At 66.4% G+C, this 171,968-nt stretch carries 167 protein-coding genes, 2 pseudogenes and 1 riboswitch; of the genes and pseudogenes, 84 read left to right on the top strand and 85 right to left on the bottom strand.

Annotated features, from left to right (window positions below; genetic code table 11):
- Positions 1–215 precede the first annotated feature (215 nt).
- Genes ASE28_RS17945 through ASE28_RS17935 form a run of 3 tightly spaced genes read left to right on the top strand, consistent with a single transcriptional unit; the run spans position 216 to position 2,884 of the window.
- Positions 216–1,085: a hypothetical protein gene (locus ASE28_RS17945; protein WP_057267840.1), complete on the top strand. Its 870-nt coding sequence runs from the start codon at positions 216–218 to the stop codon at positions 1,083–1,085.
- A gap of 36 nt (positions 1,086–1,121) precedes the next feature.
- Entirely contained in the window at positions 1,122–1,739 is a 618-nt protein-coding gene (locus ASE28_RS17940) for a sigma-70 family RNA polymerase sigma factor (protein ID WP_057267839.1), read from the top strand.
- Positions 1,736–2,884, top strand: coding sequence for an ankyrin repeat domain-containing protein (locus ASE28_RS17935; RefSeq protein ID WP_057267838.1), 1,149 nt, complete (start codon positions 1,736–1,738; stop codon positions 2,882–2,884). The genes ASE28_RS17940 and ASE28_RS17935 overlap by 4 nt, the downstream gene beginning before the upstream one ends.
- 43 nt (positions 2,885–2,927) lie before the next feature.
- On the opposite strand, the gene ASE28_RS17930 is transcribed toward ASE28_RS17935, so the two are convergent.
- Positions 2,928–3,782 carry an SDR family oxidoreductase gene (locus ASE28_RS17930; protein WP_057267837.1) on the bottom strand — a complete coding sequence of 285 codons (855 nt, stop codon included), beginning with the start codon at positions 3,780–3,782 and terminating at the stop codon, positions 2,928–2,930.
- A 90-nt stretch (positions 3,783–3,872) separates the two neighbouring features.
- On the opposite strand from ASE28_RS17930, the gene ASE28_RS17925 reads away from it, so the two are divergent.
- Genes ASE28_RS17925 through ASE28_RS17915 form a run of 3 tightly spaced genes read left to right on the top strand, consistent with a single transcriptional unit; the run spans position 3,873 to position 5,349 of the window.
- The gene (locus tag ASE28_RS17925; RefSeq protein ID WP_057267836.1) at positions 3,873–4,352 is read left to right on the top strand and encodes a helix-turn-helix domain-containing protein; all 480 of its coding nucleotides are present in this window, start codon (positions 3,873–3,875) and stop codon (positions 4,350–4,352) included.
- Positions 4,353–4,399: 47 nt separating this feature from the next.
- Positions 4,400–4,900, top strand: a complete 501-nt coding sequence (locus tag ASE28_RS17920; RefSeq protein ID WP_057267835.1) for a GNAT family N-acetyltransferase — start codon at positions 4,400–4,402, stop codon at positions 4,898–4,900.
- A 38-nt stretch (positions 4,901–4,938) separates the two neighbouring features.
- Positions 4,939–5,349, top strand: coding sequence for an SgcJ/EcaC family oxidoreductase (locus ASE28_RS17915; protein WP_057267834.1), 411 nt, complete (start codon positions 4,939–4,941; stop codon positions 5,347–5,349).
- 11 nt (positions 5,350–5,360) lie between these two features.
- On the opposite strand, the gene ASE28_RS17910 is transcribed toward ASE28_RS17915, so the two are convergent.
- Entirely contained in the window at positions 5,361–6,512 is a 1,152-nt protein-coding gene (locus ASE28_RS17910; protein WP_057267833.1) for an NAD(P)/FAD-dependent oxidoreductase, read from the bottom strand.
- A gap of 77 nt (positions 6,513–6,589) precedes the next feature.
- Here ASE28_RS17910 and ASE28_RS17905 point away from each other — a divergent pair, with 77 nt between their 5' ends.
- Genes ASE28_RS17905 through ASE28_RS32125 form a run of 4 tightly spaced genes read left to right on the top strand, consistent with a single transcriptional unit; the run spans position 6,590 to position 8,630 of the window.
- Positions 6,590–7,009, top strand: a complete 420-nt coding sequence (locus tag ASE28_RS17905) for a MarR family winged helix-turn-helix transcriptional regulator (protein WP_157422020.1) — start codon at positions 6,590–6,592, stop codon at positions 7,007–7,009.
- Between the two features lie 50 nt (positions 7,010–7,059).
- Positions 7,060–7,920 (top strand): HEAT repeat domain-containing protein, encoded by an 861-nt coding sequence (locus tag ASE28_RS17900; RefSeq protein WP_157422019.1) that lies wholly within the window; start codon positions 7,060–7,062, stop codon positions 7,918–7,920.
- Between the two features lie 28 nt (positions 7,921–7,948).
- Positions 7,949–8,200, top strand: a complete 252-nt coding sequence (locus tag ASE28_RS17895; RefSeq protein WP_057267830.1) for a hypothetical protein — start codon at positions 7,949–7,951, stop codon at positions 8,198–8,200.
- Between the two features lie 19 nt (positions 8,201–8,219).
- Positions 8,220–8,630, top strand: coding sequence for a hypothetical protein (locus ASE28_RS32125; protein WP_162262259.1), 411 nt, complete (start codon positions 8,220–8,222; stop codon positions 8,628–8,630).
- Positions 8,631–8,652: 22 nt separating this feature from the next.
- Here the strand turns inward: ASE28_RS32125 and ASE28_RS17885 are convergent, their stop codons facing one another.
- Genes ASE28_RS17885 through ASE28_RS17865 form a run of 5 tightly spaced genes read right to left on the bottom strand, consistent with a single transcriptional unit; the run spans position 8,653 to position 14,969 of the window.
- Positions 8,653–9,516 (bottom strand): oxaloacetate decarboxylase, encoded by an 864-nt coding sequence (locus ASE28_RS17885; RefSeq protein ID WP_057267828.1) that lies wholly within the window; start codon positions 9,514–9,516, stop codon positions 8,653–8,655.
- Between the two features lie 35 nt (positions 9,517–9,551).
- A complete protein-coding gene (gene prpF, locus ASE28_RS17880) occupies positions 9,552–10,745 on the bottom strand; it encodes a 2-methylaconitate cis-trans isomerase PrpF (RefSeq protein ID WP_057203237.1) in 1,194 nt (397 codons plus the stop codon).
- A 1-nt stretch (position 10,746) separates the two neighbouring features.
- A complete protein-coding gene (gene acnD / locus ASE28_RS17875) occupies positions 10,747–13,350 on the bottom strand; it encodes a Fe/S-dependent 2-methylisocitrate dehydratase AcnD (RefSeq protein ID WP_057203236.1) in 2,604 nt (867 codons plus the stop codon).
- 35 nt (positions 13,351–13,385) lie between these two features.
- A complete protein-coding gene (gene prpC / locus ASE28_RS17870) occupies positions 13,386–14,540 on the bottom strand; it encodes a 2-methylcitrate synthase (protein WP_057203235.1) in 1,155 nt (384 codons plus the stop codon).
- 51 nt (positions 14,541–14,591) lie between these two features.
- Positions 14,592–14,969, bottom strand: a complete 378-nt coding sequence (locus ASE28_RS17865) for an acyl-CoA thioesterase (protein WP_235516155.1) — start codon at positions 14,967–14,969, stop codon at positions 14,592–14,594.
- Positions 14,970–15,087: 118 nt separating this feature from the next.
- Between ASE28_RS17865 and ASE28_RS17860 the strand changes: the two genes are divergently transcribed.
- From ASE28_RS17860 to ASE28_RS17825, 8 genes are all read left to right on the top strand, one after another.
- Positions 15,088–16,542, top strand: coding sequence for a short-chain fatty acyl-CoA regulator family protein (locus ASE28_RS17860; protein ID WP_057267827.1), 1,455 nt, complete (start codon positions 15,088–15,090; stop codon positions 16,540–16,542).
- A 194-nt stretch (positions 16,543–16,736) separates the two neighbouring features.
- The gene (locus tag ASE28_RS17855) at positions 16,737–19,898 is read left to right on the top strand and encodes an EAL domain-containing protein (protein ID WP_057267826.1); all 3,162 of its coding nucleotides are present in this window, start codon (positions 16,737–16,739) and stop codon (positions 19,896–19,898) included.
- Between the two features lie 46 nt (positions 19,899–19,944).
- Positions 19,945–21,012, top strand: a complete 1,068-nt coding sequence (locus ASE28_RS17850) for a diguanylate cyclase (protein ID WP_057267874.1) — start codon at positions 19,945–19,947, stop codon at positions 21,010–21,012.
- 226 nt (positions 21,013–21,238) lie between these two features.
- On the top strand, positions 21,239–24,763 hold the full coding sequence (smc, locus tag ASE28_RS17845) for a chromosome segregation protein SMC (RefSeq protein ID WP_057267825.1): 3,525 nt from the start codon (positions 21,239–21,241) through the stop codon (positions 24,761–24,763).
- A gap of 60 nt (positions 24,764–24,823) precedes the next feature.
- Positions 24,824–25,936, top strand: coding sequence for a hypothetical protein (locus ASE28_RS17840; protein ID WP_057267824.1), 1,113 nt, complete (start codon positions 24,824–24,826; stop codon positions 25,934–25,936).
- Between the two features lie 33 nt (positions 25,937–25,969).
- On the top strand, positions 25,970–26,503 hold the full coding sequence (locus ASE28_RS17835) for a hypothetical protein (RefSeq protein WP_057203229.1): 534 nt from the start codon (positions 25,970–25,972) through the stop codon (positions 26,501–26,503).
- A complete protein-coding gene (gene ligA / locus ASE28_RS17830) occupies positions 26,496–28,595 on the top strand; it encodes an NAD-dependent DNA ligase LigA (RefSeq protein ID WP_057267873.1) in 2,100 nt (699 codons plus the stop codon). The genes ASE28_RS17835 and ligA overlap by 8 nt, the downstream gene beginning before the upstream one ends.
- Positions 28,595–31,003, top strand: a complete 2,409-nt coding sequence (locus ASE28_RS17825) for a penicillin-binding protein 1A (RefSeq protein ID WP_057267823.1) — start codon at positions 28,595–28,597, stop codon at positions 31,001–31,003. The genes ligA and ASE28_RS17825 overlap by 1 nt, the downstream gene beginning before the upstream one ends.
- A 200-nt stretch (positions 31,004–31,203) precedes the next feature.
- Here ASE28_RS17825 and ASE28_RS17820 read toward each other — a convergent pair whose 3' ends face one another.
- The 3 genes from ASE28_RS17820 to ASE28_RS17810 all read right to left on the bottom strand — a co-directional run bounded on the left by ASE28_RS17820 (position 31,204) and on the right by ASE28_RS17810 (position 32,770).
- Positions 31,204–31,398: a DUF1737 domain-containing protein gene (locus tag ASE28_RS17820; RefSeq protein WP_057267822.1), complete on the bottom strand. Its 195-nt coding sequence runs from the start codon at positions 31,396–31,398 to the stop codon at positions 31,204–31,206.
- Positions 31,399–31,417: 19 nt separating this feature from the next.
- Positions 31,418–31,969, bottom strand: coding sequence for an NUDIX hydrolase (locus ASE28_RS17815; RefSeq protein WP_057267821.1), 552 nt, complete (start codon positions 31,967–31,969; stop codon positions 31,418–31,420).
- A gap of 105 nt (positions 31,970–32,074) precedes the next feature.
- Complete coding sequence (locus ASE28_RS17810) at positions 32,075–32,770, bottom strand: fumarylacetoacetate hydrolase family protein (protein ID WP_057267820.1); 696 nt, start codon at positions 32,768–32,770, stop codon at positions 32,075–32,077.
- A 135-nt stretch (positions 32,771–32,905) separates the two neighbouring features.
- On the opposite strand from ASE28_RS17810, the gene ASE28_RS17805 reads away from it, so the two are divergent.
- Both ASE28_RS17805 and pgeF read left to right on the top strand, forming a co-directional pair.
- On the top strand, positions 32,906–33,361 hold the full coding sequence (locus ASE28_RS17805) for a MarR family winged helix-turn-helix transcriptional regulator (RefSeq protein ID WP_057267819.1): 456 nt from the start codon (positions 32,906–32,908) through the stop codon (positions 33,359–33,361).
- 9 nt (positions 33,362–33,370) lie between these two features.
- Entirely contained in the window at positions 33,371–34,174 is an 804-nt protein-coding gene (gene pgeF / locus ASE28_RS17800; protein ID WP_057267818.1) for a peptidoglycan editing factor PgeF, read from the top strand.
- On the opposite strand, the gene ASE28_RS17795 is transcribed toward pgeF, so the two are convergent.
- Positions 34,094–34,420 (bottom strand): hypothetical protein, encoded by a 327-nt coding sequence (locus ASE28_RS17795; protein ID WP_057267817.1) that lies wholly within the window; start codon positions 34,418–34,420, stop codon positions 34,094–34,096. The two genes, pgeF and ASE28_RS17795, sit on opposite strands and share 81 nt — an antisense overlap.
- A gap of 125 nt (positions 34,421–34,545) precedes the next feature.
- On the opposite strand from ASE28_RS17795, the gene ASE28_RS17790 reads away from it, so the two are divergent.
- Both ASE28_RS17790 and ASE28_RS17785 read left to right on the top strand, forming a co-directional pair.
- A complete protein-coding gene (locus tag ASE28_RS17790) occupies positions 34,546–36,252 on the top strand; it encodes an alpha/beta hydrolase (RefSeq protein ID WP_057267872.1) in 1,707 nt (568 codons plus the stop codon).
- A gap of 98 nt (positions 36,253–36,350) precedes the next feature.
- Positions 36,351–37,529, top strand: a complete 1,179-nt coding sequence (locus tag ASE28_RS17785) for an acetyl-CoA C-acetyltransferase (protein ID WP_057203220.1) — start codon at positions 36,351–36,353, stop codon at positions 37,527–37,529.
- Positions 37,530–37,615: 86 nt separating this feature from the next.
- Here ASE28_RS17785 and ASE28_RS17780 read toward each other — a convergent pair whose 3' ends face one another.
- On the bottom strand, positions 37,616–37,969 hold the full coding sequence (locus tag ASE28_RS17780) for a DOPA 4,5-dioxygenase family protein (protein ID WP_057267871.1): 354 nt from the start codon (positions 37,967–37,969) through the stop codon (positions 37,616–37,618).
- Between the two features lie 218 nt (positions 37,970–38,187).
- Here ASE28_RS17780 and ASE28_RS17775 point away from each other — a divergent pair, with 218 nt between their 5' ends.
- Positions 38,188–38,670 (top strand): hypothetical protein, encoded by a 483-nt coding sequence (locus ASE28_RS17775; RefSeq protein ID WP_057267816.1) that lies wholly within the window; start codon positions 38,188–38,190, stop codon positions 38,668–38,670.
- A 15-nt stretch (positions 38,671–38,685) separates the two neighbouring features.
- On the opposite strand, the gene ASE28_RS17770 is transcribed toward ASE28_RS17775, so the two are convergent.
- The 3 genes from ASE28_RS17770 to ASE28_RS17760 form a co-directional block, all read right to left on the bottom strand.
- Entirely contained in the window at positions 38,686–40,149 is a 1,464-nt protein-coding gene (locus tag ASE28_RS17770) for a PepSY-associated TM helix domain-containing protein (protein ID WP_057203217.1), read from the bottom strand.
- Between the two features lie 9 nt (positions 40,150–40,158).
- Positions 40,159–42,315, bottom strand: coding sequence for a TonB-dependent siderophore receptor (locus ASE28_RS17765; RefSeq protein WP_057267815.1), 2,157 nt, complete (start codon positions 42,313–42,315; stop codon positions 40,159–40,161).
- Positions 42,316–42,385: 70 nt separating this feature from the next.
- A riboswitch (cobalamin riboswitch) is annotated at positions 42,386–42,611 on the bottom strand.
- Between the two features lie 26 nt (positions 42,612–42,637).
- Complete coding sequence (locus ASE28_RS17760; RefSeq protein ID WP_057267814.1) at positions 42,638–43,966, bottom strand: lytic murein transglycosylase; 1,329 nt, start codon at positions 43,964–43,966, stop codon at positions 42,638–42,640.
- A gap of 66 nt (positions 43,967–44,032) precedes the next feature.
- Between ASE28_RS17760 and sbcB the strand changes: the two genes are divergently transcribed.
- The 3 genes from sbcB (at position 44,033) to ASE28_RS17745 (ending at position 48,771) form a co-directional block, all read left to right on the top strand.
- Entirely contained in the window at positions 44,033–45,472 is a 1,440-nt protein-coding gene (sbcB, locus tag ASE28_RS17755; protein WP_057267813.1) for an exodeoxyribonuclease I, read from the top strand.
- A 43-nt stretch (positions 45,473–45,515) separates the two neighbouring features.
- Positions 45,516–46,766: a cystathionine gamma-synthase family protein gene (locus ASE28_RS17750; protein ID WP_057267812.1), complete on the top strand. Its 1,251-nt coding sequence runs from the start codon at positions 45,516–45,518 to the stop codon at positions 46,764–46,766.
- Positions 46,767–46,872: 106 nt separating this feature from the next.
- Positions 46,873–48,771, top strand: a complete 1,899-nt coding sequence (locus ASE28_RS17745; RefSeq protein WP_057267811.1) for a sigma-54-dependent Fis family transcriptional regulator — start codon at positions 46,873–46,875, stop codon at positions 48,769–48,771.
- A 30-nt stretch (positions 48,772–48,801) separates the two neighbouring features.
- Here the strand turns inward: ASE28_RS17745 and ASE28_RS17740 are convergent, their stop codons facing one another.
- From ASE28_RS17740 to adh, 3 genes are all read right to left on the bottom strand, one after another.
- Positions 48,802–49,605, bottom strand: a complete 804-nt coding sequence (locus ASE28_RS17740; RefSeq protein WP_082608119.1) for an isocitrate lyase/phosphoenolpyruvate mutase family protein — start codon at positions 49,603–49,605, stop codon at positions 48,802–48,804.
- 115 nt (positions 49,606–49,720) lie between these two features.
- A complete protein-coding gene (locus ASE28_RS17735) occupies positions 49,721–50,149 on the bottom strand; it encodes a DUF779 domain-containing protein (RefSeq protein WP_082608118.1) in 429 nt (142 codons plus the stop codon).
- Between the two features lie 11 nt (positions 50,150–50,160).
- A complete protein-coding gene (gene adh, locus ASE28_RS17730; protein ID WP_057267809.1) occupies positions 50,161–51,681 on the bottom strand; it encodes an aldehyde dehydrogenase in 1,521 nt (506 codons plus the stop codon).
- Between the two features lie 355 nt (positions 51,682–52,036).
- Here adh and ASE28_RS17725 point away from each other — a divergent pair, with 355 nt between their 5' ends.
- Positions 52,037–53,380, top strand: a complete 1,344-nt coding sequence (locus ASE28_RS17725) for a protein kinase (RefSeq protein WP_057203279.1) — start codon at positions 52,037–52,039, stop codon at positions 53,378–53,380.
- A gap of 40 nt (positions 53,381–53,420) precedes the next feature.
- On the opposite strand, the gene ASE28_RS17720 is transcribed toward ASE28_RS17725, so the two are convergent.
- Positions 53,421–53,867 (bottom strand): VOC family protein, encoded by a 447-nt coding sequence (locus ASE28_RS17720; RefSeq protein WP_057267808.1) that lies wholly within the window; start codon positions 53,865–53,867, stop codon positions 53,421–53,423.
- Positions 53,868–53,958: 91 nt separating this feature from the next.
- Between ASE28_RS17720 and ASE28_RS17715 the strand changes: the two genes are divergently transcribed.
- On the top strand, positions 53,959–54,612 hold the full coding sequence (locus tag ASE28_RS17715) for a TetR/AcrR family transcriptional regulator (protein ID WP_082608117.1): 654 nt from the start codon (positions 53,959–53,961) through the stop codon (positions 54,610–54,612).
- A gap of 6 nt (positions 54,613–54,618) precedes the next feature.
- Here the strand turns inward: ASE28_RS17715 and ASE28_RS17710 are convergent, their stop codons facing one another.
- The 5 genes from ASE28_RS17710 to ASE28_RS32115 all read right to left on the bottom strand — a co-directional run bounded on the left by ASE28_RS17710 (position 54,619) and on the right by ASE28_RS32115 (position 60,098).
- On the bottom strand, positions 54,619–56,178 hold the full coding sequence (locus ASE28_RS17710; RefSeq protein WP_057267806.1) for an EAL domain-containing protein: 1,560 nt from the start codon (positions 56,176–56,178) through the stop codon (positions 54,619–54,621).
- Positions 56,179–56,317: 139 nt separating this feature from the next.
- The gene (locus ASE28_RS17705) at positions 56,318–56,593 is read right to left on the bottom strand and encodes a putative holin (RefSeq protein WP_057267805.1); all 276 of its coding nucleotides are present in this window, start codon (positions 56,591–56,593) and stop codon (positions 56,318–56,320) included.
- Between the two features lie 159 nt (positions 56,594–56,752).
- Entirely contained in the window at positions 56,753–59,092 is a 2,340-nt protein-coding gene (locus ASE28_RS32120) for a hypothetical protein (RefSeq protein ID WP_157422017.1), read from the bottom strand.
- Positions 59,093–59,295: 203 nt separating this feature from the next.
- Positions 59,296–59,895: a hypothetical protein gene (locus ASE28_RS17690; RefSeq protein ID WP_057267802.1), complete on the bottom strand. Its 600-nt coding sequence runs from the start codon at positions 59,893–59,895 to the stop codon at positions 59,296–59,298.
- Positions 59,892–60,098, bottom strand: coding sequence for a hypothetical protein (locus ASE28_RS32115; RefSeq protein ID WP_157422016.1), 207 nt, complete (start codon positions 60,096–60,098; stop codon positions 59,892–59,894). The genes ASE28_RS17690 and ASE28_RS32115 overlap by 4 nt, the downstream gene beginning before the upstream one ends.
- A 182-nt stretch (positions 60,099–60,280) precedes the next feature.
- Here ASE28_RS32115 and ASE28_RS31475 point away from each other — a divergent pair, with 182 nt between their 5' ends.
- From ASE28_RS31475 to ASE28_RS17675, 4 genes are all read left to right on the top strand, one after another.
- Entirely contained in the window at positions 60,281–60,451 is a 171-nt protein-coding gene (locus ASE28_RS31475; RefSeq protein WP_162262258.1) for a Mor transcription activator family protein, read from the top strand.
- Positions 60,452–60,730: 279 nt separating this feature from the next.
- Entirely contained in the window at positions 60,731–61,231 is a 501-nt protein-coding gene (locus ASE28_RS17685; protein ID WP_057267801.1) for a hypothetical protein, read from the top strand.
- A 37-nt stretch (positions 61,232–61,268) separates the two neighbouring features.
- A complete protein-coding gene (locus ASE28_RS17680) occupies positions 61,269–61,892 on the top strand; it encodes a superoxide dismutase (protein WP_057267800.1) in 624 nt (207 codons plus the stop codon).
- Positions 61,893–61,946: 54 nt separating this feature from the next.
- Positions 61,947–62,885, top strand: coding sequence for a ZIP family metal transporter (locus ASE28_RS17675; protein ID WP_235516154.1), 939 nt, complete (start codon positions 61,947–61,949; stop codon positions 62,883–62,885).
- A 51-nt stretch (positions 62,886–62,936) separates the two neighbouring features.
- Here the strand turns inward: ASE28_RS17675 and ASE28_RS17670 are convergent, their stop codons facing one another.
- On the bottom strand, positions 62,937–63,833 hold the full coding sequence (locus ASE28_RS17670; protein WP_057267799.1) for an NmrA family NAD(P)-binding protein: 897 nt from the start codon (positions 63,831–63,833) through the stop codon (positions 62,937–62,939).
- Between the two features lie 120 nt (positions 63,834–63,953).
- Here ASE28_RS17670 and ASE28_RS17665 point away from each other — a divergent pair, with 120 nt between their 5' ends.
- Positions 63,954–64,919, top strand: a complete 966-nt coding sequence (locus ASE28_RS17665; protein ID WP_057267798.1) for an AraC family transcriptional regulator — start codon at positions 63,954–63,956, stop codon at positions 64,917–64,919.
- Between the two features lie 163 nt (positions 64,920–65,082).
- Here ASE28_RS17665 and ASE28_RS32110 read toward each other — a convergent pair whose 3' ends face one another.
- From ASE28_RS32110 to ASE28_RS17645, 5 genes and pseudogenes are all read right to left on the bottom strand, one after another.
- Complete coding sequence (locus ASE28_RS32110; protein ID WP_157422015.1) at positions 65,083–67,089, bottom strand: hypothetical protein; 2,007 nt, start codon at positions 67,087–67,089, stop codon at positions 65,083–65,085.
- A 309-nt stretch (positions 67,090–67,398) separates the two neighbouring features.
- Complete coding sequence (locus ASE28_RS32105; RefSeq protein ID WP_157422014.1) at positions 67,399–68,520, bottom strand: hypothetical protein; 1,122 nt, start codon at positions 68,518–68,520, stop codon at positions 67,399–67,401.
- A 125-nt stretch (positions 68,521–68,645) separates the two neighbouring features.
- A complete protein-coding gene (locus ASE28_RS17655; protein ID WP_057267796.1) occupies positions 68,646–69,701 on the bottom strand; it encodes an endonuclease/exonuclease/phosphatase family protein in 1,056 nt (351 codons plus the stop codon).
- A 235-nt stretch (positions 69,702–69,936) separates the two neighbouring features.
- Positions 69,937–70,938: pseudogene (locus tag ASE28_RS17650) on the bottom strand (IS5 family transposase).
- A gap of 69 nt (positions 70,939–71,007) precedes the next feature.
- Positions 71,008–72,237 (bottom strand): nucleoside recognition domain-containing protein, encoded by a 1,230-nt coding sequence (locus tag ASE28_RS17645; RefSeq protein WP_057267795.1) that lies wholly within the window; start codon positions 72,235–72,237, stop codon positions 71,008–71,010.
- Positions 72,238–72,457: 220 nt separating this feature from the next.
- Between ASE28_RS17645 and ASE28_RS17640 the strand changes: the two genes are divergently transcribed.
- The 5 genes from ASE28_RS17640 (at position 72,458) to ASE28_RS17620 (ending at position 76,295) form a co-directional block, all read left to right on the top strand.
- Positions 72,458–73,171 (top strand): YebC/PmpR family DNA-binding transcriptional regulator, encoded by a 714-nt coding sequence (locus tag ASE28_RS17640; RefSeq protein ID WP_057203202.1) that lies wholly within the window; start codon positions 72,458–72,460, stop codon positions 73,169–73,171.
- A 216-nt stretch (positions 73,172–73,387) separates the two neighbouring features.
- Complete coding sequence (locus tag ASE28_RS17635) at positions 73,388–73,672, top strand: DnaJ domain-containing protein (protein ID WP_057203201.1); 285 nt, start codon at positions 73,388–73,390, stop codon at positions 73,670–73,672.
- Positions 73,669–74,244, top strand: coding sequence for a hypothetical protein (locus ASE28_RS17630; protein ID WP_057267794.1), 576 nt, complete (start codon positions 73,669–73,671; stop codon positions 74,242–74,244). The genes ASE28_RS17635 and ASE28_RS17630 overlap by 4 nt, the downstream gene beginning before the upstream one ends.
- Before the next feature lie 2 nt (positions 74,245–74,246).
- Entirely contained in the window at positions 74,247–75,002 is a 756-nt protein-coding gene (locus tag ASE28_RS17625; RefSeq protein WP_057267793.1) for a hypothetical protein, read from the top strand.
- A 6-nt stretch (positions 75,003–75,008) separates the two neighbouring features.
- Positions 75,009–76,295 carry a hypothetical protein gene (locus tag ASE28_RS17620; RefSeq protein ID WP_057267792.1) on the top strand — a complete coding sequence of 429 codons (1,287 nt, stop codon included), beginning with the start codon at positions 75,009–75,011 and terminating at the stop codon, positions 76,293–76,295.
- A 27-nt stretch (positions 76,296–76,322) separates the two neighbouring features.
- Here the strand turns inward: ASE28_RS17620 and ASE28_RS17615 are convergent, their stop codons facing one another.
- A complete protein-coding gene (locus tag ASE28_RS17615; protein WP_057267791.1) occupies positions 76,323–77,108 on the bottom strand; it encodes a hypothetical protein in 786 nt (261 codons plus the stop codon).
- A gap of 26 nt (positions 77,109–77,134) precedes the next feature.
- Positions 77,135–77,311 (bottom strand): hypothetical protein, encoded by a 177-nt coding sequence (locus ASE28_RS32100; protein ID WP_157422013.1) that lies wholly within the window; start codon positions 77,309–77,311, stop codon positions 77,135–77,137.
- Between the two features lie 409 nt (positions 77,312–77,720).
- On the opposite strand from ASE28_RS32100, the gene ASE28_RS17610 reads away from it, so the two are divergent.
- Together ASE28_RS17610 and ASE28_RS17605 are read left to right on the top strand one after the other, a co-directional pair.
- The gene (locus ASE28_RS17610; protein WP_057267790.1) at positions 77,721–78,926 is read left to right on the top strand and encodes a GGDEF domain-containing protein; all 1,206 of its coding nucleotides are present in this window, start codon (positions 77,721–77,723) and stop codon (positions 78,924–78,926) included.
- A 193-nt stretch (positions 78,927–79,119) separates the two neighbouring features.
- A complete protein-coding gene (locus tag ASE28_RS17605; protein ID WP_057203276.1) occupies positions 79,120–79,458 on the top strand; it encodes a multidrug efflux SMR transporter in 339 nt (112 codons plus the stop codon).
- Here ASE28_RS17605 and ASE28_RS17600 read toward each other — a convergent pair whose 3' ends face one another.
- The gene (locus tag ASE28_RS17600; RefSeq protein ID WP_057267789.1) at positions 79,459–80,733 is read right to left on the bottom strand and encodes an amidohydrolase family protein; all 1,275 of its coding nucleotides are present in this window, start codon (positions 80,731–80,733) and stop codon (positions 79,459–79,461) included.
- A 180-nt stretch (positions 80,734–80,913) separates the two neighbouring features.
- Between ASE28_RS17600 and ASE28_RS17595 the strand changes: the two genes are divergently transcribed.
- Entirely contained in the window at positions 80,914–81,309 is a 396-nt protein-coding gene (locus ASE28_RS17595; protein ID WP_057267788.1) for a VOC family protein, read from the top strand.
- Here the strand turns inward: ASE28_RS17595 and ASE28_RS17590 are convergent, their stop codons facing one another.
- The 9 genes from ASE28_RS17590 to ASE28_RS17550 all read right to left on the bottom strand — a co-directional run bounded on the left by ASE28_RS17590 (position 81,310) and on the right by ASE28_RS17550 (position 90,028).
- Positions 81,310–82,026, bottom strand: a complete 717-nt coding sequence (locus ASE28_RS17590) for a helix-turn-helix domain-containing protein (protein WP_057267787.1) — start codon at positions 82,024–82,026, stop codon at positions 81,310–81,312.
- Between the two features lies 1 nt (position 82,027).
- Positions 82,028–82,474: a hypothetical protein gene (locus ASE28_RS17585; RefSeq protein ID WP_057267786.1), complete on the bottom strand. Its 447-nt coding sequence runs from the start codon at positions 82,472–82,474 to the stop codon at positions 82,028–82,030.
- Positions 82,471–83,394 (bottom strand): ABC transporter permease, encoded by a 924-nt coding sequence (locus ASE28_RS17580; protein ID WP_057267785.1) that lies wholly within the window; start codon positions 83,392–83,394, stop codon positions 82,471–82,473. Before ASE28_RS17580 ends, ASE28_RS17585 begins: the two co-directional genes overlap by 4 nt.
- Positions 83,391–84,452: an ABC transporter permease gene (locus tag ASE28_RS17575; protein WP_057267784.1), complete on the bottom strand. Its 1,062-nt coding sequence runs from the start codon at positions 84,450–84,452 to the stop codon at positions 83,391–83,393. Before ASE28_RS17575 ends, ASE28_RS17580 begins: the two co-directional genes overlap by 4 nt.
- Positions 84,453–84,468: 16 nt before the next feature.
- Positions 84,469–86,019 carry an ABC transporter ATP-binding protein gene (locus ASE28_RS17570; RefSeq protein ID WP_057267783.1) on the bottom strand — a complete coding sequence of 517 codons (1,551 nt, stop codon included), beginning with the start codon at positions 86,017–86,019 and terminating at the stop codon, positions 84,469–84,471.
- A gap of 8 nt (positions 86,020–86,027) precedes the next feature.
- Positions 86,028–86,978, bottom strand: a complete 951-nt coding sequence (locus tag ASE28_RS17565) for a 5'-methylthioadenosine/S-adenosylhomocysteine nucleosidase (RefSeq protein WP_057267868.1) — start codon at positions 86,976–86,978, stop codon at positions 86,028–86,030.
- A 198-nt stretch (positions 86,979–87,176) separates the two neighbouring features.
- On the bottom strand, positions 87,177–88,187 hold the full coding sequence (locus ASE28_RS17560) for a BMP family protein (RefSeq protein ID WP_057203189.1): 1,011 nt from the start codon (positions 88,185–88,187) through the stop codon (positions 87,177–87,179).
- 202 nt (positions 88,188–88,389) lie between these two features.
- Positions 88,390–89,022 carry a uracil phosphoribosyltransferase gene (upp, locus tag ASE28_RS17555; protein WP_057267782.1) on the bottom strand — a complete coding sequence of 211 codons (633 nt, stop codon included), beginning with the start codon at positions 89,020–89,022 and terminating at the stop codon, positions 88,390–88,392.
- Between the two features lie 31 nt (positions 89,023–89,053).
- On the bottom strand, positions 89,054–90,028 hold the full coding sequence (locus ASE28_RS17550) for a threo-3-hydroxy-L-aspartate ammonia-lyase (protein ID WP_057267781.1): 975 nt from the start codon (positions 90,026–90,028) through the stop codon (positions 89,054–89,056).
- A 180-nt stretch (positions 90,029–90,208) separates the two neighbouring features.
- Between ASE28_RS17550 and ASE28_RS17545 the strand changes: the two genes are divergently transcribed.
- Complete coding sequence (locus ASE28_RS17545) at positions 90,209–90,976, top strand: basic amino acid ABC transporter substrate-binding protein (RefSeq protein WP_057267780.1); 768 nt, start codon at positions 90,209–90,211, stop codon at positions 90,974–90,976.
- Between the two features lie 104 nt (positions 90,977–91,080).
- Complete coding sequence (locus ASE28_RS17540) at positions 91,081–91,851, top strand: amino acid ABC transporter permease (RefSeq protein WP_057267779.1); 771 nt, start codon at positions 91,081–91,083, stop codon at positions 91,849–91,851.
- A gap of 8 nt (positions 91,852–91,859) precedes the next feature.
- Here the strand turns inward: ASE28_RS17540 and ASE28_RS17535 are convergent, their stop codons facing one another.
- The 4 genes from ASE28_RS17535 to ASE28_RS17520 form a co-directional block, all read right to left on the bottom strand.
- Complete coding sequence (locus ASE28_RS17535) at positions 91,860–92,714, bottom strand: enoyl-CoA hydratase-related protein (RefSeq protein ID WP_057203184.1); 855 nt, start codon at positions 92,712–92,714, stop codon at positions 91,860–91,862.
- A 110-nt stretch (positions 92,715–92,824) separates the two neighbouring features.
- On the bottom strand, positions 92,825–94,147 hold the full coding sequence (locus ASE28_RS17530; RefSeq protein ID WP_057203183.1) for a hemolysin family protein: 1,323 nt from the start codon (positions 94,145–94,147) through the stop codon (positions 92,825–92,827).
- Between the two features lie 122 nt (positions 94,148–94,269).
- Positions 94,270–95,103: a hypothetical protein gene (locus tag ASE28_RS17525; RefSeq protein WP_057267778.1), complete on the bottom strand. Its 834-nt coding sequence runs from the start codon at positions 95,101–95,103 to the stop codon at positions 94,270–94,272.
- An 83-nt stretch (positions 95,104–95,186) separates the two neighbouring features.
- The gene (locus ASE28_RS17520) at positions 95,187–96,704 is read right to left on the bottom strand and encodes a helicase HerA-like C-terminal domain-containing protein (protein ID WP_057267777.1); all 1,518 of its coding nucleotides are present in this window, start codon (positions 96,702–96,704) and stop codon (positions 95,187–95,189) included.
- 79 nt (positions 96,705–96,783) lie between these two features.
- On the opposite strand from ASE28_RS17520, the gene ASE28_RS17515 reads away from it, so the two are divergent.
- From ASE28_RS17515 to ASE28_RS31470, 9 genes and pseudogenes are all read left to right on the top strand, one after another.
- Positions 96,784–97,503: a YebC/PmpR family DNA-binding transcriptional regulator gene (locus tag ASE28_RS17515; protein ID WP_057203179.1), complete on the top strand. Its 720-nt coding sequence runs from the start codon at positions 96,784–96,786 to the stop codon at positions 97,501–97,503.
- An 80-nt stretch (positions 97,504–97,583) separates the two neighbouring features.
- Positions 97,584–98,864, top strand: a complete 1,281-nt coding sequence (gene purD / locus ASE28_RS17510) for a phosphoribosylamine--glycine ligase (RefSeq protein WP_057267776.1) — start codon at positions 97,584–97,586, stop codon at positions 98,862–98,864.
- Complete coding sequence (gene hemF, locus ASE28_RS17505; RefSeq protein WP_057267775.1) at positions 98,864–99,820, top strand: oxygen-dependent coproporphyrinogen oxidase; 957 nt, start codon at positions 98,864–98,866, stop codon at positions 99,818–99,820. Before purD ends, hemF begins: the two co-directional genes overlap by 1 nt.
- A 182-nt stretch (positions 99,821–100,002) precedes the next feature.
- The gene (gene rsfS, locus ASE28_RS17500; protein WP_057267774.1) at positions 100,003–100,833 is read left to right on the top strand and encodes a ribosome silencing factor; all 831 of its coding nucleotides are present in this window, start codon (positions 100,003–100,005) and stop codon (positions 100,831–100,833) included.
- A gap of 59 nt (positions 100,834–100,892) precedes the next feature.
- On the top strand, positions 100,893–101,360 hold the full coding sequence (gene rlmH / locus ASE28_RS17495) for a 23S rRNA (pseudouridine(1915)-N(3))-methyltransferase RlmH (RefSeq protein ID WP_057267773.1): 468 nt from the start codon (positions 100,893–100,895) through the stop codon (positions 101,358–101,360).
- Positions 101,361–101,451: 91 nt separating this feature from the next.
- A complete protein-coding gene (locus ASE28_RS17490; protein ID WP_057203174.1) occupies positions 101,452–102,066 on the top strand; it encodes a nucleoside triphosphate pyrophosphatase in 615 nt (204 codons plus the stop codon).
- 22 nt (positions 102,067–102,088) lie between these two features.
- Complete coding sequence (gene rng, locus ASE28_RS17485; RefSeq protein WP_057267772.1) at positions 102,089–103,576, top strand: ribonuclease G; 1,488 nt, start codon at positions 102,089–102,091, stop codon at positions 103,574–103,576.
- Between the two features lie 63 nt (positions 103,577–103,639).
- A complete protein-coding gene (locus tag ASE28_RS17480) occupies positions 103,640–104,512 on the top strand; it encodes an AraC family transcriptional regulator (RefSeq protein ID WP_057267771.1) in 873 nt (290 codons plus the stop codon).
- A 51-nt stretch (positions 104,513–104,563) separates the two neighbouring features.
- Positions 104,564–105,427 (top strand): annotated as a pseudogene (locus ASE28_RS31470) (SDR family oxidoreductase); the annotation flags it as partial.
- A 62-nt stretch (positions 105,428–105,489) separates the two neighbouring features.
- Here the strand turns inward: ASE28_RS31470 and ASE28_RS17470 are convergent.
- The 6 genes from ASE28_RS17470 to lptF all read right to left on the bottom strand — a co-directional run bounded on the left by ASE28_RS17470 (position 105,490) and on the right by lptF (position 111,206).
- Positions 105,490–106,662, bottom strand: a complete 1,173-nt coding sequence (locus ASE28_RS17470; protein ID WP_057267769.1) for a pyridoxal phosphate-dependent aminotransferase — start codon at positions 106,660–106,662, stop codon at positions 105,490–105,492.
- Positions 106,663–106,719: 57 nt separating this feature from the next.
- Positions 106,720–107,607 carry a class I SAM-dependent methyltransferase gene (locus ASE28_RS17465; protein WP_057267768.1) on the bottom strand — a complete coding sequence of 296 codons (888 nt, stop codon included), beginning with the start codon at positions 107,605–107,607 and terminating at the stop codon, positions 106,720–106,722.
- A gap of 10 nt (positions 107,608–107,617) precedes the next feature.
- Positions 107,618–108,559, bottom strand: coding sequence for a CysB family HTH-type transcriptional regulator (locus tag ASE28_RS17460; protein ID WP_057267767.1), 942 nt, complete (start codon positions 108,557–108,559; stop codon positions 107,618–107,620).
- Between the two features lie 74 nt (positions 108,560–108,633).
- Positions 108,634–109,002 (bottom strand): sirohydrochlorin chelatase, encoded by a 369-nt coding sequence (locus ASE28_RS17455; protein WP_057267766.1) that lies wholly within the window; start codon positions 109,000–109,002, stop codon positions 108,634–108,636.
- A 6-nt stretch (positions 109,003–109,008) separates the two neighbouring features.
- Positions 109,009–110,115: an LPS export ABC transporter permease LptG gene (gene lptG, locus ASE28_RS17450; protein ID WP_057267764.1), complete on the bottom strand. Its 1,107-nt coding sequence runs from the start codon at positions 110,113–110,115 to the stop codon at positions 109,009–109,011.
- Positions 110,112–111,206, bottom strand: coding sequence for an LPS export ABC transporter permease LptF (gene lptF, locus ASE28_RS17445; protein ID WP_057267762.1), 1,095 nt, complete (start codon positions 111,204–111,206; stop codon positions 110,112–110,114). Before lptF ends, lptG begins: the two co-directional genes overlap by 4 nt.
- Positions 111,207–111,286: 80 nt before the next feature.
- Here lptF and ASE28_RS17440 point away from each other — a divergent pair, with 80 nt between their 5' ends.
- From ASE28_RS17440 to ASE28_RS17425, 4 genes are all read left to right on the top strand, one after another.
- Positions 111,287–112,792 carry a leucyl aminopeptidase gene (locus ASE28_RS17440; RefSeq protein WP_057267760.1) on the top strand — a complete coding sequence of 502 codons (1,506 nt, stop codon included), beginning with the start codon at positions 111,287–111,289 and terminating at the stop codon, positions 112,790–112,792.
- A gap of 5 nt (positions 112,793–112,797) precedes the next feature.
- On the top strand, positions 112,798–113,232 hold the full coding sequence (locus tag ASE28_RS17435) for a DNA polymerase III subunit chi (RefSeq protein WP_057267758.1): 435 nt from the start codon (positions 112,798–112,800) through the stop codon (positions 113,230–113,232).
- Positions 113,232–114,017 (top strand): hypothetical protein, encoded by a 786-nt coding sequence (locus ASE28_RS33120; RefSeq protein ID WP_235516153.1) that lies wholly within the window; start codon positions 113,232–113,234, stop codon positions 114,015–114,017. Before ASE28_RS17435 ends, ASE28_RS33120 begins: the two co-directional genes overlap by 1 nt.
- Positions 114,018–114,148: 131 nt before the next feature.
- Complete coding sequence (locus ASE28_RS17425; RefSeq protein WP_057203164.1) at positions 114,149–115,279, top strand: branched-chain amino acid ABC transporter substrate-binding protein; 1,131 nt, start codon at positions 114,149–114,151, stop codon at positions 115,277–115,279.
- Positions 115,280–115,494: 215 nt separating this feature from the next.
- On the opposite strand, the gene ASE28_RS17420 is transcribed toward ASE28_RS17425, so the two are convergent.
- From ASE28_RS17420 to lexA, 3 genes are all read right to left on the bottom strand, one after another.
- Positions 115,495–116,502 (bottom strand): D-2-hydroxyacid dehydrogenase family protein, encoded by a 1,008-nt coding sequence (locus ASE28_RS17420; protein WP_057267756.1) that lies wholly within the window; start codon positions 116,500–116,502, stop codon positions 115,495–115,497.
- 218 nt (positions 116,503–116,720) lie between these two features.
- On the bottom strand, positions 116,721–117,125 hold the full coding sequence (locus tag ASE28_RS17415) for a hypothetical protein (protein ID WP_082608114.1): 405 nt from the start codon (positions 117,123–117,125) through the stop codon (positions 116,721–116,723).
- A 187-nt stretch (positions 117,126–117,312) separates the two neighbouring features.
- The gene (lexA, locus tag ASE28_RS17410; protein WP_057203161.1) at positions 117,313–117,987 is read right to left on the bottom strand and encodes a transcriptional repressor LexA; all 675 of its coding nucleotides are present in this window, start codon (positions 117,985–117,987) and stop codon (positions 117,313–117,315) included.
- 83 nt (positions 117,988–118,070) lie between these two features.
- Here lexA and ASE28_RS17405 point away from each other — a divergent pair, with 83 nt between their 5' ends.
- From ASE28_RS17405 to ASE28_RS17390, 4 genes are all read left to right on the top strand, one after another.
- The gene (locus ASE28_RS17405) at positions 118,071–119,024 is read left to right on the top strand and encodes an asparaginase (protein ID WP_057267752.1); all 954 of its coding nucleotides are present in this window, start codon (positions 118,071–118,073) and stop codon (positions 119,022–119,024) included.
- Positions 119,025–119,046: 22 nt separating this feature from the next.
- Positions 119,047–119,466, top strand: coding sequence for a hypothetical protein (locus ASE28_RS17400; RefSeq protein ID WP_057267750.1), 420 nt, complete (start codon positions 119,047–119,049; stop codon positions 119,464–119,466).
- Positions 119,467–119,486: 20 nt separating this feature from the next.
- Positions 119,487–119,966: a DUF6152 family protein gene (locus ASE28_RS17395; RefSeq protein ID WP_057267748.1), complete on the top strand. Its 480-nt coding sequence runs from the start codon at positions 119,487–119,489 to the stop codon at positions 119,964–119,966.
- Positions 119,967–120,101: 135 nt separating this feature from the next.
- On the top strand, positions 120,102–120,599 hold the full coding sequence (locus ASE28_RS17390) for a DUF3617 family protein (RefSeq protein ID WP_057267746.1): 498 nt from the start codon (positions 120,102–120,104) through the stop codon (positions 120,597–120,599).
- Between the two features lie 122 nt (positions 120,600–120,721).
- Here the strand turns inward: ASE28_RS17390 and adk are convergent, their stop codons facing one another.
- The 6 genes from adk to ASE28_RS17360 all read right to left on the bottom strand — a co-directional run bounded on the left by adk (position 120,722) and on the right by ASE28_RS17360 (position 124,862).
- Positions 120,722–121,378: an adenylate kinase gene (adk, locus tag ASE28_RS17385; protein ID WP_057203156.1), complete on the bottom strand. Its 657-nt coding sequence runs from the start codon at positions 121,376–121,378 to the stop codon at positions 120,722–120,724.
- A 323-nt stretch (positions 121,379–121,701) separates the two neighbouring features.
- A complete protein-coding gene (gene kdsB, locus ASE28_RS17380) occupies positions 121,702–122,493 on the bottom strand; it encodes a 3-deoxy-manno-octulosonate cytidylyltransferase (RefSeq protein WP_057267744.1) in 792 nt (263 codons plus the stop codon).
- Positions 122,490–122,672: a Trm112 family protein gene (locus tag ASE28_RS17375; RefSeq protein ID WP_057203154.1), complete on the bottom strand. Its 183-nt coding sequence runs from the start codon at positions 122,670–122,672 to the stop codon at positions 122,490–122,492. The genes kdsB and ASE28_RS17375 overlap by 4 nt, the downstream gene beginning before the upstream one ends.
- Positions 122,673–122,705: 33 nt before the next feature.
- On the bottom strand, positions 122,706–123,764 hold the full coding sequence (gene lpxK / locus ASE28_RS17370) for a tetraacyldisaccharide 4'-kinase (protein ID WP_057267742.1): 1,059 nt from the start codon (positions 123,762–123,764) through the stop codon (positions 122,706–122,708).
- A gap of 5 nt (positions 123,765–123,769) precedes the next feature.
- The gene (locus ASE28_RS17365; RefSeq protein ID WP_057203152.1) at positions 123,770–124,210 is read right to left on the bottom strand and encodes a biopolymer transporter ExbD; all 441 of its coding nucleotides are present in this window, start codon (positions 124,208–124,210) and stop codon (positions 123,770–123,772) included.
- A 10-nt stretch (positions 124,211–124,220) separates the two neighbouring features.
- On the bottom strand, positions 124,221–124,862 hold the full coding sequence (locus ASE28_RS17360; RefSeq protein WP_057267740.1) for a MotA/TolQ/ExbB proton channel family protein: 642 nt from the start codon (positions 124,860–124,862) through the stop codon (positions 124,221–124,223).
- 353 nt (positions 124,863–125,215) lie between these two features.
- On the opposite strand from ASE28_RS17360, the gene xseA reads away from it, so the two are divergent.
- Positions 125,216–126,529, top strand: coding sequence for an exodeoxyribonuclease VII large subunit (gene xseA / locus ASE28_RS33115; RefSeq protein WP_057267866.1), 1,314 nt, complete (start codon positions 125,216–125,218; stop codon positions 126,527–126,529).
- Between the two features lie 159 nt (positions 126,530–126,688).
- Entirely contained in the window at positions 126,689–127,270 is a 582-nt protein-coding gene (locus ASE28_RS33110; protein ID WP_057203271.1) for a superoxide dismutase, read from the top strand.
- An 83-nt stretch (positions 127,271–127,353) separates the two neighbouring features.
- Here the strand turns inward: ASE28_RS33110 and ASE28_RS17345 are convergent, their stop codons facing one another.
- Positions 127,354–127,779, bottom strand: coding sequence for a DUF192 domain-containing protein (locus ASE28_RS17345; protein ID WP_235514598.1), 426 nt, complete (start codon positions 127,777–127,779; stop codon positions 127,354–127,356).
- A 201-nt stretch (positions 127,780–127,980) separates the two neighbouring features.
- Positions 127,981–128,190, bottom strand: a complete 210-nt coding sequence (locus ASE28_RS17340) for a hypothetical protein (RefSeq protein WP_057267738.1) — start codon at positions 128,188–128,190, stop codon at positions 127,981–127,983.
- Positions 128,191–128,386: 196 nt separating this feature from the next.
- Between ASE28_RS17340 and icd the strand changes: the two genes are divergently transcribed.
- Positions 128,387–129,646 (top strand): NADP-dependent isocitrate dehydrogenase, encoded by a 1,260-nt coding sequence (gene icd / locus ASE28_RS17335; protein ID WP_057203147.1) that lies wholly within the window; start codon positions 128,387–128,389, stop codon positions 129,644–129,646.
- Between the two features lie 127 nt (positions 129,647–129,773).
- Here icd and ASE28_RS17330 read toward each other — a convergent pair whose 3' ends face one another.
- A complete protein-coding gene (locus ASE28_RS17330; RefSeq protein ID WP_057267736.1) occupies positions 129,774–130,727 on the bottom strand; it encodes an aldo/keto reductase in 954 nt (317 codons plus the stop codon).
- A gap of 308 nt (positions 130,728–131,035) precedes the next feature.
- Here ASE28_RS17330 and ASE28_RS17325 point away from each other — a divergent pair, with 308 nt between their 5' ends.
- Entirely contained in the window at positions 131,036–132,052 is a 1,017-nt protein-coding gene (locus tag ASE28_RS17325) for a hypothetical protein (RefSeq protein ID WP_157422012.1), read from the top strand.
- On the opposite strand, the gene ASE28_RS17320 is transcribed toward ASE28_RS17325, so the two are convergent.
- Both ASE28_RS17320 and ASE28_RS17315 read right to left on the bottom strand, forming a co-directional pair.
- The gene (locus ASE28_RS17320) at positions 132,040–132,639 is read right to left on the bottom strand and encodes a chromate transporter (protein WP_057267729.1); all 600 of its coding nucleotides are present in this window, start codon (positions 132,637–132,639) and stop codon (positions 132,040–132,042) included. The genes ASE28_RS17325 and ASE28_RS17320 overlap by 13 nt on opposite strands.
- Positions 132,636–133,238: a chromate transporter gene (locus ASE28_RS17315; protein ID WP_057267727.1), complete on the bottom strand. Its 603-nt coding sequence runs from the start codon at positions 133,236–133,238 to the stop codon at positions 132,636–132,638. The genes ASE28_RS17320 and ASE28_RS17315 overlap by 4 nt, the downstream gene beginning before the upstream one ends.
- Positions 133,239–133,513: 275 nt before the next feature.
- Here ASE28_RS17315 and ASE28_RS17310 point away from each other — a divergent pair, with 275 nt between their 5' ends.
- The 4 genes from ASE28_RS17310 to ASE28_RS17295 all read left to right on the top strand — a co-directional run bounded on the left by ASE28_RS17310 (position 133,514) and on the right by ASE28_RS17295 (position 137,826).
- The gene (locus ASE28_RS17310) at positions 133,514–134,359 is read left to right on the top strand and encodes a fumarylacetoacetate hydrolase family protein (RefSeq protein WP_057267725.1); all 846 of its coding nucleotides are present in this window, start codon (positions 133,514–133,516) and stop codon (positions 134,357–134,359) included.
- A gap of 116 nt (positions 134,360–134,475) precedes the next feature.
- Positions 134,476–136,362 carry an adenylate/guanylate cyclase domain-containing protein gene (locus tag ASE28_RS17305; protein ID WP_057267724.1) on the top strand — a complete coding sequence of 629 codons (1,887 nt, stop codon included), beginning with the start codon at positions 134,476–134,478 and terminating at the stop codon, positions 136,360–136,362.
- 40 nt (positions 136,363–136,402) lie between these two features.
- On the top strand, positions 136,403–136,897 hold the full coding sequence (locus ASE28_RS17300) for an SH3 domain-containing protein (protein ID WP_235516152.1): 495 nt from the start codon (positions 136,403–136,405) through the stop codon (positions 136,895–136,897).
- The gene (locus ASE28_RS17295; protein ID WP_057267722.1) at positions 136,894–137,826 is read left to right on the top strand and encodes a M48 family metalloprotease; all 933 of its coding nucleotides are present in this window, start codon (positions 136,894–136,896) and stop codon (positions 137,824–137,826) included. Before ASE28_RS17300 ends, ASE28_RS17295 begins: the two co-directional genes overlap by 4 nt.
- A 90-nt stretch (positions 137,827–137,916) precedes the next feature.
- Here ASE28_RS17295 and ASE28_RS17290 read toward each other — a convergent pair whose 3' ends face one another.
- Both ASE28_RS17290 and ASE28_RS17285 read right to left on the bottom strand, forming a co-directional pair.
- A complete protein-coding gene (locus ASE28_RS17290; RefSeq protein ID WP_057203270.1) occupies positions 137,917–138,201 on the bottom strand; it encodes a DUF6150 family protein in 285 nt (94 codons plus the stop codon).
- A 174-nt stretch (positions 138,202–138,375) separates the two neighbouring features.
- Complete coding sequence (locus ASE28_RS17285; protein ID WP_057203138.1) at positions 138,376–138,993, bottom strand: hypothetical protein; 618 nt, start codon at positions 138,991–138,993, stop codon at positions 138,376–138,378.
- Between the two features lie 142 nt (positions 138,994–139,135).
- Here ASE28_RS17285 and ASE28_RS17280 point away from each other — a divergent pair, with 142 nt between their 5' ends.
- Complete coding sequence (locus ASE28_RS17280) at positions 139,136–140,506, top strand: sorbosone dehydrogenase family protein (RefSeq protein ID WP_057267721.1); 1,371 nt, start codon at positions 139,136–139,138, stop codon at positions 140,504–140,506.
- An 8-nt stretch (positions 140,507–140,514) separates the two neighbouring features.
- On the opposite strand, the gene ASE28_RS17275 is transcribed toward ASE28_RS17280, so the two are convergent.
- The 5 genes from ASE28_RS17275 to ASE28_RS17255 form a co-directional block, all read right to left on the bottom strand.
- On the bottom strand, positions 140,515–141,156 hold the full coding sequence (locus ASE28_RS17275) for a hypothetical protein (RefSeq protein WP_157422011.1): 642 nt from the start codon (positions 141,154–141,156) through the stop codon (positions 140,515–140,517).
- Positions 141,157–141,253: 97 nt separating this feature from the next.
- Positions 141,254–141,661 (bottom strand): cupin domain-containing protein, encoded by a 408-nt coding sequence (locus ASE28_RS17270; RefSeq protein WP_082608113.1) that lies wholly within the window; start codon positions 141,659–141,661, stop codon positions 141,254–141,256.
- 17 nt (positions 141,662–141,678) lie between these two features.
- The gene (locus ASE28_RS17265; protein WP_082604225.1) at positions 141,679–142,719 is read right to left on the bottom strand and encodes a phytanoyl-CoA dioxygenase family protein; all 1,041 of its coding nucleotides are present in this window, start codon (positions 142,717–142,719) and stop codon (positions 141,679–141,681) included.
- Positions 142,720–142,812: 93 nt separating this feature from the next.
- A complete protein-coding gene (locus ASE28_RS17260) occupies positions 142,813–143,808 on the bottom strand; it encodes a tripartite tricarboxylate transporter substrate-binding protein (protein WP_057203135.1) in 996 nt (331 codons plus the stop codon).
- 30 nt (positions 143,809–143,838) lie between these two features.
- Entirely contained in the window at positions 143,839–144,507 is a 669-nt protein-coding gene (locus ASE28_RS17255; RefSeq protein ID WP_057267719.1) for a DJ-1/PfpI family protein, read from the bottom strand.
- A gap of 105 nt (positions 144,508–144,612) precedes the next feature.
- Between ASE28_RS17255 and ASE28_RS17250 the strand changes: the two genes are divergently transcribed.
- Positions 144,613–145,629 carry a GlxA family transcriptional regulator gene (locus ASE28_RS17250; protein ID WP_057267718.1) on the top strand — a complete coding sequence of 339 codons (1,017 nt, stop codon included), beginning with the start codon at positions 144,613–144,615 and terminating at the stop codon, positions 145,627–145,629.
- Between the two features lie 28 nt (positions 145,630–145,657).
- Here ASE28_RS17250 and ASE28_RS32720 read toward each other — a convergent pair whose 3' ends face one another.
- From ASE28_RS32720 to ASE28_RS17230, 4 genes are all read right to left on the bottom strand, one after another.
- Positions 145,658–146,416: a DUF2628 domain-containing protein gene (locus ASE28_RS32720; RefSeq protein ID WP_200963963.1), complete on the bottom strand. Its 759-nt coding sequence runs from the start codon at positions 146,414–146,416 to the stop codon at positions 145,658–145,660.
- 340 nt (positions 146,417–146,756) lie between these two features.
- Positions 146,757–146,960, bottom strand: coding sequence for a YjfB family protein (locus ASE28_RS17240; RefSeq protein ID WP_057203132.1), 204 nt, complete (start codon positions 146,958–146,960; stop codon positions 146,757–146,759).
- 97 nt (positions 146,961–147,057) lie between these two features.
- The gene (locus tag ASE28_RS17235) at positions 147,058–148,473 is read right to left on the bottom strand and encodes a dihydrolipoyl dehydrogenase (RefSeq protein ID WP_057267717.1); all 1,416 of its coding nucleotides are present in this window, start codon (positions 148,471–148,473) and stop codon (positions 147,058–147,060) included.
- An 83-nt stretch (positions 148,474–148,556) separates the two neighbouring features.
- Positions 148,557–149,150, bottom strand: a complete 594-nt coding sequence (locus ASE28_RS17230; protein ID WP_057267715.1) for a YigZ family protein — start codon at positions 149,148–149,150, stop codon at positions 148,557–148,559.
- A gap of 296 nt (positions 149,151–149,446) precedes the next feature.
- On the opposite strand from ASE28_RS17230, the gene ASE28_RS17225 reads away from it, so the two are divergent.
- Positions 149,447–149,653: a hypothetical protein gene (locus ASE28_RS17225; protein WP_057203129.1), complete on the top strand. Its 207-nt coding sequence runs from the start codon at positions 149,447–149,449 to the stop codon at positions 149,651–149,653.
- A 29-nt stretch (positions 149,654–149,682) separates the two neighbouring features.
- Here ASE28_RS17225 and ASE28_RS17220 read toward each other — a convergent pair whose 3' ends face one another.
- Both ASE28_RS17220 and ASE28_RS17215 read right to left on the bottom strand, forming a co-directional pair.
- On the bottom strand, positions 149,683–150,213 hold the full coding sequence (locus tag ASE28_RS17220; RefSeq protein ID WP_057267713.1) for a GNAT family N-acetyltransferase: 531 nt from the start codon (positions 150,211–150,213) through the stop codon (positions 149,683–149,685).
- Complete coding sequence (locus ASE28_RS17215) at positions 150,210–151,154, bottom strand: bifunctional helix-turn-helix transcriptional regulator/GNAT family N-acetyltransferase (RefSeq protein WP_057267711.1); 945 nt, start codon at positions 151,152–151,154, stop codon at positions 150,210–150,212. The genes ASE28_RS17220 and ASE28_RS17215 overlap by 4 nt, the downstream gene beginning before the upstream one ends.
- Positions 151,155–151,324: 170 nt before the next feature.
- On the opposite strand from ASE28_RS17215, the gene ASE28_RS17210 reads away from it, so the two are divergent.
- From ASE28_RS17210 to ASE28_RS17200, 3 genes are read left to right on the top strand one after another with little or no spacing between them, the layout of a single operon-like run.
- Positions 151,325–153,712, top strand: a complete 2,388-nt coding sequence (locus ASE28_RS17210) for a YgiQ family radical SAM protein (RefSeq protein WP_057267708.1) — start codon at positions 151,325–151,327, stop codon at positions 153,710–153,712.
- Between the two features lie 13 nt (positions 153,713–153,725).
- On the top strand, positions 153,726–154,496 hold the full coding sequence (locus ASE28_RS17205) for a helix-turn-helix transcriptional regulator (RefSeq protein WP_057267705.1): 771 nt from the start codon (positions 153,726–153,728) through the stop codon (positions 154,494–154,496).
- Positions 154,497–154,552: 56 nt separating this feature from the next.
- Positions 154,553–155,512, top strand: a complete 960-nt coding sequence (locus ASE28_RS17200) for a DMT family transporter (RefSeq protein ID WP_082608112.1) — start codon at positions 154,553–154,555, stop codon at positions 155,510–155,512.
- Here ASE28_RS17200 and ASE28_RS17195 read toward each other — a convergent pair.
- From ASE28_RS17195 to ASE28_RS17180, 4 genes are all read right to left on the bottom strand, one after another.
- A complete protein-coding gene (locus ASE28_RS17195) occupies positions 155,461–157,878 on the bottom strand; it encodes an EAL domain-containing protein (protein WP_057267703.1) in 2,418 nt (805 codons plus the stop codon). The genes ASE28_RS17200 and ASE28_RS17195 overlap by 52 nt on opposite strands.
- Positions 157,879–158,171: 293 nt before the next feature.
- A complete protein-coding gene (locus ASE28_RS17190) occupies positions 158,172–158,636 on the bottom strand; it encodes a hypothetical protein (RefSeq protein WP_057203123.1) in 465 nt (154 codons plus the stop codon).
- 110 nt (positions 158,637–158,746) lie between these two features.
- A complete protein-coding gene (locus ASE28_RS17185) occupies positions 158,747–159,439 on the bottom strand; it encodes a DUF1294 domain-containing protein (RefSeq protein WP_057267701.1) in 693 nt (230 codons plus the stop codon).
- 14 nt (positions 159,440–159,453) lie between these two features.
- The gene (locus tag ASE28_RS17180; RefSeq protein WP_057267699.1) at positions 159,454–160,347 is read right to left on the bottom strand and encodes a CoA transferase; all 894 of its coding nucleotides are present in this window, start codon (positions 160,345–160,347) and stop codon (positions 159,454–159,456) included.
- Positions 160,348–160,479: 132 nt separating this feature from the next.
- On the opposite strand from ASE28_RS17180, the gene ygiD reads away from it, so the two are divergent.
- Positions 160,480–161,382, top strand: a complete 903-nt coding sequence (ygiD, locus tag ASE28_RS17175) for a 4,5-DOPA dioxygenase extradiol (protein ID WP_057267697.1) — start codon at positions 160,480–160,482, stop codon at positions 161,380–161,382.
- On the opposite strand, the gene ASE28_RS17170 is transcribed toward ygiD, so the two are convergent.
- Together ASE28_RS17170 and ASE28_RS17165 are read right to left on the bottom strand one after the other, a co-directional pair.
- Positions 161,351–161,968, bottom strand: a complete 618-nt coding sequence (locus tag ASE28_RS17170; RefSeq protein ID WP_200963961.1) for a nucleotidyltransferase family protein — start codon at positions 161,966–161,968, stop codon at positions 161,351–161,353. The two genes, ygiD and ASE28_RS17170, sit on opposite strands and share 32 nt — an antisense overlap.
- Complete coding sequence (locus ASE28_RS17165; protein WP_057267695.1) at positions 161,961–163,157, bottom strand: amino acid aminotransferase; 1,197 nt, start codon at positions 163,155–163,157, stop codon at positions 161,961–161,963. Before ASE28_RS17165 ends, ASE28_RS17170 begins: the two co-directional genes overlap by 8 nt.
- Positions 163,158–163,262: 105 nt before the next feature.
- On the opposite strand from ASE28_RS17165, the gene uvrB reads away from it, so the two are divergent.
- The 9 genes from uvrB (at position 163,263) to dnaQ (ending at position 171,929) form a co-directional block, all read left to right on the top strand.
- A complete protein-coding gene (uvrB, locus tag ASE28_RS17160; RefSeq protein ID WP_057267693.1) occupies positions 163,263–165,353 on the top strand; it encodes an excinuclease ABC subunit UvrB in 2,091 nt (696 codons plus the stop codon).
- Positions 165,354–165,641: 288 nt separating this feature from the next.
- Complete coding sequence (gene iscR / locus ASE28_RS17155; protein ID WP_057203117.1) at positions 165,642–166,178, top strand: Fe-S cluster assembly transcriptional regulator IscR; 537 nt, start codon at positions 165,642–165,644, stop codon at positions 166,176–166,178.
- Positions 166,179–166,286: 108 nt separating this feature from the next.
- On the top strand, positions 166,287–167,501 hold the full coding sequence (locus tag ASE28_RS17150) for an IscS subfamily cysteine desulfurase (protein ID WP_057267691.1): 1,215 nt from the start codon (positions 166,287–166,289) through the stop codon (positions 167,499–167,501).
- A gap of 37 nt (positions 167,502–167,538) precedes the next feature.
- Positions 167,539–167,937, top strand: coding sequence for a Fe-S cluster assembly scaffold IscU (gene iscU / locus ASE28_RS17145; RefSeq protein ID WP_057203115.1), 399 nt, complete (start codon positions 167,539–167,541; stop codon positions 167,935–167,937).
- A gap of 6 nt (positions 167,938–167,943) precedes the next feature.
- Positions 167,944–168,267, top strand: coding sequence for an iron-sulfur cluster assembly protein IscA (gene iscA, locus ASE28_RS17140; protein ID WP_057203114.1), 324 nt, complete (start codon positions 167,944–167,946; stop codon positions 168,265–168,267).
- A gap of 97 nt (positions 168,268–168,364) precedes the next feature.
- The gene (gene hscB, locus ASE28_RS17135; protein ID WP_057267689.1) at positions 168,365–168,883 is read left to right on the top strand and encodes a Fe-S protein assembly co-chaperone HscB; all 519 of its coding nucleotides are present in this window, start codon (positions 168,365–168,367) and stop codon (positions 168,881–168,883) included.
- 83 nt (positions 168,884–168,966) lie between these two features.
- The gene (gene hscA / locus ASE28_RS17130) at positions 168,967–170,835 is read left to right on the top strand and encodes a Fe-S protein assembly chaperone HscA (RefSeq protein WP_057267687.1); all 1,869 of its coding nucleotides are present in this window, start codon (positions 168,967–168,969) and stop codon (positions 170,833–170,835) included.
- Positions 170,836–170,875: 40 nt separating this feature from the next.
- Positions 170,876–171,214 (top strand): ISC system 2Fe-2S type ferredoxin, encoded by a 339-nt coding sequence (gene fdx / locus ASE28_RS17125; RefSeq protein WP_057203111.1) that lies wholly within the window; start codon positions 170,876–170,878, stop codon positions 171,212–171,214.
- A 1-nt stretch (position 171,215) separates the two neighbouring features.
- Positions 171,216–171,929, top strand: coding sequence for a DNA polymerase III subunit epsilon (gene dnaQ / locus ASE28_RS17120; protein ID WP_057203110.1), 714 nt, complete (start codon positions 171,216–171,218; stop codon positions 171,927–171,929).
- Positions 171,930–171,968 lie beyond the last annotated feature (39 nt).

The raw sequence follows: 171,968 nt of genomic DNA, 5'->3' as shown, positions 1-171,968 counted from the left end.
TCAGGCTCTTATAGCCCCAATCCCCCTCAGTCTCCAAAGGACTGGGGGGTTTTGCGTTTGGGCCGGCGAAATGCGTCCGACGTTCCGGCCGATTCCTGAGGTCCGCCTCGCCCGGAAGCCCTGGCCCTACTATTTTTCATTTTTTTGGGTGGCGCTTAACCCCGTTCATCCCCGCCGTTCGTTTCACTCAGCACCAACACTTTGATGGAGCTGCCATGAAATCCGGTTCATTCATCCTTCCCGCTCTGGCTGCAATGCTGGCGCTGGCCAGCCTGCCGGCCCAGGCCATTGGCCGCCTGGCCGATATCACCATCGTCGATCGCGAAACCGGCGCCACGTTGCCGGTGCATTACGCCAAAGGCGAATACTGGGTGGCCGGCCGCCCTGGCGCGCGCTATGCCGTCACGGTACACAACCGCCTGGGCGAGCGGGTGCTGGCTGTGCCCTCGGTGGACGGCGTGAATGTGCTCAGTGGCGAGACCGCCGCCTGGGACCAGCGCGGTTATGTGTTCTCTCCCTACGAGCGCTACCAGATCACCGGCTGGCGCAAGAGCAGCAGCGAGATCGCCGCCTTTGAGTTCTCCAGCGCAGGCAACTCCTATGCCGGCCGCACCGGCCGGCCGGCCAACGTGGGCGTGATCGGCGTGGCGCTGTTTCGCGAGCAGCCGCCCTTGCCCGCGCCACCCGTGGTACAGGAGCCCTTGGGCCAGCGCCGCGACAGCAGCAGCGACAACAGGCTCGGGCGCCTGCGCGAGGAGCCAGCGTCGCCCGCCGCCGCAGCTCCCACCCCCGCCTCGGAAGCCGAGTCCTCCGCGCGCTCGCAGTCGGCGGGCAGCCTGGCGAAGGCGGCGCCTGCACCATCGCCCAAACTGGGCACGGCACATGGCCAGCGCGAGACCTCCGTCGTCACGCAGACCACCTTCACGCGGCTGCAGGAGCAGCCCAATGAAGTCATCAGCATCCGCTACGACAGCCGCGAGAACCTGGTCGCCAGCGGCGTGATCCGCGAGCAGCCGGTGCGGCCACCGGTACCCCGCGCGTTTCCGCAGTCGGACAACGTGTCCTATGTGCCGGACCCGAAGTGATGCGGCCTAGCGGAGCGTGGCAGACTTCGCCGGTGGATGAGGGCCCCGCATAATGCACAGGTGCCGGCCCTCCCATCACCCGACGACACCAACGACACCGACGAGGCGCTGATGCTGCGCTATGCCGGGGGTGAGCTGGGCGCGTTCGACACGCTCTACAGCCGGCACGAGCTGGCGGTATGGCGGTTTGTGTTTCGCAGCGTGAAGGTCCAGGCGGTGGCCGACGACCTGCTGCAGGACGTCTGGTTTGCCGTGGCGCGCAATGCCGGCAGTTATGAGGTCAAGGCGAAATTCAGGACCTGGCTGTTCACCCTGGCACACAACCGGCTGGTGGACCACCTGCGCACCGCCAAGCACCACGCCAGCCTGGACGCGAGCGACGATGACGAGTGCAGCCTGGTGAACACCCTGGCGGCAGACTCCGGGTTCGGCCCGGTTCGGCAATTGCAGTCGCGCGAGCAGGCGGCGGCGCTGATCGCGGCGGTGGAGCAGCTGCCGTTCGAGCAGCGGCAGGCCTTTCTTCTGCAGGCCGAAGGTGACCTCGGCGTGCAGGAGATTGCACAGGCCACTGGCGTCAGTTTTGAAACCGCCAAGAGCCGCCTGCGCTATGCGCGGGCCAGCCTTCGCCAACAGCTACAGGAGTTTGCACCATGAGCGCGCGGGACGACGAGCTGACCCAGCGGTACCGCGAAGCCAGCGAACAGGAAGATGCCCGCCCCGGTGCCCATGTCCGCGCTGCCGTGCGTGCACATGCCCAGATGCTGGCGGCAGCCCCGTTGCCCACTGCGCCCGCCGCCCCCAGCCCGGTTGCCGCCAACCAGTCGCACTGGAAGATCACGGCCCTGGCCACCGTGGCCGTGGTGGGCCTGACCGGCTTGCTGCTGCTGCAGTTCCAGCGCGGGACGCCCGAAGAACAGGAAATCGCCTACGGCCAGCGCCGTGCCGAGACGCCTGCGCGCGTGCAGCGGCCGTCTGCCGTACTCCCTGCACCTGCTCCTGCAGCGGCGCCAGAAGCGCCTTCGGCAGCACCTGCGGTACCGCAAGGCCGTGCCCGTGACGAGGCCAGTCCATCTGCGAGGTCTGCGGCGCAAATACCTGCTGCACCGGCGCTGAGCCAAGCCGGGCCGCTGGCCAAGACGGCACCCGCACCGGCCATCCAGGAGGCCGAATCCCCAACGGCTGCGGGCGCGGCCGGCGCGGTGTCGGGCTTCCCCGCATCGCCGCCTCTCACGGCCGACCGCTCGTCGGTGTCTGGATCTGCGCCGCCAGTGGCGCCTTCCGCTCCCTCCGCTCCACGCGGTGAAATGCGCGAGCGCCTGGCCGTCCAGGATGCCCCGGCTGCCGGGGTAGCGGTGCCGCCACCCCCAGCGGCAGCCCCTGCCGCTGCAGCCGAAACTTCCCGCTCCGCCGCACCGGTTCAGGCACTGCCTGCCCCGACAGCGGTCCCCAGGCGGCAGGACAGCAGCGCGGCGGGCAACAGCCTGGCTGCGGCCGCGCCCCGTGCCGACAGCGGGGGCAGTGCCTCGTTGCCCGATGACTTGCGGGAGGCGGCCCGCACGGGCCACGCGCTGCAGGTGGAAAGCCTCATCCGCCAGGGGGCGCCCATCGACGCCCGCGACAACGCTGGCAAAACCGCACTTATGCTGGCGGCCATGGGCGGCCAAACCACCACGGTCCAGAAACTCCTGGCCCTGGGCGCCAACCCGGCCCTGGTGGACCGCGAAGGCCTGGGCGCCGCGCAGCACGCCAGGCGACTGGGTTACACGCGCATCGCCGAGCTCATCGAAGCCACCCCATGAGGCAGTGGGCGTGGGGCGCCTGCGGGCGCCTCACCCCTTGCCATCAGCCCTTCAAGGCCGCTGCCACCGTGGTCGCCAGCGGCGTCGTGGCCCTGCCGATCAGCTGGCTCAGCTGGTGGCCATCGTCGAACAGCGCACCCTTGGCCGCTGCGGCGTCCGAATCGGCGAGCAGTGCGGCAAAGCCTGCCGGCAAGCCCACCTGCACCAGTGCCGCCTGGTAGTCGGCCTCGGGCAGGTCCTTGTAAACCACGGTCTTGCCCGACTGGCGTGCGATCTCTGCAGCCAGGTCCGCCAGGGTGTAGGCACTGTCGCCCGCCAGTTCGTACACGCGGCCGGCGTGGCCATCGGTGGCCAACACCACGGCTGCGGCTTCGGCATAGTCCACGCGCGCCGCCGAGGCGATGCGGCCGTTGCCCGCGCTGCCCAGCACAGCGCCATGGGCAAGGGCGGCCGGCACGCTGGCCGTGTAGTTCTCGGTGTACCAGCCATTGCGCAGCAGCACCACCGGCAGGCCCGAGGCGCGCAGCAAGGCTTCGGTCTCCACGTGCTCCGCAGCCAGGCCCAGCAGGGAGCTGTTGGCACGCAGCACGCTGGTATAGGCCAGCAGTTGCACCTGGGCACGCTTTGCCGCGTCGATCACCGCCTTGTGCTGCGCCGTGCGCTGGCCCACTACGCTCGATGAGATCAGCAGCAGCTTGTCCACGCCCTGGAAGGCTGCATCCAGCGTGTCGGGCTGCCCATAGTCCGCCTTGCGCACCTGCACGCCCAGGGCAGCGAGGTCCTGGGCTTTTTCGGGGCTGCGCACAGCCGCGACGATCTGGGCGGCAGGGATGCTCTTGAGCAGGGACTGGATGACGAGGCGGCCGAGCTGGCCGGTGGCTCCGGTGATGGCGATCATGGTGAAAAACCTTGGTTGAAAAAGACAGAAAAGGCAGAATAGCGGTCAAGCTAACTTTTTGTAAGTACGCACATAAAGGTAAGTACCCCTATGTCTGCAAACCCTTCACCACCCCCCACCAACGCGGTATCCCCTGACGGAATTGCCGAGCGGCTGCAGCGCGGCCAGCTGTTCGCGCCCGATTGCCCATCACGCGCGGTGCTTCAGCATGTGACCAGCCGCTGGGGCGTGCTCGTGCTGGTGGCCCTGCTCGCGGGCACACACCGCTTCAGCGATCTGCGCCGCAAGGTAGGCGGCGTGAGCGAGAAGATGCTCGCCCAGACCCTGCAGTGGCTGGAGCACGATGGCTTTGTGCTGCGCGTGTCCCACCCGGTGGTGCCGCCCCATGTCGAATACAGCCTGACGCCCATGGGCACCGAAGTGGCACGCCAGGTCGAAGGGCTGGTGGACTGGATCGAGGGCAACCTGCACCGCATCATGGACAAGCACCGGGCGGATGCGGCAGGCGCTGGCGCTGCCGTGCAGCCTGTCGATCTGGGTGCGGGATGGGTGTTCTCCGCAGGCCGGTAGACTGCGGTGGCTCGGGGCATGGGCCCCGCTGACTGGAGATCTGCGGGATGAACCTGTCCATCGAACCGGTGGCACCAGCGCATTTCGAGGGCCTGTGGCGCGCCCTCGACACGGTCGCGCGCGAGAAGCGCTTCCTGGCCTTTACCGAGGCACCGCCCTGGGAGTCCTCGCGCGCCTTTTATGAGTACATCATCGCCAACGACCAGTGCCAGGTGGTGGCCGTGGCCGACGGCCAGGTCGTGGGCTGGTGCGACGTCCTGCCCGGCATGGGGCAGACGCGGATGCATGTGGGCACCCTGGGCATAGGGCTCATCCCCGCCGCGCGGCACCGGGGCATCGGGGCGCAACTGATGCGCGCCGCCATCGACGGCGCCTGGGCCCGGGGCTTGACGCGCATCGAGCTGAGCGTGCGTGCCGACAACACCAATGCCAGGGCCCTGTACGAGCGTTTGGGCTTTGAGCTGGAGGGCATTCGCCGCCGTTCGGTGCGCGTGGATGGTGACTACCATGACAGCCATGCCATGGCGCTGCTGCGCGAGGGCGCGTAGCGGACGTTGGCCCGACAGACACCTTTGCGGGAGCAGCCATGCACTCTGACGATGAAGCACAGATCCGGGCACTGATCGAAACCTGGATGGTGGCGACCCGTGCCGGTGACGTGGAGGCCGTGATGGGCCTGATGACCGACGACGTGGTCTTTCTCATGCCCGGCAGGCCAGCCATGTCCAGGGCCGATTCCGAGGCCGCCGCCCGGCTGCGGGCCGGCGGTGCCGGCCCCCAGGTGGACGGCACCAGCGACATCCAGGAGGTGCAGGTGGCCGGCGAGTGGGCGTTTGCCAGGTCGCAACTGAGCGTGACCGTCACCCCACCCGGCGGTGCTGCGCCGCCCACCGTGCGCTCGGGCCCGGTGCTCACCGTGTTCCGCAAGGAACGGGGCCGCTGGCTGCTGGCGCGGGATGCGAACATGCTGGCGGTGCAGGCGCCGCCCCCCACCTGATCCTGCCTGTCTCAGGCGGCCTGCGCCTCGTGCATCCGCATGTGGCCAAGGGTCAGGGCCAGGCTGTCGTGCGACAACTCGGTGGCAGCGGCCTCGGCGGAGCCGGCGGCTGCCTGCACCACGCGCTCGAACATGTGCTGCTCGTAGTCCTTCACCGCCCGGGCCCAGCCCACCTGCTCGATCAGGCGCATGGCCAGGTCGCTGGCGTCCAGCATGGCCGCATTCACCCCCTCGCCGCCAAAGGGCGACATCAGGTGGGCGGCGTCGCCCAGCAGGGTCAGGCCCTGGCGGTGCTGCCAGCGGTGGCCGACGGGCAGGGCGTGGATGTGGCGGGCGACGAAATGGTCGGTGCTGGCGCGAAACAGGTCGGTGATGCCCTCGGCGTGGTCCGCAAACTCGGCCAGCAACCCCTCGCGCACGGCTGCGGGCAATGCGAAGTCGAAGCGTTTGTGCGCCCAGTCGGTCGGCACCCTGAAGATGGCATAGCCACGCACATGGGCGTTGCCGTTGCGCTGGGCGATGATCTCCTTGCCGCCACCGCACACCTGCAGCTTGCCGCGGCCCACCAGGCGCGAGAGGGCCGGGTGCCGGGCATCGATGTCGTCAATGCCGAACTCGATGAACGTGAGCCCACTGTACTGCGGCTGGTAGGCCGACAGCAGGGGCCGCACGCGCGACCATGCGCCGTCTGCACCGACCACCAGGTCGAATGGCCCGGCCTCGCCATCGTCCCCATCGGCCAGCACCAGCTTCCAGGTGCCCTGGCCTGCATCTGCCACCTGCACCAGTTCACTGCACCAGCGCACGCAGCCGGCCGGCAGGGCATCGAGCAGCATGCTGCGCAAGGCGGTGCGGTCCACCTCGGGCCGGTTGCCGCTGCTGGCATCTGCCGATTCGAACAGCACCTGGCCTGCCCGGTCCAGCAGGCGTGAGCCCTGGTCGTCGTAGCGCGCAATGCGCTGGAAGGGCTCCAGCAGCCGGGCGCGCTCCAGCGCCAGCAGGCCTGAGCCTTCGTGCAGGTCCAGCGTGCCGCCCTGGGGCCGCACCAGCGGCCTGGCTTCGCGTTCGAACACGGTGCTGGCCATGCCGGCCAGGTGCAGTGTGCGGGCCAGCGTGAGCCCTGCGGGGCCGGCGCCGATGATGGCAATGCGGGGATAGGTCATGTGCGCCAATCAAATTAAATAGGATCCTATTTATATTAAGATAGGTACCTATGCAAAGTCAAGCAAGCTCCGTCACGATGAATCCCCTGAAGATGATCGGCCACGTGGCGCGCGGCTTCACGCGCCTGGGTGACGCCCGGCTGCGCGACCTGGGCCTGGCCATGGGCCAGTTGCCCGTGCTTGTCTCGCTCAAGGACGGCGCAACGCGCTCGCAGGCCGAGCTGGCGCAGATCGCCCAGGTCGAGCAGCCCAGCATGGCCCAGTTGCTGGCGCGCATGGAGCGCGACGGCCTGGTCCAGCGCACGCCCGATCCGGCCGACGGCCGCAGCCGGCTGGTATCGCTGACGCCCGCGGCCCGGCGCAAGCTACCCCAGGGCAAGGCCCTGCTCGATGCGCAGGTGGACGAGGCGCTGGCCGGCTTTACGCCGCAGGAGGTGGAGCAGTTGGGCGCGATGCTGGTGCGCATCGGCGGCAATCTGGAGCGCATGGAAGCGTAGCCGCGCGCAAGCGGGGCGATGGGTCGGCCGCTGGGGCTAACATCGTGTTCATGAAAAGGCCATCCCGGAACCTGAACCGGCAGCGGACCCCGCAGCAACTGGTGCGCAGTGCACTGCGTGCCTGGGACACTGACCGGGGCTGGAGTGCCGTCGTCGAAATGCAGGTGCGCGCTTCTCTGCTGCTTCTGGACCTGGTGCGCTCACTTTGTGCGAGCCGCAGTTGGAGGCGCAGGGCCCTGGGCTTGCATGTCGCGTCACAGTTGCAGCGGCGCAGGCGTTCAGGCATGGGCGGAGCGATGGAATACGCCCTGGATGCCAGGCAGGCGCTGCTGCTGGCAGGCCTGATGGATTCGCACTCCGGCGTAGTCTGTGCCGCAGTGTCGGGTCTCGGGCATCGACCACATCCAGATGCTCTGGAGACCCTGGTGGTGTTGGCGAGGCATGCCGACAGTGCAATGCGTTGGAATGTCGCCGTATCGCTGGGTTGCTACCAGGATCCGGCCGCCATCGGCGCGTTGATCCAGCTGGCAACCGACGTGGACTCGGACGTGCGCGATTGGGCCACCTTCGGCCTTGGCACCTTGCAGAACGCCGACACGCCGGGCCTGCGCGAGGTCCTGTGGCGCAATCTGAATGATGAAGACGAGGACGTCCGGGGTGAGGCCCTGGTGGGCCTGGCGGCACGGCAAGACCTGAGGGTGATAGACCACCTCTTGGCGCAACTGGGGCCCGAATGCCGGGTTTATCAGCTGGATGCGGCAGAGCAGTTGGCAAGCCCCTTGCTGCTGCCCGCACTCCAGGCCCTTGCGGATGGTTTGCAGGGCAGCGAGCGGGAGGGCTATTGGTTCGGATGTCTGCAGTCCGCCGTGGAGGCCTGCTCGCCGGCCTTGGCGCCGGATTCATTGGGTTGATGCAAGGGCAATGATTTAGCATGCTTCCATGAAGCTTCACGGATACCCAAAGGAAGGCCCGCAGGATATCGGTGCGTCCGCTGAATTGGCAGAGGTGACATTGGAGGCCAGCCCGCAGGAGTTGCGCGATATCGCCGCATTCTTCCTGTCGGCTGCAGATGAAATGGACCGAATGGGCGCGGCCTATGACCATTTGCACCTGGGAGATGCCATGCCCGAATTCAGAACCTCGCCGCATTTGACGGTGTTTCGATGGGTCTCGGAAAATGATGGGTGTTGAGCCCAAGACTCTCGCGACAGTGCACTACCTGCACCTTTTACCGGGTGGTCAACTGCCGCTGGTCTCCAACTTCTTACCAAGCCGGGTGGTGGTGATTGCCGAGGTGGATGTGGCTCCCGCTTGGCGGGCGCTTGCAAGCTCCTGGCTCGTGCGTTCAGGTTGCCTTTGCATGCCGGCCTGGGGCGAGCGTTGCGACCTGTGGGATGACGTGGTGGACTGGACCTTGCTGGAAGAATTCGAGTTTGGGGATATTCCGGAAGACCGATTCGTCATGACGTCCTGGCACGAAAATCAAACGCTCGACGAGGTTTTTGCCTACTGCAAGCAGTTGGTGCTTTTTGATTCCGTGCCGTTGGCTCAAACGGTGCTCCTGCACATTGCAAGGCAGCCCGCAGAGCAACGGATCATGGACGCTTACGTGCAGGCCTGAGGCTTGTCTGCGGTCTCCCCGATCACCGGTACGTCTGCTCCAGCGCATCCCACTCGCTCTTCTTCACCAGCCGCTGCCGCTCCGCAAACGGTGCCACCAGGGCCGGGTCCTCGTCGATGCGCTTCGTGTCGCGCAGCACCGTCAGCGCCTTCTGCATGCCGGCCACCGCGCCCTGCAGCGCGGCATTGGCATACAGCACGATGCCATAGCCCAGGTCGGCCAGTTCCTCGGCGCTGAAGATGGGCGTTTTGCCGCCGATCACCATGTTCATGAGCTGGGGCTTGCTGGCCAGGCGCCGGGGCAGGGCGCGGATCTCTTCGGCCGTGGTCACGGCCTCTACGAACAAAATGTCGGCGCCGGCCTCGCCGAAGCGCTGGGCACGCTCCACGGCGGCTTCGAAGCCCTGGGTGGCGCAGGCGTCGGTGCGGGCCAGGATGAGGGTGTCGGGGTCGCGGCGGGCATCCACGGCCGCACGGATCTTGCCCAGCATCTCGTCGGTACTGATCACCTCCTTGCCGTTGAAATGCCCGCAGCGCTTGGGGCTGACCTGGTCTTCGAGCTGGATGCAGTCGGCGCCCGCGCGCTCCAGCGTGCGCACCGCGTGGTAGGTGTTGAGCGCGTTGCCGAAGCCGGTGTCAGCGTCCACGATCAGCGGCAGCTCCACCGCGTCGCGGATGCGCGCCGTGTGGTCGGCAATGTCGGTCAGGCCCATGAAGGCTTGGTCCGGCAGGCCGAACCACATATTCGTCACCCCGGCGCCGGTGACGTAGAGGGCTTCGAAGCCCAGGTCGGCCACCACGCGGGCCGACAGGGCGTTGAAGGCGCCGGGAACGAGGATGCCGAGGCGCGATTCGGCCAGGGCTTTGAGGGTCTTGCGGGTGGACATGGATGGATGGGAGTCAGGTTGTTCTGCGAAGGGCGTCAGAAGGCGTCGCCAGGGACATGCACCCAGCCGCTCATGAGCACGCGGGCGCTGCGGCCCATCAGGGCCTTGGTCACCGTCCACTCGCCGTTGGATTGCCGGGTGGCTTCGGCGCCCACGCGCAGCGTGCCCGAGGGGTGGCCAAAGCGCACGGCGCTGCGCTGCCCGCCACCGGCGGCCCGATTCACCAGCGTGCCGGGGACGGCCGCAGCGGTGGCGATGGCCACGGCCGCCGTGCCCATCATGGCGTGGTGCAGCTTGCCCATGGACAGGGCGCGCACCAGCAGGTCCACATCGGCGGCGGCCACGGCCTTGCCGCTCGATGCGGTGTAGCCGGCCGGCGGCGCGACGAAGGCCACCTTGGGCGTGTGCTGGCGCCGGGCGGCGTCGTCCACCGTGGCGATCAGCCCCATGCGCACGGCGCCGTGGGCGCGGATGGCCTCGAAGCGCGCGAGCGCGGCGGGGTCGCTGTTGATCGCATCCTGCAGCTCGGTGCCGGTGCAGCCAATGTCGGCGGCATGGACGAAGATGGTGGGGATGCCGGCGTTGATCAGGGTGGCGCGCATCGTGCCCACGCCCGGCACGGCGAGCTCGTCCACCACATTGCCGGTGGGGAACATGGCGCCGCCCGCACCGTCCTCGTTGGCCGCCGGGTCCATGAATTCGAGCTGCACCTCGGCTGCGGGGAAGGCGACGCCATCGAGCTCGAAATCGCCGGTCTCCTGCACGGCCCCGCCGGTGATGGGCACGTGGGCGACGATGGTCTTGCCGATGTTGGCCTGCCAGATGCGCACCGTGGCGATGCCGTTGTGCGGCACACGGGCGGCATCCACCAGGCCGTTGGCGATGGCGAACGGCCCCACGGCGGCCGACAGGTTGCCGCAGTTGCCGCTCCAGTCGACAAAGGCCGAGTCGATGGCCACCTGGCCGAAGAGGTAGTCCACGTCGTGGCCGGGCCGGGTTGTGGGTGCGAGGATCACCACCTTGCTGGTGCTCGACGTGGCGCCGCCCATGCCGTCGGTCTGCTTGCCATAGGGGTCGGGGCTGCCGGCCACGCGCAGCAGCAGGGCGTCGCGTGCGGTGCCCGGTGCCTGGGCTGCGGCAGGCAGGTCTTGCAGGCGAAAGAACACGCCCTTGCTGGTGCCGCCGCGCATATAGGTGGCGGGGATCTTGATCTGGGGTGGGTGGGGCATGTCAGGCAACCGGTGGCTGGGAGGTGGAAGCAAGAAAGTCTTGTGCAAACCGCTGCAGCACGCCGCCGGCCTCGTAGATCGAGGCTTCCTCGGCGGTGTCCAGGCGGCAGGTCATCGGCACATCGATGCGCTCGCCGCCCTTGCGCCGCACCACCAGCACGAGGTTGGCGCGCGGGCGGCGTTCGCCCACCACATCGTACGTCTCCGTGCCATCGAGGCCGAGGGTCAGGCGGTTGGTGCCGGGCTTGAACTCCAGCGGCAGCACGCCCATGCCGATCAGGTTGGTGCGGTGGATGCGCTCGAAGCCTTCGGCCGCGATTGCCTCCACCCCCGCCAGGCGCACGCCCTTGGCCGCCCAGTCGCGCGACGAGCCCTGGCCGTAGTCGGCCCCGGCGATGATGATCAGCGGCTGGCCGCGCTGCATGTAGGTCTCGATGCCCTCCCACATGCGCACCACCTGGCCCTCGGGCTCGATGCGGGTGAAGGATCCCTTCTTCACCCGGCCGTCCACCACAGCCATCTCGTTGACCAGCTGCGGGTTGGCAAAGGTCGCGCGCTGGGTCGTGAGGTGGTCGCCGCGGTGCGTGGCGTAGGAGTTGAAATCCTCCTCGGGCAGGCCCATGCGGTGCAGGTACTCGCCGGCGGCGCTGTCCATCAGGATGGCGTTGGAGGGCGAGAGATGGTCGGTGGTGATGTTGTCGGGCAGCACGGCCAGCGGGCGCATTCCCCGCAAGGTGCGCTCGCCGGCCAGGGCGCCTTCCCAGTAGGGCGGGCGGCGGATGTAGGTGCTCTGTGGCCGCCAGTCGTACAGCGGGCTCACGGGCTCGCCGCTGGCCGCCTGCAGGCGGAACATGGGCTCGTACACGCGGCGGAAGTGCTCGGGCTTGACGCTTTGCGCCACGATGGCGTCGATCTCTTCGTCGCCGGGCCAGATGTCCTCGAGCGTGACGGGGCGGCCCTCGGCGTCCGTGCCGAGCACGTCCTTTTCGATGTCGAAGCGCACCGTGCCCGCGATCGCATAGGCCACCACCAGCGGCGGCGATGCGAGGAAAGCCTGTTTTGCATAGGGGTGGATGCGCCCGTCGAAATTGCGGTTGCCCGAGAGCACGGCCGTGGCGTACAGGTCGCGCTCGATGATCTCCTGCTGGATCGCCGGGGCCAGCGCGCCCGACATGCCGTTGCAGGTGGTGCAGGCAAAGGCCACGATGCCGAAGCCGAGTTGCTCCAGCTCGGCCAGCAGCCCGGCGTCCTCCAGGTACAGCTGCACGGCCTTGGAGCCGGGCGCCAGGGACGACTTGACCCAGGGCTTGCGCACCAGGCCCCGGGCATTGGCATTGCGCGCCAGCAAGCCGGCGGCGATCACGTTGCGCGGGTTGCTGGTGTTGGTGCAGCTGGTGATGGCAGCGATGATGACCGCGCCGTCGGGCATCTGGCCGGGCGGCTCGGTCCACGGCGCGGCAATGCCGCGTGCCGCCAGGTCGCTGGTGGGCAGGCGCTTGTGCGGGTTGGAGGGCCCGGCCATGCTGCGCACCACGCGGGACAGGTCGAACGACAGCACGCGCTCGTACTCGGCCGTGGCCAGGGCATCGGCCCACAGGCCGGTTGCCTTGGCATAGGTCTCTACCAGCCGCACCTGCTCCGCTTCACGGCCCGTGAGGCGCAGGTAGGCGATGGTCTGCTCGTCGATGTAGAACATCGCCGCCGTGGCGCCGAACTCGGGCGTCATGTTGGATATGGTGGCCCGGTCGCCCAGGGTCAGCGCCGAGGCGCCGGCGCCGAAGAACTCCAGGTAGGCGCCCACCACCTTCTGCTGGCGCAGGAACTCGGTGAGGGCCAGCACGGTGTCGGTGGCGGTGATGCCGGGCTGCGGCCGGCCGGTCAGTTCCACACCGATGATGTCGGGCAGGCGCATCCACGAGGCGCGGCCCAGCATCACGCTCTCGGCCTCGAGCCCGCCCACGCCGATGGCGATGACGCCGAGCGCATCCACGTGTGGGGTGTGGCTGTCGGTGCCCACCAGCGTGTCGGGGTAGGCCACGCCACCCTGGGCATGCACCACCGGCGACATCCGCTCCAGGTTGATCTGGTGCATGATGCCGTTGCCCGGCGGGATCACCTCGACGTTCTTGAACGCCTTCTTCGTCCACTCGATGAAGTGGAAGCGGTCCTCGTTGCGCCGGTCCTCGATGGCGCGGTTCTTGGCAAATGCCTCGGGGTCGTCGCCGCCAAACTCCACGGCCAGCGAATGGTCCACGATGAGCTGGGTGGGCACCACCGGGTTCACTTGGGCCGGGTCGCCACCTCTGTCGGCAATCGCATCGCGCAGGCCGGCCAGGTCCACCAGCGCCGTCTGGCCCAGGATGTCGTGGCACACCACGCGCGCCGGAAACCACGGAAAGTCCAGGTCGCGCCGGCGCTCGATCAGCTGGCGCAGCGATGCTTCCAGGGTGGCAGGGTCAGAGCGGCGCACCAGGTTCTCGGCATGCACGCGCGAGGTGTAGGGCAGGTGCGCCCAGGCGCCGGGCTCCAGGGCGTCGACCGCTTCGCGGGCGTCGAAATAGTCCAGCGCAGTGCCGGGCAGGTTCTTGCGGTAATTGGTGTTCATGGACGTGGGGTAGGGCGGTTCGCTTCCTGTGGAATCTACTTGCGCTCGTTGATGGGCACGAAGGCCAGGTCTTCGGGCCCGGTGTAGTGGGCGCTCGGGCGGATGATCTTGTTGTCGATGCGCTGCTCGATGATGTGCGCCGCCCAGCCGCTGGTGCGCGCAATGACGAACAGCGGTGTGAACATGGCCGTGGGCACGCCCATCATGTGGTAGCTCACGGCGCTGAACCAGTCGAGGTTGGGGAACATCTGCTTGGCCTCCCACATCACCGACTCAAGCCGCTCCGCGATGTCGAACATCTTGGTGCTGCCCGCGTCCTGCGACAGCTGGCGCGCCACGCGCTTGATGACCTCGTTGCGCGGGTCGCTCACGGTGTAGACCGGGTGGCCAAATCCGATCACCACCTCCTTGGCCTCCACGCGGCGGCGGATGTCGGCCTCGGCTTCGTCGGCGTTGTCGTAGCGCTTCTGGATCTCGAAGGCCACCTCGTTGGCGCCGCCATGCTTGGGCCCGCGCAGCGCGCCGATGGCGCCGGTGATGCACGAGTACATGTCGCTGCCTGTGCCGGCCACCACGCGCGCGGTGAAGGTGGAGGCGTTGAACTCATGCTCCGCATACAGGTTCAGCGAGGTGTGCATGGCGCGCTCCCACGCGGCCGATGGTTTCTTGCCATGCAGCAGGTGCAGGAAATGCGCGCCGATGGAGTCGTCGTCCGTCTCCACCCCGATGCGCTTGCCCTGGGTGGACCAGTGGTACCAGTACAGCAGCATGGAGCCGAGCGATGCCATCAGCCGGTCGGCGATGTCGCGTGCGCCGGGCGTGTGGTGCCCGTCCTTCTCGGGCAGCACGCAGCCCAGGGCCGATACGCCCGTGCGCATCACGTCCATGGGGTGGCTGCTGGCGGGCAGCTGCTCCAGCGCCTCCTTCACGTTGGCCGGCAGGCCGCGCAGGGCCTTCAGGCGCCCCTTGTAGGCGCGCAGCTCTGCCGTGGTGGGCAGCTTGCCGTGCACGAGCAGGTGGGCGATTTCCTCGAACTCGCAGACATCGGCGATGTCCAGGATGTCGTAGCCGCGGTAGTGCAGGTCGTTGCCCGTGCGGCCCACGGTGCACAACGCCGTGTTGCCAGCGGTCACGCCCGAGAGGGCGACGGATTTTTTGGGCTTGAAGCCGGTGGCGAGGGTGTCGCTCATGCTGGCAGTCTCCTGTTGTTGGATAGATCGGTAGGGAAAGATGGCAATGGGTCAGATGCGCCGAGGCCTGCCATCGCAGTCCACTGCCACCATCTCGAAGGCGCCGCGCAGCGCGGGCTGCTGGTGGCCGGTGTGCAGGTTCTCGGCGCTGCCGCTGACCTCCACGGTCATGGAGCTGTTGCCGGTGCGCACGACTTCTGCGGTCAGCCGCAGCGCCTGGCCCTGGGGCACGGGCGCCATGAACTGCACGTCGCTGCAGCGCGCCATCACCACGGCGCAGCGCGCATGGCGGCTGGCCGTGACGAAGGCCGCCTGGCCCATCAGCAGCAGGGCCTGGCCGCCGAACAGCGTGCCGTAGTGGTTGGTGCGGCCGGGAAACACCATTTCCGTGAAATGCATGGGCTGGTGCAGGGCGCTGGTTTGTTGCATGATTCGCAATGTACGCAAGCCCATATCCCACGTACAGGGCTGAATTGGCGAATGATTGCGAAGAAAAAATGGATGAATTGCGAATCTTGCGAATGAGTGGCTCAGAGATGGTCGCGCGATGAAGAAGACCTTCATGGGCGTGCGTCTGCGCCGCCTGCGCGAAGAGCGCGGCATGACTCAGATCGCATTGGCGCGCGCGCTCGACCTGTCGGCCAGCTACCTCAACCAGCTCGAGCAGAACCAGCGGCCGCTCACCGTGCCGGTGCTGCTCAAGATCAATGCCGTGTTCGGCGTGGACGTGCAGCGCTTTTCCGACGACGACGAGGCGCGCCTGATCACCGGCTTGCGCGAGGTGCTGGCGGACACGCCCTCCGAGCCGGGCATGGAAGGCCAGGCCGTGTCCCTGGCCGAGATCCGCGAACTGGCCTCGGGCATGCCTGCCGTGGCGCGCACCCTGCTGGCCCTGCACCAGCGCCACCGCCAGGCGCTGGAGCGGCTCGATGCCCTGGGCGCCCAGTGGGGCGACGGGCGCAGTGGAGCGCTGGCAAGCGCCAGCCATCAGCCCATGGCCTACGAGGAGGTGCGCGACTTCTTCTTTGCCCGCCACAACCACATCGCCGAGCTCGACGACGCGGCCGAGCGGCTGGCGGCCGACTGGGCGCTGCAGCCCGGCCGGGCCGACGAGGGGCTGGCGCGCCGCCTGCAGGCTGCCCATGGCGTGCATGTGGCCATGGCGGCAGAGCTGCCGGGCGGGGCGCAGCGCCACTATGACCCCGGCAGCGGGGTGCTGCAACTGGCCCGGGGGCTCGAAGCCGGGCAGCGCGCCTTCCAGATGGCAACGCAACTGGCCTTCCTGGAGATGGGCCCCGAACTGCGTCGCCTGGCCGACGGGGCTGGCCTGTCGGGCGACCAGGCGCGGGCACTGGCACGCATCGGCCTGGCCAACTACTTCGCGGGCGCCTTGCTGCTGCCCTACACCGCCTTCCTGCGCGCAGCCGAGGCGGTGCGCTACGACATCGACCGGCTGGGCCACCTGTTCGGCGTGGGCTTCGAGACGGTGTGCCACCGCCTGTCCACCCTGCAGCGGCCCAGCGCGCGCGGCGTGCCCTTCTTCTTCGTCCGCGTGGACCGGGCGGGCAACATTTCCAAGCGCCAGTCGGCCACGCATTTTCACTTCAGCAAGATCGGCGGCACCTGCCCGCTGTGGAACGTGTACGAGGCCTTTGCCCAGCCCGGGCGCATCGTGCCGCAACTGGCACGCATGCCCGACGGCCGGGCCTACCTGTGGGTGGCGCGCACCGTCACGCGCGGCGGTGGCGGGGCAGGGGGCTGGGGCGCGCCGGGCAAGGAGTTCTCGGTGGCTCTGGGCTGCGACGTGCGCCATGCCGCGCAGCTCGTGTACTCGCGCGGCCTGAACCTGGCCGACCCCGAGGCGGCCGTGCCCATCGGCATGGGCTGCAAGGTCTGCGAGCGCGAGGCCTGCCCGCAGCGCGCGTTTCCGCCCATCGGCCGGGCGCTGGATGTGAATGAGAATCGAAGCCGTTTTGCGCCCTACCCGGTGATCGGTGGGTGATCCTCGGGGGCGACAAAAAAACCCGCCCTTGGTGTTGCATAAACGGTACGGCAAAAACAGCGGCGTTGTTACAAGATGTGGACCCTTGCATGCCGGATGAGGGGCCGAATCCCGCTATCCTCAGGGGCTGTTGCGGCAGTGCCCTGGTACGCCGTGTGCAACCCTGTCTGGCTTTCGCTGACTCCCTGCTCTCAATGGCTTTGCTACCCCTCAACGGCTTCTACCGGCATTGGTTGCCTGGCCTGGGCGTGGCTGCGGCTGGCTTGCTGCTGAGCTTCGGCCTGGCGCGGCAGCAGGCCGATGCCACCGATGCCGTGGCCAAGGCGCGCCTCACGCAGGAGACACGGCTGTTCACCGACGCGCTGGTCCAGCGCATCGCTACGCACACGGAAATCGTGCATGGCCTGCGCGGACTGTTTTCTGCCAATCCAAAGCTCACGCGGGCCGAGTTCGAACAGGTGGCCAGCGAGCTCGACATCTCCGAGCGCTACCCCGGCGTGCGCAACCTGTCGTTCACACGCCGGGTGGCGCTGGCCGAGAAAGCCGACTACGAAGCCCGTGTGCGGGGCGACACCTCGATCAACCCCGCCGGCTATCCCGAGTTTTCGATCCGTCCGCCCGGCGAGCGCCCCGAGTACTTCGTGGCCGAGTACCTGTGGCCCATGAAGGGCAACGAGGCCGTGCTGGGCCTCGACATCAGTGCCCAGCCCACCAACCTGGCGGCCATGCAGTACAGCCGTGACAGCGGCCACACTGTGGCCTCGGCCCCGTTCGACCTGGTGCAGGAGCAGACACACCGCACGGCCTTCGTGATCCGCGTGCCAGTGTTCGACCGTTCGGGTGTGACCGATCTCAAGCCGCAGGTGTTCATCGGGGCCGTGGCCGCCACCATCCGGGTCTATGACCTGGTGCGCTTCATGCGCGGCGAGGGCCTGCTCAATGGCATAGCGGTCTCCATCACCGACCAGGGGCCCTCCCGCCCCGGCGCCACCGACACCACGGTGCGCGTGCTGCTGCCGCCCACCGCAGAGGCCTTGCCGGGCTCGGTGCCCTATGAGCGCGATATCCTGGTGCACGACCGGCGCTGGCGCCTGCGCTTCATGCCCACGCAGTCACTGCTGTCGCTCTCCGAGCGCAGCCTGCCCTGGGCGGCAGGGGCTTCGGGGGCCCTGGTGTCGTTGCTGCTGGCGGCACTGGTCACGCTGCTGGCGCGCCAGCGCACGCAGGCCCTGGCGCGTGCGCAGGTGTCTGACGAGGCCCGGCGCGAAAGTGAAGACCGCTTTCGCGCCCTGTTCAATCAGGCCGCCGTGGGCGTGGCGCAGATCGATACCCAAAGCGGGCGCTTCGTGCGCATCAACCAGAAATACTGCGACATCCTGGGCTACTCGGTGCCGGAGATGCGTGCGCTCGATTTCCGGGCCATCAGCCAGCCCGGGGACCTGGCGCTCGATCTGGCCCAGATGGAGCGCCTCAAGTCCGGCGAGATCCACGAGTTCCGCATGGAAAAGCGGTACTTCCACAAGAACGGCTCCGAGATCTGGGTGGACCTGACGGTTTCGCCCATGTGGACGCCGGGCACTGAACCCGACTTCCACATGGCCGTGGTGCAGGACATCAGCGAGCGCAAGCGCATGGAGCACACGCTGCGCGGCAACGAGGCGCACCTGCGCGGCATTCTGCAGCGCCTGCCCATGGGGCTGTGCCTGGTGCAAAAGGACGGCACCATCTCGTTTCGCAACGAGCGCTTCCTGCAGATCTGCGGCTATACCGCCCAGGACGTGCCCAATGTGGACGTGTGGTGGCAAAAGACCTACCCCGACCCCGAGGAGCGCGAGGTGATGCGCAATGCCTGGCGCGAGGAGCGCCAGCGCGCGGACGACAGCGACGGCATCATCGCCGCCGCCGAATACCACTTCCTGTGCCGCGACGGCGTGGTGCGCCCGGTGGAGGTGGCCGGCGTGCGCATCGGGGACGACCACCTCGTCACCCTGCAAGACCTGAGCCAGCGCAAGGCGGCCGAGCATGAAATCAAGAACCTGGCCTACTATGACCCGCTGACGCAGTTGCCCAACCGCCGCCTGCTCATCGACCGGCTGCAGCAGGCATTGGCCACCAGCGCGCGCCACCAGAGCCACGGCGCGCTGCTGCTGCTCGACCTCGACAACTTCAAGACCCTGAACGAGACCCAGGGCCACGACAAGGGCGACACCTTGCTGCTGCAGGTGGCCAACCGCCTGCGCGCCTGCGTGCACGAGGACGACACCGTGGCGCGCCAGGGCGGCGACGAATTCGTGGTGCTGCTCGAAGACCTGGGCGCCACGCCCGAGGAGGCCGCCGCACGCTGCGAGGAGGCCGGCCAGCGCATTCTGGCCGTGCTGCGTGAACCTTACGCCATTGGCGCCGAGGCGCACCACAGCTCGCTGAGCATGGGCGTGACCCTGTTCAGCGGCGTGCGCGAGACGGTGGACGAGCTGCTGCGCCGCGCCGACCTGGCCATGTACCAGGCCAAGTCGGCAGGGCGCGACACGCTGCGCTTTTACGACCCGCAGATGCAGGCCGCCGTGAGCGCCCGCGCGGCCATGGAGCTGGACATGCGCGTGGGCATGGCCCAGGGCCAGTTCGAGCTGTACTACCAGGCGCAGATCGACCAGGGCCGCATCACCGGTGCCGAGGCGCTGCTGCGCTGGCGCCACCCGCGCGACGGCTTCGTCTCGCCGGCGCAGTTCATTCCGCTGGCCGAGGAGAACGGCCTGATCCTGCCGCTGGGCGAATGGGTGCTGCAGGTGGCCTGCCAGCGGCTGGCCCGCTGGGCACATGAACCCGCCCTGGCGGGCCTGGGCCTGGCCGTGAACGTGAGCCCGCGGCAGTTCCACCAGAGCGGCTTCGTGGCCCAGGTGCTGGCCGCGCTGGCGGGTGCTTGCGCCGACGGCAACCGCCTCAAGCTGGAGATGACCGAGGGCTTGCTGCTCTCGGACGTGGAAGACACCATCGCCAAGATGGGCCAGCTCAAGGCCTATGGGGTCGGTTTTTCGCTGGACGACTTCGGCACCGGGTACTCGTCGCTGTCCTACCTCAAGCGGCTGCCGCTGGACCAGCTCAAGATCGACCAGAGCTTCGTGCGCGACGTGCTCACCGACCCCAACGACGCGGCCATCGCCCGCACCGTGGTGGCGCTGGGCACCAGCCTGGGCCTGCGCGTGATCGCCGAAGGCGTGGAGACCGAGGCCCAGCGCGAGTTCCTGGCGCGCAACAACTGCCATGCCTGGCAGGGTTATCTGCTCAGCCCTCCTTTGCAGGTGGCCGAGTTCGAGGAATTGGTGCGCCGGCATAACGCCCCGGGCCTGCCCCTGGCATGAGCTTGCCACCGGCTGCACAAGCCCTTTGCACCATCTGACCCGCGCCATGCTATTCAATACGAGGCGATCGCAGCGCCAGGCCCAGCCACCTCCCGAGGCGTTCGATGCCCAGCGCGAGAAGTCGGCCATTGCCGAAATGCTGCTCAAGAGTTCTGCCAAGCTGATCCTCGGGCGGGGCGAGCTGGAGATCATCCGCGGCATCTGCCAGGCGATCGTCGAGGTCACGCCCCATATCCGCCTGGCCTGGACCTGGTTCGGCCCTTCGGACACGCAATCCATCCGCCCCCAGGTGTTCGCCGGCCCGGCGGTCGCATATGCCGAGGCACTGCACATCGAGCGCAACCTGCTCACGCAGATCGGCCCGGCCTTCTCCACCCTGGACGGCAAGCCTGCGCAGGCCTTCACGGTGTCGCAGTATTCGCTGTACGGCCCGTGGCGCGAGGCCGCGCGCGAGCATGGCATCCGCCACGTGTTGGCACTGCCGATCCGCTCCACCTTCAATGGCTACAGCGGCATGTTCGTGCTGTATGCGGACCGCGATGGCTACTTCGACGACCTGGGGGTGGGGCTCTTCTCGGGGCTGGCCGAGCTGTTCGGTTCGCTCATGACGGTGGCCGCCGAGCGTGTTGAGCTGGAACGCGCGGCCTACCACGATGCGCTCACCGGCCTGCTCAACCGGCACGCCCTGGACCTGATCGACCGGCGGCTGTACCGCACTTCGCTGTTCGAGCCGGCCTCGTCCATCCTGATGCTGGACCTGGACCATTTCAAGAGCATCAACGACCGTTTCGGCCACGATGCGGGCGACGCGGCGCTGCAGGCCGTGGCCCGGGTGCTGCGGGATGCCCTGCGCCGGGGCGACGAGATCATCCGCTGGGGCGGTGAGGAATTCCTGGTCTGCCTGCCCCAGACCCCGCTGGCCGACGCCCTCAAGGTCGCCGAGAAGCTGCGCCGCGGGGTGGAGGGGGTCACCGAGCCTGAGCCACTGAGCGTCTCCATCGGCGCCTGTGAGGTGCTTGCGATGCAGCACCTGGCGCAGGCCATCGCGCGCGCCGACCAGGCACTCTTCGACGCCAAATCGCAGGGGCGCAACCAGGTGCGCGTGGTGCAGTGAAACCCATCCGTCCCGCTGTGCAAAATTGATAGCTGCAAGCGCATGCCAGGCAAGCGGTAGGATCAATATTTGTTAAATATTGCCGACAGGACCTCCGGGATTGGCTGCAAGGGGGCTTCCCTCCGCAGGAGCCAGTAGGCGCCGCGGTATCATCCCGCTTTGCATTTGCCGGTGTTTTTCCGCCTGGCGTTCGTTCGCCCACCCATTTCCTGTCTGTCCCTGACACGTGCGTCTCACCTCCATCAAGCTTTCCGGCTTCAAGTCCTTCGCTGAGCCCACCAACTTCATGCTGCCGGGGCAACTCGTGGGCGTGGTGGGCCCCAACGGCTGCGGCAAGTCCAACATCATGGATGCGGTGCGCTGGGTGCTGGGCGAGAGCAAGGCCAGCGAGCTGCGCGGCGAGTCCATGCAGGACGTGATCTTCAGCGGCACCACCACGCGCAAGCAGGCCAGCCGCGCCAGCGTGGAGCTGGTGTTCGACAACTCCGACCACCGCGCCGGTGGCCAGTGGGGCCAGTACGGCGAGGTGGCGGTGCGCCGCGTGCTCACGCGCGACGGCACCAGCAGCTACTACCTGAACAACCAGCCCGTGCGCCGGCGCGACGTGCAGGACGTGTTTCTGGGCACGGGCCTGGGGCCGCGCGCCTACGCCATCATCGGCCAGGGCACCATCAGCCGCATCATCGAGTCGCGCCCCGAAGAGCTGCGCCTGTTCCTCGAAGAGGCTGCCGGCGTCTCCAAGTACAAAGAGCGCCGCCGCGAGACGGAAAACCGCCTCTCGGACACGCGCGAGAACCTCACGCGGGTGGAAGACATCCTGCGCGAGCTCAACGCCAACCTCGAAAAGCTCGAAAAGCAGGCCGAGGTGGCCGCCAAATACAACGCGCTGAACGCCGACGCCACGCTCAAGCAGCACCAGCAGTGGTTCCTGAAGCGCGCCGATGCCGAGGCCGACCAGGCCAAGGTGCGCCTGGATGGCCTGCAGGCCGTGAACGACCTCGAATCGCGCATGGCCGACCTGCGCGCCGTCGAGTCCGACCTCGAGACCATCCGCCAGGCGCACTATGCCGCTGGCGACCACGTCAACCAGGCCCAGGGCAAGCTCTACGAGGCCACGTCCGAAGTGGGGCGCCTGGAGGCCGAGATCCGCTACGTGGTGGAAGGCCGCCTGCGCGTGGAGCAGCGCCTGGTGACGCTGGCCGAGCAGATTGCCCAGTGGTCCGCCCGCAAGGAAGAGGCCGACATCGAGCTCGAAAATCTCGCCGGTGCCGGTGTGGACGCCGAGGAGCGCGCCGAACTGCTGGCCGCCCAGGTCGAAGAGCAGGCCATGCAGCTGCCCGACCTCGAAGACGCCCTGCGCCAGGCGCAAAGCCGCACCTCTGAGCAGCGCGCCAGCGTGGTCCAGGTGCAGCAGCAGATCGGCGTGCTGGCCGCCGAGCAGCGCAGCATCGACGAGCAAAGCCGCCAATTCGATGGCCGCTACGAGCGCCTGCGCGCCGACCGCAATGCCCTGGCCGCGCCCGACGAGGCGCGCCTGGCCAACCTGCAGGAGCAACTGGACGAGGCCCAGGAACTGGCCGAGACTACCGAGGCCCGCCTGGCCGAGCTGCAGGAGGCCGTGCCGCAGTTGGACGACGACCGCCGCGCCCGCCAGCAGGCCGTGAACAGCGAAAGCGCGCGCCAGGCAGATTTGTCTGCCCGCATGGAAGCCCTCAAAGCCTTGCAGGAAAAGGTCAAGACCGATGGCAAGCTGCGCCCCTGGCTGGCCAAGCACGGCCTCGATAGCCTGCAAGGCCTGTGGAGCCGCATCCACATCGAACCGGGCTGGGAAAACGCGCTTGAAGCCGCGCTGCGCGAGCGCCTGGCCGCACTCGAAGTCGGGCGCCTGGACATGGTGCGCGGCTTCCTGGGCTCGGGCGGCACCGATGCGCCCCCGGCCCGCCTGGCGTTCTACAGCATGCCTTCCGCCGGCACGCCCGAGACGGCTTCGCCGCATGCGCGCCTGTCCGACCTGCTGCGCCTGAACGATGCCGGCCTGCGTGCCGTGCTGGTCGACTGGCTGCAGGGCTGCTATACCGCCCCCACGCTCGATGAAGCGCTGAACCGCCGCAGCACGCTGCTACCGGGCGAGGTGGTGTTCGTGCCCTCGGGCCATGCCGTCAGCGCGCACAGCGTGAGCTTCTATGCGCAGGACTCCGAGCAGTCGGGCATGCTGGCCCGCGCGCAGGAGATCGAGCACCTGGAGAAGGAGCTGCGCGCCCAGGCCCTGATCGCCGAGGAGTCGCGCACCGCGCTGGTCCGCGCCGAGGCCGCCTATGCCGACGCCTCGCAGCGCCTGGTGGGCGCCCGCCGCGAGGCCACCGAGGCCCAGAGCCGGGCCCACGAGCTGCAGGTGGAGACCCTGCGCCTGACCCAACTGGCCGAGCAGACACGTGCGCGCAGCGCACAGATCGGTGCCGACATCGCCGAGATCGAGGCGCAATTGGCGGACCTGCAGGAGCGCCGCGTGGCCGCCGAAGCCCGCTTTGAAGAGCTGGACATGCAGCTGGCCGACAGCCAGGAGCGCGAGGCGCAACTGGGCGACCGCGTGATCGAGGCCGAGCGCAAGCTGGCCGCCTGCCGCGAGCAGCAGCGCACGCTGGAGCGCCAGGCGCAGGAGGCCACCTTCTCGCAGCGCAGCCTGGAGGCGCGCCGCGGCGAACTCAACCGTTCCATCGAGACGGCGAACCAGCAGGCCGCCTCGCTCACCGACGAGCAGCAGCGCGCCCGCGATGAGTTGGCCCGCCTGTCCGACGCGGCCGCCCAGGGCGGCCTGCAGGCCGCGCTGGACGTGAAGATGGAGCGCGAGAAGGCCCTGTCTGCCCAGCGTGGCGAGTACGACGACCTGACCGCCAAGCTGCGCGCCAGCGACGAGCGGCGCATGCAGCTCGAACGCGCGCTCGACCCGCTGCGCGCGCGCATCACTGAATTCCAGCTCAAGGAGCAGGCCGCGCGCCTGGGCCTGGAGCAGTACACCACCTTGCTGGCCGATGCCCAGGCCGACTTGGAGGCCGTGGCCCAGTCGATCGCCGACGGCAACGTGCGCGTCTCTGGCCTGCAGGGCGAAATCGACCGCCTGCACCGCGAGATCGCGGCCCTGGGCGCGGTGAACCTGGCGGCGCTGGACGAACTCAAGCTGGCCAGCGAGCGCAAGATCTTCCTCGACGCACAGACGGCCGACCTGACCGAGGCCATGAACACGCTCGAAGACGCGATCCGCAAGATCGACGGCGAAACGCGCCAGTTGCTCTCGGGCACCTTCGACACTGTCAACGGCCATTTCGGGCGCATGTTCCCCGAGCTGTTCGGTGGCGGCCAGGCCCGGCTCATCATCACCGGCGACGAAATCCTTGACTCCGGCGTGCAGGTGATGGCGCAGCCACCCGGCAAGAAGAACCAGACCATCCACCTGCTGTCGGGTGGCGAGAAGGCGCTCACGGCGATTGCGCTGGTGTTCGCCATCTTCCAGCTCAACCCCGCACCGTTCTGCCTGCTGGACGAGGTGGACGCGCCGCTGGACGACGCCAACACCGAGCGCTATGCCAAGCTGGTCTCCAGCATGAGCAAGAGCACGCAGTTCCTGTTCATCAGCCACAACAAGATCGCCATGGAAATGGCCGAACAACTGATCGGCGTGACCATGCAGGAGCAGGGCGTCTCGCGCATCGTGGCAGTGGACATGGAATCGGCCCTTTCGATGGCCGATGCATGACATGATGACCAAGACAAGCTTCCGCAGCCTTCCCGCCGGGCACTGACCGGACCGAGATCTATGAGCACATTGCAACTGAGTCTGGCGATCATCGGCGGCCTGGTGCTGGCCCTCATCGTGGCCTACAACGCCTGGACGTCGCACCGCAACGCGCCGCGGCGCGCCTCGCCCGAGGAGCCCGAGCACGGGGCCGACCCGGCGCTGCGCCAGGAGCCCGGTTTCGATGCCGGTGCCACCCAGCTCACGGCGGCGGAACTGGACAGCCTGGACCGCGGCCCCGACCCCTCGGTGCACACGGTGGACGTGCTCGATGCGCTGCAGATGCCGGTGCCGCCGATGTCGCTGGAGCGCCGGCCGGGGCTCGACCCGCTGATCGACGTGATCGCCACCTTGCAGCCTGAGCTCATCGTTTCAGGCGATGCCGCGCTGGCCGCCATGCCGCCCACCCGCCGCGCGGGCAGCAAGCCATTTGCCATCGAAGGCTACAACGAAGCCACCCAGCAGTGGGAGACGCCGTCGCCTGGCCAGCGCTACCAGAGCTTCCAGGCTGGCGTGCAGCTGGCCAACCGCATGGGCGCGCTCAACGAGATCGAATACTCCGAATTCGTGGTCAAGGCCCAGGCCTTTGCCGATGCGGTGAACGCCGCCCCCGACTTTCCCGACATGCTGCAGGAAGTGGCCCGTGCCCGCGAGCTCGACCAGTTCGCCAGCGACCACGATGCGCAACTGGCCTTCATGCTGCGCGCACGCCAGGCCGCCTGGAGCCCCGGCTACATCCACCAGAACGCCGCGCGCCTGGGCTTCGTGTCCGCTGCCATGCCAGGCCGCCTGGTGCTGCCCACTGGCAGCCCGGGCCTGCCGCCGCTGCTCACCCTGGGCTACGACACGCAGGCCGCACTGGCCGATGACCCGGACCAGTCCGCCATCCGCGACGTGACCCTGAGCCTGGATGTCTCCCAGGTGCATCGCGGCGAACAGCCGTTCACGCGCCTGCGCGAAGTGGCCGCCGCGCTGTGCGAGGCCATGGACGGCGTGCTCTGCGACCAGAACGGCCACCCGCTGCCCGCCATGGCCATGGACCCGATCGCGGCCGACCTGGAGCTGCTGTACGACCAGCTCGACGGGCGCGAGCTGTCGGCCGGCTCGGTGCTGGCGCGGCGCCTGTTCAGCTGAGTGGCCGGGCATCCCGGGCCGAAAGGAGATCCCATGCGCTGGTGGCACGTGCTGTTTCCGCAGGTGGTGGAAATGCCCCAGGGGCTGTTTCGCCCCTCGAACCGTTTCATCGACTACGGCTTGCCCGTGATCGGCTTTCTGGTCATCGTGGGCATGTTCCTCAGGGCATCCCTGGCAGGCCGGACCAATTATTTCATCCTGGGGTATCTGGGCTTCGTCATTGCACCGGTGGCCTTGGCTTGGCGCGCACGGCGCAAGTTCGGACCCATGGGGCAGCCGCTGGTGCGCATCGATGGCGCAGGGATCTACCTGAGCATGCCCCAGAATGTGCGCCCGGGCCACGTGCAGGTGCCGCTGGCGGACATCCGGGCGCTCGTGGTCAAAGGCACGCCTGGCCTGCGCAGCTATGTGTTCGAGCGCCATGCGGGCGAGCCCATCGAGGTGCGCCCGGGGTTTGGGCGCCTCGACGCCCGAGTCATCGACTTTCTGCTGCGCGCCATGCCTGCCGCCATTCCTGTAACCGTGCAGGAGCCTCCTACTTTCCTGGGTGCCATCCGTGGTGACTGATTCCAATCCCTCCGCAGCCAGTGCGCTGTCCCTGCAACCGGCCGAGGCCGTCGACGCGCTGCGCGACCAGCTCAATCGCTGGGCCCACCAGTACTACGTACTCGACGAGCCCACGGTGCCCGATGCCGAGTACGACCGGGTGTTCCGTGAGCTGCAGGCCCTGGAGGAGGCGAACCCCGACCTCATCACCCCCGATTCGCCCACGCAGCGCGTGATCGGTGGCGTCGCGGACGGCCTGGCGCCGGTGCGCCATGCCGTGCCCATGCTCAGCATCCACACCGAGACCGATACCGAGGCCACGGGCGCCCAGGCCTTCGATGCCCGCGTGCGCCGCGAGCTGGGCCTGGCCGAGTCCGACCCGGCGATCGAGTACGTGGCCGAGCCCAAGTTCGACGGCCTGGCCATGAGCCTGCGCTACGAAGGCGGCCGCCTGGTGCAGGCCGCCACGCGCGGCGATGGCGAAGTGGGCGAAGACGTGACCCACAACATCCGCCGCATCCGCCAGATCCCTTTGATCCTGCCGGCCGGCGTGCCGCCGCTGCTCGAAGTGCGCGGCGAGGTCTACATGCGCCGCGCCGATTTCGATGCCTTGAACGAACGCCAGCGCGAGCAGGGCGGCAAGACATTCGTGAACCCGCGCAACGCCGCGGCGGGTGCGGTGCGCCAGCTCGATTCGGACATCTCGGCCCGGCGCCCGCTGAGCTTTTTCGCCTACGGCCTGGGCGCCACCACGCCGGTGAACGAAGGCGGCCAGGCCTTCATCACGCACTACGAGATGCTGCAGACCCTCAAGGAGTGGGGCTTCCCGGTGGCGGCGCAGGTGCAGATCGCCAAGGGCGCGGCCGAGCTCGTGGCCTTTCACCAGCAGGTGGGCGCCTCGCGCGACCAGCTGCCCTACGACATCGACGGCGTGGTCTACAAGGTCAACCGCCTGGACCTGCAGCGCGACCTGGGCTTCAAGACCCGCGAGCCGCGCTGGGCCGTGGCCCACAAGTACCCTGCGCAGGAGATGGCCACGCGCGTGGAGGGCATCGACATCCAGGTCGGGCGCACCGGCAAGCTGACCCCTGTGGCGCGCCTGGCGCCGGTGTTCGTGGGCGGGGTCACGGTGACCAATGCCACGCTGCACAACCTGTTCGAGATCCGCAAGAAGCAGGTGCGCGTGGGTGATACGGTGATCGTGCGCCGCGCGGGCGACGTGATCCCCGAGGTGGTGGGCGTGATGCCTGGCCAGCGCCCGGCCTATGTGCCCAATTTCCGCATGCCGCGCCAGTGCCCCGTGTGCGGCAGCGACGTGGTGCGCGAGCCCGGCGAGGCCAACCACCGCTGCACCGGCGGCCTGTTCTGCGCCGCGCAGCGCAAGGAGGCCATCCTGCACTTTGCCGCACGCCGCGCCATGGACATCGAGGGCCTGGGCGACAAGCTGGTGGACCAACTGGTCGAGGCCAACGTGATCCGCACGCTGCCCGACCTGTACCGCCTGGGGCTCACTTCGCTGGTGGCGCTGGAGCGCATGGCCGAGAAATCGGCCCAGAACGTGCTGGTCGCGCTCGAAAAGTCCAAGCAGACCACGCTGCCACGCTTCCTCTTCGGCCTGGGCATCCGCCACGTGGGCGAATCCACCGCCAAAGACCTGGCCAAGCACTTCGGTACGCTGGACGCCATGATTGGCGCCACGGCCGAGACAGCCGCCACGGTGGAGCAACTGCTCGAAGTGCCCGACGTGGGCCCCATCGTGGCGCAAAGCTTCTACACCTTCTTCCAGCAGCCGCACAACCGCGAAGTGATCGAGCAACTGCGCGCCTGCGGCTTGACCTGGCCCGAAGGCGCGCCGGCAGAAAAGGGTGCCCAGGTGCTGGCCGGCAAGACCATCGTGCTCACCGGCACGCTGCCCACCCTGAGCCGCGATGCCGCCAAGGACATGCTCGAAGCTGCAGGCGCCAAGGTCTCGGGCTCGGTGAGCAAGAAGACCAGCTATGTGGTGGCCGGCGAAGAGGCCGGCAGCAAGCTGGCCAAAGCCGAGGAGCTGGGCGTGCCCGTGCTCGACGAGGCGGGCATGCTGGCGCTGCTGGCCGGCGGGCCCGCAGCGTGATGCCGCCCCTTCTCACCAACCTGGGCGCGCGCCTGGCCGCCGGCCTGCGTCGCGTGGTGGCCTATGCAAAGGGCTCCTCACGCCGCAAGTGGCTGCTGGCCATCCTGGCGCTGCCGTTGGCCCTGGTGCTTTTCACCGTGGCGCTGATCCCATTCACTCCCTCCATCAGCGACATCACCAAGGCCAAGACCGAGCGTCCTGCGCAACTGATCTCGGCCGACGGCAAGGTGCTGTCTGAATACCGGTGGGCGAACCGCGAGTGGGTGGCGCTCAACCGCATCGCACCGCACGTGATCAATGCGCTCATCGCCACCGAAGACCACCGCTTCTACGAGCACTGGGGCATGGACTGGCGGCGCACCGCCTCGTCCGTCTTGCACACGCTACGCGGGGATCCGCAGGGCGGCTCCACCATCACCCAGCAGTTGGCGCGCAACCTGTTCCCCGAGGAGATCGGGCGCTCGCGCACCTTGACGCGCAAGCTCAAGGAGGCCATCACCGCGATCAAGATCGAGATGTCCTACTCCAAGGACGAGATCCTGGAGACCTACCTCAACACCGTGCCGTTTTTGTACAACGCCTACGGTATCGAGATGGCGGCGCGCACCTATTTCGACAAGTCGGCTGACAAGCTCAACCTGCTGGAGAGCGCCACGCTGATCGGCATGCTCAAGGGCACGGCCTACTACAACCCGGTGATGAACCCCGAGCGCGCCCAGGCGCGGCGCAACACCGTGCTGGCGCAGATGGTCAAGCGCGACAAGCTCGACAAGGCCCAGTTCGACACCCTGCAAAAACGCCCCCTGCGCGTCGATTTCGAGCGCCAGAGCGAGGCCACGGGCCTGGCTCCGCACTTTGCCCAGCAGCTGCGCAAGACCCTGATCGCCTGGGCCGACGCCAATGGCTACAGCCTGCATGCCGACGGCCTGCTGGTGCACACCACCATCGACTCGCGCCTGCAGGCCTTCGCCAACCAGGCCGTGGCGCGCCAGGGCAAGCAGCTGCAGGGCATTGCCGACACCGCCTGGGCCCAGCGCAGCGCGTGGAACCCGCAGTCCGACCTGGTGCAGGACTTCGTGCGCGACACGCCCGAATACCGCACGGCGGTGGAGCAGGGTGCTACGCCAGAAGAAGCGCTCAAGACCCTGGTGGCCGATACCGCCTTCATGCGCACCCTGCGACAGAACAAGACCCGCGTGCAGGCCGGTTTCATGGCCATGGACCCGGTCACCGGCCACGTGCTGGCCTGGGTGGGCAGCCGCGATTTCGGCCAGGACCCGTTCGACCACGTGCAGCAGGCACGGCGCCAGCCGGGCTCCACCTTCAAGCCCTTTGTCTATGGCGCGGCCTTCGAGCAGGGCGCGCTGCCCACCGACACGCTGATGGACGAGGCCGTGGAAATCCCCCTGGGCGGCGGCCAGGTCTGGCGCCCCACCGACGGCGGCCCGCCGAGCGACGAACCCATGACCCTGGCCGACGGCCTGGCCCTGTCCAAGAACACCATCACGGCCCAGCTCATGCACAAGGTCGGCCCCGCCCACGTGGCCGAGCTGGCGCGCGCCATGGGCGTGCGCGAGAGCAAGCTCGAACTCGTGCCCTCGCTGGCGCTCGGTACCAGCCCGGTCACGCTGCGCGAGATGGTCTCGGCCTACGGCACCATCGCCAATGCCGGGCGCTACGTGTCGCCGGTGCTCATCACGCGCATCGAGGACCGCCATGGCAAGGTGCTGCAGACCTTCACCCCGCCCGCGGCCGAGAAGGTGCTGCCCGTGGGCGTGGCGCAGACGCTGCGCGCCACCATGCGCGGCGTGATCGACAAGGGCACGGGCCGCGCCATCCGCACGCGCTATGGCATCCAGGGCGACGTGGCGGGCAAGACCGGCACCACGCAGGACAACACCGATGGCTGGTTCATCCTCATGCACCCGCGCGTGGTCGCCGGCGCCTGGGTGGGCTTCAACGACGGCCGCGTGACCCTGCGCAGCGACTACTGGGGGCAGGGCGCCCACAGCGCGCTGCCCATGGTGGGTGACTTCGTGCAGCAGTCCTTCCGCTCGCAGGTGCTCGACGGCAAGGACCGCTTCATCGACGAGCAAGACACCAGCGCCGTGGGCAATGCCATGGCCGGCATGCGCAGCTGGGTGATGGACCTGTTCGGCCGCGATGCCCCGGGCCAACCGCCTGGCCAGCTTGGACAGCCCGGCAGCTACCCGCCACCGCTGCCCCCAGGCACCCTGCCGCCCGTGATCCGCGAGCCCGACCTGCTGCCGTTGCCTGAAGCGCCTGTGCGCTCTCCGACGCCCCCGGCCGAGCAGATGGTGCTGCCGCCGCTGTCGCCTGCCATGCCCCCACCGGTCGGCGTGCGGCCACCCGGTGGACAGGTGCCAGGGGCCGAGGTGCCGCCCTGAAGTGAAACACCCCCTGAGTCGCTTCGCGCCTTCACCCCTCTCTCGTCTCGCTGCGCGAGGCGGGAGGGGGACGCCCCCAGCGCAAGGGCTGGATACGCCGCCTTCGCGGCGGGGCGGCCCTTGCGAGGGGGCACTGGCCTGGGCCGCGCCAGTTTCATGCGCCGTGGGTGGCGCGCAGCGCAATGGATAACTGAGAGGACTTATCGGTGCTGGGCGCCGGGCCAGAGGATGGCCTGCGCCACGATCACGCGCTCGCCGTTGAACGTGGCGGCTGGCGATCCATAGAGCGCGTAGCCCAGCGCCAGCGCCTCGCTCACGCGCTTGCAGAAGGCGGCGTCATCGGGCCCGGTCAGCAGGCGGTAGGTGGGCAGGTTGTCGGGTGGAGTGCTGTTCATGGCAGACCTCTCTCAAGACTCACTCGATATCGATGCAGTGCAGCCCAAAAGCGCCGGCCTTGCGGTCGGCGAAATAGCACTCCAGCGTTTCCTTCACCGTGCGGAAGGCGATCTCTTCCCACGGGATGTCGGCCTCGGTGAACAGGCGTGCCTCGATGGTCTCGTGGCCGGGGTCAAACACCTCGCTGAGCAGCGTGGCGCGGTAGAAGAAATGCACCTGGCCCACGCGGCGCACGTTGAGCAGGCTGAACAGCGGGCCCATCTCGATCTGCGCGCCGGCCTCCTCGTCGGTCTCGCGCGCGGCGCCTTGCGAGGTGGTCTCCTCCAGCTCCATGAAGCCGGCGGGCAGCGTCCACTTGCCCCAGCGCGGCTCGATGTTGCGCTTGCACAGCAGCACGCGTCCATCGGCCAGCACAGGCACCGTGCCCACCACGTTGAGCGGGTTCTCGTAGTGCACCGTGTGGCAGGCCGGGCACACGGCGCGCAGCTTGGTGTCGCCATCGTCGGGCAGGCGGTACACCACGGCGGTGCCGCAGGCGCGGCAGTGTCGGATCGGGCTGCGAAAGGTCATGCGGGTAAAGCGTGGGGCTGCCGGCCTGGACCGGCGCCCGCAGCTATGAAAATAATAGTGTACAGCCCGCCAGGACGAGCCTGCGGCGGGCGATGGCGATGGGGATTACACCACCTTGAGCTTGATCCCCGTGAGGCCGTCCACACCGCCTTCGAGCGTGTCGCCGCGCACCACGGCGCCCACGCCCGCGGGCGTGCCCGTGTAGATCAGGTCGCCGGGCTGCAGCTCCCAGGCGGCCGACAGGTGCTCGATGGTCTCCGCAATGTTCCAGATCAGCTGGGCCACCGTACTGCGCTGCTTGTCGGTGCCGTTGACCTGCAGCCAGATGCCGGCCTTGGCCACGTCGCCGGCCTGGGCCGCGGGTGTGATGGGGCCGATGGGGGCGCTGGCATCGAAGCCCTTGCCGATGCACCAGGGGCGGCCCTGCTTCTTCATGTCGTTCTGCAGGTCGCGGCGCGTCATGTCCAGGCCCGTGGCGTAGCCGTAGATGTGCGAGAACGCGTCGGCAGCCTTGATGTCCTTGCCGCCCTTGCCGATGGCCACTACCAGCTCGATCTCGTGGTGCAGGTTGGCGGTGAGGCTGGGGTAGGGCAACTCGCCGGTCTGGCCGGCATCGACGACGACGATGGCGTCGGCCGGTTTCATGAAGAAGAACGGCGGCTCACGGCCGGTGAAGCCCATTTCCTTCGCGTGCTCTTCGTAGTTGCGGCCCACGCAGTAGATGCGGTGCACGGGAAAGCGGTCGCCGCTGCCCACCACGGGCACGCTGGCCACCGGCGCGGGGGAAAACACATAGCTCATGTCTGCCTTTCAAGGGTGTTGGGGAGTCTGCCGATGCACGTACGCCCTGTGGGCGATGCGGTGCAAGGCGAGCCTGTTGCCAGTGTGCCACGCCCGCGCCGCAGTTGCTGGGGGTGGGGCGCTACACTCGCGCCCATGGCAAAGAGCTTCGATTTCCAAAACACGCCGGGCCACCTGGTGCGCCGCGCGCACCAGCGGACCGTGGCGCTTTTCATGGAAGAGACGGCCGGGTTCGACGTGACCCCGGTGCAGTTTGCCATCCTGCACGAGCTGCTGGCCCAGCCGGGCGAGGACCAGGTGACGCTGGCCTCGCGCGTGGCCTTTGATGCCGCCACCTCGGGCTCGGTCATCGGCCGGCTCGAAAAGCGCGGCTGGGTGCGCCGCGAGGCCGACACCCGCGACCGGCGCCGCAAGCTGCTGTGGATCACCCCCGAGGGCGAAACCGCCGCACTGCAGATGCGCGATGCCGCCCAGCGCGTGCAGGAGCGCCTGATGGGCCCCCTGAATGCCGAAGAGCGCGCAGTCCTGATGACCCTGCTGACCAAGGTCGTCTACCAACACCAGGACCCTGCAGGCACTTCCGGCTCCTGATTGCTTCCCATGGATGCTTCCCTGCCGGCCGACTGGCTGGTACCCGACTGGCCTGCGCCGCCCGGCGTGCATGCCTTGTGCACCACACGCGCTGGCGGCGTGAGCGCGGCCCCGTATGAACACCTGAACCTGGGCGCCCATGTCGGGGACGATGTGGCCGCTGTGCAGGCCAACCGACAGGTGCTGCAGTCCGTGCTGCAGGCCGCCACGCCGGGCGCCCGGGCCGTTTTCCTGAACCAGGTGCATGGCACCGACGTGGCGCACATCGACGGCGCCACACCCGACGCCACGGCGGCCGATGCCTGCCTGGCCACCGCGCCCGGCGCCGTCTGTACCATCATGGTGGCCGACTGCCTGCCGGTGCTGTTGGCCCATCGCGCGGGCAGCGTGGTGGCTGCCGCCCACGCCGGCTGGCGCGGCCTGGCCGGTGCTCAAGGGCAGGGCGTGCTCGAATCCACGGTGCAGCGCCTAGCCGGGGAGGGCGCGCCTGCGAACGAGGTCATTGCCTGGCTGGGGCCCTGCATCGGGCCCACGGCTTTCGAGGTGGGGGCGGAGGTGCGCGCGGCGTTCTGCGGCCATGATGCCGCCGCCGAGGCCTGTTTCGTGCCCCAGCCCGGGGGCAAGTTCCTCGCCGATCTGGCAGGCCTGGCCCGGCTGCGCCTGGCGGCCCTGGGGCTCACAGGGGTCTATGGCAACGATGGCACGGCACCCTGGTGCACGGTGCGCAATGCCTCACGGTTCTTTTCGCACCGGCGCGACACCGCCGTCCTGGGCGGCAGCGGGCGTTTCGCCGCCTGCATCTGGCGCGGCTGAGTCGGCCTGCGCGGCCCGCAGTGCCGCCTGCTCGGCATCCCAGGCAGCCTGCTCTGCCTGCTCGCGCTGCTTGATGGCCCGTTTGCGCGAGGGCGTGCCCATGATGTAGACCACGATCCCCATGGGCAGCAGCCCGTACAGCACGAAAGTGACGATGGCCCCGAGCACCGTGCCGGTGGTGTTGGTGGCTTCCGCCACAGCCATCATGAGGGTGACGTAGAGCCAGGCGATGACGATCAGGTACATTGTGTTGGAAACGTGTTTACGGGTTCTTGGCGCGATCAACGCGGTTGCAGGTTGCCAGCCCTCGCGGCGTGGGCAACAATGAAGGCAAGGTGCCGGTGCAGCCGAACACCATCAGAGGAGACGGGATGAGTTCAGAAGAATCGATCTGGGACCAGAGCGCCCAGCAATTCCAGCAGATTTTCGGTCAAGGCTGGGCACAGGCCGTCCAATCCTTCCAGAAAATCGACCTGGCCGCACCCGGTGCGGCCACACCAGCACCCGTGCAATTGTCGCCTGCCAAGCTGCAGACCCTGCAGCAGCAGTACCTCGAAGAGGCCAAGGCCTTGTGGGCCCAGGGCCTGCAGGGCAAACCCGAGGTCAAGGACAAGCGCTTTGCCGGCGAAGGCTGGGCCGCCAACCCGGTGGCGGCCTTCTCTGCCGCCGCCTACCTGCTCAACGCCCGCACCCTGATGGGCCTGGCCGACGCGGTCGAGGCCGACGAAAAGACCCGCGCACGCATCCGCTTCGGCGTGGAGCAGTGGATGGCGGCCATGGCGCCCAGCAACTTCCTGGCCTTCAACGCCGAAGCGCAGAAAAAAGCCATCGAAACCAAAGGCGAGAGCATTGCCAAGGGCATGCAGAACCTGCTGCACGACTTGAAGCAGGGCCATGTCTCGATGACCGACGAAAGCCTGTTCGAGGTGGGGCGCAACGTGGCCACCACCGAGGGCGCCGTGGTGTTCGAGAACGAGCTGTTCCAGCTGCTCGAGTACAAGCCGCTGACCGCCAAGGTCTACGAGCGCCCCTTCCTGCTGGTGCCGCCGTGCATCAACAAGTTCTACATTCTCGACCTGCAGCCCGAGAACTCCCTGATCCGCTATGCGGTGAGCGAGGGCCACCGCACCTTCGTGGTGAGCTGGCGCAACCCCGACGACGCCCTGGCGAAAAAGACCTGGGACAACTACGTCGAAGACGGCGCCATGGCGGCCATCGACGTGGTGCAGAACATCACCGGCGCCGATCAGATCAACGCCTTGGGTTTCTGCGTGGGCGGCACCATTCTCAGCAACGCGCTGGCCGTTCTGGCCGCGCGCGGCGACGAGCCCGTGGCCAGCGCCACCTTCCTGACCACGCTGATCGACTTCACCGACACCGGCATCCTCGACGTCTTCATCGACGAGGCCTTCGTGAAGTACCGCGAGATGGAGATGGGCAACGGCGGCATGATGAAGGGCCAGGACCTGGCCTCGACCTTCAGTTTCCTGCGCCCCAACGACCTGGTGTGGAACTACGTGGTGGGCAACTACCTCAAGGGCGAAACGCCGCCGCCGTTCGACCTGTTGTACTGGAACAGCGACAGCACCAACCTGCCCGGGCCGTTCTATGCCTGGTACCTGCGCAATTTCTACCTCGAAAACAGCCTGGTCCAACCGGGCAAGCTGACCGTCTGCGGCGAGAAGATGGACCTGGGTCAGCTCACCCTGCCCACCTACATCTACGGCTCGCGCGAGGACCATATCGTGCCCGCCACGGCGGCCTATGCCTCGACCCAGGTGCTGCCGGGCAAGAAGCGCTTCGTGATGGGGGCCTCGGGCCACATCGCCGGCGTGATCAACCCGCCTGCCAAGGGCAAGCGCAGCCACTGGATCCGCGCCGACGGCAAGTTCCCCGGCACGCTCGACCAATGGTTGCAGGGCGCGGCCGAACACCCCGGCAGTTGGTGGACCGACTGGTCCGGCTGGCTCAAGGGCCATGCGGGCAAGCAGATCGCCGCGCCCAAGGGCTATGGCAAGGCCCCCAAGTTCAAGGCTATCGAGCCGGCCCCCGGCCGCTATGTGAAGCAAAAAGCCTGAGCCTGCAGACCTGAGAGAATTCACCGCAAGATCCGAAAGCACAGGGCCCGTTGTTCCGCCGATGGGCCCGTATCCACCCCCAGAAAGAAGGACATTCCATGGAAGACATCGTCATCGTTTCGGCCACCCGCACGGCGGTGGGCAAGTTTGGCGGCGCACTGGCAAAGGTACCCGCCACGGAGCTGGGCTCCATCGTCATCCGCGAAGCCCTCGCGCGCGCGGGCCTGGCTGCCGGCCAGGTGGGTGAAGTCATCATGGGCCAGGTGCTGGCGGCCGGCGTGGGCCAGAACCCTGCGCGCCAGGCCTCGATGAAGGCCGGCGTGGCGCAGGAGACGCCTGCCCTCACCATCAACGCTGTCTGCGGCTCGGGCCTCAAGGCCGTGATGCTGGCAGCCCAGGCCGTGGCCTGGGGCGACAGCGAGATCGTGGTGGCCGGCGGCCAGGAAAGCATGAGCCTGGCACCCCACGTGCTGCCCGGCTCGCGCGACGGCCAGCGCATGGGCGACTGGAAGCTGGTCGACACCATGATCGTCGACGGCCTGTGGGACGTGTACAACCAGTACCACATGGGCATCACGGCCGAGAACGTGGCCAAGCAGTACGGCATCACCCGCGAGCAGCAGGACGCATTGGCCCTGAACAGCCAGCTCAAGGCTGCTGCCGCGCAGGACGCCGGCAAGTTCGCCTACGAGATCGTGGACGTGGCCCTGGCGCAGAAGAAGGGCGACCCCATCTTCTTCAACACCGACGAATACCTCAACCGCAAGACCAACGCCGAAGCCCTGGCCGGCCTGCGCCCCGCCTTCGACAAGGCCGGCAGCGTGACGGCAGGCAATGCCTCGGGCCTGAACGACGGTGCCGCCGCCGTGGTGGTCATGAGCGCCAAGAAGGCCGCCGCCCTGGGCCTCAAGCCCCTGGCGCGCATCGCCTCCTTCGGCACCACCGGCCTGGACCCCGCCACCATGGGCATGGGCCCGGTGTCGGCCACGCGCAAGGCCCTGCAGCGCGCCGGCTGGAACGCCGCCGACGTGGACCTGTTCGAGCTCAACGAAGCTTTCGCTGCCCAGGCCTGCGCCGTGAACAAGGAGCTGGAGATCGACCCCGCCAAGGTCAACGTCAACGGTGGCGCCATTGCCATCGGCCACCCCATCGGTGCGTCGGGCTGCCGCATCCTGGTGACCCTGCTGCACGAGATGCAGCGCCGCGACGCCAAGAAGGGCGTGGCCGCGCTGTGCATTGGCGGCGGCATGGGCGTGTCCCTGGCCTTGGAGCGCTGATCATCCTCGGCGCAGCAGCACCCTGCGGTTCTGCAGCCAGCCAAAGCCCACCACCCGGTGGGCTTTTTTTCATGGCCCTGGCTCGCTCAGCCGGTAAAGCCCACCAGGTTCAGCGTGTGCGAGTGCCCGAGCCAGATCGCGCAATCGCGGTGGTCGCGCAGGCCGTCACCGGTGTTGGGATGGGCGAACACGTCGAGCGTGCCGTGGTTGAGCGCCAGCCAGCCGATAACGTGCGAAAAGTCGGCCGTGCCGAAGGCGAGCTGGTAGCTCCACACCGGGTGTGGGCCCACGGGTCGCTCATGGAAACGGCCGATCTCCACCCGGCCCGCCAGTTCGCGCGCGATGGTCTCGCGCAGTGCCCAGGCCGCATCGCGGCTCTCGGCGTCGAAGTAGACATGGGCGTGCCAGTCGCGGATCAGGGCAGGGTCGAGCAGGGGCATGGGCGGCATGTTACGGCCTGGTCGGCCGCCGTGCAGGGCCGGCCTGCCCAAGCCCCCACGGCCCAGGGGCGCTGGCGGCAGTGTCTGGTTTGCGCATCATCCAGGGGCGCTGCACAGTCCCTGCGGCCCGCAGCCCTTGGCACGCAGTGGAGTGCGCGCTACATTGGTCGATTCGGCCGCTCCCGCGCGGCCCCTTCCTGCACGGGGGCATCGACACCATGGCACTGACCCGATTCACCGCATCGCTGTTGCTGCTGGGATCCACCCTGGCATGGGCCGCGCAGGCGAGCCCGACCGAATGCACTTCGGGTGTCCGGTTCACCGCCGCACAGGCAGAGATCGATGCCGCGCTCAAGACCGTGGGCGACGGGCCGCTGCGCAACCGGGCGCGCCTCGAATCCCAGCTCAAGGCCAGCGGGGCCACGCGCGGCTGGTCGCAGGAGCAGCAGGCCGAGATGCTGCGCAAGGCCTACAGCTCCGCAGGCTACTGGGCACTTGAGAAGGCCAAGCAGCCGCATGTGTCCACGCTCATGCAGGCAGTGACGGCGAGCTCCGGCCCCGACCCTCGGGTCTCCAAATGCACCGCCGCCAAGCAGGTGAAGGCCAGCGCGTGGGCCGTGGCCGACATCCATGGCCGCCAGTACGCCTATGTGGCCCGCGAAGTGGGGCTCATACAGTCCACACAGGCCAAGGCGCGCTGAACACCCGGCGGGCGGTCATTTCGCCAGCCGGCGCCAGCCAATCACCACGCCTGTGACCGACACGACGAGGCCCGCGAGCGACAGCACCCAGATCGCCAGGTACCAGGCTGGCGTCTTGAGGAACAGCGGAAAATCCAGGCTGTGCAGCCCGTTGAAGAGCCAGCGGCGCAGCCGGCTGTCTGAGGTGCTGGTGGACAGCAACTGCCCTGTGGCAGCGTCCACATGCAGCCAGGTGGCCGCGTCGTCGTGCAGCACGATCCGCCACACCGGCAGCACGGGCGGCACGTGGCGCGCATACCAGTAGCGGTCGGGCTCGGTCAGCAGCGCCGGGGTGTCCGCGGCGATGCCTGGGTAGCTTGCCGCGGTGGCCCTCGCCAGGTCCTCGGGCACGACCGCCACAGCCAGTCCGGTGGCGGCATCCACGCTGCGGCGCCCGCCGGCGGCGTCCGACACCACCCACACCGGGCGGCCGCCATACCAGGCGGCCTCAACCGCCTTGGCGGGCGATGGGGCGCTGGCCAGCGTGTGCAGGCCTGGCAGCCCGTGCGTGAACTCCGGCCCGGCCTGTCCGAACTTCGCCGCCGCGTTGCCCGGCGTACTGTGCGAGAGCCAGCGGTTGGGACCCATCGAGAACCAGCCGCTGAACACCCAGGTCAGGATGGCGATGCCGCCGATGAGGCCCAGCACATGGTGCCAGGCCAGAAAGCCCCGGTAGGGCGTGGCCGAATCGCCCCGGTAGCGGCGGCGCAGGCGCACGCGCAGCACGCCCACGATGAGCCCGGTGCCGGCCGACACCATGGCCAGGCCCGAGGTCCACAGCACCAGTTGCCGCCAGAAGTCTGCATGCCGGCGGATGGGGGCGTAGGTGTAGTAGTGCAGCAGCGTGCCGAACAGTGTCCAGCGGCGCTCGAAGGCGCTGGTGTCGCGAACCACCTCGCCCGTCTTCTGCGACACGTAGAGTTCCGTGCCTGCGCCGTCGTCGATGGCGACGCGGTGCAGCGGCCGCGCCTTGTCGAAGCTGTTGGCATTGGGCAGGGTCCACTGGTCATCGACGCTGGTCTCCAGGTAGCGCGCCGTCGCCGAGCGGGCGAATCCGCGTGCAATGGCCTCGGCGCGTTCGGGCGTGACCGCGCTTAGCGGCGTGGCCGATGCAGAAGCCACGTGGTGGTTGCCCTTGACGTCGATGACGCGCCATACGGGCGCATCCAGGCTCTGCTCCAGCGCCATCCTGCGGAGTGCCGCCAGCTGGAGCTGCGCCAGCGCCTCGGCCGGTGTGACCGTCACCTGCGCGAGGTCCAGCACCGGCAGGCCATCGATGCGCTCCTGCGGCGTGAGCGCAGGAAAGCGCACATGCAGCATCACCAGCCCCGACACGAACCACAGCACGAACAGGATGCAGCCGGCAATGCCCAGCCAACGGTGGGTGAAGTACAGCGCCCGCCGCAGCGGGCGCCACAGGGCGTGCAGCGCGGGGCTCACGCTGCGCAATCAGAAGCGCACATGGGCCGACAGCTCTGCCGAGCGCGGGCGGCCGAGGATCCACTGGTTGTTGCCGCTGTACAGCGTCTGCGCGTAGATGCGGTCCGTGAGGTTGTAGACATGCAGCGCCAGCACCGTGCCCGGGCGCACGGCCCAGCGCAGGCTGGCGTCGGCCACGGTGAAAGAGGCCGCGCTGCTGCTGTTGGCGTTGTCCACCTTGCGTGCGCCCACGTAGCGCAGGCCCAGGCCCGCCTCCCACGCGGGCAGGAAGGCCCAGGTCGCCCAGGCATTGGCCGTGCGCTCGGGCACGCCGGGCGGGGTGTTGCCGTTGCGCGAGACCACGCGGCCGCTGACCACTTCGTTGAAGTCGTCGAATTTGGCGTCCAGCACGGCGGCATTGAGGTCCAGCCGCACGGTGGACACCGGCGCATAGCTGACCGATGCCTCAATGCCGCGCGAGGACTGGGCGCCCACCTGCTGGAAGAGGTTGGGGTCCACCGCGTCGCGGATCAGCAGCTTCTTCTTCTCGATCCAGTAGGCGGCCAGCGTGAACTCGCCCTTGCGGTCGTCGAACAGTTGCTTCCAGCCGATTTCGGCTTGCCTGCCCGTGGCCAGGTCGAACTGGCTCTGTTGCGCCGAGGTGTTGACCACGCCGCCCAGCGGGTCGGCCGCCGTCGAATACTGTGCGTAGACGGACGTGACCGGCGTGACGGCATACACCGCGCCGATGCGGCCCGACAGGTGGTTGAAGCCCTTGTTCACATCGGGATCGATGCGCTTGGAATCCTGCTTGCCATAGGAGATCGAATCCCAGCGCAGGCCCGTGACCAGCGAGAGCTGCTTGGTGAGCTGCAACTGGTCTTCCACGAACAGCGAGCGCGTATCGGTCTGCGCCTTGAACAGCTCGCCCACGGTCACACCCGTGGTGGGGAAGTTGCCGGGCACGAACTGGTAGGGGTCGAGCGACTGCGCGGCCGCGCCGTCGCCCCGCGTCTTGGCGTATTCGAGCCGGTTCACGTCGAAGCCCACCGTGAGGGTGTTGGGCAGGCCGGCAATGGGCTGCTTGAGCGTGGCGTCGAAGCGGTTGCCCACCTGGTCCAGCGTGTAGTCGATGCCGATGAAGCCCGAACGCGTGATGCGCCGCGTGGCGGGCACGTAGGCATAGCCCTCGGCATTGTTCCAGTGGCGGTCCGAGGCGATGCGGTACAGGGAGTTGCGCAGGGTGAGTGCGCTGGATGGCGTCCACTCCGTGTCCAGGCGCGTCCACTGGTCGCGGAACTTGAGGTACGCATCGGCCACGTTGAAATTGGCCTTGCGCAGTGCCGGGTCGATGCGGCCGTTGACCAGTGGAATGCCGAAGTAAGGCGCGGGCTCCTGGTTGCCGTAGTCGTGCGACAGGGTGAAGCGCAGGTCGGGCGTGGCATCGAAGCGCAAAGCGCCTGCGGCCACCAGCGACTTGGAGCCGCTGCGCTCCACATGGCCGTTCGAGCGGTTGTGCGACAGGTCCACCCGGTACGACCACTGCTCGTTGATGGCGCCGCCGCTGCCGAATGCCGTGCGCACTGTGTCCTGCGAGCCGTAGGCCAGGCGCACCTCGTTGGAAATGGCACCGCGCGTGGGCTTCTTGGGCACGGTGTTGATGGCGCCGCCGATGGCACCCTCGCCATACATGATCGAGGCGGGGCCGCGCAGCACCTCCACACGCTCGGCCTGCCAGGGGTCGAACGGGAAGGTGACGGTGCCGCCCGAGACGTACTGGCGCGTGCCGTCGTACAGGCGCATCACCGAGGTATTGCCGGCAAAGCCGCGCGCCACCAGGGCGCCGCCGGCGGCCGAGGCCGTCTGCGTGATGCCGGTGGCGCGCGAGGCGGCGTCGGCGATCGACTGGTCACCGCGCTGGCGGATGGTCTCGCCCTCGAGCACCTCGACCGAGGCCGGCGTTTCCAGCGCCGTGAGGCCCAGCCGGCTGCCGGTGCTGGTGGGCGTGGTCAGCGTCTGGGGTGTTTCGATGAAGGCACCGGACTGCACGGTGACCGGTGCCAGGGTGGCCGTTTGGGCCTGCGCGCCCGTGACGGTAGCCAGCGTGAGAACGGCGCCATACAGGCACGAGACATGGAAGCGCACGGGCGCATGCCCGGCCGAGGGGCTGCAAAAGTGGGGGTTCATGGGGCAACGGATACAGGGGCGTCCTCCCCGGCATCCCCGCCGGGTCTGGACTGAACGGTATGCAGGCAGGCCTGCAAGCCACTTCGTTGGCCGGTATCCGGGCTGGGTGGAAAAAGCGTCCCTTGCCTTCCCAGACGTTGTACGTCCAGTGGCTTCAAGAGGGATGCCGAGCCGTAAGGCTCTTCCACCGACCGTTGCGGGGGCAGCGCAGGTCAGGCTTGTTGCCAAGCCCTCCTGCTTCCCGTTGAACTGCGTTCCAGAAGAGGACCGCGAGCACCAACAGGGCGCGATTGTATGCGGTTGTTAACGGTCAGTGCTGCGTTCAGGGCGCCGCAAGCCGCTGCAACAACTCGGTGGTCGGGTAGCCATCGGCCACCGTGCCCAGGCTCTGCTGGTACTGGCGCAGCCCGGCGCGCGTGGCCGGGCCCATCACGCCGTCGGGCGTGCCGGTGTTGAAGCCGCGCTGGTTGAGCAGGGTCTGTATCTGCTGCATCTGGCTGCGCGACAGCGGTGCGAGGTCACGCGGCCAGGCGGTGGCCACGCCGCTGCCGCCGTCGATCTGGCGCGCCAGCAGGCCAACGGCCAGCGCATAGCTCACCGAGTTGTTGTAGCGCAGGATGGCGCGGAAGTTCGGCCCCACGAGAAAGGCCGGGCCGCGTGCGCCGGCCGGCGTGGCGATGGAGGCGGCCTCCAGCGTGGGCAGCGGTTGCCCGTCCACACCCTGCACGCCTTCGGCAGCCCACTGGGCCGCCGCCTGGCGCACGTTCTGCTCGGCACGCGCGTAGTCAAAGCCCGGCGGCAGCCGCACCTCCACACCCCAGGGCTGGCCGGCCTGCCAGCCCATGCGCGCGAGGAAGTTGGCGGTGGAGGCCGCCACGTCCGGGATGCTGCCCCAGATATCGCGGTGGCCATCGCCGTCGGCATCGACCGCATAGGCCAGAAAGACCGAGGGCAGGAACTGCGTGTTGCCCATGGCGCCGGCCCAGGAGCCCACCATGCGCTCGTCGCTGATGTCGCCCTGGTCCAGGATGCGCAGGGCCGCCAGCAGCTCGCTGCGCGCCCAGGCCGCGCGGCGGCCTTCGAAGCCCAGCGTGGCCAGCGCATCGACCGCGCGGAAGCTGCCGAAGTTGCTGCCGTAGTTGCTCTCCATGCCCCAGATGGCGGTGATGATGGAGGAGTGCACGCCATAGCGCGTGGCTGCGGCGTCGATGGCCGCCTGGTGTTCGGCCCGCTTGGCCTGGCCCTGGGCGATGCGCTGGGCCGACACGGCGCTGTCGAGGTAGGCCCAGGGCGTGCGGTTGAATTCGGGCTGGGCGCGGTCGAGCTCGATCACGCGCGGCTGCAGCGTGGCATGGGCCAGCACCTGCTGCACGGTGGCCGGTCGAATGCCCGCAGCCAGGGCCTCGCGCGAGAAGCCGGCGATCCAGGTGGCAAAGCCGGCCTGCTCGGTATCCTGCGGCGCGGGGCTGGTGACGGGGGCGGCTGCTATCGGCGTAGCGGGGGGCGGTGTTGGTATCGCTGCAGGCGGGATGGGCGCGGGCGATGTAGCGCAGCCTGACAGGGCGCAGGCCAGGGCCAAGGCAGTCAGGGCGGAGTGGGGTGCAACCTGCAAAAAGCGGCGGGCAAAATGGGGGGCAAGCGAAATGGGCATTCCCCATTGTCCCGTGCCCGGCATACTTGCGGGTTCCGGTGTTTCTGACCGTAGCAATTTCATTCCATGCATACCTTCCTCTGGCACGACTACGAAACCTTCGGCGCCAACACGCGGCGCGACCGGCCTGCGCAGTTCGCAGCCATCCGCACCGATGCCGACCTCAATGAGATTGGCGAGCCGCTGAACATCTTCTGCCAGCCGGCCAACGACTACCTGCCCGACCCGGTTTCGTGCCTCATCACCGGCATCACGCCCCAGCAGTGCCTGGAGCAGGGCATGCCCGAGCACGCCTTCGCGGCCCGCATCGAGGCCGAACTAGCCCGCCCCGGCACCATCGGCGTGGGCTACAACACCATCCGCTTCGACGACGAGATCACGCGCTTCATGTTCTGGCGCAACCTGATCGACCCCTATGCGCGCGAGTGGCAGAACCAGTGCGGCCGCTGGGACCTGCTGGACGTGGTGCGCATGACCTACGCCCTGCGCCCCGACGGCATCACCTGGCCCCAAAAGGAAGACGGCGCGCCGAGCTTCAAGCTCGAGCACCTGTCCAAGGCCAATGGCCTGCTGCACGAGGCCGCGCACGATGCCCTGTCGGACGTGCGCGCCACCATTGCCCTGGCGCGCCTCATCCGCCAGCACAATACCAAGCTCTTCGACTTCGCGCTCAGCCTGCACAAGAAGGACCGCGTGGCGGCCGAGCTGCGCCTGCCGGCCACGGCCATCACGGCCAGGGCTTTCCTGCATGTGTCCGGCATGTTCCCGGTCGAGCGCGGCTGCCTGGCCGTGATGTGGCCGCTGGCCAGCCACCCCACCAACAAGAACGAGCTGATCGCCTGGGACCTCGCGCACGACCCCACGCCCCTGGCCAGCATGGGGGTGGAGGAGATCCGCCTGCGCATGTTCTCGCGCGCGGCCGACCTGCCCGAGGGCGTCACGCGCCTGCCCATCAAGACCATCCACCTGAACAAGTCGCCCATGGTGGTGGGCAACGTGAACACGCTTACGGCCGAGCGCGCCCGGCACTGGAACATGGACCTGCCCCAGGCCGCCCAGCACGCCGAGATCGCCCGCGTGCTGCCCGACATGAGCGGCATCTGGCCCCAGGTGTTCGCCCGGCCCGAGGAGCCCACGCCCGACGTGGACCAGGACCTGTACGGCGGCTTCGTGGGCAACGGCGACCGGCGCCAGCTCAACGACATGCGCGCCATGAGCGGCGAGAAGCTGGCGCGCACCCGCCCCTCGTTCGACGACCCGCGCTTAAAGGAGTTGCTGTGGCGCTACCGTGCACGCAACTTCCCCGCCACCCTCTCGCCCGAGGAGCAGGAGCGCTGGGAGGCGCACCGCGCCGCCTGCCTGTTCGACGGGGCGGGTGGTGCTCGCACGGTGGAGCAGTTGTTCACCGAGATCGACAATCTCTCGGAGACTGCCGACGACGACCGCACCCAGGACATCCTGGGCGCCTTGTACGATTACGCCGAACACATCGCGCCCGAGCGCTGAGAACCTTCCTTTTTTCACGCCTGCCGAGCAGGCCCGCATTCCCATGAGCAGCAGCAACGACAAGCCCACCCGCCAGTTCACCACCGAGATCGTGCATGCCGACCGCTTGGCCGGCACTGAGTACGGTGCGGTGCACCAACCCATCCACACCTCGGTGCAATACGGCTACGAGAAGGTGGAAGACCTGATTGGCGTGTTCCAGGGCACGATCAAGGGCGGTTTCAACTATGCCCGCCAGGGCACGCCCACCACGGCGGCGCTGGAGGCCAAGGTCACGCAGATGGAGCGCGGCCAGGGCTCCATCGTGTTTGCCACCGGCATGGCGGCCGTCTGCGCGGTGTTCCTCACCTTGCTCAAGGCGGGCGACCACCTGCTGGCCAGCAAGTTCGTCTTCGGCAACACCAACAGCGTGTTCGGCACCCTGGCCGACCTGGGCATCGAAGTGACCACGGTGGACGTGACCAACGCCGCCCAGGTGGCCGCCGCCGTGCGCCCCAATACGCGCATGGTGTTCGTGGAGACCATTGCCAACCCTGGCACGCAGATCCCCGACCTCGAAGCCATCGGCACCCTGTGCAAAGAGCGCGGCCTGCTCTACGTGGTGGACAACACCGTGGCATCGCCCTACCTGTTCCGCCCCGTCACCGTGGGCGCTGGCCTTGTCATCAATTCGCTGACCAAGAGCATCGGCGGCCTGGGCGATGCCCTGGGCGGCGCGGTCACCGACACCGGCCTGTTTGACTGGAGCAGCTACCCCAACATCTTCGCCCCCTACCGCAAGGGCGACGCCAAAGGCTGGGGCCTGCAGCAGGTGCGCAAGAAGGGCCTGCGCGACATGGGCGGCATGCTCTCGTCGCAAGCGGCACACCAGATCGCGCTGGGCGCCGAGACCTTGGCCCTGCGCATGGACCGCACCAGCGCCACGGCCCTGGCCCTGGCCCAGTGGCTGGAGCAGCACCCGGCCATCGCCCGCGTGCACTACCCGATGCTCGAATCGCACCCGCAGCATGCGATCGCGCGCAAGCACTTCAAGGCCGGCTCGTGGCTGCTGGCCTTCGAGTTGCGCGATGCCGACCAATGCCTGTCTTTTTGCAACCGCTTGCAACTGCCGATCAACGCCACGGGCCTGGCCGACACGCGCACGCTGATCATCCCCGTGGCGCACACCATCTTCTGGGAGGCGGGCCCCGCCGTGCGCGCCAACATGGGCATTGGCGACGGCATGATCCGCCTGTCCGTGGGTTTGGAGGAGATCGAAGACCTGCTGGCGGACTTCGAACAGGCCCTCGCCTAAATGCCCCCGATGCCAGCCTGCCGGTGCAAGCTGGCGTAAGGCCGGCATGCTAAGGTTTCCTGAAATGCCGGGCAGTGCAAACTGCCACGGCCGCAAGGAGACAACCATGCACCTGGAGCAAGCCGCCATGGCGGCACCGCGCGACCTGATACCCCACGCCCATGCCCGCTCGGCCGCCTACGGGCTGCGCGAGCAGGACGTGATGGACGTTATGCCCCTGGCTGGAGCGGACCTGCGGTGCACGCTGCAGCGCAACCAGTTGCTGGCCGATCATGCGCTGCCGGTGATGGAGACGCTCTACCACCAGATCGCCGGCACCCACAGCATGGTGCTGCTCACCGATCCCGAGGGCGTGATCCTGCATGCCCTGGGCGATGACGATTTCGTGGCCCGAGCCGACCGCGTGGCCCTGCGACCCGGCGGCGTGTGGACCGAGGAGCGCAAGGGCACCAACGCCATCGGCACCGCGCTGGCCCTGGGTCAGGGCGTGCAGGTGCATGCGGGCCAGCACTACCTGCGGGCCAACCAGTTCCTCACCTGCTCATGCGTCCCCATCCTCGACCCGCAGGGCAGGGCGCTGGGTGCGCTGGATGTGAGCGGCGACCACCGCAGCCAGAGCAAGCACACCATGGCGCTGGTGCGCATGTCCGCCCAGATGGTGGAAAACCACCTCTGGAACCAGGTCCACGCAGATGCGGTGCGACTGCACTTCCACGCGCGGCCCGAGTTTTTGGGCACGCTGGTAGAGGGGCTCGCGGCCTTCGGCACCGACGGGCGCTTTCTCTCGGCCAACCGCAGCGGGCAGTTCCAGCTGGGCCTGTCGCACAGTGCGCTGCAGGCCCATACCTTTGCCTCGCTGTTCGGGGTGGAGATGGGGCAGGTGCTCGACCATTGCCGCAGGGCGCCCACGGCGCTGCTCACGCTGCGGCTGCCAGGCGGCGTGACGGTGATGGCCCGGCCCGAGGTCCGGCCGCAGGCCGAGCGGCTGTGGTCCGGTGATGCGCCAAGGCAGGCCGGGGCCCCCGTCCAGGTGCGGCCTGCCCGCTCCGCGGGGCTCTCCGGTCTGCGCTACCTCAACACCGGCGACCCCGCGCTGGCCCAGGCCATTGACCGTGTCACCAAGCTGCTGGGCCGCGACATCGCCACGCTGATCCTGGGCGAGACCGGCACCGGCAAGGAGTTGCTGGCGCGCGCCATCCACCACGACGGGCCGCGCCGACAGGCGCCGTTCGTGGCGGTCAACTGCGCGTCCATCCCCGAATCGCTGATCGAGTCAGAGCTGTTCGGCTACGAGGAGGGCGCCTTCACCGGTGCACGGCGCAAGGGCAGCCCCGGCAAGATCGTGCAGGCCCATGGCGGCACGCTGTTCCTCGACGAGATCGGCGACATGCCTCTGGCGCTGCAGGCCCGCCTGCTGCGCGTGCTGCAGGAGCGCAGCGTGGCGCCCCTGGGCGGCACGCGCCAGGTCGAGGTGGACATCCAGGTGGTCTGCGCCACCCACCGCAACCTGCGCGCGATGATGGCCGAGGGCAGTTTTCGCCAGGACCTGTACTACCGCCTCAATGGCCTGGTGGTGCGCCTGCCCGCGCTGCGCGAGCGCAGCGACCTGGCCGCCATCGTGCAGCGCATTTTGCAATCGGGCACCGAGCCCGCCGCTCCGCCGCTGCCCGTGTGCCCCGAGGTCATGGACCTGTTCGCGCGCTGCGCCTGGCCGGGCAACCTGCGCCAGCTGACCAATGTGCTGCGCACAGCGGCGCTGATGGCCGAGGGCGATACCGCCATACGGCGCGAGCACCTGCCCGAGGATTTTCTGGAGGAATGCGAGGAGGTTGCAGCGCTCGCAATCGCACCCGCACCCGCCGCGCAGCCCCTGCAGGCCATCACCGCCGCGGCCATCGCGCAGGCCCTGGCCGCACAGGGCGGCAATGTTTCAGCCGTGGCGCGTGCGCTGGGCGTATCGCGCAATACGGTGTACCGGCACCTGCGCGCCCAGGCGGTGGGCTGAAGCGCGCGGCCTCGCGGCAGCGCGGGCCTTTCAGGGGCCGTTGAAGAGGTTCTGCATCTGCCCGTACGGGATCTGCCCCTGCAGCTTGTCCGATTCGCCGCCCTGCAGAAAATCCGTCGCCAGCTTCGCGGCATGGCCCCACAACACCTGCGGGATGCCGGAGCCCGCGCTGAGCCGCTTCACCCCCAGGGCCTGCAGCTGCGTGGCGTTGGCCAGGCCGCCCCAGGCCATCAGGTTCAGCGGCAGGTCGACACCGGCCACGACGGCCTGGATCTGCGCGGCATCGGTCAGCCCGGGTACGAACAGGCCATCCACGCCCGCGCTGCGGTACAGATGGCCGCGCGTGATCGCTTCTTCGACCTGGCTGCCCTCATCGACCAGCCGTGCCAGCACGACATCCGTGCGTGCGTTGATGAACAGGTCCAGCCCGTCCTTGGCCAGCCGCTCCCGAATCGCCTCGGCCTTGCGTGCGAGTAGCTCAGCGGGTTTGCGCCCGTCTTCGAGGTTGATGCCGGCAACGCCCACTTCGGCCAGCCGCGCAGCCAGGTCCGCCACCTGTGCCGGGTCGTCCGAATAGCCGTCTTCCATGTCCACGGACAAGGGCACCTGCAGCACCCGCACCAGGTTCTTCGCGAACGCCAGCACCACCTCGACGGGCATGGCGTAGCCGTCAGGGTACCCCTGCGACCAGGCCACGCCCGCGCTGGTCGTGGCGATGGCCGTGGCCCCCAGGCTCTCGAACAGCCTGGCGCTGGCAGCGTCCCAGGCGTTGGGCAGGCGCAGCAGGGTGCCATTGGCGTGCAGCCCGCGGAACGTGGTGGCATTTGCGGTCACAGGGTCTCCTTCGGTGGGTCTTTGCGCGAGCATACCGCCGGTGGACCTTGAAGGCATGGCCAGGGCACTGAATGAAGCCCGCCTGAGATGTTTTGTGCCCCGGGCGGGCTTCGTGTCAAGCCACCGGGTGCAGCTTCAGAAACTGTGCTTCTGCTTCGCTGAACAGCCGCGAGCGGATCAGAAAACGCAGGCCCGTGGGCCGCTCCAGCGAGAACATGCCGCCCCCGCCGGGCACCACGTCGATGGTCAGCTGCGTGTGTTCCCACACGGCGAACTGCGGTCGGCTCATGTAGAAGGGCTCGCCAGCCACATACCCGAGCAGCACGTCGGAATCGCCGGTCATGAACTCGCCGCGTGCAAAGCACATGGGCGCGCTGCCATCGCAGCAGCCACCCGACTGGTGGAACATCAGCGGGCCGTGCTGCGCGTGCAGCCGCGCGATCAGTTCCAGGGCCGCGGGCGTGGCCGTGACGCGGACCGGTGGGGCCGTGCCATGGCCTTGCCGGTCGGCCTCATGGGCTACAGGGGCCAGGGTATCGGCCATGCTGCGCGTGCTCAGAAGAAGCCCAGCGGCGCCTGCGTGTAGCTCACCAGCAGGTTCTTGGTCTGTTGGTAGTGGTCCAGCATCATCTTGTGGTTCTCGCGGCCGATGCCCGACTGCTTGTAGCCGCCGAAGGCCGCGTGCGCCGGGTACTGGTGGTAGCAGTTGGTCCACACGCGCCCGGCCTGGATGCCACGGCCCATGCGGAAGGCGCGGTTGCCGTCGCGGCTCCACACCCCGGCGCCCAGGCCATACAGCGTGTCGTTGGCGATCTCCAGCGCTTCTTCCTCGGTCTTGAAGGTGGTGACCGAGAGCACGGGCCCGAAGATCTCCTCCTGGAAGATGCGCATCTTGTTGTGGCCCTTGAAGACGGTCGGCTTGACGTAGTAGCCGCCGGCCAGGTCGCCTTCGAGGTGGTTGCGCTCGCCGCCGATCAGGCACTGCGCGCCTTCCTGCTTGCCCAGGTCCAGGTACGAGAGGATCTTTTCGAGCTGCTCCTGCGAGGCCTGCGCACCGATCATGGTGCCCTTGTCGAGCGGGTGGCCCTGCTTGATGGCGGCCACGCGCTTGAGCGCCCGTTCCATGAAGCGGTCGTAGATCGATTCCTGGATCAGTGCGCGGCTCGGGCAGGTGCAGACCTCGCCCTGGTTCAGCGCAAACATCGCAAAGCCTTCGAGCGCCTTGTCGAAGAAACCATCGTCGGCGTCCATCACGTCCTCGAAGAACACGTTGGGGCTCTTGCCGCCCAGCTCCAGCGTCACCGGGATGATGTTCTGGCTGGCGTACTGCATGATCAGCCGGCCGGTCGTCGTCTCGCCCGTGAAGGCGATCTTGGCGATGCGCGGGCTGCTGGCCAGGGGCTTGCCGGCCTCCAGGCCGAAGCCGTTGACCACGTTGAGCACCCCGGGCGGCAGCAGGTCGCCAACGATCTCCAGCAGCACCAGGATGGAGGCGGGTGTCTGCTCTGCGGGCTTCAGCACCACGCAGTTGCCGGCGGCCAGGGCCGGGGCCAGCTTCCACACCGCCATCAGGATCGGGAAGTTCCAGGGGATGATCTGCCCCACCACGCCCAGCGGCTCGTGGAAGTGGTAGGCCATGGTGTCGTGGTCGATCTCGCTGATGCCGCCTTCCTGCGCACGGATGCAGCCCGCGAAGTAGCGAAAGTGGTCGATGGCCAGCGGAATGTCGGCCGCCATGGTCTCGCGCAGCGGCTTGCCGTTGTCGATGGTCTCGGCCACGGCGATGGTCAGCAGGTTGGCCTCCATGCGGTCGGCGATTTTCAGCAGGATGTTGGCGCGGTCCGTGGTCGAGGTCTTACCCCAGGCGGTCTTGGCCTTGTGCGCGGCGTCCAGCGCGGCATTGATGTCCTTGTCGTTCGAGCGCGGGATGGCGGTGAACACCTGGCCGTTGATGGGCGAGCTGTTCTCGAAGTACTGCCCGTCGATGGGGGCCACCCACTGGCCGCCGATGTAGTTGCAGTATTGCTTCTTGTAGGGGTTGGCGATGCCGAGGCTCGCGATTTCTGCCATGTTCATGTGCTTGTCTCCTGCGGTGGTTGGGATGTGCCAGGCGCCGTTGCCGGTGCCTGTACCCCCTGCAGAGCGCAATGCCCGTGCCAGCGGCACGCGGGGCAGGGTGCGGTGTCGGCGAAGGCGCGCCAACCCAATGCCCATGCGGCTTGCGCCCCCATCGGCGGGCGTGCGCCGGCAGCGGCTGGCGCGCCATGCCGGTGTGCCATGGCACACCCGTTGTTCCACAACGGAACAGCGCAGGTGGCACAGCCCTGCACACATGGCAGTCGCTTGCGTGCGAAATGCCCGCCCTGGAGCCCGGGGCGTGGTTGCGGGCCGCTGGTTTTGCCACAATGAGGGCATCGCCACCCGGATGCCCATGACCGCTACCCCCACCACCATTCCCGCCACCATCGGCAAGTACCGCATCGAGCGCGAGCTCGGGCGCGGTGCCAGCGGCATCGTGTACCTGGGGCTCGACGGGTTCCGCGGCAAGCGCGTGGCCATCAAGCAGATGCACGCCCACCTGCTGGCCCAGCCCGACCAGGCCGAGCGCTACCGCCGCCTGCTGCGCAACGAGGCGGCCATGTCCGGCCGGCTCAAGCATCCCCACATCGTGCGCTTGCTCGACGCCGACGAGGACGCCGCCCAGCCCTACCTGGTGCTCGAATACGTGGACGGCCAGCCCCTGGCGGCCCATGCCCGGGCCGATGCGCTGCTACCCGTGCCCCAGGTGCTGGACATCGCCTTCAAGTGCTGCAATGCGCTCGAATACGCCTACCGCGAAGGCCTGGTACACCGCGACATCAAGCCCGCCAACCTGATGCTGGCCGCCAACGGCGACGTCAAGCTCACCGACTTCGGCGCCGCGCTGTCGCTGCGCAGCGATGCCACGCAGCTGTCGGGCATGGTGGGCTCGCCGTCCTACATGTCGCCCGAGCAGGTGCGCGAGGAAGATTTGACGCACCACAGCGACATGTTCTCGCTGGCCATCGTGGTGTACGAGCTGCTCACGGGCCGCCGCCCGTTCGACGGCGAGACCGACTTCGCCACGCTGTACAAGATCAGCCACGAAGAACCCACGCCCCCGAGCCTGCTGCGCGCCTCGCTGCCTGGGCATGTGGATGCCGTGCTGCTGCGCGCCATGGCCAAGAAGCCGGCCGACCGCTTTGCCACCTGGGGCGACTTTGCCCAGGCGCTGCTCGACGCCCACCGCGACCTGCCGCGCCAGCGCTCGCAGGACACCGAGGCCGAGCGCTTCGGGCGCCTGCGCGAGCTGCCCTTTTTTGCCGATTTTCACGACGTGGCGCTGTGGGAGCTGATGCGCCTGGGCAACTGGCGCCGACTGGAGCAGGGCACCGTGCTCATGCGCGAGGGCCAGCCCGGCGACTCGTTCTGCATCCTCATCGAGGGCCAGGTGACCGTGAGCCGCCAGGGCTGGACCCTGAGCACCCTGGGTGCGGGCGTGACCCTGGGCGAGATGACCTACCTGCGCCCCGACAACCGCCAGCGCACCGCCACCGCCGTGGCCGAGACCGAAGTGCTGGTGCTCAAGATCCGCAACCCCGCGCTGCGCGAGGCGTCCGAAGACCTGCAGTCGCGCTTCGACAAGGCCTTCATCAAGCTGCTGGTGGGCCGGCTGATCGCCGCCAACGAGCAGATCGCCGAATGGGACATGGTGGCTGGCCAGGTGTTTGCACCCGAAGGGCCTGACGGCAACTGAACGGGTTGCTCGCGGGCGAGACCGCTGGGTGCCCCTGAAGTCACTTCACATAGTCATCCCAGAAGCCAGGCGCAGGCTCGGCCTGCTCCACGATGTCGAGCACCAGGCCCGAGGGGTCGCGCACCTGAAAGCGCACCTGGCCCCAGGGCTCGTGCTGCACGGCGTAGGCGATCTCCACGCCGGCCGCACGCAGGCGGGCTTCTTCGCGTCGGGCGTCTTCCACCTGCAGGGTCAGCAGCAGGCCCTGGCCGTTGAAGACCTCGGGGCCTGGTGGGCGCGAGGGGTGGTCGGGCGCCATGAAAGTGATCGAGGTGGTGCCGCCCTCGGTGCTGCCGCGCGACAGCAGCACGAACCACGAGGCCTCGAACACCACTTCGAAGCCCAGATGCTGCACGAAGAAGTCGCGCGAGGCCTGCACGGTGGCGGTGGTGACCAGGGGGTAGGCCGAGGTCAGTTGCGAAAGGGTGGCGGGGGAGGGGGTTGGCATGGGGCTCCTGTGGCGAGGATGGGATGACCGCAGATGTCAATCGGGTACATACTGTCTGTATGTTCAATAAATGTAGATACGTACAGTCTGTATGTCAATAGGAAAATCCAGTTCCAGGCCCGCTGCGGGCAACCGGCGGCTGGAGAAGGGCGCCCAATCACGCACCCGGCTCATCGCGGCGGCGCGCGCTTTGTTCGAGCGGGACGGCTATGCCACTACCTCCACCGAGGCCCTGCTGGCGGCCACGGGCCTGACGCGCGGCGCGCTGTACCACCACTTTCGCGACAAGAAGGACTTGTTCGTTGCGGTCTGCGAGGCCGTGCATGCCGAGCTCAGTGCCGCCATCGACGGGGCGACCGATGGCCAGGCTGATCCTGCAGACCAACTGATGGCGGGCGCGCTGGCCTGGATCGACGCCGTATCCCACCCCGGCCCGCGCCAGGTGCTGCTGATCGACGGCCCCTCGGTGCTGGGCGCCCAGGCCTGGGCGGAGCTCGATGCCCGCCATGGCTACCAGCAGCTGCATGCCGTGGTCACGGAGATCCTGGCACCCGCGGGCCTGTCTGCCCTGGAAGTGGATGCCTGCGCCTCGGCCCTGAATGGCGCCATCAACGAGCTGGCGCGCTGGCTTGCGCGCCACCCGGCCGAGGTGTACCCGGGCGCACGCGATGCGAGCATCTCCGCCCTGCAGCGGGTGTGCGCCAGCGTGCTACCGCCTGCGGCGAGGGCGAAAAAGGGCGCCTGAGCCTGTCTACCGGCCGACTTGGGTCTTCAAGCCCGCCAACAGTTCGGCCAGCGGCATGGCCTTGGCAAACAGCCAGCCCTGCGCATGGCGCACGCCGCGCTCGCGCAGGAAGTCGGCTTGGAACTGGGTTTCCACGCCTTCGGCGATCAGGTCCAGCTCCAGCTTCTGCGCCATCTCGATGATGTGCGTGGTGACCGGGCTGATGGCGGCCTGCGCGCCAATGCTGGCGATGAAGATGCGGTCGATCTTGAGCGTGTCGATGTCGATGGATTCGAGCATAGACAGGCTCGAATAGCCGGTGCCGAAGTCGTCCATGGCGATCGATGCGCCGATCTGCCGGCCCGCCTGCAGCGCGGGCCTGGCGGCCTCGATGTCCACCAGGCCACGCTCGGTCACCTCCAGCATCAGCGAGCCGGGCGGCATCCCGATGGCTTCGAAGCGCTGCTGCAGGTACTGCACGGGCCCATCGGCCACCAGGTCCTGGGGCGAGAGGTTCAGGCTGACATGGAAGCCCGGGCTGGCCTTGAGTAGATCGGGCAGGTCTTCGAGCACGCGGTCCATCACGTAGCGGGTGATGTGCGCGACCACGCCCGTGCGCTCGGCCTCGGCAATGAATTCGTCGGGTGGGACCAGCGTACCGTTGTTGCGGCGCCAGCGGAGCAGGGCCTCGGCGCCTGCCCACTGGCCGGTCTGCAGGTCCACGATGGGCTGGTAGAGCACGAAGAACTCCCGCCGCCTGAGGCCCGCGCGCAGCCGCGACCGGGAGGACAGGGTCCAGCGCGTGAGCGCCGCCACCCCCAGCGCCAGGGTGGCGCTGGCGAACAGCCCCAGGGGTGCCAGCACCAGCGCCTGGGCCGCCAGGCCTTCATAAGCCAGGGCCTTTGGCGCAGCGGCCAGGGCGGCGATGTTGTTCTCTTTCGAGCTGCGAAACACGACGTGGTGCGTGTCGCTTTCCACCAGGCTGTGGGTTGGCGCCTGGTAAAGGTCCAGCCAGGCCTCCTGCAGCGGCCCCCGGGAGCGGATCAGTGCCTTGGGCGCGATGATCGCCAGGCCCAGCGACACGTCGGCATGCAGCACCGGCATGTCGATCACGATGCCGGGGTGGATGATCACTGCATGGCCGTTGCGCGCGTAGATATTGAAAGGCTGCTCTGGCGCAAAGGGCAGCCGCGCCCCGATCCAGCTGGAGATGCCGGTCGAGGTGACCATCGGCTTGCCCGGGAGCGGTACCGGCCCGCTGCCCAGGGTGAGCGTGCTGCAGACCAACTGGCCGTCCACCACCGAGCCCATGCCCTGCAGGTAGAACGAGGTGCCCACCATCTGCTGCATGCGGGCCAGGCTGGCCTGGCTGCAGGGTGGGCTCGCGTCCTTGTCCAACTCGTTCAACGCCGCCACCAACTGCTGGCGCGAAGCGATGCCCCGGCGCAGCACCTCGTCTGCCAGCGAGGTCAGGTAAGCGATCTGGTCGTCATGGGCCTTGCGCTGGGCCAGGTAGAGCGACGCCGCAATGGGAATCAACGCCGCCAGCAGCAGGGGGACCGAGGCAACGACGTAGAAGCGTTTCATGGGTGCGGCGGTGAGGGCAGGGGCCTTGCAATGAGGGTCGATGCTGGCGTGTTTTGGGGCAGTGGGCAATCGGCCGTACCCTGCCTACCGGATGGGTGTCCATGCCCCGGCCCGGCTTCATTTCTAGGTTTGAATGTTACTACCTGTTAATGACGTCGGGCCTGTTTCCGCCAGTGGGCTCACTGGAGCCGAGCCGCCAGTCGCGCGCCAGGTAGCCGTCGCGCCGTGTGCAGGGGAACAGGGCGCGGTCGACCCAGTAGGCCATGACGGCGGCCAGCGAGACCAGCGAGGCCTTGTAGATCGTGAGCCCGAACTTCTGCGGGGCGATGACCGCGATCAGCACCAGCGCCGGGACGAGCCAAGTGGACGTGCGCGGGGCGCGCAGCCAGGCGGGAACGGAGTCTCTGAGTTGCATGGGCCCCTCCAAGGGCAGGACAGTGGTGGAACAGACCCCGCGAGGGGTGAGCCATCAGTGTCTGTAGGAGGGACTGGGGCGTCTTGTGGACGAGGGAACTATTCAACCAACTGCGCTACAGCGGCGCATCTCGGATCGGTTAGGTACGGCTAAGGAGTCTCACTTCGGTTGAGGGTTAAAAAAAATCGACTCTGTTGCAAGGGCCAGGTCCTCTGCCTCACGCACGCGGGCTGCGATGTTGAATAACAAGGCGGTGCGATCGTAAAGTTGATAGGGTTCCAGCTCTCTGTCGCTGAGAAGGATGGCCCTGCGCCTGTAGGGTCCGTTAAGCGACTTGGCAAGTTCGATTTCCTGGGCTGTGAATGGACATAACTTGGCTAGCAAGACGAATGTATCGAACCGATCTGTAGGGAACGCGTCTGCAACGGCTTTCAGGCTTTCTATGTCCTTCTGGTTGATCGTGCCGCCATCTCCTGACCTTGCTGATGCTAATCCTTCATCCTTGCATTCAGCCAGAATAACGGTCGTTTTCTTGGGGAAAGGTCTAGCAACAATCCAAACAAAATCCACCTCGCAAAACGGTTCCTTCCCCCCGTTTTTCCTGGTTAGTTCCAGAGATGGCGAAAGTAGGTATGCGGAATCTAGGTTGGTGTCCAACTGCTGGAGGGTCATGGCTACTGCAACGGCGCCCTGCGCGTTCCGTTCGGCGCCCAAGACTCCAGAACGTCGGTAGTGCCATTCTTCATTGACCAACTGTTTGGTCGCATCGAACTGCTGACCACACATTTCACAATCGATCTTCTGTCGAAGCTGCTCCAATGACGTCCAACTGGGCATCTGACAATTTGTACAGATCAGCTCAGCGCCTACTCGGAAAAGCCCCTTTTCAACCAGGTGCGAAAAAACATCTGGCGCCCGGAGTTTTGTTCTTGGCGGCCTGGGACCAAGATGGAGATATTCATGATCTGCGAAGCTGCTTCCATTCTTTCCTGGTTCTTTTGCTCCAATCAGCTGTACGGCAGATTTTTTGGTGAAGGCAGTTGTGGGGCGGTAGGTCTTGAGAAGACGCCTAACGCCTGGGATTTTAAAAACGATGGCGCCTGACACGCCCCCCAGTTGATTGATCAATTGCCGAGTGATAAGCCCGCCTGAACTAAGCTTCGACTCAAAGCCTACTAGATCGAAAATTTTCTCAATCAGAGGCGCTACAGGCAGCGGATAGATGGTCTCGTCGGTATCGAAGGCGTCAATGATCACCGCAATCCGCTGTGATTCGAGCCGAAGGTTGGCATAGCCAAACAGCATTGCACGCGCGCAGTACTCGTTCAGCTCAGGTACAAACGGAGGGGCTAACGTATAGTCTGTCGCGTCGTCGCGGAAGCCTGCTCCGAATGAGAGAGATGCCACAAGATGCTGCGTCCCGAACCAGATGTCCCCAGAGTACGGTTTCTCGGTGAAGCCAAATGAAACCTTTGGCTTTCCTGATGCTGCCTTCGTCAACACACCAAGAGTGTTCACTTCCCCGAGATGCATCATAGGAGGCTGTATATTGAGTCCATTCCACGAAGCCGAGCCTGCAGTGCAGTACAGCCAGGGCCCATCACCTAAGCTGACTTTGATTGCTTCCGTATCCACGTCGACGGGGCTGCCCTCCCGTGACCAAATAGCGATACCAGCTGAGCCACCTTCGGCGCTTCGATAGGAAAGAAGTGCGCGCGCCAATTTTCTAAAGTTTGGAACAATGGCCTTGTATCTGTCGATGTGATTAAGGTCTACAAACCACAGGCTCTCATCGCCAGCCCTCAAGTTCCAGCATGCGACAAGATCATCGAGATTATTCGAATCGCCGAGAAAGAATCCCGGACGGTGCCCACTGAAATGAGAGCTGTAGTGCCGCTCCAAACCATACCTTGAAAAAGAAGCAATGGTCGGATGGTCAAAGATGTCTGAGGGCAGTTCGTCGCCGTCGTGAAGGTCGTACTCTTGGGCGTCAGTGGACTCTTTCACCATCTTCCAGTAGTTGATTTCTACGTCTTGAGGGTAGCTACCAAACTGCATCAAAAAAATGTCTGCGAGTGCATCGTATTCTTCCCATCGATAGAGTCGAAATCCCCTATCTTTCCATTCCTTCCACTCAGGTCGGTGATGCAGATATTGAAGGGTGTTTTGGATGTCGAGCACATGGGCGCGAGTGTCCTCAGACCCAGACCCCACGAAAAGTTCGTCTTGATGGAAAGGGTTGATCAGATGCGGGAACTTCTTCGCAAAGGTTTGCACCTCATCGGAGTCGCCGACGGGGAGGATGATGTCAGGGCGGAAGAGCTCAACGATTAGCGTCGCGTCAGGCTCGCGGTCAACAATCACAATCGGATTGAAGCGTCCCCCCCATAGTGCGTGCGAGTGACGCACGGCCTTTCGAAAGCCCTCTTTGTCCCCGGCTCTTATTGCCCAACAAATGCGCAGCGGCCTATAGGCGATATTGACCCGAACCGATTCCATTCATATCCTTAATGCACCTCGGTGCGGCTTAAGCTGGCTGGCTGCGTTCTAGATGTATTCGAACTCAGCCTTGTGGCTCTCTTCCTGCGTGGGATGGCGCGCGTTGGCTTTGAGCGTGCCGTAGATCGCTCGCGTGCCGCCAATCTGCCAGGCACACGCCGCAGGCAACCGGAAACAGCAACCGCGCCACGAACCGGGCCCCATCAGTACCCGCCGAACGTCACATAAATTGGCGGAACGGAGCCCTCAATCGGCTGCACCTTTTCATACGTGGAGCCGTAGGAGCTCCAGCGCCAGATCTCGGCCACCTTCCAGGCCTCTTGCTGCTTCTCCATCACATACTTGTACTGGTCACCTTCCTCCCGGCGCTTTGTGTCGGCGGCAGTCAACGTGGTCCCAGGTGGCAGCGGCGTACTGTTGCGAATCTTAGTGACGACTATCGCCCGCGAGTCCGTTTCGACCTTGGCCTCGGAGATCTCGCGCGAGTAGGTGTAGAGCGGTTGTTCAAACTTCACGTCGCTTACGAGCTGCGCGGTCGCCACCTTCGACAGGCCCGCTGTTCCCTGCTGGAAAGAATCACCAGCTCGGTTATGGCGTTTGAGGGCATGGTCCGACGCAGTCAGCCAGTCGATCTGGGCCCAGTAGGACTTGAGTGCCCTGTCAGGGGTGGAGACGTCCGCCACAGGCAGCGGAGCTGTTTGAGCGGCTTGCGGCTGTTTCGGGTCGCAGCCTGCCAGTGCTGCGGACAGCGCGAGACCCGCTGCCAGCGCAGCGATAGTGGTAGCGCTCGTTCCCTTGTTCATACGTCCCTCCTTCGTTTTTGATGTTTGTTTGAGCCTGCGCTCAGTGTGTGGCAGGTGCCGCAGCAGCTACGCATCGGCAGGATCAGGTCCACCACTATGACGTTGCCTTGGACGCAGCCAACTGCACCATCGCCCCAATTCTTCAGATATGCCTGCGACTTCAAGCCTTCGACCAGACGCTGCATCCAAGCCCATTCGATCAATTTGTATCTCCTTTGTTACAGCCATTGTGAACAAAGGATGGGGATTTGGGGCCTGCCTCCCCCATTTGGACTAGGTGGCCGCTACTTGCGTTTGCTCGGCGTGGATCACGCTGCCGTCGACTGAGGGCGAAGCACTGGGGCGGGCAGATCATTTCCTTCCCCCAAAGACCTGCTGCTAGCTGGTGCGCCTTGAACTGGAAATTTGGAGCAAGTTTCTGGGCGACAACTATGACGAACTGGCCCGCCAGTACGACATGACCGTCAGCGGCATGCGCAAGCTGATCACCCGCATTCACACCAAGCTGGCAGCGGACACCCTGCACGACCTTTTCGACCCTGCCCGAGTCGGCTGAGCGGTTGGCGACAATCGTTGCCGCCATTACACCGGGCCTGTCCCACTCCATCCCCGCCACGTTCCCGAAAATCCCATTTGTCGCGTTTTTGGTTGGTTTATCTCAATTCCCTTCAGCTTGTCTTCCGCTGATCTTGCGTCGGATGCAGGCTTCCGAGTTCACGCCCACGGACCCCCAAAGCCTCCTCACTAGACAATACGAATGAGAATGCATATCATTTAATTGCCTGAGTACGCTACGCCCCGTCCACCGCAAAAGGCTCCCACCAGGAGCATTGCCATGGACCTGCGCCACGCAGCCAGCCTTTCGACCGCCAACACTGCCCGCGACGCCCTGGCGCCCGAGCCCGCCACGCTGGCCCATTGGGAGCGCACGCTGCAGCGCGCCAATGCCGCGCTGCGCATGGGCCAGCCCGTCATGGCGCTGGCTTACCAGCAGCAGGCTCTGGTCATTGCCCTGCGCATTGCCCAGGAGCCCCCGGCCGGCCGCGAGGACGACTGCATTGCCGCCCTGGTGGTCTCGCACCTGAACCTCGCCGACCTGCAGGTCGAGGCCGGCGCACTGGAGGAGTGCGCGCAACTGCTGTGCAGCGTACACGCCACGCTGCTGGGCCTGATGGCCGATGGCAGCCGGGGCGCTGCGCTGCAGCAGGCCGCATGGCGCCACAGCCGTGAAACCCACGCCGCCTTGTTGCGCCATGTGCAGGCGCATGGCGCGCACCCCGACATCAGCGCCGTGCTGGCCGCTGCTTCGGGCGTGCTGCAAGGCGCTGCCCACTGAGCTTTTTCTTATTCTTCCCCACCCCTGAAAGGACCCCATGCCCTATTCGCTGCCCGCCTTGCCCTATGCCTACGATGCGCTGGAACCCCATATCGATGCCCGCACGATGGAGATCCACCACACCAAGCACCACCAGACCTACATCAACAACCTGAACGCCGCGCTGGAAGGCACGCCCCATGCCGGTCTGCCGATCGACGAGCTGGTGGCGGGGCTGGTGCAACTGCCCGAGAACCTGCAGGGCCCCGTACGCAACAACGGCGGCGGCCATGCCAACCACAGCCTGTTCTGGGCCGTGATGTCCCCCACAGGCGGCGGCGAGCCGCAGGGCGAACTGGCGGCGGCCATTGCCACCGAGCTGGGCGGCTTCGATGCGTTCAAGGAGGCCTTCACCAAGGCGGCGCTCACGCGCTTTGGCAGCGGCTGGGCCTGGCTGTCGGTGACCAGCGCCGGCCAACTGGTCGTGGAGAGCTCGGGCAACCAGGACAGCCCGCTGATGGCCGGCCTGCTGTCGGGCAACACCCCCATCCTGGGCCTGGACGTGTGGGAACACGCCTACTACCTGCAGTACCAAAATCGCCGCCCCGAGTACATCGCGGCGTTCTATAACGTAGTGGACTGGGCCGAGGTGGCACGCCGCTACGCCCTGGCGCGCGGCTGAGCCGACCGGCACTGCGCCTTGCACCCTGACCCGATGCCACCCGGAGCCGACACCATGCCCGTTGTTCCCCCGCCATCCCCCGACCATGCCGCGCTGCCGGCCGGCCTGACCCCGGCTGCCCGCCAGCAGCCTTTGCACTGGCGCCAGTGGCTGGGGCTGGCCATCGTGGTCACCGGGGGCGTGGTCGGCACCTGGCAGATCTGGCAGTGGATTGCGGGCCAGCCGGTGGTGCTGTCGGCCCTGCTGGGCGGCAGCGCTGCCGCCCTGGCCACGGCCCTGGGCACCTTGCCGGTGATGCTGTCGCAGCGCATTTCCGAGCGCACGCAGGACACCATGTTCGGCTTTGGCGCCGGGGTGATGCTCGCGGCCTGCTCGTTCTCGCTCATCATCCCGGGCATCAATGCCTCGCGCGCAGCCGGGGCAGGGGCCTGGGAGGCGGGCGGCACCATGGGTGCCGCCATCCTGCTGGGTGCGCTGGTGCTGCTGCTGATGGAGCGCCTGCTGCCGCACGAGCACTTCATCAAGGGCGTGGAGGGCCAGACCTCGCGCACGCTGCGGCGTACCTGGCTGTTCGTGTTCGCCATCGCGCTGCACAACCTGCCCGAGGGCCTGGCCATCGGCGTGGGGTATGCGAGCGGCGACGCGATGCGTGCCAGCGCGCTGACCACCGGCATCGCCATCCAGGACGTGCCCGAGGGCCTGGTCGTGGCCGTGGCGCTGCTGGCCGCCGGCTACAAGCGCTGGTTGGCGGTGGGGCTGGGCATGGCCTCGGGCCTGGTGGAGCCCATCGGCGCGGTGGTCGGTGCCGCCGTGGTCAGCTACTCGGTGAGCCTGCTGCCCTGGGGCCTGGGCTTTGCCGCCGGCGCCATGCTGTTCGTGATCAGCCACGAGATCATCCCCGAATCGCACCGCAAGGGGCATGAGGCCTGGGCGACCGGTGGGCTGATGCTGGGCTTTGTGATCATGATGGTGCTGGATACGGCTTTGGGTTGATGAAATGAAGCACCCCCTGGCGGTATATGGGTGACAGCCTTCTCTTTCTTTTTAGGGCAGGGCCTCGTACGCTTCCTTGAGCGCCGGGGCCAGGGATTGCAGCGGGGTGGCGGTGGTATTGCGCGCGCTGCGACCTTCCAGAGAGTGCACGCGCCCCTCGTTAAGGCCGCGCGCCATCTCGGTGAGCAATCGGGCCAGGTCCGGCGCAATGCCGGCTGCGGCCATGCCTTGGGCGGCGTCGTCGTAGGACAACTGCTGGTAGGCCAGCGCCGGCTGGCCGATCACCCCGCCCACGAAGGCTGCAAGCTGGTCGTGGCTCAGGTCCCCGGGCCCCAGCAGCTCGCGCACGCTGTGGCCGGTCCAGCCGCGCTGGTCCAGTGCCCCAGTGGCGGCATCGGCAATGTCGCGCGTGGCGATCATGGGGATGGCCAAGCCGGGCGCGAAGGCATCGGCCAGGCTGCCGCCGTACTTCACGCCGGGCAGCAGGTTGAACAGGCCTTCGAAGAACATGGCAGGGCGCAGCATCAGCACATGGCTTTGCTGCAGCGTGCGCAGGCGCTGCTCCTGCTCGTACAGACTGGTCAGTACACCGGTGCCAGTGGGCTGGTCTGCTCCCAGGCTGCTGAGCGCCACCACATGGGGCACGCGGGCTGCCTGCAGTGCCTCCGCGATGGCCCAGCCTTGCGCGCGCTGCAGTTCCATGAAGCCGGGGGCCGTGGGGTCGAAGGGCATCATGGCGTACACGGCGTCGGCGCCTTCGAAGGCGCGGGTGAGGTAGGCCGGGTCGGCACAGTCGCCCACGATCACCTGCGCACCTTGCTGGCGCAAGGCGTCGAGCCGCTCGGCCGAGCGGCCCATGGCGCGCACGCGGTGGCCCAGCGCAAAGAGATTGCGGGCAATCACGCTGCCCGTGTGGCCGGTGGCACCCATTACTGCGATGTCTGACATGTGGAACTCCAAGGGGTTGTGGAACAAACAGGCGTCCAGTGTCTCGTCCACGGGCAGGCATGCCAATGATGAAAGGTCGGTGTTTATTGATTATTCGTCCAGGCCGGCTTAGAGTACGGCATGGACATCCAGGTTGAAGCCGCCTCTGCCGCCAACGACCCGCTGGGCCGGGCCTTGCACCTGTTGCGCATGACGGGCGTGATCTACTGCTACTCGTACTTGCACCCGCCGCTGGGCATCGCGCTGCCGCCGATTCCGGGTTGCCTGATGTTCCATGCCATCACGGCCGGCGAATGCTGGCTGCGTGTGCCAGGGGCCGAGCCCGTGCTGCTGCGCGCGGGCGATTTCGCGCTGGTGCCGCGCGGCGAGGGGCACGACCTGCTGTCTACCGCCACGTCACGGGCCGATGCCTTCTTCGGCCTGCCGCGCGTGCAGCTTGGTGGCCGCTTCGAAATCATGCGCCATGGGGAGGGCACTGCCCCGGTTTCCCTGGTCTGTGGTGCCGTGCGCTTCGACGACGTGCTGGCGCGCCGCCTGGTGCATGCCCTGCCGCGCCAGATCGTGCTGAGCGGCCAGGCGCTCGGGCCATCGAACTGGCTCTCGCCCATCCTGGCGCTGTTGCAGGAGGAGGTGCAGCACCTCAAGCCCGGCGGCGAGGCCGTGGCCACGCGCCTGGCCGATGTGCTGGTGCTGCAGGCCATCCGCACCTGGCTGCAGAACGACCCGGGCGCGCGCACCGGCTGGCTGGGCGCCCTGCAGGACGCCCAGCTCGGCCCGGCCCTGGTGCTCATGCACGAGCAGCCGGGCACGCCGTGGACCCTGGCCTCGCTGGCCAGCGCGGTGGCCATGTCGCGCTCGGCCTTCGCCGCGCGCTTCGCGGCATCGGTGGGCATGCCGGTGATGCAGTACCTGACCCTGTGGCGCATGGCGCTGGCCCAGTCGCGCCTGCAGGAAGGCCAGGTGCGCCTGGCCGAGCTGGCCGACAGCCTGGGCTACCAGTCGGAGGCGGCGTTCAGCCGGGCGTACAAGCGCTGGTCGGGGAGGTCGCCGGGGAGTGAGCGGCGGGTGGAGGACGTGGCTATCTAGGATCGGTCTGCAAAATCTGTCCTCAGACCTGCTTGAGGCCTGCTTCACTTTTTATGGTGACAACGCCTGCCGCCCTTTTGGGGTTTGCAGAACTACCTTCGCAGACACTTCGAGTTTCGAATGGACTCTGATAGTCGAAAAAACAAGTGTTTTGACTGTTTTTTTAAAGCATGACGTCTATTTTTTTTAGATAATCGTCAATGTTTGGTTTTTTTAGTAGTGGGAAATCATATTCTCTATTGAGCAGAGTATGTGTATCTTGAGGCTTTTTAAGTATTCTGGATACGGTAATTTTGAGATCAGAGTCACCTAGTGGTGGGAGTTGAAATTCCTTGCGCTCGAAATCTGCTTCCCTCAAAGGTAGTTGCGGAGGTGTGGACAGATATTGCCTTATGTTATTTTCGACCTCTTCCGAATTTCTATAAAGCTCAAACCAGGCGAGGTGATCGTTAATTCCAAGTGACATTAGAGGTACAACTGGATCTCGGAAGTATTTTGATAGAATTTCAACATCGACGACTGGGACGTCGTCGTAGACGACTCCCGACAGAGTTTGATTGCTGGAAACGATCATGCTGATGATGTTGTAGTCCGCGCTAGGATCAAACTTCCACCCTAACGCCTGGAAAGATTGTTCAATATTTTCCTTAAAGAATTTTGCCTTCCGCTTAATCTGGGAAACTCCTTGGCTGACCCGCTCCCTTCCTCTGAAAATAGAATGTGGAGAGTCTGTTGTTACGATGGATTTCATGTCACCGACGAGGACTGTTTTTCCTAGTCTGAGAACTAAATCGATTTGTTCGCTAGTTCCTTCTGCGGATTTCAACGTCCTGCTGACTGCCTTGTTATAATCTTGAATAACTGTGTTTTCTTCTAGGGCGGTATTAGTTTGCTCCAGCACATAGTCTTCGAAGGCTGTCCCCTTCTCTTTGAGTGGTATATTGAGCGCCCCATGCCAGTGCTCTATGACTCGCTGCAGTACTGGAGAGTTGAGTGAAGCAACTAAATATGTTAGATTATGAGCATCAACTTTAACAAGTGGATGACACCACAGATCTTTCTTATTGGTGGCGTCGTAAATCAAGAATTCAATTACATCGGTGGCCTTTTGGTGAGGCCAGCCCGTTGCCGACGTGATTGCTCTTGTCAGCTCATTTAAGCTTACAGTGGGTGAGAACTTGGACGCTTTCCCAATGGTGTCAAGTTTTTCAAAGTGAGGGAATGCCTCTAGACTGACATGAGCCAAGAGGAACAGCAGTCGGAATGCTTCGATCAGATCGAACAGAGTGAAGTTTCTTCCTTCGAGGCTGGAATTTAGGAAATCGACTGGAAATTGTTGCTCAAGCGCCATTTGCTGAGCTACAAAAGCCACATTCAGGATCTGATATCCTTTTTCTGAGTCTCCAATCGTTTTGGTGACTAATTTCTTTCGTTTGCCGATTCGTTCGTAGAGAATAATACTCTGAAGCCGAATTTCTGGTGCTGCAAAGTGTTCGTCTAGTAGTTGTTGGGCAAGGGCAAGAATTCGCTTCTCATTGCGAATTTGACCTGCTTCATACGCAAGTGAAAAGCTTGTTGATTCTTGGTAGATTATTAAATCTTCTTGGCTTTTGAGCTGAAGCTTGTAGTCATCCCAGACGAGTGCCTGCCAATAGCTCTCAATCATCGCATAGAGTTGAGAGATATTTGTTTCAGTCACCATGAAATGAAATGGATCGGAGGATGCTTTTGCACCGCCCACAGGCACCTTGTTTAAAACGAGTTGCTTGATTGCCTTTTCGAGCCCATCGACTGCGCCATTTGAAATTTCGACATGGCTGAGTTCGTTCTTCATCCTATTGTTAGCAGAGCGAAGTGAAGTTAGATCGGCCCCTTTTTTTGCGGTTGCTCTGGTTGTGATAAATATGTCTCTATTTGCAAGTCCGCAGTATGCGGTTATCATTTCGCGGGCGGAGGCTCCAGCCGGGCGTGAGTACAGTTCATCGATCTTTTCTCTCAAGTCCTTAAGCGTATAGGACAGCACCAGTCCAGCATTAAAGAGGTTTTCGCTTGCAAGGTCCTTTTCCTTGCACTGTTCCCAAGCCAGCTTCCATTTTTCGATAGTAAATTCTTTGGCTGTGGGTGATGGAATTTTCTTGCGTCGGACTATCGAAGTAAAGCTTTCACTCATTATTTGGTTTCCCTATGTTCATAATTCTCTGGTTTGAAATATATTTCATTTGAAATGCGGTGAATGAATGAGTCCTATAATGCTGTCAGGTCTCGTTGGCTACGATTTTCATGCAGTTGCTAAAGCAGATGCACTTGCTGTACTGCGAGTGCATATACGGAGGCATCGTTAGAAGGGCTTGATTCTAGATTGCTTAAGCCAGCCATATATATTTGGCTCTCGCGTAGTTACTGGGATGAGTGCGATAATTTTCTCTCTAATGCGCTTGATTTCCATAGTTAAAATTTAATAAAGCGAGTTTTGTGCATACTAATTGGTATCTCCCAACAGCCTTTTGGCGTCGTCCAAGCCGAATCGCAATCGAGGAAACTCGCCGAGATTTCTCGCGTTGTTAAATAATTGAAAGTACGCATGCAGAAAGCCGTGCTCATCCCCGCAAAAGGTCGTGTATTGATGCAACTCTTCATAGTCGAGTGCGATACATGGCAAGTCTTCTTTGTCGAGAAATGCGAAAAGTTCCTTGCTGTATTCCCCGTATGTGTCCAGAAATAGCTCTCTTACGACCACTAGCGACAGGACGGAGCGATTCCCGAGATCGATAGTGACTTCCCGATCGTTTAGAATCATCCTCAGAGGTCTAGTCCTGCGGAGGTAATTGATAGCTCCTGAGGCTTGTTTTGTAGCCTCTTTTACCATATTGATGGATACTCGCTTTTTTCTAGAAATGGTTCGGTCGAGTGTTGCCTTGGTGTTTGGAGAGTCTTTGGCCTGAACGATCAAACAGGTCAAATCCGTAATGACCACTATGTCTGCGATTTCCTCGAGATCGTAGTGTCTCTTTGGTGCGTGATATATTTGCTCTGGCGGAAAAATTCTGCGCAGTTGACCTATGATGTCCGACTCTTGATATGAACCCGGTTCCGGACGTTCAAGGGTCGAGAAAATGAATCCTTGACCATTGTTGAAGTTGTTAACTTCTTCTCTGAAGTCAATTGTGACGATGTCTTCTGGAACAAGTGATTCCTTGAATTCGACCCGAATCGAGTTGGCATCATTCTCACTATTTCTAAGCCCAAACCATATCTTGGAGTGTTGGTGTGATAGGTGCTCAGTTTCATGAGTTTGTGGGCCGTACTTGATGTGCTCTAGTTGGACCTTTGCTAGAAGTGGCACGATTATTTCTGCACGATACCCAAGACGCTCTCGATTATGATCGTCGAATAAATGGACAAGAACGTCGGGTCTTAGAATGGCATGAATTAGGTCGGCTGATTGACCTGTATTGTCAAGCGGACGCCAAATCGTCAAGGGCTCTTCTTCATCATCAAAGAAGGCGCACAGAAGTCCCACTGAGGCGCCAGAAGGAAAGTTAATAGGCACCACGTAAATTCGGAACCCCTTGTTGACTTTCGCGGGCAAGAGGTAGCCCACGGGGGCCTTAAGAATTATTCTCGACGTGCTTTCGCCAGGAACGCGTACGCAATGAAGGCCGCTGGGGAACTGAAGTGCTGCTTTGCATAGGCTTGGATGTTCGATTGAAAACATTGATATTGCGATTATTTGTCTATATCTTGAATGAGGTCGCCAAGATAGCTGTCAGTGTCGTCTATTTGCAGTTCAATCCACATGGGAAGGTGATCGCTCATTTGAAATGTTCGCCATTCCCTGTAGCTCACCTTTGGGTATTCGCCCCGCTCGTCGTTGTAGAGTTCCTCGTCACCGATTCGATAAACATGATTGTAGAAGTCGAAAGCACCAGCTTTACCTGTTGACTTCATTCGAGATAGCCCATTAAAGTAGGCAATCTGGTCGTAGTGCTTTTTCTCTTTTGCGACGTTGGTTCCTGGGATTTCTTGCAGTTCTTCGGGTACTTTGAAGCCGGCCTCAGTGATGGCCTGCATTGTGACGTCTTCTCTGTTGAAGATGTTAAAATCGCCTAAAATAATAAGATTATCGGCTTTGGATCTTGCGCCCGGCTCATATTGCGGGGCACCTGAAAGGCGTGGTGCGTTCTCGGCAATTGTTTTGGCAAAAACCCTAATTTCCTCGAGCCGCCTAGGATCAACCTTTACTCCTTTACCGTAGTAAATGTGGACCGTCGCGAGTGTCAGGTATGCCCAGCCTGCGCGAAAGCCGGCAATGTAAGGGGATCGAGCAAGCTGAAGTGGGTTTTCTTTGGCATTGCGCGCTTTGGGGAGCACCAACTCGGCGGCCAAACCGGTAAAGCTAACCTTACGACTGTCGTAAAAATAGGCCATTCGCTCCGTAGCGCCGGAATCGCCGAGTGTGACGTCGGTGACCAAAAACTGCCAGTCATCCCCCAATATGCGGCGGAGCTTTTGAAGCGGGTACAAGCCGTCTCGTACTTCCTGTATTGCGATGAGATCGAATCGACTGATTATCTCTGCAATATAGAAGTACTGCTCATCACCCCGATATCCATACTTTTCGGAATCGAACTCTCTGATGTTCCATGTCGCCAATAACAGGGTGTCAATTGCGGAACGCGACGGAATCTCCTTGGACAACGCCTTTCGTAGATCCTGAAGGCCTACGACTGTGCGACGGCGAACTTTTGGATCTTCAATCTTCTTCAGCCCGGTGTAGTACATAGACCCTCCTCTTTTTCCCAGAGCTTTTTAGCCGGAGGCGGCGCACTTGGCAAACATTTCTTTACACGTTACCCAGGGAAGGTCTGCAAAACCCCATTCGCCAGACCGGCACAGCCCGATGTTGAGCGCGGGGTCGCCTGATTCCTGCACAATCCGCTTTTTTCTGGCCCAGTCGGCATGGTTTGCAGGCCTGTTTCAGCCCTTGCGGTGCCACTTCGGGACCCCGCAGTCGCACCTATCCCTGCAGCTCCATGATCCGCTTCCTGGCCATCCACAGATTGCCCCGCGCAAACAGCATCGTCAGGCGCGCCGTGTTCTTTTGGAGACCCCGGTAGCGCAGCTTGGCATACCCAAAATGCTGCTTGATCACCCTGAACGGGTGCTCCACCTTGGCCTGCACGCTGGCCTTCAGTCGCTCGACCTTCTCCAGCAGTTTGTGCAGCTCCCGATTGGCATCGAGCGCCTTGCGCTTGCCCGGGCGCATGGCCACGTGCCACTTGATCCTGGCCTTGGCTTTGCTCCCTTGCATCTCCTGGCGCTTGTCCACGCCCTGGTAGCCCGCGTCACCCCAGGCATGCTTCTCTTTGCCATGCAGCAGTCCTGCTGCCTGCGTCACATCGTTGACGTTGGCTGCTGTGCCGATGATGGTGTGCACCAGTCCCGAGTCGGCATCCACGCCAATGTGTGCCTTCATTCCAAAGTGCCACTGGTTGCTCTTCTTGGTCTGGTGCATCTCGGGGTCGCGCTCGCCCTCTTTGTTCTTGGTCGAACTCGGCGCCGCAATGATGGTGGCGTCCACGATGGTGCCGGTCTTGAGCATCAGGCCCTGCTGGGCCAGTCCGGTGTTGATGGCGGCCAGTACCTGGGGAGCCAGTTGGTGCTTCTCCAGCAGATGGCGTGGACTTGGGGTTTAGCCAAAGCGCAGGATGGTGGTCTCATCGGGCATGCGCGCTGCGCCGTCTAGGCCGGCAAAGCGGCGGTACAGCGGCCGCTCGTGCAGTTCTTCTTCCATGGCCGGATCGCTCAGGTTCCACCACAGCTGCAAGCAGTGGATGCGCAGCATGGTCTCGATGGGGAACGGTGGGCGCCCACCCAGGGCCTGGTGTGCACCTCGGGCGAACGGGGCAATGAGGGCCACCAGCGTTGCCCAGGGCACGACTTGATCCATCTCATCGAGAAAGACCTCCTTGCGGGTCTTCTTGGGCAGTGGGTCCAGGCCCAGGGTGTATTGATCCATGGCGCCATTGTCTTGGATGCTTGGCCTGGCGCTGGGGAGGATCAGGCGGGGAGGTTTTGCAGACCTTCCTTAACCGAAAAACCAGTAGCAGACAGCAATCGCTGCGATGACCCCGGCCAGCTCCGCCAGCAGCGCACACGCCACCGCGTGCCGTGCACGCTGTATGCCCACCGCGCCAAAGTACACCGCCAGCACATAGAAGGTGGTCTCGGTGCTGCCCTGGATGATGGCGGCCGCACGCGCCGCAAAGCTGTCCACGCCCTGGGTCTGCATGGTCTCGATCAGCATGGCGCGGGCGGCGCTGCCCGAGAAGGGCTTGACCAGGGCGGTGGGCAATGCGTCCACAAAGCGCGTGTCGGCGCCGACCGCCTCCACGCACCAGCGGATCGCGTCGAGCACATAGCCCAGCGCGCCCGAGGCGCGGAACACGCCCACCGCGCAGAGCATGGCGACCAGGTAGGGCAGCAGGCCCTTTGCCACGTCGAAGCCCTCGCGCGCGCCCTCGATGAAGGCCTCGTACACGGCCACCTTGCGCCAGGCGCCCAGCACCACGAACATCACCACCAGCGAAAACAGCGTGAGGTTGCCCAGCAGCGATGACAGGCTGGCCAGCGCCGCCGCGCTCAGCGTGGTCAGCAAGGCCATGAAGCCGCCCAGCAGCAGCGCCACGGGCAGCAGGTAGGCCAGCACCACGGGGTGCCACAGCGGCAGCCGCTGCACGATGGCGACCGTCACGAGCCCGACCAGGGTGGAGGCGGAGGTGGCCAGCAGGATGGGCAGAAAGACCAGCGTCGGGTCTGGCGCGCCCTGCTGCATGCGGTACATGAAGATGGTCACCGGCAGCAAGGTGAGCGAGGATGCGTTGAGCACCAGGAACAGGATCTGCGCGTTGGTGGCGGTATCGGGCCGGGGGTTGAGCTCTTGCAGCGAGCGCATGGCTTTCAGGCCCATGGGCGTGGCCGCGTTGTCCAGCCCCAGGGCGTTGGCGGCAAAGTTCAGCGTGATCAGCCCCAGCGACTGGTGGCCGCGCGGCACCTCGGGCATGAGCTTGGCGAACAGCGGCGCCAGCCAGCGGGCGAGGGCGTCGACGATGCCGGCCTTTTCGGCAATGCGCAAAAAGCCCAGCCACAGCGTGAGCGTGCCGAACAGCAGCACCATCACCTCGACCGACAGTTTGGCCATGGCGAACAGCGCCTCGACCATGGCGCCGAAGATCTGCGCATTGCCGCCCACCAGCCACTGGGCAAAGGCCGCCATGGCGGCGACGATGAAAAAACCCAGCCACAGGGTGTTGAGCATCCGGTCTCCACGAAGATTGCAGGCTCCGAGATTACCCCGGCGGGGGCATGCACAAATACCTGCGGGCCGATGGTGTGACAGTGGTACCCTACAGGGTTCGGCTGGGTTGTGCCCTGCGGCTTTTTTACAACGCCCTGCGGCCCCCGATCCCAGCCCTTGACCTCCATTTGGGCGCCCTGGCGCGCCAACAACCAATACACCACCTAGGAAGAGATCCAACATGGGCGCGCAGTGGAAAGCAAAAGGCAAGGCACAGGTCGCTGATGCCAAGGGCAAGCTGTTTGGCAAGCTGGTCAAGGAAATCATGGTCGCTGCACGCGGCGGTGCCGACCCGGCCGGCAATGCACGCCTGCGCCTCGTGGTCGAGCAAGCCCGCAAGGTCTCCATGCCCAAGGAAACGCTGGAGCGCGCCATCAAGAAGGGCTCGGGCACGGGCGCCGACGCGGTCAACTACGAACACGTGATCTATGAGGGCTTTGCCCCCCACCAGGTGGCGGTGATGGTCGAGTGCCTGACCGACAACGTCAACCGCACCGCGCCCGAGATGCGCGTGCTGTTCCGCAAGGGCCAACTGGGTACCTCCGGCTCGGTGGCCTGGGACTTCAACCACGTGGGCATGATCGAAGCCGAGCCCGCCAGCGCCGGTGCCGACCCCGAACTGGCCGCCATCGAGGCCGGTGCGCAGGACTTTGAAGCCGGCGACGAAGAAGGCACCACCACCTTCTGGACCGACCCGACCGACCTCGATCTGGTGAGCCGCGCGTTGCCGGCCCAGGGCTTCACGGTGCTGTCGGCCAAGCTGGGCTACAAGCCCAAGAACCCGGTGAACCCCGCCAACCTCACTGCAGAACAGCTGGAAGAAGTGGAAACCTTTCTGGCCGCCATCGACTCCAACGACGACGTGCAGAACGTTTACGTGAGCCTGGGTGGTTAAAAGGCTGGTGGCTGCGAGGCTAGGAGCGTGCGCGGCAGAAGGAGCATCGGCTGCAACGCTCGACAAACCGGTCTCGCCGGGTATCACTTCCTGCGCCCAGGGGTCCACCCTGGGCTTGTCGGTGCTACCCAGCGATCCTCGGTTTTCGAGCGTTTCGCTTCGATGCCTTCTTCCGCTCACGCTCCTAGCGCCTGGCCGCAGCAACCCTTCAAATCCATGACCGCAGACCACTACGCTGCCCTTGGGCTGGCGGCCAACGCCTCGCTCGCCGACATCAAGAAGGCCTACCGCCAGAAGGCGGCCTTCTACCACCCGGACCGCAACCCGGCGCCCGATGCTGCGCAGCGCTTCCAGTTGGTGCAGAAGGCCTACGACGTGCTGTCCGACGACGAAGCCCGCCAGGCCTACGACGACAACCGCCGCCGCAACCTGCTGGACGACCCGCTGCAGACCGCCCAGGAAATCTGGCACACCTATACCCAAGGCATTCTTCCTTCGTGAAACTCTCTCCCTATTTTTATGACCTGCGTTCGGCCTACCAGGCCGAGCTCGATGACCTGACCCAGGATTCCGAAGGCAAGGACGTGCTGCGCAAGCGGCTCACGCAAAAGCGCAGCGAAATCGCCTTTCTCGTGCAGATGATGGAGCTGGCCCCCGAGATGGTGGCCGTGGTCTTTCACCAGGGCTTTCGCTTCGCGCGCCCTGCGGCGCTGGAAAACCTGATCAGCAGGGGCGCTGACAACCTGCCGGCCTGGAACACCCTGGCCGACGGGGCGGTGCTGCTCGAACCCTGGGCTGCAGGCCTGGCCAAGACGGTGCTGGCCGAACCCGGTGGCGAGCGCTTCATGGCCGTGGCAGCGGGCCTCGAATACCTGCAGGTGCATTCGCGCCTGGCGCCTGCGGCCCAGCATGCCGAAGCCGAGGAAGAGGGCGACGATGAAGACGCCGCCGAGCACGACGACGATTACGACAACCTGAGCGCCGACGACGCCGCCGACCCGCACAACGCCCGCTCCCGCGACGAGGCCAGCGACAACTGGCTGTCCGACGTAGGCTTTGACCGCAAGGACTGACCATGAGCAACAACCACCTGGCCCTGATCACCAAGACCACCAGCCTCATCGCGGCTGGCGACATCGTGGGCGCCGAGTCGGCGCTGGCCGAGCTGGCCGACACCGATGGCGACAAAGCCCTGATGGTGGTGCTGGACCAGCTTGCGCCCAAGGACATCCTGGCCGTGATGCGCGAGTACGACGACTCCAAGGCCTCGGTGGTCAACCTGCTGGTCACGCCCGAGCAGTTTGCGCGCGCCATGGTGCTCGAAAAGCAGTACAAGGACCTTACCCACACGCACCTGCGCAACATGGTCAACGCCGTGGTGTTCCGCGACGATGCCGACCCGGTGGCCTTCCTCACCGCCATTGGCGACCTGGAGGGCGGCAGCGAGGCCCTGGCCAACTACTTTGCCGAAAAGTGGAGCCGCATCGAGGCCTTTGCCCGCACCGGCACTTTCGACGCGGTGGAAGACTACGGCCCCACGCTGACCGACGACGAACTGCTGGCCTCGGGCTATGTGCAGCCGCGCATCGACCAGGATGAGGTGGCCGACCGCGACTGGATGCAGATGGCCTGGCTGCTGCGCTACGAGTGCCGCGACCTGTTCATCGAAACCCTGCTGGTGCTGCGCGCCAAGGCCCGTGCCTTCGACCTGGGCCTGGAGGAGGGCGACGAGGCGGCGGAAGAGGACGACGGCAAGTTCGAGACCAGCGAGACCGACCGCGGCAAGGCCACGCCCGCTGCGCGCGCTTCCGACGAGGAATCGGCGATTTAAGCGACCATGACCGCGCACGATACATCTCCTGCCATCGATCCGCCTGCAGCCGCCAACGCGCTGCAACTGCACGATGCGCGCCCGTTCTTTGAAAAGGCCCTGGCCCACGGCGTGGCGCACGGCATCATCGACGCGGCGAAGTTGGCGGCAATGAACACCGACGCCCCCAAGGGCATGGTGCAGATCGCACGCTACTTCGGCAGCGAGTTCCTGCGCCCGGAGCTGGAAAAGGCCCGTGACCGCATGGTCAACCTGATCAGCCTGTTCCTCCTGGACACCACGGATGGCGACCTGCAGAAGGCGGCGGTATCGCTGCGCGACAACTCCTTCCTGTCGCGCTCCAAGGGCGGCTCGGACATGCTCAAGCGCCTGATCGCCATGCCCGAGAGCAGCAACTTCGGCATGGGCGGCTATGCCGACGCCGAAACGCCGCTGCTGGCCGTGTGGTCCCTGCGCAGCCATGCCGACTACCGCGCCGAGCTGGCGCGCCGCAGCCAGATCGCAGCGGCCATCAGCGCCGCCCGGTGGATGGCCGAGCAGTACGACCTGGACGACGATGCGCTCGAAGAGTCGGGTGCCGACGCGGAGGCCGTGGTCCGCGCCGGCCTGCTGCTGCAGGCCCTGGCCCCCAAGGTGGGCGACTGGCCCAACGCCGTGGTGTTCGAGAAGATCGCGACCGCCCACCGCAAGAAGAAGACCACGGCCGACCAGGTCAGGCTGTCGCTGCCGCCGGGCCTGCCTGCGGACCTGAAAGACGTGGTGGAGGCGCAGCGCGCTGCCGTGCTGGCCGACCTGCCCAAGCTGCTCGACGCTGCCACCCCGCTGCGCAACCTGCTGCGGCCCACCAGCGGTTTCCGCGCGCGCTACTTTCTGCTCGACGACCCGCTGGCCGAGGTGGACGACTACCACCGCAACCTGGCCGACCTGGACGAAGAGGGCGATGCGCCCCAGCCCGCCAGCAAGACCTGGACGAAGACGGTGCAGGGCAACGAGGACGAGCCCAGCCTGCTCACCCTGTTCCTGTGCCTGGCCACCGCCACGCCCAAGAAGACGGTGCTGACCGAAAAGACCGCCGCCAGCCTGGTGCGCAAGCTGCGCAAGAGCGGCTGGCAGCCCGCGCTGGCCGCGGATTTCATCCGCGCGAATGCGCCCGGTGCACGCCAGGCCGACTATGTGGACCTGTGGAACAGCTTCGTGCAGGAGTCGCAGGCCACGCTGCTGAGCGACATGGACTACCAGATGCACGATGCCCTGGCGCTGCTGCGCCGGGAGTGCAACGTGGTGGCGGGCTGACGGCTGGCGGGCCGCCCGGCCTGTCGCCTATTGCTGAAAGTCCGACAGGACCACCGTTTCGGCGCCCGCCGGGTTCTTGCCCAGATGGAAGGCGGCGCTGCTTCCCGACAGGTTCTTTCCGCTGGTCTGGGTGTAGATGACCCGGTAGCGGCCTGCGTCCAGCCGCTCGGTGCTGTAGGCATGCCGTGGTTCCAGGTAGATCTGCCTCAGCGGAACGCATGGATCGGCCTCGGCCGCGCACAGGCGTGCCCAGAGGCCTTCATCCCCGGGGTTGCGCAGCAGCAGGATGGCACTGCCGCCATAGGCCAGGTAGGGCTGGTCGGGCAGGGTGTCGCTGGAGCTCGGCCATTCGCCCCGGGCATTGCGAGGCGACTTGCCGTAGGGGTAGGGCAAGGTGTGCTTGACGCGGGGCTTGGCTGGTTGCCTGGTTGCATTGTGCTGGTAGGCCGGGCTTTCACGGCGCTCTGGAGGCGAGCCCCATACCGCGTAGCCGATGAGAACGTAGACCAGCGACGCGACGGCCACGAAGCCCATGGCGCCGTAGGTGGTCGGGTTAAACAGGGATTTGCCCGGGCGGCTGAATCGGTCCATCAGGTCGCCCACCGCATCGCGGCCGGTCACGAAATACGCCACCCAGCACAGCGCAGCGATCCCCCAGATGGTGCCCAGCACCCAGGGCCGTGCCAGCTCCTGGTAGAGGCCCATGAGGATGATCTTGGGTATCAGGAGGATCAGGTCCGTCAGGGCGGCTTCGGCCCTGGTGGCGTCGCTGAAAGTCAACGCGGCAATGAAGGCGGTCGCGTGTCTGCGCATGGCGGCGGTCTCCTTGTGGCAGGCCTTCAGCCCACGCGGCTTTCTTGCCTGAGCACCACGCTTATCCACGGCTCCCAGTTCGCGCTGCCCTGGGCCTGCAGCGACCAGGTGCCCGACATCACGCTGCCATCGCCGCTGAAAGCGCCGCGAAAGCGTGCTCCGTCGCTGTGCAGTGCCGGCGGGATGCTGTGATCGATGGCCAAGGCGGGGTTCTCCCGGTGGGTTGGAGCGCTACTGCGCGAACAATTGGTCCAGCATGCGTTGCGGGTCCATGAGGAAATCACGGGTCACCGGTAGTGCTCGGTGTCCTGGTAGGCGATCTCCTCGATTCCGTCTTTGCCGCAGTGGAAGATGGTCGCGTCAGGATGGGCGATGAGGATGGGCGAGTGCGTGGCGATCATGGTGAAGGCGCGTGGCTGCAGGGCGGGGCGTGGTGCGCAGCCATTTCTCTGGATGCGGGCTGGCACAGGTGTTTGTTTTCAGCAAACCTGCAGCAACACAGTCAGACACCGGTCATGGCGCAAGGGTAACATTGGGGCCCCATCGGCATTCCATCACTGATTGTTGCTCGACCAACGCGCGCGCCCGACAACCGCCAGCCTTTAACCCTCAGTGCACAGTCCCACACTCGTCATCCTCGCTGCCATCCTGTCTGCACTGGTCACCGCCGTGCTGTTTGCGATGTGGCACTTCAACAGGAATATCCCGGGCCTGAGGCTGTGGATGCTGTCGTATTTCTTTGCCTTCGTGTTCGGCGTGGGCTTGCTGGCGCGCGGGCAGTTGCCCGAGGTGGTGTCGGTGGTGCTCTCGCAGGGGTCGGTGTCACTGGCGGCCTATCTGTGCCTGCTGGGCGCCCGTGCCTACATGGGGCGGCGTGCGGTGTCGCATGGATATGCGGCAGTGGCCATAGGGGCGCTGGTGCTGCTTGCGGTCTTTTTCACCGTGGTGCGACCGCATCTGGGCATGCGCTTCGTCTTTGCGGGCCTGGGTGCCGGGGTGTTTTTCCTGCTGACGGCCCGCACGCTGGCCCATGGGGGCATCGGGCTGGTGCCTGCCCGCTACATGTTCGCGGCGGCTGCCGGGGGGCATGGCCTGTTCCTGCTGCTGCGACCGCTGCTGTTCACCCTGGGAGACGGCCCGATGGACGGGCCGCTGAACGCGACCGTGGTGGCCCAGATCTCGCAGTTCGTGGTGCTGGAGTCCCTGGTGGCGCTGCTGCTGCTGGCCTTTGGGACGCTGATGCTGGCCAATGAATTCATCACCAGCGAACTGCGGCACCTGGCCGAGGTGGACCCGCTGACCAATGTGTTCAACCGCCGGGCCTTTCTGACCCTGCTGGACAAGGCCATGAGCCATGCCCAGCGCACGGCGGGGGGCGGGCCCCCCGTGCTGGTGATCGATCTGGACCACTTCAAGAAGGTCAACGACACCTGGGGCCACCAATGCGGCGACGAGGTGCTGCGCCACTTCGTGCTGCTGGCCAACCGCTGCCTGCGCCGTGAAGACGTGCTGGGCCGCCTGGGAGGAGAAGAGTTCGCCATCGTGCTGCCCAACGCCGGCTACGAGGGAGCCTGCATCGTGGCCGAGCGCCTGTGCGCCATGGTCGCCGCACAGCCGATGCCCACAGCCCGGGGGCCGATTGCACTGACGGTGAGCATCGGAGTCACCCTGTGCACTGCGGGTGACACGCCTGATGCAGCACTGCAGCGTGCCGACGAGGCCATGTACCTGGCCAAGAAGCGCGGGCGCAACCGGGTGGAGGTGGTGCAGGCGCCCGAGAGGGCGGTGGCGGCAGCCAATGCCGTGCCCGCTCTCTGAGCATCGGTGGCACTGCGGGGGGTGTACCGGCCACGGCCCCCTGTCACAGGCCCCTGCGCGAAGCCGTGTAGAGTCATAGCCGTTCGTTCTGCTCATTCCTTTCGGGTACCGCTTTCCTGTCGTCTGTCTGTTCGCTCCGCTCGGTACAAGCGGCTGGCGGGCATATGGAGTGCCTATGGCGTTGGCGTATCTGTTGGAAGCAAAACCCCTGGCCTGGCTGTTGCTGGCGGCCAGTGTCACCTCTGAAGTGGCTGGTACCGTGGCGCTCAGGCAATCGGATGGCTTGTCCCGCGTGGCGCCCTCGGTGGCCGCTGGGGCCTGCTACGTGCTGGCGGTGTGGTGGATGTCACTGGCCATGAAGCACATCGGCATGGGCACCACCTATGCGGTGTGGGCAGGCAGCGGACTGGCGTTGACGGCGCTGCTGGGGATGGCGCTGTTTGGTGAGCCGCTCTCGGGCATTCGGTTCGCCGGACTGGTGCTGGTGGTGGCCGGGGTGGTTACGCTCAGCCTGGCTGGCCCCGCGCACTGATCACTCCGCCAGAAACCCCACGCTGTCCGGCCTGCCGGGCAGGGCCAGGCGGGCCACGGGTGCGGGGCTGCTGGCGATCTTCTGGCCACGCCGGTACACCGCCAGGCGGGCAGACCGCAGGCGGATGGCCTCGACGGGGTTGCGCGCGTGCAGCAGCACGAAGTCGGCATGGCAGCCGACGGCAAGGCCGTAGCCTTCCAGGCCCAGCAGTTTTGCGGGATTGGTGGTCACCGCCTCGAAGCACTGGCGCATCGCCGCCTGGCTGGTCATCTGGGCCACGTGCAGGCCCATGTGGGCGGCTTCGAGCATGTCGGCGCTGCCGCCGCCGTACCAGGGGTCCATCACGCAGTCGTGCCCAAAGGCCACGGTCAGGCCCGCGGCCATCAGCTCGGGCACGCGCGTCATGCCGCGGCGCTTGGGGTAGGTGTCGTGCCGGCCCTGCAGGGTGATGTTGATCAGCGGGTTGGCCACCACGCCCAGCTGCGCCTCGGCCATCAGCGGAATGAGCTTGCTCACGTAGTAGTTGTCCATGCTGTGCATCGACGTGAGGTGCGAGCCCGCCACGCGGCCATGAAGGCCCAGGCGGTGGGTTTCATGCGCCAGCGTCTCCACATGGCGCGAGAGCGGGTCGTCCGACTCGTCGCAGTGCATGTCCACCCGCTTGCCCAGGCTGGCGGCCAGCTCGCACAGAATCTTCACGCTCTCGGCCCCCTGCGCCATGGTGCGCTCGAAGTGCGGGATGCCGCCCACTACGTCCACGCCCAGGTCAAGCGCGCGCTTCAGGTTGTCCAGCCCGCCTGTGGAGCGCAACACGCCGTCCTGCGGAAATGCCACCAGCTGCAGGTTGAGGTAGGGCGCCACGCGCTGTTTCACGTCGAGCAGCGCACGCACCGGCAGCAGGCTCGGGTCGCTGGTGTCCACATGCGAGCGGATTGCCAGCAGCCCCTGGGCCACGGCCCAGTCGCAGTATTGCAGCGCGCGCTGCACGATGGCCTCGTGCGTGAGCTGCGGCTTGAGCTCGCCCCACAGCGCAATGCCTTCGAGCAGGGTGCCGCTCTGGTTCACGCGCGGCTGGCCGTAGCTCAGCGTGGAATCCATGTGGAAATGTGCGTCCACGAAGGGCGGGCTCAGCAGCAGGCCGCCGGCGTCCAGCGTCTCGTTGGCCGGGGCCTGCAGGCCCTCGGTCACTTCGGCGATGCGGCCGTCCTGCACGGCCACGGACATGTTGCTGCGGCCGTCGGGCAGGGTGGCGTTGTGGATGAGCAGGTCGAGCATGGGGGTGATGGTGTGTGCGGGGCTGTGGCAGCGTGGTATTTGCCAGTGTAGAGGGTGCTTGAGGATGCCGTTGGCGGCAGGGCCCGTGTGCTTGTGCGGATTTGTCGGGTTTGTTCAAGACCTGGGGGCTGGGCGCCCCTAAGCTTGGCCCAAGACCGTTCTTTTTGAAGGAATTCTTCCATGCAATTTGGCTACACCATTCTCTACGTCCAAGACGTGCCCCGCACCATTGCCTTCTACGAGGCCGCCTTTGGCCTCAAACGCCGCTTCGTGCACGAGGCCGGGGATTTTGGCGAACTGGACACGGGTGCCACGGCGCTGGCCTTCTCGTCGCTGCGCCTGATGACCGAATTGGGCAAGAACCCGCAGCGGGCCTCGGCCGGCGCACCGAGCTTCGAGATCGCATTCACCACAGCGGACGTGGCCGCCGCGGTGGAGCGTGCCGTGGCCGCCGGAGCCCGCCTGGTACAGGCGCCCGAGCAGATGCCCTGGGGCCAGACGGTGGCCTATGTGGCCGACATCAACGATGCGCTGGTGGAACTGTGTACGCCCATGGGGCCGCCGCCTGCGGATTGATTACCCATAGCCCGCCTGCGCGACCGTGGCCAGCAGCGCCGGGGACTGGCGCAGCCGCATGGGTGTGGCGCCCAGCCAGCGCAGGCAGTCGCGGCTGAAATGGGCCTGGTCGGCATAGCCATGGTCTGCTGCAATGGCGACCAGGGGCGCATGGGTGCCCAGTGCCTGGGCCGCGCGGCGAACGCGGGCCAGCGCCCGCCAAAAGCGCGGCGGCTGACCCGTGGCCTGCAGGGCCATGCGCTCCAGGCTGCGTTCCGATACGCCGAGCGACTTGGCCGCCTGGCCCACGGATGGGGCATGGGCCAGGGTGTGCAGGGCCTCCTGGGCACGCAAGTCCAGGTGCACATGGGTGTCGATGGCCTCCAGGACTGCAGTTTCCAGCGCCGTATCGATGCAGGGGGGCGCAGCGCTGGCGCGTGCATGCCCCTGCGCCTGCTGCCACAGGGCCTGCGCGGCGGACAGCAGTGGCGTGTGCTGGATACTCACACCTGGCTGCAGGCGGTAGCCCAGCCACAGCTCGCCCGCACGGCCGGGCACCTGCAGGGCCCTACTGCCCAACGGGGAGATATGCCAGCCGCATGCACCCTGGGCATCGATGTGCAGGATGAGGTCGCTGCAGCCATCGGGCAGCACCGTGGTGGGGCTGTCGTCAGTGCCCGTGTGCTGCCAGCGGGCCAGAACGGCAGAGTGCAGGGCCAGTGTGGCGTGTTCGATCACATCACCGCCTGGGGGTGGGCGTGTAGCGGTAGACGCCAGGCCGGTGGCCGGCCTCGATGGTGATGTTGCGCAGCCTGTCTTCGTGCCCCGAGCGGGCCTGCGCGGTGATGCGGATGCCGGTGCGCGTGCTGCGGCAGGCGATGCGGGTCAGGGTGATCTCCGCATGGTCGCTGTTGAGCTCGGGAATGCCCTGGGTGTGCACTGCCTGCAAAGTACCGTTGTCGTCACGCTGCATCCACTGCAGGTACAGAAACGACTGCGCGTACTGCGAGCCATGCACGATGCGGTAGACCCCCTCGTTCTTGCGCGTGGGCCATTGGCCGCACACCTGCACCCAGTCCACCGCGTCGGCGGTGGCAAAGCGTTCGTAGGGCACATCCATGCCCAGGGCATGGGCGGGCGCGCCGCAGACCAGTGCCAGCGCTGCCAGGCATCGGGCCACGCTCATCGCTCGCCCTTGCGATAGGGCTTCATCAGCGCCTGCGGGTAGGCCGCCTTGCGCGCCACCATCACCAGCGCCAGGATGGACAACAGATAGGGCAGCATCAGGTAGAACTGGTAGGGCAGCCAGGCATCGCCGGCCTGCTGCAGGCGCAGCTGCAATGCATCGAAAAAGGCGAACAGCAGGGCGCCCAGCAGTGCCTTGCCGGGCCGCCACGAGGCAAACACCACCAGTGCCACGCAGATCCAGCCGCGCCCGTTGACCATGTTGAAGAAGAAGGCGTTGAACGCTGACAGCGTGAGGAAGGAGCCCGCCACCCCCATCAGCGCCGAGCCCGCCACGATGGTGCCCGTGCGCGTGGCCGCGACCGACAGGCCCTGGCCTTCGGCCGCCTGCGGGTTCTCGCCCACCATGCGCACGGCCAGGCCCAGCGGGGTGCGCATGAGCACCCAGGCCAGTATGGGCACCAGGGCCAGCGCCAGCAGGGTCAGCGGCGTCTGCGCCGAGAGAATGGGAATGCCCAGCCACTCCATGGGGGCGAAGGGTTCGATGGTAGGCGGCGTGTTCACCTTGGGGAAGCTCACGCGGTAGCCGTAGTAGCTGAGCGCCGTGGCCAGCAGCGTGATGCCCAGGCCCGAGACGTGCTGCGACAGCGCCAGCCCCACCGTGAGCCAGGCATGCAAGAGCCCAAATGCCGCGCCCGTGAGCGCAGCCACCAGCACCCCGGTCCACAGGCCGTAGCCGGCATACACCGCGAGCCAGCCCGTGAAGGCGCCTGCGACCATGATGCCCTCGATGCCCAGGTTGAGCACGCCGGCACGCTCGCACAGCAGCACCCCGAGCGTGCCCAGGATGAGGGGCGTGGCCACGCGCAGGGTGGCGATCCAGAAGGCCGGGTTGGCCAGGATGTCGAGCAACTCGGTCATTTCCACTTCACCCGGTATTGCGTGAGCAGGGTCGCGACGAGCACTGCAATGAGCGACGTGGCCACGATCACGTCGGCGATGTAGGTGGGTACGCCCACCGCGCGGCTCATGCTGTCGGCCCCCACCAGCACGCCGGCCACGAAGGTGCCCGCCGCGATCACGCCCAAAGGGTGCAGCCCGGCCAGCATGGCGATGACGATGCCGCTGTAGCCATAGCCCGGTGACATGTCGAGCGTGACGTAGCCCGTGCGGCCCGCCACCTCGATGGCGCCGGCCAACCCCGCCAGCCCGCCCGAGAGCAGGGCCACCAGCACCACGGTGCGGGTGATGGGCACGCCCGCAAACGCCGCCGCCCGCGCATTGGCGCCTGCTGCGCGGATGTCGAAGCCCGGCACCGTGCGCCGCAAAATGGCCCAGAGCATGAGCGCAAGGCCGATGGCCCACAGCAGCCCCGTGTGCAGGCGCGTCTGCGGCACCAGTTTGGACAGCTCCATGTCACCCTGCAGCGCCACGCTCTGCGGCCAGCCCATGGAGAGCGGGTCTTTCATCGGACCATCGAGCAGGGCCGACACCAGCAGCAGCATGATGAAGTTGAGCAGCAGCGTGGTCACCACTTCGTCCACCCCCAGCCGCGATTTCATCAGCGCCGGGCCCAGCAGCAGCAGGGCCCCGGCCAGGGCCGCCGCCAGCATCATCAACGGGAACAGCACCCAGGGCGACCATTCGAGGCCCGTGCCGCCGTGCAAGCCGCCCACGGCCACGGCGGCCAGCGCGCCCGAATAAAGCTGCCCCTCGGCCCCGATGTTGAACAGCCGTGCGCGGAAGGCCACGGCGGCGGCCAGCCCGGTCAGGATCAGCGGCGTGGCACGCGTCAGGGTTTCGGTCAGCGCAAACACCGAGCCGAACGCACCCTGCAGCAGCAGCCCATAGGTACGTCCCACGGGCGCGCCGGCCCACAGCACCAGCAGGCCGCTGATGAGCAGGGTGAACACCACGGCGCCCACCGGCGCCGCCACGTAGGCGGCGGGGGAGATGTGGTTGCGTTTTTCGAGTCTCATGGGCAGAGGGAAAGGGTCAGGGGGCAGAGCCGGCCATGGCCAGCCCGATGGCCTCGCGTGTCCAGCCCTCGGCGGGCCGCGCTTCGCTCAGGTGCCCCTCGTGCATCACCGCCACGCGGTCACCCAGGGCCAGCACTTCGTCGAGGTCGTCCGAGATCAGCAGCACGGCCGCACCCCCGTCGCGCGCGTTGATGAGCTGCTGCTGCACGAAGGTGACGGCGCCGATGTCCAGGCCCCAGGTGGGCTGGTGCGCCACGATGAGGCGCGGGGCGGGTGCGCTTTGGTGGGCGTCATACGGCGGCAGCAGGGCGCGGCCCAGGATGAGCTTTTGCATGTTGCCGCCCGAGAGCGCGCGGGCCGGGGTGTCGGGCCCGCCGCCGCGCACGTCGAAGGTCTCGGCCACGCGCTGGGCGTGCTGGCGCGCAGCGCCGCGCTTGACCCAGAAGGCCCGGAACCAGGGGTGGGCGAACCAGTGGCTGCGCAGGCGTTCGGACACGGCGTTCTCCCACACCGGCAGGTCACCCACCACGCCCACGGCATGGCGGTCCTCGGGGATGCGGGCCACGCCCTGGTTCACCACCCAGGCGGGGCTGGCCTGCAGCGGTGCGCCGAGCAGCGTGACCTGGCCGGCCGTGGCGGCGCGCACGCCGCACAACACATCGGCCAGCGCCACCTGGCCATTGCCCGAGACACCGGCAATGGCGAGGATCTCGCCCGCATTCAGGGTGAGCGACACGCCGCGCAACCGGTCGCGCCCGGTGGCCGCCGTGGATACGTCGGCCAGCGTGCACACCGGCGCGCTCACACTTTTGGCGGGCCGGCGTGCGCTGGCCTCGATGGCATGGCCCACCATCCACTGGGCCAATTGGCCCTGGGTGGTGCCCTGCGCGGGCGCCTCGGCCACCAGCCTGCCCTGGCGCAGCACGGCCACGCGGTGCGAGACGCGCAGCACTTCGGCGAGCTTGTGGCTGATGAAGATGATGGACAGGCCCTCGGCCACCATCTGCGACAGGGTGTGGAACAGAGCCTCGCTCTCCTGCGGGGTGAGCACGGCCGTGGGTTCGTCGAGGATCAGGATGCGCGCGCCCCGGTACAGCGCCTTGAGGATCTCCACCCGCTGGCGCTCGCCCACCGAGAGGCTGCCCACGCGCGCATCCGGCTGCACCGGCAGGCCGAACCGGGCGGACACGGCCAGCAGCTTCTCGCGTGCCGCGCCGCGGCGCGAGAACGGCTGCCACAGCGGCTCGCTGCCCAGCAGCACGTTGTCCAGCACCGTGAGGTTGTCAGCCAGCGTGAAGTGCTGGTGCACCATGCCGATGCCGGCCGCCAGCGCGGCGCGCGGCTGGCCCGGGGGCAGGGGCTGGCCGAAGACTTCGATGTGGCCCTCGTCGGCCACATAGTGACCGAACAGGATGGACATCAGCGTGGACTTGCCTGCGCCGTTCTCGCCCAGCAGGGCCAGCACCTCGCCGCGCGCCAGCGTGAGGCCGATGCCATCATTGGCCACCAGCTTGCCGAAGCGCTTGGTGATGCCGGTCAGGCGAAGAACGGTTTCAGCAGGCTCCATGGGTCTGGCTACTTCCAGGCAGCGAGGAAGGCCTGCAGCACCTTGGCCGAGTTGGCCGCCGCCAGGTGCATGAAGGTGTCCATCTCGTTGGCGCCATCGCCGCCGCCTGCCAGATCGCTCAGCGAACGGAAGGCGATGTAGGGCACGCCATTGCTGTGCGCCACCATGGCGGTGGCGGCGGTCTCCATGTCGAGCACATTGGCCTCGAAGGTCTTGAATGCGTATTCGCGGAAGGCCTTGTTGTCCACGAAGGCCTGGCCCGACACGCCATTGCCGCCCACCACCATGCGCGGGCGCTCCTTCAGGCAGTGGCTGGCGTGGCAGTGTTCCAGCGGCACGGTGGCCAGGCCGTTGGCCACGGCGAGCATGCGCGGGTCGGCCTCGAACCAGAATTTCTGCGTGACCTCGGGGTTGGCCGCGGACCGAACCTCCACCGGGCGCGGGTGCATCATGCCGAAGGCGGGCAGGGTCAGCTCGGCCTGCATCCAGCCCGGGGCCGTGTACTTGCCGGGCTGGTCTTCGCGCGCCATGAGCCACTCCATGTACTGGCCCCAGCGCGCAGGCACGGTGACGTCGCCGATGTGCAGGCCCGGGTTCACCCCGCCGGCAATGCCGGAAAAGACGATGTGGCTGACGTTGAAACGGTCCAGCACCAGCTGCGTGTTCATGGCCGCATTGGTCATGCTGATGCCCGAGAGGAACACCACCACGGGCTGGCCCTGCAGCGTACCGGTGGTGAACTCCACGCCGTTGACGCTGTGCCTGGCGGGCTGCTGCACCTGGGGCAGCAGCACCGTGATCTCGGGGGCAAAGGCCGAGATGACTGCGATGCGTGGCGTGCTGTCGAGGCGGGCACCTTGCAGGGCCGGGTTGGAGGCGCAGCCCGCCAATGCACCAGCCAGGGCCAGCGCTCCTACCAGGTAGGCGATGCGACGGGGGAGCAAAGAGGTAATCGTCATGGGCGACAGCTTACGGTAGGACCCAATGAAAAAAGCCACCGCGGTGAGGTGGTGGCCCGGATGCTGGTGAAGATGCGTGGGCACCGCCACCNNNAAACTCAGCGAAGCGGTTCTGGCTAGGCGCTGCGTCGCAGGCAGTACGAGTAGTACGACAAGATGCGGCAACGACGCCAGAAGAGTTTTGTTAGCCGCTCTAGCTTACTTGGCCGTGGACTTGGGCTGGCTGTCGTCCACCTTCACGGAAAACTTGCCGGCCAGGATGTCGGCCTCCTTGGCCTTGACCTTGGCCACGATGTCGGCCGGCACCTTCTTCTCGAAGGTGCCCAGGGGCGCGAGCTCCGAGCCCTTGTGCTTCATCATCGAGTACGGGCCGTAGTCCTCGGGCGTGAACTTGCCTTCCTTGACCAGCTTGAGCGCGCGGTCGATGCTGGGCTCCATGTGCCACAGAGCCGACGCGACCACGGTGTCGGGGTACTTGTCCTGCGTGTTGATCACGTTGCCGATGGCCAGCTTGCCTTTTTCCTTGGCGGCATCGCTCACGCCGAAGCGCTCGGCGTAGAGCACGTCGGCGCCCTTGTCGATCATGGCGAACGTGGCTTCCTTGGCCTTTGGTGGGTCGAACCAACTGTTGATGAAGCTGATGGTGAACTCCACCTTGGGGTTCACTTCCTTGGCGCCGGCCATGAAGGCGTGCATCAGCCGGTTCACCTCGGGGATGGGGAAGCCGCCCACCATGCCGATCTTGTTGCTCTTCGTCATGCCGCCAGCCACCATGCCCGACAGGTAGGCCGGCTCCTGGATGTAGTTGTCGAACACGCTGAAGTTGGGCGCCTGCGGCTTGCCCGAGGAGCCGAGCAGGAACGAGGTCTTGGGGAAGTCCTTGGCCACCTTGCGGGCGGCGGCTTCCACCGCGAAGGCCTCGCCCACGATGAGCTGGTTGCCGCCAGTGGCGTACTCGCGCATCACGCGCTCGTAGTCGGCGTTGGTCACGTTCTCGCTGGACTTGTATTCGATCTCGCCGCGCGCCTCGGCCGCCTTGAGCGCCTTGTGGATGCGGCTGACCCACTGCTGCTCGTAGGGCACCGTGTAGATCGCCGCCACCTTGGTCTTGGCCTGGGCCATCGCGGCGCCGGGCGCCAGCCCGATCATGGCCGACAGCGCCAGCGAGGTGGAGAACAGGTGGCCGGTGAAGATGCGGCGTGAGGTCATGGGGTGATTCCTTCTTCGGATGGAGGATGGGCGATCGGATCTGGCGTTGTCTCAAGCAATTAGTGCGCCAATGGATGGCAGGCGCTGGCATGGAGTCTGCCAGAAGAAAGCCACCAGTTGGTAAAAATTCGCACCGGCTTGGGGCGTAAAAAAGCCGCCCAAGGACTGAGTCCCTGCGGCGGCTGTTCGATCTGGCCCGCTCTTATTTGGTGCCAAAGATGCGGTCGCCTGCATCGCCCAGGCCTGGCAGGATATAGCCATGGTCGTTGAGCTCGCGGTCGATGGCGGCGGTGAAGATCGGCACGTCGGGGTGCGCCTTCTGCAGCGTGGCCACGCCCTCGGGGGCGGCCAGCAGGCAGACGAACTTGATGGAGCGCGGGTTGAGCTTCTTGAGCCGGTCGACGCAGGCGGCGGCCGAATTGCCGGTGGCCAGCATGGGGTCGACCACGATGATGTCGCGCTCGTCCATCTCGGACGGCATCTTGAAGTAGTACTCCACCGGCTGCAGCGTGGCGGGGTCGCGATACAGGCCGATGTGGCCCACGCGGGCGCCAGGCACCACGTTGAGCATGCCGTCGAGGAAGCCATTGCCAGCGCGCAGGATGGAGACCAGCACCAGCTTCTTGCCATCGATCACCTGGCCGGTCATGGTCTCCAGCGGGGTTTCGATCTCGATGTTCTGCAGCGGCATATCGCGTGTGACCTCATAGGCCATCAGCGTGCTCAACTCGCCCAGCAGGCGGCGAAAGCTGTTGGTGCTGGCATCCTTCTTGCGCATCAGCGTGAGCTTGTGCTGGACGAGGGGGTGGGTGATGACGGTGACGTTGGTGCTCATGGCGTAGTGCTCGCTTGTTTTTGGGTCGCGCCTAGTCTGCCAGAAAGCGCGCATAGCGCGCCATGTCCACGTTGCCCCCGCTGATGAGGATGCCGACCTTTGCGCCATGCACGTCCACGCTGCCGTGCCGCGCGCCCGCGAAGGCCAGGGCGCCCGTGGGCTCGACCACCAGCTTCATGCGCTCGGCAAAGAAGCGCAGAGCCTCGACCAGTTGCTCGTCGGTGGCGGTGACGATGTCTTCGGCCAGGCGCTGGATGATGGGAAAGGTGATCTGCCCCAGCGACCGTGTCTGCGCGCCATCGGCAATGGTGTGGGGCGTGGGGATCTGCACCAGTTGCCCGGTGCGAAAGGACTGCTGGCCGTCGTTGCCCGCCTCGGGCTCCACACCCACCACGCGGCAGTTCGGGGCCAGGGCCTCGGCCGCCAGCAGGCTGCCCGCGAGCAGGCCGCCGCCGCCCACGCAGACGAAGAGGTAGTCGAGGTCGGGCATCTCCTCCAGCAACTCCTTGGCGGCCGTGCCCTGGCCGGCAATCACATGCGGGTGGTCGAAGGGGGGCACGAGCGTCATGCCGCGCTCCTCGGCCAGCCGCTGGCTGATGGCCTCGCGGTCCTCGGTGTAGCGGTCGTAGGTGACGACCTGGGCGCCGTACTCGCGCGTGGCGGCCATCTTGGCGGTGGGTGCGTCCTCGGGCATCACGATCACGGCGGGCATGTCCAGCAGCCGGGCCGACAGGGCGATGGCCTGCGCGTGGTTGCCGGCCGAGAAGGCCAGCACACCGCGCTCGCGTTGCGCCTCGGTGAAGTGCGAGAGGGTGTTGTACGCCCCGCGGAACTTGAACGAACCCGTGCGCTGTTGGTTCTCGCACTTGAAGAACACCTGGGTGCCCAGCAGCGCGTCGGCCATGTTGGAGCGCAGCACATGCGTGCGGTGGGCCACGCCAGCGAGCCGCTGTGCGGCAGAAACAACATCCGCGTAGGTGGGCAGGGGGAGGCTGGCGTTGCTCATGGTGGAATCTTTCGGGTCGGAAAGGGCTCTGACATTCCACCCATCATAAAACTGCCTGACTTTTGTCCACGGGGCCCGCGCAAGGCCCAAGAACAGGGCACAGGCCGCTATGAATATTGATGCCAGCACGCGCGGGGCGTGGATATACTGCCCATTTTCGCGACTTTCCCAAGGCCCACCATGTCCATTTCTCGACGCATTGCCACCCTGGGCCTCGGCCTGGCCGCCTCGTTTGGTGTTTCCCTGGCCGCCCAGGCACAGGCCCGCGAGCTCACCGTGGCCTCCAGCGCGACCTATGCGCCGTTCGCGTTCGAGAACAAGGACAAGCAGATCGTCGGCTTCGACATTGACATCATCAATGCCATCGCCAAACAGCAGAACTTCAAGATCAAGGTCGTGAACACGCCCTGGAGCGGCATCTTCGCGGCGCTCAACAATGGCGACGTGGACCTGGTGATCTCGGGCGTGACCATCAACGACAAGCGCCGCCAGAGCTACGACTTCTCGGCCCCGTACTTCGCGGCGCACCAGCTCATCGCCGTGGCCAAGGGCAGCACCGTGGCCTCGCTCAAGGACCTGGCCGGCAAGAAGATCGCCGTGGTGAATGCCTCCACCGCCGACGACGTGGCCTCGCGCGAGTTCGGCAAGACCAACGCCAACATTCGCCGCTTCGAGAGCACGCCGCTCATCATCTCCGAACTGGCCGGCGGCGGCGTGGATGCGGCCATCGGCGACAACGGCGTGATTGCCTACCGCGTGAGCCAGAATGCGGCGCTCAAGACGGTGGAAGACCCTTCCTTCCCTGAAGAAGGCTTCGGCATCGTCGTCAAGAAGGGCGACAAGGCCTTGCAGGACAAGCTCAACGCCGGCCTGGCCGCCGTGCGCGCCGATGGCAGCTACGGCGAGATCTACAAGAAGTGGTTCGCAAAAGAATACAAAGGCCGCTGAGCCGGGTTTCGATTGAGTCATTTGCAGCGGCCGCCATGCGGCCGCTTTTTTGTTTTCTGACGAAGGGTTGCCACGCTGCGCGCCCTGGGTAGAAGGAGAGACGCATGGATCAACCCGAATTGTGGTTTGGCTGGTTCCGGCCAGACATCCTGGTGGAATACCGCGAGCTGTTCTTCAAGGGCGCGTGGATGACCCTGTGCATGACGGTGGTCTGCGTGCTGCTGGGCGGCAGCTGGGGCCTGGTGCTGGCCCTGGCGCGGCTGGCGCAGGCGCGCCATGCACCGTGGAACTGGGTGTGCCGCTTTCTGCTGCGCTGGCCGTCTACCGTGTACGTGAGCTTTTTTCGCGGTACGCCGCTGTTCGTGCAGATTTTGCTCATGCATTTTGCGGTGATGCCGCTGTTCATCCACCCGGTGTCGGGCCTGCTGGTGGATGGCGACCTGGCGCGCACGCTCAAGCAGGAGCATGGCGCGCTGATCTCGGGCATCGCGGCGCTCACGCTGAACTCGGCGGCCTACATCTCGGAGGTGTTCCGCGCGGGCATCCAGTCGATCTCGCGCGGCCAGTCAGACGCGGGGCGCTCGCTGGGCCTGACCCCCATGCAGGTGCTGCGCTACGTGGTGCTGCCCCAGGCCTTTCGGCGCATGCTGCCGCCGCTGGGCAACAACATGATCGCGCTGCTCAAGGACACGTCTCTGGTCTCGGCCATCGGCCTGGCCGAGATGGCGTATGCCGCGCGCACCGTGGCCGGCGCCTATGCGCGCTACTGGGAGCCCTACCTGGCCATCTCGCTGGCCTACTGGTGCATGACGCTGGCGTTGACCACCTTGCTGCGCCGGTTGGAGCACCACATGGCGCGCAGCGAGCGCAGCTGAGGCAGGCCCTACCCCAGCTCTGAAAACCGCTGCAGCGGGGTGAGGGCAGGGAAGTCGCCCGCGCGCTTTTGCTTCATGGCCGCGACCGATTCCTGCACATGCCGGTTGCTCCAGATGGCGCCCTGCAGCCAGCCCATCTGGCGCAGGCTGTCTTCCACCGAGTGGTCGCGCGCATAGTTCACGGCCTGCTTGGTGCCCCAGATGGCCACGGGCGGCTTGCTGGCGATCTCCTGGGCGCACTGCAGCGCGGCGGCCAGCATGGCCTCTTGCGTGTCGAAGACCTCGTTGACCAGGCCGTAGCCCAGGGCCTTCTGCGCGGGCATGCGCCGGCCGGTGTAGGCCAGTTCCTTGACCACGCCCATGGGCACCAGCTTGGGTAGGCGCTGCAGGGTGCCCACGTCGGCCACCATGCCGATGTTGATCTCCTGGATGCAGAAGAAGGCATCTGCCGTGGCGTAGCGGATGCAGGCCGCCGTCACCATGTCCACCGCGCCGCCGATGCAGCCGCCGTGGATGGCCATGATCACCGGGATGCGCAGGTTTTCCAGGCGGGTGAAGGTGTGCTGCATGTCGGTCAGCAGGTCGAAGATGGCGGCGCGGCCTTCGGGGCTCTGGTCGTCCATGGTGATGGCGCCGCCGAAGGTCTCGAGCGCCATGCCCGCGCTGAAATGCCTGCCGGTGCTGCTGATGACCAGCGCGCGCGCCTCGCCGGCCTGGTGCAGGTGCACCAGCACCGCGTCCAGCTCGCGCCAGAACGTCGGGTGCATGGTGTTCATGGCCTCGGGCCGGTTCATCACCAGGTGGGCCACATGGCCGGTGGTGGTCAGGGAAAAGCAGGTGAGGGTGGGAGCGGCAGTGTTCATGGGCGAACACTGTAGGCCGCACGCCCGCGCCGCCATCGTCGCGTGGGTGACTCTGCGCGGGTTTTGCCCGAGCCCGCCCCGTGGCAGATGGGGCAGGCGGGGGCGGGGGCTCAGCCGTCCGTGGTTTCCGTGGCGTTGGCCAGTTCGGGCACGGGCAGGCGGCTGGCCAGGATCTTGTCGATGGTCTTGCCGTCCATGTCCACCACTTCGAGCTTCCAGCCTTCCCACTCCACGGTGTCGGTCACCTTGGGCAGGCGGCCGGTCAGCAGCATGATCATGCCGCTCAGGGTGTGGTAGCGGCCGCGCTCTTCCTCGGGCACGGCGTCCAGGTTCAGCCGGTCCTTGAGTTCGGGCACGGGGATGTGGCCGTCCAGCAGCCAGCTGCCATCCTCGCGCTGCAGCGCCCACGAGGTCTCGGGGTCGCGCGGCTGGAACTCGCCGGTAATGGCCTCGATCAGGTCTTGCAGCGTGACGATGCCCTGCACCTCGCCGTACTCGTCGATCACGAAGGCCATGTGCACGTCCGACAGGCGGAAGTTGTCCAGGAGCTCCATGCCGGTGATGGTCTCGGGCACGTACAGTGCCGTCTGCAGCGGCTGGTCGGAGAGACTGTGCGCCTTGTCGCGGATGGTGCGCGAGAGCCACTGGCGCGCATTGAGCACGCCGCGGATGTTGTCCATGCCGCCACGCACCACCGGGAAGCGGGCGTGGTCCGACTCCTCGATGAGTTTCAGGTTCTCCTCGAAGCTGAGGTCCAGGTCCAGGCACACCACGTCGCCGCGCGGCACCATGAGCGAGCCGATCTGGCGGTCGTCCAGGCGGAACACGTTGCGCACCATGGTGTGCTCGTGCGATTCGATCACGCCGGCCGTCGTGCCCTCCACCAGCATGGCGTGGATCTCTTCCTCGGTCACCGGGCTGCCGCTGGTTTCCTTCACGCCGAGCAGGCGCAGCAGCGTGCGCGTGGAGGTGGACAGCAGGATGACGAAGGGCTTGGTCGCAAGCGCCAGGAAGTTGATGGGCCGCGAGACCAGGCGCGCAAAGGTTTCGGGGTGCGACTGGCCGATGCGCTTGGGCACCAGTTCGCCCACGACGATGGAGAAGTAGGTGATCAGCACCACCACCAGGCCGGTGGCGGCGTAGCCGCCGTAGGGAGGGGGTACACCCAGCGATGCCAGCCAGGCTGCCAGCGGGGCCGCCAGGGCGGCCTCGCCCACGATACCGTTGAGCACGCCGATCGACGTGATGCCGATCTGGATGGTGGAGAGGAAGCGGGTGGGGTCTTCGCCCAGTTTCACGGCGGCGGCTGCGCCGCTATCGCCCTCATCAATCATCTTTTGCAGCCGGGCCTTGCGTGCAGTGACCAGAGCGATCTCTGACATGGCGAACAGCCCATTCAAAAGGATGAGGGCGAACAGTATTGCGATTTCCATAGACAGGGGACACACGGCCCCCTTGAAGTTCAGAAGCTGTCCATTGTAGGGGTGTGGTTATTGCCGTGGTCGGCAACGGTTATCCGGCCGGCAGGCGCCGTCAGTTTTCCGTCATGGCATTCTTAGTCGCCCCCACCACCGCCGCAGCCACCACCGCCGCAACTGCCCCCATCGCTCCCGCCGTCGCTGGAGCTGTCGCTGCTGCTGCTGCTGGAACTGTCGGCCCCGCCGAAATCATCCGAGCTGCCGCTGTGGCTGCCATCGGCAAAGCTGGTGCCGCAGTAGGTGCCGCTGCCATCGCCGCCTGCGGCGTTCTTGGCCAAAATGTTGCTGCAGTCGGGCAGGTAGGTGAAGCCGCCGGCAATCGCCATCTTGGCGTCCAGCGCAAACAGCAGCGGCAGCCGGCTGGGGGCCTTGGGGTTGATGGCTTCGTCCTTGCAGGCCCAGAACCAGGCGCGGCGCAGGCCATCGTTGTTCCTGGCCTTGGCGCCCAGGGCCTCGGCAGGGGTGTGGTGCAAAAAGAAGCCCAGCGCGTTGTGGCACCAGGTCTTGTAGGCCTGTGTGTGCAAAATGAAATCGTGCCAGAGCGCATCCACTGCCTTGGACGGCATGGCCACGAACTGCTTGCGGCTGCGCATGCAGGCCATGAAGAACTGGCGCAGCCCGCGCTCCACGAGTTCGCAGTCCTTCTGGGAGAGGTGCGGGTAGGTTTCGCGCAGCTTGCGCTTCAGATACGCGGGCAGGCGCGCCTCGCGGATGTAGCGCTCGCGCACCGTGCGTGTCCACTGCACGACGATGGCGGTGACCGCCACCGTGCACACCAGGTAGATGGCCCAGCGCCAGTTGGGCCGCAGCAAGCCTGCAAAGGCGGCCACTAGGGCCAGTGCCCATAACGCGATGGCCAGTTGCACCACGTTGCCGCCGTAGCGCACCAGCAGCCTGTCGATCTTGCCCATCGGTTTCCCCCTTTGTTATGTGTCTGTTTTCCGGGGTTTTACCTCTTTTTCGAGGGGCTGATGTGACTATTTTTAGAGTGCGCTCACCGCTTCCTTCCACCGAAGACGCTGCCCAGCACGCCACGCAGGATTTCCTTGCCCAGCGAGGTGCCCATGGTGCGCACGGCCGACTTGGCCATGGTCTGCGCCAAGCCGTCGCGCTTGCCACCGCGCGGGCCGGTGGATCCGAACAGCACGTCGTTCAGCCCGCCCAGCAGGCCGCCGCCTTCTTCTGCAGGCGCTGCCACCGAGCCCTTGCCTGCGGGCGTCGCCTGTGCCGTTGCGTCTGCAGTGCGGCCCTTGAGCTTTTCATAGGCAGACTCGCGGTCCACCACCTTTTCGTACACCCCGGCCACCAGCGAGCTGCCCATCAGTGCCTGGCGCTGCTGCGGCGTGATGGGGCCCAGCTGGCTGCCCGGCGGCAGCACAAAGACGCGCTCGGTCACGCTGGGGCGGCCCTTGGCGTCGAGAAAACTGATCAGCGCCTCGCCCACGGCCAGCTCGGTGATGGCGGTTTCGATATCCAGGCCCGGCTTTTGCCGCATGGTGGTGGCCGTGGCCTTCACGGCCTTCTGGTCGCGTGGGGTGAAAGCGCGCAGCGCATGCTGCACGCGGTTGCCCAACTGGGCCAGCACCGTGTCGGGGATATCGAGGGGGTTCTGCGTCACGAAGTACACGCCCACGCCCTTGGAGCGCACCAGGCGCACCACCAGTTCGATGCGCTCCACCAGCACCTTGGGAGCCTCGTTGAACAAGAGGTGGGCCTCGTCGAAGAAGAACACCAGCTTGGGCTGGTCCGGGTCGCCGATTTCGGGCAACTGCTCGAACAGCTCGGACAGCATCCACAAAAGGAAGGTGGCGTACAGGCGCGGCGAATTCATGAGCTTGTCGGCCGCCAGGATGTTGACCACTCCCTGGCCATCCACCGTCTGCATGAAGTCCTGGATGTTGAGCATGGGCTCGCCGAAGAACTGTGTGCCGCCCTGCTGCTCGATCTGCAGCAGCCCGCGCTGGATGGCGCCCACGCTGGCCGCGCTCACGTTGCCGTACTCGGTCGTGAATTCCTTGCCGTTGTCGCCCACATACTGCAGCATGGCGCGCAGGTCCTTGAGGTCCAGCAGCAGCATGCCGTTGTCGTCGGCGATCTTGAACACCAGGTTGAGCACACCCAATTGCGTCTCATTGAGGTTGAGCATGCGCCCCAGCAGCAGCGGCCCCATGTCCGACACCGTGGCGCGCACCGGGTGGCCCTGCTCGCCGAACACGTCCCACAGCGTGGTGGGGCAGGCCAGGGGGGCGGGCAGGTCCAGCCCCCGCTCCTTGAGCGTGGCGGCCAGCTTCTCGCCGATCTTGCCCGGCTGGCTGGCCCCGGTGAGGTCGCCCTTGACGTCGGCCATGAACACCGGCACGCCAATGCGCGAGAAATTCTCGGCCAGCGTCTGCAGCGTCACCGTCTTGCCGGTGCCCGTGGCCCCGGTGATCAGCCCGTGGCGGTTGGCCAGGCCCGGGAGCAGGTGGCATTCGGTGGTGTCGTGCTTGGCTATCAGGAGTGGTTCGGCCATTTCGGGTTTCCTCGGGGATGCGGGTTCGGCAAAAGTAAAATCGCGCACAGTAGATTAAATCAGTACAAAAGGACTTCCCGTGGCAGGACACAGTAAATGGGCGAATATCCAGCACCGTAAGGGGCGGCAGGATGAAAAACGCGGCAAGATCTGGACCCGCATCATTCGCGAAATCACCGTGGCGGCCCGTTCGGGCGGCGGGGATCTGTCTGCCAACCCCCGCCTGCGCCTGGCGGTGGACAAGGCCAAGGCGGCCAACATGCCGGCCGACCGCATCAAGTACAACATCGACAAGGCCACCGGCAACGCCGAAGGCCTGACCTACGAGGAAATCCGCTACGAAGGTTATGGCATCGGTGGCGTGGCCATCATGATCGACACCATGACCGACAACCGCGTGCGCACGGTGGCCGAGGTGCGCCACGCCTTCAGCAAGCACGGTGGCAGCATGGGCACCGAGGGTTCGGTGGTGTTCCAGTTCAAGCACTGCGGCCAGCTGATCTTTGCGCCGGGCACCGATGAGGACAAGGTCATGGAAGTGGCGCTCGACGCTGGCGCCGAGGATGTGCTGACCGATGGGGACGGCGCCATCGAGGTGCTGACCGCGCCGGCCGATTTCGAGGCCGTGAAGAACGCCCTGGAGGCCGCAGGCCTGACGCCCGAGGTGTCCGAGGTCACCATGCGCGCTGAAAACACCATCGAGCTGGAGGGCGAAGACGCCGTGCGAATGCAAAAATTGCTCGACATCCTGGAAGACCTGGACGATGCCCAGGAGATCTACCACAACGCTGCGCTCTGAAACGCTGCCACGATTGAATTCACAACACTGTCCCTGTAACAGCCGTTTGGCCGGTTGCAGACAGGTTCTAATAGGCTGGTATGAAGGTTCTTGTAATTGGTGGCGGCGGCCGTGAACACGCAATGGCCTGGAAGCTCAGCCAGTCTCCCAAGGTCACCAAGGTGTTCGTGGCGCCCGGCAACGGCGGCACGGCCCTGAACTCCAAGCTGGAGAACGTGGCCATCACCGACGTGCGCGAGCTGCGCATCTGGGCTCAGGCCGAGAAGATCAGCCTTAGCGTGGTGGGGCCCGAGGCGCCGCTGGCCGCTGGCGTGGTCGACGAATTCCGTGCGCATGGCCTGCGCGTGTTCGGCCCCACGCAGGCGGCCGCGCAGCTCGAAAGCTCCAAGGCCTTCTCCAAGGCCTTCATGCGCCGCCACGGCATTCCCACGGCAGACTACGACACCTTCACCGACCCGGTCGCGGCCCATGCCTTCGTGGACCGCCTGGGGGCGCCCATCGTCATCAAGGCCGACGGCCTGGCGGCCGGCAAGGGCGTGGTCGTGGCCATGACGCTGAAAGAGGCGCACGATGCCGTGGACTTCATGCTGGTGGACAACAAGTACGGCGTGACCCACAACGAGGGGGGCGCCCGCGTGGTGATCGAAGCCTTCCTCGAAGGCGAGGAAGCCTCCTTCATCGTTCTGTGCGACGGCAAGAACGTGCTGGCCCTGGCTACCAGCCAGGACCACAAGCGCCTGAAGGACGGCGACGAAGGCCCGAACACCGGCGGCATGGGTGCGTATTCGCCCGCGCCCGTGGTCACGGCCGATGTGCACGCCCGCGCCATGCGCGAGATCATCCTGCCCACCATCCGTGGCATGGAAAAGGACGGCATTCCCTACACCGGCTTTCTCTACGCAGGCCTGATGATCGACGCCAAGGGCCATCCCAAGACGCTCGAATTCAACTGCCGCATGGGCGACCCCGAGACCCAGCCCATTCTGATGCGCCTTAAAAGCGACCTGGCCGACGTGCTGGGTGCCGGCGTGGACGGAAAGCTCGACCAGATCGAGTTGCAGTGGGACCGCCGCACCGCGCTGGGCGTGGTGATGGCCGCCCACGGCTACCCCGAGAACCCGCGCAAGGGCGACACCATCACCGGCCTGCCGGCCGATGCGGACGACGCCGTGGCCTTCCATGCGGGCACGGCCCTGAAGGACGGCGTGGTCAGCGTCACGGGCGGCCGCGTGCTGTGCGTGACGGTGCTGGCCGACAGCGTCAAGCAGGCACAGCAGCGCGCCTACGATGTGGCGCGCAACATTCAGTTCGACGGCGCGCAATACCGCCGTGACATCGGCTTTCGCGCCCTTAAAGGCTGATGTCGGTTGACTCCCTGAACACCGCCGCCACGGTGGAGCGCGTGCGCAGCTACCTGCAGGGGCTGCAGCTGCGCATCATCGACGCCCTGGAGGCCGTGGAGGGCGAGGGCGGAGCCCGCTTTCTGGCCGATGCCTGGCACAAGGCGCCCGGCGAGGCGCTGCAGGGCGATGGCGTGACGCGCATCCTCGAAGGCGGGCGCGTGTTCGAGCGCGCAGGCTGCGGCTTTTCGCATGTGCGCGGGCCGCTCTTGCCGCCATCGGCCACGCAGCACCGGCCCGAGTTGGCGGGTGCGCCGTTCGAGGCCATGGGCGTGTCGCTGGTGTTCCACCCGCGCAACCCCTATGTGCCCACGGTGCACATGAACGTGCGCATGATCGCTGCAGGCCACCCTGGGCAGGCGCCGACCTGCTGGTTCGGCGGCGGCATGGACCTTACGCCGTACTACGGCTTCGAGGACGATGCGGTGCACTTTCACCGCACCTGCCGCGATGCGCTGGCGCCCTTTGGCGACGACAAATACCCGCGCTTCAAGCAGTGGTGCGACGAGTACTTCTTTCTCAAGCACCGCAATGAGCAGCGCGGCGTGGGCGGGGTGTTCTTCGACGATTTCTCGGAGCTGGGGTTTGATCGGAGCCTGGCCATGACGCAGGCCGTGGGCGATGCCTTTCTCGCGGCCTACCTGCCCATCGTCGCGAAGCGCCAGGGCATGCCCCATGGCGAGCGCGAGCGCGCGTTCCAGCTCTACCGCCGCGGCCGCTATGTGGAGTTCAACCTGGTATGGGACCGGGGCACCCATTTCGGCCTGCAATCGGGCGGGCGCACCGAGTCCATCCTGCTGTCCATGCCGCCCCTGGTGTCGTGGTCGTACCAGCGCCGGGAGGGTGCCGATTCGGCCGAAGCGGCGCTGGCCGAGCGCTTCCTGGTGCGGCGCGACTGGCTCGCGGATACGCACTGAAACGGCCATTGTCCGCAAAAAGCTATAATTTCAATAGCTGCACGCGCTTTTGGCGCCAGCAGCGAAGGGCTCCAACGCCCTTTATCGCCTGAGCGCCACCGCGCAACACCCAAGGCCCAGCCCACTGGCTGCACGCCCCGTTGCGCGCTATATTGATTCCATTCCTCATAAATCACCGCCTGATGACCACATCCACCAAATCGGAAACCGCCGCCAAGAAAGACGTCACCAAACTCCAGCGCGCCATCGTCGATGGCCTGGAAGACGTCAAGGCGCAAGACATCCAGGTCTTCAACACCGAGCATCTCTCGCCGCTGTTTGAACGGGTCATCGTGGCATCGGGTACCTCCAATCGCCAGACCAAGGCGCTGGCCGCCAGCGTGCGCGACGCGGTGAAGGAAGCCGGCTTTTCCAAGCCGCGCATCGAAGGCGAAGACAACGGCGAATGGATCATCGTGGACTGCGGCGCCGCCGTGGCGCACATCATGCAGCCCGCCATCCGCCAGTACTACCGCCTGGAAGAGCTGTGGGGCGAAATACCTGTGCGCCTGAAGCTGGGCGCGGCCAAGCCGGCATCGTCGGCAGCCACCGAGCTGGCCGAGAAGAAGTCGGCCCAGAAGGCCGCCAAGTCCGATGCCAAGTCGGCCGCCAAGAGCGGTACCTCGGCGCGCCCCGCGGCCAAGAAGGCGGCAGCGCCTGCCAAGTCCGCTGCCCGCCCCGCCGCCAAGTCGGCAGGCAGGCCCGCACCGGCGGCAGCCAAGCCAGCAGCCAAGGCCCCCGCCAAGGCACCGAGCCGCGCACCCGCAAAGTCCGGCGCTGCCGCCAAGGCCGCACCGGCAAAGGCGCCCGCAGCCAAGAAGCCCGCAGCTACCAAGGCCCCGATCAAGACCATCGTGGTCAAGCCATCGGTGCCGCGCAGCAAGGCCAATGCCGAGGCCGCCAAGCCCGCTTCGCGCGGTGGTGCACGGCCAGCGGCCAAGGCCCCAGCCAAAAGGGCGCCCGGCCGCAAGTGAGGCGATGGAGGATGGCTTCGGCCCGTCTCCCGCAACAATCTTTTGGCGCCTGAATTGCCATGAAACTGCTGATCGTGGCCGTGGGCCAGCGCGTGCCCGACTGGGCACAGACCGCCTACGAAGACTATGCCAAGCGCTTCCCGTTCGAGATCAAGGTCGAGCTCAAGGCGGTGAAGACCGAGCCGCGCGGCTCCAAGACCATCGAGACGCTGTATGCCGCCGAGCGTGAGCGCATCGAGGCCGCCATTCCCCGGGGCACCCGCGTGGTCGCGCTCGACGAGCGTGGCTCCAACCTCACCACCAAGGCCCTGGCCGAGCGGCTCAAGGGCTGGCAACTGGGCGGGGACGACGTGGCCCTGGTCATCGGCGGGCCCGACGGGCTCGACCCGGCCTTTCGCCAGGCGGCGCATGAGCGCATCCGCCTGTCCGACCTGACCCTGCCGCATGCCATGGTGCGCGTGCTGCTCATCGAGCAGCTGTATCGAGCCTGGTCCGTGAACGCAGGCCACCCCTACCACCGGGAATGATGTCCCGGGCGTGATTTGCTACCGATTGCGTAGCAAGGGATGATAGGAATTCGCGGTTCTACTGCACGTTCTTGGTTATCCTTCATCCACCATGCCGGACTTCATCTACCTCGCCTCCCAAAGCCCCCGCCGCCGCCAGCTGCTCGACCAGTTGGGCGTGCGCCATGAACTGCTGGTGCCCAATGTGGACGGCGACATGGGCGAGGATGCCGAGGCCATCGAGGAAGTCCACCCTGGCGAGGTGCCCACCGCCTACGTGCAGCGCGTCACCGGCCTCAAGCTCGATGCCGCCATGGCGCGCCGCGCACGCCGGGGCCTGCCCGAGGCGCCCATCCTGTGCTCCGACACCACGGTGGCACTGGGCCGCGCCATCTACGGCAAGCCCGACGATGCAGCGCATGCCGGGCGCATGCTGACCGAACTGGCGGGGCGCACGCACCGGGTGCTCACGGCCGTGGCGCTGCAGATGGGCACGCGCCGGGTGGCGGCGCTGTCGGTCTCGCGCGTCACCTTCGCAGCGCTCACGCCGCAGCAGGTCGATGACTACGTGAACACTGGCGAACCCCTGGGCAAGGCCGGTGCCTATGGCGTGCAGGGCCGCGCGGCGGCCTTCATTCCGCAACTGAGCGGCAGCTATTCGGGCATCATGGGCCTGCCCATGTACGAGACGGCGCAGCTATTGCGCGCCGCCGGATTCCCTGTTTGAAGAACAACAAGCGTTGACGACCATGCAACAAGATATTCTCATCAACTGGTCGCCGCAGGAGACACGCGTCGCCATCGTGGAGCACGGCGCCGTGCAGGAGTTGCACATCGAGCGCACGCTGGAGCGCGGCCTGGTGGGCAATGTCTACCTCGGCAAGGTCTCGCGCGTGCTGCCGGGCATGCAGTCGGCCTTCATCGACATTGGCCTGGAGCGCGCCGCCTTTCTGCACGTGGCCGATGTCTGGCAGCGCCAGCCCGATGGCGAACCACCCGCGTTCGCGCGCAAGGGCGAGCCGCAGGTGCCCATCGAAAAGCAGGTGTTCGAGGGCCAGTCGCTCATGGTGCAGGTCATCAAGGACCCCATCGGCACCAAGGGTGCGCGCCTGTCCACGCAGATCAGCATTGCCGGGCGCCTGCTGGTCTTCTTGCCGCAGGACGACCATGTCGGCGTGTCGCAGAAGATCCCCTCGGCTGAGCGTGATGCCTTGCGTGCCCGCCTGCAGGCCATGGTGGGCGACAAGGCCACGGGCGGTGGCGGCGGCTTCATCCTGCGCACCAATGGCGAGGACTCGACCGATGCCGAGCTGGCCGAGGACATCGCTTACCTGCGCAAGACCTGGGCGCGCATCAAGGAGGCATCGCTGCGGCTGCCGCCCATGTCGCTGCTGCACCAGGACCTGGATCTGCTGCAGCGCGTGCTGCGCGACCTGGTGGGCGACCACACGCAGACCATCCGCCTCGACTCGCTCGAGCAGTACCAGCGCCTGCGCGCCTTCGGGCAGGAATTCATGCCCGCGGCAGCGCCCAAGCTGCAGCACTACAAGGGCGAGCGCCCCATCTTCGACCTGTACTCCATCGACGAAGAGGTGGCCAAGGCCCTGGGCCGTCGCGTGGACCTCAAATCGGGCGGCTACCTCATCGTCGACCAGACCGAAGCGCTCACCACCATCGACGTGAACACCGGCGGCTACGTGGGCGCGCGCAATTTCGACGACACCATCTTCAAGACCAACCTGGAGGCCGCCCAGGCCATTGCCCGCCAGCTGCGCCTGCGCAACCTGGGCGGCATCATCATCGTGGACTTCATCGACATGGTGCAGGGCGGCCACCAGGAGGCGGTGCTCTCCGAGTTCAAGAAGCAGCTCGGGCGCGACCGCGTGAAAACCATGGCCGGCGGCTTTTCGCAACTGGGCCTGGTGGAGATGACGCGCAAGCGCACCCGTGAATCCCTGGCCCACATGCTGTGCGAGCCCTGCGAGGCCTGCCAGGGCAAGGGCAGCGTGAAGACCGCGCGCAGCGTGTGCTACGACATCCTGCGCGAGATCCTGCGCGAAGCGCGCCAGTTCAACCCGCGCGAATTCCGCGTGGTCGCCTCGGCGCGCGTGGTGGAGCTGTTCCTCGACGAGGAAAGCCAGCATCTGGCGGGCCTGTCGGACTTCATCGGCAAGCCGATTTCGCTGCAGTCCGAAAGCGCGATGGGGCAGGAGCAGTACGACATCGTGCTGCTGTAGCGGAACGCGCGGGCGCCTGCCGGTACAGGCAGTGGATTAGGATGGAGCCATCTGCAGCATCCCATGACCGAGCGCCTCTTTCTCCGCCTCGATGGTGACCCCTCGCACGGGCCCGAAACCACGGTGCCCGCCGACACGCTGAGCGCCTTTCAAGTGGGCAAGCAACTGGGTGCCCATGTCTCCCAGATCCTGCTGTACCGCGAGACCTTTGTTGGCGACGCCGAGGTGGCCGAGCGTGTGCTGCCCGACGGGGCCGTGCGCCTGGTGATTCACCTGGGCGATAGCACGCTGTCCGGCCTGGCGAGTGAGCGCCAGGGCAGCGTCGCCCTGGGCGCCGCCACCGCGCCCGTGCTGCTGCGCTGGCGCCGCAGCAGCATGCACAGTGTGTCGGTGGCGCTGCGTCCTGGCACTGCATCGGCCTTGCTCGGGGTGCCAGCCGGGGAGCTGCAGGGCAGGGCGGTGACGCTGGATGCCTTGTGGGGCGGGGCCTTTGCCGAATTGCGCGAACGCATGGCCGGGCAGCGCGACGACACGGCATGCGTTGCCCTGCTGCGGGCCGCGCTGGAGCAGCGTCTGTCGCAGAGTGCGCGGCCTGCCAACCCCTGTGTTGTGCATGCTGCGGCGTTGTTGGCTACCTCCGCTGGCCGGATGCGCCCCCGAGACGTGGCCCAAGCCGTCGGCATGGGCGAGCGGCGCCTGCAACAGATCTTTCGTGCCGAGGTGGGCATGTCGCCCAAGGCCTGGGGCCGGCTGGCGCGCTTGCATGCCTGCCTGCGCGCGCTGCGCAGTGGCCCAGCGGCGCCGCCGTGGGCCGCGCTGGCCGCCGATGGTGGCTTCTACGACCAGGCGCACCTGGCCAACGAGTTCCGCGCACTGTGCGGGCTGTCGCCCACCGAGTTCCTGCAGCGCGGCGTTTCGCTTTCTTCCAAGACCTAGGCTCCAGGCATCGGTACCGTGGCAGTCCATGGACACAACAGGAAGGACCATATGAACCCAAGCCCCACCTCCCTCCGGGGAAAAGTCGCCCTGGTGGCCGGCGCCACGCGGGGTGCTGGCCGAGGCATTGCCGTGCAACTCGGCGCGGCCGGAGCCACCGTCTACGTGACTGGTCGCTCATCGGGCGCGCAGCGTTCGGAGATGGACCGGCCCGAGACCATCGAGGAAACCGCGGCCCTCGTGGACCAGGCTGGCGGCAAGGGCATCGCCGTGCGGGTGGACCACCTGGTGCAGGACGAAGTGCGTGCATTGGTGGCCCGCATCGAGCGCGAGCAGGGTGCGCTGCATCTGCTGGTGAACGATATCTTCGGCGCCACGCACATCGAATGGAACAAGACTGTATGGGAGTCCGACCTGGACTACGGCCTGCGCACCCTGCGCCTGGCGGTGGACACGCATGCCATCACCAGCCACTTTGCCATCCCCTTGCTGCTCAAGGCGCCGGGTGGCCTGGTGGTAGAGGTCAACGACGGCACGGCCGAGTACAACGGCACGCGCTACCGCAATTCCTTCTTCTACGACATCGCCAAGGCCGCAGTGCTGCGCATGGGTTTTGCGCTGGGGCATGAACTTGGGCCGCATGGCGCCACCGCCGTGTCGCTGTCGCCCGGCTGGATGCGCTCCGAAGCGATGCTGGAGGCCTTTGGCGTCACCGAGGCCCACTGGCGCAATGCGGTGGCGCGCGTGCCCGGCTTCGCGGTGGCCGAAAGCCCGGCCTACGTGGGCCGGGCCGTGGTGGCGCTGGCGCAGGACCCGCAGGTGGCGCGCTGGAATGGGCAATCCCTCTCCAGCGGGCAGCTGGCGCGGGTCTATGGCTTCACGGACCTGGACGGCAGCCAGCCCGATGCCTGGGGCNGGGGGGGGGGGGGGGGGGGAGCCGGTGGACGTGGCGGGTTACCGCTGACGCGGCTCGCCGGTCACAGCTTGCGCAGCCGCTCCAGTGCCGCGCGCAGGGTGTCATCCTTCTTGGCAAAGCAGAAACGCACCACGCGCTGGTCGAAGCCATCGCCGTAGAAGGCCGACAGGGGGATGGCCGCCACGCCGATCTCGCGTGTGAGCCATTGGCAGAAGTCCGATTCGTTCAGGTCACTCACGGCCGAGATGTCCACGCACTGGAAGTAGCTGCCGGTGCTGGGCAAGAGCTTCAGGCGCGAGCCGGCCAGGCCTTCGCGGAACAGGTCGCGCTTGGCCTGGTAGAAGGCGGGCAGCTGCAGGTAGGGGGCCGGGTCCTTGAGGTACGAGGCCAGGCCGTACTGCACGGGCGTGTTCACCGTGAACACGTTGAACTGGTGCACCTTGCGGAACTCGGCCGTCAGCGCGGCGGGCGCCGCCACGGTGCCCACCTTCCAGCCCGTGACGTGGAAGGTCTTGCCGAAGCTCGAGACGATGAAGGCGCGCGCCGCCAGGCCCGCGAAGCGCGCAGCGCTCTGGTGCTGGCCGCCGTCGAACACCATGTGCTCGTAGACCTCGTCGCTGATCAGCAGGATGTCGGTCGGGGCCAGCAGGTCCTGCAGTGCCAGCATGTCCTCGGCGCTCCAGACGGTGGCGCTGGGGTTGTGCGGGCTGTTGATCAGGATGGCGCGCGTGCGCGGCGTGATGGCGGCGCTGATCTTGCCGAAGTCGGGGCGGAAGGTGCCGGGCGTGAGCGGCACGCGCACCGCGCGGCCGCCGGCCAGCTCGATGTTGGGCACGTAGCTGTCGTAGCAGGGGTCGAGCACGATGACCTCGTCGCCCGGGTGCACGATGGCCAGGATGGTGGTGATGATGGCCTGCGTGGCGCCGGCGGTAATGGTGATCTCGCTCGCCGGGTCGTAGCGGCGGCCATGCAGGGCCTCGATCTTGGCAGAGACCGCCTCGCGCAGAGCAGGCACGCCGGTCATGGGCGGGTACTGGTTGTGGCCGGCCTGCATGGCGGCGGTGACCGCATCGACCAAGGCCGGGTCGCAGGCAAAGTCCGGAAAGCCCTGGCCCAGGTTCACCGCATTGTGTTCGGCCGCCAGGGCCGACATCACGGTGAAGATGGTGGTGCCCACCTGGGGCAGCTTGCTGGCAAGGACGGGGGTGCGTGCGGTGTCGGTCGCGAGGGTCATGGGACGGGGATGAGGAGGGAAGGAAAGGGGTATGCGGGTGCGCCGATGGCTGGCGACCTAGCCGCCGTTGCGGCGGAATATCACCACGTCAATGTCGCTCGGGGCGCCCCAGCGCACCAGTGGGTACGCCGCCACGATGGCCAGCCAGATCAGAGGGGCCAGCCAGCGCACGCCCGATTTGAAGTAGGTGATGCGCGCATACAGGCCATCGAGGTGCACGCTGGCCAGATGGGCCGAGTCGATCAGGGTGAGGCCATGCCGCGCACTCAGCTGGGTGAGGTTGCGTGCATGGAAGTAGTGCAGATGGGGCGACGGCATGCCTTTTTGCCAGAGCCGGTCAAAAAATGCGCCCGCGCCGAACCGGTGCAGCAGCTTGCTGGCTCGGTAGAACACTCCGCGGCTGGAGGGCAGGTTCAGCACCAGCAACCCCCCGGGGGCCAGCCGTGCAATGCACTGCGACAGCAGCGCATCGGAATGCGGGATATGTTCGAACACGTCGTTGAAGACGATGACGTCAAACTGCTCGTGCGCAGCCAGCACATCGGGAAAGAAGCCCTCGCGCACCAATGCCCCGTTGCGCTGCGCCTGCTCGCACACGGCGTGGTCCGGCTCCAGTCCCAGGGCGGTAAAGCCCCGGGATGTGGCAGCTTTCACAAACCACCCATGGGCTGCGCCCACGTCCAGCAGGCGCGTGCCAGCGGGGGCGGTATGGCGGCCGATGCGGTCCAGCAATTGGTTGAAATTGGCCTCGCGCAGGCTCTTGAGTGCGGTGTCGCGCTGGGCTTCATCGAGCTTCTTGTGGGATTCGGCTTCATTGATCGCGGGCGCAAACTGTGCGAATTCGTAGCCGCACAGCGCGCATACCCAGTGCCATTCCTCCAGTCCGGCGCGCAGGGTCTGGCCGCAGCAAACGCAAGGGGCTGCGGTTGTCGAAGAAGAATTCATGGTCCGGTTATCAGAGTTCATAGTCGTTGACGTGGCCGGTCATGGCGCGGGCGATCAGCTCGCGGCTCAGGCGGTCGCTCAGCAATTCTGCGAATTTGTACACGAAATTGCGCAGGTAGGCCCCGCGCTTGAAGGCCACGCGCGCCACGCTCTGGCCGAACAGGTGGCCCACGGGGCGCACCACCAGGTCGCCCACGGGGTCGTCGCGCATGGCCATCTCGGCCACGATGCCGATCCCCAGGCCCAGGCGCACATAGGTCTTGATCACGTCCGAGTCGATGGCTTCGAGCGCGATGCGCGGCTGCAGCCGGCGCGCGGCAAAGGCGTGGTCGATCTTGCCGCGCCCGGTGAACGAGGGGTGGTAGGTGATCAGCGGCTCGTGCGCGATGTCATCGAGGCCGATGCGTTCCTTCTGCGCCAGCGGGTGGCCGGGGGGCAGCACCAGCACGTGCTCCCATTCGTAGCAGGGCAGGGTCACCAGCTCGGGGTAGTCGGCCAGCGATTCGGTGGCCATGCCGATCTCGGCCACCTCGTCGATCACCATGCGCGCCACCTGGTCGGGGGTGGCCTGGTGCAGGCTGATGTTGACCTTGGGGTAGGCCTCGCGCAGGCGCGCCACGGGCACGGGCAGCACGTAGCGGGCCTGGGTGTGGGTGGTGGCAATGCTCAGCGTGCCGTTGTCCTGGGCACTGAACTGCTCGCCAATGCGTTTGAGGTTGCCCACCTCGCGCATGATGACCTCGATGCTCTTGAGCACATGCTGACCAGGCTCGGTGATGCGCTTGAGGCGCTTGCCGTGGCGCGCGAAGATATCCACGCCCAGTTCTTCCTCCAGCTCGATGATGGCCTTGGAGACGCCCGGTTGCGAGGTGTGCAGGGCCTTGGCGGCTTCGGTCAGGTTCAGGCCGCGCCGCGCGGCCTCCTGGACAAAGCGGAATTGGTGCAGATTCATATCTGATATCGCCTAAAGAGTTGCATCATTATGCTGCAAGCATCTAAGAGATATCGGAGACGGTTGGCAAAAACTCAGATGGCAGGCAACTCGCAGGCGATCTCGGCCATGAGTGCGGTCATGCGGGGGTCTTCGCCAATGGCGGCCTGCACGCTGAACTGCACGGCGCTGTGGCTGGCACGCAGCTGCTCCAGCAGCACCGGCAGGTCCTCGCGCGCATGCTTGCCGGTGCCCAGGAACATGGGCACCACGGTGACCTGGCGGGCGCCTTGTGCCACCAGCGACGCGACAGCGTCGGGCAGGGCAGGGGCGCACAGCTCCAGGTAGGCGCAGGCGACGGGCCGGCCGGGTTGCTGCGCCGCGATGCGCGCAGCCACGGCCTCCATGGGCGCGCGCCACAGTGGGTCGCGGGACCCGTGAGCGAACAGGACAATGGCGGACATGGTGCGCTATCGCCTGAGAACCAGCCAGCTGAAGGCGCCCAGCGATAGCAGGGAGTAGATCAACCCCGGCGCTGCTGCCGTGAGCCAGGGTGACCAGTTCTGCAGGTTGCCGGCATAGCCGAACACGTTGTTCAGTAAAAAGAAGCTGATGCCGGCCATGACGCCGCCAAACACATAGCCGGCGATGCCGCCCGAGCGGAAGTGCAGGTAGGCAAAGGGCAGGGCCAGCACCACCATCACCAGGCAGGACAGGGGGTAGAACACCTTGCGCCAGAACTCGATCTCGTAGCGCTGGGCCGACTGGCCGTTGCTGTCCAGGTGGCGGATGTACTGGAAAAGGTCCACCGTGGCCATGCGGTCGGGCTTGAGCAGCGAGGCGGCCACCATGTCGGCGCTGATGCGGGTCGGCCACTGCAGTGCGGGCACGCTCAGCCGGTCCACGCGGGCCTGGTCTTCGCCGCGCTGCTGGAAGCTGCTGCGCTGCACGTCCGTGAGTTCCCAGGCGCCGCCGTCGCCAAAACGCCCCGATGCCGCGCGCGTCTGCGAGGCGAGCAGCCCCTTGGCGTCAAACTCGAAGATGCGAATGTCGAGCATGCCCCCGTCGGGCGTGAGGGCGCGCACGTTCACCGCGTAGGAGTGGTCGTCCTGGCGCTCCTTGAGCCAGGCGCCGGTGGCGCCTGAGGTGAGGCGGCCCAGGTGGCGCACCTTGATCAGCTGAGCGGCCTTGTCGCTCAGGGGTGCGATGTAGTCGCCCACGGCAAAGGTCAGCACCACGAAAAACCCGCCCAGCGTGAGCAGGGTGCGCATGGCCCGCCAGGGGCCCATGCCGCTGGTGCGCATGATGGTGAATTCGGAGCTTTGCGCCAGTCGTGCCATCACGAAGATGGTGCCGATGAGCACCGTGATGGGCAGCAGCTCATACAGGTGGCTGGGAATGCTGAGCACCACGAACAGCATGGCGTGCGACAGCTGGTAGCCCTGGGGCCCCGTGCGGCCCACCCAGCGCAGCTCATCGACCAGGTCGAAGAAGAAGAACAGGGCCAGGAAGCCGATGGTGACATAGGCGACGGCGAAGAAGGCCTCGCGGTGGATCAGGCGGCGGATGGTTTTCATGCGGGGCTCCGGCGCTGCCACAGGCGGCGCAGGCTCCAGTGGTTGTGGCGCGCGGTCAGCACCAGCAGCGAGAAGGCCAGTATGCCGCCGTGCAGCATGAGCATGAAGCTGGCAAGCCCCAGGCGCCCGGCACCGACCCAGCTGGTGCCCAGGGTCATGAGGTTGTAGTACACGATGAAGGCGAACAGCGCGAACACCAGGCTGGTGCTGCGCCCCGCACGCGGGTTGACGGTGGCCACGGCCAGGCCCAGCACCACGAAGTTCAGCGCCGCCAGGGCCAGGCCGATGCGCCAGCCCAGCTCGGCCCGGTAGGCCGGCAGGGGCTGCATCAGCAGCTCATGGGTGGCGCGGGTCTTGACCGAGAGCTCTTCGGCAGAGCCGGCGGGGGCCGAGCCGATGCGGGTGGTGTACTCCTCGAACTCGCTGATCTTCAGGCCCGGCTTGTCGTGCGTGGTCTCCAGGCGCTGCCCCTGGCTGAGCACGGCCATGCGCTCGCCGCCCTGGGTCTCCAGCCGCGCACTGCGCGCGGAGGTGACGGTCTCCTTGTTGCCCACGTTGGTGGCAATGAAGATGTTGTTGCCCACCATGTTGTCGGGGCTGTCCTTGTCGATGAAGAACACCCGGCTGCCGTTGGCCGACTCCTGGAACTCACCGGGGGCGATGCGGTCGATGTCGCTGCGCTGCTCGTAGCGGGTCTTGAGCTCCTGGATCTGCGTGTTGGCCCAGGGCCACACCAGCAGCGAGAGCACGGCGATCACCAGCATCGAGGGCCAGGCAAAGCGCAGCAGCGGGCGCAGCAGGCTGATGAGCCCGCGGCCGCTGGCGAACCAGATCACCATCTCGCTGTCGCGGTACATGCGCGAGAGCGTGCCGACGACGGCGACGAACAGGCTTAGCGTCAAAATGGTGGACAGCTGGCCCAGGACCGTGAAGCCCATGACCAGCATCACGTCAGAGGGGCTCACGCTGCCGCGCGATGCCTGGCCCAGCGTGCGAATGAGCATCATGGTCATCACCACGGTGACCAGCACCACCAGTGTGGCCCCGAAGCTGCGCGCCAGCTCCTTGCGGATGGATGAATCGAATAACATTGCTATAGAAGAACCTGCTTGCGATCTTTCCGAGACCGCGCTGTCGAGATCGCAAACACGTTCTATGGAAAACACCGATTATGAACTTTGATCTGAAGACCCTTGAGTTGCCGGCAGCTGCCTCCGAGAAATGCGACCTGCTGGTCGTGTTGGTCCCCGAGGGCTTCAAGCCGGGGCGCGATGCCCTTTCCACGCTGGCGGCCCTGGCGCTCAAGCAAGGCGACTTTTCCGCCAAGCCGGGCAAGAGCCTGGCGCTGTACCAGGTGCCCGCCGTGGCGGCGCGCCGCGTGCTGCTGCTGGGCGTGGGCGATGGCGCGGCCCGTGCCGTGCGCCTGGCGCTCGGCGCGGTGGCCTCGGCGCTCAAGGCGCCCCAGACCAAGCGCGTGGTGGTGTGCTTTGCCGGCAGCGCCCAGGCCGATGCGGTGTGCGCTGCGGTGCAGGCCGTGGCCGACGCCAGCTATGTCTACACCACCACCAAGCCCAAGGCCGAGGCGCGCAGCCTGAACCGTGTGGTGGTGGGCGTGCCCGACCCCTCCGAGGTGCGTGTGGCCTTCTACCAGGGCATCGCCCTGGTGGAAGGGGTGGAGTTTGCCCGCGAATGGGGCAACCGGCCCGCCAACCATGCCACGCCCACTCTGCTGGCAAATGCCGCCAAGACGCTGGCCAAGCAGCCGCGCATCCAGTGCAAGGTGCACGGCCCGGCCGAAGTCGAGCGCCTGGGCATGGGCTCCTTCATGGCGGTGGCCAAGGGGTCGGAAGAGCCGCTGCGCTTCATCGAACTGCGCTACAGCGGTGCGGCCAAGGACCAGGCGCCCGTGGTGCTGGTGGGCAAGGGCATCACCTTCGACACCGGCGGCATCTCCATCAAGCCGGCGGCCGAGATGGACGAGATGAAATTCGACATGTGCGGCGCCGCCAGCGTGCTGGGCGTGTTCCGTGCCCTGGGCGAGCTGCAGCCCACCATCAACGTGGTGGGCCTGATCCCCGCCTGCGAGAACATGCCCGATGGCCGGGCCGTGAAGCCGGGCGACGTGGTGACCAGCATGAGCGGCCAGACCATCGAGGTGCTCAACACCGACGCCGAAGGGCGCCTGGTGCTGTGCGATGCGCTGACCTATGCCACGCGCTTCAAGCCTGCGGCCGTGGTGGACATCGCCACCCTCACCGGCGCTTGCGTGATTGCCCTGGGCGGCGTGCGCAGCGGCCTGTTCAGCAACAACGAGGACCTGGCCCAGGCCCTGCAGGTGGCCGGCGATGCCGCCCAGGACCCGTGCTGGCGCATGCCGCTGGACGATGACTATGCCGACGGCCTCAAGAGCAACTTTGCCGACATGGGCAACGTGGCCGGCCGCGCGGGTGGTGCCATCACGGCCGCCAAGTTCCTGCAGAAGTTCGTGGGCGACATGCCCTGGGCGCACCTGGACATCGCCGGCACCGCCTGGAAGGGCGGGGCGGCCAAGGGCTCCACGGGTCGCCCCGTGGGCCTGCTGGTGCAGTACCTGCTGGACCGCGAGGCAGATGCCTCGTCGGCCCCCAAGCCGGCCGCCAAGCGCGCGACCCGAACCACCCGCGCCAAGGCTGCCTGAGCCAGATGACAGAAGTCGCCTTCCATTTCAACGCGCCGGACAAGGTGGCGTACGCCTGCCGGTTTGCGCGCAAGGTGCTGCGCAGCGATGCGCGCCTGGTCATCGCCGGCCCGGCCCATGTGCTGGCGGCGCTGGACCGGCAGATGTGGAGCATGGCACCGCAGGATTTCGTCGCACATTGCACCGACGCGGCTGACGAGGACCTGCGCCTGGCCTCGCCGGTGCTGCTGACCTCGGACGTGCAGGGTGCACCGCACCACGAGGTGCTGCTGAACCTGGGCGCCGAGGTGCCCGAAGGCTTTGGCCGTTTCGAGAAGCTGATCGAAGTGGTCAGCGCCCACGACGAAGAGGACCGGGGACACGCGCGCAACCGCTGGCGCCACTATGCCTCGCGCGGCTACGCCATCGTGCGCCACGATCTGGTGCTGAAAGGCGCTTGATGGCCACCACGCCACCCCGCACGCCGCCCCGTTTTGTGCCCACGCTCACTGAAGTGGTGCAGGTGCCGGGTGCCATGCCCGTGCCCCTGGTGGCGAAGCTGCCTGCGGCCGTGTCCCCTGCGGTTGCGGCGCGCCCGTCTCCTGCGGTGGCAGCCCCTGCCGCCGCCACGCCCAGCCGTGCAGTGCCCCAGGCGGCCCCGGTGGTTGCCCCTGCGCTGGCGCCTGCCGCCGCCACACCCGCAGCCGCCTCACCGGTGGCGCAGGCGGCCAGCCGTGCCCTGGAGGCCCTGGCATTGCGCCGCGCGCAGATCGCGGCGGCCGCCCCCTCGGCCTTGGCCGCCCCTGTGGCTTCGCCGGCGGTACCGCAGGCCATGGCGGCACCCTCGCTTGCGCCAGCGCCCACACCCTCACCCGCAGTGCCTGCGGCATCCTTGCCCGCCCAGCCACCAGCCGCAGCGGCTCGCCCCGTGGTAGCTCCGGTGGCCGTGGCCGTGGCCGTTGCAGCGCCTGCAGCAGCCCCCGTGGTGCCGAATATGGGGCGGCAGGCCGCCGCGCGTGCACTGCCAGAGGGCATGGAGGAGTACATGGTGCACCGGGTCATGCAGCGGGTGGATGTGGCGCTGGACCAGCGCCTGCGCGATGCCATCGCCACAGTGGTGCAGGAGCAGACGCGGTCGGTGCTTCCCAGGCTGCGCGAGGAGATCGAATCCGTGGTCCGCCACGCGGTATACGAGGCCGTGGCCGATGAGCTCGCAGGCAGCCACACTGCGCCGACAAAGGGATGACAGGGTATTCCCCTGTGGTTTCTCCCTCATTTAATCGTGTTCCCTAATGATCTGGCCCGTAAATTGCGATATGTTCGCCTGCGTTGAGACACAAGACTAATTCTCAGCGTTTATCTTTACTGGAGATTGATATGCAATTGAAGTTGAAACTGACCGTGGTTGCTGCTATCGCGGCTGCTGCTGGTGTGGCCTCTGCACAAGAGCAGGTGGTCAAGATCGGCCACGTGGCTCCGGTTTCCGGCGCCCAAGCCCACTACGGCAAGGACAACGAAAATGGCGCCCGCATGGCCATTGAAGAACTGAACACGCAGGGCATCACGATCGGCGGCAAGAAGATCAAGTTCGAACTGCAGGCAGAAGATGACGCAGCCGATCCTAAGCAAGGCACGGCCGCTGCACAGAAGCTGTGCGACGCCAAGGTGGCTGGCGTTGTGGGTCACCTCAACTCCGGTACCACCATTCCTGCTTCCAAGGTCTACAACGACTGCGGCATCCCCCACGTGACCGGCGCGGCCACGAACCCCAACCTGACCAAGCCAGGCTACAAGACCACGTTCCGCATCATTGCCAACGACAACGCCCTGGGCGCTGGCCTGGCTGCCTACGCCGTGGACACGCTGAAGCTCAAGACGGTTGCCATCATCGATGACCGTACCGCTTACGGCCAGGGCGTTGCCGACGTGTTCAAGAAGACCGCTTCCGCCAAGGGCATCAAGGTGGTGGACGAGCAGTTCACGACCGACAAGGCCACCGACTTCATGGCCATCCTGACCGCCATCAAGTCCAAGAACCCTGATGCCGTGTTCTTCGGTGGCATGGACCCCCAAGGTGGCCCGATGCTGCGCCAGATGGAACAGCTGGGCATGGGCAACGTGAAGTTCTTCGGTGGTGACGGCATCTGCACGGCTGAAATCGCCAAGCTGGCCGCCGGTGCCAAGACCCTGGCCAACGTGATCTGCGCCGAAGGCGGTGCATCGCTGGCCAAGATGCCTGGCGGCACGGCCTGGAAGGCCAAGTACGACGCCAAGTACCCCAACCAGTTCCAGGTGTACAGCCCCTACACCTACGACGCCACGTACCTGATCGTGGACGCCATGAAGCGTGCCAACTCGGTGGACCCCAAGGTCTACACCCCCGAGCTGCTCAAGTCCAGCTTCAAGGGCGTGACCTCGACGATCGCCTTCGAACCCAACGGCGAAATGAAGAACCCTGCCATCACCCTGTACAACTACAAGGACGGCAAGAAGACCCCCCTGAACTAAGGGACGGACTTGCCTTCAACCGGCTAACGTCGCTCCGGAGCCTTGCCGTGCTACAGCACTGTCTGCGGCTCCCCGCCTAGTTATCCGGTCGAACGCAATCCCGTGCGGGAGCGCTGCCTTCGGGCAGTGCCCTGCGGAATCAAAAAAGGCTTCCCTCGGGAAGCCTTTTTCGTTGGTGCTGCCGACGCTGCTTGCGTTGGCGGCAGGGGGGGGCGTCAGCGGCGCACCTGCAGCGAACCCGGGTTCACGATGTTGGTGGGCGTGCCCTTGATGAAGTTGATCACGTTGTCGAAGGCTGCACCAAAGTAGAGCTCGTAGCTGTCCTGCTCCACGTAGCCGATGTGCGGGGTGCAGATGCAGTTCTCAAGGCGCAGCAAGGCGTGGCCCTGCAGGATGGGCTCGCTCTCGAACACGTCCACTGCGGCCATGCCGGGGCGGCCCCGGTTCAAGGCGGCGATCAAGGCATCGGACTCCACCAGCTCGGCACGCGAGGTGTTCACAAACAGCGAGGTGGGCTTCATGCACGACAGGTCCTCGAGCGAGATGATGCCGCGCGTCTCGTCGTTCAGGCGCAGATGCACCGAGATCACGTCGCACTGCGAGAAGAATTCCTCGCGCGTGGTGGCGGCCTGGTAGCCATCGGTCAGGGCCTGGGCGCGCGATGCCTCGCGGCCCCAGACGCGCACGTTCATGCCGAAGGCCCGGCCATAGCCGGCCACGAGCTGGCCGATGCGGCCATAGCCCCAGATACCCAGCGTCTTGCCGCGCAGCACCGTGCCCAGCCCGAAGTTGGGCGGCATGGACGCCGTCTTGAGGCCCGACTGCTGCCAGGCGCCGTGCTTGAGGTTGGAGATGTACTGCGGCAACCGGCGCGTGGCCGCCATCACCAGGGCCCAGGTCAGCTCCGCAGGCGCCACCGGCGAGCCCACGCCCTCGGCCACGGCGATGCCGCGCTCGGTGCAGGCCGCCACGTCGATGTGGTTGCCGATCTTGCCTGTCTGGGCGATGAGCTTGAGGCGCGGCAGCTTTTCGACCAGCTGGCGGGTGATCTGGGTGCGCTCGCGCACCAGCACGATGATGTCGGCATCCTTGAGCCGGATCGACAATTGCCCCAGACCCTTGACGGTGTTGGTATAGACCTTGGCGGTGTAGGCGTCGAGCCGGGTGGCGCAATGGAGCTTGCGCACTGCATCCTGGTAGTCGTCAAGAATCACGATGTTCATCCCGACATTGTGCCTTGGAGCGCTGTAGTCTTTTCGCCCCAAGGCCCATCGGGCGCACGGCATTTGCAACGCTGCGTGAATGCCGGCAGCTCTGGAGGCTCCGATTGGCCCGGAGCAGGAGCGCCGCCCCGCACTTGTACTGGGCCCATGCGCAGTCCATGGCCCGGCGAGGCCCCTGTCGGCCTTGCCCGCCATGCCCATGGGGTGATGAGCGCTCTTCAGTGCTGCAGTGCCTCGCGGGCGGCCATGCGGTCGAGCTCCGCGCAGACATCGGCCATGCGGCCTGAGATCACGAGGCGCCCTGCATCGGCACCCGAGGCGGCTGTCCGGAGCACCCGTACCACGCGGCGTGTCTGGGCATGGCTGCACGGGGCTTCGGTGCCTGGGGCAGGGGTTGGCGAGCGGCTTCCTGCTGCTGCCAGCGTGGGCTCGTCACGCGGCATGCGGGCTGCAACTGCACCCGGCCATGCAGGCACCTGGATGGTGGCTGGCAGCGGTGCCTTGCAGGTGCGTGGCCGTGCTGCAGCGGTATCGTGCCCGCCATGCATGGCCGGCTGCAGCCAGCGTGCCAGGGCATGCAGCGGTTGCGAGAAGGCCGAGAGGGTCAAAGAAGCAATTCCCATGTGAAGACTCCGAAGGTCGGTGGTGAACACAGGCAGGATTGCGAGGGATGTGCACGAGCCCAGGGCTGACCCGCAGTGGCGCGGAAACTCCGCACCCCGCAAGCCAAACGCCCGCCACCTAGGCCATGCACGCCGGGTCCTTTGCGGCATCCCTGCCTTGCGCAGGGGGTGCCGCGGACCCGTGGCGCTACATGAGCATGGTGTTGCGGATCAGGCCGACCGCCAGGCCTTCGATCTCGAAGGGCTCGCCGGGCTGCACGGTGATTACCGGGTAATCGGGGTTCTCGGGCAGCAGCTCGATGCCGGTGGCCGTGCGGCGCAGGCGTTTGACGGTGACGTCATCCCCCAGGCGGGCCACGATGATCTGGCCATTGCGCGCCTCGCGCGTGGACTGTACGGCCAGCAGGTCGCCATCCATGATGCCGGCGTCGCGCATGGACATGCCGCGCACCTTGAGCAGGTAATCGGGCTTGTGCTGGAAAAGGCTGTTTTCCACGCTGTAGGTCTGATCGACATGCTCCTGCGCGAGAATGGGCGAGCCCGCCGCGACCCGGCCGATCAGCGGCAGCATCAGCTGCGACAGGCCGGGAATGGGCAGGCTGAACTGGGTGCCGCGCGCTGCGTTGATGGAGCGCACGGTTTCGCCGCGCAGGCGGATGCCGCGCGACGTGCCGCTGACCAGTTCGATCACGCCCTTACGGGCCAGGGCCTGCAGGTGCTCTTCGGCAGCGTTGGCGGACTTGAAGCCCAGCTCGGTCGCGATCTCGGCGCGGGTAGGGGGGGCGCCGGTGCGCGCAATGGCGGTCTGGATCAGGTCCAGAATCTGTTGCTGGCGGGCCGTGAGCTTGGGGTTGTCGAGCATGGTGGTTTCCAGTGTGTGCCGGTAAAGTGGCAAATGACTGTTTTTTAATCCAGTAGCTGTATTTTTCACCAGTTTTTCGGAGTATGCAAGTGAGTGCGCAAAAAATTGTGGTTCTGGGTACGGGCGGCACCATTGCCGGCACCGCTGCGCAGGCGGGGGACAACATCGGCTACACGGCCGCACAGGTGGGGGTGGGGGAGCTGCTGGCGGCGGTTCCCGGGCTTGAAGCGGTGGCTGGCGGGCCCCTGGTGGTCGAGCAGGTGGCCCAGATCGACAGCAAGGACATGGAGATGGGCGTGTGGCGTGCCCTGGCGCTGCGCTGCGCCGAGTGCATGCGGGACCCGGCCGTGCGCGGTGTCGTCATCACCCATGGCACCGACACCATCGAAGAGACGGCCTGGTTCCTGCATTCGGTGCTCCATGCCTCGAAGCCCGTGGTGCTGACCTGCGCCATGCGCCCATCGACCGCGCTGGTGCCCGATGGCCCGCAGAACCTGCTCGACGCCGTGGCCGTGGCCGCCACCGCCGGTGCGCAGGGCGTGGTGGTGGTGGCTGCCGGCACCATCCATGGCGCGCAGCGCGTGCAGAAGGTGCACCCCTACCGGGTGGACCCGTTCAGCTCCGGTGATGCCGGGCCCTTGGGGTGGGTGGAGGAGGGCGCGGCCCGCTTGGTGCAGGCTTGGCCCCAGGCGACTGGCGGCACGGCTGCCACCGCCATTGCCGCCTTGCCGGCCGACTCCCCCTGGCCCTGGGTGGAAATGGTCGTGAGCCATGCAGGGGCCAGTGGCCGCGCGGTGGATGCCTTGGTGCGTGAGGGCGTGCAGGGGCTGGTGGTGGCCTGCACAGGCAATGGCACCATCCACCATACCCTGGGGGACGCGCTGGCGCGTGCGCAGGCGGTGGGTGTGCGTGTGGTGCGTTCCACGCGCTGCGCCGAAGGGCGGTTGCTGCCCACGGCCGGCGATGCCTTTGCGGCCGCGCCCGGCCTGTCGCCCGTCAAGGCCCGCATCACGCTGATGCTCGAGTTGTTGCACTGATCACCACGCCAGGAAGCCCTTTATGTTCACCGCACTCCGCTCCCATGTTTGGGCCTACCCCGCGCTGGAGGTGGTGCACATCGTGGGCATCGCGCTGCTGCTGGGCAACCTGGTGCTGCTGGAGCTGCGGGTCTTTGGCCTGGGGGCCGCGTTGCCGCCCCGGGACCTGGCGCGCCTGAGCCTCTCGCTGGCACTGTGCGGCTTTGGCATGGCGGCCCTGTCGGGCCTGGTGATGTTCGCCACCCAGCCGCAGGAGCTGCTCGCCAACCGGGCCTTCACCCTGAAGATGCTGTTGTTGATGCTTGCCGGCTGCAACGCGGCGTGGTTTCATGGGCGTGGTTCGCTCGCACGGCTGGATGGTCTGGCGCGGGCGCAGATGCTGCTGTCCACCTTCATCTGGCTCGCCATCGTCGCCTGTGGCCGGTGGATCGCGTACCTCTGACATTCGAAAGGAGAATTTTCATGCCTTTGCAGCGTCGCCAGGTTCTCGCCGTGGCCAGTGTTCTTCCCTTGGTTCCTCTGGCGGCCCATGCCCACCACGGCTGGAGCAGCTTCGACGCGGATCGCCCTATCTACCTCGAAGGCACGGTGCGCAAGGTGCGCTGGCAGAACCCGCATGCCGAGCTGGAGCTGGAGCTGCCCGCCAACCTGGCACTGCCGCCCAACCTGGCGCAGCGCGCCTTGCCCGCGCAGACGGCGCCGGTCGATGGCAAGGCCCTGCTGGCCCGTGCCGTGCTGCCCACGCGCAAGGACCGCAAGTGGGAGATCGAGCTGGCCCCGCTGACCCGCATGCAGGCCTGGCAGGTGGCCGAGATCAAGCCGGGCACAGCGATCTCGGTACTGGGCTTCACGCTGCGCGAGGAAAAGGGCGATGCGGTGCTGCGGGCCGAGTACCTCTTTGTGGATGGCAAGGTCTACGGGCTGCGCTCGAGCCCGGCCTGATCTCTGATGGCCCGACGGGTGGGCGCCGGGATCGTCGAATAGTGCACGTTTCGTTTCCTTGATGTGCTTCGCTGCGTGCAGCGCTGGGTTTACCGCCACTATCATCCGGCACATTACTTTGCAGGAGTCGTCGTCATGCGCTTTGTATCCCTTTCTCTCGTAGCCGCTGCCGTGGCGCTGGCAGCCCTGCCTGCGCAATCCCTGGAGCTGCCCAAGCGCAAGCCGGGGCTGTGGGAGATGAAGTCCACCTCCGGTGAGGGTGCGCCCCCCATGGTCATGCAGCAGTGCACCGATGAGGCCTTCGAAACACAGATGCAGAAGATGGCCCTGGAGACGTCCAAGACTATGTGCAGCAAGAATGACATGAAGCGTGAGGGAAACACCATCACCGGCAGCGCGGAGTGCAAGATGGGTTCGATCAGTGTCACCTCCAAGAGCGTGGCCACGGGCGATTTCACCAGCGCCTACAAGGTCGTGGTCAACAGTACCTTCAATCCGCCGATGATGGGCAAGTCCAGCGACACCTCGGTGATCGAGGCGCGCTGGGTGGGAGCCTGCGCGCCAGGCCAGAAGCCCGGCATGCCAACCATGCCGAACATGCCCGTGCCTGCCACGCCGGCCCCCAAGAAGTAAGCATGGCGGGTGCGAAGCACCCGTGAGAAAACGACAAAGCCGGGCATGCCCGGCTTTGTCGTTGGTGCCGCTGAAAAATCAGCAGGTCAGCAGGTCAGCAGGTCACAGCGGGTCACAGCGGGTCAGCTGGAAAGGGCCGTGAAGGCGCGCTGCGTGATGTCGTCCACGCTGCCCATGCCGCTGATGGCGTGGTACTTGGGGGCGGCGGCCGGGTCGGCCTTGGCCCACTGGCTGTAGTAGTCCACCAGGGGGCGGGTCTGGTCGCTGTAGACCTGCAGGCGCTTCTTGACGGTCTCTTCCTTGTCGTCGTCGCGCTGGATCAGGTCTTCACCGGTCACGTCGTCCTTGCCTTCCACCTTGGGTGGGTTGAACTTGACGTGGTAGGTGCGGCCGCTGGCGGGGTGCGAGCGGCGGCCGCTCATGCGTTCGACGATGGCCTCGAAGGGCACATCGATCTCCAGCACGTGGTCGAGCTTCACGCCCGCAGCCTTCATGGCATCGGCCTGGGGGATGGTGCGGGGGAAGCCGTCGAACAGGAAGCCCTTGGCGCAGTCGGGCTGGGCAATGCGTTCCTTGACGAGGTTGATGATCAGGTCGTCGCTGACCAGGGCGCCCGACTTCATGATGGCATCGGCCTGCAGGCCCAGCGGAGTGCCTGCCTTGACGGCTGCCCGCAGCATGTCTCCGGTGGAAATCTGCGGAATGCCGTACTTCTGGCAGATGAACGTGGCTTGCGTGCCCTTTCCGGCGCCAGGCGCGCCCAACAGAATCAGTCTCATGAAGGTCCTCGAAGGTTAGAAATCGGCTGGCAATGCTGGCTGGGGCTGCACCACGCGCGGGCGCTCGATCACGGCCATGACAGCAAAAAAAGACCGCAGTGCTCCACGGATGGGGCGGGGCCTGCGGGGGTGTGCTGCAACGGCAGTGCTCGCGCAGGCGCTTGTGGGGCCCGGGATGCAATGCTCTCGTTGCGGTCGAGGATAGCATGTGACCGCCTTGCACTGGCTTACACGCGCGATATGGCGTGCGTATAAATGCGTAGGATGGCCCGTTTGCGCACCAGCATGGGGCATTTGCCGGCCCCTGCGGGGCATCCGCCGGCCTACGCCAACAGGGCGCGCACGCGCTCCAGGTCTTGCGGCGTGTCCACGCCGGGGCCGGGCGCGGTATCGGTGACGTGCACGGCAATGCGGTGGCCATGCCACAGCGCGCGCAGCTGCTCAAGCGCTTCCATCACCTCGGTGGGGGCCTGCGTCAGCGTGGGAAAGGCGCGCAGAAAACCCGCGCGGTAGCTGTAGATTCCGATGTGGCGCAACGGGGCAAAGCCGGCGGGCACGGCGCCCGTGGCGTTGTCCCACCACGCAGTGCCCGCATGGTCACGTGCGAGCGGGATGGGCGCGCGGCTGAAGTAGTGCGCCAGGCCGCGTGCATCGAGCACGACCTTCACCACATTCGGGCTCTCGTAGTCAGCCAGGGTGGCGATGGCGTGGGCCGCCGTGCCCATGCTGGCCTCGGGCCGCGCCGGCAGCAGGGCCGCCACGGCATCGATGAGGCCGGGGTCCATCAGCGGCTCGTCGCCCTGCACATTGACCACGATGTCGTCGCCAGACAGACCCAATTGCTCGCAGGCCTCGGCCAGGCGGTCGCTGCCGCTGGCGTGGTTGGTGCGGGTCAGGATGGCAGGTACGCCATGCGCCTGGCAGGCCTGCAGCACACGGGCGTCATCGGCGGCCACCACCACGCGGGCGGCGCCACTCAGCGCGGCGCGCTGCGCCACGCGCACCACCATGGGCAGGCCGGCAATGTCGGCCAGGGGCTTGTCCGGCAGGCGGCTCGAGGCCATGCGCGCCGGAATCACGACGGTGAAGGCTTCGGATGCGGCCACCGCGCTCATGCCTCGATTTCTTCGTCGGTCAGCGTGCGCGCCTCGTTTTCGAGCAGCACCGGGATGCCGTCGCGCACCGGGTACGCCAGGCGCGCGCTGCGCGAGACGAGTTCCTGGTGCTCGCGGTCAAAGGTCAGCGGGCCCTTGGTGACGGGGCAGACCAGCAGTTCAAGCAGTTTGGGGTCCATGGCGGCAGCTTTCCAGCAAACGTTCGTTCAATCCTAGGGGGCGGGCAGGGGCGATGATAGCGAGGGTGGCGGTACCAATGTGGCCAACCGGGCGTCCAGTGCCGCGAAAAAGGCCGGGTCCAGGCCCACCTCCAATGGCACCGCCAGGGCGTCGGGGCGCAGTGGCCAGAGCTTCACGGCATCCTTGGCCGTGCACAGCAGGGGCAACTGTCCGCCCTGCGTTGCGCCAGCCCCATCGGTCCAGCCGGTGAAGTCGTGGTGGTCTGGCAGGGCGCTGGTGCGCGCCAGGGTCAGCCCCCGGGCCCGCAGCATGCCAAAGAAGTCCTCGGGCCGGGCGATTGCCGCCAGGGCATGCACGGGCTGGCCGCGCAGCGACTGCAGGGGCAGGCTGCTGCCGTCGGCGCGCACGGCATGGTCGGCCAGGCCGCGCCGCAATGCAAACGCGGCTGCCGTGCCGGCAGGGGCTGCCGTGGTATCGGGGTGCAGCACCCAGTCCACCGCACGCGGCCAGGGCTCGCGCAGCGGCCCGGCGGGCAGCAGAAAGCCGTTGCCAACACCCTGGTCGTTGAAGACGCAGACCTCCAGGTCGCGCTGCAGCGCCAGGTGCTGCAGGCCGTCGTCGCAGACGATCACGTCGGTACCCGGGTAGCGCGCCAGCAGCGCGCGCGCTGCGGTTGTGCGCTGGCGGTCCACGAAGACCGGCACACCGCAGCTGCGGGCGATCAGGGCGGGCTCATCGCCGACCTCGCTGGCCGGGCTGTCGGCCAGCACCTCGCGGCAGTCGGTGGTGCTGCGGCCATAGCCGCGCGAGATGACGCCTGGCTTGAGCCCCCGGGCCTTGAGGTGCTGCACCAAGGCCATGACTACCGGGGTCTTGCCGGCGCCGCCGGCAATCACGTTGCCCACCACGATGGTCGGGCGCCCAGGGTGTTCAGAGCGCAGTGTGCCGTGGCGGTAAAGGGCCCGGCGAAGCCGCACCAGGAGGCTGTAAGGCAGGGAGACGGGCCACAGAGCCCAGGCCGCAAGGCCCCGGGATTGCCAGGCCTGCACCAGGCCGGCAGACGAGGGCGGCTGCGGCCCCGCGGCAGCCATGTCCGCTAGCGGCCGCTGCCTGCGCTCGCGCCAGCCGATGACTGGGTGGCAAACGTGATCTGCGTCAGGCCCACGCGGCGCGCGGCCTCCATCACCGTCACCACGGCCTGGTGGGGCGACATCGCATCGGCGCTGATGATGACCACGCTGTCCTTGCCGATGGCGGCAGACGCCTCGCGCAGTGCGCGGGCCACGGCGTCGACGCTCTTGCCTTCCACGCCAGTCTTGTTGACCGCATAGCGGCCATCCGCCGCCACCGCGACCACCACTTCCTTGGGGTGGTCGCGTTGCTGGTCGGCATCGGCCACGGGCAGGGTCAGCTGCAACTCGGTGAACTTGCTGTAGGTGGTGGTCAGCATCAAAAAGATGAGGATCACCAGCAGCACGTCGATGAACGGGATCAGGTTGATCTCGGGCTCTTCCTTGGCGCGGGGGCGGAAGTTCATGGCCGCCCCGTCACTTCTTGTGGCGCAGGATGTGGCGCACGAACTGTTCCGAGGCCAGTTCCAGGGTCAGCAGGTAGGCATCGACGCGGCTACGGAAGTAGCGCCAGAAGATCAGCGCCGGGATGGCCACGATCAGGCCGAAGGCCGTGTTGTAGAGGGCGATCGAGATGCCGTGCGCCAGCCGGGCAGGGTTGCCCCCGCCCATGGCCTGCCCCACGCCGCCGCTGCCGGTCTGCGAGCCGAAGATCTCGATCATGCCGATGACCGTGCCCAGCAGGCCGAGCAAGGGGGCCGCCGAAGCAATGGTGGCCAGGGCGCTGAGGTATTTTTCGAGCCGGTGGGCGACGGAGCGGCCCGTGCCCTCCATGGCGGCACGCAGATCGGCCTCGCTGCACTGGGGGTTGCTGTTGAGCGTGCGCAGGCCACTGGCCAGCACCTCGCCCAAAGCAGAGTTCTGCGCCAGCTGGTTCACCACGTCGGGTGTGGGCAGGCTTTTCGACGAAACGGTGATGGCTTCGTCGAGCAGCTTGGGCGGCGCGACACGGGCCGTCTTGAGGGCCACGAAACGTTCGATAACCAGGGCCATACCGAGGATGGAACACACGATCAGCGGCCAGATGGGCCAGCCTGCGGCTTGTATGATGGACAGCAAATCTCTCTCCGCGCAGATGAGGGGCAATCGGCGATTATGGCCCAGCTTGCTGGCCACTTTTCGTCACAAACCGTTACCTTGGCGGATGCCCCGGGTGACCGCAGCGTCACCCACAAAATCTGTGGATAACTTTGTGGGCAACCGGGTCGCTCAGGCCCGCAAAGTGGCTTGGCGCCGTGCTTGCAACAGATTGATGAAAAATTGCGCAGTGAAAAATACATATAAATCAATGACTTGCACGTGCTCTCGTGATTTGCCGTGGGCAAGTGGTTATCCGGCACCTGTTGCCGCTGCATCGCCGCTTCTGTGGAAGACTCGGCCTGCCAATGGGGCGCCAATGGCCGCCGTTGCTCATGTTTGAGCGTGGAAGCCCCACAGTGGCGCCCCGCGTGTGGGAAGTTGGCGCGCTGTGCCGCGCCATTGCTGATGCGCTGGAGGCGCGCTTCAATCCTGTCGCGGTGCGCGGCGAGATCACGGGCTTCTCGCGCGCATCCAGCGGGCATTGCTACTTCTCGGTAAAAGACGCTCAGGGCCAGTTGCGTTGTGCCATGTTCCGCCGCGCCGCCAGCCTGCTTGACTTTTCGCCGCGCGATGGCGAATTGGTGGAAGTGCGCGGCAAGCTCGGGGTGTACGAAGCCCGGGGCGACCTGCAGTTCATTGTGGAAAGCATGCAGCGCGCCGGCCAGGGCGCGCTGTTCGAGCAGTTCCTGCGCCTGAAGGCCCAGCTGGAGGCCGAAGGCCTGTTCGACGGCGCCCGCAAGCGGCCACTGCCCGTGCAGCCGAGTGGCATTGGCCTGGTCACGTCGCTCGGCGCAGCCGCACTGCACGATGTGGTCACGGCGCTGCGCCGCCGGGTGCCGCACATCCCCGTGGTGCTGGCACCCGCCCAGGTGCAGGGCGCAGCCGCGCCGCAGTCCATCATTTCCGCGCTCAACCGGCTGTACCGGCTGGCGGAGCAGGGGCCTTCGGCCAGCCAGCCGGCCATCGACACCATCCTGCTGGTGCGCGGCGGCGGCTCCATCGAGGACCTGTGGGCCTTCAACGACGAGCACCTGGCCCGCACCATCGTGCAAAGCCCGGTGCCGCTGGTCAGCGGCGTGGGGCACGAGACCGACTTCACCATCGCCGACTTCTGCGCCGACCTGCGCGCACCTACGCCCACGGCGGCGGCCGAGCTGGTGGCGCAGCCGCGCGAGGTGTGGCTGGGTGCCCTGGAACTGATCGAAGGCCGCATTGCCGACGGACTGCAGCGCCAACTCGATGCCCGCCACCAACGCCTGGACCAGGCCGCCGCCCGCCTGGGCCGCCCCTCGGGCCTGGTGGCACGCGAGCAGATGCAGATGGCGCGCATGGCCCAGCGCATGCGCCACACCGTGCTGCTGCGCCTGCAGCGCATGGAGCAGGCGCAGCAGGCCGCCGCTGCGGCACTGCCCTTGCAGGTGCAGCGCCGCATCGACGGCCTGCGCGACCGGGTCGACCGCGCCGCGCTGCGCCTGGAGCTGCTCGACCCGCGCCTGGTGCTGCAGCGCGGCTATGCGCTGCTGGCCGATGCGGATGGCCACGCAGTCACCAGCGTGCGCCAGGTGCATCCTGGCGACGCGCTGCGCGCCACGCTGGCCGATGGCGTGGTCGACGTCACCGCTGCTGCACAGGCGCGTTTGCTGTAGGACAATCGCGGCATTGTCATGGACTATGACGAATCGTTGCACCCTTCTCTGCACAGGTTACATGTTCTTCCTACAATGCCCGTTCACCCACAGGCACGCCGCGTGGAACTCATGGCGCAGCGGGCCCACCACAATTCAAACCACCACGAGGAAAACACCATGGAACATACCCTTCCCCCGCTGCCCTACGCCATCGACGCCCTGGCCCCGAACTACAGCCAGGAAACGCTGGAGTACCACCACGGCAAGCACCACAATGCCTACGTGGTGAACCTCAACAACCTGCAAAAGGGCACGGAATTCGAGACGATGACCCTTGAGGAGATCATCAAGAAGGCCAGCGGCGGCATCTACAACAACGCCGCCCAGATCTGGAACCACACCTTCTTCTGGAACTGCATGGCACCCGCCGGCGGTGGCGAGCCATCGGGCGCGCTGGCTGCGGCCATCACCGCCAAGTGGGGCAGCTACGCCGCCTTCAAGGAAGCCTTCGTCAAGAGCGCCGTGGGCAACTTCGGTTCGGGCTGGACCTGGCTGGTGAAGAAGGCCGACGGCAGCGTCGACATCGTGAACACCGGCGCCGCCGGCACGCCCCTGACCACTGCCGACAAGGCCCTGCTGACGGTGGACGTGTGGGAACACGCGTACTACATCGACTACCGCAACATGCGCCCCAAGTTCGTCGAAACCTTCCTGGACAAGCTGGTCAACTGGAAGTTCGCCGAAGCCAACTTCGCCTGATTGCCGGCTACCGGCCTGCCTGCCCTTGCCGGGTGGGCACAAAAAAACGGCCTTCGGGCCGTTTTTTTATGGGCGCAGCAGGTTCACTTGCGCGAGAAGGGCGCGCCACCTAGCTTGAAGCCCGCCTTGATACCCTTTTTGGCAAACCAGCCCTGGTTCATCTCCAGCACGAAGCGCACGGGCTTCTTGGAGCAGTGCGAATCCAGCGTCTGGGGCTTCATGTCTTCCAGATTGACGATGGTGCCGTCGTCCGCGACGAAGGCGGCCGTCAGCGGCAGCAGCGTGTTCTTCATCCAGAAGCACTGCTCGCTGGGCTGCTCGAAGACGAACAGCATGCCCTCGTGCTGGGGCATCTCGGGGCGGTTCATCAGGCCGATCTGGCGCTCCACGGGGGCCATGGCCACCTGGGCATCGATGCGGTGCATGCCGGCAGAGAGCTCCACGCGCTGCAGGTTCAGCTGCGGGCCTTCCTGGGCCTGGACGGTGGCAGCCAAGCCAGCAAGCGACATGGCCAGTACGCCAGCGACCAGCAGGCGAAGGGGGGCAAGGGCTCGGGCGGCGGGGCGGGTACGGCTCAGGCGGGTCATGGGACTCTTTCGGCAACGGGATGACGGGACGGGCGCCAGAAACGGAAACGCCCGCAGTTGCGGGCGATTCTGAAGCAAACCAGCGGGGCAGGGGTCAGTGCAGGGCACAAACCCCCAGCCGCATCAGGCTGCGGCCTTCTTGGCGTGCTTCTTGGTCTTCTTCTGTGCCATTTTCTTGGACTGCTTGTGGGCCGGTGCCGCCTTGGCCATGGGGGCGGGGGCTGCTGCGGGAGCAGCTGCTGGAGCGGGTGCGGCAGCAGGGGCGGCTGGGGCCTGTGCGAAAGCACCGGCAGAGAACAGACCAGCCATCAGGACAGCGAGGAGTTTTTTCATATATGCCATTTCCTAGACGAACTATCGGGTTGAGGGCTTCGCAAAAAATTCACGAAGCTCCACCTGCAACGATAGCAGCCCCCGCACGGTTGACAGGGCTTTCCGGCATTTTTTTGTCTATAGAATCTTTGTGGTTGGCTGCACCCCGCACGGCCTGCCCCATTGTGTTTCAGATATCCAACGGAGACCTTCGCCCATGACCAGCTACCAGCACATCAAGGTGCCTGCCCAAGGGCAGAAAATCACCGTCAACGCCGACATGTCCCTGAATGTGCCGGACGAGCCGATCATTCCTTACATCGAAGGTGACGGTACCGGTCTGGACATCACGCCGGTCATGATCAAGGTGGTCGATGCCGCCGTGGCCAAGGCCTATGGCGGCAAAAAGAAGATCCAGTGGATGGAGGTCTACGCGGGCGAAAAATCCACCAAGGTCTACGGCCCCGACGTGTGGCTGCCCGAGGAAACGCTGGCCGTGCTGCGCGAGTACGTGGTGTCCATCAAGGGCCCGCTGACCACGCCCGTGGGCGGCGGCATCCGCTCGCTGAACGTGGCCCTGCGCCAGGAGCTCGACCTGTACGTCTGCCTGCGCCCGGTACAGTATTTCAAGGGCGTGCCTTCGCCCCTGAAAGAGCCCGAAAAGACCAACATGGTGATCTTCCGCGAGAACTCGGAAGACATCTACGCCGGCATCGAGTTCGAGGCCGAATCCGACAAGGCCAAAAAGCTCATCAAGTTCCTGCAGGACGAGATGGGCGTCAAGAAGATCCGCTTCCCCAACACCTCGGGCATCGGCGTCAAGCCCGTCTCGCGCGAAGGCACCGAGCGCCTGGTGCGCAAGGCCATCCAGTACGCCATTGACAACGACAAGCCCAGTGTGACCGTCGTGCACAAGGGCAACATCATGAAGTACACCGAGGGCGGGTTCCGCGACTGGGCCTATGCCCTGGCGCAAAAGGAATTCGGCGCCGAGCTGATTGACGGCGGCCCCTGGTGCAAGTTCAAGAGCCCCAAGTCGGGCAAGGACATCACCATCAAGGACAGCATCGCCGATGCCTTCCTGCAGCAGATCCTGCTGCGCCCCGCCGAATACTCGGTGGTGGCCACGCTCAACCTCAACGGCGACTACATCTCCGACGCACTGGCCGCCCAGGTCGGTGGCATCGGCATCGCGCCGGGCGCCAACATGTCCGACTCGGTAGCCTGCTTCGAAGCCACCCACGGCACGGCCCCCAAGTACGCCGGCAAGGACTATGTGAACCCCGGCTCCGAAATCCTCTCGGCCGAGATGATGCTGCGCCACATGGGATGGATCGAGGCGGCCAATTTGATCATCAGCTCGCTGGAGAAGTCGATTGCGTCGAAGAAGGTGACTTATGACTTCGCGCGGCTGATGGATGGGGCCACGCAGGTGAGCTGCTCGGGCTTCGGGCAGGTGATGATCGACCACATGTGATCGTGATTGACCTGGGTTCTTGAGGACCCTGGAAGCCAGCCCGTCACTGTGGTGACGGGCTTTTTTTATGCATGCCAGGTTCGCATCGATTCCACGGTGTGTAATGCTTCCGTGGGTTTTGACCCTTTCACTCCGCGCTGGCAGCACCCAGTGTGGCCAAGGCTTCGGCGTCCAGCGTGAGCTGGCTGGCCTTGACCAGGTCCTGCAGCTGCGCCAGCGAGGTGGCGCTGGCAATCGGTGCGGTGATGCCCGGCTGCACGATCTGCCAGGCCACGGCCACCTGGCCGGGCGTGGCGCCAATGCGGGCCGCCACGGTATCCAGCGCGCCCAGGATGCGCAGGCCGCGCTCGTTGAGGTACTTTGCCGTGGTGTTCTTGCCGCGGGCGCTCTTGGCGGCATCGGCCTCGGTGCGGTACTTGCCGGTCAGAAAGCCGGCGGCCAGCGCATAGAAGTTGATCACGCCCACGCCTTGCTCCACGCACAGCGGCTGCAGTTCCTTTTCGAAGACGGCGCGGTCGTACAGGTTGAACAGGGGCTGCAGGCTCTCGTAGCGGGCCAGGCCCAGGCTTTCGCTGGTCTGCAGGGATTCTGCCAGGCGTGCCGCCGTGAAGTTGGAGGCGCCGATGGCGCGCACCTTGCCGGCCTTGATCAGGTCGCTGTAGGCGCCCAGCGTGTCGGCCAGCGGCACTGCGGCATCGTCGTCATGCGACTGGTAGAGGTCGATGTGGTCGGTCTGCAGGCGCGTGAGCGAGGCGTCCACCGCCTGGCGGATGTACTCGGGGCGCAGGCCCACCTTGCCGTCGCCCATGTCCTTGCCGACCTTGGTGGCCAGCACGATGCGGTTGCGTTTGCCGTTCTGCTTGAGCCAGCGGCCGATCACCGCCTCGGACTCGCCGCCCGTGTGGCCCGGCGCCCAGCGCGAGTACACGTCGGCCGTGTCGACGAAGTTGAAGCCGGCGTCCACCCAGGCGTCGAGCAGCCGGAACGAGGTGGCCTCATCGGCCGTCCAGCCGAAGACGTTGCCGCCAAAGCACAGAGGGGAAACTTGCAGGCCCGAGCGGCCGAGGGGACGAAGGTTCATGGAGTGGGGTTCCTTGGATGGGGATGCGGGGGACTGTTCGGAAGCATTGTTGCTGCTTTTTTTGAGTCCTGCTGGGGACAAGCGCCCTTCGTGCGTGCGATAGGGGCAGGCCTGTGCGTGATGTTGTTCACGGCGGGGGCGCCTGCCAGCCAGTGGGCCTATGGACTTCAGTGCCCTGCAAAGAGGACACTTCGCCCAGCCTGCAGGGAACCCGTGCCTTGCAGGTGACAGGGTCTGTTCACGCGGGGATATCTGGCAAGCCGGGGTATGCAGAGCTCCTGGTCTACGCCTTCACCGGAGAAACCATGATGCGATCATCAATCAGGCGCTTTGCAGCGCTGGCACTCGGCGTATCGGTTGCCGCCACCGCCCAGGCGCAGCTGTCGGTACGCCCCTCCAGCCGCGACGCGGCGCGGCAATGGCTTGAAAGCTCGTTCCCCGCCCTTTTTCCGCCCGGTGCCGGGCAGGACGGAATGGCCGGGCCCTATGCCTACCGGTTCTACCCTTCGGTGGGCAATGCCTTTGCCTTCAGCGATGGCAAGTTTCTCGTGGCCAGCCAGACCCAGACCGCGGGGCAGATCGTGGACCTGACGGCGGCCATGTGCCAGCTCAATGCTGCGCTGTGCGAGACCACGTCCGTGCCTCCCCCCGGCACGGGCACCGGCGCCGCGTCGGATTGCTTCAACCCGGTGCTGTTGCAGCAGGGAACGACCTACCGTTGGGATTGGCAGTCCAGTGACGGCGCCGTGCAGTTCAGCACCGAGGGGCGCATCAATGGCCCGGCCAGTTTTGCGGGGCAGACGGGCGTGATCGAAACCGAGCGCACCGTGTCGGTGGGCCGGGCCGGGGCGCCCCCATTCACCTCCCGCGTGCGGGAGTACGAAAGCGTGGAGAACACGCCGCAGGGGCCCGTACTGCTGCGCTACGGAAGCATCGTGCTCATGGACGTGCCCTTGGCAGGTACCCGAACCACGATCGTGAACACCCCGGTGAACCGGATCCGCGATTTTTCGCTGGCCGTGAACGAGAGCTACACCTTGAACGAGGTGCGGCAGACCACCATGGAAATACCGGGATTGCCAACCCAGACGAGCACCGTCCGCGAAGCGCAGACCTTTACCTATCGAGGCCAGGAAAGCATCACCGTGCCGGCCGGCACCTATACGGCCTGCAAGTTCGAATGGACAAATGGCGCGCGCCAATCAGCGGGGTGGACGGCCAAGGGCAGCGGATTGCCCCTGGTGATCACCGGCGACGATGGTGCAGGCAACCCGATCACGCTGTACATCAAATCCAGCTCGCACATCAACGGTCAGCCCATATAGCCCAGGGCACCGAGGAGCGCACCGGCCCCCAGCATCCACAGCAGGTGCAGGCGCGTCTTCCACACCAGCAGCATGGTCACCACGGTCGCCAGCCACAGTGGCCAGGCGGTGGCCAAACCGCCGTGGGCCTGGGCCAGTACCCAGGTGGTGGCCAGCAGCAGGCCGATGACCACCGGCACCATGCCCTGCTTGAAGGCGCGCACCCCGCGCCGCTCGCGGTTGCGGTGGCCCCAGCGCGTGGCCAGCCAAGTCAGCAGGCTGCTGGGCAGCATCACGCCCACCATACACACGGCCATGCCCAGGGCGCCCAGCGCCCAGCCCAGCGGGCCGGCGCCGCCCGCGTTCAGGCCCACGTTCCAGCCCAGCAGGGCGATGAAGAGCACGTTCGGCCCGGGGGCGGCCTGGGCGATGGCGATGGAGGCATTGAACTGCGGGTCGGCCAGCCAGGCCTGCTTTTCCACCAGGAAGCGGTGCATGTCGGGCGCGGTGGCAATCGCACCGCCCACGGCCAGCAGCGACAGCGACATGTAGTACAGGAACAGCTGCAGCCAGTCGGCCCAGCCCAGGCTGATGGTGGCGCCGGTCATGGTGCGAGCTTTCGCCAGGTGAGCAGGCAGGCCGCGCCGCCCAGGATCGGCAGCGTCCACATCAGCGGCCAGCGCAGCACGGCCATGGCCACCACCGTGAGCACCGTGACCACCGAGCACACCGCCGGCCCAAGCGGGTGGGTGCGCAGCGTGGCCGAAAGCTTCAGGCCCGTGCCTGCGATCAGTCCGGCGGCCACCGCGCCCATGCCACGCAGGGCGCCGGCCACGGCCGGGTGGCTGGCAAACTGGGCATACACCACGGCCAGCGACAGCACCAGCATGAGTGGAAACAGCAGCATGCCGGCCAGCGCGGCCAGCGCGCCGCGCCAGCCGAAGTAGCGGTCGCCGATGGTGATGGACAGGTTGACCACATTGGGGCCCGGCATGATCTGCGCCACGGCCCATTCCTCGACGAATTCCTCGTTCGTCATCCAGCGCTTGCGTTCCACCAGTTCGCGCTGCACCACGGCCAACACGCCGCCAAAACCCTGCAGCGCCAGCCAGGTGAAGGACCAGAACAGGTCGGTGCAGTTGCGCGGCGCCGGGCGTGGCGGTAGCGGGGTGTGGGGCGCAGGGGAGGGTGGGGCGGCTGGAGCCATGGAAAGCTGGACAGGACAGGGGCTGGACGCCATCGCGGCGCTACCCCGTGATGTTAAGGCAACGCTGAACAAGTCCTTCACGCGTCGCACACCCTGCTTTGGGCGGTCTGCGGCGTTGCAAATGCTCGCCATAGCACCGGCTATGGCTGCGCTTTGCGCCTGGCAGCCCATCCCAAATCAGGGCACGCGCCATCGCGAGGACTTATTCAGCGTTGCCTTAAACGTCTCGCAGATGGGTATGCTGGCGCCTTCCCGCATCCTGAACCAATCCCGACATGAAACTCATCCGTTACGGACAACCTGGCGCCGAGCGCCCCGGCCTGCTCGACAGCGAGGGCGTGCTGCGCGACCTCTCCATGCTGCTGCCCGAGCTGGGCCCGGCCCAGCTCAACCCGCGCACGCTGGCCGCCCTGGCCGCCATCGACGCCACGCGCCTGCCGGCCGTGGAGGGCACGCCCCGCCTGGGCTGCCCCGTTGGTGGCGTGGGCAAGATCGTCTGCGTGGGCCTGAACTACGCCGACCATGCGGCCGAGGCAGGCATGCAGGCGCCGGCCGAGCCCGTGCTGTTCATGAAGGCGATCACCTCGCTGAGCGGGCCGAACGACGAGGTGCGCATTCCGCCCGGCTCGCTCAAGACCGACTGGGAGGTGGAGCTGGGCTTGGTCATCGGCACCCGCGCCAGCCATGTGAACGAGGCAGCCGCGCTGCAGCACGTGGCGGGCTATGTGCTGGCCAACGATGTGTCCGAGCGTTCCTACCAGATCGAGCGCGGCGGCCAGTGGGTCAAGGGCAAAAGCTATGACACCTTTGCCCCCATCGGCCCCTGGCTGGTGACCGCCGACGAGGTGGCCGACCCGCATGCACTGGACCTGTGGCTCGAAGTCAATGGCCAGCGCGTGCAGAACGGCAACACGCGCAACTTCATCTTCGGCCTGCCCAAGGTGATTGCGTACATCAGCCAGTTCATGACGCTGGAGCCCGGCGACATCGTGCTCACCGGCACGCCCGCCGGCGTGGGCCTGGGCCAGAAGCCCGCGCCCTGGTTCCTCAAGCCCGGCGACGTGGTGCGCCTGGGCGCGACGGGGCTGGGCGAGCAGCGGCAGGTCTGCGCGGGCGGCTGATGGGCTTGGGGGAGTAGGGGGCGCACAACGCGCAGGGTAGATGCGCTTGCCGCGGGCAAAGCCGGGCGTGGATACTCTGGCCTGTGCCGTCCGCCCCTTCCCACCATTCATCGACCGTGCTCACCCGGCTGCGCCAGCGCTTTGGCCGCCGTGCGCTGTATGCCGTGCTGTGCCTCATGCTCTGCGCGCTGGCGCTGTTCGAGGTGACCACGTGGCACAAGCTCGATGCCCTCGACAACCGGGTGGGGGATGCGCTCCTGCGCTGGCATGCGGACAGCCGCAAGCCGCCGGACGACGTGGTGCTGATCGACATTGACCAGCCATCGCTGATGGACCCGCAGATGTTCGACATCGCGGGCAAGTGGGTCTGGCCGCGCGTGATCCACGCCGAGCTGATCAATGCGCTGGTGGCACAGCAGCCGCGCGCCATCGTGCTGGATCTGTTCCTTTCGCAACCCGACCGCTTTCGCCCCGAAAACGACGCAGAACTGGCGAAGGCGCTGGCTTTCGAGCGCGCCTTTGTTCCCATGCTCCTCATGGATGGGGCGGAGCAGAAGGCGCCACTGTCCATGGCGCCGCCGGTGATGGGCATACGAGCGCTGGAGCATGCCGACCCGAAGGCCAGCTACGGCATCGAGGCGCCGTTGGCCCTGCCCCCCGACGCCTGGCGCACGGGGTACATCAACTTCATCAAGGACCGCGATGGCATCGGCCGCCATACCGAATTGGGCCGCGAGGTCGATGGTTGGTGGATACCGCACATGATCGGGCGGGTGGCAGACGCGCTGCAACTGCCCAAACCCAAGCAGCCGGGTTTCCGGTTGAACTGGTACGGCACGGAGTTCACACGCATTCCCTATGCCAAGGCCTATCTGGCGACCCAGATGGAGGGAGGCAAACTGCCTTTCGACGCCCATGGCAAGATCATCGTGATCGGTGCCACGGCCAGCGGAATTTTCGACTTCGTTCCCACGCCGTTCGATGCCACGACCCCCGGCCCCTTTGTTTTGGCCACTGGAATAGCCAACCTGCAGAACAATGACTGGTTGCGTGAGGCCCCGGTTTGGGCAAATCCGGCCCTGGTGCTGGTATTGATCTGCACTCTTGCGGTGGCCTTCGTTGTTCGCATGTCACCCATCTGGGTGATCACGGGCTATGCCGCGCTGGTGGCTGCGGCCATTGGGGTCAGTCTGCTGGTGTTGCAGCAGAGCCATGTGTACTGGATGCCGGTGTCCACGCTGGTGCTGGGGGCGGTGGCGTTGCTGGCCTTTGGGCTGCTGTCTTCGCGGCTGGAGATGGGGCAACGGCGCCATGTGCAGGCCATGTTCTCGCGCTTCGTGGATCCACGCATCGTGCAGGATTTGTCTGAAACGGTTGCCCAGGCCGAGGTTTCCGCCAGCCGCGAGATCACGCTATTGTTCTCGGACATCCGGGGCTTCACCAGCCTGTCGGAGCACCGCAAGCCCGAGGAGATCGTGAACATCCTCAACCGTTATTTCGAAATGCAGGTGGAGGTGATCTTCCGCTACCAGGGCACGCTGGACAAATTCATCGGCGACGCCATCATGGCCTTCTGGGGGGCGCCCATCGCCCAGCCCAACCACGCCGTGCTGGCGGTGGAGGCGGCACTGGGCATGGCCGATGCACTGCAGCGCTTTGCCGACGACATGGCACGCGAAGACCCCACCGCCAAATTCGACATCGGTATCGGCGTGCACACGGGGTCGGCCGTCGTCGGATTTCTGGGCACATCGCGCCGGCTGGATTACACCGCAATCGGCGATGCCGTCAACCTGTGCAGCCGCATCGAAGGTTGCACAAAAGGCATAGCCCGGGTTTTGGTTTCCGAGTCGACAAGGGCACAATGTGGGGAAACATTTGTTTTCATTGACCGCGGCGATTTCGAAGTAAAGGGCCGTGACCAGGCGGTGCGGCTTTTTGAGCCGCAGCGCCGCTCGCCAATGGGGGAATCGGCACCCGCCGCAACCCCGGTTTTGACATAGAGAGAGGAGAAGGAAAGTGAACACATCATTCGTAGGCCTTTTGAAGGGCCTGCTGATTGCGCTGCTGCTGGGGCTGGGCCTCGGTGCGCACGCCCAACAGCTGGAAGTCACCACCCCAACCGAGCTGCGCGCCATGCCGGCCACAAATGGCAAGGTGGTAACGAGGCTGGTCAAGGGCAGCAAGCTCGAACAGATCGAAGCGCAGGTCGGCTGGATCAAGGTGAAGTTCGGTGAACTGGAAGGCTGGGTGCGCTTGAACTTCGTGAAAACCATGCAAGCTGCCGCGCCAGCCGCTGCTCCGTCCAATTCTGGTACCAACCTGGCAGGCTTGTTCTCCCCACGCAGCAATGCGCCTACTGCGTCCACCGGCACCAAGGGACTCACCAAGGAACAGATCGCCAACGCCCAGCCGAATCCGGCTGAAATGGCACAGCTTGAGAAGTACGCCATCAACATGGGCCAGGCCGAGCAGTTTGCGCGCAGCGGCAAGGTCGTGGCGCAGAAGATTGACGCTTACACCGGAGCAGAAAAATGAAACTCCAACGCTTGAAGGCCGCCGCGCTGGTGCTGGCTGCCGTCGTATTGCTGACCGGTTGTGAAACCATGCCTGCTGCTGGCGGCGCACCCGGCGGGCTGGGGGCCATCTCCTCCGTATTGGGTGGCGGTTCCGGCGGCGGCTCGCGTGCTGGCGGCGTCATGGACGTGATCCAGGGTGCATCCGCTGCATTCAAGGACTATTCGGCCGAAGAGCAGCGCGCCATGGGCAATGACTTCGCGTCCGTGCTGCTGGGTGCCCGCCCGCTGCTGCGCAACGAAGCTGTGCAGCGCTATGTGAGCCAGGTCGGCTGGTGGGTGGCCGCGCAGGCTGAAAAGCCCAAGGACAAGGACGGCAAGGACATCCAGTTTGCCTGGCGCTTTGGCGTGATCGACTCCGACGCCGTGAACGCCTACGCCACACCCGGCGGCTTCGTGTTCGTCACCGTCGGCCTGTTGCGCCAGCTCAAGTCCGAATCGGAACTGGCCGGCGTGCTGGGCCACGAAATCGCCCACGTGACGCGCGGCCACTACCTGGCCGCCATCAAGAAGGGTGGCTTTGCCCAGGCTGCCGGCGGCGTGGTGCAGGCACGCTCGGGCAATGCCATGGTGAGCTCTGCCATGGTGGGCCTGGTGCGCAATCTGTACACCAAGGGTCTGGACCAGTCGGACGAGTTCGATGCCGACCGCCAGGGCGTGCTCTACGCCGCCCGGGCCGGCTACGCACCCATTGGTCTGCCCACGGTGCTGAACATGTATGCAGCCACCGGTTCAGGCTCCAATCAGGCGTATGAAGTGCTGTTCTCGACCCATCCGGCCCCCAAGGACCGCCTGGAGAAACTACAGCCGTTCATGTCCAGCAAGTTTGGCTCGGCCGCGAACGTGAGCAACGAAGCCCGCTACGACGCCATCAAGCGCCAGCTGCGTTGATGCCTGCAGGGCGGCGGCGATGCCGCCCATGGCAAAAACCCCTGCCGTGCATTGCAAGGCAGGGGTTTTTCATTTCTGGCGGGCAGCGGCTCAGCCCATCTTGCCCTTGAACCTGTTACCCGCATCGCGCCAGCCCGCCTGCTCGGGCGTCTTGACCTGGAAGGCCTTGATGTCGGCCTGGCTCTCGAACTTCACCTTGAAGATCTTGAAGCTGGCCTGGGTTGCGTAGTCAACAAAGTACCAGGTGGTGTCCCCGCGCGCCTGGGGCTCGTAGGCGGCCTCGTACCAGCACAGGTCGGCCTGGCTTTCATGGGCCACTTCGCAGACGGTTGCATCGGCCTGGTGTTCGTACTTGGTGACCAGAATCTTCGCCATGGGGAGTTCCTCTTCGTGCACTGGAGACGGGGCCAAAAGTCGCGCCGGCGGCATTGCCTTGTGTCGCCAGTGCAAGGTTATCCAAAAAACCGTGAAAAATTCCACGGAACCGACAGGCGTCACATATGGACACCTTGTCGGTGAAATTTTGTCTTTTTCAGCGCACCGAAGTGGCTACTCCACTTGCGCCGTCTCCACGAAGATCAGCTCGCAGGAGTTGGCGCCCGAATCCGAGCGGGTGAGTGAGCTGGTCCAGCGCCAGCCGCCGGGGTGCGTTACCTCCACCAACTGGCCGGTGATGCGGATGAATTGCCCCGTGCGCGCCTTTTTGAGCACCCGCTCCACGGCCGCGTTGGCCGGGATCATGTGCATGTTGGCCGATGACTCGATGATCTCCTGCAGGGGGATCGGTGGCTGGCTCGACCACGAATAGCGGTACCAGCGCCCGCCCTGGGTGATGTTCAAGGGCTCGTACACCGCCGGCTCGGCCATGCGCCGCCAGCCCAAGGCAAGGTCCACGGGGGACAGATCGGCTTCGCGGCCAAAGGAGTATTCCTCGCGCCCCAGCACCCTGGCGCGTATGGCGAACTGGGCCAGTGGTTTGACCTGGTACTCCTTCAACGCAAAGGGGGCAGCGCTGGTGGAGGTCTGCTGCGGTACCTCGGCAAACACCTGCTGCGTGGCCGACTGGCCCTGCAGCCGCTTGTCCACCCGGCCCAGGCGCAGCTTCTCGACGGCGAAAAAGCCGATGAGCAAAATGATCGCCAGCAGGACAACGGTCTTGAGTCTCATGGAAGTTCTTGCGGCGGCCAATGCGTTAGGGTTGTGGAAATAAATGTAACGCGGGGCTGCGCATTTTGCGCAATTGGCTGACAGGGCGCGCGTGCCTGGCCCTCCACACTGCAGCCATCGCTCGCCACAAAGGCCCATCGCCATGCCATTTTCCTTCTCCCTGACATCGCGTCCCTGGCCGGCGCTGCTCACCGGCACGGTGCTGGCGGCCAGCCTGGCCGCCTGCGGTGACACCGCCATCCTCTCGCCCGAGCAGGGCATGGGCAAGTCGCCCACCTTGCCGGCGCCGAACCAATCGCTGATTCCCACGCTGCACATCGCCCCTGCCAAAGGCTGGCCCGAGGGATCCATGCCCACCGCCAGCCTCCCGGGCCTGTCGGTCACGCCGTTGGCCACCGGGCTCGACCATCCGCGCTGGGTGCTGGTGCTGCCCAACGGCGACGTGCTGGTGGCCGAAAGCCAGGCCCCGCCCAAGGGCGAGGGCGCGCCATCGGGTGGTGTGCTCGGCGCCATCAAGGGCTGGGTCATGAAAACGGTGATGGGCAAGGCCGGCTCGGGCAAACGCCCCTCGGCCAACCGCATCACGCTGCTGCGCGACGCCGATGGCGATGGCAGGGCCGAAACACAGAGCGTTTTTCTGCAGAACCTGAACTCGCCGTTCGGCATGGCCCTGGTGGGCAACGAACTCTACGTGGCCAATGCCGATGCGGTTGTGCGCTTTCCCTATGAGGCGGGGCAAACGAGCATCACCGCCCCGGGCACCAAGCTGGTGGACCTGCCCGGCGGCCCCATCAACCACCACTGGACCAAGAACCTGATCGCCAGCGCCGACGGCAGCAAGCTCTACGTGACCGTGGGCTCCAACAGCAACGTGGGTGAGAACGGCATGCAGGCCGAAGAGGGCCGTGCCGCCATCTGGGAGGTGGACCGCGCCAGCGGCTCCCACCGCATCTTCGCCAGCGGCCTGCGCAACCCCAACGGCCTGGGCTGGGCGCCCGGTACGGGCGCGCTGTGGACGGTGGTCAACGAGCGCGACGAGATCGGCAGCGACCTGGTGCCCGACTACCTCACCTCGGTCAAGGATGGCACCTTCTACGGTTGGCCCTACAGCTACTACGGCCAGCATGTGGATGAGCGCGTGCAGCCGCCCCGGCCCGACCTGGTGGCCAAGGCCGTGTCGCCTGACTATGCCCTGGGCTCGCATGTGGCGCCGCTGGGCATGGCGTTTTCGCAAGGGCCGGCCCTGGCGCCACAGCTGGCCAGCGGCGCCTTCGTGGGCGAGCATGGCTCGTGGAACCGCAAGCCGCGCAGCGGCTACAAGGTGGTGTTCGTGCCGTTTGTCGATGGCCAGCCTTCGGGCCTGCCCATCGACGTGCTCGCCGGTTTTGTGAGCCCGGACGGCGATGCCTATGGCCGCCCCGTGGGTGTGGCCGTGGATGCGCGCGGTGGTTTGCTGGTGGCCGATGACGTGGGCAACGCCGTGTGGCGCGTGGGTGCAGCAGCACCCAGGTAGCCCGGAATTCAGCGCATTCCGACCGCTTGCAGTGCCTTCTGGAGCGTGATCCGGAAGACCGTGTGCTGGTAGGGGTCTGCAATGACCACCGTGTGGGTGGCCCGGCCGTCGCTCAGCGTGAAGCCGTTGGTGTACGCGCTGATATTCACCAGAGAGTTGAGCGGCAGGGCAAAGGACTTGTGGTCGCCCGCGAAGATGACGCGCTCGTCGGTCACCACCAGCTCCCCGGTAGCGACGATGAGGGCCTCGTTCACTGCCATGCTGGTGGCATTGCTGTGGTGGTTGGTGCCCACGCCAAACAGTTGCGGGTGGCTGGTTCCCGCTGTCTCGGTTTCGTAGCCCACGGTGTGGACCTCTCGCAGGCCCGCCTCGACCGCTGCATAGGCGACTTCTCCGGGCCGCACCAAGGCCTGGCGCGGAACCATTGGGGTCAGGGGCTGTTCCTGCAAGCGCACGAGGGCTTGCTGTTCGCGGGCTTTGCGGATTCTGATGCCGCGCGCACTCACCACCAGAAAGAAACCCAGGGCGCCCGCGATACCCCAGCAAAGGGCCACGCCGATCACGGCCTGCAAAAGCGTGGCACTGGGGGGAATCTCCCCCTGCAGCCACAGCCGGAGCCAGTTGACCGGCACCAGCGCAAGGATCACCACGATGACCCACGAAAAAAATCTGCCGACGCCCATTGCACTCCCTCGCTTTGTTCCTGGTGCATGAAGTCTACCGGCGCGCGCTGGCGCCCTGGCGTTGTCAGGCGCCCACCGAATCGACCAGCTCGGTGGGGAACTCGCCCGGCATCACCACCTCCAGCATCTCCACGTCCTCGCTGTGCCCCAGCTCTCGGTGCCGTATGCCGGGCGGCTGGTACACGCAGGAGCCGGCCTCGAGCCGCACCACGCCCTGGCCCTCGTATTCGAACTCGATCCAGCCCTTGAGGATGTAGACGAGCTGGAAAGTGGTGCGGTGCAGGTGCGGCTGGCTCGAAAATTCGGCACCGCCCGCAGCGCGGATCACGTGGGCCACCAAGCGGCCGTCAGTGGCGTCCTTGATGCCCAGGTCGCGGTACTCGAAGAACGAGCGCAGGCCGCGCGTGAAGGTGGCGTTGGTGGCGTGCGTGGCCACGAAGGTGGAGGCTGGATTGGCTGGGGTGGTGTCCATGGCGGGGTGTCTCCTTGTCAAAGCCAGGTGTCGTGGGTCGCCACCTCGGCGGGGAACATGTTGATGTACTGCACCAGGCGCGGCCGGGTTCCCCGGTTGGGGCTGGCACCGTGGGGCAGGGCTTGGTGCCAGATCACGAGATCGCCTGCGCCTGCGCCGACGGGCGTGGCACCCAGGGCCTGGAAGTCCTGGCGGCGCGGATCGGCGCCGGGTGGCAGGCGGGCCAGCCAGTCGCCCACCGTGCGGTGAAAGCCGGGCACCACGGTGAGTGCCCCCTGCTCGGGCGGTGTGTCGGTGAGGTACAGGATGCCCTGGGTGCAGAACGGGATGGGCTGGGCCAGGCTCACGTCCCAGTGCAGCCCTTGTGCACCGTAGGCATGGCCCGGGCGCTCGGGCACGTTGAAGCCGCAGCGGTCGGTGCTGCGCCACAGGTCGGCCGTGCCCCACAGCTGGGCAAAGGCCTTGTGGATGCGCAGGGAGCGGCGGTTCTTCTCGAAGGCCGGGTGCTGGAACAACTGCAGCATGATGTTGCGCGGTGCATGGGGGTACCAGGACTCCGGGTCGTCCGGCGTGGCGTTCACCGCGTCCCACACCACCTGCGCGGCGGCGGCGCTGTCGGCTGCGGGCACGGCCTGCCGCACGACCACGTAGCCATGGGTGTCCCAGTGCGCCAGATCGGCCGCGTCGAGCACGGGCGGCATGGCCTCTATCCGGGCGTGCAGTTCCCGCAGCGCATCGGGCGGCGGGCCACCGTCGACCAGGGCCTGGATGCGTGCCACGGTGGCGGCATCGGGTGCACCCGCAGTGCGCACGATCCAGTCCTCGAAGTCGGCGAAGTCCGGTGCTTCGCGCAGCACGTGCTGCATGGTCTGCTCCAGCCCCACACCCAGTGCGGCCAGCACGATCTGGGTGCGATGTGCTTCCTGCATGCCCGAGCCCGCCTGGCCCTGGCGCGCGGCCATCCAGCTGGACCAGCAGCGCTTGAGGTAGGGCACCTGCAGCGCGCCGCGGTCATGGGGAGAGCAGAGGGTGTCGGCGGAGTGCGGTGCGGAGGACATGCAGGAGGCAAATAGCTGTGGGTGCTGGGGTTGTGCGGGCACTCCTTTGTAACAGCCTGGGCATGTCCGGCCAAGCAATGAATCCGGACCCGCTTACTGGGGTACGAACCCGCTTTGCGCGACCAGCGCTGCCAGCGCCCTGGATACCTGTGCCAGCCGCAGTGCTTGCTCGCCGGGCGTGCCTGCAGCCGGTGTCATGGCATTGGCCTGCAGCTTGGCCACCACCTCGGGCAGGGCCACCACCTGGTTCAGCGCCGTGTTGTAGCGGGCCACGGTCGCGTCGTTCAGCCCGGCAGGGGCGTACAGGCCCAGGAAGTCGCTGGTTGCGTCCAGGCTGGGCAGGCCCGCCTGCGCGAACGAGGGTACACCCGGCAGCAAGGGCGTTGTGCGGCTGACTGCCAGGATGCGCAGCCGACTCGCCTTCTGGTACTGCAGAAAATCCGAGATGCCCGACACGCCGGCCGCGATCTGCCCGGCCAGCAGGTCCGTCACCATGGGGGTGGCGCCCCGGTAGGCCACGGGCACGATGTCGGCCTTGAGCTGGCGCGCCACTTCGCCGGCAATGAACTCCGGTGCGCTGGCCGGGGCGGGCACGCCGATGCTGGCCTCGCTGCGGTGCGCGGCGAACCAGGTACCCAGTTCCGCCAGGTTCGCAGCCCCTGTCTTGGGGTGCACGGCCAGCGCCAGCTCGAAATTGGCCACGGCGCCCAGGGGCCGGAAGTCGGTGGCGGGCGCAAAGCCCGGCGCCTTCATGGTCAGCGGCACCATGGCCACGGTGTGGGTGTTGCTCATGAAGATGACGGAGCCGTCTGCGGGCGCGGCCTTCAGGGCCTGGGCGGCAATCTGCCCGCCCGCGCCGGGCTTGTTGTCCACCAGCACGGGCTGGCCCAGTTGCATAGCGAGCTTTTCGGCCACGATGCGCGCCGTGGTATCCGCAGGGCCGCCCGGCGGGTAGCCCACGAGCATGCGGATGGGGCCGCTGTAGGTTTGCGCCTGGGCGGCGCCGGCTGCGACCAGCAGTGGGAGGGCCAGCAGCGCGGCTTGCAGGCAGCGGCGGCGGGACAGAGCGAATGGGTAAGGGTGGGGCATGGCGTCCTCGTGGGGCTGGGGGGATGGTGGTCAGGCGGCCTGGCGCTGGGTCAGCAGCGCACGGCGCCGCTCGACGATGGGGTGAAGCCGGGCCCGCGCGGCCTGCACCAGGGAGGCCGGCGCCTTGTGCGGCGAGCCGGTGTCAAAGGGCGGCTCTGGGTCGTACTCGGCAAACAGCTGGATGCCCTGGGCCACTTCGGTGCTGCTGGCCAGCGCAATCGCCTGCAGCGCACAGTCGATGCCCGAGGTCATGCCGGCACCGGTGATGCGGTTGCGGTCCACCACCACGCGTTCATCGACCGGGGTGGCGCCTACCAGGGACAGCAGTTCGTGCGATCCCCAGTGGCAGGTGGCCCGGTAGCCTTGCAGCAGGCCAGCCGCGCCCAGCACCAGCGGGCCGGTGCAGATGCCCACGATCCATTGCGCTCCCTGGGCCTGGCGTGCGAGGAATGCCAGGGTCTCCCCATCGCTCAGCAGCGCCTCGATGCCCGGCCCGCCGGGGACGACCAGCATGTCCAACTGGCCACAGGTATCGAAGGACGCCGTGGGGCGGAATTCCCAGCCCAGTTCCGTGCGGACCGGGTCGGTGTGCTTCCACACCAGGTGCAATTGTGCGCCGGGTATGCGCACCAGAAGGTCTGCGGGTGCGACGTAGTCGATGGCCGTGATTTCCGGAAATACAAGCATGCCGATGTTCATGGGGGTTGGCTTTCGTGGGTGGGAGGGATGGCTCCACTGTAGGATCGGGCTGTTTGTCCGTCAGGACACAACAACCACGATTTCTGCCAACTCGCTTTGCCCCCAATGGCCCACCCCGCGCACCAGGTCTGGTTTCTTGTGTTCGATCAGTTCCAGCTGCTCGACGTGAGCGGGCCGCTGCAGGTGTTTGCCACGGCCAACGACGAGCTTCGGCTGGCGGGGCGGCCTGCGGTCTACGAGACCGCTGTCTATGGCCTCGAAGGTGGCGCGACCTGCAGCTCCAGCGGGGTCGAAGTGCTCGCGCGGCCCTTGCCCGAGCGGCTGGCCAGAACCGTGCAGACCCTGGTGGTGCCTGGAGGGCCCGGGGTGTTCCTGCCGGCGACCCCATCATGCAAAGCGGCAGACACGCCTGCGGCGGCAGCCCTGGCGCGGTGGATCCAGCAGGCGTCACCGCGCATCGAGCGGCTGGCATCGGTGTGCACCGGCGCTTTCGTGCTGGCGCACGCCGGCGTGCTCGATGGGGCGGGGGCGGTGACCCACTGGGCCGCCTGCGAGCAGCTGTCGTCCCGCTTTCCGGCAATTGCGGTGCAGCCCGATGCGATCTACTTCCGCCAGGGGCGGGTGTGGACTTCGGCCGGGGTCACGGCCGGCATCGACATGGCGCTGGGCATGGTCGAGGCCGACCTGGGCCGCGACATCGTGATGGCCGTTGCCAAGAAGCTGGTGGTGTTCTACAAGCGGCCCGGCGGGCAGTCGCAGTTCAGCAGTGCGCTGCTGGAGCAGACGGCCGGCGACCAGCGCATCACCCGGCTGCACGCCTGGATTGCCGAGCACCTGCGCTCTGACATCAATGTGGCGCGCATGGCCGACCAGATGGGCATGACCCTGCGCACCTTTGCGCGCTTCTATACCACCCACACCGGCACCACGCCCGCCCATGCGGTCGAGCGCATCCGCCTGGAGAAGGCCTGCCGCCTGATCGAGGCGCACCGGCACAGCAACAAGGCGGTTGCGGTGCAGTGCGGCTTCAATTCGGAAGAGGTGATGCGGCGCGCATTCATGCGCCACCTGAACGTGTCACCCAAGGGCTACCGCGAGCGGTTTGCGGCGGCTGGCGCCTGACGGGCGCAACCCGGGCCGCTGCCGGGTGTCACTCCCACCAGGTGATGACCGCCTTGGCGGCTGCCATGGACTTGTAGCGGGTTTCAGCACGGTGCTCATCCTTGACCACGACGGAGCCGTCCTGGTGCAGGCGGTACGTCCACTGTGTGCCTGCGAGTTTGCCCTCTTCGACGACCGTCTCGCTCAGCAGGGCGGACTGGCGGGCAGCTTCCTCCTGCTGCCGGGCTTCATTCTGTTGTTGTGCCGCGCGCTGGCTGTGTTCGGCCGCGATTCCTTTTTCGATGCCATCGACGTAGGCAATGGCATCCTCCACGGTGCCAAAGAGCTTTTCGTTGGCGACGAATTTATCGAGCGTGGTGTTCTTCTCGATGTTGTATTTCTTGACCAGGAACAGCTTGTAGGCGTCGTTGTCCACGGACATCTCGCCCATGAATCGATTGGTTGCCTGGCTGGGGGACGCTGCGGGCACATCAGGCTGGTACCTGGACGAATCCAGCTTTAGCTCTGCAATGGCTGCGTTCACGCGTTCTGGCATGTCATTGAAGGTGTAGCCTTTTTCCAGCAGCTTCTTGGTGTAGAAGCCGTTGTAGATGAAGGCCCAGATGATGCACATCGGGAGCCAGCTCAAGCCTGCCGTCATGGCGGCGAAGATGACGGCAACGGCGAAATATCCGATGAACGTGAGGTAGTCCGCTCGAAACAAGGCGGGGAACGGACCGAAGAAAAAAGTGGTCCATGAAAACCCATGGAATCCCGTCTTGGTGATTCCGGTGGAGTTGTTGATCATCTTGACTGCCTCAGCCATTTTTCGCCTTTCAAGTGGATATGGAATGCACTGCATCGCGCACAGCCGTTGGTGGCCAGTGCGGCACCTCCCGCCAACTGCCTTGCCACCGTGCGGTACATGGAATGCGCATTGCAGTGACAGGCAGGGCTACTCTTCATTCACCAGTCTACCTACATCTTGTAACGATGCCGGTGGCCGTTGCGCACGAGGGGCTTCTGTGCCGCCATGGCAGGGAGGCCGCCACCCGCAGGGCCAGGCAAAGGCACAAAAAAATGCCGCCTCTAGGGGCGGCTTGGGAGGGGCTTACCTTGGAGAAAAAGGGAAGATTCCGGTCCAGTGGTCAGGCAAAGGTGTTGACCTGGGTGCCCAGCGAGCCCGAGGTGGCCAGCGGTGGCTGGGGCAGGGCCTGCAGCAGCGTGGCGGCCGAAGTGGCCTGGATGTCCAGCGCCTTCTTCAGCACGGTGATGTTGATGGCGTCCGAAGTCTCGCGGCTGGCCAGGGCCGTGGCGGTGTTGACGATGCTGTTGGTGAGTGCGACATCCATGCGGGTTCTCCGAATCTTGTCTCTCTTATCGGCATTCTGCGCCTGAAATGAAGGGCGTTTGCGCACTGTTACATCCTGGGGCGCCGTGCGGCCCCCTTCATTCCAGCGCGGCAACCCCGATGGGCGTGCAGGCCGCCAGGTCCGATGCGCTGGCGTCGGGAAGATGGCGGGCGGCATTGCGCAAGGCCGTGCGCAGGCCTTCCTCCAGCACCGGGTGGTAGATGGGCATGCCCAGCAACTGGTGCACCGTGAGCTTTTGCTGCACGGCCAGCGCCAGCAGGTGGGCCAGGTGCTCGCCGCCGGGGGCGCACATCTCGGCGCCCAGCAGCCGGGCGCTGCCCTTGTCCGCATACACGCACAAGCGCCCCTGGTTGCGCAGGGCGGCTCGGGCCCGGCCCTGGCTGTCGAAGTCCACGGCGCCCACCACGGTGTGTGCCGGATCCAGTTGGGAAAAGGGCACGCCGACCACCGCCACATTGGGGTCGCAGAACACGATGGCCAAGGGCACACGGCGCACGAAGCGCGTGGGCTCGGCCGCCAGGGCATTCATGCCGGCGATATGGCCTTCGTCGGCGCCCTCGTGCAGCAGTGCGGCATCGTCGTTGGCATCGCCCGCCAGGAACACGCGCAGCTTGCCGATCTGCTGGGTCTGTCGATCGACGTGGGGCATGCCTTTTTCATCCAGCGGTTCGCCCAGGGTCTCAAGCCCCAGGTGCTCGATGTTGGGCGTGCGGCCCATGGCTGCGATGACGTGGTCGACCACCACGCGGTTGGCGCCGCTGCTGACCTCGATGCCACCGGGCACCTCGCGCAGCTCGGCCTTGGCATGGGTGTGCAGCACCATTTCCTTTTTCAGCAGTGCCGCCAGTTCGGCATTCAGGGTCGGGTCGCTCAGGCCGCCCAGCGTGTGGCCGCTGGTGAAGGCCGCTACCTCCAGGCCCAGGCGCGCCAGGGCCTGCGACAGCTCCACGCCGATGGCGCCCATGCCGATTACCGCCACGCGCGGGCCCAGGGTCTGCTGCTCGAACAGGGTGTCGGTGGTCAGGATGCGGTCGCCAAGGGCCAGCCACTCCTCGGGCACCACGGGCCTTGAGCCGGTGGCGATGATGATGCTGTCGGCGTGGTAGCGCACGCCGCCTACGTCCACCGTGTGCGCATCCAGCAACACGGCGCGGCCCGAGAGGCTGGCGCCGCCCAGGTCGTCGGTGGCCTGCATCGCGCCGGCCACGAAATCGTCGCGCAGCGCCCGCACGCGCTGCAGCACGGCGGGGAGGTCGGCCGTAAGGCCATCTGCGCCCCGGATGCCGAATTCGCCGAAGGCGTGGCGCCGGTGGAAGGCGTTGGCCGCCTCGATCAGGGTCTTGGACGGCATGCAGCCCACGCGGGCGCAGGTGGTGCCCCAGGGCCCGTCATTGACGATCAGGTAGCGCTCGGTGCGCTTGCGCACCTCGCGCAGGGCGGCCAGGCCAGCCGTGCCTGCGCCGATGATGATGGTGTCGAGCGGCTGGCCCATGGATCGCGTCTCCCGAGGTGCATTGGAGCCGGTAGTTTGAAGGGCGTGGCACCCTGGGCTTGTAGGCGGGTTGCCCAATGTGTTCAGGCGGCGGTATCGGTCCAGCCCACCCGGCCCTGGCCTTGGTCATTGACGCGCAGCACGAAGGCGTCGGCCTGCGCTTGCGGCAACCGCATCTGCAGGGTGACCAGCGAGCCGTGCTGCACGTCGATCAGCTCGGCACCGGCGGCCTCCACCTCCCGGCGCAGCAGGCCTTCCAGCGCATAGGGCACCATGCACTGCAGCGTGGCCATGCGCTGCAAAATGATTTTGGGCGCCGTGAGCAAGGCCTGGGCGATGGTGTCGGTGTAGGCCCGCACCAGCCCGCCCGCGCCCAGTTTCACCCCGCCGAAATAGCGCACCACGGCGGCCTGCACGCCCTCCAGGTCCTGGTGGCGCAGCACGTCCAGCATGGGCCGGCCGGCCGTGCCGCCGGGCTCGCCATCGTCCACGGCGGCCGACTGCCCGCCCGCGAGCAGCGCCCAGCAGACATGTGCGGCGCCCGGGTGTTGCTTCCACAGCGCGTCCACGGCGGCCTGCGCACTGGCGCGGTCGGCCATAGGCTGCACGCAGCCGATGAAGCGGCTCTTCTTGATGATGAGCTCACTGTGGGCGGGGGCTGCAAGGGTCTGTGGCATGGGGCGCAGAGCATAAGGCACAGCGGATTGCGTTTTTGTGCGTTGCCCACGCCACTCGGCGGCAGGGCCTGTACACCGGCATCCCCCAGATGGGTGTGGTGCAAATGCCTCACCTGCGGCGCTGGAGGTGGCAGTTATGTGACGCCTGTCACAGCCGCGCGCCCGCTGGTCGGGCTCGGGCCTGTAAGTGTGCGTTCTGTCACAAGCGCAGACGCGGTGCGTTCCTACACTTGACCCCATAGCCGATAACTATTCTCGGCAAACAACAAGCAAGCAAACGTACCCAAGGACCCGCCATGTTCGCACTGCCATTGACCGCCTCCCTCCCCAGCACCCTGGCCAGCCACGTGTTCGGCCGCTTCGCTGCATCTTCCACGCCACGCATGGCCGTGCAGTCTCCTGCCGCTGCCGCCAGCGCCCTGCGGGCCGATGCGGCGACCGATTTCGAGGACGAGGAAGAGTTCGACCTGGCCCAGCGCGTGCGTGAAGTGGGTGAGTGGTAAGAACTATCGGCGCATGGGGCGGCGGCTGCTTATGCGGCCGTGCTGTCGACCGGGCGTGACATGAGCACGCTGGTGTAGTTGGTGAGCGGCCTCCAGTCGCATTCGCCGACCACTCGGTAGCCCCAGGATTCGTACATCGCAATCAATGCATGGGCCGGTTGGGCGGTGTCCAGTGCCAGGGTGGCGGCCCCGGCATTGCGCGCCCTCTGCACCAGCTCCGCGTGCAGCAACTTCCCCAGGCCGTGGCCCTTGAAGCGGGGCGCCACGCAGAACTGCGTGATGGACCAGACAGTGCTGTCGCGGTACAGCGCCACCTTCGACTCCGGCTGCGGCGCTCGCAGCGTGGCCGTGGCCGCATAGTCCCCTTCGATTTCCATGACCAGTGCCAGGCCCGAGGCCAGGCGCTTGGCCGTGTCCTCCACTGTCTGGTGGGTGGCCCAGTAGCGCAGGCCCTTGGCGGCATGCGGTGCGTAGGCCGAGTGGATGAGCGCCGTCAGCCGCTCCAGGTCGTCGTGCGGGGTGAGCAGGCGCAGGGTGGGTGTTGAAGAGGGGCGGGTCATAGCTTGAGCGACCAGGTTTCTCCCACCAATTGTTGCCCGAAGTCCTCGTACGGCTCCGACTTGTCGAGGGTGAAACCCCGTTTGGCATAGATCGAACGTGCGGTAATGAGACAACTATTGGTCCACAGCACCATTTTTTTGTAACCCTTGGCACGCGCAAAGGCGATGCATTCGTCCGTCAAACGAGCGCCCAGGCCCAGGCCGCGGGCCTTGGGCGAGAGGATCAGCATGCGCAGCTTGGCCGCGGTGGCCGACTTGCGCACCAAAAAGATGGCGCCCACGCGCTCGCCGTCGAGCTCGGCGATCCAGCATTTTTCCCAGGCCGGCTGAAACTTGCGCACGAACTGCGCCGCGATGTCGGCCACCAGGGCCTCGAAGCGCATGTCCCATCCGTATTCGCGGGCGTAGATTTCGCCGTGCTGCTGCACCACCCAGCCGATGTCGCCCGGCACCGGGTCGCGCAGCACGGCCACCTTTGCAGGGCCGCCGGTGGCTGCGGCGGGCTCAAGTAATGCCTCGATGCGTTCCATGGCCTGCACCAGTTCCTGCTGGCGGGGGGCTGGCAGGGGGGCGAGCAGGGCGGCTGCCTCGTCGCGCGAGCGCTGCTGCAGCGGGGCAAAGGCGGCGTGCCCGGCAGGCGTCAGCGTGAGTTCGCTCTGGCGCGCATCCTTGGCGCTCGGCGTGCGGCTGATCCAGCCCGCACCCTCGAAGCGCCGCAGGATGCGGCTCAGGTAGCCGCCGTCCAGCCCCAGTTCGCGCGCCAGTTCGCTGGCCACCAGGGCGTCGCGGTGGGCCAGTTCATAGAGCACGCGCACGTCGGTCAGCGATAGCTCGCTGCCCAGGTAGGGGTCGAGTACGCCAATGCGACGCGTGAAGAAACGGTTGAAACGCCGGACGGCCTTGACTGCGTCAGCGGGGACTTCGGGGGGGCTGTTTCTCATGGTTGATTGCCTCTGTCATTCAATTGATTGACTTTGGCAAGTATATCCTTGCATGCATGGCCGGACGAGGGGTAGGACAAAGCGATGCAAGGCGACAAAAAGGGCCCGCCAACGTAAAATCGCGGGTTATCCATAGCGGCCTCGCCCATTCGAGGTCTCGCACCCCCCACATGAACGCCCCTGTCGACGTCTCCTTTTTCGCGCGCGCAGCCAAGCCGCTGACCAGCTATCGCCCCTATTGGGCGAAGCGCTTCGGCACGGCCAAGTTCCTGCCGATGAGCCGCGCCGAGATGGAGCAACTGGGCTGGGACAGCTGCGACATCATCCTGGTGACGGGTGATGCCTATGTGGACCACCCGAGCTTCGGCATGGCCGTGATCGGCCGCACGCTGGAGGCCCAGGGCTTTCGCGTGGGCATCATCGCCCAGCCCGACTGGCAGAGCGCCGACCCGTTCAAGGCACTGGGCAAGCCCAACCTGTTCTGGGGCGTGACGGCGGGGAACATGGATTCCATGATCAACCGCTACACGGCGGACCGCAAGATCCGCAGCGATGACGCCTACACCCCGGGCGACATCGGCGGCAAGCGCCCCGACCGTGCGGCCATCGTCTACAGCCAGCGCTGCCGCGAAGCCTACAAGGACGTGCCCATCATCTTGGGCGGCATCGAAGGCAGCCTGCGCCGCATTGCCCACTATGACTACTGGAGCGACAAGGTGCGCCGCTCGGTCGTGGTCGATGCCAAGTGCGACCTGCTGCTGTACGGCAATGCCGAACGCGCCCTGGTCGAGGTGGCGCACCGCCTGGCCGCGCGCGAGCCCGTGGAGCAGATCACCGACGTGCGCGGCACGGCCTTCGTGCGCCGGCCTGACGACGAGACCGGCAAGGGCTGGTTCGAGATCGACTCCACCAGCGTGGACGAGCCGGGCCGGGTCGAGGCGCACATCAACCCCTACATGACGACCAGCGAGCAGGCCGCCGCCCAGGGCAGCACCTGCAGCAAGGAAGATGGCACGCTGGATGCCGAGGCCGGCGCAGCCGCTGCGGCCGAGCCCAATCCCGCCATCCGGCCCATGCTGTTCGTGGCCAACCCGGCGCTCAAGGCCAAGCTCAAGGTGCCGCCGCGCGACCGCAGCGTGATCCGCCTGCCCAGCTTCGAGCAGGTCAAGAGCGACCCGGTGCTGTATGCCCATGCCAACCGCGTGCTGCATCTGGAGACCAACCCCGGCAACGCGCGCGCCCTGGTGCAGGCGCACGGCGAGGGCGTGACCGCCCGCGACGTATGGATCAACCCGCCACCCATCCCGCTGACCACGGCCGAGATGGACTACGTGTTCGACCTGACCTACGCGCGCGGCCCGCACCCGAGCTACGCCGACGAGAACGGCAGCCACGAAGGCACGACCAAGATCCCGGCGTGGGAGATGATCCGCTTTTCGGTCAACATCATGCGCGGCTGCTTCGGCGGCTGCACCTTCTGCTCGATCACCGAGCACGAGGGCCGCATCATCCAGAGCCGTTCCGAGGACTCCATCATCCAGGAGATCGAGGACATCCGCGACAAGGTGAGCGGCTTCACCGGCACCATTTCGGACCTGGGTGGCCCCACGGCCAACATGTACCGCCTGGGCTGCAAGAGCCCCGAGATCGAGGCCGCCTGCCGCAAGCCCAGCTGCGTGTACCCGGGCATCTGCTCCAACCTGGGCACCAACCACGACCCGCTGATCAAGATCTACCGCCGCGGCCGTGCGCTCAAGGGCATCAAGAAGATCCTGATCGGCTCGGGCCTGCGCTACGACCTGGCCGTGAAGAGCCCCGAGTACGTGAAGGAGCTGGTGCAGCACCACGTGGGCGGCTACCTCAAGATCGCGCCCGAGCACACCGAGCAGGGCCCGCTCACGAAGATGATGAAGCCTGGCATCGGCAGCTATGACAAGTTCAAGCAGATGTTCGAGAAGTTCAGCGAAGAGGCGGGCAAGAAGCAGTTCCTGATCCCATACTTCATCGCCGCGCACCCAGGCACCAGCGACGAGGACATGATGAACCTCGCCATCTGGCTCAAGAAGAACGGTTTTCGCGCCGACCAGGTGCAGACCTTCTACCCGAGCCCCATGGCCACGGCCACGGCCATGTACCACAGCAACAAGAACCCGCTGCGCAAGATCACGCGCGACAGCGAGGGTGTGGACATCGTGCGCGGCGACAAGCGCCGCCGCCTGCACAAGGCCTTTTTGCGCTACCACGACCCGAACAACTGGCCGCTGCTGCGCGACGCGCTCAAGGCCATGGGCCGCGCCGACCTGATCGGCAACGGCAAGCACCACCTGATCCCGACCTTCCAGCCGCTGACCGATGGGGGCTACCAGAGCGCACGGCGCAAGAACTCCACCCCGGGTGGAGCCAAGGCCGCCACGCCTGGCGTGGCATCCAAGCCGTCGCAGGGCGTGGCGCTCAAGTCCACGCAGCCGCAAAAGGGCCGCATGCTCACCCAGCACACCGGCCTGCCACCGCGCGTGACCGGCTCGGCCAAGCCCTCGGCCGGCCGCAAGGGCCGCTAGCCACGGCCCTCCCATGCCGCAAGAGCGCATCCTCTACGCCGACACCGCTGCGTGGCGGGTGGAGCGGGTGGTCAAGCCGGCGGGCGCGGCCCATGCCGGCAACCCCGTCTACCAGGTGGCTACGCCACGTTGGGTCTTCCCGGTGTGCGGCGTGTCCGAGTTCCATGTGCAGGGGCGGCAGGTGCTGCTTGACGGGCTGACCGTGGTGGCCCTGCCCACCGGGCTGCCGTACCAGATCCGCGAATGGCAGGCCGCGCCGCGCAGCCACATGGTGGTCAGCATGCAGCCGGGCTGCGCATCGGCCGGCAGTCCAGAGAGTGCACTTGCATGGACGCTGCCACCCCGGGCCCTGTGGCAGCTGCGCCTGCATTGGCGTGCGCTGGCGCAGGGGCGAGAGCAGGCCACCGGGCCCGTGTTTGGGCAAGGGATGTTGTGCGACAGCGGCATGGCCCATGCGGCCGTGGCGCGCGCACGGCGCTTCATGGCCACGCGCACGGCGGCGGCAGACGGCCAGGCCTGGTCGCTGCACGACGTGGCCGATGCGGCTTGCTGCTCTTACTTCCATCTCGCTCGCCTGTTCCGCGCCCACACCGGCCTGCGCCTGCATTCCTACCGCGAGCAGTTGCGGCTGGCCGCGGCGCTGCAGCGCCTGGACGAGGGGGAGGGCGACCTGGCGGCCCTGGCGCATGACCTGGGCTACAGCAGCCAGAGCCACCTGGGCACCGCGTTCCGCCGCGCAGTCGGCGTGACGCCGGCGCAGGCCCGGCAGGCACTGCAGGGCTGATGATCTCCGCAGGATTCTGATATCCGCACCGGGGGTGCTGCGCCCAGACTGCGGGCATGCCTGTCTTCGCCTCCTTGTTTCGCCGCCTGTGTTCCTCCATTCCGTCGCCCTGGATCGGCTGGCTGGCGGCTCTGGCTGCCGCGCTCATCGGCAGCGGCTGGCAGCTTGCGTCGCGCCATGGCGTCACTACCACGCTGGGGCCTGTCGAGCTGGCCGTGCTGCGCTATGCCATTCCTGCGCTGGTCCTGGCACCGCTGTGGCTGCGGCGCTGCGGGTGGCCGGCAGGCCTGTCGTACAGGCGCTGTGCGCTGCTGGTGCTGTGCGGCGGCCTGCCGTTCGGGCTGGTGGTGCTGGCCGGCGCGCGGTGGGCGCCTGCGGCGCACATGGGCATCTTCGTGGCGGGCAGCCTGCCGGTGTTCACCGCGCTGGGCGGCTGGCTGGTGTCCGGGGAGCGGCCGGCGCCTTCGCGCCTGCTGGGCCTGGCGCTGATCGTGGCGGGCATGGCGGCCTTCGGGGCCGCCGGCTGGCGCACGGTGGAGGGTGCCTGGCGCGGCGACCTGTTGTTCCTGCTGGCGGCGCTGCTGTGGTCCGTGTACACGCTGGCGTTCCGCAGCAGCGGCCTCACGCCATGGCAGGGCGCTGCCGTCGTGAATCTGGGCTCGGCCCTGCTGTTGCTGCCCGTGCTGCTGGTAGCGGGCGCCCCGCGCCTGCTCTCGGCACCCTGGAGCGATGTGGCCTGGCAGGCGCTGGGGCAGGGCGTGGCGGCCGGGCTGCTGGGCCTGGCGGTCTACAGCGTGGCGATTGCACGGCTGGGCCCGGCGCGGGCTGCCCTGTCCGCAGCATTGGTGCCTTTGCTCACGGCGGCGGGTGGGGCCTGGTTGCTGGCCGAGCCGGTGTCTGGCGCCTTGCTGACCGCCGTGCTGCTGGTGGTACCTGGCCTGGCGCTGGGCAGCGGGGCTCTGGCTCAACCCTTGCGCAGGCAGTCGGCCAGCGGGACGGGCCGCGAGAGCGCATAGCCCTGCGCATGGTCCACGCCGATGGAGCGCAGCGCATCGACGATGGCCGTGGACTCGGCAAATTCGGCGATGGTCTCCTTGCCCATGACATGGCCGATGTGGTTGATCATCTCCACCATGGCCCGGTTGGTCGGGTCGTCCAGCAGGTCGCGCACGAAGCTGCCATCGATCTTGAGGTAGTCCACCGGCAGGTGCTTGAGGTACGTGAAGGAGGACATTCCCACGCCGAAATCATCAAGCGCGAAACGGCAGCCCAGTTGCTGCAGGTCCTTCATCAGCCGCACCGCGCTGGGCAGGTGGGAGATGGCGCTGGTCTCGGTGATCTCGAAGCACAGCCTGTGCGCATCCACCCCCGACTGCTCGATTTCGCTGCGGATGTACTTGAGCAGGCTCTCGTCGCCCAGGCTGGTGCCCGAAAGGTTGATGGCACAGGTGTGCACCGGTAGGCCATCCGTGGCCTGGTGCTGCGCCAGCAGGGCGAGCGTGTGCCTTACCACCCAGCGGTCGATGGCGGGCATCATGCCGTAGTGCTCTGCTGCGGGGATGAAGCAGCCGGGGGATACGAGCTCTTCATGGTTTTCGGCAAGGCGCAGCAGCACCTCCAGGTGCATGCCCATGCTGGCACCCTGTAGGGCCGTGATGGTCTGCGCATACAGCCGAAACCGGTCGTGCTCCAGCGCGAGGCGCAGGCGCCGCACCCAATCCATGTCGCCTTCACGGCGGCTCATCTCGATGTCTTCCGCCTGGTAGATGAAGACCTGGTTGCGCCCGCCCTCCTTGGCGCGGTAGCAGGCCATGTCGGCCACGCGCATGGCTTCCTGGATGGTACTGAGCGCGGGGATCAGCTGCACCATGCCGATGCTCAGGCCGGTGGAGAGTTGCCGCCCCTCCCACAGCACGCGCAGTTCGTGCCCGGCCTGGCGCAGTTGCTCTGCAATGCGTGCCGAGGGGCCGGGCGGGCAGTCCTTGAGCAGGATGCCGAACTCGTCCCCGCCCAGCCGCGCCAACGTGTCGCCCTCGCGCAGGTGGCTTTGCAGCATGCGGCAGACCCCGCGCAGCATCTCGTCGCCAGCCTGGTGGCCGCAGGTGTCGTTGATGAGCTTGAACTGGTCCAGGTCCACGTAGAGCAGGGCGCCTTCGCGCCCCATGGCACGCGGCTGGGCGAGCAGGGCCTCCAGCCGGCGCTCGAACTCGCGCCGGTTCACCAGGCCCGTGAGTGCATCGTGGCTGGCCTGCCAGGACAGCTGCTCCACATAGTGCTGTTCGCGCGTCACGTCGTGCAGCACCAGCACCACCCCGCGAGGCTGGGCCTGGTGGTGGATGGGCGAGCCCACCAGTTTGATGGGCACCAGGCTTTGGTCGGGCCGCACCACGGTCGGCGTGAAGCCATCGCGGTGCGTGGGTCCGCCGCGCAGCACCCGCTCCACCAACTGGTCGGCGCCCAGCGGGCCCGTGCCGTCATTGAGCTGCAGCACCTGGGCCAGGGGGCGACCGGTGGCCTCCTGCGCCGCCATGCCCACCAGGGCCTCGGCGGCGGGATTGAGGTACAGCACCCTGCCATGCAGATCGGTGGTCACTACGGCATCGCCAATGGCTGCCAGCGTGACATGCGCCTGCTCGCGCTCCGCGTCGAGTGCCAGCTCCGCACGCTGTCGCTGGGCCAGCAGCGCCCTGGTGTGCCAGGTGGTCAGCAGAATCAGCACGGCGGCCATGCCCATGTTGGCCCAGAGCAGCCATTGCACGATGCGCCGGGAGCTGTCTCCCAGTGATGTACTGAAAGCGCGGGCGGCCGGCGTGGCGCCCGCATTGATGGCACGGATGCTGGCCTGCCAGCCGCGGCGCGTGGCAGCGTCCACCAGCCCTGCGGCATGGCCCTGCCGAATCTCTTCGGCCAGCAGCTGCAGGCTGGCAATGTGCTGGTCTCCGACCAGCCAGTGGGCCAGCGGCTGCTGCATGATCTCGAAGTGGTGGAACCAGCGCAGCAGCCAGATCAGGCTGTCGATGTCATCGGGGTGGTTCTCGCCGCGGGCGAATCCCTCGCGTGCGGCGTTCAGGTCGATGGGGTGTGATTCCAGCAGGGCCAGCCGGGCCGCCTTGTCGCCCAGGGGGGCCTCGACGGCCTTGCGGTACTGCGCGTAGGCGTCTGGGGAGCCGGTAGCGGCGTAGCGGTCCAGGTAGTAGATGGCGTCCTTTTGCCCCTTGGTCCAGAGGCTCTCGCCGGCCACGAAGGCCCGCACGGCGGACAGCACATACAGGCTACCCGAGGCGCAAGCGGCAAGCAAAAGCACCATCAGCAGGAAAGGCCAGGTGATCCGCAGCGTCGAACGCAGCGGTCCTTGGCCTGGTGGCTCGCGCGCGTTGGTCATGCACGGCGGCTGCTGTTGCGCTTCAGGGCCCTGCGGCCCGGTGCGCCTGGAGCGGGCTTGTGTGGCTGGACAATCCCATACCGGTTCCTCCCATGCGGTGGGCTACATCTGCTCCCCAGGCCACCGAGCCGGTGGGTGAGCGAGCGTGCGAGCCTTGGCCGCGCAAGACCACTATATCGGCAACCGGTCGGCTTGGCACCAAATCCTTGGCTGCAGGCACTGCGGCCGCAGATGTGGAAAAACCCGCGTGCCTTGCGGAGCGCGGGTTCGGGGTGGGGTGGCCGGGGGAGGGATCAGCTCGTCGCTGCGTGCGTCCCTACCACCACAGACTGGGTCTTCTCGTCCGGCACCGGCGGCGTGACCAGGTCTTCGATGATGAAGGTGCGGTAGTAGAAGGCCGTGGCAGCGCCTTCGGGAGCGATGGCCGCGACCACCGTATCGGGTTCGTCCTTGCTGTCCATCTGGATCAGCAGGCCGTGGTGGCCGGTACCTGCCAGGTCGGCAATGCGGCGCACCATGTCGCCTTCGGCGCCTACGGAGGGCAGGGGCGCATCGGCAGTGCCCAGTGTGCGCACGATGTCGGCCATGATGGCCTCGGGGCTGGCATAGGCCAGTTCGCCCTTGTGGCCGGCAGCTTCGAGTGCCGTCGCCGCCTGGCGCACGCAGTCCTCGTCGGGGAACAGGGCGAACACATGCCCTGTGGGATAGAACACGCCGCCCATATTGGTCATGGTGGAGTCAAGAATCATTGGCTTCATGGCCGTCTCCTTTGGAGGGGTGGATACTTCTTCCATTGGAGCCGTTGGCAATGTCGCCGTGTGTAGTCCCAGGGACAATTTACCTGTCATCACACATTGGGGCTGTTCCTTCAGCCGATCCAGCGCATCACCCAGGCCGCAAGGCCTGCGCAGTGCAGCACCACCGTTGCCCAGTAAACGACCCGGAACTCGGCCTTGCTCGACTTGTGTCGCAGTGTCTGCTGCGCCACCCAGGCGCCGGGCCATCCGCCCGCCAGTGCCAGCAGGTGCAGGTTCTTCTCTGGCACGCGCCACTGGCCTCTTTGCGCGGCGCCCTTGTCCATGGCGTAGACGACATAGGTCAGCAGATTGACTGCGGCGGCAGCGCCCAGCAGCCACAGGGGCAGCCGTGCGCTCCAGACGCCCCAAGCCAGCAGGGCGACCCACAGCACCATCAGGAGCAGCGCAGGCCCGGTGGATGCCGCGCTGCCCGCGTGGTTTGTGCGCATACGCTGCGGACGGCGGGGTGCGGGCGCTGGTGCCTTGCTCGGCTGGCGTGCCTGCGGTGCCTTCGGCGCGGTGCCCTTGCCGCGTGCCGTGGTGCCGGCCGCCGCCTGCGTGCCCACGGGCTGCACCGCCATGGCACGAGGTCCCTTGCCGCCCACGTGGATCTCTTCGTACACCACGGCCTGACCTTCGCGCGGCACGCCGCCGCCGCGGAAGTCCCGCACGTGGAAGAACACATCCGCATCCGTCTCCGGGCTGCGGATGAAGCCAAATGCGCGCTCCGCGTTCCAGCGCGCCACGGTCCCCTGCTTTTGCATGGCGTCGGCTCCAATCAGGCCAAGGTGTGCAGGGGGATGTCCTGGGCCTGCCCCAGGGCATCGAGCTGCGCGCGGGTCTGCGTGCGCAGGAAACCGGCCACCGCCTCGTGGGTGGCGGGGGCGCGCAGTACCTGGGCGTCGCCCGTGGCGGGCAGGCCGGCGGCCGCGCACAGGCTGGCGGCAAAGTGGGGCTCCAGCGCGGCCACGGCCACGCGGCCGTCGGCGCAGGGGTAGATGCGGTAGCCGGCGTGGTTGCCGCCCACGTCACCCTCGGGTGTGGTCAGGCCCCAGTCACGCGGCTGGGCCAGCCAGGCCGCAGCATCCGCCAGGGCCACCTCGATGCAGACCCCGTGGCCGGTGTGGGCACGTTCCAGCAGGGCCTGCAGCACGGCTTCGCTGGCCATCAGCGATCCGCCCATGTCGGCGTACAGGGTGGGCGGCATCTCGGTGCCGGTGACCAGGCCGGCATCGGCCAGGTAGGTGAGGTCGTGGCCCGGCTCCTCGGCGCGCCCGGCGGCGGCACCGACGATGCGCACCAGCGACAGGCGCGGGTATTTCGTCTGCAGGGCTTCCCAATCCAGGCCAAGCTTGGCCAGGGCCGAGGGGCGAAACGAGGTGATCAGCACATCGGTGCGCGCCAGTTCCTCGTGCAGCGTGGCCTGGCCCTCGGCCGTCTTGAGGTGGGCATGCAGCACCCGCACGCCCTGGTGCAGCGAGGCATAGGCCGCCGGGCTGTAGATGCCCATCGGGTCGGCGCTTGGGTAGCCGGCCACCGGCGGCGGTTCGAGCTTGGTGCATTCGGCGCCCATGCGCGCGCAGCGCATCAGCGCGGCGGGGCCGGGCAGGTTCAGGGCAAGGCTCAGGACGCGGGTGTTGCGCAGGGGTTGGGGCGGGGTGGTGGTGGTCATGTCTCTTTATGGGAATGGAAGGACTGCGATGCACGGGCACCCGATGGCCGGAACTTTGGCCAGGCCGAGCGCTCACTCCCTGCGTTATACAAAATTTGTTACCTTCTCCCATTCATGCACCGCAGAACCTCTTTGGCCGCCCTCGCTGGCCTGGCCATTTTTCCGGGAGTTACCGTGACCTCGCTCAGCAGTGCCGCCGCCTTCCCCGCGTTGCAAGCCCTCAAGCCGTCGCCGCGCATGCCGGTGCTGTTCGTGGGCCATGGCAGCCCGATGAACGCCATCGAGGACAACGCCTGGCGCCGTGCCTGGGAGGCGCTGGGCACGGAGCTGATGGCGCGCGCGGTGCAACCCCAGCTCATCCTGTGCATCTCCGCCCACTGGCTTACGAAGGGTGGCTGGCAGCTCACGGGCATGGCCAGCCCCAAGACAATCCACGATTTCGGCGGCTTTCCGCAGGCGCTGTTCGACCAGCAGTACCCCGCGCCGGGCGCACCGGCCGTGGCGCGCAGCCTGGCCCGAGAGCTGAAATCACCGGCCACCGGCGCGGCGCTGGGGGTGGACGAGGGCGACTGGGGCCTGGACCACGGCACCTGGTCGGTGCTCAAGCCCATGTTCCCCAAGGCGCAGATCCCTGTGCTGCAGTTGAGCATGGACTACAGCCGTGCCCCGGCCGAACACTATGCGCTGGGCCGGCAGCTGGCGGCGCTGCGCGAGCGCGGCGTGCTCATCGTGGGCAGCGGCAATGTGGTGCACAACCTGCGCGTGACGCGCCGCGGCACGGCGGCCAACGAGGCCTATGACTGGGCCCAGGAGTTCGATGTCGTGGTGCAGGACCAGATCAAGAAGGGCCAGCTCGGTGCGCTGGCGGACTTTCTGAAGCTGGGCCCCGTGGCGAAACAGGCCCATCCCACCCATGAGCACTACCTGCCTCTGCTGTATGCGGCCGGGGCGGTGCAATCGACCGAAATGCCGCGCTTCTTCAATACCGGCTTCCAGTCGGCGTCTATTTCGATGCGCTCGGTGCTGTGGGGGTGAATTCACGCTCGATGCGCAGCCAGGGCCAGCGCTGCTGGTAGCTTTGCGCCTTGGCATCGAACAAGGGCAGGTGCGGGCAGGCATGGTTGGGCCGCAGGATGCCCGCGTACAGCTCATCGAGTCCGTAAGGCGCATGCAGTACCGGGCCTGAAGGCGTCGGTTGCAATCCCACGCAGGTGCAGGGCACCAGAAAGCGGCCAATGCCCTCGCGCGCCGAGGTGAGGGCGGTGTAGGGGTAGCCGAACCATTCCTCGTACCACAGGTGTACGCGCGCCTGGTTCTTGGCTTCCACGGTGATGGGCAGGTCGGCGAACAGGGCTGCGGCACGCGCCTGCACGGCCTCTTCGGCGGCGGCCGACAGGTCGCCCGCGTCAAAGTAGAACAGGTCGTAGTCCTTGATGCGCGCATCGGGCGCATGGCCAGCGTGCAGGTTCCACACCGTCTGGAACAGGCAGCCCGCGACCAGCCAGGCATCGGGCAGGCCCATAAGCGGCAAACGCTCCAGAATGGCCGCGTTGTGCGGGTTCTGGAGCGCCTGGCTCACAAAGCGGTGCCGCAGCACCGCTTCATCGTCGAAATCAGACAACTTTTGCGATGGATTGGCAGACGTAGTCGATGTTCTTGCTGTTCAGCGCAGCAACGCACATGCGGCCGGTGTCGGTGCCGTACACGCCGAATTCGCTGCGCAGGCGCACCATCTGGTCCTTGGAGAGGCCCGAGTAGCTGAACATGCCGATCTGGGTGGTGATGAAGGACATGTCCTGCTTCACGCCGGCGGCCTTCAGGCCGTCGACCAGCTTCTGGCGCATGGCCTTGATGCGCACGCGCATTTCGGCCAGTTCCTTCTCCCACAGGGCGCGCAGCTCGGGGTTGCCCAGCACGGCAGCCACTACGGCGCCGCCGTGGATGGGTGGGTTGGAGTAGTTCGTGCGGATCACGATCTTGAGCTGGCTCAGCACGCGGCTGGCTTCTTCCTTGTTGGCGCACAGCACCGACAGGCCGCCCACGCGCTCGCCGTACAGGCTGAAGCTCTTGCTGAACGAGGTGGAGACGAAGAAATTCAGGCCGGCGGCCACGAACTTGCCGATCACGGCGCCGTCTTCGGCGATGCCATGGCCAAAGCCCTGGTAGGCCATGTCCAGGAAGGGGGTGAGGTTCTTCGCCTTGACGGCGGCGATCACCTGGTCCCATTGGTCGGCGGTGATGTCGTAGCCGGTGGGGTTGTGGCAGCAGGCGTGCAGCACGACGATGGTGCCGGCCACGGCCGCGTTCAGGCTGGCCAGGAAGCCTTCGAAGTTCACGCCGCGCTTTTCGGCGTCGTAGTAGGCGTAGCTGTCGACTTCGAAGCCCGCGTTGGTGAACAGCGCGCGGTGGTTTTCCCAGCTCGGGTCGGAGATCAGCACCTTGGCGTTCGGGCTCACCTTCTTGAGGAAGTCAGCGCCGATCTTCAGGCCGCCGGTGCCGCCGATGGCCTGCACCGTGGCCACGCGGCCGGAGGTCACGGGCTCGCTGTCGGCGCCGAAGACCAGGCCCTTGACGGCATTGTCATAGGCCACGATGCCGTCGATGGGCAGGTAGCCGCGGGCCGTGGGGGTCGACATCATGGTCTTTTCAGCGGCCTGCACGCATTGCAGCAGGGGCAGCTTGCCGTTGTCGTCGAAATACACGCCCACACCCAGATTGACCTTGTTGGGGTTGGTGTCAGCAGCAAATTGCTCGTTGAGGCCCAGGATGGGGTCGCGGGGTGCCATTTCGACGGCGGTGAACAGAGACATGAAAATCCTTGAAAGGTTGTCAGTAGCGAAGAATCCGGGCGTGGTGTAACGTGCCAGGTTCCGCCGATTTTAACGGCTAGCCCCCACCAACCGTTGACCTACCCCATGCTGGAAATATCAGAAGTCATACCGGATCAGCAAGACGGCGAGTTCGTGCGCTTCCCCGATTCGCCGTTCGAGCTGTTCCAACCGTACCCTCCTGCGGGCGACCAGCCCGAGGCCATCCAAAAGCTCGTCGAGGGGCTGAACGACGGCGAAGCCTTCCAGACCCTGCTCGGGGTGACCGGCTCGGGCAAGACCTTCACCATGGCCAACGTGATCGCCCGCATGGGCCGTCCGGCCATCGTGTTCGCGCCCAACAAGACCCTGGCGGCGCAGCTGTACAGCGAGTTCCGCGAGTTCTTTCCGAAGAACGCCGTGGAATACTTCGTGAGCTACTACGACTACTACCAGCCCGAGGCCTATGTGCCCCAGCGCGACCTGTTCATCGAGAAGGACAGCGCGATCAACGAGCACATCGAGCAGATGCGCCTGTCATGCACCAAGAGCCTGATGGAGCGCACCGACGTGGTCATCGTGGCCACCGTGTCGGCCATCTACGGCATTGGCGAGCCCGAGAGCTACCACCGCATGGTGATGACCTTGCGCACCGGCGACAAGCTGGGCCAGCGCGACGTGATCGCCCAGCTGATCCGCATGCAGTACCAGCGCAACGAGGCCGATTTTTCGCGCGGCAAGTTCCGCGTGCGCGGCGACACCATCGACGTCTTCCCGGCCGAGCACTCGGAGCTGGCCATCCGCATCGAGCTGTTCGACGACGAGATCGAGAGCCTGCAGCTGTTCGACCCGCTCACGGGCCGCGTCAAGCAGAAGATCCCGCGCTTCACCGTTTACCCCAGCAGCCACTACGTGACGCCGCGCGACAAGGTGCTGGCGGCCGTGGAGACCATCAAGATCGAGCTGGCCGAGCGCTTGAAGCAACTGCTTGCCGATGGCAAGCTGGTGGAGGCCCAGCGCCTGGAGCAGCGCACCCGCTTCGATCTGGAGATGCTCAGCGAGGTAGGGCACTGCAAGGGCATCGAGAACTACACGCGCCACCTGTCGGGCGCCGCGCCGGGCGACCCGCCGAGCACGCTGACCGACTACATGCCCAAGAACGCGCTGATGTTCCTGGACGAGAGCCACCAGATGATCGGCCAGCTCAACGCCATGTACAGCGGCGACCGATCGCGCAAGACCACGCTGGTGGAGTATGGCTTTCGCCTGCCGTCGGCGCTGGACAACCGGCCGCTGAAGTTCGAGGAGTTCGAGCAGCGCATGCGCCAGGTGGTGTTCGTCTCGGCCACGCCGGCCGACTACGAAAAAACCCATGCCGGCCAGGTGGTGGACCAGGTGGTGCGCCCCACGGGCCTGGTGGACCCTATTGTGGAGGTGCGCCCCGCCACCCACCAGGTGGATGATGTGCTGCAGGAGATCCGCATCCGCGCCGAGAAGCGCGAGCGCGTGCTCATCACCACGCTGACCAAGCGCATGGCCGAGCAGCTCACTGACTACCTCACGGACAACGGCGTCAAGGTGCGCTACCTGCACAGCGACGTGGACACGGTGGAGCGCGTGGAGATCATCCGCGACCTGCGCCTGGGCGCCTTCGATGTGCTGGTGGGCATCAACCTGCTGCGCGAAGGGCTCGATATCCCCGAGGTGTCGCTGGTGGCCATTCTGGACGCCGACAAGGAGGGCTTCCTGCGGGCCGAGCGCAGCCTGATCCAGACCATAGGCCGTGCGGCGCGCAACCTGAATGGCCACGCCATCCTGTATGCCGACCGCATCACCGACTCCATGAAAAAAGCCATGGGAGAGACGGAACGCCGGCGCATCAAACAGATCGCACACAACGAGGCCCACGGAATCACGCCGCGCAGCATTGTCAAGAGGGTAAGAGACCTGATTGACGGCGTCTATAGCGAGAAAGCGGGCAAGGATGCCGAGCGCCTGGAGCAGGAAACGATGCAGCGCGCCAAGGTGGAGGACATGTCCGAGAAGGATGTGGCGCGCGAGATCAAGCGGCTGGAGAAGGCCATGCTCGACCATGCGCGCAACCTCGAGTTCGAGCAGGCGGCCCGTGTGCGGGACCAGCTCACGCGCCTGAAGGACCAGGCCTTCGGTGCGCATGGCAATGATTCCGTGGCCTTGTGAAAGCGAGTTTGCACCCCGACATGAGGACGGGGAAGCGCATTCCTGGCGAATTGGGCGGTCAGTAAAAACGCGTATGGGGAAATAGTGACCCGATGGTTTCTTATCCCGACTGATTCGATAGGGATTTGTGCTATACTCCTACAAACTACTCAAGAACAAAGCCCAGCGATGAAGGGCTCCGCAGCGGACAACTGTGCGGAGTAAGGGGCGGAGACGGTGTCGTTGCTGGCCAACAGTCAGCAGTCGGCAGTTTCTACAACGAACAAGCCTTAGCACAAGGAGCTTGCGATGCGTCTCACTACCAAAGGCCGTTTTGCGGTCACCGCCATGATTGACCTGGCCCTGCGCCAGAACAACGGACCCGTCACCCTGGCTGCCATCAGCCAGCGCCAGCAGATTTCGCTGTCCTACCTGGAACAGCTGTTCGGCAAGTTGCGCCGCCATGAACTGGTGGAATCCACCCGTGGCCCCGGCGGCGGCTACACCCTGGCCCGCAAGGCGGGCGACATCACGGTGGCCGACATCATCGTATCCGTGGACGAACCCATTGACGCCACCCAGTGCGGCGGCAAGGAAAACTGCCTGGGCGAAGCCGGCCGTTGCATGACGCACGAGCTGTGGGCCTCGCTGAACCAGCGCATGGTCGAGTTCCTCGACTCCGTCACGCTGCAAAAGCTGGTGGAAGAGCAACTGGCCAAGGGTGTGCAGATCGAAGACAAGCCGATCGTGCGCCGCGCCATCTCGACCACCCCGGTGGTCAAGCCGATCCGTGTGAATGCACCGAATTCGGTGTTCGCACTCGGCAACGTGTTCGCCAAGTCCTGACCTCCAGGTCGATCATGCCGGCCCTGGGGTCGGCACCGCCCTGAACGTTTTTTACTGTACTGCCCCTTGTTGTTTGCAAGCCAGCAACCTTCCTGAGCCAGCCACGCCATGACTCCACACTTTCCCATCTATCTCGACTACGGCGCGACCACGCCGGTGGACCCCCGCGTGGTGGACGCCATGATCCCCTGGTTGCGCGAGCACTTCGGCAACCCGGCATCGCGCAGCCATGCCTGGGGCTGGGAAGCGGAAGAGGCCGTGGAAAAGGCGCGTGTGCAGGTGGCCGAGTTGATCAACGCCGACCCGCGCGAGATCGTCTGGACCAGCGGCGCCACGGAATCGATCAACCTGGCCCTGAAGGGCGCGGCCCAGTTCTATAAGGGCAAGGGCAAGCACCTGATCACGCTCAAGACCGAGCACAAGGCCGTGCTGGACACCGTGCGCGAGCTCGAACGCCAGGGCTTTGAAGCCACCTACCTCGACGTCAAGGAAGACGGCCTGGTGGACCTGGAGGCCCTGAAGGCCGCCATCCGCCCCGACACGGTGCTCGTGAGCATCCTGTTCGTGAACAACGAGATCGGCGTGATCCAGGACATCCCGGCCATCGGCGCACTGTGCCGCGAAAAGGGCGTGCTGCTGCATGTGGATGCCGCGCAGGCCACCGGCCGCGTCGAGATCGACATGAATACCCTGCCCATCGACCTGATGAGCATGACCGCGCACAAGACCTACGGCCCCAAGGGCGTGGGCGCCCTGTACGTGCGCCGCAAGCCCCGCGTGCGCCTGGAAGCGCAGATGCACGGGGGCGGCCATGAGCGCGGCATGCGTTCGGGCACCTTGCCCACGCACCAGATCGTGGGCATGGGCGAGGCCTTCCGCATCGCCAAGGAAGAAATGGCCGAGTCCAATGCCAAGGCGCTTGCTCTGCAGCAGCGCCTGCTCAATGGCCTGAAGGACATCGAACAGGTGTTCATCAACGGCAGCATGGAACGCCGCGTGCCACAGAACCTGAACATGAGCTTCAACTTCGTCGAAGGCGAATCGCTCATCATGGGCATCAAGGGCCTGGCCGTGTCGTCGGGCTCTGCCTGCACCTCTGCCAGCCTGGAGCCCAGCTACGTGCTGCGAGCCCTGGGCCGCAGCGACGAGCTGGCCCACAGCAGCCTGCGCATGACCATCGGCCGTTTCACGACCGAGGAAGAGATCGACTACGCCATTGGCACCATCCGCGAGAACGTCGCCCGCCTGCGCGAGCTGAGCCCGCTGTGGGAGATGTACCAGGACGGCATCGACATCAGCACCATCCAGTGGGCTGCGCACTGACCGAATTGCATTTTGAAGAATTGAAGAGGTACACATCATGGCTTATTCAGACAAAGTGGTTGACCATTACGAGAACCCCCGCAACGTGGGCTCGTTCGACAAGGGTGACGATTCGGTGGGCACCGGCATGGTGGGCGCGCCCGCCTGCGGCGACGTGATGAAGCTGCAGATCAAGGTGAACCCCGAAACCGGCGTGATCGAAGACGCACGCTTCAAGACCTATGGCTGCGGCTCGGCCATCGCCTCGTCCTCGCTCGTGACCGAATGGGTCAAGGGCAAGACGCTGGACGAAGCGGCTGCATTGAAGAACAGCGTGATCGCCGAAGAGCTGGCCCTGCCGCCCGTCAAGATCCACTGCTCCATCCTCGCGGAAGACGCCATCAAGGCCGCAGTGCTCGACTACAAGACCAAGCACGCTGCCGCAGTGGCTGCCTGATCGACCATGGCCATCACGCTGACCGAAGCCGCTGCGCGGCACGTGACCCGCTACCTGTCCCGCCGGGGCAAGGGGCTGGGCGTGCGCCTGGGCGTCAAGACCACGGGCTGCTCGGGCCTGGCCTACCAGCTTGAGTACGTGGACGACAGCGCGCCTGAAGACGTGGTGTTCGAGAACCACGGCGTGAAGTTGCTGATCGACCCCAAGAGCCTGGCCTACATCGATGGTACCGAGCTCGACTTCGTGCGCGAGGGCCTGAACGAAGGCTTCAAGTTCAACAACCCGAACGAACGCGACCGCTGCGGTTGCGGCGAGAGCTTCCGCGTCTAGTCGCTTGCTGTGCCGGCCCTGGTGCCGGCGCCGACTGCCCAGCCAAACCGCCATCGCACCTCTGTGCTGGCGGTTTTTTCTTGACCCTTTCCCCTCCATGAACCTGCAATCCGACGATTTCGAGCTGTTCGGCCTGGCGCAGCGCTTTGCACAGGAGCGCAGCGCCATCGATGCGCGCTGGAAAGAGCTGCAGCGTGAGGCCCACCCCGACAAGTTCGCGGCCCAGGGCGCTGCGGCCCAGCGCGTGGCCATGCAGTGGTCGGTGCGCATCAATGAGGCCTACCAGCGCCTGAAGGACCCGCTGCGCCGCGCCGCCTACCTGTGCGAGCTGCGCGATGCGCCGATCCGCGCCGAGGACAATACGGCCATGCCGGCGGCCTTTCTGATGCAGCAGATGGAATGGCGCGAAGCGCTCGAAGACGCAGAGGGTGAGGCCGCCCTGGAGGCCCTGGACGGCGAGGTGCAGCAGGCGCGGCGCGCGGCGCTGGCCCGCTGCGGCCAGTTGCTGGACGAGGAGGGCGATGCCGCTGGCGCGGCGCGCGAGGTCAGAGCCCTCATGTTCATTGCGCGATTTGCCGACGACATCGAACGCCGCCGGGATCAACTGGGACAATAGAGGTTAGTGGGGCTTGCCCCCTTTCCTGCGGGCCGCGCGGCGGGCCTGCAGACAACGTAGAACACGACGACAAGAATCACTCCATGGCGCTTTTGCAGATCTCCGAACCCGGCCAGTCCCCCGACCCGCACCAGCGGCGCTTTGCCGTGGGCATTGACCTCGGTACCACGCATTCCCTGGTGGCGGCCGTGCGCAACGGCGTGGCCGAATGCCTGCCCGATGACCAGGGCCGGGTGCTGCTGCCCTCGGTGGTGCGCTACCTGGAGGCGGGTGGCCGCCAGATCGGGCACGACGCCGTGGCCGCGCAGGTGGAGGACCCGCGCAACACCATTGCCTCGGTCAAGCGTTTCATGGGCCGGGGCCTGGCCGACGTGGCCGATGCCGCCAAGCTGCCCTACGACTTCGTGCCCCCGGCCGACAGCGCCCTGGGCATGGTGAGCCTGGCCACCGTGGGCGGCGTGAAGTCGCCGGTGGAGGTGAGCGCCGAGATCCTGGCCACGCTGCGCTACCGCGCCGAAGACACCTTCAACGACGACCTGTACGGTGCCGTGATCACCGTGCCCGCGTATTTTGACGACGCCCAGCGCCAGGCCACCAAGGATGCGGCCCAACTGGCCGGCATCCACCTGCTGCGCCTCATCAACGAGCCCACGGCTGCTGCCATTGCCTACGGGCTGGACAATGGCAGCGAGGGCGTCTACGCCGTGTACGACCTGGGTGGCGGCACCTTCGACATCTCCATCCTGCGCCTCACGCAGGGCGTGTTCGAGGTCATCGCCACGGGCGGCGACTCTGCCCTGGGCGGCGACGACTACGATGCCGCCCTGGCCGAGTGGGTGCTGCAGCAACTGGGCCGCACGGTGGAGGCGCCCGGCGACAAGGTCGCGGCCCGCATGGCGGCCCGCGCCTGCAAGGAGGCGCTGAGCGCCGCCGACAGCGCCACCTTCACCGCACAGCTGGCGGGCGAGGGCGTGCAGCACGCCGTTTCGCGCGCGGATTTCGAGGCCGCCACGGCGCCGCTCACGACGCGCTCCATGGTGGCCGTGCGCCGTGCGCTGCGCGATGCGCAGCTCACCCGCGAGGAAGTGCAGGGTGTGGTCATGGTCGGTGGCTCCACCCGCATGCCGCAGGTGCAGCGCGCCGTGGCCGACTTCTTCGGCACCACGCCGCTGACGAACCTGGACCCCGACGAGGTGGTGGCCCTGGGCGCCTCGATCCAGGCCAACCAGCTGGCTGGCAACAACACGGCGGGCGACCTGCTGCTGCTCGACGTGATCCCGCTGTCGCTGGGCATCGAGACCATGGGTGGCCTGGTGGAGCGCATCGTGGCGCGCAACGAGACCATTCCCACCGCCAAGGCGCAGGATTTCACCACCTACAAGGACGGCCAGACCGCCTTGGCGATCCACGTGCTGCAGGGCGAGCGCGACCTGGTGCAGGACTGCCGGAGCCTGGCGCGCTTCGAGCTGCGCGGCATTCCGCCCATGGCGGCCGGAGCGGCGCGCATCCGCGTGACCTTCACCGTCGATGCCGATGGCCTCTTGAGCGTGAGTGCGAAGGAGCAGGGCAGTGGGGTGGAGGCACGCATCGACGTGAAGCCCTCCTACGGCCTCTCGGACGACGAGATCGCCCGCATGCTGCAGGACGGCTTTGCCACCGCCGCGCAGGACATGCGTGCCCGCGCCGTGGTCGAGGCCCGCGTGGACGCCGACCGCATGCTGCTGGCCACCCAGAGCGCACTCGACGCCGATGGCGACGTGCTCTCGGCGGCAGAGCGCGCCGGTATCGACGCCCTGATGCACGCCCTGCGCCAGCAGCGCGAATCCGAGGACGCCGCCGTGATCGAAGCCGCCACCGAAGCCCTGGCCAAGGGCACGGAAGCCTTTGCCGCGCAGCGCATGAACCGCGGCATCCAGCAGGCGCTGGCCGGCCGCAACGTGCAGTCCTTCTGACCGCTCCTTTTTCATCCCTTACAAGAACAAGACGCCCGCCATGCCCGTCATCCGAATCCTGCCCCACCCGGAATACTGTCCTGCCGGCGCCGAAATCACGGCGCCTGCCGGCACCTCGATCTGCGAGGCCATGCTGGACAACCACATCGACATCGAGCACGCCTGCGACATGAGCTGCGCCTGCACCACCTGCCACGTCATCGTGCGCCAGGGCCTGTCCTCGCTCAACGATGCCGAAGAAGAAGAGGAAGACCTGCTGGACCGCGCCTGGGGCCTGGAACCCCAATCGCGCCTGTCCTGCCAGGCCATCCTGGCGCAAACCGATGTGACCGTGGAAATCCCCAAGTACACGATCAACCACGCGAAAGAGAATCACTGACATGACACGGCAGATCGTTCTCGATACCGAAACCACCGGCCTCTCGGCCGAAGGTGGCGACCGCATCATCGAACTCGGTTGCGTGGAGCTGTTCAACCGCAAGCTCACCGGCAACAACCTGCATTTCTACTTCAACCCGGGGCGCGACAGCCACGAGGACGCGCTCAAGGTCCACGGCATCAGCAACGAGTTCCTGCGCGACAAGCCCAAGTTCGCCGAGCTGGCGCCCGACATCCTCGAGTACCTGAAGGACGCCGAGGTCATCATCCACAACGCGGCCTTCGACGTGGGCTTTTTGAACAAGGAGCTCGAGCTCACGGGCCGCCCGCCGCTCAAGACCTATGTCGGCAGCGTGACCGACACCCTGGCCATGGCCAAGGAGATGTTCCCCGGCAAGCGCAACTCGCTGGATGCCCTGTGCGACCGGCTGGAGGTCGACAACTCGGGCCGCACGCTGCACGGCGCCTTGCTCGATGCCGAGCTGCTGGCCGACGTCTACATCAACATGACGCGCGGGCAGGATGCGCTGCTGGTGATCGACGACACGGACGACAGCGCCGGCGGCATCAGCGTGGCTGCCATCGACCTGAGCGCCCTGGTGCTGCCCGTGCTGCCCGCCAGCGAACAGGAAGTGGCGTCGCACGCCGATGTGCTCACGCAGATCGACAAGGCCAGCAACGGCAAGACAATCTGGCGAAAATTCCAGACGGCCTGAAAAGTTGGGCTATAATCGAAGGCTTGTCGCAGCGACAAA

It is taken from the genome of Acidovorax sp. Root219, assembly GCF_001428665.1.
GTDB lineage: Bacteria > Pseudomonadota > Gammaproteobacteria > Burkholderiales > Burkholderiaceae_C > Acidovorax.
The sequence above is the reverse complement of the archived record's forward strand: the minus strand, read 5'-3'. Positions and strand labels throughout refer to the sequence as shown.

Excerpts from the sequence above, each read along its gene's own strand:
- ASE28_RS17945 (WP_057267840.1), top strand. The coding sequence starts at position 216 with ATGAAATCCGGTTCATTCATCCTTCCCGCTCTGGCTGCAATGCTGGCG.
- ASE28_RS17940 (WP_057267839.1), top strand. The coding sequence starts at position 1,122 with ATGAGGGCCCCGCATAATGCACAGGTGCCGGCCCTCCCATCACCCGAC.
- ASE28_RS17935 (WP_057267838.1), top strand. The coding sequence starts at position 1,736 with ATGAGCGCGCGGGACGACGAGCTGACCCAGCGGTACCGCGAAGCCAGC.
- ASE28_RS17930 (WP_057267837.1), bottom strand. The coding sequence starts at position 3,782 with ATGATCGCCATCACCGGAGCCACCGGCCAGCTCGGCCGCCTCGTCATC.
- ASE28_RS17925 (WP_057267836.1), top strand. The coding sequence starts at position 3,873 with ATGTCTGCAAACCCTTCACCACCCCCCACCAACGCGGTATCCCCTGAC.
- ASE28_RS17920 (WP_057267835.1), top strand. The coding sequence starts at position 4,400 with ATGAACCTGTCCATCGAACCGGTGGCACCAGCGCATTTCGAGGGCCTG.
- ASE28_RS17915 (WP_057267834.1), top strand. The coding sequence starts at position 4,939 with ATGCACTCTGACGATGAAGCACAGATCCGGGCACTGATCGAAACCTGG.
- ASE28_RS17910 (WP_057267833.1), bottom strand. The coding sequence starts at position 6,512 with ATGACCTATCCCCGCATTGCCATCATCGGCGCCGGCCCCGCAGGGCTC.
- ASE28_RS17905 (WP_157422020.1), top strand. The coding sequence starts at position 6,590 with ATGAATCCCCTGAAGATGATCGGCCACGTGGCGCGCGGCTTCACGCGC.
- ASE28_RS17900 (WP_157422019.1), top strand. The coding sequence starts at position 7,060 with ATGAAAAGGCCATCCCGGAACCTGAACCGGCAGCGGACCCCGCAGCAA.
- ASE28_RS17895 (WP_057267830.1), top strand. The coding sequence starts at position 7,949 with ATGAAGCTTCACGGATACCCAAAGGAAGGCCCGCAGGATATCGGTGCG.
- ASE28_RS17885 (WP_057267828.1), bottom strand. The coding sequence starts at position 9,516 with ATGTCCACCCGCAAGACCCTCAAAGCCCTGGCCGAATCGCGCCTCGGC.
- prpF (WP_057203237.1), bottom strand. The coding sequence starts at position 10,745 with ATGCCCCACCCACCCCAGATCAAGATCCCCGCCACCTATATGCGCGGC.
- acnD (WP_057203236.1), bottom strand. The coding sequence starts at position 13,350 with ATGAACACCAATTACCGCAAGAACCTGCCCGGCACTGCGCTGGACTAT.
- prpC (WP_057203235.1), bottom strand. The coding sequence starts at position 14,540 with ATGAGCGACACCCTCGCCACCGGCTTCAAGCCCAAAAAATCCGTCGCC.
- ASE28_RS17865 (WP_235516155.1), bottom strand. The coding sequence starts at position 14,969 with ATGCAACAAACCAGCGCCCTGCACCAGCCCATGCATTTCACGGAAATG.
- ASE28_RS17860 (WP_057267827.1), top strand. The coding sequence starts at position 15,088 with ATGAAGAAGACCTTCATGGGCGTGCGTCTGCGCCGCCTGCGCGAAGAG.
- ASE28_RS17855 (WP_057267826.1), top strand. The coding sequence starts at position 16,737 with ATGGCTTTGCTACCCCTCAACGGCTTCTACCGGCATTGGTTGCCTGGC.
- ASE28_RS17850 (WP_057267874.1), top strand. The coding sequence starts at position 19,945 with ATGCTATTCAATACGAGGCGATCGCAGCGCCAGGCCCAGCCACCTCCC.
- ASE28_RS17840 (WP_057267824.1), top strand. The coding sequence starts at position 24,824 with ATGAGCACATTGCAACTGAGTCTGGCGATCATCGGCGGCCTGGTGCTG.
- ASE28_RS17835 (WP_057203229.1), top strand. The coding sequence starts at position 25,970 with ATGCGCTGGTGGCACGTGCTGTTTCCGCAGGTGGTGGAAATGCCCCAG.
- ASE28_RS17825 (WP_057267823.1), top strand. The coding sequence starts at position 28,595 with ATGCCGCCCCTTCTCACCAACCTGGGCGCGCGCCTGGCCGCCGGCCTG.
- ASE28_RS17820 (WP_057267822.1), bottom strand. The coding sequence starts at position 31,398 with ATGAACAGCACTCCACCCGACAACCTGCCCACCTACCGCCTGCTGACC.
- ASE28_RS17815 (WP_057267821.1), bottom strand. The coding sequence starts at position 31,969 with ATGACCTTTCGCAGCCCGATCCGACACTGCCGCGCCTGCGGCACCGCC.
- ASE28_RS17810 (WP_057267820.1), bottom strand. The coding sequence starts at position 32,770 with ATGAGCTATGTGTTTTCCCCCGCGCCGGTGGCCAGCGTGCCCGTGGTG.
- ASE28_RS17805 (WP_057267819.1), top strand. The coding sequence starts at position 32,906 with ATGGCAAAGAGCTTCGATTTCCAAAACACGCCGGGCCACCTGGTGCGC.
- pgeF (WP_057267818.1), top strand. The coding sequence starts at position 33,371 with ATGGATGCTTCCCTGCCGGCCGACTGGCTGGTACCCGACTGGCCTGCG.
- ASE28_RS17795 (WP_057267817.1), bottom strand. The coding sequence starts at position 34,420 with ATGTACCTGATCGTCATCGCCTGGCTCTACGTCACCCTCATGATGGCT.
- ASE28_RS17790 (WP_057267872.1), top strand. The coding sequence starts at position 34,546 with ATGAGTTCAGAAGAATCGATCTGGGACCAGAGCGCCCAGCAATTCCAG.
- ASE28_RS17785 (WP_057203220.1), top strand. The coding sequence starts at position 36,351 with ATGGAAGACATCGTCATCGTTTCGGCCACCCGCACGGCGGTGGGCAAG.
- ASE28_RS17780 (WP_057267871.1), bottom strand. The coding sequence starts at position 37,969 with ATGCCCCTGCTCGACCCTGCCCTGATCCGCGACTGGCACGCCCATGTC.
- ASE28_RS17775 (WP_057267816.1), top strand. The coding sequence starts at position 38,188 with ATGGCACTGACCCGATTCACCGCATCGCTGTTGCTGCTGGGATCCACC.
- ASE28_RS17765 (WP_057267815.1), bottom strand. The coding sequence starts at position 42,315 with ATGAACCCCCACTTTTGCAGCCCCTCGGCCGGGCATGCGCCCGTGCGC.
- ASE28_RS17760 (WP_057267814.1), bottom strand. The coding sequence starts at position 43,966 with ATGCCCATTTCGCTTGCCCCCCATTTTGCCCGCCGCTTTTTGCAGGTT.
- sbcB (WP_057267813.1), top strand. The coding sequence starts at position 44,033 with ATGCATACCTTCCTCTGGCACGACTACGAAACCTTCGGCGCCAACACG.
- ASE28_RS17750 (WP_057267812.1), top strand. The coding sequence starts at position 45,516 with ATGAGCAGCAGCAACGACAAGCCCACCCGCCAGTTCACCACCGAGATC.
- ASE28_RS17745 (WP_057267811.1), top strand. The coding sequence starts at position 46,873 with ATGCACCTGGAGCAAGCCGCCATGGCGGCACCGCGCGACCTGATACCC.
- ASE28_RS17735 (WP_082608118.1), bottom strand. The coding sequence starts at position 50,149 with ATGGCCGATACCCTGGCCCCTGTAGCCCATGAGGCCGACCGGCAAGGC.
- adh (WP_057267809.1), bottom strand. The coding sequence starts at position 51,681 with ATGAACATGGCAGAAATCGCGAGCCTCGGCATCGCCAACCCCTACAAG.
- ASE28_RS17725 (WP_057203279.1), top strand. The coding sequence starts at position 52,037 with ATGACCGCTACCCCCACCACCATTCCCGCCACCATCGGCAAGTACCGC.
- ASE28_RS17720 (WP_057267808.1), bottom strand. The coding sequence starts at position 53,867 with ATGCCAACCCCCTCCCCCGCCACCCTTTCGCAACTGACCTCGGCCTAC.
- ASE28_RS17715 (WP_082608117.1), top strand. The coding sequence starts at position 53,959 with ATGTCAATAGGAAAATCCAGTTCCAGGCCCGCTGCGGGCAACCGGCGG.
- ASE28_RS17710 (WP_057267806.1), bottom strand. The coding sequence starts at position 56,178 with ATGAAACGCTTCTACGTCGTTGCCTCGGTCCCCCTGCTGCTGGCGGCG.
- ASE28_RS17705 (WP_057267805.1), bottom strand. The coding sequence starts at position 56,593 with ATGCAACTCAGAGACTCCGTTCCCGCCTGGCTGCGCGCCCCGCGCACG.
- ASE28_RS32120 (WP_157422017.1), bottom strand. The coding sequence starts at position 59,092 with ATGGAATCGGTTCGGGTCAATATCGCCTATAGGCCGCTGCGCATTTGT.
- ASE28_RS17690 (WP_057267802.1), bottom strand. The coding sequence starts at position 59,895 with ATGAACAAGGGAACGAGCGCTACCACTATCGCTGCGCTGGCAGCGGGT.
- ASE28_RS17685 (WP_057267801.1), top strand. The coding sequence starts at position 60,731 with ATGGACCTGCGCCACGCAGCCAGCCTTTCGACCGCCAACACTGCCCGC.
- ASE28_RS17680 (WP_057267800.1), top strand. The coding sequence starts at position 61,269 with ATGCCCTATTCGCTGCCCGCCTTGCCCTATGCCTACGATGCGCTGGAA.
- ASE28_RS17675 (WP_235516154.1), top strand. The coding sequence starts at position 61,947 with ATGCCCGTTGTTCCCCCGCCATCCCCCGACCATGCCGCGCTGCCGGCC.
- ASE28_RS17670 (WP_057267799.1), bottom strand. The coding sequence starts at position 63,833 with ATGTCAGACATCGCAGTAATGGGTGCCACCGGCCACACGGGCAGCGTG.
- ASE28_RS17665 (WP_057267798.1), top strand. The coding sequence starts at position 63,954 with ATGGACATCCAGGTTGAAGCCGCCTCTGCCGCCAACGACCCGCTGGGC.
- ASE28_RS32110 (WP_157422015.1), bottom strand. The coding sequence starts at position 67,089 with ATGAGTGAAAGCTTTACTTCGATAGTCCGACGCAAGAAAATTCCATCA.
- ASE28_RS17655 (WP_057267796.1), bottom strand. The coding sequence starts at position 69,701 with ATGTACTACACCGGGCTGAAGAAGATTGAAGATCCAAAAGTTCGCCGT.
- ASE28_RS17645 (WP_057267795.1), bottom strand. The coding sequence starts at position 72,237 with ATGCTCAACACCCTGTGGCTGGGTTTTTTCATCGTCGCCGCCATGGCG.
- ASE28_RS17640 (WP_057203202.1), top strand. The coding sequence starts at position 72,458 with ATGGGCGCGCAGTGGAAAGCAAAAGGCAAGGCACAGGTCGCTGATGCC.
- ASE28_RS17635 (WP_057203201.1), top strand. The coding sequence starts at position 73,388 with ATGACCGCAGACCACTACGCTGCCCTTGGGCTGGCGGCCAACGCCTCG.
- ASE28_RS17625 (WP_057267793.1), top strand. The coding sequence starts at position 74,247 with ATGAGCAACAACCACCTGGCCCTGATCACCAAGACCACCAGCCTCATC.
- ASE28_RS17620 (WP_057267792.1), top strand. The coding sequence starts at position 75,009 with ATGACCGCGCACGATACATCTCCTGCCATCGATCCGCCTGCAGCCGCC.
- ASE28_RS17615 (WP_057267791.1), bottom strand. The coding sequence starts at position 77,108 with ATGCGCAGACACGCGACCGCCTTCATTGCCGCGTTGACTTTCAGCGAC.
- ASE28_RS17600 (WP_057267789.1), bottom strand. The coding sequence starts at position 80,733 with ATGCTCGACCTGCTCATCCACAACGCCACCCTGCCCGACGGCCGCAGC.
- ASE28_RS17595 (WP_057267788.1), top strand. The coding sequence starts at position 80,914 with ATGCAATTTGGCTACACCATTCTCTACGTCCAAGACGTGCCCCGCACC.
- ASE28_RS17585 (WP_057267786.1), bottom strand. The coding sequence starts at position 82,474 with ATGAGCGTGGCCCGATGCCTGGCAGCGCTGGCACTGGTCTGCGGCGCG.
- ASE28_RS17580 (WP_057267785.1), bottom strand. The coding sequence starts at position 83,394 with ATGACCGAGTTGCTCGACATCCTGGCCAACCCGGCCTTCTGGATCGCC.
- ASE28_RS17575 (WP_057267784.1), bottom strand. The coding sequence starts at position 84,452 with ATGAGACTCGAAAAACGCAACCACATCTCCCCCGCCGCCTACGTGGCG.
- ASE28_RS17570 (WP_057267783.1), bottom strand. The coding sequence starts at position 86,019 with ATGGAGCCTGCTGAAACCGTTCTTCGCCTGACCGGCATCACCAAGCGC.
- ASE28_RS17565 (WP_057267868.1), bottom strand. The coding sequence starts at position 86,978 with ATGACGATTACCTCTTTGCTCCCCCGTCGCATCGCCTACCTGGTAGGA.
- ASE28_RS17560 (WP_057203189.1), bottom strand. The coding sequence starts at position 88,187 with ATGACCTCACGCCGCATCTTCACCGGCCACCTGTTCTCCACCTCGCTG.
- upp (WP_057267782.1), bottom strand. The coding sequence starts at position 89,022 with ATGAGCACCAACGTCACCGTCATCACCCACCCCCTCGTCCAGCACAAG.
- ASE28_RS17550 (WP_057267781.1), bottom strand. The coding sequence starts at position 90,028 with ATGAGCAACGCCAGCCTCCCCCTGCCCACCTACGCGGATGTTGTTTCT.
- ASE28_RS17545 (WP_057267780.1), top strand. The coding sequence starts at position 90,209 with ATGTCCATTTCTCGACGCATTGCCACCCTGGGCCTCGGCCTGGCCGCC.
- ASE28_RS17540 (WP_057267779.1), top strand. The coding sequence starts at position 91,081 with ATGGATCAACCCGAATTGTGGTTTGGCTGGTTCCGGCCAGACATCCTG.
- ASE28_RS17535 (WP_057203184.1), bottom strand. The coding sequence starts at position 92,714 with ATGAACACTGCCGCTCCCACCCTCACCTGCTTTTCCCTGACCACCACC.
- ASE28_RS17530 (WP_057203183.1), bottom strand. The coding sequence starts at position 94,147 with ATGGAAATCGCAATACTGTTCGCCCTCATCCTTTTGAATGGGCTGTTC.
- ASE28_RS17525 (WP_057267778.1), bottom strand. The coding sequence starts at position 95,103 with ATGGGCAAGATCGACAGGCTGCTGGTGCGCTACGGCGGCAACGTGGTG.
- ASE28_RS17520 (WP_057267777.1), bottom strand. The coding sequence starts at position 96,704 with ATGGCCGAACCACTCCTGATAGCCAAGCACGACACCACCGAATGCCAC.
- purD (WP_057267776.1), top strand. The coding sequence starts at position 97,584 with ATGAAGGTTCTTGTAATTGGTGGCGGCGGCCGTGAACACGCAATGGCC.
- hemF (WP_057267775.1), top strand. The coding sequence starts at position 98,864 with ATGTCGGTTGACTCCCTGAACACCGCCGCCACGGTGGAGCGCGTGCGC.
- rsfS (WP_057267774.1), top strand. The coding sequence starts at position 100,003 with ATGACCACATCCACCAAATCGGAAACCGCCGCCAAGAAAGACGTCACC.
- rlmH (WP_057267773.1), top strand. The coding sequence starts at position 100,893 with ATGAAACTGCTGATCGTGGCCGTGGGCCAGCGCGTGCCCGACTGGGCA.
- ASE28_RS17490 (WP_057203174.1), top strand. The coding sequence starts at position 101,452 with ATGCCGGACTTCATCTACCTCGCCTCCCAAAGCCCCCGCCGCCGCCAG.
- rng (WP_057267772.1), top strand. The coding sequence starts at position 102,089 with ATGCAACAAGATATTCTCATCAACTGGTCGCCGCAGGAGACACGCGTC.
- ASE28_RS17480 (WP_057267771.1), top strand. The coding sequence starts at position 103,640 with ATGACCGAGCGCCTCTTTCTCCGCCTCGATGGTGACCCCTCGCACGGG.
- ASE28_RS17470 (WP_057267769.1), bottom strand. The coding sequence starts at position 106,662 with ATGACCCTCGCGACCGACACCGCACGCACCCCCGTCCTTGCCAGCAAG.
- ASE28_RS17465 (WP_057267768.1), bottom strand. The coding sequence starts at position 107,607 with ATGAATTCTTCTTCGACAACCGCAGCCCCTTGCGTTTGCTGCGGCCAG.
- ASE28_RS17460 (WP_057267767.1), bottom strand. The coding sequence starts at position 108,559 with ATGAATCTGCACCAATTCCGCTTTGTCCAGGAGGCCGCGCGGCGCGGC.
- ASE28_RS17455 (WP_057267766.1), bottom strand. The coding sequence starts at position 109,002 with ATGTCCGCCATTGTCCTGTTCGCTCACGGGTCCCGCGACCCACTGTGG.
- lptG (WP_057267764.1), bottom strand. The coding sequence starts at position 110,115 with ATGAAAACCATCCGCCGCCTGATCCACCGCGAGGCCTTCTTCGCCGTC.
- lptF (WP_057267762.1), bottom strand. The coding sequence starts at position 111,206 with ATGTTATTCGATTCATCCATCCGCAAGGAGCTGGCGCGCAGCTTCGGG.
- ASE28_RS17440 (WP_057267760.1), top strand. The coding sequence starts at position 111,287 with ATGAACTTTGATCTGAAGACCCTTGAGTTGCCGGCAGCTGCCTCCGAG.
- ASE28_RS17435 (WP_057267758.1), top strand. The coding sequence starts at position 112,798 with ATGACAGAAGTCGCCTTCCATTTCAACGCGCCGGACAAGGTGGCGTAC.
- ASE28_RS33120 (WP_235516153.1), top strand. The coding sequence starts at position 113,232 with ATGGCCACCACGCCACCCCGCACGCCGCCCCGTTTTGTGCCCACGCTC.
- ASE28_RS17425 (WP_057203164.1), top strand. The coding sequence starts at position 114,149 with ATGCAATTGAAGTTGAAACTGACCGTGGTTGCTGCTATCGCGGCTGCT.
- ASE28_RS17420 (WP_057267756.1), bottom strand. The coding sequence starts at position 116,502 with ATGAACATCGTGATTCTTGACGACTACCAGGATGCAGTGCGCAAGCTC.
- ASE28_RS17415 (WP_082608114.1), bottom strand. The coding sequence starts at position 117,125 with ATGGGAATTGCTTCTTTGACCCTCTCGGCCTTCTCGCAACCGCTGCAT.
- lexA (WP_057203161.1), bottom strand. The coding sequence starts at position 117,987 with ATGCTCGACAACCCCAAGCTCACGGCCCGCCAGCAACAGATTCTGGAC.
- ASE28_RS17405 (WP_057267752.1), top strand. The coding sequence starts at position 118,071 with ATGCAAGTGAGTGCGCAAAAAATTGTGGTTCTGGGTACGGGCGGCACC.
- ASE28_RS17400 (WP_057267750.1), top strand. The coding sequence starts at position 119,047 with ATGTTCACCGCACTCCGCTCCCATGTTTGGGCCTACCCCGCGCTGGAG.
- ASE28_RS17395 (WP_057267748.1), top strand. The coding sequence starts at position 119,487 with ATGCCTTTGCAGCGTCGCCAGGTTCTCGCCGTGGCCAGTGTTCTTCCC.
- ASE28_RS17390 (WP_057267746.1), top strand. The coding sequence starts at position 120,102 with ATGCGCTTTGTATCCCTTTCTCTCGTAGCCGCTGCCGTGGCGCTGGCA.
- adk (WP_057203156.1), bottom strand. The coding sequence starts at position 121,378 with ATGAGACTGATTCTGTTGGGCGCGCCTGGCGCCGGAAAGGGCACGCAA.
- kdsB (WP_057267744.1), bottom strand. The coding sequence starts at position 122,493 with ATGAGCGCGGTGGCCGCATCCGAAGCCTTCACCGTCGTGATTCCGGCG.
- ASE28_RS17375 (WP_057203154.1), bottom strand. The coding sequence starts at position 122,672 with ATGGACCCCAAACTGCTTGAACTGCTGGTCTGCCCCGTCACCAAGGGC.
- lpxK (WP_057267742.1), bottom strand. The coding sequence starts at position 123,764 with ATGGCTGCCGCGGGGCCGCAGCCGCCCTCGTCTGCCGGCCTGGTGCAG.
- ASE28_RS17365 (WP_057203152.1), bottom strand. The coding sequence starts at position 124,210 with ATGAACTTCCGCCCCCGCGCCAAGGAAGAGCCCGAGATCAACCTGATC.
- xseA (WP_057267866.1), top strand. The coding sequence starts at position 125,216 with ATGTTTGAGCGTGGAAGCCCCACAGTGGCGCCCCGCGTGTGGGAAGTT.
- ASE28_RS33110 (WP_057203271.1), top strand. The coding sequence starts at position 126,689 with ATGGAACATACCCTTCCCCCGCTGCCCTACGCCATCGACGCCCTGGCC.
- ASE28_RS17345 (WP_235514598.1), bottom strand. The coding sequence starts at position 127,779 with ATGTCGCTTGCTGGCTTGGCTGCCACCGTCCAGGCCCAGGAAGGCCCG.
- ASE28_RS17340 (WP_057267738.1), bottom strand. The coding sequence starts at position 128,190 with ATGAAAAAACTCCTCGCTGTCCTGATGGCTGGTCTGTTCTCTGCCGGT.
- icd (WP_057203147.1), top strand. The coding sequence starts at position 128,387 with ATGACCAGCTACCAGCACATCAAGGTGCCTGCCCAAGGGCAGAAAATC.
- ASE28_RS17330 (WP_057267736.1), bottom strand. The coding sequence starts at position 130,727 with ATGAACCTTCGTCCCCTCGGCCGCTCGGGCCTGCAAGTTTCCCCTCTG.
- ASE28_RS17325 (WP_157422012.1), top strand. The coding sequence starts at position 131,036 with ATGCGATCATCAATCAGGCGCTTTGCAGCGCTGGCACTCGGCGTATCG.
- ASE28_RS17320 (WP_057267729.1), bottom strand. The coding sequence starts at position 132,639 with ATGACCGGCGCCACCATCAGCCTGGGCTGGGCCGACTGGCTGCAGCTG.
- ASE28_RS17315 (WP_057267727.1), bottom strand. The coding sequence starts at position 133,238 with ATGGCTCCAGCCGCCCCACCCTCCCCTGCGCCCCACACCCCGCTACCG.
- ASE28_RS17310 (WP_057267725.1), top strand. The coding sequence starts at position 133,514 with ATGAAACTCATCCGTTACGGACAACCTGGCGCCGAGCGCCCCGGCCTG.
- ASE28_RS17295 (WP_057267722.1), top strand. The coding sequence starts at position 136,894 with ATGAAACTCCAACGCTTGAAGGCCGCCGCGCTGGTGCTGGCTGCCGTC.
- ASE28_RS17290 (WP_057203270.1), bottom strand. The coding sequence starts at position 138,201 with ATGGCGAAGATTCTGGTCACCAAGTACGAACACCAGGCCGATGCAACC.
- ASE28_RS17285 (WP_057203138.1), bottom strand. The coding sequence starts at position 138,993 with ATGAGACTCAAGACCGTTGTCCTGCTGGCGATCATTTTGCTCATCGGC.
- ASE28_RS17280 (WP_057267721.1), top strand. The coding sequence starts at position 139,136 with ATGCCATTTTCCTTCTCCCTGACATCGCGTCCCTGGCCGGCGCTGCTC.
- ASE28_RS17270 (WP_082608113.1), bottom strand. The coding sequence starts at position 141,661 with ATGGACACCACCCCAGCCAATCCAGCCTCCACCTTCGTGGCCACGCAC.
- ASE28_RS17265 (WP_082604225.1), bottom strand. The coding sequence starts at position 142,719 with ATGTCCTCCGCACCGCACTCCGCCGACACCCTCTGCTCTCCCCATGAC.
- ASE28_RS17260 (WP_057203135.1), bottom strand. The coding sequence starts at position 143,808 with ATGCCCCACCCTTACCCATTCGCTCTGTCCCGCCGCCGCTGCCTGCAA.
- ASE28_RS17255 (WP_057267719.1), bottom strand. The coding sequence starts at position 144,507 with ATGAACATCGGCATGCTTGTATTTCCGGAAATCACGGCCATCGACTAC.
- ASE28_RS17250 (WP_057267718.1), top strand. The coding sequence starts at position 144,613 with ATGGCCCACCCCGCGCACCAGGTCTGGTTTCTTGTGTTCGATCAGTTC.
- ASE28_RS32720 (WP_200963963.1), bottom strand. The coding sequence starts at position 146,416 with ATGATCAACAACTCCACCGGAATCACCAAGACGGGATTCCATGGGTTT.
- ASE28_RS17240 (WP_057203132.1), bottom strand. The coding sequence starts at position 146,960 with ATGGATGTCGCACTCACCAACAGCATCGTCAACACCGCCACGGCCCTG.
- ASE28_RS17235 (WP_057267717.1), bottom strand. The coding sequence starts at position 148,473 with ATGGGCCAGCCGCTCGACACCATCATCATCGGCGCAGGCACGGCTGGC.
- ASE28_RS17230 (WP_057267715.1), bottom strand. The coding sequence starts at position 149,150 with ATGCCACAGACCCTTGCAGCCCCCGCCCACAGTGAGCTCATCATCAAG.
- ASE28_RS17225 (WP_057203129.1), top strand. The coding sequence starts at position 149,447 with ATGTTCGCACTGCCATTGACCGCCTCCCTCCCCAGCACCCTGGCCAGC.
- ASE28_RS17220 (WP_057267713.1), bottom strand. The coding sequence starts at position 150,213 with ATGACCCGCCCCTCTTCAACACCCACCCTGCGCCTGCTCACCCCGCAC.
- ASE28_RS17215 (WP_057267711.1), bottom strand. The coding sequence starts at position 151,154 with ATGAGAAACAGCCCCCCCGAAGTCCCCGCTGACGCAGTCAAGGCCGTC.
- ASE28_RS17210 (WP_057267708.1), top strand. The coding sequence starts at position 151,325 with ATGAACGCCCCTGTCGACGTCTCCTTTTTCGCGCGCGCAGCCAAGCCG.
- ASE28_RS17205 (WP_057267705.1), top strand. The coding sequence starts at position 153,726 with ATGCCGCAAGAGCGCATCCTCTACGCCGACACCGCTGCGTGGCGGGTG.
- ASE28_RS17200 (WP_082608112.1), top strand. The coding sequence starts at position 154,553 with ATGCCTGTCTTCGCCTCCTTGTTTCGCCGCCTGTGTTCCTCCATTCCG.
- ASE28_RS17195 (WP_057267703.1), bottom strand. The coding sequence starts at position 157,878 with ATGACCAACGCGCGCGAGCCACCAGGCCAAGGACCGCTGCGTTCGACG.
- ASE28_RS17190 (WP_057203123.1), bottom strand. The coding sequence starts at position 158,636 with ATGAAGCCAATGATTCTTGACTCCACCATGACCAATATGGGCGGCGTG.
- ASE28_RS17185 (WP_057267701.1), bottom strand. The coding sequence starts at position 159,439 with ATGCAAAAGCAGGGGACCGTGGCGCGCTGGAACGCGGAGCGCGCATTT.
- ASE28_RS17180 (WP_057267699.1), bottom strand. The coding sequence starts at position 160,347 with ATGACCACCACCACCCCGCCCCAACCCCTGCGCAACACCCGCGTCCTG.
- ASE28_RS17165 (WP_057267695.1), bottom strand. The coding sequence starts at position 163,157 with ATGTCTCTGTTCACCGCCGTCGAAATGGCACCCCGCGACCCCATCCTG.
- uvrB (WP_057267693.1), top strand. The coding sequence starts at position 163,263 with ATGCTGGAAATATCAGAAGTCATACCGGATCAGCAAGACGGCGAGTTC.
- iscR (WP_057203117.1), top strand. The coding sequence starts at position 165,642 with ATGCGTCTCACTACCAAAGGCCGTTTTGCGGTCACCGCCATGATTGAC.
- ASE28_RS17150 (WP_057267691.1), top strand. The coding sequence starts at position 166,287 with ATGACTCCACACTTTCCCATCTATCTCGACTACGGCGCGACCACGCCG.
- iscU (WP_057203115.1), top strand. The coding sequence starts at position 167,539 with ATGGCTTATTCAGACAAAGTGGTTGACCATTACGAGAACCCCCGCAAC.
- iscA (WP_057203114.1), top strand. The coding sequence starts at position 167,944 with ATGGCCATCACGCTGACCGAAGCCGCTGCGCGGCACGTGACCCGCTAC.
- hscB (WP_057267689.1), top strand. The coding sequence starts at position 168,365 with ATGAACCTGCAATCCGACGATTTCGAGCTGTTCGGCCTGGCGCAGCGC.
- hscA (WP_057267687.1), top strand. The coding sequence starts at position 168,967 with ATGGCGCTTTTGCAGATCTCCGAACCCGGCCAGTCCCCCGACCCGCAC.
- fdx (WP_057203111.1), top strand. The coding sequence starts at position 170,876 with ATGCCCGTCATCCGAATCCTGCCCCACCCGGAATACTGTCCTGCCGGC.
- dnaQ (WP_057203110.1), top strand. The coding sequence starts at position 171,216 with ATGACACGGCAGATCGTTCTCGATACCGAAACCACCGGCCTCTCGGCC.